The organism is Campylobacter massiliensis (assembly GCF_014253065.1).
Lineage (GTDB): Bacteria > Campylobacterota > Campylobacteria > Campylobacterales > Campylobacteraceae > Campylobacter_A > Campylobacter_A massiliensis.
Genome location: NZ_JACLZK010000001.1, coordinates 229,806 through 460,491, shown reverse-complemented (window position 1 = coordinate 460,491; position 230,686 = coordinate 229,806). Strand labels below are relative to the sequence as shown.

216 protein-coding genes, 3 tRNA genes, 3 rRNA genes, 1 other RNA gene and 2 pseudogenes (2 of these 225 only partly in view) are annotated in these 230,686 nt (G+C 46.2%); 96 read left to right on the top strand and 129 right to left on the bottom strand.

The features are described 5' to 3' along the window. On the bottom strand, nucleotides 1-614 hold the beginning of the coding sequence (locus H7R39_RS11535) for a peptidoglycan DD-metalloendopeptidase family protein (RefSeq protein WP_185897775.1). The gene continues 1,132 nt to the left of window position 1, outside the view; 614 of the gene's 1,746 nt are visible here — the first part of the coding sequence; it begins with the start codon at nucleotides 612-614; its stop codon lies beyond the left edge, outside the window. Between the two features lie 114 nt (nucleotides 615-728). Between H7R39_RS11535 and H7R39_RS02175 the strand changes: the two genes are divergently transcribed. The 4 genes from H7R39_RS02175 to H7R39_RS02160 all read left to right on the top strand — a co-directional run bounded on the left by H7R39_RS02175 (nucleotide 729) and on the right by H7R39_RS02160 (nucleotide 4,251). Continuing rightward, nucleotides 729-1,445 (top strand): plasminogen-binding N-terminal domain-containing protein, encoded by a 717-nt coding sequence (locus H7R39_RS02175; protein WP_185897774.1) that lies wholly within the window; start codon nucleotides 729-731, stop codon nucleotides 1,443-1,445. Beyond that, complete coding sequence (locus tag H7R39_RS02170) at nucleotides 1,445-2,827, top strand: FAD-linked oxidase C-terminal domain-containing protein (protein WP_185897773.1); 1,383 nt, start codon at nucleotides 1,445-1,447, stop codon at nucleotides 2,825-2,827. Before H7R39_RS02175 ends, H7R39_RS02170 begins: the two co-directional genes overlap by 1 nt. A 191-nt stretch (nucleotides 2,828-3,018) precedes the next feature. Then, nucleotides 3,019-3,411 (top strand): hypothetical protein, encoded by a 393-nt coding sequence (locus H7R39_RS02165; protein WP_185897772.1) that lies wholly within the window; start codon nucleotides 3,019-3,021, stop codon nucleotides 3,409-3,411. 9 nt (nucleotides 3,412-3,420) lie between these two features. Next, nucleotides 3,421-4,251 (top strand): YihY/virulence factor BrkB family protein, encoded by an 831-nt coding sequence (locus tag H7R39_RS02160; protein WP_185897771.1) that lies wholly within the window; start codon nucleotides 3,421-3,423, stop codon nucleotides 4,249-4,251. Here the strand turns inward: H7R39_RS02160 and H7R39_RS02155 are convergent. From H7R39_RS02155 to H7R39_RS02125, 7 genes and pseudogenes are all read right to left on the bottom strand, one after another. Further along, nucleotides 4,248-5,522 carry a ComEC/Rec2 family competence protein gene (locus H7R39_RS02155; RefSeq protein WP_185897770.1) on the bottom strand — a complete coding sequence of 425 codons (1,275 nt, stop codon included), beginning with the start codon at nucleotides 5,520-5,522 and terminating at the stop codon, nucleotides 4,248-4,250. The genes H7R39_RS02160 and H7R39_RS02155 overlap by 4 nt on opposite strands. Before the next feature lie 23 nt (nucleotides 5,523-5,545). Beyond that, on the bottom strand, nucleotides 5,546-6,955 hold the full coding sequence (locus H7R39_RS02150) for a replicative DNA helicase (protein ID WP_185897769.1): 1,410 nt from the start codon (nucleotides 6,953-6,955) through the stop codon (nucleotides 5,546-5,548). 92 nt (nucleotides 6,956-7,047) lie between these two features. After that, the gene (locus H7R39_RS02145; protein ID WP_185897768.1) at nucleotides 7,048-7,203 is read right to left on the bottom strand and encodes a hypothetical protein; all 156 of its coding nucleotides are present in this window, start codon (nucleotides 7,201-7,203) and stop codon (nucleotides 7,048-7,050) included. Between the two features lie 23 nt (nucleotides 7,204-7,226). Next, a complete protein-coding gene (gene ispG, locus H7R39_RS02140) occupies nucleotides 7,227-8,285 on the bottom strand; it encodes a flavodoxin-dependent (E)-4-hydroxy-3-methylbut-2-enyl-diphosphate synthase (protein ID WP_185897767.1) in 1,059 nt (352 codons plus the stop codon). A 71-nt stretch (nucleotides 8,286-8,356) separates the two neighbouring features. Beyond that, nucleotides 8,357-9,475 (bottom strand): hypothetical protein, encoded by a 1,119-nt coding sequence (locus tag H7R39_RS02135; RefSeq protein ID WP_185897766.1) that lies wholly within the window; start codon nucleotides 9,473-9,475, stop codon nucleotides 8,357-8,359. 9 nt (nucleotides 9,476-9,484) lie between these two features. Next, nucleotides 9,485-10,950 (bottom strand): annotated as a pseudogene (locus H7R39_RS02130) (MBOAT family O-acyltransferase). 547 nt (nucleotides 10,951-11,497) lie between these two features. Continuing rightward, on the bottom strand, nucleotides 11,498-12,253 hold the full coding sequence (locus tag H7R39_RS02125; protein WP_185897765.1) for a DUF4272 domain-containing protein: 756 nt from the start codon (nucleotides 12,251-12,253) through the stop codon (nucleotides 11,498-11,500). Between the two features lie 144 nt (nucleotides 12,254-12,397). Here H7R39_RS02125 and H7R39_RS02120 point away from each other — a divergent pair, with 144 nt between their 5' ends. The 3 genes and pseudogenes from H7R39_RS02120 (at nucleotide 12,398) to H7R39_RS11525 (ending at nucleotide 12,904) form a co-directional block, all read left to right on the top strand. After that, complete coding sequence (locus H7R39_RS02120) at nucleotides 12,398-12,544, top strand: hypothetical protein (RefSeq protein ID WP_185897764.1); 147 nt, start codon at nucleotides 12,398-12,400, stop codon at nucleotides 12,542-12,544. Nucleotides 12,545-12,565: 21 nt separating this feature from the next. Beyond that, nucleotides 12,566-12,757 (top strand): annotated as a pseudogene (locus H7R39_RS11530) (tetratricopeptide repeat protein); the annotation flags it as partial. Nucleotides 12,758-12,760: 3 nt separating this feature from the next. Beyond that, a complete protein-coding gene (locus H7R39_RS11525) occupies nucleotides 12,761-12,904 on the top strand; it encodes an SEL1-like repeat protein (RefSeq protein WP_323874597.1) in 144 nt (47 codons plus the stop codon). Between the two features lie 335 nt (nucleotides 12,905-13,239). Here the strand turns inward: H7R39_RS11525 and H7R39_RS02110 are convergent, their stop codons facing one another. The 7 genes from H7R39_RS02110 to H7R39_RS02080 form a co-directional block, all read right to left on the bottom strand. Continuing rightward, nucleotides 13,240-13,872 carry a DUF417 family protein gene (locus H7R39_RS02110; RefSeq protein WP_185897762.1) on the bottom strand — a complete coding sequence of 211 codons (633 nt, stop codon included), beginning with the start codon at nucleotides 13,870-13,872 and terminating at the stop codon, nucleotides 13,240-13,242. Nucleotides 13,873-14,503: 631 nt separating this feature from the next. Beyond that, nucleotides 14,504-16,603, bottom strand: a complete 2,100-nt coding sequence (locus H7R39_RS02105) for a primosomal protein N' (RefSeq protein WP_185897761.1) — start codon at nucleotides 16,601-16,603, stop codon at nucleotides 14,504-14,506. Next, a complete protein-coding gene (locus tag H7R39_RS11425) occupies nucleotides 16,603-17,016 on the bottom strand; it encodes a type II secretion system protein (RefSeq protein ID WP_185897760.1) in 414 nt (137 codons plus the stop codon). Before H7R39_RS11425 ends, H7R39_RS02105 begins: the two co-directional genes overlap by 1 nt. Nucleotides 17,017-17,072: 56 nt before the next feature. Beyond that, nucleotides 17,073-17,534, bottom strand: a complete 462-nt coding sequence (locus H7R39_RS11165; protein WP_228724703.1) for a type II secretion system protein — start codon at nucleotides 17,532-17,534, stop codon at nucleotides 17,073-17,075. Between the two features lie 95 nt (nucleotides 17,535-17,629). After that, a complete protein-coding gene (locus H7R39_RS02090) occupies nucleotides 17,630-18,046 on the bottom strand; it encodes a type IV pilin protein (protein ID WP_185897759.1) in 417 nt (138 codons plus the stop codon). A gap of 131 nt (nucleotides 18,047-18,177) precedes the next feature. Further along, nucleotides 18,178-18,402 (bottom strand): hypothetical protein, encoded by a 225-nt coding sequence (locus H7R39_RS02085; RefSeq protein ID WP_002953755.1) that lies wholly within the window; start codon nucleotides 18,400-18,402, stop codon nucleotides 18,178-18,180. A 7-nt stretch (nucleotides 18,403-18,409) separates the two neighbouring features. Next, entirely contained in the window at nucleotides 18,410-18,643 is a 234-nt protein-coding gene (locus tag H7R39_RS02080; RefSeq protein ID WP_124850788.1) for a hypothetical protein, read from the bottom strand. A 68-nt stretch (nucleotides 18,644-18,711) separates the two neighbouring features. On the opposite strand from H7R39_RS02080, the gene uvrB reads away from it, so the two are divergent. Continuing rightward, nucleotides 18,712-20,688, top strand: a complete 1,977-nt coding sequence (gene uvrB, locus H7R39_RS02075; RefSeq protein ID WP_185897758.1) for an excinuclease ABC subunit UvrB — start codon at nucleotides 18,712-18,714, stop codon at nucleotides 20,686-20,688. A 547-nt stretch (nucleotides 20,689-21,235) separates the two neighbouring features. On the opposite strand, the gene H7R39_RS02070 is transcribed toward uvrB, so the two are convergent. From H7R39_RS02070 to rpmB, 6 genes are all read right to left on the bottom strand, one after another. Continuing rightward, nucleotides 21,236-21,928 (bottom strand): metallophosphoesterase, encoded by a 693-nt coding sequence (locus tag H7R39_RS02070; protein WP_185897757.1) that lies wholly within the window; start codon nucleotides 21,926-21,928, stop codon nucleotides 21,236-21,238. A gap of 107 nt (nucleotides 21,929-22,035) precedes the next feature. Further along, nucleotides 22,036-22,650, bottom strand: a complete 615-nt coding sequence (locus H7R39_RS02065; protein ID WP_185897756.1) for a LysE/ArgO family amino acid transporter — start codon at nucleotides 22,648-22,650, stop codon at nucleotides 22,036-22,038. Between the two features lie 360 nt (nucleotides 22,651-23,010). Further along, entirely contained in the window at nucleotides 23,011-25,104 is a 2,094-nt protein-coding gene (locus H7R39_RS02060; protein WP_185897755.1) for an RNA degradosome polyphosphate kinase, read from the bottom strand. A 388-nt stretch (nucleotides 25,105-25,492) separates the two neighbouring features. Continuing rightward, nucleotides 25,493-25,717, bottom strand: coding sequence for a YdcH family protein (locus tag H7R39_RS02055; protein ID WP_002946649.1), 225 nt, complete (start codon nucleotides 25,715-25,717; stop codon nucleotides 25,493-25,495). Nucleotides 25,718-25,939: 222 nt separating this feature from the next. Beyond that, a complete protein-coding gene (locus H7R39_RS02050; protein WP_407644561.1) occupies nucleotides 25,940-27,064 on the bottom strand; it encodes a potassium channel family protein in 1,125 nt (374 codons plus the stop codon). A 27-nt stretch (nucleotides 27,065-27,091) separates the two neighbouring features. After that, entirely contained in the window at nucleotides 27,092-27,283 is a 192-nt protein-coding gene (gene rpmB, locus H7R39_RS02045; protein ID WP_002945979.1) for a 50S ribosomal protein L28, read from the bottom strand. Between the two features lie 213 nt (nucleotides 27,284-27,496). On the opposite strand from rpmB, the gene H7R39_RS02040 reads away from it, so the two are divergent. From H7R39_RS02040 to H7R39_RS02030, 3 genes are read left to right on the top strand one after another with little or no spacing between them, the layout of a single operon-like run. Further along, complete coding sequence (locus tag H7R39_RS02040; RefSeq protein WP_185897753.1) at nucleotides 27,497-28,861, top strand: STAS domain-containing protein; 1,365 nt, start codon at nucleotides 27,497-27,499, stop codon at nucleotides 28,859-28,861. Between the two features lie 11 nt (nucleotides 28,862-28,872). Further along, complete coding sequence (gene rpe / locus H7R39_RS02035) at nucleotides 28,873-29,520, top strand: ribulose-phosphate 3-epimerase (RefSeq protein ID WP_185897752.1); 648 nt, start codon at nucleotides 28,873-28,875, stop codon at nucleotides 29,518-29,520. Beyond that, complete coding sequence (locus H7R39_RS02030) at nucleotides 29,517-30,425, top strand: 3'-5' exonuclease (RefSeq protein WP_185897751.1); 909 nt, start codon at nucleotides 29,517-29,519, stop codon at nucleotides 30,423-30,425. Before rpe ends, H7R39_RS02030 begins: the two co-directional genes overlap by 4 nt. A 159-nt stretch (nucleotides 30,426-30,584) precedes the next feature. Here H7R39_RS02030 and cysE read toward each other — a convergent pair whose 3' ends face one another. The 16 genes from cysE to yajC form a co-directional block, all read right to left on the bottom strand. Next, complete coding sequence (gene cysE, locus H7R39_RS02025; protein WP_442551149.1) at nucleotides 30,585-31,121, bottom strand: serine O-acetyltransferase; 537 nt, start codon at nucleotides 31,119-31,121, stop codon at nucleotides 30,585-30,587. A gap of 10 nt (nucleotides 31,122-31,131) precedes the next feature. Further along, nucleotides 31,132-32,043 (bottom strand): cysteine synthase A, encoded by a 912-nt coding sequence (gene cysK, locus H7R39_RS02020; protein WP_185897750.1) that lies wholly within the window; start codon nucleotides 32,041-32,043, stop codon nucleotides 31,132-31,134. 101 nt (nucleotides 32,044-32,144) lie between these two features. Next, nucleotides 32,145-33,038 (bottom strand): Gfo/Idh/MocA family protein, encoded by an 894-nt coding sequence (locus H7R39_RS02015; protein ID WP_185897749.1) that lies wholly within the window; start codon nucleotides 33,036-33,038, stop codon nucleotides 32,145-32,147. Further along, on the bottom strand, nucleotides 33,031-34,116 hold the full coding sequence (locus H7R39_RS02010; RefSeq protein WP_185897748.1) for a DegT/DnrJ/EryC1/StrS family aminotransferase: 1,086 nt from the start codon (nucleotides 34,114-34,116) through the stop codon (nucleotides 33,031-33,033). The genes H7R39_RS02015 and H7R39_RS02010 overlap by 8 nt, the downstream gene beginning before the upstream one ends. 8 nt (nucleotides 34,117-34,124) lie before the next feature. Next, nucleotides 34,125-34,793, bottom strand: a complete 669-nt coding sequence (locus H7R39_RS02005; protein ID WP_185897747.1) for a 3-methyladenine DNA glycosylase — start codon at nucleotides 34,791-34,793, stop codon at nucleotides 34,125-34,127. Nucleotides 34,794-34,926: 133 nt separating this feature from the next. Further along, nucleotides 34,927-35,742 (bottom strand): TIGR00282 family metallophosphoesterase, encoded by an 816-nt coding sequence (locus H7R39_RS02000; RefSeq protein WP_185897746.1) that lies wholly within the window; start codon nucleotides 35,740-35,742, stop codon nucleotides 34,927-34,929. Next, nucleotides 35,742-36,503: an ATP-binding protein gene (locus H7R39_RS01995; protein ID WP_185897745.1), complete on the bottom strand. Its 762-nt coding sequence runs from the start codon at nucleotides 36,501-36,503 to the stop codon at nucleotides 35,742-35,744. Before H7R39_RS01995 ends, H7R39_RS02000 begins: the two co-directional genes overlap by 1 nt. Further along, nucleotides 36,500-39,457 carry a DEAD/DEAH box helicase gene (locus tag H7R39_RS01990; protein WP_185897744.1) on the bottom strand — a complete coding sequence of 986 codons (2,958 nt, stop codon included), beginning with the start codon at nucleotides 39,455-39,457 and terminating at the stop codon, nucleotides 36,500-36,502. Before H7R39_RS01990 ends, H7R39_RS01995 begins: the two co-directional genes overlap by 4 nt. After that, a complete protein-coding gene (locus H7R39_RS01985; RefSeq protein ID WP_185897743.1) occupies nucleotides 39,447-40,598 on the bottom strand; it encodes a folylpolyglutamate synthase/dihydrofolate synthase family protein in 1,152 nt (383 codons plus the stop codon). The genes H7R39_RS01990 and H7R39_RS01985 overlap by 11 nt, the downstream gene beginning before the upstream one ends. A 4-nt stretch (nucleotides 40,599-40,602) precedes the next feature. Continuing rightward, nucleotides 40,603-42,150: a GGDEF domain-containing protein gene (locus H7R39_RS01980; RefSeq protein ID WP_185897742.1), complete on the bottom strand. Its 1,548-nt coding sequence runs from the start codon at nucleotides 42,148-42,150 to the stop codon at nucleotides 40,603-40,605. Beyond that, nucleotides 42,140-42,673, bottom strand: a complete 534-nt coding sequence (lptE, locus tag H7R39_RS01975; protein WP_185897741.1) for an LPS assembly lipoprotein LptE — start codon at nucleotides 42,671-42,673, stop codon at nucleotides 42,140-42,142. Before lptE ends, H7R39_RS01980 begins: the two co-directional genes overlap by 11 nt. Nucleotides 42,674-42,676: 3 nt before the next feature. Next, entirely contained in the window at nucleotides 42,677-45,148 is a 2,472-nt protein-coding gene (gene leuS / locus H7R39_RS01970; protein WP_185897740.1) for a leucine--tRNA ligase, read from the bottom strand. 8 nt (nucleotides 45,149-45,156) lie between these two features. Further along, nucleotides 45,157-45,495, bottom strand: a complete 339-nt coding sequence (locus H7R39_RS01965; RefSeq protein ID WP_002953043.1) for a DUF6394 family protein — start codon at nucleotides 45,493-45,495, stop codon at nucleotides 45,157-45,159. 9 nt (nucleotides 45,496-45,504) lie between these two features. Continuing rightward, nucleotides 45,505-46,476, bottom strand: coding sequence for a protein translocase subunit SecF (secF, locus tag H7R39_RS01960; protein ID WP_185897739.1), 972 nt, complete (start codon nucleotides 46,474-46,476; stop codon nucleotides 45,505-45,507). Continuing rightward, on the bottom strand, nucleotides 46,477-48,057 hold the full coding sequence (gene secD, locus H7R39_RS01955; protein ID WP_185897738.1) for a protein translocase subunit SecD: 1,581 nt from the start codon (nucleotides 48,055-48,057) through the stop codon (nucleotides 46,477-46,479). Continuing rightward, nucleotides 48,050-48,340 carry a preprotein translocase subunit YajC gene (gene yajC / locus H7R39_RS01950; protein ID WP_124850834.1) on the bottom strand — a complete coding sequence of 97 codons (291 nt, stop codon included), beginning with the start codon at nucleotides 48,338-48,340 and terminating at the stop codon, nucleotides 48,050-48,052. Before yajC ends, secD begins: the two co-directional genes overlap by 8 nt. Between yajC and H7R39_RS01945 the strand changes: the two genes are divergently transcribed. Next, the gene (locus H7R39_RS01945; RefSeq protein ID WP_185897737.1) at nucleotides 48,313-49,614 is read left to right on the top strand and encodes an apolipoprotein N-acyltransferase; all 1,302 of its coding nucleotides are present in this window, start codon (nucleotides 48,313-48,315) and stop codon (nucleotides 49,612-49,614) included. The two genes, yajC and H7R39_RS01945, sit on opposite strands and share 28 nt — an antisense overlap. A gap of 11 nt (nucleotides 49,615-49,625) precedes the next feature. Here the strand turns inward: H7R39_RS01945 and H7R39_RS01940 are convergent, their stop codons facing one another. Beyond that, on the bottom strand, nucleotides 49,626-50,225 hold the full coding sequence (locus H7R39_RS01940; protein ID WP_185897736.1) for a hypothetical protein: 600 nt from the start codon (nucleotides 50,223-50,225) through the stop codon (nucleotides 49,626-49,628). Between the two features lie 132 nt (nucleotides 50,226-50,357). Next, a complete protein-coding gene (gene metK / locus H7R39_RS01935; protein ID WP_185897735.1) occupies nucleotides 50,358-51,560 on the bottom strand; it encodes a methionine adenosyltransferase in 1,203 nt (400 codons plus the stop codon). Nucleotides 51,561-51,702: 142 nt separating this feature from the next. Between metK and sstT the strand changes: the two genes are divergently transcribed. The 4 genes from sstT (at nucleotide 51,703) to H7R39_RS01915 (ending at nucleotide 58,680) form a co-directional block, all read left to right on the top strand. Beyond that, on the top strand, nucleotides 51,703-53,007 hold the full coding sequence (sstT, locus tag H7R39_RS01930) for a serine/threonine transporter SstT (protein ID WP_185897734.1): 1,305 nt from the start codon (nucleotides 51,703-51,705) through the stop codon (nucleotides 53,005-53,007). Between the two features lie 15 nt (nucleotides 53,008-53,022). Next, the gene (locus H7R39_RS01925) at nucleotides 53,023-54,744 is read left to right on the top strand and encodes a M3 family oligoendopeptidase (RefSeq protein ID WP_185897733.1); all 1,722 of its coding nucleotides are present in this window, start codon (nucleotides 53,023-53,025) and stop codon (nucleotides 54,742-54,744) included. Nucleotides 54,745-54,915: 171 nt separating this feature from the next. Further along, the gene (locus H7R39_RS01920; protein WP_185897732.1) at nucleotides 54,916-55,353 is read left to right on the top strand and encodes a hypothetical protein; all 438 of its coding nucleotides are present in this window, start codon (nucleotides 54,916-54,918) and stop codon (nucleotides 55,351-55,353) included. A gap of 366 nt (nucleotides 55,354-55,719) precedes the next feature. Next, on the top strand, nucleotides 55,720-58,680 hold the full coding sequence (locus H7R39_RS01915) for a TonB-dependent hemoglobin/transferrin/lactoferrin family receptor (protein WP_185897731.1): 2,961 nt from the start codon (nucleotides 55,720-55,722) through the stop codon (nucleotides 58,678-58,680). 237 nt (nucleotides 58,681-58,917) lie between these two features. Here the strand turns inward: H7R39_RS01915 and H7R39_RS01910 are convergent, their stop codons facing one another. Then, nucleotides 58,918-59,790, bottom strand: a complete 873-nt coding sequence (locus tag H7R39_RS01910) for a LysR family transcriptional regulator (RefSeq protein WP_185897730.1) — start codon at nucleotides 59,788-59,790, stop codon at nucleotides 58,918-58,920. Nucleotides 59,791-59,954: 164 nt separating this feature from the next. Here H7R39_RS01910 and H7R39_RS01905 point away from each other — a divergent pair, with 164 nt between their 5' ends. The 18 genes from H7R39_RS01905 to H7R39_RS01830 all read left to right on the top strand — a co-directional run bounded on the left by H7R39_RS01905 (nucleotide 59,955) and on the right by H7R39_RS01830 (nucleotide 74,280). Then, nucleotides 59,955-62,039, top strand: a complete 2,085-nt coding sequence (locus H7R39_RS01905) for an ATP-dependent helicase (protein WP_185897729.1) — start codon at nucleotides 59,955-59,957, stop codon at nucleotides 62,037-62,039. Between the two features lie 2 nt (nucleotides 62,040-62,041). Then, the gene (locus H7R39_RS11420; protein WP_267454544.1) at nucleotides 62,042-62,176 is read left to right on the top strand and encodes a hypothetical protein; all 135 of its coding nucleotides are present in this window, start codon (nucleotides 62,042-62,044) and stop codon (nucleotides 62,174-62,176) included. After that, entirely contained in the window at nucleotides 62,177-62,998 is an 822-nt protein-coding gene (truB, locus tag H7R39_RS01900) for a tRNA pseudouridine(55) synthase TruB (protein ID WP_185897728.1), read from the top strand. Continuing rightward, the gene (gene csrA, locus H7R39_RS01895; RefSeq protein WP_002946591.1) at nucleotides 62,992-63,222 is read left to right on the top strand and encodes a carbon storage regulator CsrA; all 231 of its coding nucleotides are present in this window, start codon (nucleotides 62,992-62,994) and stop codon (nucleotides 63,220-63,222) included. Before truB ends, csrA begins: the two co-directional genes overlap by 7 nt. Then, on the top strand, nucleotides 63,222-63,965 hold the full coding sequence (locus H7R39_RS01890) for a 4-(cytidine 5'-diphospho)-2-C-methyl-D-erythritol kinase (protein WP_185897727.1): 744 nt from the start codon (nucleotides 63,222-63,224) through the stop codon (nucleotides 63,963-63,965). The genes csrA and H7R39_RS01890 overlap by 1 nt, the downstream gene beginning before the upstream one ends. Nucleotides 63,966-63,976: 11 nt before the next feature. After that, complete coding sequence (gene smpB, locus H7R39_RS01885; RefSeq protein WP_185897726.1) at nucleotides 63,977-64,432, top strand: SsrA-binding protein SmpB; 456 nt, start codon at nucleotides 63,977-63,979, stop codon at nucleotides 64,430-64,432. A 9-nt stretch (nucleotides 64,433-64,441) separates the two neighbouring features. Continuing rightward, the gene (locus H7R39_RS01880) at nucleotides 64,442-64,654 is read left to right on the top strand and encodes a 2-hydroxymuconate tautomerase family protein (RefSeq protein ID WP_185897725.1); all 213 of its coding nucleotides are present in this window, start codon (nucleotides 64,442-64,444) and stop codon (nucleotides 64,652-64,654) included. Between the two features lies 1 nt (nucleotide 64,655). Further along, nucleotides 64,656-65,270 (top strand): TlpA family protein disulfide reductase, encoded by a 615-nt coding sequence (locus H7R39_RS01875; protein ID WP_185897724.1) that lies wholly within the window; start codon nucleotides 64,656-64,658, stop codon nucleotides 65,268-65,270. Then, nucleotides 65,260-65,571 carry an ATP-dependent Clp protease adaptor ClpS gene (locus H7R39_RS01870; RefSeq protein WP_185897723.1) on the top strand — a complete coding sequence of 104 codons (312 nt, stop codon included), beginning with the start codon at nucleotides 65,260-65,262 and terminating at the stop codon, nucleotides 65,569-65,571. Before H7R39_RS01875 ends, H7R39_RS01870 begins: the two co-directional genes overlap by 11 nt. Nucleotides 65,572-65,615: 44 nt before the next feature. Continuing rightward, nucleotides 65,616-67,781: an AAA family ATPase gene (locus H7R39_RS01865; RefSeq protein ID WP_185897722.1), complete on the top strand. Its 2,166-nt coding sequence runs from the start codon at nucleotides 65,616-65,618 to the stop codon at nucleotides 67,779-67,781. A gap of 18 nt (nucleotides 67,782-67,799) precedes the next feature. Beyond that, complete coding sequence (gene aat / locus H7R39_RS01860) at nucleotides 67,800-68,459, top strand: leucyl/phenylalanyl-tRNA--protein transferase (protein WP_185897721.1); 660 nt, start codon at nucleotides 67,800-67,802, stop codon at nucleotides 68,457-68,459. Nucleotides 68,460-68,514: 55 nt separating this feature from the next. After that, the gene (gene flgB / locus H7R39_RS01855) at nucleotides 68,515-68,952 is read left to right on the top strand and encodes a flagellar basal body rod protein FlgB (protein WP_185897720.1); all 438 of its coding nucleotides are present in this window, start codon (nucleotides 68,515-68,517) and stop codon (nucleotides 68,950-68,952) included. A gap of 9 nt (nucleotides 68,953-68,961) precedes the next feature. Further along, nucleotides 68,962-69,459: a flagellar basal body rod protein FlgC gene (gene flgC, locus H7R39_RS01850; RefSeq protein ID WP_002946576.1), complete on the top strand. Its 498-nt coding sequence runs from the start codon at nucleotides 68,962-68,964 to the stop codon at nucleotides 69,457-69,459. Between the two features lie 5 nt (nucleotides 69,460-69,464). Then, complete coding sequence (gene fliE, locus H7R39_RS01845; RefSeq protein WP_002946574.1) at nucleotides 69,465-69,767, top strand: flagellar hook-basal body complex protein FliE; 303 nt, start codon at nucleotides 69,465-69,467, stop codon at nucleotides 69,765-69,767. A gap of 3 nt (nucleotides 69,768-69,770) precedes the next feature. Then, nucleotides 69,771-71,615, top strand: coding sequence for a peptidoglycan D,D-transpeptidase FtsI family protein (locus H7R39_RS01840; RefSeq protein ID WP_185897719.1), 1,845 nt, complete (start codon nucleotides 69,771-69,773; stop codon nucleotides 71,613-71,615). 372 nt (nucleotides 71,616-71,987) lie between these two features. Next, entirely contained in the window at nucleotides 71,988-72,110 is a 123-nt protein-coding gene (locus tag H7R39_RS11415) for a hypothetical protein (protein ID WP_267454532.1), read from the top strand. A gap of 68 nt (nucleotides 72,111-72,178) precedes the next feature. Next, nucleotides 72,179-73,174, top strand: coding sequence for a hypothetical protein (locus H7R39_RS01835; protein ID WP_185897718.1), 996 nt, complete (start codon nucleotides 72,179-72,181; stop codon nucleotides 73,172-73,174). A gap of 2 nt (nucleotides 73,175-73,176) precedes the next feature. Continuing rightward, nucleotides 73,177-74,280: an autotransporter outer membrane beta-barrel domain-containing protein gene (locus H7R39_RS01830; RefSeq protein ID WP_185897717.1), complete on the top strand. Its 1,104-nt coding sequence runs from the start codon at nucleotides 73,177-73,179 to the stop codon at nucleotides 74,278-74,280. A 741-nt stretch (nucleotides 74,281-75,021) separates the two neighbouring features. On the opposite strand, the gene rrf is transcribed toward H7R39_RS01830, so the two are convergent. The 10 genes from rrf to mqnE form a co-directional block, all read right to left on the bottom strand. Continuing rightward, nucleotides 75,022-75,140 (bottom strand): 5S ribosomal RNA (gene rrf, locus H7R39_RS01825). Between the two features lie 169 nt (nucleotides 75,141-75,309). Then, nucleotides 75,310-78,215 (bottom strand): 23S ribosomal RNA (locus tag H7R39_RS01820). A 481-nt stretch (nucleotides 78,216-78,696) separates the two neighbouring features. Then, nucleotides 78,697-78,772, bottom strand: a tRNA-Ala gene (locus H7R39_RS01815). Between the two features lie 12 nt (nucleotides 78,773-78,784). Beyond that, nucleotides 78,785-78,861 (bottom strand) — tRNA-Ile (locus tag H7R39_RS01810). 119 nt (nucleotides 78,862-78,980) lie between these two features. Next, nucleotides 78,981-80,491, bottom strand: a 16S ribosomal RNA gene (locus tag H7R39_RS01805). Together the 16S, 23S and 5S rRNA genes with 2 tRNA genes alongside form the textbook arrangement of a ribosomal RNA operon. A gap of 381 nt (nucleotides 80,492-80,872) precedes the next feature. Beyond that, nucleotides 80,873-81,553 carry a prepilin-type N-terminal cleavage/methylation domain-containing protein gene (locus H7R39_RS01800; RefSeq protein WP_185897716.1) on the bottom strand — a complete coding sequence of 227 codons (681 nt, stop codon included), beginning with the start codon at nucleotides 81,551-81,553 and terminating at the stop codon, nucleotides 80,873-80,875. A gap of 12 nt (nucleotides 81,554-81,565) precedes the next feature. Beyond that, entirely contained in the window at nucleotides 81,566-82,765 is a 1,200-nt protein-coding gene (locus tag H7R39_RS01795; RefSeq protein WP_185897715.1) for a glycosyltransferase family 39 protein, read from the bottom strand. Between the two features lie 15 nt (nucleotides 82,766-82,780). Beyond that, nucleotides 82,781-83,221, bottom strand: a complete 441-nt coding sequence (locus H7R39_RS01790; RefSeq protein WP_185897714.1) for a phosphoribosyltransferase — start codon at nucleotides 83,219-83,221, stop codon at nucleotides 82,781-82,783. Between the two features lie 9 nt (nucleotides 83,222-83,230). Beyond that, nucleotides 83,231-84,523 (bottom strand): NCS2 family permease, encoded by a 1,293-nt coding sequence (locus tag H7R39_RS01785; protein WP_185897713.1) that lies wholly within the window; start codon nucleotides 84,521-84,523, stop codon nucleotides 83,231-83,233. 10 nt (nucleotides 84,524-84,533) lie between these two features. Next, on the bottom strand, nucleotides 84,534-85,604 hold the full coding sequence (gene mqnE, locus H7R39_RS01780; protein ID WP_185897712.1) for an aminofutalosine synthase MqnE: 1,071 nt from the start codon (nucleotides 85,602-85,604) through the stop codon (nucleotides 84,534-84,536). A gap of 111 nt (nucleotides 85,605-85,715) precedes the next feature. Here mqnE and H7R39_RS11520 point away from each other — a divergent pair, with 111 nt between their 5' ends. The 4 genes from H7R39_RS11520 (at nucleotide 85,716) to H7R39_RS01760 (ending at nucleotide 91,423) form a co-directional block, all read left to right on the top strand. Beyond that, nucleotides 85,716-88,172, top strand: coding sequence for an HD domain-containing protein (locus tag H7R39_RS11520; RefSeq protein ID WP_185897711.1), 2,457 nt, complete (start codon nucleotides 85,716-85,718; stop codon nucleotides 88,170-88,172). A gap of 2 nt (nucleotides 88,173-88,174) precedes the next feature. Beyond that, complete coding sequence (gene glmS, locus H7R39_RS01770) at nucleotides 88,175-90,010, top strand: glutamine--fructose-6-phosphate transaminase (isomerizing) (RefSeq protein ID WP_185897710.1); 1,836 nt, start codon at nucleotides 88,175-88,177, stop codon at nucleotides 90,008-90,010. A gap of 197 nt (nucleotides 90,011-90,207) precedes the next feature. Then, entirely contained in the window at nucleotides 90,208-90,579 is a 372-nt protein-coding gene (locus H7R39_RS01765; RefSeq protein ID WP_185897709.1) for an HIT family protein, read from the top strand. Then, nucleotides 90,572-91,423 (top strand): cache domain-containing protein, encoded by an 852-nt coding sequence (locus tag H7R39_RS01760; RefSeq protein ID WP_185897708.1) that lies wholly within the window; start codon nucleotides 90,572-90,574, stop codon nucleotides 91,421-91,423. The genes H7R39_RS01765 and H7R39_RS01760 overlap by 8 nt, the downstream gene beginning before the upstream one ends. Here the strand turns inward: H7R39_RS01760 and H7R39_RS01755 are convergent. The 5 genes from H7R39_RS01755 to phsA form a co-directional block, all read right to left on the bottom strand. Next, nucleotides 91,420-92,544, bottom strand: a complete 1,125-nt coding sequence (locus tag H7R39_RS01755; protein ID WP_185897707.1) for a sensor histidine kinase — start codon at nucleotides 92,542-92,544, stop codon at nucleotides 91,420-91,422. The two genes, H7R39_RS01760 and H7R39_RS01755, sit on opposite strands and share 4 nt — an antisense overlap. After that, nucleotides 92,528-93,196, bottom strand: coding sequence for a response regulator transcription factor (locus tag H7R39_RS01750; RefSeq protein WP_185897706.1), 669 nt, complete (start codon nucleotides 93,194-93,196; stop codon nucleotides 92,528-92,530). Before H7R39_RS01750 ends, H7R39_RS01755 begins: the two co-directional genes overlap by 17 nt. 124 nt (nucleotides 93,197-93,320) lie before the next feature. Then, entirely contained in the window at nucleotides 93,321-94,292 is a 972-nt protein-coding gene (nrfD, locus tag H7R39_RS01745) for an NrfD/PsrC family molybdoenzyme membrane anchor subunit (protein ID WP_185897705.1), read from the bottom strand. Then, on the bottom strand, nucleotides 94,285-94,854 hold the full coding sequence (locus H7R39_RS01740; protein ID WP_185897704.1) for a 4Fe-4S dicluster domain-containing protein: 570 nt from the start codon (nucleotides 94,852-94,854) through the stop codon (nucleotides 94,285-94,287). Before H7R39_RS01740 ends, nrfD begins: the two co-directional genes overlap by 8 nt. 10 nt (nucleotides 94,855-94,864) lie before the next feature. After that, a complete protein-coding gene (gene phsA, locus H7R39_RS01735) occupies nucleotides 94,865-97,153 on the bottom strand; it encodes a thiosulfate reductase PhsA (RefSeq protein ID WP_185897703.1) in 2,289 nt (762 codons plus the stop codon). A gap of 301 nt (nucleotides 97,154-97,454) precedes the next feature. Between phsA and H7R39_RS01730 the strand changes: the two genes are divergently transcribed. The 3 genes from H7R39_RS01730 to H7R39_RS01720 all read left to right on the top strand — a co-directional run bounded on the left by H7R39_RS01730 (nucleotide 97,455) and on the right by H7R39_RS01720 (nucleotide 101,612). Then, a complete protein-coding gene (locus tag H7R39_RS01730) occupies nucleotides 97,455-98,018 on the top strand; it encodes an RBBP9/YdeN family alpha/beta hydrolase (RefSeq protein ID WP_185897702.1) in 564 nt (187 codons plus the stop codon). 85 nt (nucleotides 98,019-98,103) lie between these two features. Further along, complete coding sequence (gene ccsA / locus H7R39_RS01725) at nucleotides 98,104-101,181, top strand: cytochrome c biogenesis protein CcsA (protein ID WP_185897701.1); 3,078 nt, start codon at nucleotides 98,104-98,106, stop codon at nucleotides 101,179-101,181. Then, entirely contained in the window at nucleotides 101,181-101,612 is a 432-nt protein-coding gene (locus H7R39_RS01720) for a fatty-acid--CoA ligase (RefSeq protein ID WP_122862756.1), read from the top strand. The genes ccsA and H7R39_RS01720 overlap by 1 nt, the downstream gene beginning before the upstream one ends. 149 nt (nucleotides 101,613-101,761) lie before the next feature. Here H7R39_RS01720 and H7R39_RS01715 read toward each other — a convergent pair whose 3' ends face one another. From H7R39_RS01715 to H7R39_RS01700, 4 genes are all read right to left on the bottom strand, one after another. Continuing rightward, nucleotides 101,762-102,259, bottom strand: coding sequence for a phosphatidylglycerophosphatase A family protein (locus H7R39_RS01715; RefSeq protein ID WP_185897700.1), 498 nt, complete (start codon nucleotides 102,257-102,259; stop codon nucleotides 101,762-101,764). Between the two features lie 578 nt (nucleotides 102,260-102,837). Next, a complete protein-coding gene (locus H7R39_RS01710; RefSeq protein ID WP_185897699.1) occupies nucleotides 102,838-104,022 on the bottom strand; it encodes a sulfate adenylyltransferase in 1,185 nt (394 codons plus the stop codon). Next, the gene (locus H7R39_RS01705; RefSeq protein WP_185897698.1) at nucleotides 104,000-104,926 is read right to left on the bottom strand and encodes a response regulator; all 927 of its coding nucleotides are present in this window, start codon (nucleotides 104,924-104,926) and stop codon (nucleotides 104,000-104,002) included. The genes H7R39_RS01710 and H7R39_RS01705 overlap by 23 nt, the downstream gene beginning before the upstream one ends. An 18-nt stretch (nucleotides 104,927-104,944) precedes the next feature. After that, nucleotides 104,945-106,075, bottom strand: coding sequence for a bifunctional 2-C-methyl-D-erythritol 4-phosphate cytidylyltransferase/2-C-methyl-D-erythritol 2,4-cyclodiphosphate synthase (locus H7R39_RS01700; protein ID WP_185897697.1), 1,131 nt, complete (start codon nucleotides 106,073-106,075; stop codon nucleotides 104,945-104,947). A 99-nt stretch (nucleotides 106,076-106,174) separates the two neighbouring features. Here H7R39_RS01700 and thiC point away from each other — a divergent pair, with 99 nt between their 5' ends. The 5 genes from thiC to H7R39_RS01675 all read left to right on the top strand — a co-directional run bounded on the left by thiC (nucleotide 106,175) and on the right by H7R39_RS01675 (nucleotide 111,093). Then, the gene (gene thiC, locus H7R39_RS01695) at nucleotides 106,175-107,509 is read left to right on the top strand and encodes a phosphomethylpyrimidine synthase ThiC (RefSeq protein WP_185897696.1); all 1,335 of its coding nucleotides are present in this window, start codon (nucleotides 106,175-106,177) and stop codon (nucleotides 107,507-107,509) included. Beyond that, nucleotides 107,499-108,599 carry an Mrp/NBP35 family ATP-binding protein gene (locus tag H7R39_RS01690; RefSeq protein ID WP_185897695.1) on the top strand — a complete coding sequence of 367 codons (1,101 nt, stop codon included), beginning with the start codon at nucleotides 107,499-107,501 and terminating at the stop codon, nucleotides 108,597-108,599. Before thiC ends, H7R39_RS01690 begins: the two co-directional genes overlap by 11 nt. A gap of 77 nt (nucleotides 108,600-108,676) precedes the next feature. After that, on the top strand, nucleotides 108,677-108,943 hold the full coding sequence (locus H7R39_RS01685; protein WP_005871308.1) for an ACT domain-containing protein: 267 nt from the start codon (nucleotides 108,677-108,679) through the stop codon (nucleotides 108,941-108,943). A 9-nt stretch (nucleotides 108,944-108,952) separates the two neighbouring features. Next, entirely contained in the window at nucleotides 108,953-110,290 is a 1,338-nt protein-coding gene (locus H7R39_RS01680; RefSeq protein WP_185897694.1) for a PFL family protein, read from the top strand. Between the two features lie 110 nt (nucleotides 110,291-110,400). Beyond that, entirely contained in the window at nucleotides 110,401-111,093 is a 693-nt protein-coding gene (locus tag H7R39_RS01675; RefSeq protein ID WP_185897693.1) for a cytochrome-c oxidase, read from the top strand. A 107-nt stretch (nucleotides 111,094-111,200) separates the two neighbouring features. Here H7R39_RS01675 and H7R39_RS01670 read toward each other — a convergent pair whose 3' ends face one another. From H7R39_RS01670 to H7R39_RS01655, 4 genes are all read right to left on the bottom strand, one after another. Further along, entirely contained in the window at nucleotides 111,201-112,022 is an 822-nt protein-coding gene (locus tag H7R39_RS01670) for an alpha/beta hydrolase (RefSeq protein ID WP_185897692.1), read from the bottom strand. Next, nucleotides 112,019-112,876, bottom strand: a complete 858-nt coding sequence (locus H7R39_RS01665; RefSeq protein WP_185897691.1) for a radical SAM protein — start codon at nucleotides 112,874-112,876, stop codon at nucleotides 112,019-112,021. Before H7R39_RS01665 ends, H7R39_RS01670 begins: the two co-directional genes overlap by 4 nt. Before the next feature lie 247 nt (nucleotides 112,877-113,123). Further along, nucleotides 113,124-114,191, bottom strand: coding sequence for a GGDEF domain-containing protein (locus H7R39_RS01660; RefSeq protein WP_185897690.1), 1,068 nt, complete (start codon nucleotides 114,189-114,191; stop codon nucleotides 113,124-113,126). Beyond that, complete coding sequence (locus H7R39_RS01655) at nucleotides 114,181-115,347, bottom strand: GGDEF domain-containing protein (RefSeq protein ID WP_228724744.1); 1,167 nt, start codon at nucleotides 115,345-115,347, stop codon at nucleotides 114,181-114,183. The genes H7R39_RS01660 and H7R39_RS01655 overlap by 11 nt, the downstream gene beginning before the upstream one ends. Nucleotides 115,348-115,495: 148 nt before the next feature. On the opposite strand from H7R39_RS01655, the gene H7R39_RS01650 reads away from it, so the two are divergent. Together H7R39_RS01650 and H7R39_RS01645 are read left to right on the top strand one after the other, a co-directional pair. After that, nucleotides 115,496-117,085: an ABC-F family ATP-binding cassette domain-containing protein gene (locus tag H7R39_RS01650; RefSeq protein WP_185897688.1), complete on the top strand. Its 1,590-nt coding sequence runs from the start codon at nucleotides 115,496-115,498 to the stop codon at nucleotides 117,083-117,085. A gap of 314 nt (nucleotides 117,086-117,399) precedes the next feature. Next, the gene (locus H7R39_RS01645; protein WP_185897687.1) at nucleotides 117,400-117,648 is read left to right on the top strand and encodes a chemotaxis protein; all 249 of its coding nucleotides are present in this window, start codon (nucleotides 117,400-117,402) and stop codon (nucleotides 117,646-117,648) included. Nucleotides 117,649-117,902: 254 nt separating this feature from the next. Here the strand turns inward: H7R39_RS01645 and msrA are convergent, their stop codons facing one another. Then, nucleotides 117,903-119,015, bottom strand: coding sequence for a peptide-methionine (S)-S-oxide reductase MsrA (gene msrA, locus H7R39_RS01640; RefSeq protein WP_185897686.1), 1,113 nt, complete (start codon nucleotides 119,013-119,015; stop codon nucleotides 117,903-117,905). A gap of 566 nt (nucleotides 119,016-119,581) precedes the next feature. Next, nucleotides 119,582-120,202 carry an IMPACT family protein gene (locus H7R39_RS01635; protein ID WP_185897685.1) on the bottom strand — a complete coding sequence of 207 codons (621 nt, stop codon included), beginning with the start codon at nucleotides 120,200-120,202 and terminating at the stop codon, nucleotides 119,582-119,584. Between the two features lie 97 nt (nucleotides 120,203-120,299). Between H7R39_RS01635 and H7R39_RS01630 the strand changes: the two genes are divergently transcribed. The 13 genes from H7R39_RS01630 (at nucleotide 120,300) to H7R39_RS01570 (ending at nucleotide 135,320) form a co-directional block, all read left to right on the top strand. After that, a complete protein-coding gene (locus tag H7R39_RS01630) occupies nucleotides 120,300-121,880 on the top strand; it encodes a cyclic peptide export ABC transporter (protein ID WP_185897684.1) in 1,581 nt (526 codons plus the stop codon). Nucleotides 121,881-122,145: 265 nt separating this feature from the next. Further along, nucleotides 122,146-124,185 (top strand): TonB-dependent receptor, encoded by a 2,040-nt coding sequence (locus H7R39_RS01625; protein WP_185897683.1) that lies wholly within the window; start codon nucleotides 122,146-122,148, stop codon nucleotides 124,183-124,185. A 139-nt stretch (nucleotides 124,186-124,324) separates the two neighbouring features. Next, nucleotides 124,325-124,594, top strand: coding sequence for a DUF2470 domain-containing protein (locus H7R39_RS01620; protein ID WP_185897682.1), 270 nt, complete (start codon nucleotides 124,325-124,327; stop codon nucleotides 124,592-124,594). Nucleotides 124,595-124,914: 320 nt separating this feature from the next. Further along, a complete protein-coding gene (locus H7R39_RS01615; protein WP_228724702.1) occupies nucleotides 124,915-127,005 on the top strand; it encodes a TonB-dependent receptor in 2,091 nt (696 codons plus the stop codon). A 175-nt stretch (nucleotides 127,006-127,180) separates the two neighbouring features. Further along, nucleotides 127,181-127,810: a MotA/TolQ/ExbB proton channel family protein gene (locus H7R39_RS01610; protein WP_185897681.1), complete on the top strand. Its 630-nt coding sequence runs from the start codon at nucleotides 127,181-127,183 to the stop codon at nucleotides 127,808-127,810. Continuing rightward, entirely contained in the window at nucleotides 127,788-128,210 is a 423-nt protein-coding gene (locus H7R39_RS01605) for an ExbD/TolR family protein (protein WP_185897680.1), read from the top strand. The genes H7R39_RS01610 and H7R39_RS01605 overlap by 23 nt, the downstream gene beginning before the upstream one ends. Nucleotides 128,211-128,260: 50 nt before the next feature. Next, entirely contained in the window at nucleotides 128,261-130,225 is a 1,965-nt protein-coding gene (locus tag H7R39_RS01600; protein ID WP_185897679.1) for a TonB-dependent receptor, read from the top strand. Then, nucleotides 130,215-131,195, top strand: coding sequence for a FecCD family ABC transporter permease (locus H7R39_RS01595; protein WP_185897678.1), 981 nt, complete (start codon nucleotides 130,215-130,217; stop codon nucleotides 131,193-131,195). The genes H7R39_RS01600 and H7R39_RS01595 overlap by 11 nt, the downstream gene beginning before the upstream one ends. Before the next feature lies 1 nt (nucleotide 131,196). Further along, a complete protein-coding gene (locus tag H7R39_RS01590; protein ID WP_185897677.1) occupies nucleotides 131,197-131,964 on the top strand; it encodes an ABC transporter ATP-binding protein in 768 nt (255 codons plus the stop codon). A 31-nt stretch (nucleotides 131,965-131,995) separates the two neighbouring features. Further along, nucleotides 131,996-132,817: an ABC transporter substrate-binding protein gene (locus H7R39_RS01585; RefSeq protein ID WP_185897676.1), complete on the top strand. Its 822-nt coding sequence runs from the start codon at nucleotides 131,996-131,998 to the stop codon at nucleotides 132,815-132,817. Further along, nucleotides 132,817-133,590 (top strand): energy transducer TonB, encoded by a 774-nt coding sequence (locus H7R39_RS01580; protein ID WP_185897675.1) that lies wholly within the window; start codon nucleotides 132,817-132,819, stop codon nucleotides 133,588-133,590. Before H7R39_RS01585 ends, H7R39_RS01580 begins: the two co-directional genes overlap by 1 nt. Next, nucleotides 133,591-134,814 (top strand): radical SAM protein, encoded by a 1,224-nt coding sequence (locus H7R39_RS01575; protein ID WP_185897674.1) that lies wholly within the window; start codon nucleotides 133,591-133,593, stop codon nucleotides 134,812-134,814. Continuing rightward, complete coding sequence (locus H7R39_RS01570; protein ID WP_185897673.1) at nucleotides 134,811-135,320, top strand: flavodoxin family protein; 510 nt, start codon at nucleotides 134,811-134,813, stop codon at nucleotides 135,318-135,320. Before H7R39_RS01575 ends, H7R39_RS01570 begins: the two co-directional genes overlap by 4 nt. Before the next feature lie 48 nt (nucleotides 135,321-135,368). On the opposite strand, the gene H7R39_RS01565 is transcribed toward H7R39_RS01570, so the two are convergent. Then, the gene (locus tag H7R39_RS01565) at nucleotides 135,369-136,439 is read right to left on the bottom strand and encodes a tetratricopeptide repeat protein (RefSeq protein ID WP_185897672.1); all 1,071 of its coding nucleotides are present in this window, start codon (nucleotides 136,437-136,439) and stop codon (nucleotides 135,369-135,371) included. A gap of 78 nt (nucleotides 136,440-136,517) precedes the next feature. On the opposite strand from H7R39_RS01565, the gene galU reads away from it, so the two are divergent. From galU to H7R39_RS01550, 3 genes are all read left to right on the top strand, one after another. Next, entirely contained in the window at nucleotides 136,518-137,351 is an 834-nt protein-coding gene (galU, locus tag H7R39_RS01560; RefSeq protein ID WP_122862728.1) for a UTP--glucose-1-phosphate uridylyltransferase GalU, read from the top strand. Next, nucleotides 137,338-138,567: a glucose-6-phosphate isomerase gene (locus tag H7R39_RS01555; protein WP_185897671.1), complete on the top strand. Its 1,230-nt coding sequence runs from the start codon at nucleotides 137,338-137,340 to the stop codon at nucleotides 138,565-138,567. The genes galU and H7R39_RS01555 overlap by 14 nt, the downstream gene beginning before the upstream one ends. A gap of 723 nt (nucleotides 138,568-139,290) precedes the next feature. Then, nucleotides 139,291-139,728 carry a Dps family protein gene (locus H7R39_RS01550; RefSeq protein ID WP_185897670.1) on the top strand — a complete coding sequence of 146 codons (438 nt, stop codon included), beginning with the start codon at nucleotides 139,291-139,293 and terminating at the stop codon, nucleotides 139,726-139,728. A 298-nt stretch (nucleotides 139,729-140,026) separates the two neighbouring features. Here the strand turns inward: H7R39_RS01550 and H7R39_RS01545 are convergent, their stop codons facing one another. The 12 genes from H7R39_RS01545 to napA form a co-directional block, all read right to left on the bottom strand. Next, the gene (locus tag H7R39_RS01545) at nucleotides 140,027-141,220 is read right to left on the bottom strand and encodes a major outer membrane protein (protein WP_185897669.1); all 1,194 of its coding nucleotides are present in this window, start codon (nucleotides 141,218-141,220) and stop codon (nucleotides 140,027-140,029) included. Nucleotides 141,221-141,398: 178 nt separating this feature from the next. Beyond that, on the bottom strand, nucleotides 141,399-141,995 hold the full coding sequence (locus H7R39_RS01540; RefSeq protein WP_185897668.1) for a cytochrome c4: 597 nt from the start codon (nucleotides 141,993-141,995) through the stop codon (nucleotides 141,399-141,401). 48 nt (nucleotides 141,996-142,043) lie between these two features. Beyond that, entirely contained in the window at nucleotides 142,044-143,219 is a 1,176-nt protein-coding gene (locus tag H7R39_RS01535; RefSeq protein ID WP_185897667.1) for a porin, read from the bottom strand. 302 nt (nucleotides 143,220-143,521) lie between these two features. After that, complete coding sequence (locus H7R39_RS01530) at nucleotides 143,522-143,989, bottom strand: hypothetical protein (protein WP_185897666.1); 468 nt, start codon at nucleotides 143,987-143,989, stop codon at nucleotides 143,522-143,524. Then, nucleotides 143,976-144,611 carry a hydrogenase-4 component G gene (locus H7R39_RS01525; RefSeq protein WP_185897665.1) on the bottom strand — a complete coding sequence of 212 codons (636 nt, stop codon included), beginning with the start codon at nucleotides 144,609-144,611 and terminating at the stop codon, nucleotides 143,976-143,978. The genes H7R39_RS01530 and H7R39_RS01525 overlap by 14 nt, the downstream gene beginning before the upstream one ends. Nucleotides 144,612-144,679: 68 nt before the next feature. Next, the gene (locus tag H7R39_RS01520; protein ID WP_185897664.1) at nucleotides 144,680-145,027 is read right to left on the bottom strand and encodes a chaperone NapD; all 348 of its coding nucleotides are present in this window, start codon (nucleotides 145,025-145,027) and stop codon (nucleotides 144,680-144,682) included. Next, nucleotides 145,024-145,995, bottom strand: coding sequence for a WD40 repeat domain-containing protein (locus H7R39_RS01515; protein ID WP_185897663.1), 972 nt, complete (start codon nucleotides 145,993-145,995; stop codon nucleotides 145,024-145,026). The genes H7R39_RS01520 and H7R39_RS01515 overlap by 4 nt, the downstream gene beginning before the upstream one ends. Next, complete coding sequence (locus H7R39_RS01510) at nucleotides 145,992-146,462, bottom strand: 4Fe-4S dicluster domain-containing protein (RefSeq protein WP_185897662.1); 471 nt, start codon at nucleotides 146,460-146,462, stop codon at nucleotides 145,992-145,994. Before H7R39_RS01510 ends, H7R39_RS01515 begins: the two co-directional genes overlap by 4 nt. Then, nucleotides 146,459-146,977, bottom strand: coding sequence for a nitrate reductase cytochrome c-type subunit (locus H7R39_RS01505; protein WP_185897661.1), 519 nt, complete (start codon nucleotides 146,975-146,977; stop codon nucleotides 146,459-146,461). Before H7R39_RS01505 ends, H7R39_RS01510 begins: the two co-directional genes overlap by 4 nt. Beyond that, nucleotides 146,977-147,768, bottom strand: coding sequence for a quinol dehydrogenase ferredoxin subunit NapH (gene napH, locus H7R39_RS01500; RefSeq protein ID WP_185897660.1), 792 nt, complete (start codon nucleotides 147,766-147,768; stop codon nucleotides 146,977-146,979). The genes H7R39_RS01505 and napH overlap by 1 nt, the downstream gene beginning before the upstream one ends. Further along, nucleotides 147,765-148,529 carry a ferredoxin-type protein NapG gene (napG, locus tag H7R39_RS01495; protein WP_185897659.1) on the bottom strand — a complete coding sequence of 255 codons (765 nt, stop codon included), beginning with the start codon at nucleotides 148,527-148,529 and terminating at the stop codon, nucleotides 147,765-147,767. Before napG ends, napH begins: the two co-directional genes overlap by 4 nt. A 2-nt stretch (nucleotides 148,530-148,531) precedes the next feature. After that, the gene (gene napA / locus H7R39_RS01490; RefSeq protein WP_185897658.1) at nucleotides 148,532-151,318 is read right to left on the bottom strand and encodes a nitrate reductase catalytic subunit NapA; all 2,787 of its coding nucleotides are present in this window, start codon (nucleotides 151,316-151,318) and stop codon (nucleotides 148,532-148,534) included. 598 nt (nucleotides 151,319-151,916) lie between these two features. Between napA and H7R39_RS01485 the strand changes: the two genes are divergently transcribed. Beyond that, nucleotides 151,917-152,432: a ClbS/DfsB family four-helix bundle protein gene (locus H7R39_RS01485; RefSeq protein ID WP_185897657.1), complete on the top strand. Its 516-nt coding sequence runs from the start codon at nucleotides 151,917-151,919 to the stop codon at nucleotides 152,430-152,432. Nucleotides 152,433-152,639: 207 nt separating this feature from the next. Here H7R39_RS01485 and H7R39_RS01480 read toward each other — a convergent pair whose 3' ends face one another. Both H7R39_RS01480 and H7R39_RS01475 read right to left on the bottom strand, forming a co-directional pair. Then, nucleotides 152,640-153,974, bottom strand: a complete 1,335-nt coding sequence (locus H7R39_RS01480) for an OprD family outer membrane porin (RefSeq protein WP_185897656.1) — start codon at nucleotides 153,972-153,974, stop codon at nucleotides 152,640-152,642. A 152-nt stretch (nucleotides 153,975-154,126) separates the two neighbouring features. Then, entirely contained in the window at nucleotides 154,127-155,170 is a 1,044-nt protein-coding gene (locus H7R39_RS01475) for an AI-2E family transporter (RefSeq protein WP_185897655.1), read from the bottom strand. A 294-nt stretch (nucleotides 155,171-155,464) separates the two neighbouring features. Here H7R39_RS01475 and H7R39_RS01470 point away from each other — a divergent pair, with 294 nt between their 5' ends. Beyond that, entirely contained in the window at nucleotides 155,465-155,950 is a 486-nt protein-coding gene (locus tag H7R39_RS01470) for a hypothetical protein (protein ID WP_185897654.1), read from the top strand. A 55-nt stretch (nucleotides 155,951-156,005) separates the two neighbouring features. Here the strand turns inward: H7R39_RS01470 and ruvB are convergent, their stop codons facing one another. Next, on the bottom strand, nucleotides 156,006-157,025 hold the full coding sequence (gene ruvB / locus H7R39_RS01465) for a Holliday junction branch migration DNA helicase RuvB (RefSeq protein WP_185897653.1): 1,020 nt from the start codon (nucleotides 157,023-157,025) through the stop codon (nucleotides 156,006-156,008). A 91-nt stretch (nucleotides 157,026-157,116) separates the two neighbouring features. Here ruvB and H7R39_RS01460 point away from each other — a divergent pair, with 91 nt between their 5' ends. Next, on the top strand, nucleotides 157,117-157,290 hold the full coding sequence (locus tag H7R39_RS01460; protein WP_185897652.1) for a hypothetical protein: 174 nt from the start codon (nucleotides 157,117-157,119) through the stop codon (nucleotides 157,288-157,290). Nucleotides 157,291-157,356: 66 nt separating this feature from the next. Here the strand turns inward: H7R39_RS01460 and H7R39_RS01455 are convergent, their stop codons facing one another. Then, the gene (locus tag H7R39_RS01455) at nucleotides 157,357-158,244 is read right to left on the bottom strand and encodes a tetratricopeptide repeat protein (protein WP_185897651.1); all 888 of its coding nucleotides are present in this window, start codon (nucleotides 158,242-158,244) and stop codon (nucleotides 157,357-157,359) included. A gap of 186 nt (nucleotides 158,245-158,430) precedes the next feature. Continuing rightward, entirely contained in the window at nucleotides 158,431-159,234 is an 804-nt protein-coding gene (gene panB / locus H7R39_RS01450) for a 3-methyl-2-oxobutanoate hydroxymethyltransferase (RefSeq protein WP_185897650.1), read from the bottom strand. Between the two features lie 85 nt (nucleotides 159,235-159,319). Between panB and H7R39_RS01445 the strand changes: the two genes are divergently transcribed. Together H7R39_RS01445 and ssrA are read left to right on the top strand one after the other, a co-directional pair. Then, nucleotides 159,320-159,727: an Hpt domain-containing protein gene (locus H7R39_RS01445; protein ID WP_002953104.1), complete on the top strand. Its 408-nt coding sequence runs from the start codon at nucleotides 159,320-159,322 to the stop codon at nucleotides 159,725-159,727. 66 nt (nucleotides 159,728-159,793) lie between these two features. Next, nucleotides 159,794-160,151: a transfer-messenger RNA gene (gene ssrA / locus H7R39_RS01440) on the top strand. Nucleotides 160,152-160,530: 379 nt separating this feature from the next. Here the strand turns inward: ssrA and H7R39_RS01435 are convergent. The 8 genes from H7R39_RS01435 to H7R39_RS01400 form a co-directional block, all read right to left on the bottom strand. Continuing rightward, nucleotides 160,531-161,250 (bottom strand): fumarate reductase iron-sulfur subunit, encoded by a 720-nt coding sequence (locus H7R39_RS01435; protein WP_002953066.1) that lies wholly within the window; start codon nucleotides 161,248-161,250, stop codon nucleotides 160,531-160,533. Continuing rightward, nucleotides 161,243-163,261 (bottom strand): fumarate reductase flavoprotein subunit, encoded by a 2,019-nt coding sequence (locus tag H7R39_RS01430; RefSeq protein ID WP_185897649.1) that lies wholly within the window; start codon nucleotides 163,259-163,261, stop codon nucleotides 161,243-161,245. The genes H7R39_RS01435 and H7R39_RS01430 overlap by 8 nt, the downstream gene beginning before the upstream one ends. Before the next feature lie 18 nt (nucleotides 163,262-163,279). Next, the gene (locus tag H7R39_RS01425; RefSeq protein ID WP_185897648.1) at nucleotides 163,280-163,978 is read right to left on the bottom strand and encodes a fumarate reductase cytochrome b subunit; all 699 of its coding nucleotides are present in this window, start codon (nucleotides 163,976-163,978) and stop codon (nucleotides 163,280-163,282) included. Nucleotides 163,979-164,083: 105 nt separating this feature from the next. Then, nucleotides 164,084-164,899 carry a prolipoprotein diacylglyceryl transferase gene (gene lgt / locus H7R39_RS01420; protein ID WP_185897647.1) on the bottom strand — a complete coding sequence of 272 codons (816 nt, stop codon included), beginning with the start codon at nucleotides 164,897-164,899 and terminating at the stop codon, nucleotides 164,084-164,086. Further along, complete coding sequence (locus tag H7R39_RS01415) at nucleotides 164,896-165,453, bottom strand: hypothetical protein (protein WP_185897646.1); 558 nt, start codon at nucleotides 165,451-165,453, stop codon at nucleotides 164,896-164,898. The genes lgt and H7R39_RS01415 overlap by 4 nt, the downstream gene beginning before the upstream one ends. 49 nt (nucleotides 165,454-165,502) lie before the next feature. Further along, nucleotides 165,503-167,662, bottom strand: a complete 2,160-nt coding sequence (locus tag H7R39_RS01410; RefSeq protein WP_185897645.1) for a heavy metal translocating P-type ATPase — start codon at nucleotides 167,660-167,662, stop codon at nucleotides 165,503-165,505. Further along, the gene (locus H7R39_RS01405; RefSeq protein WP_185897644.1) at nucleotides 167,662-167,865 is read right to left on the bottom strand and encodes a heavy-metal-associated domain-containing protein; all 204 of its coding nucleotides are present in this window, start codon (nucleotides 167,863-167,865) and stop codon (nucleotides 167,662-167,664) included. Before H7R39_RS01405 ends, H7R39_RS01410 begins: the two co-directional genes overlap by 1 nt. Continuing rightward, entirely contained in the window at nucleotides 167,862-168,416 is a 555-nt protein-coding gene (locus H7R39_RS01400; RefSeq protein ID WP_185897643.1) for a GNAT family N-acetyltransferase, read from the bottom strand. Before H7R39_RS01400 ends, H7R39_RS01405 begins: the two co-directional genes overlap by 4 nt. Before the next feature lie 117 nt (nucleotides 168,417-168,533). On the opposite strand from H7R39_RS01400, the gene H7R39_RS01395 reads away from it, so the two are divergent. The 3 genes from H7R39_RS01395 to H7R39_RS01385 all read left to right on the top strand — a co-directional run bounded on the left by H7R39_RS01395 (nucleotide 168,534) and on the right by H7R39_RS01385 (nucleotide 171,237). Then, entirely contained in the window at nucleotides 168,534-169,241 is a 708-nt protein-coding gene (locus H7R39_RS01395; RefSeq protein ID WP_002953058.1) for a YebC/PmpR family DNA-binding transcriptional regulator, read from the top strand. A gap of 14 nt (nucleotides 169,242-169,255) precedes the next feature. Beyond that, nucleotides 169,256-169,750: a peptidylprolyl isomerase gene (locus H7R39_RS01390; protein WP_185897642.1), complete on the top strand. Its 495-nt coding sequence runs from the start codon at nucleotides 169,256-169,258 to the stop codon at nucleotides 169,748-169,750. Between the two features lie 116 nt (nucleotides 169,751-169,866). Further along, on the top strand, nucleotides 169,867-171,237 hold the full coding sequence (locus tag H7R39_RS01385) for a cation:dicarboxylate symporter family transporter (protein ID WP_185897641.1): 1,371 nt from the start codon (nucleotides 169,867-169,869) through the stop codon (nucleotides 171,235-171,237). A gap of 50 nt (nucleotides 171,238-171,287) precedes the next feature. Here the strand turns inward: H7R39_RS01385 and H7R39_RS01380 are convergent, their stop codons facing one another. Together H7R39_RS01380 and H7R39_RS01375 are read right to left on the bottom strand one after the other, a co-directional pair. Continuing rightward, nucleotides 171,288-171,617, bottom strand: a complete 330-nt coding sequence (locus H7R39_RS01380) for a hypothetical protein (protein WP_185897640.1) — start codon at nucleotides 171,615-171,617, stop codon at nucleotides 171,288-171,290. Next, the gene (locus H7R39_RS01375; RefSeq protein ID WP_185897639.1) at nucleotides 171,560-171,997 is read right to left on the bottom strand and encodes a DUF6882 domain-containing protein; all 438 of its coding nucleotides are present in this window, start codon (nucleotides 171,995-171,997) and stop codon (nucleotides 171,560-171,562) included. The genes H7R39_RS01380 and H7R39_RS01375 overlap by 58 nt, the downstream gene beginning before the upstream one ends. Nucleotides 171,998-172,133: 136 nt before the next feature. Between H7R39_RS01375 and pepT the strand changes: the two genes are divergently transcribed. The 3 genes from pepT (at nucleotide 172,134) to H7R39_RS01365 (ending at nucleotide 174,148) form a co-directional block, all read left to right on the top strand. Continuing rightward, nucleotides 172,134-173,369, top strand: coding sequence for a peptidase T (gene pepT / locus H7R39_RS01370; RefSeq protein WP_185897638.1), 1,236 nt, complete (start codon nucleotides 172,134-172,136; stop codon nucleotides 173,367-173,369). Nucleotides 173,370-173,381: 12 nt separating this feature from the next. After that, a complete protein-coding gene (locus H7R39_RS11410) occupies nucleotides 173,382-173,504 on the top strand; it encodes a hypothetical protein (RefSeq protein ID WP_267454497.1) in 123 nt (40 codons plus the stop codon). Between the two features lie 74 nt (nucleotides 173,505-173,578). Next, a complete protein-coding gene (locus H7R39_RS01365) occupies nucleotides 173,579-174,148 on the top strand; it encodes a tetratricopeptide repeat protein (RefSeq protein WP_185898474.1) in 570 nt (189 codons plus the stop codon). A 198-nt stretch (nucleotides 174,149-174,346) separates the two neighbouring features. Here the strand turns inward: H7R39_RS01365 and dcuC are convergent, their stop codons facing one another. Together dcuC and pepE are read right to left on the bottom strand one after the other, a co-directional pair. Continuing rightward, nucleotides 174,347-175,654 (bottom strand): C4-dicarboxylate transporter DcuC, encoded by a 1,308-nt coding sequence (gene dcuC, locus H7R39_RS01360; RefSeq protein ID WP_185897637.1) that lies wholly within the window; start codon nucleotides 175,652-175,654, stop codon nucleotides 174,347-174,349. 185 nt (nucleotides 175,655-175,839) lie between these two features. Further along, nucleotides 175,840-176,550 carry a dipeptidase PepE gene (pepE, locus tag H7R39_RS01355; protein ID WP_185897636.1) on the bottom strand — a complete coding sequence of 237 codons (711 nt, stop codon included), beginning with the start codon at nucleotides 176,548-176,550 and terminating at the stop codon, nucleotides 175,840-175,842. A 253-nt stretch (nucleotides 176,551-176,803) separates the two neighbouring features. Between pepE and H7R39_RS01350 the strand changes: the two genes are divergently transcribed. Continuing rightward, the gene (locus H7R39_RS01350; RefSeq protein WP_185897635.1) at nucleotides 176,804-178,246 is read left to right on the top strand and encodes a nicotinate phosphoribosyltransferase; all 1,443 of its coding nucleotides are present in this window, start codon (nucleotides 176,804-176,806) and stop codon (nucleotides 178,244-178,246) included. Nucleotides 178,247-178,394: 148 nt separating this feature from the next. Here H7R39_RS01350 and H7R39_RS01345 read toward each other — a convergent pair. Beyond that, nucleotides 178,395-178,471: transfer RNA gene (locus H7R39_RS01345), tRNA-Ile, on the bottom strand. Between the two features lie 109 nt (nucleotides 178,472-178,580). Between H7R39_RS01345 and H7R39_RS01340 the strand changes: the two genes are divergently transcribed. The 3 genes from H7R39_RS01340 to H7R39_RS11150 all read left to right on the top strand — a co-directional run bounded on the left by H7R39_RS01340 (nucleotide 178,581) and on the right by H7R39_RS11150 (nucleotide 179,941). Next, nucleotides 178,581-178,997, top strand: coding sequence for an SseB family protein (locus tag H7R39_RS01340; RefSeq protein WP_185897634.1), 417 nt, complete (start codon nucleotides 178,581-178,583; stop codon nucleotides 178,995-178,997). A gap of 80 nt (nucleotides 178,998-179,077) precedes the next feature. Then, a complete protein-coding gene (locus H7R39_RS11155) occupies nucleotides 179,078-179,332 on the top strand; it encodes a hypothetical protein (RefSeq protein WP_228724699.1) in 255 nt (84 codons plus the stop codon). Nucleotides 179,333-179,413: 81 nt separating this feature from the next. Continuing rightward, on the top strand, nucleotides 179,414-179,941 hold the full coding sequence (locus tag H7R39_RS11150) for a CbrC family protein (RefSeq protein ID WP_228724698.1): 528 nt from the start codon (nucleotides 179,414-179,416) through the stop codon (nucleotides 179,939-179,941). A 912-nt stretch (nucleotides 179,942-180,853) separates the two neighbouring features. Here the strand turns inward: H7R39_RS11150 and H7R39_RS01330 are convergent. After that, a complete protein-coding gene (locus H7R39_RS01330) occupies nucleotides 180,854-182,101 on the bottom strand; it encodes a DUF2130 domain-containing protein (protein ID WP_185897633.1) in 1,248 nt (415 codons plus the stop codon). Beyond that, a complete protein-coding gene (gene putP, locus H7R39_RS01325; RefSeq protein ID WP_185897632.1) occupies nucleotides 182,102-183,592 on the bottom strand; it encodes a sodium/proline symporter PutP in 1,491 nt (496 codons plus the stop codon). It lies immediately after the preceding gene. A 138-nt stretch (nucleotides 183,593-183,730) separates the two neighbouring features. Here putP and H7R39_RS01320 point away from each other — a divergent pair, with 138 nt between their 5' ends. From H7R39_RS01320 to H7R39_RS01285, 8 genes are all read left to right on the top strand, one after another. Next, nucleotides 183,731-184,441, top strand: coding sequence for an amino acid ABC transporter permease (locus H7R39_RS01320; RefSeq protein ID WP_002948422.1), 711 nt, complete (start codon nucleotides 183,731-183,733; stop codon nucleotides 184,439-184,441). After that, complete coding sequence (locus H7R39_RS01315) at nucleotides 184,434-185,162, top strand: amino acid ABC transporter ATP-binding protein (RefSeq protein ID WP_002948421.1); 729 nt, start codon at nucleotides 184,434-184,436, stop codon at nucleotides 185,160-185,162. The genes H7R39_RS01320 and H7R39_RS01315 overlap by 8 nt, the downstream gene beginning before the upstream one ends. Before the next feature lie 12 nt (nucleotides 185,163-185,174). Beyond that, nucleotides 185,175-185,996, top strand: coding sequence for a transporter substrate-binding domain-containing protein (locus H7R39_RS01310; protein ID WP_185897631.1), 822 nt, complete (start codon nucleotides 185,175-185,177; stop codon nucleotides 185,994-185,996). A gap of 60 nt (nucleotides 185,997-186,056) precedes the next feature. Next, complete coding sequence (locus H7R39_RS01305; RefSeq protein WP_185897630.1) at nucleotides 186,057-186,773, top strand: basic amino acid ABC transporter substrate-binding protein; 717 nt, start codon at nucleotides 186,057-186,059, stop codon at nucleotides 186,771-186,773. After that, a complete protein-coding gene (locus H7R39_RS01300) occupies nucleotides 186,773-187,501 on the top strand; it encodes a hypothetical protein (protein ID WP_185897629.1) in 729 nt (242 codons plus the stop codon). Before H7R39_RS01305 ends, H7R39_RS01300 begins: the two co-directional genes overlap by 1 nt. A gap of 44 nt (nucleotides 187,502-187,545) precedes the next feature. Continuing rightward, on the top strand, nucleotides 187,546-188,325 hold the full coding sequence (gene thiD, locus H7R39_RS01295; protein WP_185897628.1) for a bifunctional hydroxymethylpyrimidine kinase/phosphomethylpyrimidine kinase: 780 nt from the start codon (nucleotides 187,546-187,548) through the stop codon (nucleotides 188,323-188,325). Further along, entirely contained in the window at nucleotides 188,318-188,920 is a 603-nt protein-coding gene (gene thiE / locus H7R39_RS01290) for a thiamine phosphate synthase (RefSeq protein ID WP_185897627.1), read from the top strand. The genes thiD and thiE overlap by 8 nt, the downstream gene beginning before the upstream one ends. 103 nt (nucleotides 188,921-189,023) lie before the next feature. Beyond that, the gene (locus tag H7R39_RS01285; protein WP_185897626.1) at nucleotides 189,024-189,575 is read left to right on the top strand and encodes an NAD(P)H-dependent oxidoreductase; all 552 of its coding nucleotides are present in this window, start codon (nucleotides 189,024-189,026) and stop codon (nucleotides 189,573-189,575) included. A 222-nt stretch (nucleotides 189,576-189,797) separates the two neighbouring features. Here the strand turns inward: H7R39_RS01285 and H7R39_RS11145 are convergent, their stop codons facing one another. The 4 genes from H7R39_RS11145 to H7R39_RS01265 all read right to left on the bottom strand — a co-directional run bounded on the left by H7R39_RS11145 (nucleotide 189,798) and on the right by H7R39_RS01265 (nucleotide 193,750). Continuing rightward, nucleotides 189,798-190,676, bottom strand: coding sequence for a hypothetical protein (locus H7R39_RS11145; protein WP_228724697.1), 879 nt, complete (start codon nucleotides 190,674-190,676; stop codon nucleotides 189,798-189,800). Between the two features lie 150 nt (nucleotides 190,677-190,826). Further along, on the bottom strand, nucleotides 190,827-191,318 hold the full coding sequence (locus H7R39_RS01275) for a hypothetical protein (protein WP_185897625.1): 492 nt from the start codon (nucleotides 191,316-191,318) through the stop codon (nucleotides 190,827-190,829). A gap of 509 nt (nucleotides 191,319-191,827) precedes the next feature. Then, complete coding sequence (locus H7R39_RS01270; RefSeq protein WP_185897624.1) at nucleotides 191,828-192,460, bottom strand: hypothetical protein; 633 nt, start codon at nucleotides 192,458-192,460, stop codon at nucleotides 191,828-191,830. 3 nt (nucleotides 192,461-192,463) lie between these two features. Further along, entirely contained in the window at nucleotides 192,464-193,750 is a 1,287-nt protein-coding gene (locus H7R39_RS01265) for an aminotransferase class V-fold PLP-dependent enzyme (RefSeq protein WP_185897623.1), read from the bottom strand. 115 nt (nucleotides 193,751-193,865) lie between these two features. On the opposite strand from H7R39_RS01265, the gene H7R39_RS01260 reads away from it, so the two are divergent. The 4 genes from H7R39_RS01260 to H7R39_RS01245 all read left to right on the top strand — a co-directional run bounded on the left by H7R39_RS01260 (nucleotide 193,866) and on the right by H7R39_RS01245 (nucleotide 197,474). Then, on the top strand, nucleotides 193,866-194,681 hold the full coding sequence (locus H7R39_RS01260) for a DUF234 domain-containing protein (protein WP_185897622.1): 816 nt from the start codon (nucleotides 193,866-193,868) through the stop codon (nucleotides 194,679-194,681). Further along, a complete protein-coding gene (locus H7R39_RS01255) occupies nucleotides 194,678-195,676 on the top strand; it encodes a sensor histidine kinase (RefSeq protein ID WP_185897621.1) in 999 nt (332 codons plus the stop codon). Before H7R39_RS01260 ends, H7R39_RS01255 begins: the two co-directional genes overlap by 4 nt. A 135-nt stretch (nucleotides 195,677-195,811) precedes the next feature. Further along, on the top strand, nucleotides 195,812-196,483 hold the full coding sequence (locus H7R39_RS01250; protein WP_185897620.1) for a cysteine hydrolase family protein: 672 nt from the start codon (nucleotides 195,812-195,814) through the stop codon (nucleotides 196,481-196,483). Nucleotides 196,484-196,736: 253 nt separating this feature from the next. After that, nucleotides 196,737-197,474: a DUF6683 family protein gene (locus H7R39_RS01245; protein ID WP_185897619.1), complete on the top strand. Its 738-nt coding sequence runs from the start codon at nucleotides 196,737-196,739 to the stop codon at nucleotides 197,472-197,474. 320 nt (nucleotides 197,475-197,794) lie between these two features. On the opposite strand, the gene H7R39_RS01240 is transcribed toward H7R39_RS01245, so the two are convergent. The 10 genes from H7R39_RS01240 to dnaE all read right to left on the bottom strand — a co-directional run bounded on the left by H7R39_RS01240 (nucleotide 197,795) and on the right by dnaE (nucleotide 208,626). Then, nucleotides 197,795-198,430 carry an NAD-dependent epimerase/dehydratase family protein gene (locus H7R39_RS01240; RefSeq protein ID WP_185897618.1) on the bottom strand — a complete coding sequence of 212 codons (636 nt, stop codon included), beginning with the start codon at nucleotides 198,428-198,430 and terminating at the stop codon, nucleotides 197,795-197,797. Nucleotides 198,431-198,540: 110 nt separating this feature from the next. After that, nucleotides 198,541-199,299, bottom strand: a complete 759-nt coding sequence (locus H7R39_RS01235) for an SDR family NAD(P)-dependent oxidoreductase (RefSeq protein WP_185897617.1) — start codon at nucleotides 199,297-199,299, stop codon at nucleotides 198,541-198,543. Nucleotides 199,300-199,409: 110 nt separating this feature from the next. Continuing rightward, nucleotides 199,410-199,991, bottom strand: a complete 582-nt coding sequence (locus tag H7R39_RS01230; RefSeq protein WP_185897616.1) for a flavin reductase family protein — start codon at nucleotides 199,989-199,991, stop codon at nucleotides 199,410-199,412. A 148-nt stretch (nucleotides 199,992-200,139) separates the two neighbouring features. Continuing rightward, on the bottom strand, nucleotides 200,140-200,922 hold the full coding sequence (locus tag H7R39_RS01225; RefSeq protein WP_185897615.1) for a tetratricopeptide repeat protein: 783 nt from the start codon (nucleotides 200,920-200,922) through the stop codon (nucleotides 200,140-200,142). Between the two features lie 14 nt (nucleotides 200,923-200,936). Continuing rightward, a complete protein-coding gene (locus tag H7R39_RS11405; RefSeq protein ID WP_267454492.1) occupies nucleotides 200,937-201,071 on the bottom strand; it encodes a hypothetical protein in 135 nt (44 codons plus the stop codon). A gap of 125 nt (nucleotides 201,072-201,196) precedes the next feature. After that, the gene (locus H7R39_RS01220; protein WP_185897614.1) at nucleotides 201,197-202,117 is read right to left on the bottom strand and encodes an ABC transporter substrate-binding protein; all 921 of its coding nucleotides are present in this window, start codon (nucleotides 202,115-202,117) and stop codon (nucleotides 201,197-201,199) included. Between the two features lie 72 nt (nucleotides 202,118-202,189). Continuing rightward, a complete protein-coding gene (locus H7R39_RS01215) occupies nucleotides 202,190-202,882 on the bottom strand; it encodes an ABC transporter ATP-binding protein (protein WP_185897613.1) in 693 nt (230 codons plus the stop codon). Next, on the bottom strand, nucleotides 202,879-203,628 hold the full coding sequence (locus H7R39_RS01210) for an ABC transporter permease (RefSeq protein ID WP_185897612.1): 750 nt from the start codon (nucleotides 203,626-203,628) through the stop codon (nucleotides 202,879-202,881). Before H7R39_RS01210 ends, H7R39_RS01215 begins: the two co-directional genes overlap by 4 nt. Beyond that, complete coding sequence (locus H7R39_RS01205) at nucleotides 203,625-204,236, bottom strand: hypothetical protein (protein WP_185897611.1); 612 nt, start codon at nucleotides 204,234-204,236, stop codon at nucleotides 203,625-203,627. The genes H7R39_RS01210 and H7R39_RS01205 overlap by 4 nt, the downstream gene beginning before the upstream one ends. 409 nt (nucleotides 204,237-204,645) lie before the next feature. Further along, nucleotides 204,646-208,626, bottom strand: a complete 3,981-nt coding sequence (gene dnaE, locus H7R39_RS01200; RefSeq protein WP_185897610.1) for a DNA polymerase III subunit alpha — start codon at nucleotides 208,624-208,626, stop codon at nucleotides 204,646-204,648. A gap of 358 nt (nucleotides 208,627-208,984) precedes the next feature. Here dnaE and H7R39_RS01195 point away from each other — a divergent pair, with 358 nt between their 5' ends. Then, the gene (locus tag H7R39_RS01195) at nucleotides 208,985-209,746 is read left to right on the top strand and encodes a hypothetical protein (protein ID WP_185897609.1); all 762 of its coding nucleotides are present in this window, start codon (nucleotides 208,985-208,987) and stop codon (nucleotides 209,744-209,746) included. Nucleotides 209,747-209,802: 56 nt separating this feature from the next. Here the strand turns inward: H7R39_RS01195 and H7R39_RS11140 are convergent, their stop codons facing one another. The 3 genes from H7R39_RS11140 to H7R39_RS01180 form a co-directional block, all read right to left on the bottom strand. After that, a complete protein-coding gene (locus H7R39_RS11140; RefSeq protein ID WP_228724696.1) occupies nucleotides 209,803-210,939 on the bottom strand; it encodes a glutamate--tRNA ligase family protein in 1,137 nt (378 codons plus the stop codon). Nucleotides 210,940-211,009: 70 nt separating this feature from the next. Next, a complete protein-coding gene (locus tag H7R39_RS01185; protein ID WP_002948394.1) occupies nucleotides 211,010-211,255 on the bottom strand; it encodes an RNA recognition motif domain-containing protein in 246 nt (81 codons plus the stop codon). A gap of 380 nt (nucleotides 211,256-211,635) precedes the next feature. Then, nucleotides 211,636-212,184: a DJ-1 family glyoxalase III gene (locus tag H7R39_RS01180; RefSeq protein WP_185897608.1), complete on the bottom strand. Its 549-nt coding sequence runs from the start codon at nucleotides 212,182-212,184 to the stop codon at nucleotides 211,636-211,638. 89 nt (nucleotides 212,185-212,273) lie between these two features. On the opposite strand from H7R39_RS01180, the gene H7R39_RS11400 reads away from it, so the two are divergent. Further along, a complete protein-coding gene (locus H7R39_RS11400) occupies nucleotides 212,274-212,525 on the top strand; it encodes a SelT/SelW/SelH family (seleno)protein (RefSeq protein WP_267454489.1) in 252 nt (83 codons plus the stop codon). Between the two features lie 44 nt (nucleotides 212,526-212,569). On the opposite strand, the gene H7R39_RS01170 is transcribed toward H7R39_RS11400, so the two are convergent. From H7R39_RS01170 to pheS, 10 genes are all read right to left on the bottom strand, one after another. Further along, a complete protein-coding gene (locus tag H7R39_RS01170) occupies nucleotides 212,570-213,166 on the bottom strand; it encodes a DUF4304 domain-containing protein (protein ID WP_185898470.1) in 597 nt (198 codons plus the stop codon). 18 nt (nucleotides 213,167-213,184) lie between these two features. Continuing rightward, the gene (gene efp / locus H7R39_RS01165; protein ID WP_002948377.1) at nucleotides 213,185-213,751 is read right to left on the bottom strand and encodes an elongation factor P; all 567 of its coding nucleotides are present in this window, start codon (nucleotides 213,749-213,751) and stop codon (nucleotides 213,185-213,187) included. A 110-nt stretch (nucleotides 213,752-213,861) separates the two neighbouring features. Further along, nucleotides 213,862-214,083: a hypothetical protein gene (locus H7R39_RS01160; RefSeq protein ID WP_185897607.1), complete on the bottom strand. Its 222-nt coding sequence runs from the start codon at nucleotides 214,081-214,083 to the stop codon at nucleotides 213,862-213,864. A 43-nt stretch (nucleotides 214,084-214,126) separates the two neighbouring features. Continuing rightward, nucleotides 214,127-215,704, bottom strand: a complete 1,578-nt coding sequence (gene serA / locus H7R39_RS01155) for a phosphoglycerate dehydrogenase (RefSeq protein ID WP_185897606.1) — start codon at nucleotides 215,702-215,704, stop codon at nucleotides 214,127-214,129. After that, the gene (locus tag H7R39_RS01150; RefSeq protein WP_185897605.1) at nucleotides 215,701-216,186 is read right to left on the bottom strand and encodes a hypothetical protein; all 486 of its coding nucleotides are present in this window, start codon (nucleotides 216,184-216,186) and stop codon (nucleotides 215,701-215,703) included. The genes serA and H7R39_RS01150 overlap by 4 nt, the downstream gene beginning before the upstream one ends. Nucleotides 216,187-216,190: 4 nt before the next feature. Continuing rightward, nucleotides 216,191-217,861, bottom strand: coding sequence for a 30S ribosomal protein S1 (locus H7R39_RS01145; protein ID WP_185897604.1), 1,671 nt, complete (start codon nucleotides 217,859-217,861; stop codon nucleotides 216,191-216,193). A 135-nt stretch (nucleotides 217,862-217,996) separates the two neighbouring features. Further along, complete coding sequence (locus H7R39_RS01140) at nucleotides 217,997-218,827, bottom strand: 4-hydroxy-3-methylbut-2-enyl diphosphate reductase (protein WP_185897603.1); 831 nt, start codon at nucleotides 218,825-218,827, stop codon at nucleotides 217,997-217,999. Next, on the bottom strand, nucleotides 218,817-220,091 hold the full coding sequence (gene aroA / locus H7R39_RS01135; RefSeq protein WP_185897602.1) for a 3-phosphoshikimate 1-carboxyvinyltransferase: 1,275 nt from the start codon (nucleotides 220,089-220,091) through the stop codon (nucleotides 218,817-218,819). Before aroA ends, H7R39_RS01140 begins: the two co-directional genes overlap by 11 nt. After that, nucleotides 220,088-222,424, bottom strand: coding sequence for a phenylalanine--tRNA ligase subunit beta (pheT, locus tag H7R39_RS01130; RefSeq protein ID WP_185897601.1), 2,337 nt, complete (start codon nucleotides 222,422-222,424; stop codon nucleotides 220,088-220,090). Before pheT ends, aroA begins: the two co-directional genes overlap by 4 nt. Continuing rightward, entirely contained in the window at nucleotides 222,421-223,413 is a 993-nt protein-coding gene (gene pheS / locus H7R39_RS01125) for a phenylalanine--tRNA ligase subunit alpha (RefSeq protein ID WP_185897600.1), read from the bottom strand. The genes pheT and pheS overlap by 4 nt, the downstream gene beginning before the upstream one ends. Nucleotides 223,414-223,536: 123 nt before the next feature. Between pheS and H7R39_RS01120 the strand changes: the two genes are divergently transcribed. After that, nucleotides 223,537-223,890 carry a histidine triad nucleotide-binding protein gene (locus tag H7R39_RS01120; protein WP_122862652.1) on the top strand — a complete coding sequence of 118 codons (354 nt, stop codon included), beginning with the start codon at nucleotides 223,537-223,539 and terminating at the stop codon, nucleotides 223,888-223,890. A 133-nt stretch (nucleotides 223,891-224,023) separates the two neighbouring features. Here H7R39_RS01120 and argH read toward each other — a convergent pair whose 3' ends face one another. Beyond that, nucleotides 224,024-225,397 (bottom strand): argininosuccinate lyase, encoded by a 1,374-nt coding sequence (argH, locus tag H7R39_RS01115; protein WP_185898469.1) that lies wholly within the window; start codon nucleotides 225,395-225,397, stop codon nucleotides 224,024-224,026. Nucleotides 225,398-225,492: 95 nt separating this feature from the next. On the opposite strand from argH, the gene H7R39_RS01110 reads away from it, so the two are divergent. Together H7R39_RS01110 and H7R39_RS01105 are read left to right on the top strand one after the other, a co-directional pair. Further along, complete coding sequence (locus H7R39_RS01110; RefSeq protein WP_185897599.1) at nucleotides 225,493-226,113, top strand: Type 1 glutamine amidotransferase-like domain-containing protein; 621 nt, start codon at nucleotides 225,493-225,495, stop codon at nucleotides 226,111-226,113. Nucleotides 226,114-226,330: 217 nt separating this feature from the next. Further along, nucleotides 226,331-226,885 (top strand): hypothetical protein, encoded by a 555-nt coding sequence (locus H7R39_RS01105; RefSeq protein ID WP_185897598.1) that lies wholly within the window; start codon nucleotides 226,331-226,333, stop codon nucleotides 226,883-226,885. A gap of 285 nt (nucleotides 226,886-227,170) precedes the next feature. Here H7R39_RS01105 and H7R39_RS01100 read toward each other — a convergent pair whose 3' ends face one another. The 3 genes in view from H7R39_RS01100 to H7R39_RS01090 are tightly spaced (at most 18 nt apart) and all read right to left on the bottom strand, a layout consistent with a single transcriptional unit that may run on beyond the window. Further along, nucleotides 227,171-228,574, bottom strand: a complete 1,404-nt coding sequence (locus tag H7R39_RS01100) for a CAP domain-containing protein (protein WP_185897597.1) — start codon at nucleotides 228,572-228,574, stop codon at nucleotides 227,171-227,173. 17 nt (nucleotides 228,575-228,591) lie between these two features. Further along, nucleotides 228,592-230,169, bottom strand: a complete 1,578-nt coding sequence (gene pckA / locus H7R39_RS01095; protein WP_185897596.1) for a phosphoenolpyruvate carboxykinase (ATP) — start codon at nucleotides 230,167-230,169, stop codon at nucleotides 228,592-228,594. 18 nt (nucleotides 230,170-230,187) lie between these two features. Next, on the bottom strand, nucleotides 230,188-230,686 hold the 3' portion of the coding sequence (locus H7R39_RS01090) for a biotin/lipoyl-containing protein (RefSeq protein WP_185897595.1). It continues 1,322 nt past the right edge of the window; only the last 499 of its 1,821 coding nucleotides appear in the window; its start codon lies beyond the right edge, outside the window; it ends in the stop codon at nucleotides 230,188-230,190.

The following is a 230,686-nucleotide window of genomic DNA, read 5'->3' as shown; positions in this document are numbered from 1 at the left end:
TATTTGTTTTGGTGTCTATAAACAGTGTATCTTTTGTCCCTGATCTCTATCGCCGCCCAGTCGATTTCAGGCATACCGAAAGTACGACCAAGCCTAATCTTTTGCTTGTAGCTCATCGCGAGCCTGTCGCCCTTTTTCAGCCTTTTAAACTCGCCGTCGCCGACCTCGCCTTTCATCGCTAGATAAAACCCATGCGCCAGCGCTACGCTGCCGGTAGTTTCTATGATGTCTTGCGACGGGTTTGCGCTAACGGGCATACTAAGCACGCGGTCGTAGGTCTGATACGAGATCGGGGAGAGCTGAAATTTAAACCCGCCATCGTCGTCTTTGTAAATTTGCGCTTGAAGCTCTTCGTTTACGGGGATCAGCACCTGAGATATCCCGCCTTTTTCGTCTTTTGAAATTTGATACGAGATGCCTTCCTTAATCTCGTCTAGGAACTCTTTGTCCTCCGAGTCCAAATCATAATAAAGCTTTAGCGGGATGGAGTTCTTTTCTAAAAACGTCAAAAAGCTATCGCCCTTGGGCCAGCTGAGCTCCTGGACGGTAGATTGTATAGGCGCGGCAGCGAATAAATTTACCGCCAGCAGTAAAGCTAATGAAAATTTCTTCATAAAATCCCTTGATTTAAAAGCCGTATTTTACTCGAAAATTACTTACATTTTGCAAAACTAAGCCAGTTTCAGATATAATGAGCGCTAAAATTTCAAACTTTCAGGAGATAAATTTTGAAAAAATTTCTTTTATTTTTAGCGGCGGCTTGCCTCGGTTTTGCGGCGGAATTCTCGATGAGAGAGTACAAAACCCCGCTAATAAGCGTGAATGAGGGCGTAGGCACGATCATAGACGGCTCGGACATCGTCGTAGGCAGTAGTGGCGTCGTGATGCATAAATTTGAAGGCTCTCAAAGCTCGATCATCGCTCGCGCCGTCGTTACGCAAAAGAGCGGCGGCTTTGCAAAGGTGCGATTCGAGGTATTTGACACGCTAGCGCAAAAAGCCCTACCTATACCGGGAATTTTGCCTAAAAGCGGCGACGAGATCATCCTAAACTACCTCTACAACCGCTCGCTCATCATCGTACCGAACAAAGAAATTTACGCCGAAGTAACGAACGCTTTTAAAGATATCACCTTTATCCACCCCGATATCGTGGGCTCGTACCTAAGTTACGAGTATAAGCCAAACCCTAGCCGCGACGATTTTCGCAAAATGTGCTCTCAAAGCGCCGCGGGGCTAATATTTATCGCCATGAACAACGAAGCGCTTTTTGCCGACTGCCAGAGTTTCGAGCCGCTAAAACGCTTCCAAAGCGGCGCGGTCAAATACTACCAGCTGCCTTTCTACACTCGCGTCAAGGACATCGATACGGTATTTTGGAAATGGGGCTCGGAGCAGATCAGCGACTTTGACCGCCACTACAAAGCTCTTTTGAAAGAAAAATGATGCACGAAAAACACGCTAAATTTTTTGTAAATTTACTAGGCGCGGACAACGCCTACTTCGACGACGCGCACAGGATCGCCTACTGCTACGACGCGACCAGAAAGCGACATTTGCCCGACGGAGTGCTTTTCCCTAGGGACGAGCGCGACGTTAGCGAGATTTTAAAGTACTGTAACGAAAATAAAATCATAATCGTGCCTAGAGGTGCGGGTAGCGGCTTTACGGGAGGTGCGCTAGCGCACGAGGGCGGCGTGGTGCTTGCCTTTGAAAAGCACATGAACAAAATCCTAGAGATCGACATGCAAAACATGGTTGCCGTCGTGCAACCGGGCTGTATAAATATAAATTTGCAGCGCGAAGCCGAGAAGCTAGGGCTTTTCTACCCGCCCGATCCCGCCAGCCAGGAGTACTCGACGCTAGGCGGTAACGTCAGCGAAAACGCGGGCGGCATGCGCGCGGCAAAATACGGCATCACCAAAGACTACGTCATGGCGCTACGAGCCGTGCTACCTAGCGGTGAAGTGATCCGCGCGGGCAAACGCACGATAAAAGACGTCGCCGGATACAACATCTCAGGCATTTTAATCGCTAGCGAGGGCACGCTAGCAGTAATAACCGAGATCACGCTAAAACTCATCGCAAAGCCTAAATTTAGAAAAACTGCGATGGGAATTTTCCCTAGCGTAAACGCCGCGATGAACGCCGTTTATAAGACGATGGCTGCAGGCGTGACGCCGGTAGCGATGGAGTTTTTGGACGCGCTTTGCATACGCGCGGTCGAGACTAAATTTAACAAAGGCCTACCGCAAGATGCGGGCGCTTTGCTCATCACCGACGTGGATGGCGACGTTTTAGACGGCCTAGAGCAGGATCTCGCCACGATAGAGCGAGTGTTTAGAGAAAACGGCGCTAGCGAATTTAGACGCGCTAAGGATGAGAGCGAGCGAAACGACATCTGGTTTGCCCGCCGCAACTGCTCGCAAGCGATAAATATCTACGGAAATTTAAAGCTAAACGAGGACATCACGGTGCCGCGCTCAAAGCTACCCGAGCTGCTAGAGCGTATCGGCGGCGTCGCTGAAAAATACGGCGTGCAGGTGCCGTGCTTCGGCCACACTGGGGATGGCAACGTACACACCAACGTCATGGTCGTGGACAAAGCCGACCCGTCACAGGTAGAGAGCGGACACAAGGCGATCGAGGAAATTTTTAAGATCGCAGTGGAGCTTGGCGGCACGCTTAGCGGCGAGCACGGCATCGGCATCAGCAAGGCCGAGTTTATGCCGCTTGCCTTTACGCCTGCTGAAATGGAGCTTTTTAGAAATATCAAAAAGGCGTTTGACCCGAACAATATCCTAAACCCGTTTAAAATGGGGTTGTAAATTTGGCGCAAGGCGTAGCTGATTTTTTAAAAATAGTCCTTGACGCCTTGGTGATTATTTTTATGGTTGTACTGCTTTTTAGGAAAAATGACAAAATATCTTTTCAGCATGTCGGTTGCGGAGACTTACTTATACGCCCCGATCCGTTTTTAAAGATAATGTACTTTTTAATGTTCTAATGTTGCGGCACAATGGCGCTATTAGGCCGAGCAGCAGATGAAAATTTATTCGCCGACTATAATCTGCTGCTATTTCTTTACGATATGATGCCTGTTTGCTTTTTGGCTTTCGCTTTTTATACCCTGATGCAAAAAGGTATAAGAGTTAAGCAAGACGGCATCTCAAAAGAGATAAGATTTTTAGGCTTTAAACGCGCCTATGAAGTTAAATTTGACGAAATGATTTATGATGTCGGAGTTGCCTTCAGGAACAATGAAAAAGTATTCAAAATAAAAAGCGAGAGCGGCGATACCAAATTTGGATTTGGGCTATTGTATGCGAGAAAAGACATGGATGATTTAGAAAAAATGATACAAAAAAACGTCAAATTTAAAAACCTTAAACCCATAAGCAGTTACATTTAAGGATCCAAAATGAACCCGCAAAAATTTGAAAAGATAAAACAAACGCTTAAAATTTGGCTCACGGCGATGCTAAAGATCAAGGACAAGCAGCTACTGCACTACGCATCTAGCCTGAGCTTTCACACGATGCTATCCATCATCCCCGTGCTGCTCATCTCGCTCTCGCTCTTTACGCAGATGCCAAGCTTTAGCGTCTATTACGCTAAGATCAAGGAATTTATATTCGCCCAGCTACTGCCGTCAAACCAAGACGCGATCTCAAACTACATCGAAACATTTTTGCAAAACAGCTCAAGCCTTGGCATCCTCGGCCTTGGCGCCATCATCTTTACTTCGATCATGTTTTTTGCCGATTACGAATACGTCATCAACCGCATCATGCACACGAGCAGCCGCAAATTTTGGAACTCGCTAAGCGCGTATTGGACGCTCATTACGCTGGCTCCCTTAGGGCTTGGGCTTAGCTTTTATCTCTCAAATTTATTTCAAGATATGCTAAACTCCAGCACCTACACGAAGTGGATAAATTTCATAAGTATCTTTCCGTACCTCATCATTTGGGCGATATTTTGCGTGACGTATCTCATCTCGATAAACCGCCAAATAGCCCTAAAAAACGTGCTTTTTAGCTCATTTGTCGCCTCACTCATCTGGTATCTGGGCAAAAATATCTTCGTCTTTTACGCCGCAAATAACAAAACCTACCTCAGCATCTACGGTTCGTTTTCGGTGGTGCTGCTCTTTTTCGTGTGGATTTACGTGTCATGGATCATATTTCTTTACGGCGTGAAGCTGTGCGCGTATCTGGAAAAAGCGGGTGAGAGCGACAAAGAAGCTTAAAAAAGCGCAGCAAAGCAGAGTAAATTTAGCGGCACGATAACGGCGGCTAAAATTTTGCTTTTGACGCTTGCTAAGCTAAGCGCGTTATAGAACAAAAACAGCCAAAACGGCACGCTCAAATTTACCCCCTTTGCGCGCCACGAGAGAAATTCTAGCAGGTACTCATCAAGCGCGCCGCCAGCGCCAAAAGCATGCAAAAGCGCGCTAATAGGATAAAACAAGCTAAAAAGCGGCGTGAGCGGCAAGACGGCTAGCTGCTGGGCGCTAACGAGCGGGAAAAAATAAACCACGGGCAAAATCATCGCCGAAAATACCCAAAAATTTAGCAAGATAGCGTTGCTTAAATTTGAAAATCGCTCGCCGAAGTGCCGCAAATACAGATAAATATAAAACACGCCCATGCTTGAGAAGTAAAATCCGACGCTAAAAAGCAGGCTCGGCATCAGCGCCACGGCGGCGCAAATCACCGTAAAAAGAAGCTCAAAGCTAACGACGCGCACGTTTCTAGCGAGTAAAAACAGCGCCAGCAAACTCATCAAAAACGCCCGCAAAAATGACGGCACGAAGCCAATCAGCGCAAGATAGCAAAACAAAACCGCAAAGATCACAGCCGAGAGGTCAAATTTGGCGTTTCGATACGGAAAGTATCGCGCCTGAAAATAGCGGTAAATCGGGCGCAAAATAAAATATAACGCCCCAAAAATCAATCCCAAATGATAACCGGAAATCGCGATGAGGTGCGCAACGCCGTAGAAATTTACGTCTTGCCTAAGCTCCTTGCCCACGGGCGCAGCCAGAAACAGCGCGGTAAAAAGCTCGGCCATTTTCTCGTTTTCGTGCTGCGCAGCGATAAACTCAAAAATTTTATCGTAAATTCGTTCCTCGCTCGCGGCGTACCTAAGCTCGACTACGCCGTAGCTAGGCATAAAAAACGAGCCGCTTAGGTACTCTTTAAATTTGACGTTTTTATTTTCGGCGCCGATTAGAATTTGCTCGTTCGCTCCCGCGCCAAAGTCTGATAGCGTCGTCGTGTAAAAGCTAAAATCCTGAGTTTTAAGCTTTAAAACGCGGTAAATTTTACCTTTTTCGTTCGTTTTTTCGTAGTTTTGTAAAATTTTAGCTTGCAGGATAACGCCGCTTTGGGATTTAAATTCGCGAAATTTATAGTAGCTAAAACCCAAATTTAGCGCAAAAACGAGTGCGCACGCAAGGCAAAATATATAAACCTCGCGCGCGTTTTCAAAGATAGATTTACGTTGCGGCTTTTGCAAAATTTGAGCTTAAAGGGCGCATTTTAGGCGTTTGGGTTAAACTCCGCCACGTGCGCGGCGCCAAAACTCTTATCGACAAAGCGCGTAAATTCCTTCTGAAATATTACTTCTACCGTGCCGACCGGGCCGTTTCGGTTCTTGCCCACGATGATCTCGGCGTCCTCTTCGATCTTGTTTGGGACGAATTTACGCACGTACTCCTTGCCCTCGGCGTGCGCCTTTTTCTCGGCTTCTTTCTCCTCCTGCTCGCGGTAAACCTCGTCGCGGTACACGAAAAGTATCATGTCGGCATCCTGCTCGATGGCGCCTGATTCGCGCAGGTCGCTTAGCATCGGGCGTTTGTTTGCGCGGGACTCCAGGCTGCGGTTTAGCTGACTAAGCGCGATGATAGGCATGTTTAGTTCGCGTGCTAGCAGCTTTAGTCCGCGCGAGATTTCGGCGATCTGCAGGTGGCGGTCGGAGAAATTTGACGTCGCCATCATGAGGCCGATATAGTCGATGACGCATAGCGTGATCTCTGGGTGCGAGGACTTGAGCTTGCGCATCTGCGTGCGGATCTGGTGGATGTTTACGTAGCCGCTGTCGTAGACGAAAAGCTTGCGACTAGACATATCCTCGCACGCGTCGCTTAGGCGCGACCACTCCTCGTCGTCCATTTTGGCCGTCATTATGTTTTGTAGCGGGATCGAGGTTTTGGCGCTTAGCATACGTAGCATGATTTGCTCGGCGGGCATCTCAAGAGAGAAAAATACGACTCCGCCGCCGCGCATTAGCACGTGGTTCATCAAATTTAGGCAGATCGTCGTTTTCCCCATACCCGGGCGCGCCGCGATGATGATGAGATCGCCGTGTTTAAAGCCCTTCGTCATCTCGTTTAGCTGGCGAAATCCCGTGTCGATGCCTACGATATCCTTGTCCTCGAGCAGTTTTTGCTTTTCTAGGTGCGCGATGACGTCTGCGATGATGACGGGAGCGTCTTTTACGACGCCCGCGCTCTGCCCGTCCACTAGCGAATAAAAACTCTGACTCAGCTCGTCCACCATATCGCGGCTAGGCTTATCCTCGCTCACTTTGCTAGGTATCTGGTGCGCGATTTTTACCAGGCTTCGCTTGATTGATTTTTCTTTGATCTCATTGGCGTATTTTTTGACGTCTAGGATCGAGTTCGTGCCGATGATCTCGCTCATCACGTTTTCGTCAAATTTGTTTCCCAGCTTGGTTTTTAAAAACCCCGTTTCGACGGGCAAATTTTCGTTTAGGCACTTTACCATCGCGTCGTAAACGTCGCCGTGAGCGCGCAGGTAAAAATCAAACGGGCTTAGGATATCGAAAATCTCGCTTAGATTATCCGCGCTATAGATGATGGACGCGAGGATCGCGCGCTCCATATCTAGGTCGTAGAGATTGTGCATATCGATGTTTTCTTTTGCCATTTTAGTGTCCTTTTATCTTGTTAAATTTGCCTGCATTTGGGCGGATTTTATAAAATTTGGATTCAAATTTGACGCTTGCTCGTAAATTTGCTTTAGCTTTGAGCGGTCAAATTTGAGTTAGCGCCGTAAAGGGCGCAGTTTCGCAGGCTCGCGCCGATAAAATAGAGTTCAAATTTGACGATCAAATTTAAACCCGAGCCAGAGGCCAAATTTATCGGCTCAAATTTGACCGAGCCGCTCGCCGCCAAACGTCAAATTTGACGCCCAAAATTTACGCCCGAGACTTTATCTCGTCGTCAATTTCTAGTAAAAATCTATCGACTAGCTCGCTCTCGGGCAGCCTCGCGACTACCTCGCCTTTGCGCATTATCATGCCGTTTCCTTTGCCAAACGCTATCGCTACGTCCGCGCCCTTGGCCTCGCCGATCGCGTTTACGACGCAGCCCATCACCGAGACGTTTAGCGGCTCTTTGATGTGTTTGGTTTTCTCCTCGACGAGCTTTACCGCGGCCATCAGGTCAGCTTGCAAACGCCCGCAAGTCGGGCACGAGATGATATTTAGCCCCTCTTTTTGGCGGCCGCTATCTTTGAGGATCGCTTTTGCGACCTTGATCTCTTCTTCTAGCTCGCCCGTGATGCTAACTCGCATCGTGTCGCCGATGCCCTCCAGTAGCAGTCCGCCTAGCGCAATCGCTGATTTTATCGTCGCGTGAAAACTAGTGCCAGCCTCCGTCACGCCAAGGTGAAACGGATACGCCACAAGCGGCCTAAGCGCGCGGTATGCGGCCATCGTGCGCTCGATATCGCTTGATTTTAGCGAGATTTTGATATCGGTAAAGTCAAAATCCTCGAGCAAATTTATGTTATAAAGCGCGCTTTGCACCATCGCTTCGACCGTGCGGCCGTATCTGTCCTCAAACTGCTTTTCGAGCGAGCCCGAGTTTACGCCGATACGGATAGGCAGATTTCGCTGCTTGCACGCGTCCACGACGGCTTTGATGTTCTTTTTGGAGCCGATGTTGCCCGGATTTATGCGGATAGCGTCGACAAACTCGCTAACTATCACGGCGTAGTTGTGGTTAAAGTGAATGTCGGCGACGACTGGTAGCGGGCTAGATTTGACCACCTCGCGTAGCGCGGCGGTGTCCTCTTTGTCAAACACGGCGCAGCGCACGATATCGCAGCCCGCAAAATAGAGCCTTTGTATCTGCTCTAGCGTGCCTTTTACGTCTTTGGTTTTACTAAACGTCATCGACTGCACCGATATAGGCGCGTCTCCGCCTATTTTTACGTCCCGGATTTTTATCTGTTTCGTGGGGTATCTTTGCAAATTTAGCCTTTAAATTTTATTGTGCGATTATATAAAATCTTGGCTTTTAAATAAATTTACCGCCCTAAAATCTACTCGCCCAAAACCTCGCGCCTATACTCCCGCATATCTATAAATTTAGCTCTCAAGCCCTTTTGCTTTTCTATGTGCGTGTCTATGTTTTTGCTAGTTATCTCTACGCCTAGCCCCACTTGCTCGCCCTGCCCCGTTAAGAAATCCAGCATCATATCGCCGAGCCTTGCGTTATAGTGGCTAGCCTCCCAGTAGTACGGCGAAATTTGGTCTGCGTCTTTGGGTAGCTCCTGCGCCGTTATCTCGTTATAAAGGCCAAAATCCACTATCCTAAACGGCTTTTTTCCTAGACGCTTGGCAACCTCTTCGTTTACGGCCATTATCTGCTTTTTCCACTCGTACCACGCCACGTCAAGCCCGACCCTGTAGTCCATAGCTTCAAGCAACCTTACGTGCAGCGGACTTATAGCGATATCTAGGATTACGTTATTTTCGTGAGCGTCCGTTAAAATCTCGATAAAATTTTCATAAGACAGCCTTGACACCTCGTCCCTTTTGCGTTCAGCCATATATCCGCTCTCTATCTTTTTTACGGAGTATTTGCGGTATCCGCCGTTTCTTCGCACCTCTTCCAGTAGCGACGCCTCGGTTCGTCTGCCGTCTGGTTCAAAAAGCAGAGTTTTGCCGTATTTTAGGACGGTCGCTACCGAGTCGCGAAGCGTCTGAGAGCTAAATAAAATCTTATACGCGCTAGGATTTTTAAAATACTCCTCAAAATCATCGGCCTTGCTACCGCCGCCTAGCATCGTCTTGTCGTCAAAAACGAGCAATGCCTGCTTTAAATTTCCCTGCTTTATCGCCCATTTTAGATAGGCTTTAGCTTCATTTAGATTGCTTCCCGATACAGCCGCGTTAAAAGCAGGCTGCGTAAAGTATCTATGCGCCGAATTTAGAGCTGTTTGCGGGCGGGAGTTGCCTAAAAATATCGATGCAGGCCTGATTTTTTGGATCTTTACAACCTTCATAAAGCGCGACTGCAAGTCCTCTCTGGGTTTATTTTTAAAGATATCCGTATCGTAAATCCTATATGGATCGACCAGGTAATTAAAAACCGCTACGAGCGCGAAAATCAAAGCCGCCGAGGCCAAAAAACTAAACGTCCATTTTTTAAATTTCATACGATTTTCCTAAAAGTTAAAATATAAAAATTGAGACATTTTGTGCAAATTTAAAACGCCCAGCGTAAAACAAAGTACCGCAAGGGTCAAATTTAGCCCGCCGAGTCTAAAGCCTTGTAGCTTTTGCGCAGAGTTTTTAAACAGTAGCGAGACCGCAAAACCCGCGATCAAGTAGTAGAGCAAGGTATTTGTGCTGTCTATTTGTATATTTGGATTCCACTCGCCAAATTTAATGCCGTACTCCCTCAAAAAACCGACCTTTCTCTCTAGCCGCGAATTTAGAGCTAGCCCGCCGCCTAGGCCAAACATCCCCTTTAGCACCTTTAGCGCGTCGTCCCACTCCTTAGCTCTAAAAAATACCCACGCAATATTTACGAAGTTAAAGGTTATAAACCAAGCTAGGAATTTATTTAGCCTAAAGCCTAGCTCGCTCCAAATCCTTTGGACGATCAAAGCTGCGCCGTGTAAAAATCCCCAAAATACAAACGTCCAGCCCGCCCCGTGCCAGATACCGCCTATCACGAAGGTCGCAGCTAAATTTACGTACGTTCTCGCCTTGCCTCTGCGGTTGCCTCCCAGCGGGATATAGACGTAATCTCTCAAAAAACGGCTTAGCGTGATATGCCACCTGCGCCAAAAATCCTGAATATTTAAAGCCTTGTAGGGCGAGTTGAAATTTATCAGGAGTTTGATGTTAAAAAGCAGCGCCGCGCCGATCGCCATATCACAGTAGCCACTAAAATCAAAATAAAGCTGAAAAGTATAGCTAAGGCTAGTAACCCAAGCTTCGAAAAAATTCAGAAATGCGGCATTATCAAATCCGTTTGTTGCCCAAACAGCAAAGGTGTCGGCAATAACGACCTTTTTAAAAAGTCCAATAGAAAATATAAAAAGCCCGAGAGCTATATTTTTATAATTAATTATTTTATTTCTAGCTTTTGCAAACTGCGGCATCATTTCTTTGTGGTGCACGATTGGACCTGCGATTAGTTGTGGAAAAAATGTAACAAACAAGCAGTAACTCAAGAAATCATACTGCTTCGTACCCCCCCCGTAGAGCTATCCACCAAATATGCAATTTGCTGAAAAGTAAAAAACGAAATAGCAAGAGGTAAAAGTAAATTTAAATGAGATATTTGAACATCAAAGGCAAATTTTATATTGCTTATTAAAAAATCAGAATATTTAAAATACCCAAGAAGCGCTAAATTTCCAGTTATTCCTAATGGAAGAATAATCTTCTTTGAAATTTTAGGATTATCTTTATTTAGCTCCAATCCAAGGCAATAGTTCAATATCATAGAACCTAAAATTAATGGCAAATAAGTAATGTTCCACCAACTATAAAAAAATAGTGACGATAGTACCAAAAAGCCCTTTGCCAATTCGGTAAGGCGCTTTTTGTTTAGATAAAAATATATAAAAAACGTAAAAGGCAAGAACAAAAATATAAATTCATAAGAGTTAAAGAGCATTTATTTATCCATTTTTTAGCGCAATTATAATATGTTTTATTTAATATTTAAATAAAATAGTAACGATTTAACGAGCGGTGAATAAAGATACCAAACAAGCTGGCAGTCAAATTTGACACAAAGGCGCAAAAATAAAGGTAAGGACAAGACGATACGCGAAAAATAGTCTATCGAGCCTGAAAGTTAAATTTGAACAAAAAGATGGAAGCGACAGTATCGCGAAGCTAGAATTTTACGTATAGATAATGACCGAGTAAAATTTTAAGACAACGAAATATAGCAAAGCAAGACAACGCGCAAAAAATAAGGCGCGGTATTTTTCGCTTTACTTTGCGCCATACGCTCGTAACGAGACTTCACTATGAGGAGACAGGGCGAATCAAAAACGCTTATGAAAAAATTATTTTTAAATTTAAATGCAAGTATACAAGCCACAGTATCGCGAAGCTAGACGAGGCGCGAATAAAATTTGCGATGGAAGCGTGTATGCAATACGTGACCGAGCAAATTTTAGACGCAACGACATATAACAAAGCGAGACAACGCGTCAGGTGTTTAGATCAGGATAATCCCACGCATTATACTCATCGCTCAGATTATCATTCTCCGCGCCCTTGCAGCACAGCCACTCTAGCCCGCCGCGCCTCTCCATCACGACCTCTTCATCAAGGCCTGCGCTCTTAGTGCCGTTTACTCTGGCATTGACGCACGCCCAGTGATAGCGGTAGACGAGATCGAGCGCCTGCAGGATTTCATCAGTACCCCGCATTTTTACGCGCTCCGAAAAATCGCCGCCGATAAAGGCATCCATCACAAATTTGCAGTCGCAGATATCCTTTGGGAAATCCAGCTCTTTTACTAGCCCCATCGCCCAAAGCAGCGCCCACAGCGACTCGTATTTCCAGCCCATATTTACGGCTTCGTCGTAGCTCGCTTCACCCTCTATAACGCGGCGCTCCATGCGCGTTAGCTTGTCTATGCACCCGAAGCGGTTATCGAGAAAATCCTTCGTGCCCTGCTTATCTTCGTCCGTTAGCTCGCCGTTATCTCTGATCGTGCAAGCGCACATTATCGCGGCAAACGAGCAAATAGAGCGGGCGATAACCTCGTCCTTTTCGCGCGGCGCGACCTCGCCCGTCTCGTATCGCAGCGGCAGATGGTCTATAAAAGGCACGCCTTGCAATTTTAAAATTTCGATGCTTATATCTTTGCGCTCCTGCGCGGTCTTGCCGATCTTTGCGGCGCTTGCGCTTCTTTTTCGCGCGCTATCAGCCCCTTTTTTAAAAAAGTCAAAAATACCCACGCATTCTCCTTAAAATTTGCATAAATTTACGCGGGCATTTTAGCGTATAAACGGAAAATTTAGCGACTTGTCGGCGACAAATTTACGTAAATTTCAAAAACGTTGCGCTAGGATCCGCATCCATCAAATTTTAAAGTATAAAAAATGAGAAAAATTTTAGCAGTTTCGCTTCTATGCGCTGCAAGCGCGATGTTTGGCGCAAGCGCGGACGAAATCTACGCCGCGGCGCAAACGGCGAAAGCAAAAGGCGATCTTGCGGGTGCGCTCGGCGGTTTTGAAAAGGCTTGCTAGGCGTCGCACGCGGATGCTTGTCGTCGTGCGGGATTAGCCTACGACTACGGTATGGGCGCTGCGCAAGATTACGCCAAGGCGGCTAAATTTTACGAAAAATCGTGCGAGCTAGGCGATGCTAACGGCTGTTCGAATTTAGCCGACGTCTACGGCGCGGGTAGAGGCGTGGAGCGCTCGGAGCAAAAATCGTTCGAGTTATTTAACAAAAGCTGCGAAATGGGTAGTAGCGGCAGCTGCTACGGACTAGCAGGGCTTTATGAGAGCAGTAAAGGCACGGAAAAATCAAGCGAACAAGCGGCTAAATTTTATAAAAAATCCTGCGAACCAGGGCTTGATCTAGGTTGCGAAAAGGCAAAGTAAGGTTTATTGGGCGTGGATAAATCTACCCCGACTTTTTGCACGATCTAGTCGGCGGCGGCAAATTTTAGCCGTATCCATAAACGCGCTTGGATTATTAAATTTGACAAACAAAAAGCAAAGGCAAATTTAAAATCAACGCTCGTCAATCCGCAAAATGTAGAAAATAAAATTTAGCAATTTTTCAGAGTTCCGCCGGTGTGGTGTTTAGCGCAAAAATTAGTCTAGAGTAGAAAAAGAAGATAAATTTACGGCAAGACCGTAAATTTAGGGATAAAAACGGCCGCGAGCGACAAGATACCTAAACTTAGGCCTACCGCTCGCCAAAATCCGCTATTTTACTTACCTGCGCAGCTTTTGCAGCACTCCAAAAGCCTGCGCGCCGCATTTGAGGCTACGATTAGTCCTGCAGCAGACATTATTATATCTTTTAGCACCAGTCGTCCGGCACCCGATAGATACGGGAAGCCGTGATTAGGGCTTTCAGTGATGCCGAGCGCCGGATTGCCTAGATTTGGCACCCAAGTCTCAGGCGTCGTTATCAAAAAGCTAAGCGTTACGATAGACATGCCAAACGTCAGCAGCCCGCCGATAAGCCCTAGTTTAGGGAACCAGATTCCAAGCAGCACGAGCGTACCGATAGTGCAGATCATCGCACCGATCAAATACGAAACAGCGTAAGTACCGTTTTGTTTGTGCCACTCGATGTTTTTAGGCACGACCAAGCCTTCCGGGTTTTTGTGTAGGTTGTACTCGGCAACCATTTTGCCCTTGCCGTTATCTACGATATCTTTTTTGCTATACATGTAGCTAAAAAACGGGCTGTTGGTTACAAACGGCACGATGCCGTCAGCCTCGTATTGCACGACTTTGAGTCCGCCTATCCACGCCATCACGATGAAAATTGCGACGCTAACGTAGTTTACGAAATATTTTTGCGAGCTTGCTAAGGCTTGTAAAAATTTTTGCATTAAGTTCCTTTAGGGTGATTTTTATAATTTTAATTAGACTGTATATTTAAGGCTAGATAAAATTATAACGGGATTATATATAAATCATATAAAATTCTGCTTAAAAAGATAAGCATTATCATAAATGGAAACTTTAATTACATTTTAGTTTTGGATTAAGCAAGATTTTAAATTTGAAGTTTATAGAATACGGTAGAAGCTTAAGGCGTTATCTGATCATATAATGTCTATATTTGCGAACGATAAAAACAAAAAAGCAAGCAAATACATCTTTTACGCATAGTAAAAAGCATGAACGACCCAAAGGACTAAAATATGCGTAAGCGTCAATGAGCAAAGCTTGATTAAAACCGCCCCCACTACAAAGATCACAAGTATTTAAACCGTAAATTTAAGAGACTCGATCTAAATTTGACTAACCCCCGTGCGTCAAATTTAAGATTTTATAAACGTCGCAAAAATCAAAGCGGCTAAATTTGCATCAAAAAACAAGCTCAACTTGCTGGACGGCAAATTTATCGCAACTTAAATTTCAAGATCAAGCCAAATGCAAAATTTGATTTTGTGAACTTTGCAAGATATTTACAGCAACGTATCTAAGCCGCTATAAAAAATCAGACAAAAGCAAAATTTACGAGAAATTTATCGGATCCATATCGACGTCAAAGCCGTGCGCGGCGCAGATGCGAGCGGCTTTTATAAGCGGAGCGTGCGAGGCACAGCGCAGCAAAATCTCAAAACGGTATTTTCCGCCTAGGATTTCGATCGCGCACTTGCCGTGTCCTACGATATCTAGCGAAGATTCGGCCACGCGCAAATTTTCAAGCTCGGCTACGCAAATTTCAAGCCTTTGTTTTGCCACCTGCTCGCTTTTTTCAGAAACGACAACCCGCAAAAGCCTAGCAAACGGCGGATATATCGGCTCTCTAGCAAGAATCTCCTCAGCCAAAAACGCGTCGTAATCCGCGATAAAATTTTCAAAAAACTCCCGCTGCCTACTCTGCACGACCACGCGCCCCTCGCCCGAGCGCCCTGCCCTGCCCGCCACCTGCATCGCCAGCGCCAACGTCCGCTCGCGAGCGCGAAAATCAGGAAAATTTAGCAGCTCATCGATGCCCATGATGACGGCGAGATCCACATTGTGGTAGTCGTGCCCCTTGCTCAGCATCTGCGTGCCGACAAGCGCGTCTATCTCGCCCGCGTTAAAGGCTTTTAGCGTCTTTTCGAGCTTGTTTTGCGTCGTGATCTCGTCACGGTCGAATTTCTCGATCCTAGCCGCTGGAAACGCCGAGCGCAGGGCCTCCGTCAGCTCGTCGGTGCCGATTTTTTTTGCCTCAATCATCTCACTGCCGCACTTATCACACGAGCACGTCGCAGCCGTCGTAAAGCCGCAGTACTGGCACTTTAGAACGTTTCGCTTCTTATAAAAGCTCATTCCGACGCTGCAAAACGGGCACTTTATCGTGCTACCGCACTCGCGGCATGAAAGATAGCGGAAATTTGCACGCGTCGGCAAAAAGACGACCGCCTGTTTGCCGCCCGCAAAACTCGCCGCAAGCTCACCTAGGATCACCTCTCCAAGCCCCGTCTCGCTCTCGTCGTAGATAAACTTTTTCTCACTTTTAAAAAACGTACCCCTTAGCCTAAAGTGAGGCTGCTTTTTGAAGCTCACGACGCTCGGAGTAGCTGAGCCAAGCACAACTTTGACGTCAAATTTGCTCGCCAAAAATAGCGCGAGGTCGCGGGCGTTATAGTGCGGATTTTGCGCGGATTTATAGCTGTCGTCGTGCTCCTCGTCGACGATAATAAGCCCAAGCTTGGTAAACGGCAAAAATAGCGCCGAACGCGCGCCTGCGATCAAATTTATCTCACGGCTCTGAAATTTTTGCAGGATTTCGCTGCGCTTTTTCGGCGTTATTTTGGAGTGCCAGACGCCAAATTTCTCGCCAAAATAGCTTTTTAGTCGCTTTGTCATCTGCGGTGTGAGCGAGATTTCCGGCATCAAAAGCAAAACCTGCTTGCCCGCGAGTAGATATTCGCGGATAAGAGAAAAATAAATCTCGCTTTTACCGCTTCCCGTATCGCCAAAAATCAAACTCGTTTTATGGCTTTTAGCAAAATTTAGCGCCTCTTGTTGATCTTGATTTAAGTTTGGGATTTTAGGGAAAAACTCCGTCGTAGCTGATTGGTCAGTGCTTATTTTTGGCGACTGTGCGGGATTATTAAAATTTAATTTGGCAGCAACATTTTCATTTAATTTCAAATTTTCTTGAAAGCTATTATTATTTAAATTTTGGAGTAAATTTGGCAGCGATATTTTGTCAAATTCCATAGTCAAATTTAACTCTTTACTATCGTCAAATTTGACATCTAAGTTACCGTTTGTCTCGTTTTTATCGCTCAAAATTTGCGCTTGCATTAAATTCTGCAAGCAAGATATATCGGCCTCTAGCGGAGTAAAAAGTCCGGCCGCAATAGATAAATTTACGACGTAATAGTGCGAGATAAATTTTAAAAGCGAGATTTGTATAGGCGTAAGCGCAGTGGGCAAAATTTCTAAAATCTCAAGCGTTTTAAAATTTGGCTCTGCCACTCCTTGCAAGACGTAGCCGATAGTTTTTTTATTTTTTATATTGATTAAGACTTGTGTAAAATTTGGGATTTTAAAATTTGAATTATAGGTAAGCGGCTTAAGATTTAAGCCGCTAGGTAAAATTTGGTAGTAGAGCATTACTCCGTTAAGGCGCTACAAAGGCTATCGGTTCTAGGGCACGAAAAAGTGCCGTTTGCCACATCATAGGTAAATTTAGTGGATTTTCCTTGAAGTGCAAATTTATAACCGTCTCCATCTTTGGTCCATCCGCTTTTTTCATCAGTTTTAATACCATTTTGCAAGACGTTTTCAAACAGAAGTCCAGTAGTACTGCCCGCTCTCTCAAGCGCAGGATATGTAAAATTACCAGCTAACATATTTGTATTGTATACATTAACTACAGCACTTCTTATAGACGCTATATCAGCCCTTCCTTTTGCAATTATTGCGTCATCCCTTGTGGTAAAAAGTCTCGGCACTGCAATACTAGCCAAGATACCTAAAACCACTATGACAAAAACCAATTCAAGCATCGTAAACCCGCGCCTCATTATCATTCCTTTAATTTTTAATTATTTTAGCATATATAAACTTATAGCCGATCCAACTAAGGATTAAATTTAACCTTTGAGCCACCAAATGCATGTGTTTTGTTAAGCTTTTTTACAGACTCAACCCCATTAAAAGCTACACATATAACATCACTGCTAATTCCGATATCCGAGATAGCAACACTACCATCAGATACCGATATTTTTGAACAGCCCTTATCTTTTACGCTCAAAAAAACATCGGTATTTAAAAGAGTAGTATCGTTAATCACAGAACCAGTATTATCCAGCAATAGCTTTACATTAGTAATATCTTTCCACTTCGCATCGGACTTAAACTCTCCCATGCTTGTATAGTACATTGATAAATCCATAACAAGAACCGCAAGATCTGATGCCCCTCTTGCAATCTCAGCATCATCTCTAGTAGCAGCTAGTCTTGGAATAGCCATAGCAGCTAAAATACCCAAAATAATAATCACAAAAATAAGCTCAACCATAGTAAATGCACGTTTCAACTTATTTCCTTTATTTGAGCAGAATTTAAAAAAGCCCGCATCCACCAAAAGCGGACTTGGGCTTTATTTCTTAAGTAAAATATAAAACTAAAAGATTAGTTAAATTTTACGCTTCTTCCGCCAACTTGATAAGTTTTTGCAGCCGGAGTATTACCAAAAACATTTTTCATAGCAGGTATCTCAAATAGTTTTGCACATTTACCTGTAGCAGTAGGTGTAGCAGTAATAGTTCCAGCAGTATCATTATACTCAACTGTAACGCAAGTTTCGCCAATAAGCTTTACTGTTCCATCTGTTGTTGTTTGCGTCATATCCGCCCAGTTGGTTGAAAAGTTGCCTTGAGAAGTATAATACGCGGTAAGATCAGAAATAAGCGTAGAGTAGTTTGTAGCAGCTTTTGAAATCTCTGCATCATCTCTCGTTGCACTAAGTCTTGGGATAGCAACAGCAGCCAAAATACCTAAAATAACGATCACGAAGATCAACTCAATCATTGTAAAACCTTTTCTCATATGAGACTCCTTGTATAAATTCTACATACACTTATGTAGTTAAACGGAATTATACGACTTTTAACTTAAAAAAAAATAAAATAGCAATAAATTTATAAGGAGCGTGTAAAAACGAAACGAAGGTGCAAATTTTAGCCGATCTCTTTGCTGAGTTTTTGAGCCAGTGAGCGCAGTTCGCGCTCTTGTTGGTAGTTTTCATAGCATTTTTGCACAAAGGCACTAAGTAGTTCTTTTACGTCAAGATATCTTTTACCGTCCGTAAATGTATCCCACTCGCGTTCAAAGCTTTGCGCAAATTCGTCTTCGAGACTGATTGTATAAGAAGTAGAGGCGATTTTGACCGTTATTTTTCTCATAGCTTATTTATTTTCCCAGTACCGCTTCGATCTTGCGGATAACGTCGTCGCTCTCGGTATTTTTGGCTCTTAGATCTTCTTCGAGGCGTGCGATTTGGTTACTTTTGGCTTCGTTTTGTGCTTTGACGCTTACTAGCTCGTTGCGTAGAGATTCGTTTTCTTCGCAAACTTCATTATATCTAGCTAGCAGGTCGTTTACTCTATCGGTTAGGGTATTTAGCACTTTATCGTCGTCAAACATCATTTTTCCTTAGTTTTGGTATAATTTTACGTAATTGTAACAAAAAAAGCTGATTTTTAAGGTAAAAAATGAAAAATTTTGAAATTTCGTCCAAATTTAGCCCAAGCGAGGATCAGGCCCGCGCAGTCGCTAACATCGTAGCCTCCGTAAGGTCTGGCAACAAATACCAAACGCTTTTAGGCGTCACGGGCTCGGGCAAGACCTTTACGATGGCAAACGTTATACGCGAGCTAAATATGCCAACCCTAATAATGACGCACAACAAATCCCTCGCCGCGCAGCTTTATAGCGAATTTAAGGGCTTTTTCCCTAAAAATCACGTGGAATATTTTATCAGCTACTACGACTACTATCAGCCTGAAGCCTACATCCCGCGTCAAGACCTTTTCATCGAAAAGGACAGCTCCGTAAACGAAGAACTCGAGCGTCTGCGCCTATCTGCGACGGCGAGCTTGCTTAGCTTTGACGACGTCGTGTGCGTGGCGTCGGTGTCGGCCAACTACGGCCTAGGTAATCCTAGCGAATACCAAGGCATGGTCGCATACCTAAACGTCGGCGATAAAATCAACCAGCGCGCGCTACTGCAAAAGCTCGTCGATATGGGCTACAAGCGAAACGACGTTTATTTCGACCGTGGCGACTTTCGCGTAAACGGCGACGTGGTGGACGTATATCCCGCGTATTTTAACGACGAGGCATTTAGGATCGAGTTTTTCGGCGACGAGATCGAGACGATGTATAGCCTGGACGTGCTGGAAAACAAAAAAAGACACGACCTGAAAAAATTTATCCTCTACCCGACCAGCCAGTTTATCGTGGGCGAAAACCGCCTAAAAATCGCCATCAAGCAGATCGAGGAGGAACTAGCCGAGCGGCTAAAGGAATTTAACGAGCAAAGCAAGCTCGTCGAGGCGCAGCGCCTAAAACAACGAGTGGAATTTGATCTAGAGATGATGAGTAGCACGGGCATGTGCAAGGGCATCGAAAACTACGCGCGCCACCTAACCGGGCAAAAGGCCGGAGAGACGCCCTACTCGATGTTTGATTATTTCGAGCTAGGCGGCAAGGACTACCTAGTCATCGTGGATGAAAGCCACGTGAGCCTGCCGCAGTTTCGCGGTATGTACGCAGGAGACCGCAGCCGCAAAGAGGTGCTGGTTGAGTACGGATTTCGCCTCCCATCTGCGCTTGACAATCGTCCGCTTAAATTTGACGAGTTTATAAACAAACGCGCTAAATTTCTTTTCGTATCGGCGACTCCGAACGAATACGAGATAAATTTGAGCCGCGGTCACGTTTACGAGCAAATTTTACGTCCGACGGGACTACTTGATCCACAGATCGAGATAAAAGACAGCGAAAATCAGGTGGAGATTTTATTCGACGAGGCGAAAAAAACCATCGAGAGAAACGAACGCGTGCTAGTCACCGTGCTCACCAAAAAGATGGCCGAGGAGCTCAGCCGCTACTACACCGAGCTTAGCATCAAGGTCAAATACATGCACTCAGACATCGACGCCGTCGAGCGAAACGAGATCATCCGCGGGTTGCGCGGGGGCGAGTTTGATATGCTCATCGGCATAAATTTGCTCAGAGAGGGGCTTGACCTGCCCGAGGTTAGCCTCATAGCTATCATGGACGCCGATAAGGAGGGCTTTTTGCGCTCGACGACGAGCCTGATCCAAACGATGGGGCGCGCGGCTAGAAACGTAAACGGCCGAGTGCTGATGTTTGCCAAAAAGATCACCAAATCCATGCAAGAAGCGATGGATACGACGCTAGCTCGCCGAAAGATGCAGGACGAATACAACCGCGCTCACGGCATCACACCGCGCTCGGCTAGCCGAAACATCGAGGAGAGCTTGCACGTCGAGGACGGCACGGAGATCTTGAGAAAAGGCGCAAATCTAGAAAAAATGCCTGCCGCCGAGCGAGCGAGCATAATCAAAGAGCTAAGAAAACAGATGCTGGATGCGGCGGAGCAACTGGAGTTTGAGAAGGCGGCGGCGCTACGCGACGAAATCGCCAAAATACGTAAACTATGAAGGCGTTGTCTTTTGCGTATCTTTAAATGAGTTTGCTAAAATTTTGCTCGGCGGACTACCTGTCCAGCCTACGCAAAATTTTATCTACACAACATTTTAAATCTATCGCAAAATACTTCCGCCTTATCGTTTTGCGTTCAAATTTGGGGTCCAATTTGGCTAAATTTGTAAATTTGGCTTCAAATTTTACTCACCGAGACCCGAGTCTTTACGGCACTAAATTTGGCTCAATAAATTTGTAGTGAAATTTAAAAACGTGCGGCGCGACAGCGCCAGATAAAACCTGCGCGTAGCGCAGCAACCTCTCACATCGTCGGGGATAGGGGATTGTTAAGGGGAAGGGAACTCTTTTGCTTCAGCTACGCTTCGCAACTGCAAAGCAGAGCGTAATTCAAGCCCCTTCCCCCTTAACAAGAAACATTGATTTATGCAAAAAATCTAATTTTTAACGCCAAATTTAACCAACTCAAATTTAACGTTTTAAAGATTCGGGTCTCGGCGGATAAAATTTCAAATTTTAGTCAAATTTAGCCTCAAATTTCGGATTTTACTCTCCGTCCTCGACATTTTCCTGTATAAAAACCCGCATGCTCGGAAACTCGAGCGCACAAAGACGGCCGAAATCATGCTTATAAACGCAGCCCGTGTCGATATTTGCGCTAAATTTCGTGATATCGGGGCTCGCGATCGGCGTATGGCCGTAGACGTTAAAAACGCCTTCGTTTTGGCTAAAATCATCTCTGCCGCAAAGCACATGCCACCTAAACTCCGCCGCGCTATCGCCGTGCGAGTTGCGTAGCGCCCACATCCGCCCAATCGCCGAATGCGACGCGACAAGCCGCCTGCCCTGAGCGTTTTTAAACTCGGCAAGCTCCAAATAAAGCGGCAAATTCGACAAAAACTTTAAATGCGCGAGCTTTTGTGCGCGGCTAGCTTTGGCGTAGGAGGCGAAAGTCTGCGCGCCGCCGTTTAGGTAAAACCAGCGCGGATCGCTAGGCGTCTCGCCGCGTAAAAATGCGTCCTTGTGTTGCAAAAGGCGGTATTCGTGATTGCCCATCACGGCCGCGTAGCCGCGCTGAATCGCTAGCTGTACGACCTCAAAACTCCCCTCGCCGCGGTCTATCAGATCGCCCACGAAGCAAATTTTAGAATCAGTACCACGCGGCAAGCGATCTATCAAGGCGCAAAGGGTTTTATAGCAGCCGTGAACGTCGCCGATGAGATAAATTTGGTTGTTCATTTTTTCTTTTCTTGTAAATTTACTTAAATTTTAGCAAAGTTTAGCCAACGAGACATAAAAACAGCATACCAAAACTACATAAATTTAGTCGTCAAATTTAAACGCTCTCACTCGCCGACTACTAACATCACGCCAAGCGTTATCATCGTTACGCCGACGAAAAACTCCAAAATTTTCCACGCGGCCGGCTTTTGGAACAGCGGCGCTAAAAATCTCGCTCCGTATCCGAGCGAAAAGAAAAACGCAAACGACGCGCACATCGCGCCCGCGCCAAAGAGTCCCGCGCGCTCGCTAAATTTCGTAGAAACCGAGCCCAAAAGTACGACCGTATCAAGATATACGTGCGGGTTTAGCCACGTAAAAGCTAGCGTAAGAAGCGCCGTTTTAATAACCGCACTGTGCGCCTCCTCGCCGCCTGCCGTTAGCGCATGCGAGGCGCTAAACGCGCTATAAAGGCTACGAACTCCGTAAATACTCAAAAATACGAATCCTCCCCAAAGCGCGGCCGTTTTGATGATAGGGTAGCGCTCAACCACGTAGCCAAAACCCGACACTCCTGCAAAAATCAGTGCAGCGTCGCTAAGCGCGCAGATAATGCAAACAAGAAAAACATGCTGTTTTTTGATGCCTTGTTTTAGCACGAAGGCATTTTGAGCTCCAATGGGTAAAATCAGCGAGAGCCCGAGCGAAAATCCAGAGAAAAAGGCATTAAAAGAAATCATTTTATCACTTATATTTTGTTTTTTAAATTTTGATCAAAACGCATATAACCAAAAGCTCGGCAAAGTAAAATTGCCGCACGCGTAGATTTTTGCAAATTTGCTCGCCGAATTTAGAAGTTTCAAGATGCGGGTTTGGGCATGTAAAATTTGAAGCCGAAATCTAAAAATTTGACTTTAAATTTGAATAGAGAATAATAAGGTGAAGTATCGCGAGATGATTTTTCGAGTTTTCTGCTTCACAAGCTCGCAGCTGCAAGCAGAAGAAGCAAAATTGAGCGTGCGCTAGGCATATAGCCTGCGGAGCGAAATTTTGCAAAATCTCGGAAAAGCGCTCGCGAGACGAGCCTTCCCAAAAGCCGCTTAACTTTCTTTCAAAAGTTTCGCCACCATCTGCTCGCTCTTCCCCTTATCGCTATCCTTTTTCGTCGCCTTGTATATCCCGCTCACGTACTCCTCGAGCACCTCTTGCGAGTTTATGCGCGCGTCGCCCTCTTTTGGCCTTACTTTTGTGTATTCGCCGCTGTTTTGCAGCTCAAACGCCAGCTCGTTATCGCTAAGCTGCAAGCGCAAAAACTCAAGCAAGCGCTCTTGCAAATTTTTATCTATGATCGGCGTCATGAGCTCTAGGCGGCGCTCTAGATTTCGCGGCATCCAGTCGGCGGAAGCGATGTAAATTTGAGGCTCGGCGTGCCTGAAATAAAATATCCTCGCATGCTCAAGGTATTTGCCGATGAGCGATCTCACGCGGATATTTTCGCTGAGGCCCTTCACACCCGGGCGCACACAGCAGATGCCACGCACGATGAGATCGATCTTTACGCCAGCGCTACTTGCCTTTACCAGCGCATCCACGATATCGCTATCTACTAGCGCGTTCATCTTTGCCACGATTCTGCCCTGCTCTCCGTGCGCGGTCTCGGTCTTTATCATCTCCAGCACGCGCTCTTTTATCTGCATCGGCGACATAGAAAGCGTCTGCAAGCGGCGGTTTTTAGAAAAACCCGAAAGTATATGAAAAAACGTCGTCGTATCGCTGGCAAACTCCGCCCTGCTCGTAAAATAGCTCACGTCGGTGTAAATTTTAGCCGAGCCGCCGTTGTAGTTGCCGGTGGATAGATGCATGTAAAATTTGAGCTTACCGCCCTCTTGGCGGATAACTTGGCTAACTTTTGCGTGCACCTTAAAGCCCGTGATGCCGTATATCACATGCGCGCCGGCGTCCTCTAGAGCCTTTGCCCAGTGTAGGTTGTTCTCCTCATCAAACCTCGCCTTTAGCTCGACCATCACGGTTACTTGCTTGCCGTCGTTTGCAGCGTCGATGAGAGCTTGAATGATAGGCGAGTTTTTATCGACGCGGTAGAGCGTCATACGGATCGAGATCACGCGCGGATCCTTGCTCGCCTCCCTGATAAACTGCACGACGGGATCAAAGCTCTCGTAGGGATGCACGACTAGCACGTCTTCTTTATCAATGACGTCAAACATCGAGAGGTGGCTGCTAAAAGGCGGCAATGTCTTTGGCGCGTACGGCGGCAGGCAAAGGTGCGAGAATTCTTTATTTCCCACGATTTGCCAGAGCGAATTTAGCGTCAGCGGTACGGTGTACTCATAGATATCCTTATAAAAAATCTTCATATGCGAGTTTAGAAACTCGACTATCTCGGCGTCGGCGTCCTTTTGTATCTGCATGCGGACAAAGGCGCCCTTGCGGCGCAATTTAAGCCCCTGTTCGAGGATCATCATGAAATCATCGGCTTCTTCTTCCTCGATCACGATATCGGCGTTTCGCGTAACCCTAAACGCCGCCGAGCTAAGTAGCTTGTAACCCGGGAAAATCTCCTCAGCGTGGCGATGCACGATCGTTTCTATCGGCACATAGACGTTGTCGGCCGCTTGATAGAATCTCGGCAAAACGCGCGAAATACGTATCATGCCAAATTTTATGATCTCTGGGCTATCCGCGTCGGCAAGCTTAACGGCCAGGCTAAAGCTAAGGTTGTTTAGATGAGGATACGGATGCGTGGCATCAACCGCGATAGGCACGATGACGGGCAGGATATTTGAGAAAAAATACTCGTCGCATTTGGCGCGAAGTTCGGGCGAAATTTCGTCGTAATTTTTCATAAAAAGCCCGTTTTGCGCGAGCTCTTTTAGCGCGTCTTTATAGTGTTTTTCCACGAGCGCGAGTTCGTCTTTGATGTATTTTCTGATCTCCCTTAGTTGCTCAAGCGGGCTCATGCCGTCGCTACCGCTAGCTGCGACTCCTGCGGCAAAAAGTTGCTTGAGCCCCGCGATGCGGATCATGTAAAATTCATCCAAATTCGTCATATAAATCGCGATAAATTTTAGCTTTTCAAGCGGCGGCAACGCCTTTTCGCATTGGGCTAAAACGCGCGAATTAAAGCGCAACCAACTAAGTTCGCGGTTGATAAAAACGCTCTTTGTCTCATCCATTTTCCATCCTTTTTAAACTTTCATAAATTTTAGCAAATTTTCTCTTAAATCACGGCCTTTCCGAAAAGCTGTAAGTTTGTGTTATAATAAACGAAAAACAAATTAAGCTTCGGCAAAAATAGGCAAGGAAAAAAGATGGATTATATTTGGGCGGTTATGATTTTATGCATTGGGATGGCGGTTTTTTGGATACTCAAAAAGATTTCGATGTAGCCACGTTGTAAATTTGAAAACAAATTTATATTTTGCGTCAAATTTGGTGTTTTTGTAGCAATTTTGCATTCTTGTTTTGAATTAAATTTAGTGCGATTTTCAGCTAATCAAAGATAAAAATTCGAGAGAATTTGAGGCAGAAAAACGGCGGCACAAATCGTCCGCCGCTATTAAATTAAAGATTATTTTCTTTTTTATACTCGGCCAAAAAGGCGTAAATTTCGTCTTTTAGTCTGAGTTTTTCGCGTTTTAGAGCATCCACTTCCGCATCGTTGTAGACATTGCCTTTTTGCATCTCTGCGATCTTTTCGTCTAGGTCGTTGTGTTTGTCGAAAAGCGACGTAAATCTCGCATTCGTGCCTTTTAGCTTAGTTATAAGCTCTCTATCTTCATGAAACATATTTGCTCCTTTGATGGATTAAATTTTAATTTAATTTTAGCGAATATTATTTTAAGAGCGGGTTAAAAACGCGCCGTATCTGGGCGATTTGGCAAATTTTACCCAGCCTAAGCCAAGCTTAAATTTATCAAATTTTATTGCGCCGACGAATTGTTTTTGCGTCAAATTTGAAGTGGTTACTTGATGCAAATTTAAGCCGAGTTAGCCGCGTAAAGCTCAAATTTAAACGTATTTTAGCTCTTCTGGCTTATGCTTGCTTTTTATGACGCGTTTAGTTAGGCGTATAGACTCGCCCGTGCCGATGACTAGCAGCTTCGTGCCTGTGCCTATCAGCGTATCGCCCTTTGGCATCGGTATAAATTTGTTATTTACGTCTTTGATGCCAACGACGTCGGCGTTTGTTATATTTCGCAGGTTAGTTTCTTTTAGGCGTTTAAAGCGCACCCACGAATAATCAGGCACCAATATCTCCTCGATGTCGATCGGCGAGTCTTGCTTATACAAAAACTGCTCGAGCAAATTTTCCATATCCGGACGTACGCTCATCGCGCTAAGGCGCTGAGCTACGAGCTTTGATGGGCTCACGACGCTGTTTGCTCCGAGCTTTTTTAGGCGCTCGGTATCGTCTTGGTTATCGGAGTTTGTCATTATAAAATACGGCTTTTTGCGCCCGATCTCTTTTTCATATAGCCTTACGGTGGCGATAAGGGCGATGTTATCGGCGATGTTTGGGCTTAGCGTGATCATGCCTTTTGCGCTTGAAAAATGCGTCTTTAAAAGCGCCGTTTGCGTGTGCGGCTGAGAGACGATATAGTATGGATACTTGTATTTTTCCGCGATTTCCGGCAGATCCTCACGCGGATCAATAACAATAAATGGGATGTGGTTTTCCCTAAATTCGCGGCTTAATTCCATTGTGTATTGGTTGTGATAGCAGATGACAAAGTGGTTTTTTAGTCTTGCGATCTTGTATAGCATTCGTCTTTCCTTTATGATCGCTACGAGCGCGCCTTTTTTTAAAACTTCGAGCATCAAACCCGTAGAAAACGTAAAAACGGCAAAGCCTAGCAAAATAAAAGTGATAGTAAAAATCCGGCCAGCCGGAGAAATAGGAGCGACCTCGGTAAAACCGACGGTCGTAAAAGTCATACCGGCCTGATAAATCGCGTCTATCAGGCTAAAACCGTCGATCGTGACGTAGCCCATAGCGCCGATCATCATCATCAAAACGACTAAGATGAGCGGTAAGCGAAACGGGCGAAGTTGTTCGTAAAGTTCGGTATTGAGGTTGATTTGAGGTTTGGCGGAACTTGACCAGTTGAGGAATTTTAAAATCTTTTTAAACAAAGACAACTCCTCAAATTTGCGGTAAATTTAGCGTGACTGTTTTCTCATCGTTCTTAGCGTAGAAGCAGCTACCTTGATCTTTCTCGTAGTGCCGTCCTCTAGCGTAACACGGATGGTTCTTAGATTTGGTAAAAACCTTCTTTTCGTTCTATTTTTCGCGTGGCTAACATTGTTGCCTACCATCGGGCCTTTGCCTGTTATTGCGCATACTCTTGACATATTTGTTTCCTTAAAAATAAAAATTTCTGCTGATTTTATCTAAAAGAAACAAAATAAAAGCTTAAAGCTACTTTTACAAAAGCGTTAGCTTTTAAACTGATTTTATGGATAAAAAAGCTAAAATATCGCAACTTAAACGCGGTTAAATTTTAAAAATTTACTAGTCGATTTTTAGCAAAATTTAAAATTTTAGGAAAGCTTTTATCCCCATTTATGAGACTGAGATTTAAAGATAACGTTGCGATATTTTACCCTCTTGGCTTTCTAGACGGAGATATCGACAAATACAGCATTGGCGATGCAAGCATGAGACAATTGCGCCAAAATGCGCCGCGCCATATACTAATATCCCTAAAAAACGCCGTTTATTTCAATAAGGTAGGCTTTAATCTCATCCTAGAAATCGTCTCAAGGCTAGCAAAAGAAAGTAACGCCGACATAGGCTTTTGCGACTACAACGAGCTTAAATTTAAAGCGCTAAAAAGGATGTCAAAGGACGTTTTAAACGTATCGTTTTTTGAGACTTCAAACGTCGCGCTCCTATTTTGGGGTACTTTTGAGCCGGAATTTGCAAACAGACGCATCATAGTATTTAACTCGGACGCCGAACAAAAACGTCAGATCGCACTGAGGCTTTCAGGCCGCGGATACAAGCCCGTGATCGCAAAAGATATCAACGAATTTAAGAGTACCTATAAAGATTTTGAATACGCCGTACATCTAACCGACATAAAATCAAGCAAAAAAGATATCAAAATCACGCTTAAAGAAAATGTCGTGATCTACGGCATAGACGGCTTTATCGACTCTTCTTTCTCGGAAAATTTCGACTATAAAGTTTTTCTAAATTCGCTCAAGGTTGGCTTTAAATTTTTTGTTTTTGATATGAGCAAATCAAGCTCTATCAACATCCACGGCGTATCGTTTTTAGCCAAACTTATGATGGAGTGCGCCGAATACGGAGCCACGATAGCTCTGTGCGGATTAAAAAAAGAAAGCATGTCAAAAGCGCTTGTTTATGACTTGGAAGACTGCGGGATTTTGCTTTACCGCTCGATAGAGGACTTTTTTAACGACGACGCTACGATAGAAGGCGGCGGCGCAACAGCCGAGGATAGACCCAAAAATATCACGAAAGAGCTTGTAGACGTCCTACCTAACTTGCTAAAAGTCATCATAGATACGCTGGCGTCTTTATCAAATTTACCCGTCACCCGTACCGCCACGGAGATAGCAAATTTTGGCTGCGACGAGGAGAAATTTTGCATGGGTTCGGTAGCGTTTTACGGCGACATCAATGCCAAATTTATTCTCTGCATCGAAAAATACGCCGTTCATAGGATCTGCAAAATTTTACTCCAAGAAGGTAGCGGCGTGAGTATGACCGAGGCCTACGCAGACCTACTTAGTGTCATCTCTGATCGCATCGAGGCGTGGCTAAAAGGCCAAAAGATAGAGGCAAATTTTACCTTGCCGCACGTTTTTGAAACCATCATAGACGAAGACAAAAAAAACAAAGGCGTCCTAGTGCGACTCGATATAGACGGTATGGACGCGATATTTTTTCTAAGTAAATAAAGGATAATCAAATGTACGTAGCACCGAGTATTTTATCGGCTGATTTTGGAAATTTAAGAGCCGAGATCGAGGCCATCTGCGAGGCCGGAGCCGATCTCGTGCATGTTGACGTGATGGACGGGCATTTCGTGCCAAATTTAACCATCGGCCCCGTCGTCGTAAACGCCGTAGCAAAGGCCGCTACAAAGCCGCTAGACATACACCTGATGGTGCAAAACAATACCTTTTTTGCGGATCTTTTTTTGCCTTTGAAGCCTAAATTTTTAAGCTTTCACATCGAGGAGGAAAAGCATCCGCTACGTCTAATAGATCATATCCGCAGTCACGGCGTGGGGCCTGCCATCGTTCTAAACCCGCATACTCCGATCTGGGCGATCGAGCACATCGTAAACGAGGTCGATATGGTGCTGCTAATGAGCGTAAATCCGGGGTTCGGTGGTCAAAAGTTTATCCCTTCGGTGCTCGAAAAAGCCCGCAGCTTACGCGAAATGATCGAGCGCAAAAATGCTAAATGTATGATCGAAGTCGACGGCGGCGTGACGGGACTAAACGTCGCGCAGCTCGACGAAGCGGGCGTGGATATCGTCGTGGCGGGCAGTTATATATTTTCGTCAAATTCATACGAGCACTCTATCCGCTCGCTAAAGCTCGAGTTTTGAACCAAGATTTTGAAAATTTACTAGCCGTCATCGCTAAGCGAAACGTGCCCTACGCGGACTTCGTCGCCGCAACCAAGCAAATGGACGAATACACCGAGCTTTTTGATGTTCGCGACGTGCAGATGTGGCGCGCGCTGGGGCTTGACATAACCCGCACCGCAAAAAACCAAATCGAGCTAAAAACTCGCCGCAAAGAGATAAAAGATCAAATTTTTTGCGTCGTAGATATAGAAACTAGCGGTGGTATAAATAGCGGCCAGATCATCGAAATCGGCGCGCTAAAGCTACAAAACGGCGAAATAATCGGCAAATTTGAAACCTTCGTGTACGCGCCCTACGTCCCGGAAAATATCAGCGAACTAACTGGCATCACCGCAGAACACCTAAAAAACGCGCCAAGCCTAGCCTTTGTCATGGAACAATTTAAAGTTTTTCTAGGCCAGAGCGTTTTTGTGGCACACAACGCTCGCTTCGACTATGGCTTTATCAGCGCGACGCTAGAGGCGCTAGGATACGGAGAGCTACTAAACCGCAAACTCTGCACGATCGACCTAGCCCGCCGCACTATCGCCTCGCCAAAATACGGCTTAGGCACGCTAAAAGAGATTTTAGGCATAAAGAACACTCACCACAGGGCACTAAGCGACGCTATCGCAGCGGCTGAAATTTTTAAATACTCACTACAAAAGCTCCCGAGCGAGGTAAAAACGACCGAGGATCTAATAGAATTTAGCAAATCGGCTAAGACGATGAAGCGACTAAAAATCACGACGAATGAAGCCGGCGAACCGGTCAAATTTGACGACAATGAAAATTTGAGCGAAGCAAGCGAGTCTCAAATTTTAAACGTCGGCGGCAAAATACAAAAAGAAAAAGAGCCTAAACTTCCAATATTTGACGAGTAAATTTAACTAAATTTTGCCGTAGTTAAATTTGCTAAATTTGAAGCCCGATATAAGCTCGCAAAAATATACTCTATCTCTGCCGCCTAGAAATCTTTCAAATTTAACAGAATAAAAAAGTAAATTTATAAAAATAGCAGCCAAGGTCGGCGCAAATTTGACCTACTCGCCGACTCGTTCGCCGTTTATTCGCACGATCCTAGCAGGGATTCCTACGACCGTGGCGTTATCGGGCACGTCTTTTAGCACTACCGAGTTTGCGCCTATCTTGGCGTTTTCGCCGATCAGGATGTTTCCTAGCACCTTTGCGCCGGCTGCTATCGTGACGCCGTTTTTTACGGTCGGGTGGCGCTTGCAGCACTCTTTGCCCGTGCCGCCTAGAGTTACTTGATGATAGATCAGCACGTCATCTCCCACCTCGGCCGTCTCGCCGATAACCACGCCCATACCGTGATCGATAAAAAGCCGCCTGCCGATCTTGGCGCCCGGATGTATCTCGATACCCGTTAAAAAGCGCGACATCTGCGAAACGAAGCGCGCCGTAAATCGCCAATTTTTAACATGCAAAAAGTGCGCGAATCTATGAAAAAAGACGGCGTGGATGCCCGGAGTATTGACGAGGATCGCCCCGTAGCAGCACGAGGCTACCGACGGGTCCTTTTCTCGCACGGTCGCGACCAGCTCGTTTAGCTCAGCTATCAGTCCCAAATCACGCCTCGTAAAGCGGAGTACTAAGATATCTCTCGCCGTTATCAGGAGCTATGAAAAGCACCTTTTTGCCCTTACCTAGCCTCTTTGCGACCTTTACCGCAGCCGCCAGAGCCGCGCCGCCCGAGATACCTAGCAAGATACCCTCCTCTTTAGCCAGCTTTCTAGCCGTCTCAAAGGCCTCGTCGTTATCCACGCGCTCTATCTCGTCGATGCAAGCAGTATCAAGCGTAGCCGGGATAAAGCCCGCTCCTATGCCCTGGATCTTGTGCGGACCGGGTTTTTCGCCCGAGATCACGGCGGAGTCGTTTGGCTCGACGGCGACGATCTTAGTCTTATAGCCGTTTGCTTTTAGCGCTCTTGCGGTGCCGCTTAGCGTACCGCCCGTGCCTACGCCCGCTACAAACGCGTCAAGCTCCCCGAAGTCGTCCATGATCTCTTTTGCCGTCGTTAGTTCGTGAGCCTGCGGGTTAAATTTATTTTCAAACTGACTTAGCATCACGTAGCCTTTTTCGCGCACGAGCTCGTTTGCTTTTTCGATCGCGCCCTTCATGCCCTTTGCGCCCTCGGTTAGCACTAGCTCCGCTCCGTAGGCCTTTTGTAGCTTGCGTCTTTCTATGCTCATAGTTTCAGGCATCACTAGTACGACCTTGTATCCCATCGCCGCGCCGACCATAGCCGCGCCTATGCCGGTGTTGCCGCTAGTTGGCTCCACGATGACGTCGCCTTTTTTTAGCGTGCCCTCTTTTTGCATACCGAGGATCATATTTGCGGCGATTCTATCTTTTACCGAGCCGCCCGGGTTAAAAAACTCAAGCTTTGCGTAGATTTCAGCCATGCCCTCTTCGTGCACGCTGTTTATCCTTACGATCGGCGTTTTACCGATGGTTTGAACGATGTTTTCATATATCATTTAGACTCCTTTTGAAAAAATCGTGTAATAATAACTTCTTTTTCCATAAATATAAATAAAATATAAAAAAATAAATTTTCTTTTATATTTCAGCCTAAAATTTAGCTCGCATTCTCTATGATTTTTAGCGTTTTTAGGCTATCTTCTATACTCGCGCCCGCACTTTGCTCACCGCTTAAGAGACGCACGAAGTCCTCTAGCTCGCTTGTTAGCGGATCGGTTCTTTTTACGAATATATTTTGCATTTTGCACGAGCTTGCGTCAAATTCGCTAAATTTAACGAGACTCTGATTTAGCAAATCAGCCTCGTAAACCGCCCCCTTGCACGCAACCTCAACCGTTCTTTTGCGTCTGTACGCTAGCCAGCTAGTAGCGATGAGAGCCGTTATCTCGCCATCAAGCTCAAACGACAAAACCGCGTTGTCTTCAAATTTGGCGTGGATTTTGCGCGAGCATTTTATATCGGCGCTTTTTATCTCTTTGCCGCTTAAAAATCTAATGAGATCTATATCGTGCACTGATAGATCGGCCAGTATGCCAACATCCGCGATTCGCTGCGGAAAGGGCGCGTTTCTGGTTATTTGCACGCTATAAATTTCCTCGTTTTCAAGCTCTTTTTTTAGCGCTACGATCGCGGGATTAAAGCGCTCGACGTGCCCGACGGCTACCTTTATATCTCGCCGCTTAGCTTCCTCAAGTAAAATTTGAGCGTCCGCGGCGTTTGCGCAAACGGGCTTTTCGATGAGCAAATTTAGCCCCTTTCGCATGCATTTTAGCGCCGCTTCTTTATGTAGCGAGGTCGGCGTAGCGATGACGGCGGCGTTTAAATTTTCGCTCTCTAGCATCTCGTCAAGATCAGCGTAAATTTTTTGCGCGAAATTTTCCTTGCTAAACGGATCGCAAAGCGCAACTATCTGCACGCCCCCGACGTTTTGTAGAGCGCGGTAGTGGTTTTTACCCATTACACCAAGACCTATGAGCGCAAATTTAAGCATTATTTATAACCTCGATGACGTAGTCTTGCTCCTCCTTGGTTACAAACGCGGACATCGGCAGCGCCATTATATCCTGCGCCACCGCCTCGCTCACGGCAAAATCTCCCCGCTTGTAGCCAAGATCCTTAAACACCTCTTGCAAATGCAGCGGCACGGGGTAATAAACTCCCGTCGGCACGCCTTTTTGCGCGCAGATTTCTAGCATCTTCGCCCTATCTTTTACGCGGATGCAGTACTGCGCCCACGCCGAGACGTTGCCCTGTGCGACAAAAGGCGCTACGACGCCCTTTAGCTCGCAAGAATACCGCACAGCGATCTCTTGGCGTTTTGCGATTTCGTCGCCGAGATATTTTAGCTTGACGTTTAAAATGCCCGCCTGGATGGCGTCGAGTCTGCCGTTTATGCCGACGTATTTGTGGATGTAGCGCTCGGACTGGCCGTGATTTAGTAGGATGCGTATCTTTTCGTTTAGGGCGTCGTCGTCCGTAAATATCGCTCCGCCGTCGCCGTAGCAGCCAAGCGGCTTAGCCGGGAAAAACGAGGTCGTAGCGATACGCGAAAGATTGCAGGATTTTACGCCGTTTTGGCTCGCACCAAAGCTTTGCGCGGCGTCTTCGATGACGACTAAGCCGTGCTTTTGCGCGATAGCGTTTATCGCCGCCATATCTGCCGCCTGCCCAAAAAGCGACACCGGCACGATAGCCTTGGTCTTTGGCGTGATCTTTGTTTCGATCAAATTTGGATCAATGTTGTACGTCCTCTCGTCGATATCGACGAACACGGGCTTTGCGCCCAGAAACGCTATCATCTCGGCCGTAGCGATAAAGGTAAAAGGCGTCGTGATGATCTCGTCGCTGGGCTTTATATCAAGCGCCATAAAGGCTAGCAGCAGCGCGTCCGTGCCGCTACTGCAAGCTATCGCGTGCTTTGCGCCGCTAAATTTAGCCAGATTTTCCTCCAGCTCGCCAACCTTGCCGCCGATATAGACCGAGCTATCCAGCACCTCTTTGATCTGCTCGTCGATTTCGTTTTTGTATTTTTGATACTGAGCTTGTAAATTTATAAAATTTATCTTCATCTTTGCCCCTATTTTATGGATTTTAGTATCTCTTCGCCAGTTTCGTCTAGCCTCTTGCCGTTAAAGTGCGCTTTGCAAAACTCCACTATCTTGCCGTGAAATTTGGCGTAAATTTCATTCATGTTTAGCTCGCGCCCGTAGGCTTTGCAAATTTGCTCGCTATCTACGGCTCCCAGCCACTCCTGCGCCTCTTCATAGCTTTCAAACTCATATCCAAAAAAGCTCAAAATCCGCAAAGCGTAGCTATCTACGACCATCACCTCGCGCCCGCACGCATAACAAAGCACCGCGTCGCAGCTCTCCGCGCCGATACCTTTGATGCCTAGCAACCACTCGCGGCTAACGTTTTCTTTGAAATTTTCAAAATCTCCGAATTTTTTAAAAATCGCCTCGCAAAGCGTTTTTAGGCGTTTTGCCTTGGTGTTGTAAAAGCCGCTTGGTTTTATGAGCAAGGCAAGCTCGGCCGCGGGAGTTTTTACGATACCTTCCAGACTCATCAAATTTACGTTTTTTAGATTATTTAGCGCTTTATCGGCGTCTTTCCAGTTGGTATTTTGTATCAAGACGGCGCCGACCACGACCTCGAAAGTGCCCGCATTTGGCCACCAAAGAGGGCCGTCCGCGTCAGCCTTTACGCCCGCGTTTTTTAGCGCCAAAAAAAGCTGCGTGCTATCCATCGTTTTCCTTTTTCTTTGTTTTTTAGCAAATTTTACGCCTGGCTCTTACTCAAATTTACAGCCCAAAACGCCTTTTCGCTTAAATTTGAGTAAAAGCCGTAGCTAGCCTTGCGCGGCTCAAATTTGCGCTCGCTTATGCAAATTTAACCGCTCGCTGTACCAAAGGCTCGCTAACTCCGTCTATCACGCGGATCTTAAAGGCATCCGCGCAGCACCCGCCGTCAAATTCAAACACGACCATTTGAAAGATTCGCCTGCATTTTTCATTTACTTTAAACGAGTGCTTGAGCCCCGTTAAAAAGCTCTTCACCGGCGCTTCCGCGTCCATGCCAATGACGCCGTCAAACGCCCCGCTAAGACCGACGTCGCTCACGTATGCGGTGCCGCTAACTATTTGCAAATCATCGGTTCCCACGTGCGTGTGAGTGCCGGCTATGGCTCCCACTCGCCCGCAAAATAGCCTAAAAAACGCGTTTTTCTCGCTCGTGGCCTCGGCGTGAAAGTCTATGAGGATATTTTCGCTCTCGCACTCCTCTAGCGCGCGCTCAGCCTCAAAAAAGGCGTTGTTCGTATGCGGCAAGCCGTAGTGCCCCATCAAATTTACCACGCTTAGACTCTTGCCCTCTTTGCTCAAATTTATCGCGCCGCGCCCAGCAGTTCCCGCGAAGTGATTATACGGGCGGATGATAGGCAGGGCGTCCATCAGCGCTACCACGTCTTTTTTATCAAAGCTATGGTTGCCGCCCGTGATCGCGTCGATACCGCAGCCAAGCAGCTCGTGCGCGTTTATTGCGGTTAGACCAAAGCCGCCGCTCGCGTTTTCGGCGTTTGCAACGATAAAGTCAAGCTCGAATTCTCGCTTAAATTTAGGCAAATTTTGTATCGCCGCGCTTCGTCCAGCGCGTCCGACGATATCGCCCACAAAGCCCACTCTAGTTAAATTTGCCATCAAATTTTATCTTTATAGCTTAGATAAAACTGCCTCGCGGTGCGTCCGGAGCGGCTCGCGCGTAGCTGGGCGTATTGCTTTGCTAGCTCATGAAGCATCGTTTTGTCGCCTACGAAATCTTTAAAATAAAAATCCACGATCTTTAGATAGTCCGTAAAGCTGCCCTGATAAAAGCTGAGCCAAAGCCCGAATCTATCGCTAAGCGCGATCTTTTCCTCGACCGCGTCGCTATAGTGCAGCTCCGTCTCGCCGACCTTCGCGCCCTCGTTGTCGCTTTTTAGTTCGCTGATCAGGTGGCGGCGGTTTGAGGTGGCGTAAACTAGCACGTTTTTAGGCGCCTTTTCGATTGAGCCCTCAAGCACGGGTTTTAAAAACTTATAGCTCATGTCTCCGGCCTCAAAGCTAAGATCGTCGCAAAAAATGATAAATTTAAAACTACTATCCCTGATCTCGTAAATGATCTCGGGTATCATCTCCAGCTCGTCGTTTTTTAGCTCGATTAGTCGCAGGCCATCTGGGTAAAATTTAGTAAAAACGGCCTTAACCAGGCTGCTTTTACCGCAGCCTCGAGCGCCCCACAGTATCGCGTGATTGGCACCCTTACCCTCTAAAAAATTTCGCGTATTTTCTACGAGCTCTTCTTTTTGTTTTTCTATCCCGATAAGCCCTTCAAGCTGCGTAAAATCAACGTCTATCACGCCTTTTAATGCGCCGAATTTACGCCTGTAAATCGCTGCGGCAGTCGTATTCCAGTCTATCATTTTTCCGCCCGTCCTTTATTTAGTTTTCTAAGATAGATCAAGATCTCTTCTATCACGTCATCATCGTCTTTGCTCTTTGATCTTAGTCTGGTTTGTTCGCCGTTTTGCGCGGTTAGCACGATGTTTTGCTCGGCGTTTGAGATGGCTTTAAAGCCCGCTTTGATCGCTAAAATTTTAATTATAATGAGGCTTAAAAACTGCTTGGTGTAGATGTCGGGCTTGCCGAATCTATCCTCGATCTCGCCCTCTATCTCATAAACCTCGGCGACCTCTTTGCACTTGCTAAGCCGTCTATATAGCTCCAAGCGCAGCCTATCCTCGCCGATAAACTCTGAGTTTAAAAATGCGTTTATGCTAAGTTTCAGGTCGATTTTCGCGCTCTCAAAGCTCTCTTTATTTAGTAGTTTATTTATCTCTTCTTCAAGCATTTTTATATAGAGCGAGTAGCCGATCGCCTCGATATGGCCGCTTTGAGCTTCGCCGACGAGGTTGCCGCCTCCTCTGATCTCTAGATCGTGATAGGCTAGCACGCTGCCCGAGCCCAAAAACGAATTACTCTCAAGCGCGACTAGGCGTTTTAGCGCGTCTGCGCTTAGGGCGTTTTTGTCTTCGACTAGAAAGTAGCAATACGCCTGCTTGTCGCTCCTGCCGACGCGTCCGCGTAGCTGATGCAGGTCTGCGATGCCGAATTTATTCGCGCCCTCGATGATGATGGTGTTTACGTTTGGCAGATGGATACCGCTTTCTACGATGCTGGTGCTTAGCAGCACGTCGTATTCGCCGTTTTCAAACTTCATCATCTCCTCTTCGGTCGTCTTGGCGTCGATCTTGGAGTGTAGCGTGAGGATGCGTAAATTTGGCATGATGTCTAAAATTTGCTTTTTTGCCTGAGGCATCGTGGCGATATGGTTGTGGATATAAAAAATTTGCCCGCCGCGGCGCAGTTCGCGCATGACGGCCTCTTTTACCGCCTTTTCATCCCACTCGCGCACGCTGGTTCGCACGTCTAGGCGCGAGCTTGGCGGAGTTTGCAATACGGAGTAGCCTTTGACGCTTGAAAGCGCCATATTTAGGCTGCGTGGTATCGGCGTCGCGCTCATAGATAACACGTGCGAGGCGCTTGAAATCTCTTTTAGTTTTTCTTTTTGTTTTACGCCGAATTTATGCTCTTCATCGATGATGATGAGGCCTAAATTTGAGGGCTTAACCGACAAAAGCGAGTGCGTACCCACGCAAACGCAAGGCTGCCCGGACTCTAGCGCCTTTATGGCTACCGCTTTTTCCTTTGCGCTCGTGAAACGGTCAAGCTTAAAGACGCTAGCGTCAAATTTGCCCAACCGCTCTTTTAGGCTTTTAAAATGCTGCGAGCTAAGAAGCGTCGTCGGCACGAAAAATAGCGCCTGAAAGCCCGATTTTACGCACTTAAATATCGCGTTCATCGCAACTTCGGTTTTACCGAATCCCACGTCGCCGCTAAGCAGCCTATCCATCACCTTGCCGCTTTTTAGATCGTTTGCGATGTCGCTTGATGCGCGCTCCTGATCTCTCGTGTAGGCAAAGCCCGCGTTTTGCAAGAAATTTAGATACTCCGCATCGTCCTTTTCGATGATTTCGCCGCGGATTAGCTCGCGCTGGGCGGCTAGTGAAATAATCTTTGAGGCGATAACGAAAAGCTTGGCTCTAACTTTTTCTTTTATCTTGGCGAAATTCGCCTTGCCTAGACGGTCTAAAACCGCGATACTACCGCTACCGGCAACGTATCTATCGATCAAATTTAGATGCTCCACGGGCAAAAGCAGCTTGTCCTCGTTTTGATAAACGATCACGACGAACTCGCGCGTCCTGCCGAGCACCGTTAGCTTTTCAAGCCCCGTAAATTTGCCGATGCCGTACTCCTCGTGCACGACGTAGTCGCCCGCCTTTAGCTCGTCGATGACTAGACTCGGTTTTTTGGCGCGCTTTTTCTTTTCAAATTTATTTAGCGAAACGATGATTTCGCTTGGTGAGACCAAATTTAACGCCGCTTCGGTTTGCACGAACTCTACGTTTTGATATTCGCTTAAATTTAATGCGTTAAAAAGACCTTCGTTGCGCGCTAAAACCTTGATTTTTTTATTTTTATTTAGCTCGAAAAAATCGGCGTTTGGAGTTACGCTTAAATCTTTATAAACTTTAGCTGCGGGCAATACGGGCAAATTTGCCACCTCGCCTAGATCCCGCTCAAAGCCGTCAAATTTTTTCGTTAAAACTGTTTTAAATTCGCGCGTATAGTCGATAAAACCGTCTATCGCCCAAAATCCAAGCGTCTTTAGGTCGCTGATTAGCGCGTCCGTTTGCATATCTTTTATTTTTTCTGACGTTTTTTCAAACTCGGCCTCGCCCAGAGCCGCGATAAAAGGCGAAATTTCAACGCTTTTTAGCTCGGTTTTGTTTGAAATTTGCGTTTGCGTGCTGTAGTGTCTGATGCTCTCTATCTCATCGTCAAAAAGCAAAATGCGGTTTGGCTCCTGCGCGCCGACGCAAAAAACGTCGATGATCTCGCCGCGAACGCAAAACTCGCCCTCGCTCTCCACGATATCGACTGCCTCGTAGCCAAAGCGCAATAGCTTTTCGGCTAGCTCTTTGGGATCGATTTTATCGCCGAAATTTAGCGTTAGCTTTTGTAGGTGTTTTTTGCCCGGAAGTTTGTTTAGGACAGTGCAAACGGGGCTGATGAGGAGTTTTTTGCCCTCGAATTCGTAAAATTTGGCTAGCTCGGACGATAGCTCGAAAAGCTCGGCGCTAAAGCTGCGCAGATCATCGCCCTCTCGCGCCCTAAAATCGGGCAATCTAAATACCTTAAGCCCGGCAAATTCCGCCGCGCTAAGAGCCGCGATGGCCTCCTTGTCATCCTCGCAGACGAGTAGCTGCGCATCGCCTCCGTTTAAAAAATACTCAAAAACCTCACTTTGCACCGCGGTACCTTTTTAGGAAGGCTTCCACGAGGTAAAACGACCCGAACGCCAGATACTCCTCGTCCGCGCGCACGTCCGTAAAGTCGGCAAACTCCATACCGAGCTGGCGCAAAGCCTCTTTCACCTGCTCCGTCGCAAGCTCGCGGCCCGGCGTCTCGTACTCGATGATGTAGGTTTTTTTGACGATTGGCCTGATCGCCTTTAGGACGGCTTTTATGTCCTTATCGGCAAAGGCGTTAAAGATCAAATTTAGCTTTTTGCCCTCAAATCTTTTCACGAGAGCTTGCGCCGCCATCTCGTTGTGCCCGACATCGATCGTTACGTTTGGCGAGATCTTTTCACAGCGTCCATTTAGATCTAGCGCACCCAAATTTGCTAAATTTAAGCTAAACCCAAGCTCCTTAAACGCCGAAGAGCTGAGAGTCAAATTTGAACGTAAAAACTCTGGTAAGCCGAATTTTTCCGCATAAATTTTAATCTCATTTTTATCATCGTCGCTTAAATTTTGGGAAGCAAATTTGAGCGTTGCGCCCTTTTTAGCAGCGATTTGCCTAGCGATACCGACGCAAAGCTCGTTCATATCGTCGTTCATTAAAGCAACGTCCGACATCGCGTTAAATTTAGTCGTCGCGATCTGTTCTATCGTGTCGCCCAGTAGCGCCGTGTGGTCAAAGCCGATCGGAGTAAAGAGGCTAAGGCGCTTGTCAAATACGTTCGTAGCGTCGAATTCGCCGCCCACGCCCGCCTCGCAGACGAAAAAGTCGTACCCCTCAAAAAGCGGAGCACAAAGCAGCGTCGCATACTCGAAATACGAAAGCGAGCGCGCGACCTCGGGGGGCAAAATTTTAATCAGCCTCTCGTGAGCCGTCTCGAGCGCATCCGCGCTAGCCACGGCGCCGTTCATCCAAAATCTCTCGCGAAACTCGAAGATATGCGGGCTCGTATAGTGGCCGACGCTATGACCGCGCGCGAGCATCTGCGCTAAAAATCGCCCCGTGCTGCCCTTGCCATTCGTACCGATAAGATGGATGATTTTTGGTATTTTAAACGCACTCTGCACGAATTTAAAGGCGTTTGGCATGCGCGCGCGGTTGATTTCCTTATAAAAAAGGGGTTTGTTTTCTAAAAAATTATCTAACATTCATTTAGCATTCCGGCATGACCTTGTTTCTGCCGCCCTGCTTTGCCTGATAAAGCATCTTGTCGGCCTCTTCTATCGTCGCATTCGAGCCCGTACTCGCGCTTCTTATCGCTACGCCGCAGCTTGCCGTTACGTCTATGCGCTCGCCTTTATACATAAATTTAGAATTTTGCACGATTTCTCGCATCTTTTCGGCAAATTTAACCGCATCGGCCAAAGTGATCTCGGGCAATAAAATAACAAACTCTTCGCCGCCGTATCTACCGACGAAATCAGCCTGGCGGGAGTATTTTCTAAGCATCTTGCCTATGGTAGCCAAGACGACGTCGCCCGCTTCGTGCCCGTAAACGTCGTTTATGCGCTTAAAGTGATCTATATCAAAAAAGCAAACGCCGTAATCGTTGCCGTATCTGTTGTATTTTTGTTCCATTCGCTCGAGCTCTTCAACTAGCGCCTTTTTAGTTCCGGTTTTGGTTAAAAAGTCCTCTTTGCTTTGAGATCTTGCGCTTTCTAGATCGGTTTCTAGCTTATTTACTCTTTCTTGAAGCTCTTTTATGGTCTTTTGATCGTTTACCATCTGCTCGCCCAGCTGCTTAACCTCGCCGTCAAGAGCGTCGGCGATGGTTAGCATCTTATCTCTAATGCCTTCAAAGCTATCTTCGCGCAAATTTATCGAGCTTAGATCGTCTTTGATGTACTGCATCGTGCTAGAGCTTTTTGACGAGCTGCTGATTAGGCTTACGATTTGGTTATTTATGCCGTCTAAAACCTTATCGAGCACGCCGACTTTATTTAAAATTTCGGCCTTATCTAGCTCGATTCGTTTTTTGGTCAGTTCTTCTATCTTTTCTCTTGTTTGACCGTCTTCGAGCAGGCTCGGATCGCTTTTTAAAATTTTATTTATTTTTCTTACGTCGTCGCTGATTTTATCGGTAATAGAAGGCTCTAGCATCATAGCTATGAGCGGGATTATTTTTTCGTAAATTTGCGTGCTATCTAGCTCTTTTATAGTCGCATTATCAAGCTCTATGACGATAGATTGCAAATCATCGAATTTTTTTATGCCGTATGAGCCAAGACGCTTTAAAAACGAATCGTCGTAATCTGTTAGAAAATCAAACCACTTGTCTTTTACCTTTTCTACCGTGGCTACGTCAAGCCTCCTGTTTAGCGCCTCTATGCTGCTTTCAGAGAGCTCTTTGGCGTTTTTGTTGTGTAAGAGGGATATGCTTTGCAAAACCCTTTTATTCATTAGCAAAAGCGAGCTTACGAGCTTTGAGTTGTCTATTATGCTTGGCGAATTTAACCTAGAGGCCATAAACGCAAAAAGCTCGTCCACGTTTTTTACGTTTTTTTGCTTTAGCTGATCCTTAAAATCATCATTTAATCTTGCGACGTATTTTTCGAGTTTTTGGCACTCGGGCAAGGTAACGCCGTTTTTTTTCGCTATCTCGCAAAAAACCTCTGCGTAGTTATCCGGAGTAAATACGAGTCCGCGATCTTTTATTGCCTGTATAGCTTCTCTTATGATCTGATTTACGCTAATTGCCATTTTTTAGCCCCTTTACCGCAAGCACTGCGATATACTCGTCAAAAGCCTCCTGCGAAGCCTCTTTTATGGCGTTATACTTCTCACTCTCGCTGATAACGCCGTCGGCAAATCTAGTATCCCTTACTTTTTGCGAAACGGTGAAGTCATGCTCGCCCGAAGTCGTCACCGATAGTATCTTGCCGCCTTTTAACTTAGTATCGAAATTTAGCGTTAGTATCGCTTTGTACGACGTCACGTAGCCGTTTTCATCATATAGCAACGCTTGGTAATTGAGTGATTTGATCGAAACGGTTATCGTCGTAGGCTCGTTTTTATCGTAGTTCATGCGCTTGCCTAGCCTTGTTACGATACCCTCCAGCACGCTATCTTTGATCCAGACGCTATTTTTAGGCTCTTCTTTGCTTATTAGCACGTTTACGTATACGCGGTCGCCCATTATGTCGTTCGTGATCTTTGAGACGGGCTTATAGCCGCATCCGACCAAGATAAAAGCCGCTAAAAATAGTAAAATTTTTATCTTCAAATTTTAGCCTTTTATTACGAAATTTACGAGCTTTCCGTTCACGTAAATTTGTTTGATTATCTCTTTTCCTTCTAGCCATTTAGCCGCGCTTTGTCTAGCTAGAGCCAAAACCTCGTCCTCGTTTGCGCTGCTCGGCGCTTCAAATTCGCCGCGCCTTTTGCCGTTAACGGTGATAGCCAAATTTAAGCTATCTTTTTCAAAAACCTCGTCTAAAATTTCTATTTTCGTAAAATTCGCCCTAGCAAATAACTGCTCGCTAAGCTCGTTTGCGACATGCGGCACGATAGGCTCGAGCAAATTTAAGATGATAAAAAAGGCTTCCGTCGTTACGTCCCGATTATCCTGCGCATTTACGGCGTTTAGAGCTTCCATGCAGGCGGCGATTAGGGTGTTAAACGTAAAATTTTCCTCGTAAACGTCGTTTGATTTTTTAAGCGCTTCATAAACCTTCATGCGTGCGTATTTTTCTTCTTTGCTCAAATTTGCGTGCGTTATCTGCGGGATTTGCATGCATCTTTTTAAGCCCGAGCTTCGTTCGTATAAGCGATTTAAAAATCTAAACGCGCCCTCGACAGCGCTGTCGTTCCACTCAAGTTCTTTTTGCGGAGGCGCAGCAAATAGGATGAAAAGCCTAGCCGTATCGGCGCCGTATTTATGTATGATGTCATCTGGATCGACCACGTTGCCTTTGCTTTTACTCATTTTTTTGCCGTCTTTTAGTACCATGCCCTGAGTAAGCAGGCGCTCAAACGGCTCGTCATCTCTTAAGTAACCTAGATCTCGTAAGGCCTTTTGAAAAAATCTCGCGTAAAGCAGGTGCAAGATCGCATGCTCTATACCGCCGATATACTGGTCTACGTTCATCCAATAATTCACGCTTTTAGCGTCAAACGCGCGATCCTGCCACGTTTTTTCGTCGCTCGCGTACCTAGCGAAATACCAGCTACTCTCAAAAAACGTATCCATCGTATCGGTCTCGCGGATAGCCTCTCCGCCGCATTTTGGACACTTTACGTGCTTCCAGCTCTCGTGTTTATCGAGCGGATTTCCCTCGCCCGTTATCTGTACGTCGTCAGGTAGCGTCACAGGCAGATTTTCGATCTTTTCAGGTACGACGCCACAGTACTTGCAGTGCACCATCGGTATCGGCGCGCCCCAGTAGCGCTGTCTAGAGATACCCCAGTCGCGGATTTTAAAATTTACGACGCGTTTGCCGATCTTGTCCGCTTCAAATTTTTCTATTATTTTTAGTTTTGCCTCTTCGCTGCCAAGACCGTTTATGAGCGGCGAATTTATAGATATTCCGTATTCAGTTAGCGCTTTGCCGCCCTCAAATTCGCCCTGTGCAGGCTTAACCACCCATTTTATAGGCAGGTCAAATTTGCTCGCAAACTCATAGTCGCGCTCATCGTGAGCCGGCACCGCCATAACCGCGCCGCTACCGTAGTCTGCTAGGACGAAATTCGCCACCCAAACCGGCACTTTTTCTCCGGTTAGCGGATGCAAGACGTTGATACCTAAAAACAGTCCGTCTTTTTCGCTGGCTTGGCGTTCGCGCGGACTTTGGTTTAAAATTTTTCTGATTCTCTCGGCTTTGGCCGCCTCAAGCTTACCGCCGTCAAGCAGCCTTTTTACGATCTTGTGCTCAGGCGCCAAGGCAGCATAGCTAACGCCGTAAATCGTATCAGGGCGCGTAGTAAATACCTCAAATCCGTCTATCTGCTCGCCGCCTTCTAAAATTTGCTTCGACTCCTCGTCAAGCTCAAATTTAAACTCCAAGCCAAAGCTCTTGCCGATCCAGTTTTCCTGCATCGTGAGCACTTGAGACGGCCATTTGCCCTCAAGGCGCTTTAGGTCGTCTAGCAGCTCCTGCGCGTAGTCGGTGATCTTTAAATAGTAGCCCGGCAGCTCGCGCTGGACGACGGCGTTACCGCATCTCCAGCAGCATCCGTCCTCGACCTGCTCGTTTGCAAGCACGGTTTGGTCGTATTCACACCAGTTTACGACTGCGCTTTTGCGGTAGACCAGCCCTTTTTCGTACATTTTGATGAAAAACTCTTGTTCAAATTTAGTATAAAGCGGATCGGAAGTCGCAAATTCGCGCTTTTTAGAAAAGCTAAGTCCTAGCGTCTCAAGCTCGCCGCGCATGTAGTCTATATTTTCGTAAGTCCAAATTTTAGGATGAATTTTGTGCTTTATCGCTGCATTTTCCGCAGGCATACCGAAGCTATCAAAGCCGATCGGATGAAGGACGTTGTAGCCGCGCTTGCGGTAGTAGCGAGCGAGAGCGTCGCCGATGGTGTAGTTTCTCACGTGCCCCATATGGATACGTCCGCTAGGATACGGAAACATGCTTAGGATGTATTTTTTAGGTAGGCTATAGTCGTCTTTGGGCTCAAATTCGCCGTTTTTACTCCAAATTTCTTGCCATTTTTTTTCTATTTTTGCCGGCTCGTATTTTAAAATTTCACTCATTTTTACTCCTAAAATTCTTCTTGCGTCTTGCCGGACTCAACCAAAACAAGCGCTAGAGAAAAGACGTTTGCTATCGCGGCGCCGATCGCTAGCGAATACGCCATATGCGCGTTGCCGTTTACCTGAAGCAATACAAAAGCCGGAATAAGATGCAAGTCGGCCACTAGCGAGCTAGCAAAAAGCTCGGCGGCAAAGACGTTTTTGACGCCGATTTTTAGCAGCGTCGAGATCACGTTTACGCTCGCCGCTACAAATAGCGCAATCTCGTTTTTATCGTACAAAAACCCCGCCGTCGTAGTCAGGCTCATAAGCGCGAAAAATATATAAACAACCTTACCCCAGTTCATCGCTTCTCCTTATATAGTGCCTTTTTCAAACATCGCGCGTTGCTTGTCTTTCTCTCTTTGCACGCGCGCCTTTTCCGATTCCATAGCGCGGTATTTCTCCACGCTAAATTTAAACCATAAAAGCATAGGCGCGGCGACGAATATCGAGCTAAGCGTACCGATGACGATGCCCACTATCAGCGCCAAAGAAAATCCGTGTATCATATCTCCGCCGAACAAAAATAGCACGACGACGGTGATGAGCGTGGTGCCTGAAGTGAGTATCGTTCTAGTTAGCGTCGCGGAGACCGATTCGTTTATTATCGTGTCAAGATGCGTGCTCTTGCTGGTTTTAATATTTTCTCTGATACGGTCAAAGACGATGATCGTATCGTTTAGCGAGTAGCCTACGACCGTAAGGATCGCCGCAAGAGTGTCCAAATTTACGTCGATAGCAAAAAAGCTGATCGCGCCCATCGTGATCACGACGTCGTGTATCTCCGAGGCCACCGCCGCCATCGCAAATCTCCACTCGAATCTAAACGCGATGTAGATCAAAATACCGACGAGCGAGATCGCAAGCGCCATCATACCTTTTTCGCGTAGTTCGTCGCCGACTTTAGGTCCGACCACGTCCGTGCGGCGGATCTCAAATTTACCCGTATCTTTTAAAAGCTCGGCGACGCTAGCTCCGACGTCGCTACCCAAATTTGAGTTTGCCCCAGAAAATCTAATCGTAACTTCCTCCGCCGAGCCAAACTCCGTAACGCTCGCGTTTTTATAGGCTTCGTCTTTTGCCAAAGCCGCGCGAATTTTATCTAGCGAGACTGCGCTATCGTACTTCACCTGGATGAGCGTACCGCCGGAAAAATCGATGCCGTAGTTAAAGCCTTTCGTCGCCATCAAAAAAAGCGAACCGAAAAATAGCACGGCTGAGACGGCTAGCGCGATGTAGCGCTTGCTCATAAAATCATAAACATGTGCCTTTGAGAAAAATTGCATTTATACCCTTTTATAACCGAACCAAAACCGCGTGTTGCCGCTTTTTTCTATTTTATTTATAATCGTATCAAACATACCGTGAGTACCCAAGATCGCCGTTATCATCGAAGCAATGATACCTATGCCCATAGTAACGGCAAAGCCCTTGACTGGACCCGTACCGTAGGCGTAAAGCACGACCGATGTGATAAGCGTGGTCAAATTTGCGTCTATGATCGCGCTCATCGCGTTTTCGTAGCCCTTTTTCACGCTCGTTGCGATGCTGGCTCCGTCGCGCAGCAGCTCCCTGATACGCTCGTTTATGATGACGTTTGCATCCACGGCCATACCGATGGTTAGCACTATGCCTGCCATTCCAGGTAGCGTTAGAGCAGCGCCGAACATCGCCATCACGGCGACTAATATTAAGATATTTGCGACAAGCGCGATATTTGCCAAAATGCCGCTAAATCCGTAATAAGCTATCATAAACAGCACCACCAAAACCGAAGCCGAGGCTAGCGCGATCATAGATTGTTTTATGCTATCGGCGCCCAGACTTGGTCCTACGCTTCGTTTTTCTAGCATTTTTACCGGAGCCAAAAGAGCGCCGCTTCTAAGCGCGATAGCTACGTCGTGAGCCTCCTCTACGCTAAATCCGCCGCTTATCTGACCGCTTCCGCCGCCGATTCGCTCGTTTATCGACGGAGCCGAGTAAACCCTACCGTCAAGCACGATAGCTAGGCGCTTGCCGACGTTTGCGCCCGTAAAATCGCCAAAAATTCTAGCTCCCTCGGCGTTTAGAGTAAAGCTGATGATAGGCGAGTTCGTGCGCTGATCAAAGGCGACTCTAGCGTCCGTTAGCATCGCGCCGTCAAGTACGGGGATGTTTTTTACGACGTATTTTATCTGCTCGTTTTTGACGTCCGGATAGACGATATCGCCGTAGCTCTCAGCCTCGGCTTCGCTCATAGAGTTTGCCTGCGACTGGCGCTTTTCATCGACGGCCATCAACTGGAGGTGCGCGGCTTTTGCTATGAGATCGCGTGCGCGCTGCTCGTCGGCCGCCGTTTTGATACCCGGAAGCTCGACTAGGATATTATCCTTGCCCTGTCTTGCTACCGTAGGCTCGGCCAGACCGAACTGATCGAGTCGGTTTCTGATAGTTTCGACCGCTTGATTTATCGCGTATTCGATCGTTTCGGCCTTCTCGGCGTCGGTTAAGCCGACCGAGTATTTTAGGCCGTCTTTTTGTACGTTAAGACCCTTGATATCTTTTAGCATGCCGTCGATTTTAGCGGCTTCGTCCGCATCAAGTAGCTCAAAGTCCACCTTGTCTTCGCGGATCTTAAAGCTATCTATCAAAACGTCCTCTTTTTTCGCAAAATAGTTCACGCTAGCGGCTATCGACTTGATCTTTGAGTGTATGGCTTCCTCGGTTTCGACGCCAAGGAGCATATGAAGTCCGCCCTGCAAATCAAGTCCTAGACTGATTTTAGAGCCGCCTAGCTTGTCAGTAAAAGACGGCGCGGAAAAGATAATGCCGAAAATCAAAGCCAAAGCAAAGATAATCAGCCTATACGTTATTTTGCCGTTACGCATTTGCTTTCGTCTCTGTTTTTTCTATTTTTCTCGCGACGAATTCGCGTGAAACTCGCACGATTACGTCGTCGTTAAGCTTAACTCTGATAAAATCCTCTTCCGGTTTTATCACCTCGCAGATTAGTCCGCCGCTAGTTATGATCTTGTCGCCCTTTTCGAGTGCGGCTATCATCGCGGCATGAGCTTTTTGCTGTTTTTGCTGCGGTCTGATAACCAAAAAATAAAATATCGCGAAAAGCACGACTAGAGGCAGTAATGAAGCTACGAAATTTCCTTCTTGCATGGGGTTCCTTAATAAAAAAAATTTTAAGCCCTTATTTTAGCACTAAAATTATAATAAAAGCCTTTGTCGGCGCGATTTTAATATCAAATTTTATACTAGCCGATGTTTTAGGCGGCGAAATTTTAAATTTTATCTCGCCGTTTTTTGCGATCGCGGGCTTTTATTTGCTGCTCAAATTTGACCGCCGCGGCTTTTTTTGGACGGGATTTTTTGTCGGGATTTCATGGTTTTACTGGATCAGCTTTAGCCTCGTTTATTACGAGCTTGGCTACCTCATCCCGCTTGAAATTTTAGCTATCGGGATCATCTACGGCGCGCTGTTTTTGATAGCAGGTATCCCGGCTCAAATTTGGCTAAGGGCCTTGCTGCTTATCCTAGTTACAAACATCCATCCCTTCGGCTTTAACTGGCTAAATTTAGAAGCCGTTTTCGTGCCGGGCATATTTGCGCCCAGTTTGCTCGCGCTTACGTTTATTTTCGCCGCTATTTTGTGCCTGTTTTACGTCAAAAACCGCTTCAAATTTATCGCTTTTGTCGCGCTTTTAGCCTGCGCGGTGCAGTATGATACGCCAAATTTTAAAACCCTGCCTTTCGAAGTAAAGCTAACAAACACCGACGTTCCGCAAGAGCTAAAGTGGCAAAAGCAGCTAAAAAACGAGTTTATAAATCAAAATTTAGACATCATAGACGAGGCGATAAGCGCTGGATTTAGGACGATTATTTTGCCCGAGAACGCCTTTCCCGTCTATATGACGCACGAGCGAAATCTCATCACAGAGCTGCTCGAAAAGTCGCAAAAGATCGCTATCGTCGCCGGCGCGCTAGCTCGCGAAAACGGCACCAACTACAACTCGGCGTTTTTCTTTGATCGCGGCAAGATGCGGCGGATGGATAAATTTATCCTTGTGCCTTTTGGCGAAGAGATCCCGCTACCGGCATTTGCACGTGATTTGATAAATAAAATATTTTTCAGCGGAGCAAAGGATTTTGAGACGGCAAGCACCCCTAGCGACTACGAGATAGAGGGCGTAAAAATCAGAAACGCGATCTGCTACGAAGCGACTAGGGACGAGCTATTTGAGGGTGAATTTGACGTCATGATTGCGGTAACTAACAACGGCTGGTTCGTGCCTAGTACCGAGCCAAATTTACAGCGAAATTTACTCAAATACTACGCGACGAAATACGGCAAAGCCATCTATCACAGCGTAAACGGCTCGCCGTCTGAGATAATAACGCCAAAACAGGGCTTGTTCGATAAATTTTTTAGATAAATTTGCTAAATTTAGGCGTTTTTGCGTTTGCGAAATAGCAGCCGAATTTGCAACACCGCGTAAAATATACAAGCTGCAACAAAAACTACAAACATAAAATCAATACACATCTGCCAAAATAGCTCGCTGGGAGACCTCAGCACCCATTCGTATTCAGGCGAATTTCTTGGTTTACGATATCCGATATAATAACCCGTAAAATCCATATTTATCAAAAAACCAGCCCACAAAATGCCGCAAAATGAAAGAAAAAATCCCGCTACCGGATTTTCTTTTCTTGCTTGTTTCATCACGCGAGCTTTATTCTCTTTACTGCCGCACAGCAAACAAGCCGCGACGAAACCGACAAGCGTGACGACCTTGATAATCCCCATATAAGCGATATAAAACGCGGCCTTTTGCGTAAAATCCGTGTGAGAAAAAGCTCGCTCTACGGCCGGGTAAATTTTAAGCATAGCTTCCACGAAATCTCTTGCCAAAGACGAGCGAGCCAGCACGTCAAAAGGCAATACAAAAATGCCTAGCGCGCAGATAAAATAAAACGGGCAAAGCCCGAGTAAAACGAATCCGAGCGTCTTGTTTTTGCCGTTTTGTTTTGTTGCCGTTTGCATTTTAATTCTCTTTAAATTTTATCGCGCGTTTTTGAAGTAAAATTTAAGACGTAAAGCGGGATGAAATTTCATACGAAGCCTTAAATTTGAGGGTAAATTTAAGCCCGCGTTAAATTTAGCGGGCTTTCAAAATTATTTAATCAAAGCCTTGAAAGTATCGACCGCATCAAGCTTTTCCCACGGATATTTGGCGTTTCCGACTTGACCTTTGGCTGCTACTTTAGCGTATAAAAACGTATCTTTGCCAGGTTTATCCAGGCCGAATTTGTTCGTGATCCAGCGCGGAGTGAGGGCGAAATTTTCGCTAACGAAATTTGACAGCATATCGTCGTTTATACCCGCGATCTGCGTGCCCATCGTATCGACGCTAACAGAGGTAGGCTTTGCCATACCGATAGCGTAGCTTAGCTGGACGATACATTTTTTAGCAAGGCCCGCAGCGACGATATTTTTAGCTATCCAGCGCGCTGCGTAAAGACCGCTGCGATCGACTTTCGTGTAGTCTTTGCTGCTTTGCGCGCCGCCGCCTATCGGGCTATATCCGCCAAAGCTATCTACGATGAGCTTGCGGCCGGTTAGTCCGCTGTCGTGAAGCGAGCTGTGATTTACGTAGCGGCCGGTCGGGTTGATATAGATGAGCGTTTTACTTTTATCGTAAAGGCCTTTTGGCAAGCCCGCGTCGTCGATGAGAGTTTGCACTAGGGCGCGCAGCTCCTCTATCTTCATCGTCTCGACGCAAGGAGCCGAAACAACGATAGTATGGATGCTTTGCGGCTTGCAACTTTCAAAGTTATCCTTCGTGCCGTAGTCTACGGTAACCTGAGTTTTGATATCGACGCCGAGTTTATCGGGATTAGCTTTGGCAAATTTATAAACCTTATCGCAAAGCATTCTAGCGTAGGTTATGGCTGCAGGCATATATTCGTTCGCTTCGCAGCTGGCAAAGCCAAACATTATACCCTGATCCCCGGCGCCTATCTCGCCGCCTTCTTGATCGACGCCTTGGTTTATATCGGCGCTTTGCTGATTTATGCAGACTTTTATCTCTACGTCGTCGGGGTGCAGGCACTGCTCTTTCGTAAATTTAGACTTGCCGTCGTAGCCGATTTTAGCTAGCGCGTTTTTAACGATACCCTCGTAGTCTTTGAAGCTTAACTTGACCTTAGAGTTTATCTCTCCGCCTATTATAATGTTTTTACCCGCGACGAAAACTTCGCTAGCGACGCGGCCGTTTGGATCTTGCATCAAGATCGTATCGACGATACTGTCGGCAATGATGTCGGCGCATTTATCCGGATGACCCGGGCTCACAACCTCAGAAGTAAATAAATACATGCTTTTCCTTTATGAAAATTAATCTCGCAATTGTAACATTTCATAATAAAATTCAAATTAATCTCGCTCAAAGCTTGTAAATTCCGCGTAAATTCGGCTATAATCCTAAACTAAAATTAAATTTTAAGGCAAGGACACTAGAATGTTTAGCAAACTAGCAAAAAGGTTCGCCGACGGAAATTTGATCATTCAAATTTTAATCGGCATAGCTCTAGGCGCCGTTATCGGCTTTTGGACGCACTATCAGGCGGCTCCTTATAACGAACTAATCGCAAAAGGCGTGAGCGACGCAGCACAGCTAGCCGCAGCAAAAAAAGACATAACCGACGTAGCAAATTCCGTCGCAAACTCTATTGCCGTTTTGGGCAACCTCTTCGTCGGCGCGCTTAAAGCTATCGCTCCGATCCTAGTTTTCGTACTAGTTGCGACGTCTATCATCGTGAAAGAATTCGGCCATGCAAAAGGCATGCAAAAGGTAGTTACGCTTTACCTAGTCGGCACTTTTCTAGCTGCCGTAGTTGCGGTTGTCGCTAGCTTTCTTTTCCCGATGGAGCTCGTGCTAAAAGGCGTCGAGAGCGCAAATATGAGCGCTCCGCAAGGCATCGTAGACGTCCTAAAAGACCTCATCTTTAAAATGGTTCAAAACCCTATCACCGCGCTTTCTAGCGGCAACTACATAGGCATCATCACTTGGGCCGTGGGCGGCGGTATCGCGATGAGATTTTGCACGCAAGAAACTAAAAAAGTATTCCAAGACGTCAGCGACGGCGTGACTAAAATCGTTAGATTTATCATCCGCCTTGCGCCGTTTGGTATCTTTGGCCTAGTTACCATCAGCATCCACGAGACGGGCTTTGAGGCGCTTGCAGGCTACCTAAAACTAATCCTCGTTCTAGTAGGCTCGATGGCTTTCGTTTCCTTCGTCGTTTATCCTGCGATGGTGTTTGTAGTTACCAAGAAAAACCCTTATCCGCTAGTGATGACTTGCGTGAGAGAGAGTGCGGTTACGGCGTTTTTCACTCGCTCGTCCGCGGCAAATATCCCGGTGAATATGGCGCTTTGTAAAAAGCTAGGACTAAAAGAGGAGCTCTACTCGATCTCGATCCCGCTAGGAGCCACTATAAACATGGGCGGCGCGGCCGTAACTATCGGCATCTTGGCGCTTGCAGCGGTAAATTCGATCCCGTCTATCACTGTTGATTTTGGCGACGCGTTACTGCTTTGCTTTATCTCGGCTCTTGGCGCGTGCGGGGCTTCCGGCGTCGCTGGCGGTTCGCTACTACTGGTGCCGCTTGCTTGCGCGCTATTTGGTATCGGTAACGACATCGCGATGCAGGTTGTCGGCGTAGGATTTATCATCGGCGTGATCCAAGACTCGGTAGAAACAGCCGTAAATAGCGCCTCAGACGTACTTTTCACCGCCGTAGCTTCAGAAACTATAGAGTAAATTTAAGGCTGCAAAATGAACGTTTGGGACTTGACCCCACTTTTTAAAAACGAAAAAGAGCTGGAGATTTCGGCTCTTTCGTTACAAAACGAGTGCGAAAAATTTGAAGCAAAATATTCGGATAAATTTTTAAATTTAAGCGACGAGGAGTTTTTAAACGCGCTTAACGAATATGAAAATTTACTAGAAAACATCGCTCGCGTGCAAATTTACGTGAGCCTAGTTTTTTCAAAAGACACCTCAAAGGGCGCGTTTTACGCCAAATTTGACGAGCTTAGCTCAAAGGCGCAAAATCATCTGCTCTTTTTCGAGCTTAAATTTAACGAATTTGACGAAGCCAGACAAAACAAAATCATCGCCAAAAGCCAAAGACTTGGCTACTATCTAGCCAATATCGCAAAAGAAAAAGCCCACCAGCTGAGCCTAAAAGAGGAGCAAATTTTACTCCGCACGGCAAACACGGGCGCGGAAGGCTTTTCGCGGCTTTTTGACGAGACGCTAAGCGCGCTTAAGTTTAAATTTAAAGGCAAAATGTTAGGCGAAGAGGAGATTTTGTCAAAACTTCACAGCCCGGATCGAGCCGAGCGAAAAGCAGCCGCAAAGAGCCTCTCGGGCGGCCTAGCGCTGCAGCAGCATCTGCTTAGCTACATCTATAATATGATAAAAACCAGCCTAAAAACCAGCTGCGAGCTGAGGAAATTCGACCTACCCGAAAGCCCGCGGCATTTCTCAAACCAAACGACCAAAGCCAGCGTGGACGCGCTCATAAAGGCGGCCGAGACGAGCTTTGATCTGCCGATTAAATTTTACGAGAAAAAGCGCAAAATTTTAGGCTTTAGAAAGCTTTACGACTACGATAGATACGCGCCGCTCGGAGAGAGCAAGAGCGTTTATAAATTTGAAGAGTGCAAAAAAATCGTGCTCGAGACTTTTTCCAAATTTAGTCCAAAATTCGGCGATATAGCCGCTCGCGCGTTTAAAGAGGGCTGGATCGACGTCTATCCTGCGCAAAATAAACGAGGCGGCGCCTTTTCGCAATCAGGCGTCGCAAATGCCCATCCTTACGTGCTTTTAAACCACACCGACGAGAGGCGGGATCTTTTTACCCTAGCGCACGAGCTAGGTCACGCCGCGCATCAAAATCTAGCCTATGAAACCGTAGGATTTCTAAACGCCGACACGCCGCTAACCACTGCGGAGACGGCATCGGTATTTTGCGAGATGCTGGTTTTTGATCACGTAAAAAGCACGCTAAAAGGCAGAGAAAAAACCGCCCTACTCGCCGGCAAGATCGAGGATATCTTTGCTACGCTTTATCGCCAGATAAACTTCACGACCTTTGAGCGCCGAGTTCACGCGCACGAGGGCGAGATCAGCGCCGAGGAGCTAAATAAAATTTGGCTCGAAGAGAGTTCTAAGATGTTCGAACGAAGCGTTACGCTAAACGACTACTACAAAATTTGGTGGAGTTACATCCCGCACTTTATCCACACGCCGTTTTACTGCTACGCCTACTCCTACGCGCAGCTCTTGGTGCTGGCGATTTTCGGGCTTTACAAAAGCGGCAAATGCGAAAATTTCGTGCAAATTTATACCGAGTTTTTAAGCGCGGGCGGCTCGCGCTCGCCAAAAGAGCTGGTCGAGATGTTTGGCTTTGATATCGAGGACGCGGCGTTTTGGCAGATCGGCATAAACGAGGTTAGAAAGCTAGTTGAGGAGTTTTGCCAGGAAGCGTAGCGAGCGCAAATTTGACGCACTTTGGGGAGTAAATTTAAAAGAGCGGCCAAATTTGACTAGCCAAACCGAGTCAAAGGCGACAAATTTGACGCTAAATTTTGCGTTTATTTGAAGCTAAATTCGGCGCGGCGACGGACGGTAAATTTGAGAAAAGGTACAAAAGGAGGCAAAATGCTTGATGAAATTTTAGACGACGAGAGATTTGCGGCGATGATGAAGGAGCACGTTTTTGAGTGCGTAGAGTACTTGCTAAAAAACGACCGCTCCTTTTCGGCGATGGCCAACCTTGATCTGGTTAAATTTAGCCCCGAGTTGCCGGAGTATATTATGAGCACTTTTACGGCACCCGTTATCGTCTTTACGCTTGCGGGCTATACTTTTAGCAGCGCCAAACTCACGCCGGAGGAGCTGAGCTTCGAGGCCGGCTTCGGTAAGGAAAATTTTGCCAGCGTCGTTAGCTTTCCGCTTGGAGCTATCGTTCAAATTTTAGTAGAAAACAGTCCGATCTTGGTAAATTTTTCCATTTACAAATCCCAAAAAAATCAGCTCGAAAAGTCGATGTCGGCGCTAATGTCAAACCCGAACAATAAAGATCTATTTAAAAAGTGAACAAATTTTATTCGCCGTTTTGCTCGCGCTATTTTTTATAGGTTTACTTTTATACGCTTTTCCTTCATTCAAGTCGGGCGATATTAGTTTTGCTCAAATAGGCGGCTTTACAGCGCTTACCTCGGTTCGCATATGCATTTTTACGGACGCGGATTTTGTCTTAAATTTACTAAATTTACTTAAGCAAAATATTATCCTATTTACAGCAGTTTTGCTAATATCAATATTCTTATTCCTTAATATAAAAAATTGATTTATAATTTTTAAACTAAAATCTAATTTTTTAATCAAAGTATAAACAAATATTTATTATCATTTCGCCTTTATAGCAAATGAATATCAAAACTATCGTTAATAAGGGTAAAAATGAATCATCTTAAATTTTCTCTTGCCGCTTTACTTCTTTTGTCGAATTTAAATGCAAAAGAAGCCGAAGTCGAGCTAAAAGAAGTAACGGTTAGCGGCGAAGCAGGCGCTGAGAATGATCCGATGCAAAAAAAAGTCGGCCAAAGCGTAAAAAGCGCCAAGGAGTTAACTAAAACGCAGGTCTCAGACAACAAAGACCTCGTGCGATACGAAACGGGCGTAACGACCGTAGAGGCTGGGCGTTTCGGCCAGAGCGGCTACGCGATAAGAGGCGTGGAGGAAAACCGCGTGGCTATAACCGTAGATGGACTCCATCAGGCTCAAACGCTAAGCTCGCAGGGCTTTAAGGAGCTATTTGAAGGATACGGAAACTTTAACAACACTCGCAACGGCGTGGAATTTGAAACGCTAAAACAAGCCACTATTTCAAAAGGCGCAGACTCCGTTCGTACGGGCTCTGGCTCTCTGGGCGGCTCCGTGATGTTTGAAACAAAAGACGCAAGGGATCTTTTGCTAGATAAGGACTATTTTTACGGCTATAAGGGCGGCTACAACACCGCTGATAACCAAACCATGCACTCGCATACCTTAGCCGGTAGGTTTAAGTGGTTTGATATCCTAGCCGTACAAACTAAGCGCAGGCACCACGAGACGGAAAACTACGGTTACAAGGGTTATGACGATAGCGTGCTAGGTAGAACCAGAGAAAAGGCCGACCCGTACTACATCAAAAAAACGAGCAGTCTCATCAAGCTAGGCTTCCAGCCTCACGAGGAGCATAGATTTACCTTTATGTCAGATACCTACAAAAACCGATCTCAAGGCAAAGACCTATCATACACGCTTACGCTTTCTAGCAACAGGGACGAGATCATAGATACCGGTCTAAGATACAACGACGATATGATGGATAGGAAAAATCGCGCTTTTGCATATGAAAATTTTAGCGAAACTCCACTATGGGACACGATGAAATTTACCTACTCTAATCAAAAAATCAAATCTCGCGCCAGAACCGAGGAGCACTGCCAGGGAGGCGAAAACTGCCCTGAGATTTCAAACCCTATCGGACTTCAGGTTAAAAACAACAAAGTAGTCGATAAGTACGGCGGCGAAGTAACCTTGCAAAGAACCCAAGAAGTAGATCCGCAGTACGGCGGTCTAACATGGGTGAACAGAATCGTAGATAGCCAAGGAAACGTCCATGATCAGAACAAATTTAGCATCAATCAAAACGTTAGCAATACATGGCTGGACTGCTCGATATTTGACTGTTCACAGCCAAATATCGACGTGCTAAAATACGACTACGCCACCGAGCAATACATAAAATCAACCGTCCCGCTAGATAAAAGCTACACCGACGCGCGAACGGGTAAGACGTTTAAACAAAGCTCAGAAAGCGGATATCTCATCACTCCATACGGCAAAGGCTACATAAGCCGCGACTGGAAAGAGCGAGATCTAGACACAAACACCAAGCAGTTTAACTTAGACTTTAACAAATACGCCAAAACGGGCGACGTAGAGCACGATATCGCATACGGACTAAGCTTTACTAAAACCGAAAAATCCATGACAAACAAGCAGGGCTACGATACCACAAGCAACCAGTGGTGGGCGCCCAAGACTCTAGGCACGGATTTTACCGGCACGCCGTATACGTGCGAAAACGCGCCGCTAACGCTACTTTACGCGCTTTGCCCTAGAACCGAGCCTCTCACGTCTTTTCTCATCCCGGTTAAAACAAAAGAAGGCGCGCTATATCTAAACGACGATATGCGAGTAAACGACTGGTTGGGGATAAATTTAGGCTACCGCTACGACAAGATAAAATATAAACCAAACTACGTCCCGGGCTCTACGCCTAAAATCCCGGACGATATGGTGCTAGGCCTTTTCGTGCCGTATAACCCCAGCCCGGAGCCAAAGTGGTGGGACTACGCGGATAGAGACGAGTGGAAAATAGCCCATGATGCATGGAAGCAAGAAGCGCCTAATAACGCGCTAGCAAATATAAAATACATCGCTCAAAATAAAAAATTTACGAATAGCTCTTATGCCATCGGAGCCGACATCGATCCGCTAGATTACTTTAGGGTGCAGCTAAAATACTCCAAAGGCTTTAGAGCGCCGACCACGGACGAACTATATCTAGCGTTTAAGCATCCTGATTTTACCATCCAACCAAATCCGGATCTAAAACCGGAAATAGCTAAGACAAAAGAGCTTGCATTAACGCTGCACGAGGGAAAAAGCTTTATAACGACAAGCTTTTTTGAGACCAAATACGACAACTTTATAGACCTAATATCGCTTGGCACCAAAAGCTACGCCACAGGCGGCGGCGGCAACACCATACCTTTTGCGCTATACGGCAACGTAAACCGCAGTAAGGCTACCGTGCGCGGTCTTGAGATAAACTCTATGTTGCATTTTGGTCAAATTTCAGACGCGCTAGAGGGCTTTCACGCTAGCTACAAACTAACGCTGCAAAAAGGCAGAGTACAAACCGATAACGACGGTAAAGTGCCGATGAATGCCATCCAGCCGACTACTGCGATCTACGGTCTAGGCTACGCAAGCGCTGCGGATAAATTCGGCGCCGACATCTACGTCACTAGCGTCGCATCTAAAAAAGAAAAAGACACCTATAATATGTTCTGGCGCCTAGATACCGACCCGTACGGCAATCCATACAATACAAACAGCCACTCAAAATGGCGAAGCAACGCCTACACGCTAGTAGACGTCGTAACCTACGTGCGCCCGATTAAAAATTTGACGTTTAGGCTAGGCGTTTATAACCTAACTAACGAAAAATACATCACTTGGGACGCTGCGCGCTCCATTAGGCCTTTTGGTACAATGAACATGATCGATAGAACCACGGGACTAGGTATCAACCGCTTCTACTCGGCCGGCAGAAATTTCAGGCTAAACTGGGAATTTACGTTTTAAGCCGCATTCTTATTCGGACGGGCTCTTGCCCGTCTCCTTGCTTTTCTTCTTAACTTATTTTTCGCTTTTAAAAAATGATAAATTTACAGTCAAATTTGACGGCCTAGTTTTAAAATTTGAAATTATAAAAATCGCCAAACCGAGATTGCTCCCGATTTGGCTTTGCCTGGGAGCATTTAAAATTTACGCGGCGCAAAGACCAATTTTAGTCAAATTTAGCGTCCGCGCCAAAGCGAATTAAAAATTAAAGCTCGTCTTGATCTTTAGAAATTTATGCAACGCTTCCTCGTTTTCTTTTAGCGCGGCGGCATAAACCGAGCGAGTGAGCTTAAATTTAGAGATATTTATCTCAAACAGCCTGCCGTTTTTTAGCTCGTTTTCGATCAAAAATCTCGGTAAAAACGCTACGTACGTATCGGCATGGTTTGACGCGAGCGCGCGGCAGACCATTATCGAACCGTCTAGCGAATACGCCACGTCAAGCGCATGCGCGTCCACGCCGTGCTTATGCAAAATATCATCAAGATAAGTTCGCGTTCTATCTTTGATAAATTTAAATTTAACTAACTCCTCGGGCTTCACGCTTTCGGCGATTTTTTTATTTGAAACCAAAATCAGCTCGTAGTCGAATAGTTTTTTAACGAGCAAGCTACTATCAAGCGACTGCTCAAGGATGATGGCGATGTCGCTGCGGCGGTCTTTTAGGTAGTTTATGAGCTCGTTTTGCTCTTTTATCCTGATATCTAGCTCGCTGCCTACGCTTTGCGAGATTTTATCCAGCAGTATCGAGATGACCGCCTCGGCGATGAGCTGCGTGGTGGCGATGACTAGCGGCACCTTGTCCGTTTTTATGCGCGCTAGCTCGTCTTTAAAGCGAAACATAGCGCTTTCAAACTGCGTACAGAGTTTATAAAATTTCTCGCCCTCGTGAGTTAGGACGATGCCGTTTTTCTTACGCATTATTAGCGTAGTTTGTAGCATCTCCTCGAGCTTTTTCATCTGCAAAGTAACTGCTGGCTGCGAGATACCAAGCGCTCTTGAGGCTTTTGAGAAGCTTCTTTCTTTCACTATCTCCATAAAGGTATAAAATTTACTAAAATCATTGATCATGTCGGGCTCCTTATTATTATATCAGCTTATAAAATTATCTTTTTAATATTGTATTGATTTATATCTGAAAACGCTCTTAATCAGACCCAAATTTAAATCAGCGGCGATTTTTAAGCTTATTTTGTTAGAATTTAATCATTTTAATAAATAAAGCAGGAAATTTAATGCCCGATTTACTAGACGAACTAAACGAAAGCCAGCGCGAGGCCGCCTCTCATACGGACGGAGCGATGCTGATTTTGGCCGGAGCCGGCAGCGGTAAAACCAAAACCATCACCACTCGCCTAGCCTATCTCATAAGCGAGCTAGGCATCCCGCCGTCAAACACCCTAACGCTAACCTTCACCAACAAAGCCGCAAGCGAAATGCGAACCCGCGCGCTAAATATGCTAGGAACCGCCGGTAAAAACTTCACTCCGCTACTTTGCACTTTTCACAAATTCGGGCTTTTGTTTTTGAAATTTTACATCGACCGCCTAAAGCGCAAAAACAACTTCGTCATCATCGACACCGACGATAAAAAGCGTATCTTAAAAGGCTTTGAGGGCGATATCGCGACCTCGGTTCTAGCTAGCGAGATCTCAAATTTTAAAAACTCGCTTTTAAGCGTAGAGGAGGTGCTAAATCACGGCGGCATGTTTGCAAACGGGCAAAATTTCAAAGACGGCTACCACGCAAAGCTAGCAAACATCTACAAGCTTTACGAGGAGTATCTGGCGGCAAATAACCTCGTGGATTTTGACGACCTGCTGTGCCTTAGCTATAAAATTTTAGACGAGGACGAGGCTCTAGCGCGCGAGATCTCGCAGCGATACTCCTACGTGATGGTGGACGAATATCAAGACACCAACGACTTGCAATATAAACTCCTGCGCAAACTCTGCCTAACGCACGAAAATATAGCAGTAGTGGGCGACGACGATCAGAGTATCTACGGCTGGCGCGGCGCTAAAATCGAAAATATATTAAATTTTAAAGATCAGTTTAAAGACGCCAAAGTCATAAGACTAGAGCAAAACTACCGCTCGACGAGTCAAATTTTACGCGCGGCAAACGAGCTCATCGACCACAACAGAAACCGCCTCGGCAAAGAGCTAAAAAGTACCAAAGAAGGCGGCGAGGACGTCGCGCTAATGGAATCAGACGACGAAACGATGGAGAGCCTAAAAGTAGCCAAACGCATCAAAAAGCTGCTTGATAGCGGCGCGCAGGCTAGCGATATCGCGATCTTGTACCGCATAAACGCCCTCTCCCGCTCGCTCGAAGAGGGCCTAACCAAGGAAAAAATCCCGTATAAAATGGTCGGCGGAGTTAAATTCTACGAGCGCGCCGAGGTCAAAGACGTCATCAGCTACCTAAGGCTGGTCGCAAACGAGAACGACGACTTCTCGCTAAAGCGCGTCATCAACCGCCCAAAACGCGGCCTTGGCAAGGTAAGCCTCGCAAAGATCGAAAAGATCGCCTTCGAGCATAAATTTTCGCTATTTGAAGCGATATCTAGCCTAGACGAAAACGACAAGGATCTAAGTAAAAAGATCGTCTCAAGCCTTGGCGAATTTGCGGCAAATTTAAGAGAGCTAAAAGAGTGCGACTCGCCCTATGAGCTAGTGGATAAGCTAGAAGCGAAATTCGGCATCAAAAAATACTACGAGAGCTTGCCCGACGGCTCCGAGCGCGTGGCGAACATCGACGAGTTTTACGCTACGATCAAGGATCAAATCAAGCAAAATCCAAGCTTTTCTATAGAGGAGTTTTTAAACGAGATCGCGCTGCAAAGCGAGCAAGACAACATCGGCGGCGAGGCGATCTCAATCATGAGCATCCACGCTAGCAAGGGGCTTGAGTTCGAGCATCTTTTCGTGATCGGGCTTGAGGAGGGATTTTTCCCGCTTCTAGGAGACGGTAGCGACATCGAAGAGGAGCGACGCCTAGCCTACGTCGCCATCACCCGCGCCAAAAAAACCCTGACGCTAAGCTTTGTAAATTCGCGCTTTTATAAAGGCCAGCGAACGAGGCTGGAAAAGAGCAGATTTTTAAGCGAAGCAGGCGTTTGCAGCGGCAGCCTCATCATCCAGACGCAAACGCAAGCTGCGGGCGAATATAAAAAAGGCGACCTCGTCAAGCACAAAATTTTCGGTATCGGGCGCGTGACGGCGGTAACGAAGATCAAAAAAGAGCTAAAGCTAACGATAAATTTCGGCGGAATCAGCCGCGAGATAATGTCTAGCTTCGTCGAAAAAGCGGTGTAAAAATGGGCAAATTTGAGGCTCTGCTGGCAAGATACGATGTCAAATTTGATCAAATTTACGCGCTCAAATTTGACGCTCGCGGATCAAATTTAAAAAACTCCGCAAATTTAGCGCGGTCTCTAAAAGGTCAAATTTAAATGAACGCGCTTTTTGTCGCAAATAAGCCTGCAGGCATCAGCTCAAATCATTTCCTAAGCCGGCTAAAGCGCAAATACGGCGTAAAAAAGGCGGGCTTTTCAGGCACGCTAGATCCGTTTGCCGGCGGCTGCCTGATCGTGGCCCTAGGCAATCACACGCGGCTTTTTAACTACGTAGATAAAACGCCCAAAATCTACGAAGCGACGATGTGGCTAGGAGCTACAAGTGCTAGCCTAGATAACGAAAATATCAAGGACATCGCGCTTTGCCCACCTTTAAATTTAGCGGACGTAAAGGCTGCGCTAAGCGAGCTAAAAGGCGAGATCGCCTACGTACCGCCCAAATTTAGCGCCAAGCACGTGGATGGCAAGCGCGCCTATGAGCTAGCAAGAGCGGGCGAGGAGTTTGAGCTAAAAAGCCAAACGATGAGCGTTTTTGATGTAAATTTAACTGCGTATATGCATCCGTTTTTGAGCTTTCGCATTAGCGTTAGCGAGGGCTCGTACGTGCGCTCGTACGCTCAAATTTTAGCCGCAAAGCTTGGCGCGAGTGCCACTCTAAGCGCGCTAAAACGCGTAAGAGAAGGCAAATTTGTTTACGAAAACGAGCGATTTTTAAATCCGCTTGATTATATCTCGCTACCACAAAACGAATATCTAGGCAACCCAGCAGACGTGATGCTTGGCAAAAAACTGAGCGTAGAAAAGCTAAAATTTGGCGCCGAAGGGCTATATTTAATAAACTTTGATGAATTTTTTAGTATCATTGAAATCAAAGACGAAACCGTAACATATAAACTAAATAAGGTCGAAAAATGCTAATACTCGCAAGAAAAGAAGACGAAAGCATAATGCTGGGAAACGATATCAAAATCACGGTCGTAGGTATCTCAAAAGGCGGCGTAAAAATCGGCATCGACGCGCCTAAAAATATGATGATCCTGCGCTCTGAGCTAGTAGAAGACGTAGCGGCGGAAAACAAACAGGCCCTAAACGGCGCGGGCGAAGCGAGCCTAAAAGAGCTGAGCGATAAAATCGTAAAATAATGAAAAGCTACGCGAAAATCAACTCCTTTTTAAAGATCGTCGGCACTCGCGGCAACTACCACGAGATCGTCTCTCGCTTTGTTTTAAGGCGCGAGATTTACGACGAAATTTTCTTTGAAAAATCAAGCGGCTTCGCGCTTGAGTGCGATAACGAAAATATCGAAAACAATATCGTTTTAAAGGCCAAATTTGAGCTAGAAAAAGCGGGCTTTAAAAACGAGCTGGACGAGTTTTTCGCCTCGCATAAAATCGTGATAAAAAAGCAAATCCCGCTAGGCGCGGGCCTTGGCGGAGGCAGCTCAAACGCGGCTACGTTTTTAAAGATGGCGAACGAGGAGTTAAATTTAAAACTAACGCGCGAAAATTTGATGAAAATAGGCGCGAATATCGGAGCGGACGTAGCGTTTTTCGCTAGCGATTCCGAGGCGGCAAACGTTAGCGGTATCGGCGAGATAATAAGCGATTTTGACGACGAAGTGCCAGAGGTAGAAATTTTAACGCCGAGCGTCTTTTGCTCGACGCCTACAGTTTACGGCGAATTTAGGGCAAATTTTATGGATAGCATCGACGTAAATTCGGCGGAAAAAATGCGCGAGATGACGACTGCACAGCTGCTAGAGCGATACGAAAATAGCAAGCTAAACGATCTTTTTGCGCCGTGTTTTAAAATTTATCCGCAGATGGATAAATTTAAGGATTTTTTTCTAAGCGGTAGCGGCGCGAGCGTATTTTTCTTAAAATAAAAAGGTAAAAAATGGGTAAGGATTTAGCCAAAAATAAAAAGGCGCTGTTTGACTTTAGCATCATCGAGACTTTCGAGGCGGGTATCGTACTAAAGGGCAGCGAAGTAAAGGCTCTAAGGGCGGGCCGCGCAAACCTAAAGGATAGCTTCGCGCGCGTGATAAAGGGCGAACTGTTTTTGCTAAACGCGCACATCAGCCACCTAAACACGACACACTCGGCGTTTCGCCCGGACGAAAGGGCTCCTAGAAAACTACTGATGCACCGCAAGCAGATAGATAAAATTTTCGGTCAAGTCACGCAAGAGGGTCTCACGCTAGTGGTTTTAGCACTCTATCTAAACGACAAAAATATCGTAAAGGCGCGCCTTGCTCTGGCAAAAGGTAAAAATTTACACGATAAGCGCGAGACGATAAAACGTAAAGAAGCCGACAAAGAAGCGCGTGCGGCGATGAAAAAATACGCTTAAGGAAAACCAATGCCCTACGTAAATATAAAAATCACAAAAGAAAAAGAGGTCGTAAGCGCCGAGCAAAAGCGCGCGCTCATAGTAGGCGTGACGAAACTGCTGGGCGATACGCTAAAGCGCGACGCAAGCAGAACCGTCGTCGTGATAGAGGAAGTTAGCACCGACGACTACGGATTTGGCGGCGAAAGCATAACCGAACTAAGATCAAAACAAGGAAAATAATATGAAAAAAACCATAAAAGCGATTTTTGCGGCTTTGGCCTGCACGATATTTCTAGCAGGCTGCGGCGAGGACGAGACGGCGAAGGCTCCCGTAAAGATAGAGGGCTATAAAACGGGCGAGGAGATCGCGCTAAAGAGCGTGTTTGGCAAAGACCTCACGCTAAAACGCGTAGAGGGCGGCTTTGTCATCAAAGGCGACGAGGATAAAATTTTGATGTTTGATATATTCGGTACGTTTTGTCCGCCGTGTCAAAAAGAAGCTCCCGATCTCACCAAATTTCAGATCGATCATCTAAACGACTTTACGATCGTGGGGCTAACGCACTTTGAAAACGTCACGAACGAGTACGTAGTAGAAAATTTCGCACAAAAATACAACGCCTTTTACTTTATCTCAAACGATATAAAGACAAACGACAAGCTTTCGGCGCAAATTTTAGAGGATATAAAATACGAGCGGCTTGAGAGCGTGCCGATAAAAATGGTGCTAAAAGGCGGCGTATATCAGGAGCTAACCGACGTAGATAGCGGAAAATTCGGCGTGAAATACTACCTAGGCGGCATCCATCTAGACGTGATGACGAAAGATTACGAGAGAATAAAAAATGCCCGCTAAAACCGCCACCGAGCGGGAGCGAGACGTCGCGCTAAAGGAAAAACCCGAATTTCCGCGTAAATTTAAGGTTATTTTGTTAAACGACGACGTTACGAGTATGGATTTTGTCGTGAGCGTGCTGGTAGAAATTTTTAATCGCGATATGCAAAGCGCGGTAGCCGTGATGCTAAAAATACACAACGAAGGTAGCGGGGTGGCGGGCGTCTATACCAAAGAGATCGCCCAAACCAAACAAAACCAAACGCTAAAAGCCGCAGCCGCAGCGGGCTATCCGCTAAAGGCCGTCGTCGAGGAAGAGTAGCCCGTAAAAACGGGCGCGTCAAAAGACGCAAAGAGGAGGAAATAATGTTTGACTCGGATTTAAGCTATCTTTTGGAAAAGGCCGGGCAGTTTGCCTACTCGAATTTTCACGAGTATCTAACCAGCGAGCACGTGCTTTTCGTGCTGGTAAATTTAAACGAAGAGACTAGAGATATCCTAGCAGAGGCCGGACTCACCGACGTCGATGGACTAAAAAGCGATCTAAAAAACTATCTACTGCAAACCAACGAGCAGGTGCCGCACCACAAACAGCCGCGCATGACGGTGCTTTTGGAGCAAATTTTTAAAGAGCTAAACGCTGAACTAAAAGATAAAAACGTCGGCATTAGGGATTTACTATTTAAAATCGCAGCCAGAGGCGACACGTACGGAGCTAAAATTTTAGAATTTTACGACGTCGATCCGCAAAAGATCAAGCAAGCAACAAAAGACGACAAGCAGACTCGCGCTAAAAACTTCCAAAACCTCGCCAAATACTCGTCAAATTTAACCAAACTAGCCGTCGAGGGCAAGATCGATCCGATCATCGGGCGCGAAAACGAGCTAGCAAGGCTAATGCAAACGCTAAGCCGCCGCAAGAAAAATAATCCGATCCTAGTAGGCGAAGCGGGTGTTGGCAAAACAGCCGTAGTCGAGGGGCTCGCGCTAAAAATCGCAAGCGGCGAGGTGCCGCAGCGGCTAAAGCAGGCGCAAATTTTCGCCCTAGATATCGGCGCGATGATAGCTGGCACGAAGTACCGCGGCGACTTTGAAAAACGCCTAAAAGACGTAATGGACGAGGTAGCCGAGCAAGAAGATGCGATAGTTTTTATCGACGAGATCCACACGATCGTGGGCGCGGGAGCCACGAACGGCGGCGGACTTGATATGTCAAATTTACTAAAACCAGCGCTTGCCAACGGCTCGCTTCGCTGCATCGGAGCGACGACGTACGCGGAGTATCGCAGCTTTTTTGAAAAAGAAAAAGCCCTCTCGCGCCGATTTGCTAAAATCGACGTCGTAGAGCCGAGCGCGGACGAGAGCGTCGAGATCCTAAAAGGACTTCGCACCAAATACGAGAGCTTTCACGGAGTCAAATTTAGCGACGAAATTTTAGCCAAAAGCGTAGAGCTAGCCAAAAAGTACCTAAACGATAGATTTTTGCCCGATAGCGCCATCGATCTCATCGACGAGGTCGGCGCGGCTTTAGCCTTGCAAAACAGAAGCAAAACCGTAAAAATGTCCGATCTAAGCGCGGTTTTGAGCAAGATGGCAAATATCCCCGATACCAATCTAAAATCTGACGCCGCGGCAAATTTGAAAAACCTAGCCCAAAGGTTGAAGTCGGAAATTTTCGGCCAAGACGAGGCCGTAGATACGCTAGTAGCGGCGATCAAGCGCTCGTATGCGGGGCTAAAGCAACCAAACGCACCCGTAGGCGTATTTTTATTTACGGGATCTAGCGGCGTGGGCAAAAGCGAGCTAAGCGCGGCTCTGGCGCGAAATTTGGGCGTGCATTTCGAGCGGTTTGATATGAGCGAATACATGGAAAAGCACAGCGTCTCGCGTCTCATCGGCGCGCCTCCGGGATATGTCGGGTTTGAAGAGGGCGGCATACTCACAAATGCCGTTAAAAAGCACCCTTATAGCGTGATTTTGTTTGACGAGATTGAAAAGGCCAGCGACGAGATGATAAACGTCTTTTTGCAAATTTTTGACGGCGCTAGCCTCACCGATAACACGGGCGCAAAGAGCGATTTTCGCAACGCCGTCATCATAATGAGCTCAAATTTAGGCTCAAAAGAGGCTCCGACGCTGGGCTTTAGCAAAGACGAAAGCGGTAAAGCAGACTCGGCGGTAAAGGGATTTTTCAGCCCCGAGTTTCGCAACCGTATCGATAAAATCGTGCATTTTAACGACCTTAGCGAGGACGCGCTAAGCCTCATCGCACAAAAAATCATTAACGAGATAAACTCAAGCCTAGCAGAGAAAAAAGTCGTCCTAAAAGCCTCCGCCGAAGCCAAAAAATACCTCTGGCAAAAGGGCTATAGCAAGGAATTTGGCGCCAGAAATCTAAAACGCCTAGTTCAAGACGAGATCTCGACCAAGCTTAGCGACGAGATACTTTTCGGCGCGCTAAAAAACGGCGGCGTCGCAAATATCGCGCTAAAGGGCGGCGAGCTTGCGTTTAAATTTGAAACTCTAAAATAAGCGGACGCGGGGTCAAATTTGGAAAAAATTTATAACTTCCCAGACCCCGCAAACGCCCCCGCAAACTCGCCTTTAGCCGTCGGCGGCGATCTAAGCGCCGATGCTCTTTTGCAAGCTTACGACAAAGGCATTTTCCCATGGTTTTTGCCAGGCGAACCCATATACTGGTGGTCGCCAGACCCTCGCGCGGTGCTAGCTCCAAGCAAGGTGCGCGTGCAAAAAAGCATAAAATCCGCGCTTAAAAAATTTGAAGTGCGGTTTGACTACGACTTTGAAAATTTGCTAAAAATCTGCAAAAGCGAGCGCGAAAAAAAGGGGCCCACGTGGCTAAGCGAAGATATCGTGCGCGCATACGTAAATTTGCACCGCCTAGGCGTCTCGCACAGCGTGGAGGTTTACGAAGACGGCGAGCTAGCGGGCGGGCTTTACGGGCAAATTTTCGGCAAGGTCTTTTGCGGCGAAAGCATGATTAGCCTAAAAACGGGCGCGTCAAAGGTCGCTCTCATCGCACTTTGCCGCGCTTTAGAGCCGTTTGATTTTCTCATCGACTGCCAGGTCATGAACGAACATCTAAAATTTATGGGCGCAAAAGCGATGAGGCGAAGCGATTTTTTAGCCAAATTTAACGAGCTAAAAAACCAACCTAGCGGCTTTGGCGAATTTAAAAATTTACTCTAGTTTTGGAACGTCTTTTGCTTATTATCTCTTAAAATTTAGAGAAAAAGGCAGGAAAATGTTCGCAGGCATCCAAACCTCAAAATCAAGACCGCTCGTAGAAAGCGCGCTGGCAAGCAGAAATTTGCGCCAGCAAATGATTTCTAGCAACATAGCAAACATCGATACGCCTTTTTACAAAGCCCGCGACATCGCGTTTGAAGCGGCTCTGTCGCAAACGGCGCAAGAAATCTACGGCAAAGACGAAAATAAAATTTTAAAACTCGCGCAAACGGACGATACGCACTTTCCTCGCGTGGATTTTCCGGCGTCAAACGGGGCGACGATATTTTTACGTGACGGACACATGGCGCGAAACGACGCAAACACCGTCGATCTAGACGTCGAGACGACCGAGCTTAGCAAAAACGCGATAATGATAACTGCGCTTGACCGCGCCATGAGGCAAAGCGGCCAGATATTTAAAAACGTGGTTGATGCCAGCAGCAAAATTTAAGGATAGATTATGAGTAATTATTTAAGCGACTTTGATATCAGCGGATACGGACTAAGCGCTCAGCGCTTTAGAATGAACGTCATTAGCTCCAATATCGCCAACGCAAATACCGTGCGAACGGCGGAAGGCGGCCCATATAGACGCCGCGAGGTGATATTTAAGGCGGTTGATTTTGATAGCGTACTAAACGACGAAGTGGCAAAAAAACATAACTTGCTCGAATACGAAAATCCGCTAGACGATAAATTCTATACAAAAGACGCAAAACCTGCTATAATGAGCGTCGTAGTTGACAAGATAGTGCGCGACGACAAGGATTTTAAGCTAAAATACGATCCGTCTCACCCAGACGCCGACGCGAGGGGCTACGTAGCGTACCCGAATATCAATCCAGTCATCGAAATGGCGGATCTGATCGAAGCCACGCGCGCCTATCAGGCGAACGTTTCGGCATTTCAGTCGGCTAAAACGATCGCTCAAAGCGCATTAGAATTATTACAAGGTTAAATTTTATGACGAACATAGATAAAATCGGCTCGGTTGCTTCGCCGTTTGAAAAAAAAGAAGCAAAGACCCTGCAAAATCAAAAAGGCGAGTTAAATTTCGGCGACATGCTCGATAACTCGCTAAAAGAGCTAAACGAGATACAAATCAACGCAGACAAAGCCATCGCCGACCTAGCAACAGGCGAGGTAAAAGACCTGCACCAAGCCGCTATCGCTATCGGCAAGGCCGACACATCGATGAAACTCATGCTAGAGATCCGAAATAAGGCCCTAAGCGCATACAAAGAAATCTCAAGAACGCAAATTTAAGCCTTGAATCAGCGAAAATCAAAAACAATCGCTTTATTTGCGTTTATTTTATTTTTTATCTGCATATTTTTGGCAGTTATCTTTTACCGAGCAAATATCGAAAGACGCCTGCCAAAATTGGAAACCAGCGACATAAACACGGCCCTGCGCGGCAACATCATCACAAAGGACGGCTTTAGCATCACGGGCAGCCAAAAGCTCTACAAAGTGATGATAGATACTAGAAATATCGACCCCGATAAAAAAGATCTATTTATCAAGCTTTACTGCATATATAGTGGCGACGATATCAAGCGCGTAACCAAAATCATCAACAGTCAAAAAGGCGCCGTTACGCTCTCCTACAAGATCGACGCCAAGGGTGCAGCATATCTGCAGGAGCTATCAAAAAAGCTGTATAGAAAAAAAATCTTTATCCCGTACGAAGACCCAAGCACCGGAGCTGCGATACTACGTAATATGAGCATAATAGAAAGCGGAGAAAGTAGGCAATACGTCGCCGCCGACGCGCTCACGCCGATGATAGGTTACGTAAAAAAGGTCGAAAAAGACGGCATCACCAAAACAGAGGGCGTAAAAGGCGTAGAAAAAGCCTACGAATACTACATCTCCTCGATCCAAGACGCCAAACTGCTAGGCCCAAAAGACATCGGAAACAACATTATCCTTACAAGCGATTCAAATTTGGCTAACCGCGTGGACGGATACGATATCATCCTAAACGCCTCGCTCAAACTACAAACCAGACTAGAGCAAATCATCGATGAAAAGAAAGAATTTCTAAACGCAAAAGAGATAATCGTAGGCATTATGGACTCAAAAACGGGCGGCCTGCTAGCGCTTGCCAGCACCTCTAGATATAGCCCCTCAAACATCAGAAAACAAGACTACAAGTCGCTCAACTCCTCGGCAACCGAGTACGCATACGAGGTCGGCTCGGTCTTTAAACCGTTTATTTTCGCCCTCCTTTTGGCAAACGACAAAATCAATCCACTCGAGCGCATAAATACGTATAACGGCGTCTATCAGCTAGGAAAACGCACGATAAAAGACACACACCCAGAACCCTTTCTCACAGCCGAAGACATCATCGTATATAGCTCAAATATCGGCATGATACAGATCGCCCAGCGTCTAGACGGTTCTCAAATTTACTCAGGGCTGCTAAATTTCGGTTTCACGCAAAAAACAGGCATCGATATGCCATACGAGCAGGTCGGAAATATGCCGCCGGTAGCCAAGCTAAATTCTCAAATTTACAAGGCCACGATCAGCTACGGATACGGCTTGCAAGCGACTTTTATCCAGCTTTTAAAGGCGTATAACGTATTTAATAACAAAGGTGTTATGGTGACGCCAAAAGTCGTGGACTCGCTCTATAAAGACGGCAAATTTTTCGTCGTAAACGACCCAAAACCGGTCGAAGCCATAAGCCAAGAAGCGGCCGAGAGGATGAAGCGCATCCTGATAAAAACCGTCGAGGTCGGCACCGGCAAAAGAGCAAAGGTGGAAGGTCTAGAAATCGGCGGCAAAACCGGCACCGCACACATAGCTACAACCGGCGGCTACGCAAATACCTACAACGGCTCGTTTTTCGGATTCGTCAACGACTCGCAGGGCAATAGCTATACGATCGGGGTTTTAGCCAGAGAGCCGAAGAAACCGTATTATTATTTCGGCGCACAGAGCGCGCTACCGACTTTTAGAGCGGCCGTAGAGCTGATGGTCGAAGAGGGATTTTTAAAACCGGATGAAAATTTGACCGCGCCGGAACAAACTACAGCTCCAGCTGAAAATACGGAGAAAAAAGCCGCAAGCTCAAAACCCAAAGCTAAGCAGAAAAAATAAATTTGCTTTAATCGTTGAAACATGAATATAAATTTACTATTTTAAACTTATACTCGCTTGTAAATTTGACTCGCCCGCAAGTCCGTTCTGTCAGAGTATTTATGTCTGCATGGATTTGGCGTTTGGGCGGGTTTAAATTTGAGATTTTGCTCGGCGTTTTCTCGTTCAAATTTGACTCGTCAAATTTATCCACGCAACGTTCAATGTTTATGGCGTAGATACATTTAATTAAAATTTAACTTATAATTTATTAAATAACATATATAATTCTCAAAAAAATTATTACCGAGGAATCATCATGAATTTGTGCGTAAGGCGCTGTCTTGCCCTCTCATTTGTCGCTATAAGTTCGCTTGCGGCACCGACTTTACTATGGACGACGGCGCCGACTTCGACGAGTATATAGCGTATATATCTAGCCGCCACAGCCGCGAAATGTTCGCACTGCCCGATAACGACAACAACTCCCTTATCTGGGATAGAAAAAAAGTTTAATAGGATTAAATTACGACCTTGATATAGCCGGAGGATATAGCGATTTATCAGCCGCCTCAAACAACACTTTGGATTTTCGAGACTATTGCGACCCAGTTCATTTCCTTTACGGAGGGTATTCCGAAAGACAAGTTGCTATCTATAATACCCTTAATATCAGCGGCGGCAAAATCAAACAAGCAGTCTATGGCGGCAGAGGACTTGTAGCTGCGGAAGGGAATAAAATTTTAATCAGCGGAGGGGTTTTTGAAGGGCCCGAAATTTACGGCGGACGAAGCTTCAGGAACGATGCGGCAGACAATATCGTAGATATAGACAAAGGAGCCGAATTTAAGCAATCGGCGCAAATCTATGGAGGACATAGTATCGGCGGAAATGTCGAATACAATGTCGTGTCCATACGCAAAGAATCCGGCATAAAAGACGGCTCTAGGATCGTTGGCGGAGAGAGTCAAGAAGGAAGCGCCAAGGGCAATGAAGTGGATGTAGATGCAGATGCGCTTGAGGCAAAGATTGGCATCTACGGAGGGATCAGTAACAAAGGCGAAGCAAAAGCCAACAAAGTAACTATAAACGGCGGAACTTTTAAACCAGGAAGTCCTATAATAGGAGGAAGGGTCGGTCTTAGTTTGCTTGACGCCACAAACAATACGGTAACCATAAACGAAACGGCGGAATATTTATTTAAAGAGCCTCAAATCATAGCAGGAGAGTCCACAAAGGGCTCCGCCGCGGGTAATACGCTAAATTTAAACGGAGGAACATTTGAAGGACCTGCGGATATGTTTGCAGGAAAGTCCAGAGACGGCTCTACCGCAAATAACATTGTAAATTTAAATGCACGCGGACTTGACTTGTCTGGTATTCAAATTTGGGGCGGCTTTACTAGCGATGCAACACAAGATTACTTCACCAGCAACACCATAAACGTAAGAGAGAAAAATATCAAAGCAAGTGCTATTTATAACTTTGAGTTTCTAAATTTCTACATACCGGTAGGGTTTGCGCCAGCTACAGACAAGATGCTTGCCTTAGAGTATGCGCCCAATCTAGCAAAATCGTAGGCATGATGAACGGCGGGGTACTTAACGGCGCAGACAAACTAACTCTAATAGAAGCAACAAATGGCGACGTAACGTATCCAACCGATATGAGTAACCAAACGGGACAATTGCAGGCCGGGATTTCTGCACTATATCAATTTGAACTAAAAAAAGACGATGGAGCCAATAAAAAGCTTTTTGCAGTAGTAAAAAATGACGAAAGAGGCGGACCGCTCCTGCTTCCATACCCTAAAAATATATTAGAAACTATGATTGGCGAGTTTGGCATACTGCTATCAAGTTCTGATTTAACATCGTCCATGAGTCTTCAAACAGATGGCAACGGGGTCTTTGCCTCCACAATCGCATCTAGCACCAGACTCAAATCAGGCTCTCACGTCGATCTAAAAAGCTTTAACGCCGCCGTCGGTCTCGCTAAAGAATTTGAAGAAAACAAAGCCGGAGCATTTGTAGAGTTTGGCGGCGGTAAATATGATAGCTTTAACGACTTTGACAAAATAGACGTAAGGGGCAGCGGTAAATTTAAATACATAGGTCTTGGTATAATTGCTAAGTTTAACCTGCCTAATAGCTTTTATATAAGCTCAGGCTTTAAAGCAGGCGAGATAAAAAGCGACTACGAAAGTGATATGCCCGCAATCACTACGGCTAAGTATGAAGCTACGAGAGGTTACTATTCGGCCCACCTAGGTCTAGGCAAGATAATAAATATAAATGATGCATCAAACATAGATATGTACTCTAAAGTACTTTTAAATAAACTAGGCAAAAAAGAGGTGGAAGTAGTGGGAGATAAATTTCTTTTAGACTCTACCGTATCGTTACTGGGCAAACTGGGCTTTAGGTACAATTATACTCTAAGTGAAAAGCTTGATGTCTACGCCGGCGCTAGCTACGAAAGAGAATTTAAAGGAGAGGCTAAAGGACACAATCTCACCCATAATGCAGCAATAGCGAGTCCAAGTATAAAAGGAAATACCTATAGCACAGAGTTTGGAGCCAAACTCAATACCGCTAATAATATAAAGCTAGACTTTAACTTGCAGGGTATGGCAGAAAAGAAAAGAGGCTTTAATGGCGGAATAGGAGCCGAGTGGAGATTTTAGTTTGATATAAAATCATTAATTTTATCAACCGAATCTTTTAAATTTACATTTAACAGATTCGGGCTTTATGTTGGCAAATTTAACTAAATGCTTTTTATTTATTATATGCAAGTTGCATTAAAAACCACAAACTACTAGCCTCGGCATCAATTTGCGACTCCCTATAACAAAGGCTTTTTAAAAAACCTTATGAATTCTCATACGCTAGACACATAATAATACCTTAATTTTCTCAACCCAACATCTTCCTTTTTTAGACTTTTACACTTGTTAAAATACTTACACTTTAATAGCGGCTTTTTCATATTGCCATTAACCCAAAGAACAATAAACAAAAACAGTCTTACTGCAATTATTAAAAAGTAGCATCCAAGCAAAACAACACACTAATCGTTTTCGAGTTAAGCAAACCAATCAACACAACTCCCCAAATTTACCGATTTACCTCTATATTAAAGACATGAACTTAGCCCAATAACAACTCAATCTATTCAATCGCCAATCAAGCACCCAAACCGCATACCGCAAGATATAAAGCAAACATTGATCGGCACATAAGGCATATTTTAAAACAATCAAGAGCTAGAGGCAAAAAACTATCCACAAAAATATAAAGCTAACTATAAATTCATCAGTCCACAAACAGATCTTCAAGAACAGACAACATATTACAAGACAAACAAACTAAAGAATACAGAGTGTAAAACAAGGGAGTAAATAGTATAAAAGAATAAAAAACAAAGCCCGCAACGACCTACTTTCCCGACATCCCAGTAAGGGAGAGTATCATCAGCCAGGACGAGCTTAGCTTCTTGGTTCGAGATGGAGCAAGGCGTTTCCTCGTCTGTATAGTCACGGGCAGTGTTAAAGAAATAAACTATATTAATTTACTTCTTTAACACTGCTATTTAATTGTTAAAAGTCAAATCTCATTTTAACTAAAACAAGATCTTGATAAGGTATAGATTAGATATTTTATTTCGGATTTTCGAAATAAAATTACCCTTAACAAGGAAGTGATGCTTATTAAAAGATAAGCAGACGAGCTATTAGTACTGGTCAGCTAAAGGACTTTCATCCATTACACACCCAGCCTATCAAACTTATAGTCTATAAGAGCTCTTAAAAGAAGATTCATCTTGGAGTTGGCTTCCTGCTTAGATGCTTTCAGCGGTTATCACATCCCGACATAGCTACCCAGCGCTACCCTTGGCAGGATAACTGGTACACCAGTGGTCGGTTCAACCCGGTCCTCTCGTACTAGGGTCAACTCTCCTCAATCTTCTTGCGCCCACGGCAGATAGGGACCGAACTGTCTCACGACGTTCTGAACCCAGCTCGCGTACCGCTTTAAATGGCGAACAGCCATACCCTTGGGACCTGCTCCAGCCCCAGGATGCGATGAGCCGACATCGAGGTGCCAAACCTCCCCGTCGATGTGAGCTCTTGGGGGAGATCAGCCTGTTATCCCCGGGGTACCTTTTATCCTTTGAGCGATGGCCCTTCCACACAGAACCACCGGATCACTAAGACCGACTTTCGTCCCTGCTTGACGTGTATGTCTCGCAGTTAAGCTGGCTTTTGCCTTTATACTCTGCGAACGATTTCCAACCGTTCTGAGCCAACCTTTGTAAGCCTCCGTTACATTTTGGGAGGCGACCGCCCCAGTCAAACTACCCACCAGACATTGTCCTACTTGAGGATAACTCAAGCTAGTTAGCTATCAGAATAAAAAAGAGTGGTATCTCAACAACGGCTCACCATAAACTGGCGTATATGGATCAAAGCCTCCCACCTATCCTGCACATTTTTATCCCAATAGCAGTGTCAAGCTGTAGTAAAGGTCCACGGGGTCTTTCCGTCTTGCCGCGGGTAGGAGGAATTTTCACCTCCACTACAATTTCACTGGATCCCTCTTCGAGACAGCTCCCATCTCGTTACGCCATTCATGCAGGTCGATATTTAATCGACAAGGAATTTCGCTACCTTAGGACCGTTATAGTTACGGCCGCCGTTTACTCGGGCTTCGATCAAACGCTTCGCAGAGCTAACGTCATCAATTAACCTTCGAGCACCGGGCAGGCGTCACACCCTATACATCCTCTTACGAGTTAGCAGAGTGCTGTGTTTTTGGTAAACAGTCGGGAGGGACTCTTTGTTGTAACCTTCAATGCTTACGGAGTAAATCCTTCACAAAGTTAGGCACACCTTATACCGAAGATACGGTGCTATTTTGCAGAGTTCCTTGAAGAGAGTTCTTCCACGCGCCTTAGAATACTCATCCCACCCACCTGTGTCGGTTTACGGTACGGGCAACTATAACTAAACTTAGAAACTTTTCTTGGCTCGACAGTATCAGCAATTCGCTATCCATTCCGAAGAACTTCAAACGCCTGTGGGGTCTCGGCTTAAAAAAATCCGGATTTGCCTGGATCTTAACCTACACCTTTCGACTAGCACTACCATCCGCTAGCTTGCTTAACTCTAAGCGTCCTTCCATCGCACATTATAGTTGGCATTGGAATATTAACCAATTTTCCATCGCATACCCCTTTCGGACTTTGCTTAGGACCCGGCTAACCCTACGATGACGAGCATCGCGTAGGAAACCTTGGGTTTACGGCGTTGGGGATTCTCACCCCAATTATCGCTACTCATGCCTGCATGCTCACTTGCATTCGCTCCAGCGCTCCTTACCGGTACACCTTCGACGCTGAATGCAACGCTCTCCTACCACTTAGTAAAACTAAGTCTAAAGCTTCGGTACTCATTTTAGCCCCGTTATATTTTCCGCGCAGAATCACTAGACCAGTGAGCTATTACGCTTTCTTTAAAGGATGGCTGCTTCTAAGCCAACCTCCTGGTTGTTTAAGTAACTCCACATCGTTTTCCACTTAAATGAGATTTAGGGACCTTAGCTGTTAGTCTGGGTTGTTCCCCTCTCGACGACGGATTTTATCACTCGCCGCCTGACTGCCATGATTACACACTAGGTATTCGGAGTTTGATAGGGTTTGGTACATTGGTGTATGCCCTAGCCCATTCAGTGCTCTACCCCCCAGTGTTACTACATGACGCTATACCTAAATATATTTCGGAGAGAACCAGCTATCACGATGTTTGATTGACCTTTCACCCCTATCCACAAGTCATCCCATGGCTTTTCAACGCCAGCGGGTTGGGTCCTCCACCGGCTCTTACACCGGCTTCAACCTGCTCATGGATAGATCACATCGTTTCGGGTCTGCAGCATCTGACTAAACGCCCTATTAAGACTCGCTTTCGCTACGGCTCCGGGTTTCCTTAACCTCGCCAGACACCACAACTCGCAGGCTCATTATGCAAAAGGCAGTCCATCACACGTCATAAAGAATCGTGCTCTGAATGATTGTAAGTAAATGGTTTCAGGTTCTATTTCACTCTGATCACCTCAGTTCTTTTCACCTTTCCCTCACGGTACTTGTGCGCTATCGGTCTAGTAGTAGTATTTAGGGTTGGATCGTGGTCGACCCGGCTTCAGACAGAATATCACGTGTTCCGCCCTACTCAGGATACTGCTAAGTAAAACAAAGCTTTCATATACGGGAGTATCACCCTCTATGCTTAATCTTTCCAGATTATTCTATTAGCTAAGTTTAGTCTATATCGCAGTCCTACAACCCCGTTAGTAAACTAACGGTTTGCCCTCTTACGCGTTCGCTCGCCGCTACTAGCGTAATCTCTTTTGATTTCTTTTCCTGAGGGTACTAAGATGTTTCAATTCCCCTCGTTCGCTCCATATTAGGTAGTTAAGCTCGCGCTTAACTGGGTTGCCCCATTCAGAAATTCCCGGATCAAAGCCCCTTGACGGCTCCCCGAGACTTATCGCAGCCTGGCACGTCTTTCATCGCCTCTACTAGCCAAGGCATCCACCACTTACTCTTAGTAGCTTACCTTTTATTAGTATATAATATATTCTAATTCGCATCACTTCCTTGTTAAAGGTAACTCATAAATTTAAGATTTCATAACGAAGCCTCAAATTTAGATCTATTACGAAATTTAAATCTCTAGCTTTTAAGACGGAAAGCATTGACTAATATCTAGGTAAGTTTTAAATCCTATGATATCTTGTGACGTCAAACTTCTGCATTAAGCAAATAAGCAAGATCTTTAAATCTTTAACAAGTCCTGTAAAATTGTTTTATTTATTAAAACTTGATTGTGACTTTTAACAATAATAAACTAAATAACGTTTAGACTTCGCAGACTAGTAAAGCTAGTCTTTGCGACCAAGGGCAAAGCCCTTTGGAAACCCCTAAAGCACACCGCTTCTTTCGAAAGCGCCGTAAAAATAAAGAGTCTATTTCGACAAAGTCTAAACTAAATACTTAATAAAAATACTTAGTTTAGACTTTTTTGATGTTAAACTAATTATGGTGGAGAATAGCGGGATCGAACCGCTGACCTCCTGCGTGCAAAGCAGGCGCTCTCCCAGCTGAGCTAATTCCCCAATTAAATTCTCTGGTGGGCCTAACAAGACTTGAACTTGTGACCTCACCCTTATCAGGGGTGCACTCTAACCAGCTGAGCTATAGGCCCCTATAGGTTTGCGTCAATCTTTCAAAACTAAACAAGGTCGATTGAGTAGATTATCTATAACGATAACCTAAATTTTCCTTTGACGAATATCTTGTGAGAGAATATTCGTTGTACTCTAGAAAGGAGGTGATCCAACCGCAGGTTCTCCTACGGTTACCTTGTTACGACTTCACCCCAGTCGCTGATTCCACTGTGGACCATAACCGGTTTGGTATTTGGGCTTCGAGTGAAATCAACTCCCATGGTGTGACGGGCGGTGAGTACAAGACCCGGGAACGTATTCACCGTAGCATGGCTGATCTACGATTACTAGCGATTCCGGCTTCATGGAGTCGAGTTGCAGACTCCAATCCGAACTGGGACGTATTTTATAGATTTGCTCCATCTCGCGATATTGCGTCTCATTGTATACGCCATTGTAGCACGTGTGTCGCCCCGGACATAAGGGCCATGATGACTTGACGTCGTCCACACCTTCCTCCTCCTTGCGAAGGCAGTCTCATTAGAGTGCTCGGCCGAACCGTTAGCAACTAATGACGTGGGTTGCGCTCGTTGCGGGACTTAACCCAACATCTCACGACACGAGCTGACGACAGCCGTGCAGCACCTGTCTTAACATTTCTGCAAGCAGACACTCTTCCATCTCTGGATGATTTGTTAGATATCAAGTCCGGGTAAGGTTCTTCGCGTATCTTCGAATTAAACCACATGCTCCACCGCTTGTGCGGGTCCCCGTCTATTCCTTTGAGTTTTAATCTTGCGACCGTACTCCCCAGGCGGTATACTTAATCCGTTAGGTGCATTACTGCCTCGACTAGCGAAGCAACAACTAGTATACATCGTTTAGGGCGTGGACTACCAGGGTATCTAATCCTGTTTGCTCCCCACGCTTTCACGCATTAGCGTCAGTTAAGTTCCAGCAGATCGCTTTCGCAATGGGTATTCTTCTTGATCTCTACGGATTTTACCCCTACACCAAGAATTCCATCTGCCTCTCCCTTACTCTAGATTATCAGTTTCCCAAGCAGTTTAACGGTTAAGCCGTTAGATTTCACAAGAGACTTGATAATCCGCCTACGCGTCCTTTACGCCCAGTGATTCCGAGTAACGCTTGCACCCTCCGTATTACCGCGGCTGCTGGCACGGAGTTAGCCGGTGCTTATTCCTTGGGTACCGTCATAATTCTTTCCCAAGAAAAGGAGTTTACGCTCCGAAAAGTGTCATCCTCCACGCGGCGTTGCTGCTTCAGGGTTTCCCCCATTGAGCAATATTCCCTACTGCTGCCTCCCGTAGGAGTCTGGACCGTGTCTCAGTTCCAGTGTGACTGATCATCCTCTCAGACCAGTTACGCGTCATAGCCTTGGTAAGCCGTTACCTTACCAACTAGCTGATACGATATAGCCCTATCCATTACCGAAAAACTTTCCCGTACCTACTTATATAGATACGGAGTATAAGGTATTAGCAGTCGTTTCCAACTGTTGTCCCTTAGTAATGGGCAAGTTAGCTATATATTACTCACCCGTGCGCCACTAAGATTAAATAGCAAGCTACTTAATCTCCGTTCGACTTGCATGTATTAGGCACGCCGCCAGCGTTCACTCTGAGCCAGGATCAAACTCTCCATATAAAATTTACCTAAAATAAAATATCTTAGGATTTAATATGAAGTTTTAATCAAAAAACTTTAATTTTATTAATTAGTTTTATCTTTATATCTACTTTCCAGGGAAAGCCTGATAAAAGATTGGCTCAATCGATCACTTGTTTAGATTTCAAAGATTGACTAATTAGTTTAACAGTGTTAATTTTAGAAAACATAATTTAAAAGTCAAATTCAAGATTCTCAAAAATTAGAGAATGGTTTATTTAACTCAAAATTAAAACTTACGATATTAAAAGAAAAGGCTTTATTAACGTGAAAGTTAAAGGTGGTTTCTCAATTCGTGAGCTCGAATTATACAGATAGGATGCTTAAAAAATACTGAAGAATAAGATAGATAATAAAAATTTATCTATCGGAATATGCAACTTGAAGATACCCAGTCTCAGGCGACACCGTGATTACTGCTTGTTTTTTGGCTGTTTTTAAAGTTATTGTGCAGCTTTCATCGCCATGAATTAATCTATCATAGCCACTTTTTGCTCCACCACCACTAGTAGTGCTCACGCTTTGCATAGGTCTACCAAATTCATCAAATGAAATCGTTTGCAAACCGTTTTTTCCACATTCTTCACCAAGTTTTATGCCATCATTTCCAGCAACTATTCCAAATTTTTTTGTTAGGTTAAATTTACTACTAACTCGATCACAATAAGTATCGCCACCACTCCAGCCAGCGCTCATAAATTTACTCGGATTTTGAGGATCTTTAGCTACTTCTTTTGCAGAATTTGGGTTGCCCTTTTCGCTATCATCAAAATAAATAGTATATTTCCAATTACCTTTAGCATCACCGCAAACCTTCGCCTCAGTAAAGCCTATACTCCATCTCTTCTTATACCATTTGTCTCCGTCACCCACTTTACTATCCTGCATAGCTAGGTGCTGAGTATAACGGATATGCGACATCACTTGGTCAGCAGCCTCTGCGATATGATCGTCGTTTATTCTCGGTAGCGCAGCGGCGGCTATTATTCCTATTACCACGATCACAACGACAAGCTCTAGCATAGTAAAAGCTTTTTTCATCAAATTTATCCTCTAATCATCTTTTATAATTTTAAAATTTGCGATTTTTACGCCGAATTTATAGACCGCTATATTACCATAATTATCTTTTAAGTCCAAATTTGCTAGTCGTAAATTTGCGTCCGGACGCGCATCTATGCCGTAAAATTTAAGTCTCAAATCTAGCTTTTTATCACCCGTGAAAATTTTTTCTACGCCTTCATTTTTTAGCTCTTTTGCAAGCTCTTTTGCTACATGATATCTGTAAACAAAATGCTTGGTCGGGTCTTTTAGTATGCCGTAAAGCATCTCGTTAAAAAGTACGAACAAAAATCCGACTAGCAAAGAAGCCGCCGCAAAAGAAGCTAAAATTTTATATCCGCGTCTAAACATCGGTAGCCTCACGCGGTACGAACTAAAAAATACTCGAATCAAAATCGGCACGGAAATAACGCAAAAAGGTAAGTAGTTTTCGAGCTCCAGGCGCTGCCTGATCGACAAAAACAAGCAAAACAAAAATGCCGTTATGCAGACGAACCAGAGTAAATTTTTAGCCTCTTTTATCCAAATTCTATACATCGCATATACAAAATAGACGAAAACAAAAGGCGAAAATGCGGCGGCAAAAATACTCACGGTATCAAGCAAATGGCCTCTAGGCTTGCCGCCCGAGTCAAATCCGTAAAAGTAAAAGCAAAGCGCAAAAAGCAGCGCCGCAACCCACGCCATCCTAGCGTCGCGCCTATAAACGCCGAATGCAAAAATAGCCGAAAAATAAACCAAAAATGCGCCGCTAACAAAAGGCAACACGCATAAAAGCGCGTAAAAGGCTAGCATTTTGCGTAGTTGATAAAGATAAATACTTAAAAGCGAAAGCGCGATTATGATGCCGGCGTCGTTTACCAAGATCGCCGACGCCATCGTCGCAGGAAGCAATATAAACACGACTGCGCTTACTACTCGGTCAAATTTACGTTTTAAAATTTGCTTTGATACCTTATAAAGCAGCGCGACGCTAAAAATATGGCAAATAACGAAAGGAAGGCGCAAAGCATAGTCGTTTTGCCCAAAAACCTCAACCGAAAATCTAGCCAAAATGGCTGAAATTTTAGGCGAATTATAAAACGCATCCGCCTCGTAGTAGCTAATGCTAAGCGTACTAATCGCATACGACAAAAAGCAAAAATCAATAAGGCAGATGATAAAAAGTAAGAACGTTTCCGAGCGCAACATGGCTAAATTTTGGGCTTAAATTTGCTCTTCCCAGAAAAACTCTATCCACTCGTGCGCTTCTCTTACCGTAAAGTCGGGCAGTAAAAGCGCTTTTCGTTTATAAAAGATAGTCGCGATCTTTAGCTCGATATGCGGGAAGCGCTTTAAAAGCTCTTGCTTGATAGCTACCATACTCTCGCCCGTGTCGATCATATCGTCTACTACCAAAATTTTTTTAAATTTAGATAGATCAGGGATGTTAAAGATATCGATAGTATCGAGCTTTTTGGTCTCTTCGTAGTGGATTGAGTTTAACGTAAAAAGATTTCGGTTATTTAGCAAGCTCGCTAAAAAGTGCCCCAAAGTAAGCCCGCCGCGGGCGATCGCTAAAATTACCTCGGGCTCGAAATTTGCTTTGATATCTCGTACCATTATTTTTACGTCTTTGTGAAATTCCTCAAACGGATACTTTAGCATACTTTCTCCTTAATGCACTAAAAATACTATAAAACTAATAAGCGCAAGCACGATAACGCCGATATTTACGTATTCCCACTCGCGTCTCATGATACGAACCAGCAAATACGCCATAAATCCAAACGAAAGTCCCGTTGTGATCGAATATGTAAGCGGCATCAAAATAACTATCAAAAATGTCGAGATGGCGATAGCGGGATCTTTAAAATTTATATTTCCAAGCTCGCTAAACATCAGCACGCCCACCATCACGAGTATCGGATATATCGCGCTTGAGGGGATAGCTTTAAAAAGCGGCAACATAAAAATCGTAAGCACGAAAAATAGTCCGCAAAATACCGCCGTTAGTCCCGTCTTGCCGCCCTCCTCTACGCCGCTAGCGCTCTCGGCAAACGACGTCGTCGTACTAACGCCGACTAGCGAGCCGACCATAGTGGCTACTGCGTCGGCTTCGAGGGTTTTTTCTAGTTTTTCGACGCCTTTTTGATTGCTCTCGTCAAAGATCCCCGCTCTATTTCCCACTCCCGCTAGCGTACCGATAGAGTCGAAAAGATCGGTCACGAAAAATGTAACGATCACAGGAAGCAGCGCAAAAGATAGCGCGCCCATGATGTCAAGCTCTAAAAATATCGGCGAGATCGAAGCCGGTAGCGAGATAAACTCCTTCGGATACGGCGCGATACCGAAAATCCAAGCGACTACCGAGGTCGTAAATACCGCGATGATGAAGGCGCCCTTAACCTTCCATGCCCAAAAAAGTATAACGAAAAACAGCCCCACAAAGCCCAAAATAACGTTTGGATCTTTTAAATTTCCAAGCCCGACCAGTACGGCGTCGTTGTTTACGACTACGCCCATTTGCTGAAGCCCGACGAAGGCGATAAAGGCGCCTATGCCCGCGCTTATCGAGCGTCTAACGTCGTCCGGGATAGATTTTAAGACCCAAATTCTAAAATTCGTAAAAGATAGCACTACGAAAATTATACCCGAGATGAAAACCACGCCCAGAGCGGTCTGCCACGGTATTTGCATACCTAGCACGAGACCAAAGGTAAAGTACGCGTTTAAGCCCATTCCCACGCTCATAGCCACAGGCGTGTTCGCCCATATACCGTTTAGCACGGTAGCGATCACGGTGATAAGCGCCGTAGCCGTGATGAGCGCGTCCATCGGCATACCCGTTTTGCTCATGATTATCGCGTTTACGGGCACGATATACATCATCGTTAAAAAGGTCGTGAGTCCCGCGCTAAACTCGGTCTTTACGCTAGTGCCGTTTTGCTTGAGTTTAAAAAAATCCAATTCCGCCTCCTTAGTTATCGTAAATTTTTAGTTCGTTATACAAGCTATCTCGCTCGACCGGGACAAAGCCCGAAGTCTGAATGAGATCGGTAAAATTTCTAAGACTCATACCGCTTGCCGACTTCGCTCCGGCCGCGCTTTGAATGCTCTCTTTTTCTATCGTGCCGTCTAGATCGTCGGCGCCGAATTCCTGCGCGACCATGGCCAAATTTATCGTCGAGGTCGCCCAGTACGCCTTTATGTGCGCGACGTTATCGAGCACCAGACGCGAGATCGCAAAAGTCTTTAAAATTTCGGCCGAGCCGGGATAGTTTTCTACTTTTAGATAGTTGTTGTCGCGCTGATAAACTAGCGGGATAAAGGCGTTAAATCCGCCAGTTTTGTCCTGCAAATCGCGGATTCGCAGCATATGGTCGATGCGATTTTGCCTGCTTTCTACGTGGCCAAACAGCATCGTGGCGTTGCTTTCTCTACCTTTTTCATGCCAAAGGCGGTGGATTTTGAGCCAGTTTTCGGAGCTCACCTTGCCTTTGCAGATTTTACGCCTGACCTCTTCGTCAAAGATCTCCGCTCCGCCGCCAGGCATTGAGTCCACGCCGTATTCGAGCATCTTTCCTACGACTTCTTCATAGCTAAGGCCGTGTTTTCGCGAGAGGAAATCAACCTCCGCGGCAGTTAGCGCTTTGACGTGGATTTGCGGGTATTTTTCTTTTATTTTTTTAAAAATTTCCAAATACCACTGCCACGAAGTTTCGGGATTATGCGCCGAGACGATATGTATCTCTTTTGCGCCGTGAGCGACGCTTTTTTCGACGATTTTTAGTATTTCCTCGTGGCTCATCGTGTATGGGTTTGGGTTTTTGCGGTTTGCCGAAAACGCGCAAAATTTACACACGTCCGCACAGATGTTGGTTGGGTTTATGTGGCGATTTACGTTAAAAAATACCTTTTTGCCGTGCAGTTTTCGCCGTTTGGCGTTTGCAAATTTACCCAGCGTAAAAAGGTCTAGGTCGTACAAGCCGGCGCATTCGTCCGCGTCCAGACGTTCGCCGCTTTGGAGTTTTTCTATTAAATTTATCAAATTTTATTCCGAAAATAGATATTAAACGGCGATTATATGTTAAAAAAGCTTTGTTTTTGCAAAATTTTAGTATCATCGGATAAAATTTACACAAAAAGACGGCGGTAAAAAGTGGCTTTAAAAGGAAATTTAAACGGCGTTTTAGGAGGCGCGAATTTAGCCTCGCAGCTAAAAAAGCTTCAAGGCAAGGGCTTTGCAAATTTCATTGCAAAGCAAAGCGACGAGCTAATAAAAGCTCTGTGCGCGCGGGTTTTGGACGAGATTTTCGCGGACTTTAACCCAGACGTCGATTTTATACCGTTTTGCGTCATCGCTACCGAAAAATACGCAGACAACCTCATCTCCACCAGTTCGGTTTTAGAAATTTTAATCGCCTTTAAAGAAAACGCGGGCTTTAACGTCAAATTTATCCTAAAAAAGCTAGTCGCCGCGCTGGAGGGCTCAAATTTAAAGCTAAATATCAAAATTTGCGAGCTGGACGAGATTTTCGAATCGCACAAAAACGATCACAAAGCAAAGGCCGCGTTTAGCCGCATCCGCTATATCTGCGGCTCGCGGACTCTTTATAAGGCCGCTCGCTCGGAGATTTATAAAACTCGCGAGTTTAACGCACAGGAAAATCTTAAATTTTACGCCAAAAATTTGGGCGCTTTTAACGAGATCCCAAATATTAGGCAAGAGCCCGATCTAAAAAACGACCTTGGCGGCACGAACGACATCTACTACCTAAACTGCGCTCTAAACGGCTTTGAAAACGAGATCAGCATGCGCTCGCAGGCTCTAAAATTTATCGACGAAAAGGAGCTTAGCGCGCTAAATTTGGCAACTGATTTTATCCTTTGCGTAAAATCGGCACAAAATTTAACCTCCGACTCCGACATTTTCGATCCCGCCAAGCTAAACGAGATCACCGTGCTCATGCAAACCAAGTCCAAAAAAACGCAAGAAAACAGTAGCGTCATCTCGCAAAAGCTCTTTTACTGCATGCACTCGGTCGCCGTTTTCTCGCGCTATCTGGTTTCTAGCTTTTATAGGAGCAAATTTAAAAGCGGGGTTAAATTTAGCCAGCTACGAGCCGCGCGGCTAAAAAACGGATTTTATAGGTTTGAAAATACGATTTACGTCCCGCTACACGTCCGCCCTAGGCCGCTAAATACCGTGCTAAAGCAGCTTTTGGCTCTTGGCGATGCGGAGTATAAATTTGACGTCGGGACGATCTTTTACCTAAAACGCGCGCAAATCAGCAAAGAGGACGCCGAGGACTCGCTCGCACTTTTTAGAAAAATTTTGATGCGAAACCACGCTCACTGCATTATCAAAGCGCTTTTGGACGCGGAGATTTTGCCCGTTTTGGTTAAACCGCTCGAACACGCCGTAAATTTGGCCGAATTTGACGGCTATCATAAATTTAGCGTCGGCGAACACTGCGTTTTAAGCGTCAAATTTGCCGAAAATATCAAAGATAAATTCGTAAAATCGCTCTACGACGAGCTTTGTATCGAGGGGCGCACGCTACTAAAGCTAGCATTGCTGCTGCATGACGCGGGCAAGGGTCTAGGCGGCGATCACTCGGTCGTTGGCTCAAATATATTTCGCGCCTACGCCGCAAAGCTAAATTTGAGCGCAAAAGCCGTAAATATCGGCGTTACGCTCGTGCGCTACCACACGCTGATGAACGACGTGGCAAACCGCGAGGACATCTACGATCAGCGCACGATTTTTAGCTTTATCTCAAAACTAGGCGATCCGCAAACCCTAAAACTCGCCTACATCGTCGCTTATTGCGTGATAAACGCGACCGACGAAAAGCTCTATACGCCCTATCTGGCGCGGCTTTTGCGCGAGCTTTACGGCATTTGCCTGCAAAGCTTCGAGGATGAAAATCTGCTTGATGAAGCTTCAAGGCGCGTAAAAAAGGAGCTTAGTATCAGGCGAAACGCTAAATTTGCGGCCTTAAGCGAAAATTTGAAAGAAAAAATCTTCGCTATCAGATCAAATTTACTCTTCGCTAAATACCAACCAGCAGACATCATCAGCATCGCCTGGGCCGCGCAAAACGCGGATAAACTAAGCGTGCAGGTACAAAATCATCAAAGCCTAAGCATCGAAATTTATGCGCAAAACTACCCGAATTTAGCGGTTTTGCTCTCGTCTTTGGCGCACCTTGATCTTGGATTTATGGAGATTTTCGAGCTGTTTGACGGTAAATTTTACGTCAAGCTAGAGTTTAACAAAAACGTAAAATCAAGCGAGCTGGAAACCTTAAAAAACCTCATCGAGATCTCGCTAAAAAGCGGAGCCTCGGCGCAGATAAATCGCCCGATAATACTAAAAGGCGAGCTAAATTTCGACCCGAATCACTCACAAGAGTACGCGAAGCTTGGCATAAACGCGAAAGATCAGCGCGGGCTGATGGCTTACGTATTGGGAGTTTTTAAGGAATTTGATGTAAAAATAGCCAACGCTAGAATCCAAACCGTAAAAAACAGGACGCGAAATTTGCTGCTTATCCAAAAGCGCGAGGGCGTGGATTTGGGCGAAATTTTAAAATTATTAGAAAGCGAGTAAACATGTGTGGAATCGTCGGTTACGTCGGCAATAGAGAAAAAAGAGAGTTTATTTTAAACGGATTAAAAGAGCTTGAGTACCGCGGCTACGATAGCGCAGGCATGGCTGTGATGAGCCTGGATGGCGGTTGCGACAAATGCGCGCAAGAAATCGCCTTTTTCAAAGCCATCGGCAAGCTTGAAAATTTAGCCAAAAAATCAGAGGGCTTTAGCTCTAGCGGCGAAGGCGTCGCGATCGGACACACGCGTTGGGCTACGCACGGCAAACCTACCGAGATCAACGCTCACCCGCACCTTGGCGAGCACTCTTTCGTCGTTCACAACGGCATCATCGAAAACTACAAAGAGCTAAAAGAGGAGCTTGAAGCAAAGGGCGTTAGCTTCCTCAGCCAAACCGACACCGAGGTTATCGTGCATCTTTTTGAGGAAAATTTAAAAACTATCGGCGAGCCTTTTAAAGCATACGAGGCTACGGTAGCGCGCCTGCACGGTGCTTACGCGACGCTGCTTATCACCAAAACGGCTCCGGGCAAAATTTTCTTCGCCAAGGACGCCGCGCCGTTAGCTATCGGCAAAAGCGACGAAAAAGAGGTATTTTTCGCCTCCTCGGACGCCCCGCTGATCGGCTTAGCCAAAGAGGTGTGCTACCTAGACGACAAAAGCTACGGATTTGTTAGCATTGACGAGATCGCGGTTTTTAAAGCCGCAAAAAAACTAAGCCCGAGCTTTGCCGCGCTGCCAGCGGATAAAAGCTACGCGCAAAAAGAGGGCTACCGCTTTTTTATGGAAAAAGAGATCTATGAGCAAAGCGCGGTAGTGAGCGAAACGCTAATGGGACGCGTCAAAGAGGATGCGGTAGGTCTTGAAAATTTAACCGATGAGTACCTACGAAATATCGACGATATCGTGATCTGCGCGTGCGGCACGAGCTATCACGCAGCCCTTACGTCTAGCTACCTTTTCGAGCGTCTAGCAGACACGAGAGCTAAGGTCGAGATCGCTAGCGAATTTCGTTATAGGCGCCCAAAACTAAACAAAAACGCTCTTTTTATCGTCATCTCGCAAAGCGGCGAAACCGCCGACACCCTAGAAGCGCTAAAAATCGCCAAGCAAGCGGGGCTAAAGACGCTAGCCATCTGCAACGTCGATAACTCCTCGATCGTGCGCCTAGCGGACGACACTCTGTTAACTCGCGCCGGTATCGAAAAAGGCGTAGCCAGCACCAAAGCCTTCGCCACGCAGGTCGTGACGCTATGGATGCTAGCGCTGCAAATCGCGCAGGCTAAGGCATCAATAAGCAAAGACGAGCTAAAAAGCGAGATCGCGGCGCTCCTGCACGTCCCGCAAATTTTAAATATCAGCAAAGAGCCGCAAGAGCGCATCCGCCGCCTAGCCAAGCACTATTTGCACGGCCACGGATTCTTTTTTATCGGGCGAGATATATTTTACCCGCTAGCGCTAGAAGGCGCGCTAAAGCTCAAAGAGATCTCCTATCTGCACGCCGAGGGCTATCCAGCTGGCGAGATGAAGCATGGCCCTATCGCGCTTGCCGACGAGAGGCTCTTTACGATCGCGCTGATGCCGCAAACCGTCCTCTACGAAAAAACCAAGAGCAACGTCGAGGAGCTAGCTGCCCGCGACGCCTATATACTTGCGATTAGCCCCGAGGAGTTCGAGCTTAGCGACGATTTTATCAAAACGAGCAAGCAAGCTCACCCGATGAGTGAGTTTTTCGAGATGATGATCATCCTGCAGCTTTTTGCGCTGGAAATCGCCGTGAGGCTAGGCAACGACGTAGATATGCCGCGAAATCTCGCTAAAAGCGTGACTGTAGAGTAAATTAATAGGAGAAATTTGACGAGTGGAGGCGTTAAATTTCGCTTTTAAATTTTAATGCAAGAAACTCAAATTTAATACGCCATAAAACCGCTAAATTTTACAGAGCACACCCGAAATACAGATCAAAGCAAATAGTCCTAATTTAAAAAGATTAAAATTCAAATTTAGCTAAAATCGCTATCAAAAAGGAGCTTAAAATGATTTTTGAAGACGAGCTGATTTTCGTCGAGCGCGAAACTAGCGAGATACCGTGGGTAAAAATTTTTACCAAAACGCCGTTTAAGGAGCTAACCGACTGCGACGAAGCGACGCAAAAAAGGATATTTGAAGCGGTTTTAACGACCGAAAAGGCAATGAGAAAATTTTATAATCCCACGAAAATAAACATCGCAAGCTTTGCAAACTACGTGCCGCGAGTGCATTTTCATGTGATGGCTAGGTTTGAGAGCGATAGCTTTTTCCCGGAGTCCATGTGGGGCAAAAAGCAGCGCGATGGCGAGCTAAATTTGCCTGATTTTGCCGAGTTTTCTCAAATTTTAGCGCGCGAGCTAGGCAAAACACGTGAATAAAAAAATACTTCTAACGCTCGCGTTCCTCGTAGTAGCAGGCGTTTTGGCGGTTTATAAGGCGCGCTGGGACGAGCAGACGCAGACGGAAAATATCAAAAAATTTCTCGACTTTCAAACGCAAATTTTAAATAAAAACATAGAAGAGGAAAAACTCTCCGCGATGACGGTGGCGGCGCTACTAGCGCAAAACGAGCACGTAAAAAAATGCATGAGCCAAAACGACCGACGGATGTGCCTAGAGACGCTTGGCGAATTTACCAAAACGCTAAGCAAGGTGCCGATTTACCAAAATGCCAAATTTCACATCCATACGCCCGAAATGAGGAGCTTTGCTAGGAGCTGGATACCGATGTATAACGACGATCTAACGAACTTTCGCCACCTGCTAGCCGAGGCTAAAAACGGCGTAGCCGCAGGCATCGAGGTCGGTCGCGCGGGAGTTTTCATTAGGTCGGTCGCGCCGATATTTGAGGATAAAAAGATGCTCGGCAGTATCGAAGTACTACTTGATTTTAAGCATTTGAGCGACTTTTTCTCGCAACAAGGGCTTGATCTTTTCGTATTGCTCGACGCAGGCGGCGACCTGCCCTATCAAAACAGCAGCGACGAGGGCATCATCGAAGGCTTTCATTTCGTAAATAAGAGCTACGCAAATTTAAACGTCTTGCCGATGCTAAAGGATATCAAATTTAAAAGCGGCGGATTTTATCAGACGGATTCGCACGCCTTTACCGTCCAGCCGATGAACGACGCAAAGGGTGAGCGCGTGGGCTACTTCGTGATTTATTTTAACTCGGACTCAAAAGAGCGAAATTTAGCAAAGCTTAGCGTTTGGTTTGATTAGTCAAGCAGGCTTTTTGAGTACGGCGAAAATTTATAGGTAAAGACGCTGCCTTTGCCCAGTTCGCTTTTCACGCCGTACTCTACGCCGTTTTTCACGCAGATGCTTTGCACGATGTTTAGCCCTAGCCCAAAGCCGCCCTGCACGCCTTCGTCTCTGACGTAGCGTTTCCAAATTTTACTCGTATCTTTTATGCCTTCGCCCTCGTCCTCGACTACGAGCACGATTTTGCCGCTTTTTTCAAAAAGGCGCAAATTTATTATTCCTCCTTCGCGGCTGTATTTTACGGCATTGCTTAGGTTGTTATCGATCAGTCTGCCTGCCTCTATCTTGCTCATAAAAATTTGCAAATTCGGCTCGACGAAGTCGTAAATTTTGATATTTTTCGCCATCGCGATACCGCGCATATACCGCGCTCGCTCGAGGCAAAATTCGCTCAAATTTAAAATCTCGGGCGGAAATAAAATATATCCGCGCTTGATGTAGTACTCGGTGTCCTCGTATGTAACTTGCATCTGCTTTAGAGCCGAGCGCATGCGGGTGACGTATTTGTTATCAAGGCCTAGCATTTCAAGGTTTATGCCGATGACTCCCAGCGGCGTTTTTAGCTCGTGCATCGCGTCGTTAAAAAAGTTATTCATATATTTTTTAGCGTCTTTATAGGGCTTTATACCGCTAACAAACGACAAATAAAGCGCGAAAAATACGACCACGAGCGCAAAGGCAAGAGTTAGAGCCGCGACGAATAAAATCCTAGCCGCGTTTTGCTTTTTGGCTAGCACGAGATAATAAAACTCGCCGTCCGCGCTAAAATAGGTCTTGTAAAAAAGATGGCCGTTTTCTTGACGGGTGATAAATTTTAAATCGCTCGGGCGTGCGTCTAAATTTGAGACGATCTGCTTTTCTTTGAGATCAAAAACGCCGTATCTATATGTGAGCGAAATAGGCAAAGTCTCGTTTTTATCGAGCGCTTTGCGGATTTTACCCTCGTACTCCAGCAGCTCGAACATATTTTTTGAGTATTCGTCTTTGGAGCTTAAATTTATAATCTCGTAGCTTTGAAATATAAACAAAGCCATGATAATAAAAGTGGCTAAAATGGGGATTTTAAGATTTTGAAACATCTATCTTATAGCCTAGTCCGCGCGATGATTTTATAAACTCGGGAGTCGTTTTTTGACGGATTTTTAGTATATGCATGCGTACGTCGGCGGGGTCGATCTCCTTGTCGTTCCACACCTCGGCGCGCAGCCTTTCGATACCGACAAAGCTGTTTTTATGAAACAGCAAACACTCGATGATGTCGAATTCTTTCAAACTTAACTCAACCGGCTCGCCTTTAAATTTAAGCCGCTTTTTGGCGGTATCGAGACTAAAGTTTTCATCGATCGCGATCAAGTTTTTATCGTCTCTGCCGTGATATTTTCGCATTAGCTCGTTTACTCTAAATTTGAGCTCGGCTAGCTCAAAGGGCTTTTTTAGATACTCGTTACAGCCAAGCTCGTATCCGACCGCCATATCGTCTATATCCACGAGCGAGGTCATTATCATTATAGGCGCGTCATAGCCGATATCTTTGGCGTATTTTATCACCTCGTGTCCGCTGATATGCGGGACCTTGATATCAAGGATCAGCAGGTGATAAAAGCCCGCCGCTATCTTATCGCAGGCAACCTTGCCGTCGGGCGCCTCATCGACCTCGTAGCCTAGGCTTTCTAGGTATTCGCTAACGCTCTCACGATATACGAAGTCGTCTTCAAGCAGTAAAATTTTCATAAATTCTCCGAATTTTATCGCAATATTTTAAGGGAGATGATAGCTAAAAATGATTTTGGATCGTCTGAATTTAAAAAGGCTCGGCGAGTTTACCGAGCCTAATGCGTATAGTTTAGTCTAAATTTCACGCGCCCGTAAAAACTTGACCGGCATAAACTATATAGTATCTTAGCATCACGACGCCGCAGATAACTACAAGAGAGTTTGCTATGATGTAGCCCACTCTATAAGCGTGATTTTTAAGAGCCGTTAGCGCTATAGTGATAGGGGTCAAGAGCCCCAATCCTACGACGCCAAGCCAAAATATAAGCGCGTATTGCCCCGTAGTAAGCGCTTGCTTTGCCGCGAGCGCACTCGCTCCGCCCTCGAAATATAGTCCCAAAAATAGTATAGCTATAAGCGGTATCTCGAAAAGTACGGCGCGCAAGTCCATAACCAAAAGATACTTCACGTTGTCTTCGTTAAGAAGGTGTTTGAAGCACAAAAGTCCGACCAAGATGTTTGTCGCTACGCCTGAGCTAAAGCCTGATGTTAGGAACAAGATCGGCAAAATCGGCGTGTTCCAAAGCGGAAGCTTCGTAATCGCGCTAAGCAAAAAGCCCGTATATATACCTACGCCGATCGCAAGGCCGAAAAGCGCCGTCTCCACTATCTTTGAAAGAGGCGCGAAAGAGCGAATCAGCCTAGAAATAGGGCGTAAAATCGCTAGAATTTTATACTTTTCTATCTCTTCTTCGAAAATAATTACCGCAAAAAGGTAAGCTAGCGGCGTATAAAGCAGCAGTAACGCAACGCCGATAGACATAACGGAACCAAAGTTATACTTAATCAAAATCCAGTAAAAACTAAGCGGCTTGCCAAGGTCAAGCACCAAAAGCGCAAGGCCCACGGTGATCGTTATAGGAGCTACTAGAGCGCCCGCCTTTACCATCGCGTCCCAGATACTACCGTCTTGTTTTTTGTGGTAGTTCCACTTAACAAGCAACGCAACCATCATCGCGCCTGCAGATAAACCAGCCAAAAATAGATAAACCGCTATCGGCCACGGCCAGTAAATTTCATTATATTGCGCTACGCTTCCCCACATATTATTCATGGCTTCCTCCTTTGCGGTTAGCTATCATAGCAAGCTTCGGTTTGGTTTTAAGCTCGGCTTTAGGATAGTAGTGAGCTTTATTATTTAAAATTTTACTTACTTCGCTGTTTGGATCGTTTATATCGCCGAATGCCAAAGCATCGGTCGGACAAACGGTCACGCACGCAGGCTGCTCGCCTACGCTGACTCTAGTTTCAAAGCAAAACGTGCATTTGCCTATCTCGCCGGTTTTTGGCTCGACGTAGCGAGCGTCGTAAGGACAGGCCAGGATGCAGTATTTGCAAGATACGCAGGTAGAGTGATCTAGCAGCACGATACCCTCAGCCGTCTGAAAGCTAGCTCCCGTAGGGCAAACGGTCACGCACGGAGCGTCCTCGCACATCACGCAGCTGTGTCTGCTAAAGTCGGTTTTTAAATTTGGAAATTTGCCCTTTATCTGCGAATGGACTTGAAGTCTAAAAACGCCTCTAGGCACTTCGTTTTCGCTCCTGCAAGCCACCGAGCACGCTTGGCAGCCTATGCAGAGGTTTTCGTCATGTATCATTCTATACGCTTTTTTCATCTTTTTTCCTTTACGCTTTTATTATCTTGACGCCGACGTTTCGCACCATCGTGGAGGCGACGGGGCCGATCACGGTAGGATCTAGTAGCTTGCTTTGATTCGTTCCTACGCCGTTCGTGCGTTTTAGTCCGGCGCTTTCGTGACCGAAACCGTGATAGACGAAAAGCGTATCTTCTCTGATGCCCTCGGTAAGCATCACGTTTGCCTTTTCCTTCGCGGTTTTGCTTTGAAGAGTTATCTTATCACCGTCTTTTAGCCCGTATTTTTTCGCGGTATTAGGGTGTATCCAGACGGGCGCGCTACTCATCAAGTCGTTTAAAAATTCGACGTTTTGCGTGTGGCCATTGGTGTGTATCGGCGTTTTGCCGCTCATTAGGCAAAGCTCCTCGCCGAAAAATACGTCCATGCCCTCGGCGTTTAAGCAGCCGTATCCGGGAAACTGCTTTTCGACTTTTTCGCTAAAAAGCTCTATTTTGCCGCTATCGGTTTTAAATTTGACCTGCGACTCCATCAGCCCGCCGTCGCCCACGAACTGCTCCGCGTAAGGGAATTTTTTCGTAAATTCTTTTACGCTATCTTTTTCTCTAAACAAAATCCCCGGCACCTTCCACGTGACGTAGCCGTCTTTAACCAGCTTTGCCAAAAGCTCGGCGTTTCCCTTTACTTGTCGCATTCGCCACTCGTCCATCGTATTTGCGGAGTACTGCTCGTCTATTTTCATCCTGCGGGCTAACTCCCTAAAGATATCGTAGCCGTTTTTGGTGTCGCCGACGGGATCTACGACCTTATTTCTTATCATATACGCGGGTTTTAGTCCTGATTTATCCTCGATGCCTTCGTCGCGCTCCAGATAGGTGCTCTCAGGCAGTATCACGTCCGCCCATATCGCAAAATCGCTCATATAAATGTCCGAACAAACGATAAAATCAAGCTTTTTTAGGCTCTCTATCGTAGTTTCCGTGCCCGCGACGTTGATCGGGTGGTTAAACCTTATGCTAAACCAGCCTTTTACGGGATAAGGCTTTTCGCTTAGTATAGCTTGCGGGATCTCCATCAAAACGCCGTGGCTTCTGCTGACGAATTTGTTTCGTCCGTCCTCGCCCGCAGCGTCTATTCTAGGCACTTTAGGTACTTTTATCGCGGCGTCCGGGTTCGTAATCTCGGGGATTAACTCTTCGCCGATTAGTTTGTTATAAAATTTAGCCTTTTTACCGCCGAAGATTCCGCCTTTTTTCTCCCAGTTGCCCATCATCGCGTTTGCCGTCATTATCGCGCGAGTGCGGATGTATTCGGCTCTAGTCGTAGTGGTGTTGTGACCGAAGTCGATGATGACTTTAGGTGCGGCTTTCCAGATTTCGCCCGCGATTCGCTCGACGGTTTTTGCAGGTATTCCGGTAATCTTTTCTTGCCACTGCGGAGTGGTGTCTTTGGTCGCTTCTACGACTTTGTCAAATCCGATCGTAAATTTTTCTATAAATTCTTTATCGTAAGTGCCGTTTTTGATCCAAGTATGGATAAGGGCTAAAACGAAGGCCAGATCGGTTCCCGGTTTTACGGGTAGCCACTCGTCGGCTTTTGAGGCCACGACGCTAAAGCGCGGATCTAAAACCAGCAGCTTGGTATCTTCTTTCGCGGCCATTTTAGCTAGCTTTTTAGCATCGGCGATGACGATGCCTTCAAAAAGATTGTGACCGAAATTTACGACGTATTTTGCGTTGCCGAAGTCTCTTTTTAGCTTCGCGTCGCCGTACATATGCTCGCAAACCATCTGATAGGTGATCGGGCAACAGGAGAAGTGCGAAAAGCAGTTTGGTGAACCGTACGCGCTGGCAAATGTCGTCATTAGCTTGTGCGTTTGGCTTGATTTTGCCGTAAATACAAAGCTCTCGGGACCGTATTTTTCCTTGATTTCTAGCATTTTTTTAGCGACTAGGTCAAGCGCCTCGTCCCAGCCCGCCTCGCGCCATTTGTTTTCGCCGCGCTCGCCTACTCTGATGAGCGGTTTTACGATGCGCTGCGGATCGTAGAGCTGATTGTGCCCGCTGCCGCCCCTTGCACACACGGAAGTCGCCGTGCCGCTTACCTTGCCGTTGCCTTGGATGAAGACGTTTTTGCCGTCCACGACCTTGGCCTCGATAGGACAGCGAGAAGAGCACATCTCGCAAAAACTATAAACGGTCTTATCGCCGCCTTCTAGCGCTTTGGCGCCGACTGCGCCCAGGGTACCTGGCGCATACGTCATCGCAAGCAAGCCCGTGGCGGTGGATGCTTTTAAGAAATTTCGCCTCGAAGTATCCATTTTTTCTCCCTTTTTGAAATAAATTTACCGAAATCTTAAATAATCAACGTAAATTATACGTAAATTTTTCGTATCAATATAAATTTTAATTGATAACGACTATTTCGTTTTTTAGGGAAAAAAGCTTAAATTTAACTTCAAAATTGTCAAATTTACAAATATCAAATTTTAAAGGGTGATGATATTTGAGTCGCCGTTTACTTAAATTTATAACTTAAAAAGTATTCTTGCGGTTTGCGTCAAAAATTAATTTAATTTTATTTGTATATAATTCGCGTATTTTTTCAAAAAGGCAAATTTAATGAAAAAGCAAATTTACATCATTCACGGCTACGACGCTTCTCCGCAAAGCCACTGGTTTTCCTGGTTTAAAGATAAAGTGCGCGGCCTTGCCGAGGTGGAAATCTTAAAGATGCCAAACCCTCAAGCGCCAAAGCTAAACGAGTGGCTAGAAACGATGAAGCAAAACGTAAATTTAGGCGAAAATTCATTTATCATCGCGCACAGCCTAGGCACGATAACTAGCCTAAATTTTCTTAGCGGTTTTGCAAATTTGCCAAAATTTGGCGGTCTAGTCCTCATATCGCCGTTTGACGAGCCGATTAAGGAATTTGCGATTTTGGATGAGTTTTGCGAACCGCAAATCGCCTACAAAAAGATAAAATCGGCGACGAATTTTATAAAAGTAATAGCCGCAAAAGACGACTATATCGTGCCTTGCGAGCTTAGCCTAAAGGTAGCGAGAAATTTAGGCGTAACGCCCGATATCTTTGAAAAAGGCGGACACTTTATGAGCGCGGACGGCTTTAGCGAATTTGAGTTTATATTAAATTTATTTAAACTTAAAGACGAAAAATTATCATAAAATAATAACTAAAAAGTAAGATTATTTAAAAAAAATTACTATAATGCGCATTTTGATTTACTAAATTTATGTTCAAGGATCTGTTTTGAGCGAGTTAAAATCCCTATTTTTCAGTATGACGTCGGCCGTCGTGCTACTTGTTATATTTGCCATCGGTAGCGGCGCGGCGACGATAATAGAAAGCTACTACGACACAAAAAGCGCGTGGGCGGCGGTTTACGGAGCGAGTTGGTTCGCTTTAGTACAGGTGCTTTTAGGCATAAATTTAGCTTACAATATTTTCAGATACAACCTTTTAAGAAAAGAAAAACTGCCCGTTTTGATATTTCACGTTAGCTTTTTGTTTATGCTTTTAGGCGCGGCGATGACGCGATATCTAGGCTTCGAGGGTAACATACACATCAGAGAAAACGAAACATCAAACGCGGTATTTGGATCCGTTTCTAGAATAGAAATCGCCGCCGAAAAAGACGGTCAAATTTACTCAAACTCAATCCCAAAACAAATCACTTCCATCGGTTCAAACGACTTTAACTTGCCGCTTGAAATCGCGGGCAAAAAAGCAAATTTAACCTTTGACGGATACTACAAAAAGGCCGAAACCGAGTACTACGAAGCGGAAAAAGGCGAGCCGCTCGTTAGACTTGCAGTATCAAGCCCCGACTCAAAAGAAGAAATAAGCCTGCAAGCCGGCGAAACTCGCGAGGTGGGCGGCGTTAGCTTTGCGTTTGACGCTCAGCCGCTACTTGAAAATTTCGTCAAAATCGAGCTAAAAGAGGGCAAATTTTATCTAACATCAAACCAAAATATCGGCTACTTTACGATGGCGACGAATGAAAAAGGCGAGTACGCGAAAGACCAAGCGACCGAGTTTTTACCGATGCAGCTCTATACGGTCACGGACGTAAATTTCGTTCCAAAATCGCTGCTAACCAAGGCGGCCAAGAGAGTCGTGAGCAAAAACGGCGAATACGACGCATTGGTGGCAAATTTGACGTTTGACGGCCAGACGCAGCAGCTCATGCTCTACGAAAACAGCTACATACCGGCTAAAGCTAAGATCGACGGCGTACTTTTTAACGTTTATTGGGGCTCAAAGATGGTCGAACTTCCTTTTTCTTTAAAGCTTGAAGACTTCGAGCTTAAGCGTTATCCGGGTTCAAATTCGCCAATGAGCTACTCTAGCGACGTTATCGTCGAGGACTCTAGGTCCGGAAACTACCCGTATAAAATTTATATGAACCACGTATTAGATCACGACGGATATAGATTTTTCCAAAGCAGCTACGATCAAGACGAGCTTGGCACAGTGTTATCCGTAAACCGCGACCCAGGCAAGATTCCGACCTATGTCGGCTACTTTTTGCTAGGACTTGGACTATTTTTCAACGTCGTAAATCCTCGGTCGCGCTTTAGAAAACTAGCCAAAAAGATAAACGAAGATGCCGTGAAAAAAGTCGCTAGCTTCGCGCTAATCGCCTGCTTTGCGGCATTTGCCCCAAGCAAAACCTACGCTGTCGATAACGCTAGAAATATCGACGCAAACCATGCCAAAGAGCTTTCGACGCTAATTATCCAAAGCGCAGACGGCAGGATGAAGCCTTTTGATACCGTAGCAAGAGAAATTTTAAACAAAATCCACCGCGGCGATACGCTAGACGGCCTAAACGCAACCCAAGCCATACTTTCGATGATGGTAAACGCCCCGTACTGGCGCGACGTGCCGATAATCTACGTCGGAAATAAAGAGCTAAAAAAGCTAATCGGCATAGACGAAAAGGCCAAATACGCAAGCTATAACGACTTTTTTGCAAGCGATAAAGACGGTAAAATCATCTACAAACTCAACAAATTTGCCGAAGCCGCAAACCGCAAAACTCCGGGCGAGCGCGGAACGTTCGATAAAGACCTGCAAAAAGTGGACGAGCGTCTAAATATCCTTTATATGGTGTTTATAGGCGAAGTCTTTACGATGTTTCCAAAGATGGACGATCCAAACAACAAATGGTACGGTATAGCTTCGGCTATGATATATCTCCCTAAAAACGAGAGCGAGGCAATCGGCAGGATGCTAAGAAGCTACTTCACTAGCGTTGCCGAAGCTACCGAAAACAGCAACTGGCGCCGTGCAAATCAAGCTCTAGCCGAGATAAAAACCTATCAACAAGAGCACGGCAAAGCAGTCATCCCAGGCGAAAAACGCGTCGAGATGGAGCTGTTTTTTAACGAATATAAAATTTTCGAGTCGCTAACGCCGATATATCTTTTGGCAGGATTTGGCCTTTTATGCTTCGTGTTTGCCAAGATGGCAAGGCCTAAACTAAATATAAAATGGCTATTTGGTATCGTTTACGGAGTAAATATCTTGGCGTTTTTACTACACACTTTCGGCATCGGCATACGCTGGTATATTTCCGAGCACGCGCCGTGGAGCAACGCCTACGAGTCGATGATATATATCGCTTGGGCGCTTAGCTTATCGGGCCTCGTATTCTCTCGCCAAAGCCCGATAGCCATGGCGCTAACCTCGATTTTAGCGGGCGTTACGCTATTTGTAGCGCACCTTAGCTGGATGGATCCGCAGATCACTACTCTAGTGCCTGTGCTTCAGAGCTACTGGCTAACGATCCACGTTTCAGTCATAACAGCTAGCTACGGATTTTTGGGACTTTGCTCGCTACTTGGTATGTTTACGCTCGTGCTTTTTGCTCTGCAAGGCGGCAAAGAGCATAAGGAAATTTCGCGAAATATCCTAGAGGCCACGCGTATAAACGAGATGGCGATGATACTAGGCCTTAGCCTACTTACGATGGGAAACTTCCTAGGCGGCGTTTGGGCGAACGAAAGCTGGGGTCGATACTGGGGTTGGGATAGCAAGGAGACGTGGGCGCTGGTTTCTATTTTAGTTTATGCGGCGGTTTTACACATCAGATTTATCCCTAAGCTAAACAGCCAGTACGCATTTGCCGTGACTTCGATGTTTGCTTATTGGTCGATCATAATGACCTATTTTGGCGTCAACTTCTACCTAAGCGGCATGCACTCGTATGCTGCGGGCGAGCCGATACCGGTGCCTACTTTCGTATGGGTGGGCGCGCTTTTGATGGTCTTGATCGCGGTTTTGGCGTACTTTAGAAAGCCCGATAAAACGATAAAATTATAATGAATCAAACCCTCATAATAGCGATTTTGGCGGCGATTTTTTTAATAATCGTCGCCGCGCTAATTTTTCTCGTCGTCAAATTTAAACACGGCGACAAAACTACTCAAAATGCACCCGCGGCAAAAGAGGAAAAAGAGCTCACCCTGCAAGATCTAATCAACATCGCCGGCAATCCAAAAAGCGATAAAAACGATCTTTTTGCGGCTTTAAAAATTTTCGCCGCCTCGTTTAAAATCCCGTCCAAACAAAACGGCAAAGCCCCAAGCGACGCAAAAGCTTATCTAAATTTCATCACGATTTTGGCCTCTCACAAAAACGCCGACGCAAAACTGATAGCCTTTATGAGCAACGAGCTAAAAAAGAAAAATCCCGAATACGTAGCCGAGATAGACTACTACGAACAGCTTGGAACCTCGCAAAGAAAAAAGTAAATCAGGTGTCAAATTTAACGTCGCCGTTTGATTTTTAAAGCAGACGATTTTATTTTTACCCAAACAAATTTGACGCAAAAGTAGCGCTTGAAAGGCAAATTTAAGTCAAGAATCAAAAAAGCGCCTTGGCTTTGAGAGCCGCTACGATTTTATTTCACAAACGGCAGTTCAAATTTAATCCACTCGTAGTCAAGTCCAATCTTCGTCGCGGCCTCGTAGCAAATAGCGCTAAGAAGCCCCGCAAAAAGCCCTGCTAGCATATCGTCGCCCATCACGCCAAGCCCGCCCTTGACATCCCTATCGATGCGTCCGATCACAGAGGGTTTCCAGATATCAAACACCCTAAAAAACAAAACCGAGAGCGCAAACTGCACCGCCGTAGCGCCGCTGATAGATATCGCCAGCCAAACGCCTGCAACCTCGTCTATCACGATACTGCCGTGATCGTGCATGCCGGTTTTTGCTTCATAATCGTCGATGATCTTGATACTATATAAAAAAAGGCAAATCGAAACCAAAAATAGCGTGGAAGCGGGCAAAATCATCAAAATCCCAAACGCCGCGACCGCGCCAGCCAGCGATCCCACCGTGCCCGGAGCTTTGGGGCTAAGACCTGCACCAAAAAACGTTAAAAATAACCTTTGCATAATTTTCCTTGAAATCAAATTTAAATCATCATCGGCGCATTTTTACTCGCCGATTTTTAGTGCGATTTTAGCAAATTTAGCTTGCAAATTTCAAAATTCGGACGCCAAATTTTCGTCGATGTCGGATATTTTCAAATTTGGAGGCACGAGCCGCTAAATTTGAAGCAAAACAGCAAATTTTGCTCTGACTTTTTGGCTCTCAAATTTTGGCAACAAGCACACCCACGCCCTGTGTAAAAACCCGCACCTTTAAAACGTCAAATTTGACGCCAAATACGGCACGACGTCTCTCTCCAATAAAGCCACAGCCTAACACCATAAATCAACAATACTAAATTTGAGTTTTTGCGGTGCGGGTCTGGGCGAGTAAATTTAAAGCCCGAATTTACAAAAACTTGGTTATAAATTTGAGCGTAAGAATTTTAGCCGTAGTATCGTGGGACAAATCTAAATGCCTTACTTCACCTACGGCTCAAATTTAGCAAATATAAGACGCGCGGCTTACTAACTAAATTTTACCGACTCTACAAAAACGCCTGCTAGACTAACCGCTTTTGCCAAAATCTCAGAAAGCAAATTTAAGTCAGCGACGTCGTCTGATAAAGCTTCATCAAATTTTCGTAAAATTCCCTCTCCGTCTGCTTTTCGAGCAGTCCGTTGCTAGGGAAAAGATCGTCGCAAAGCTTTTGGATATTTTCAAATCGGTTCGGGAAAAGCTCGCTCAGTATCATCGCCGAGATGTCGCGCCGCATGAGGATCGCAGGCGGCAAGATACCCGCTAGCAGCAATGTTTTTAGCGTCTGGGCGTGGTATTTGATGTGGTGGTGCTGGCCGTGCGGGCAAGTCTTGGTGCTAACTAGCGTCTTGCACTCGTCGCAGTAGACGAGCTCGGGCAGCACGACGATGTCTAAATTTAGATCGTTTTTGTATCGCTCTAGCACCGTGTGAGCGACGTTGTGATCGTAAAACATCCCGATACCCGCGTGATTTTGCCCGACTATGAGCTTATCCGCACCCAGCCTATGCGCCGCGATGCACTCTAGCGTCGGATTTAGGTGCGAGCTAAAGAGATTTGAGTTCTCAAAAGGCACGATGATCAGGCGGTTTTTGGGGATGTAGTTTTGGATGAAGTATTCTAGCACGCTTTTTTTGAGCGCAAAGCTCATCATCTCGTCCGCGCCGTGGCTTTTTAGTAAAAATAGCAACACCAGATCGGACTTATCTATCGTCATCCTGATCAGACGCTCGTGCGCGCGGTTAAAGGGCTCCGCGGTTAGCATGATCGCCGAGACCTTGCGGACGTTTTGCTCTCTTTTTACCTCTTCGATGAGCTTTCTTACCTCGGCTAATTTGTCGTCGTAGATCTTTATCTCGCCGCTCACGGCTAGTTCGCCGCTTTGGCTTTGCTGCGCGGGCGCGGCTTCGTTGGCGCGAAAGATATTTTGCGAGCTTTTTTCGGCGTTAAATTTAAAAACCTCGCCGACCTCGATATATCCCACGACCTTACCGCCGCTGATAAGCTCGATATGATCGCCCTTTGAGGCGTTTTTTATCGTTTCTTGATTGCGCTTGCCGTGCGGAGCGAAGACGAAAGTATATGGCATCGGCTCGCCGGCTAAAAAGCCCGTCTCATATATCTCGTTCGCCTCTTTTTCGTTCATCAGGCGGTTAAATTTGCTAAAAATTTGATTTTCTATGAGATCAAGCGCGCCGAAAGCCTCGTCGTTTATCCAAACGGCGTTATTTTTTCTTGACGACGTCATATTTTTTCCTCTTTTCCCAAAGCGATTTGCGCGAGATGCCTAGCTTTTTGCTAAGCTCGGTGTCGGGGTATTTGTCCTGATAGTTTACGATGATGTGCTTGATGTAGTCGTCGATCGTCAAAATTTCGTCGATTTGGAAATTTTTCTCGTCGCTTGCGATGTTTAGCGTCTCCATCGGCGCTTCTTCGTTAGGATTGGTCGAGCTTGCGATGAGCTTGCGTTTAGCGGCGAGAGATATGATCTGATTTTTGGCCTCTTGACGTAAAATTTGAAAATTTGAAAAATACAAAAGCGTGCGCGGATTTGCCGCGGCGATAGCTTCTACGTCGATGCCGGGTTCTAGCGGGACGTATTTGAAGCTCAAATTTAGCGCCTTTGCGTACTCAAAAACGAAATTATCGGCGTTTATCATTTTATTGCACTTGATGAGAAGCGGCAACTTTATGCGCTTAAAGTCGAAATTTAGCGCCGAGACGGCCTTAAAATGATAGTTTAGGTAGTCCTGATAGGTTTTTATAAACGTTTGCAGCCGCCTAAACTCCTCGAAATGCTTGATCTTTCGCACCAGCTCCTCGATCATAAACGGCTTTTGTATGTAGTCGCTAGCGCCCGCTTTTATCGGGATCGAGACGGTGTCGTTACTGATGTACGTGATGAGCAGGATGACGACGGAGTCTTTAAATTTTTGTATGATTTTTAGCGTGTCATCGCCCGCAAATGCGCTAGAGAGCAGCACCACGTCAAAATGTACGTCCTTGGCGCCCTCCTTTGCCCTCTGCTCGGGCTCGCTTTTCATCGCCTCCGCCGCGCTCCTTGCTATCTCGCACTCGTAGCCTAGATTTTCTAGCTTTGATGCGATGCTTTGGGCTAGGTAGATTTCGTTTTCTATTATCAAAACTCTCATTTTTTTACTTTCGTCGTTTTATTTTTGCGTCCAGTCGTAAATTTTTAGACTCGCCGATGCCGTGGCGGCTATACCCTCGCCCCGCCCGGCAAAGCCTAGCTTTTCGGTCGTCGTGGCCTTTACGTTTATGCGGTTCGGGGTTAAATTTAGCGCATTTGCGATGTTTATTTCCATCGCAGATTTAAATTTACTAAGCTTTGGTCTCTCGGCGATAACTGTGACGTCGGCGTTTATCAGCTCAAAACCGACGCTTTGAACAAGCCTATATGCTTCTTTTAGTAACATAGCCGAGTCCGCCCCCTTAAATTTATCGTCGGCATCGGGAAAATGCTCGCCTATATCACCCAGCCCGGCTGCTCCAAGTATCGCGTCGATGAGCGCGTGGATAGCTACGTCGCCGTCGGAGTGGGCTTTTAAATTTCTTTCAAAAGGGATTTTTTCGCCGCCGATTGTTACGAAACTTCCCTCTTTTTTCTCTTCTTCAAAGGCATGCACGTCAAAACCGTTGCCGACGTAAATTTCGCTTGACGGCGCGCTAAGGCCGCAAATTTTGGCTAGATCGTCTTTAAACGTGATTTTTCTTGCGTTTTCATCGCCTTGCACGTACCAAATTTTACCGCCCGCAGCAGCTATCGCCGAGCTATCGTCGGTGTAAATTTGACCTGATTCAAGCGCGCTTTTTAGCATCGCCGTGCGCGAGAGCTGCGGAGTTTGGATGAGTTTAATCTGCTCTCTATCTACGACGCCCGCACCCAGATAAACCGTATCGGGCACCTTTAGCGCAGGTACGACGCAGTCGGCGTTTTGGATGCCGCCTATTATACGCGAGAAAAGCTCCGCGCTAATCATCGGACGAGCGATGTCGCTAACCAAAACAAATTCGCTTTGAACGAGTTTAAGAGCGTTTTTTAGGCTCTCTTGACGCGTTGCTCCGCCTTTTACGAAGCGATACGACGGGGCAAATTTGCTCATATATTTTTCCTCGTTTGAGGCGATGATTATCTCTTTAAAAGCATAATGCGAGCTTAAATTTTTAGCCGCAAAGAGCCATAGCGGATCGCTTCCGACGCGCAACCACTGCTTTTTAACGGGCATTTCGAAACGGCTGGAGCTTCCGGCTCCGAGCATTATCAGCGTAACGTCTAGCAAAATTTCTCCTTTGGCGAAGTGTTACGATATTATACATCCCAAAAGCTTGTTTTTATCTTTTTTGAGTAAGATTAGAACCAAAATTTTAAGGAGCGAAACATGAAAGAATTTCGGGTCAAATTTGACTCCGCCGACAAAACTCCGACGCAGATGTACTACGCTAAAAAAGGCGTCATAACGCCCGAGATGAACTACGTAGCGCAGGCTGAAGCGCTAAATCCCGAGCTCGTTAGAAGCGAGGTCGCCGCGGGCAAGATGATAATCCCCGCCAACATCCATCACGAAAATTTGCTCCCGATGGCGATCGGCAGGGAGGCCAAAACCAAAATCAACGCAAATATCGGCAACTCGAGCCTAAGCAGCGATATAGACGCCGAGCTTGAAAAGCTGCAAATTTGCCTAAGATACGGCGCCGACACGGTCATGGATCTAAGCACGGGCGGCGATCTGGATATGATCAGAAGCGCCATAATCGCAAGCTCGACCGTCCCCATAGGCACCGTGCCGATGTATCAGATCATCCACGACATAAAAGAAGTCGAAAATTTGACTACGGATGACATCCTAAAAACGCTTGAAAAGCAGGCGCGCCAGGGCGTTAGCTACTTTACGATACATGCGGGGTTTTTGCTCAAATTTATGCCGCTAGTCGCAAAGCGCAAGATGGGTATCGTTAGCCGCGGCGGTAGCCTAACTGCTAGTTGGATGATGCACCATCATAAAGAAAACCCGTTTTACGAGGCCTTTGACGATATTTTAGAAATTTGCGCCGCTCACGACGTCGCGCTATCTCTAGGCGACGGGCTGCGTCCTGGCTGCCTATACGACGCGACTGACGAAGCTCAGCTTAGCGAGCTGCAAGTTTTAGGCGAGCTTACGCTGCGCGCATGGGAGAAAAACGTGCAAGTGATGATCGAAGGGCCGGGTCATATTCCTTTAAACCAAATAGAGTATAATATGAAAATCGAACGCGAGCTGTGCCACGGCGCGCCATTTTACGTGCTAGGGCCGCTACCTACGGACATCGGCGCGGGGTATGATCACATCACTTCGGCTATCGGCGGGACGATGGCGGCCTTTTACGGAGCATCGATGCTGTGCTACGTGACGCCTAAAGAGCACCTTGGTTTGCCAAACGCAAACGACGTGAGAGAAGGCATCGTAGCGCACAAGATCGCAGCTCACGCAGCCGACGTCGCACTGGGCAAAGCAGGCGCGATAGAGCGAGATCACGCGATGAGCGATGCTAGATACGCTTTTGACTGGAACAGGCAGTTTGAGCTAAGCCTAGATCCCGAAAAAGCGCGCGAGCTACACGATGAGAGCTTGCCGCAAGAGTCGTTTAAAAAGGCGGAATTTTGCTCGATGTGCGGGCCTAAATTTTGCGCGTATAAAATTTCGAAAAATCTAACGAAGGAGAAAAATGTTAAGTAAAGAGGATGTCTTAAACAGACTAAAAGGCGTGATATATCCGGGCTTTGAGAAAGATATCGTGAGCTTTGGATTCGTAAAAAACGTCGAAATCGGCGAGAAAATTTTAATCGAGGTCGAGATCGTAAGCTCAAATCCCGACGTAGCAAACGAACTGCGAACCGACATAAAGCGCGTGATGGGCTCAAACGAGTGCGTTGTTAGCATCATCCAGCCAAAAATCCCAGAGGAAAAAAGCAACTCTCAAAGCGGTAAAAACATCGCTCCGCAGATCAAAAATTTCGTAATGGTAAGCTCGGGCAAAGGCGGCGTGGGCAAGAGCACTACGACGTTAAATTTAGCTATCTCGATGGCAAAACTAGGCAAAAAAGTAGGCATCCTAGACGCCGACATCTACGGTCCAAATATCCCTAGAATGCTCGGCGAAGTGGGTACTCAGCCTCAAGTCGTCGGCAACAAACTAAAACCGATCCTAACTCACGGCGTCGAGATGATGAGTATGGGCGTGCTAATGGAAGAAGGCATGAGCCTCATCTGGCGCGGCTCGATGATCATGAAAGCTATCGAGCAGCTGCTAAAAGACGTATTTTGGAGCGAGCTAGACGTGTTGTTTCTCGATATGCCTCCGGGAACGGGCGATGCGCAGCTAACTCTAGCTCAAAGCGTACCGGTGACTGCTGGCGTGTGCGTCACGACACCGCAAGTAGTCGCACTTGATGACAGCAAACGCGCGCTAGATATGTTTGAGAAGCTTCACATCCCAATCGCCGGCGTGATAGAAAATATGAGCGGATTTATCTGCCCTGAAAGCGGCAAGGAGTATGATATATTTGGCAAAGGCACGACCGAGGAAGTAGCAAAAGCCTACGGCACCGAAGTGCTAGCCGAGATACCTATTGAGCCGGCTGTTCGTGTGGGCGGCGACAGCGGTAAGCCGGTGAGCTTTTACGAGCCAAATTCGGTCACGGCTAAGCGCTACGAAAAAGCGGCGACTAGGCTGTGGGAGATAATCGAAAATATCAATAATGACGGCGGCGCGGACAACTCGTCTATCCAGCCCGTGATGGACGGCAAGAGCGCTTGCTCGAAGTAAAATTTAAAATCTAAAGCCCAAATTTACTCAAATTTGGGCTTTAACTCTCGCAAATTTACAAATTTAGGAGAACGACGATGAAAGCGATCGTAACGGTGATCGGTAAGGACAAGGTTGGCATTGTGGCGGGTGTTTCGGCTAAGCTAGCGCAGCTTGGGCTAAACATAGACGACATCAGCCAGACGGTTTTGGACGAGTTTTTTACGATGATGGCGGTGGTTTCCAGTGAGGAAAAGCAGGACTTCACGGCGCTAAGAGAGGAGCTAAACGAGCTAGGCGAAAAGCTAAAAGTAAAGATCAACATCCAAAGCTCGGCGATCTTTGACGCCATGCACAACATCTAAGGCCCCGATATGGACATCAAAAACGTAACCGAAACGATCGCGATGATCGAGGAGCAAAATTTCGACATCCGCACGATCACGATGGGCATCAGCCTGCTTGACTGCATTGATCCCGATATCGACAAAGCCGCGGAGAAAATTTATGCAAAAATCATCGACAAGGCGCGCGATCTAGTAAAGGTCGGTAATGAAATTTCAGCAGAGCTTGGCATCCCGATCGTAAATAAGCGCGTCTGCGTAACGCCTATCGCCATCATCGGCGCGGCGACGAACGCTACCGACTACGTCCCGCTAGCAAAAGCGATGGACGAGGCGGCGCAAAAGGTCGGTATCGACTTTATCGGCGGATTTTCAGCGCTAGTGAAAAAGGGCTACGCAAAGGGCGATAAAATTTTAAAAAACCCCACCCCCGCCGCACTCGCTGCGACGCAGAAGGTCTGCTCGTCGGTAAATATCGGCTCGACCAAGACGGGCATAAATATGAGCGCGGTCGCCGACATGGGGCGCGTGATCAAAGAGACGGCGCGGCTTTCCGATCTTGGCGCCGCCAAACTCGTCGTGTTTGCCAACGCCGTCGAGGATAATCCCTTTATGGCGGGCGCATTTCACGGCATGGGCGAGGCCGAGGTCGTCATAAACGTGGGCGTATCAGGCCCCGGCGTCGTTAAACGCGCACTTGAGAAGGTGCGCGGAGCGAGCTTTGACGTGGTCGCCGAGACCGTGAAAAAGACTGCGTTTAAGATCACGCGCATCGGACAGCTCGTCGGACAAATGGCGAGCGAGCGCCTTGGGGTTAAATTTGGCATCGTAGATCTCTCGCTGGCTCCGACTCCGGCGGTGGGCGATTCGGTCGCGCGCGTGCTTGAGGAGATGGGGCTAGAGCGCGTCGGCACGCACGGCACGACGGCTGCGCTAGCGCTACTAAACGACGCGGTCAAAAAGGGCGGAGTGATGGCGTGCAACCAAGTAGGCGGGCTTAGCGGCGCGTTTATCCCCGTCTCGGAGGATGAAGGCATGATCGCCGCAGTGCGCGCGGGCTCGTTAAATTTGGAAAAGCTCGAAGCGATGACCGCAATCTGCTCGGTGGGGCTCGATATGATAGCAATCCCCAAAGATACGCCCGAGCAGACGATCGCCGCGATCATAGCCGACGAGGCCGCAATCGGCGTGATAAATCAAAAAACGACCGCCGTGCGCATAATCCCAAAAGGCAAAGAGGGCGACACGCTGGAATTTGGCGGCCTGCTCGGAAGCGCGCCCGTGATGAGCGTAAATAAAAACTCATCGGCGGACTTCATCGCCCGCGGCGGCCAGATCCCCGCGCCTATTCATAGTTTTAAAAACTAAATTTACAAAGTCCGCTCAAATTTGCGGACTTTGTACTTTCAAATTTATACGCGACGTTTAAATATTTTTTAGTTAAAATAACATCGAAAATTTACGTCAAGGATCTATAAATGAAAATTTTACGTTTTTTAGCGGCGCTTTGTTTTGGCGCGGCGGTAGCATCGGCGGCTGGTGACGGCAAGGTAACGAGCATCGATATTTACGTGACGCCGTACTACTCGGCAAATGCCGGCAAGGCTGAACATGTAAAGGTTTACGACAAGATCGACGGTCTGCTAAAAAGCGGCACGCTAGAGGACTTTAAGAGCGCAGAAAAGATCGTGCAAGACGCTCCGCAGATGGTCACGCCGATGACTCTTTTCGTGCTTTCGGCTCGCGCTTACGATCTTGGCCTGCGCGACGATGCTGTGTTTTGGTTTTACAACGCCAAAAATCGCGCGATCTTGTTAAGGGAGATTATAAATTTAGACGACGGTAGATTTTTTGAGGTCAAAAGCGCAATAGGAGCGTTTATCAAGCTAGTGGGCGACGTGGTAAATCCATACGCGTTTTGCGACATCAAAAAGCAGCAAGATATCGCCGCAAAGTCGCTCGAGTGGAGCAAGGCAAACGTCTATGAAGCTATGTTTTTACCGGAGTTTGAGTCGCCTCACGCAGATAGAAAAGAAGCGCTCGCAAAAGCAATAGAAGCCCTAGAGGCACGTGCGAAAAAAGAAAAAGATTATTTTCTGGATGATGAAAATTTGGCTAAATTTAAAGCTATGCGCAAGCAAAACAAGGCCGACGAGAGATTTTGTTTTTAGGAAGCAAAGTGGGCCTTAGCGCCCGTTTTCGTCAAATTTAACTAAGCTAGCCGCGTCAAATTTACCGCCGCAACCCCACCCTACTCGCTAAGCCTCTGCGCTAATTTTTACCAAAGCTCGCTTAGGCCTAGGATATCGTTATGTCCGACGTTTAGCTCGTAAATTTTATCTCCCGGTTTTAGAAATTTAAGCAACCTGCGCGAGTTATCCACGCCGATTAGCTCGTCGTGCTCGCCGTGAAATATCGTCACCGGCCCGCCAAAACCCTCGACAAACTCAAACGTAGGGATTTTATATTTGATTAAAAATTTCGGCACGAACGGCATTTTCTCTCGCGCTAGCTCCTCTAGACTAAAATAAGGCGCGATCAAAACTAGCCGCTTAGCGCCGTATTTCTGAGCCGCACGAGCCGCTAGCCCGCTGCCTACCGAGTATCCGACCGCCGCAACTTCGCCCGCATCATACTCCCGCAAAACCAGCCGCATCATCGCATCCGCATCCGCGTAAAGCTGCTCCTGCGAGCTTATCTCGCCGCCGCTCTTGCCGTAGCCTCGGTAGTCAAACAGATAAAAATCATAGCCCAAATCCGTAAAAAACCGTGCGTAACCGCCCCAGCCTTGCAGATTGCCCGCATTGCCGTGGAAAAATATCGCCGCGCCGTTTTTTGCCTTTCGTTTGCCGCTCGCATCGCGCGCGTCGCCGTAAATTTGCCCGCCATTCCTACTCTGCGCTAAAAACTTAAGCCCGCTTATCCACGTGCCATCCGCGTCTAGTCTTATCTCCTCAAACGGCTGGTCAAAGCTAAAATCATGGTTTGGCTCAAGCTTGCTCGGAAAAAATATCAGCCTCTCTTGAAAAAAATAAAGCAGCGCCAAAAGCGCGATATATAGGATCAAAACTATAATGCCAAGCCGTAAAATTAAGTTCATTTTCGCCTTTCAAATTTATCTGCGCCGGATTTTCTCCGCTCAAAAAATATCCTAACCCTCTCGCCGCTCTGGCTTCCGAATTTCTCCCGCGCAGCAAGCCCGATCTCATCCGCTAACCGCTCAAAATAGCCGTCCTCGCCGAAAAGATAAATTTGCTTATAAAGCGGCAAAAGCGCGGGGAAATTTCGCCCGATGAAGGATAAAATTTTATCGCGAAAATTCGGATAGAGATTTAGCCTATCAAACCAAATTTCATCCGCCGCGTCGCCGTAGCGGGATATGATATCAAAAACTGGCGTGATCTGCGGAAAAATCGGCGCGACGAAGATATAAGTTTTTACTCCCGCGGCGCGCAGCTTTTTTATCGCTGCGATCCTTGCTGCTACGGAGCTTGCGCGAGGCTCCAGCGTGTGGCGTAGGTTTTCGTCTATCACGCTCAAACTCACGCCCGCTCGGACGTTAGGCATGGTTTGCAGCAGGTCTATATCGCGCGTCACGAGGCTTGATTTGGTTAAAATTTGCAGGTTTATATCCGAGCCCGCAACCGCCTCAAGGACTTTGCGCGTAGCACCAAAGCGCGCCTCGTACGGGTTATAGCAGTCCGTAACCGAGCTCATAAATACGCGCTCGCCGCCGCGCAAGCCCGCAAATTTAACTAAGCCCGTCGCGTCAAAATCCTTCACGTCCAAAAACTCGCCCCACGCCTCCTCGTGCCCGGTGACGCCGCGCATAAACTCGGCGTAGCAGTAAATGCAGCCGTGCGGGCAGCCTATGTACGGGTTGATCGCGTAGCCTCCGCTGCCGATTTTGGAGCGCGAGAGGATATTTTTGGCGCGGATTTTTGCGATGCACATTTTTGTTTCGGCCTTTGATTGCGTGGATTTTATGAGGGATTTTAGCGAAATTTTATAGCCTGAACTCTAAATTTAGATAAATTTGGGCAACCAAAAAAGGAGTTCAAGGGCAGCCTTTGATTGCGAGATTTTTTGGTTTTAGCAGTCAAATTTAAACTCGTTAAATTTGACTTTACGCGCTAAATTTAACTCAAATTTGAGTAGCCCTAATGATAAATTAAATTTGATCTGCTACCGGCGTAGGTTTTTAAAGACAATCCCCACCGAAAGCCTGAGCGACGACCTTATTTTTGCCGCTATTTTTGCCTTTGTAGAGTAGCTTATCGGCTTGTTTTATCACAGTTTCCACGTCTTTTACGGCTTTGACGTTAAAGTTAACTAGCCCAAAGGTCGCGGACGTCTTAGCGCTCTTGCCTTCAAACTCTAGCTCCGTCTCGGCGATCTTGCGCCTGATACGCTCAAAGGTATGTTCCGAGTTTTCGAGATTTATATCCGATAAAAATATCAAAAACTCCTCGCCGCCCCAGCGATACACCAGATCGCCCTCGCGCAGACTGCTTTTTATCGCGTGTGCGATGATCTTTAGCGCCTCGTCGCCAAAGGCGTGTCCGTGGGCGTCGTTTAGTTTTTTAAAGTCGTCGATGTCGCACAGCACGATGCTGGCATCGCAGCTCAAAAACTGCATGCGCGGCACGGCAAATTCGTAAAATGCGTTTCTGTTTAGAAGGCCGGTGAGCGGGTCTTTGTTGGCTAGTTCGCTTAGCCTCTCTTGGCGCTCGAGCATCTCCTGGCGCAGTTTTGCGCTAAAAGTCCTAGAAAAATCCACGACCAAAACGATAATAAACGCCGCTACGACGATGAAATTTAAAATATAAAAGCACTCTGCCTGCGTTCCGGCAAGCTGCGGCGGAGTCTTCGCGTAAAAATACAAAAACAGGTAAGCCGCGCCTTTGGCGTACGCAAAAAAGTTATTCACGCCCTTTGTAGCTAGGCTCGAGAAAAACACGATAGACATGAGGGCTAAGATGATATTTTGAAACCCGTAATCCCAGCCAAGAACGAGCGTGCAGATAAAAGCGTGAGCAAATATCTCGATCCTAACCGCCGCTACGGCTATGGCAGCCGTCTTTAGATCCCTTGCCATATATACGCAAACGGCATAAAGAGCAACGCTAATGACGTTTAGGCACGCTAGTAAAAGCTGATCTATGTAGATAAAAAGCGCCAGATATATCGCGTGAATAAGCCCAAACGCCGCAAACATAGCACGAAGCTTGACGTAAAAGCCGTACCTCGCAAAAAGGTTAAGCAGCATCGCCGCATCCCTTAAATTTGACGCAGTTTTTACCGCTCCTTTTACCCTCGTATAAAAGCTTATCCGCAACGATTGTCATTTCGGTTAGACTCATCGCGCGCGCGTTTTCAAACACCGCAGCGCCAAATGTTATGCCTATTTTTTTGCCGTATGGAGAAGTGAGAGTATTTACATTTTTGAGAACTCTTTTTACCATCTCTTGGGCCGAAACATCGTCGTGTACTAAAGCTACGAGTAAAAACTCCTCACCGCCCCAGCGACACAGGATGTCTTTTTCGCCGCGCGAGTTTTCGCGTAAAATTTGCGCGATCTGCTTTATCGTCTCGTCTCCGACGTCGTGCCCAAACGTGTCGTTTATCACCTTAAAATCGTCTATATCGCCAAGCGCAACCAGCACCTTTTGATCCGGGAAATACTCCGCTATCTCATCAAACTGCTCATGCGCATAACGGCGATTATCAAGGCCCGTTAAGAAATCAAATTTGGATGCGGACTCAAGCTTATCGTTTTGCGAGGCGACCTCGTTTATACTCTTTGCGTAAACCGAGTTTAGCGTGTTCGTACGGCGAGCAAACGATACGAATATCGCCGCAAACGTCACCACGAACATAATACTTCCGCTAGCGCCTAAATTCACGATACCGAATTTATCCCTCAATATATACAAAACAGCGTAAGCTACGGCTTCAGCGATGATGATGCCAAGCACGGTGCGGTTTTTGCCGATAAAAATCAAATAGCTAGTCGCGATACCCCAAATAAAGAAATTTTCGTTGCCCCAGCCCCAACCGTATAAAAATACGCCCAAAAATCCGTGACATACGACCGTGAGATGAATAAAATTTGCCGCAAAGCCCGGATCGTCATCGTGACAAAGCATTACGTAAACGCTAACCGTCGCTAAAAAAATATAAGCAGCCAAAAACGGCGCCGGCACGCGCGCATAAATAGCGAAAAATAGTAAAAAAATCTGCAAGCAAGTAAAAAATCTAAGTAGCGGAAGAGCAATCGCTGCAAGCGCCTTTTCCTCAGCGCTTTGCTCAAATTTTGCCATCTGTACCAGAGCTTTTAGCTCTTTAAATCTGCTACCGTTTTTTTCGCACTCTCTCTCGTCATGCGAATTTTTTCGCAAGATTTTTCGCGCCGTTTCGGCCATAAGCAAAAAAGCTCCGTTTCTATAAATTTTGGCTCATTTTATCACATTTTTGTTTAAAAGTTTTTTGATCCAAGACAAGTGTTTATACTAATTTTAAACGATTTTTTGGCACAATCTAGGATTTTAAAAGTAAAATTTAAGGGTAAATATGCTTGAAGTCAAAAATTTATTGATGAGATTTAACGCACAGCTGCTATTTGAGGACGTAAATTTAAAACTCACTCGTGGCAATCGTTACGGACTCATCGGCGCAAATGGCGCGGGAAAATCGACGTTTCTAAAAATCCTTGCAGGCGAGATCGAAGCAAACAGCGGCGAGATCGTCATCGAAAACGGGCTAAAAGTAGGCGTGCTAGGGCAAGATCAGTTCGCGTTTGAAAACTTTAGCGTCAAGGACGCCGTGCTATACGGCAACAAACGCCTCTACGACGCAGTAAAAGAAAAAGAGAAACTCTACATGAGCGAGGAGTTTACCGACGCCGTAAACGACCGCTTAGCGCAGCTTGAGATGATAAGCGCCGAGGAGGATCCTAGCTACGAGTACGAGGTTAGGATCGAGAAAATCCTAAGTTCGCTTGGCTTTAGCGACTTTGAAAAGCCGATGAGCGAGGTCGAAAACTCGGATAAATTTAAAGTCCTACTCGCTCAAGTGCTATTTCCAAAGCCGGACATTCTTTTCCTCGACGAGCCCACGAACAACCTTGATATCAATAGCATAAAGTGGCTAGAAAACGAGCTAAACCGCCACGAGGGCACGATGGTGCTAATCAGCCACGACCGCCACTTCTTAAACGCGGTTTGTACGCACATCCTAGACGTGGATTTTAAGAAAATCAGGCAGTTTGCGGGCAACTACGACGACTGGTACATTGCCTCGACGCTGGTTGCCAAACAGCACGAGATGGAACGCGACAAAAAGCTAAAAGAAAAAGAGGAGCTGGAGAAATTTATCGCGCGATTTTCCGCAAACGCGAGTAAGGCCCGCCAAGCCACGAGCCGCCAAAAGCAGCTAAATAAACTCGACATCGAGGAGATCAAGGTATCAAGCAGACGCGATCCTAGCATACTTTTCCGCACCAAGCGCGACATCGGTAACGAGATCCTAGAGGTGCGCGGCATCAGCAAAACATACGACAAGGTTTTGTTTGAAAATTTTAGCTTCAAGCTCGAAAAGAACGACAAAGTCGCTATCATCGGCGCAAACGGCGTAGGCAAAAGCACGCTAGCTAAAATCATCATCGGCGAGGTGGCTCCAGATAGCGGCGACGTGCACGTGGGCGCGACGATAGAGCCTAGCTACTTCGCGCAGGACACGACAAACAAAATCACCGGCGAACTCAAACTCTACGAGTGGCTGCAAGACGAAAACAATAAGGACCTAAACGAGATCCGCAAGTGTCTGGGCAGGATGCTATTTAGCGGCGCCGAACAGGAAAAATCGGTCGGTAGCCTAAGCGGCGGCGAGAAACACCGCCTGATGCTAAGCCGCCTGATGCTAGAGCGCGGCAATCTGCTCGTACTAGACGAGCCAAACAACCACCTCGACCTCGAAGCCATCATCGCCCTAGGCGAAGCGCTGTATAAATTCGGCGGCAACGTCATCTGCGTGAGCCACGACAGAGAACTCATCGACGCCTTCGCTAACCGCATCATCCACCTAAAAGGAAACGGCGAGGTCGTCGATTTTAAGGGCACTTTTGAAGAATACGCCGCGATGAACGAGGGGGCGACGGCTTAAATTTTTGATTTTAGCTTTGATTTGGCGGGCAAATTTGACGCTCGCTAAATTTGAAAGCAAATCCAAGCGGCAAATTTAACTCGGTTTTACTGCTTGGATTTAAATTTTACCGCTTATCTTTTTAGCGACTATTTATAAGGCTTGCGCTACGAAAATGCCGACATATTTTTCAATTTTACCGCTGCGTATCGTTTATTAAGAATGAGATAAATATTTCTATGATAACATTTATCCATATCATTTACTACTGCGAAAAAACAGCTAAATATAAAAACAAATAGATGCGAATGTAGCACCACAAGGAGAGAATGCTAATGGGTGAAAGCGTAAATAATTTACTACAAAAAAGCGATGAGCTGATAGTAAATATGGTAAAAGAGGCGGGCGAGCTGGTTAAAAATTTTATCGAGATGTCAAAAAATGATCCAAGATTTAAGGATTATTACCGCGATTTTACCGGCGTCGGAGTGCAAATTTTTAAAATCCACGAAAAACTGCATGTCGATTTTACGGAACTAAAAGAGTGCGAAGGGATAAAGGCGCTAAAAGAGTATAAAGGATAAACTTCCGCCCAATTTAAATCTCTTAAATTCTTTCTTTAAGGACGAGAAAAATTTTACTCACAATAAGGAATAAAAACAAGATTTAACGTTTTTGCGGTTCGGGTCTCGGTGGTCCAAATTTGAGCGTAAAACGACAAGGTGAAGTATTTTTTCTTTAGACGAGGCGGAAATAAGCCGAGCGAGGGCGCGTATACGAAATACGTAACCGAGCTTCGGCGAAATTTCCAACGACGTATAAAGGAAAAAGACAAGCCTTACTTGGCAGAATACTGCGCGTCGAGGTATGGTATCAAATATCCATACCCCTCCTTCTCCATCTCCTCTTTCGGCACAAACCTCAGCGCGGCGCCGTTTATGCAGTATCTTAGCCCTCCTTTATCGCGCGGACCGTCGTCAAATACGTGCCCCAAGTGCGAGTCCGACATCGCGGTTTTGACCTCGGTGCGCACCATGCCGTGCGATAGATCGGACTTTTCGGCGATCAGGCTCGCGTCGATCGGCTTTGTAAAGCTCGGCCAACCGCAGCCCGCGTCAAATTTATCGTACGAGCTAAAAAGCGGCTGACCGTTGGTGATATCGACGTAGATACCGATGCGCTCCTCGGCGTTTAGCTCGCTGCTGTGCGGACGCTCGGTCGCGGCGTGCTTTACGACGTCGTATGAGATGGCGCTTAGTTCATTTTTTAGCGTTGCGTCGTCTTTGTTTTTGTAGTTTTGCAAATTTTGCTTCATATCGCGCTTTTTGTCGCTCAAAATTTCGCCCTTTTTAGGCAGGCTCTCAAAGGTCACGTGGCAGTAGCCGTGCGGGTTTTTGTCCAGATAGTCCTGATGATACTCCTCGGCTTTGTAGATATTTTCTAGCGGCGCGACCTCCGTTACGATGGGCGCTTTGTAGTTTTTTTGCTGCTCGGCGATAAAGGCTCTGATCGCCGGCTCATCCGCCGCATCGGTGTAGTAAATGCCCGTACGGTACTGCGTGCCGCGGTCGCCGCCTTGCTTGTTTAGACTGGTGGGATCGATGGTGTTAAAGTAAAATTTGAGCAAATGCGGCAAATCGATCACATACTCGTCGTATTCGACCCAGACGGCCTCGACGGCGTTCGTGTCGCCCGTGCAGACCTGCTCGTAGCTAGGGTTTGGCACCTTTGAGTTTGCATAGGCCGTATAGGTGCTAACTACGCCCGGAAGCTGTTTTAGATAGGCCTCCGTGCCCCAAAAGCACCCGCCCGCTAGCACGATCGTTTTGTTCGCGGCCGCAGGCTCTTTTGTTTTATGATTCATCTGTTCTCCTTGTAAATTTAAAAATATACCTAAAAATAGCGCCAAAGCGCCGACTATTCCAACCGTTTTTAACGTTTTGCCAAGCATTTTCGCTCCTTTTGGCTTAAATTTTTGATTAAATTTGATTCGGGCAAATTTGACGGTTTTGCATTTTATGCACCGAGACCTGCACCCTGAAAATGCCAAATTTATCGTCAAACACTAGATTTTCAAATTCTTTTTTTGGGAGGCGGAAGGGGCTTTACTTCGCCTGTGGCTCGTAACTGCAAGCAGACCTACTTACGAAGCGTCGCCCCTTCCGCCCCCAACCCCCCGACCATCCCCACTGCACGTGAGATGTTGCTGCACTGCGTGCAGGTTAAATTTAGCGCTGTTGCGCCGCATGTTTAAAAATTTTACATTTTCAAGATGCGGGTCTCGGCGAGTCAAATTTGCAAAATTGACTGCAAATTTGAGCGTAAAACGATAAGGCGAAGTATCTTGCGATGATTTTAAATGTCTTGAAGTAAATTTCGTCCCAAGACTAGACATATAGTCTGTCGCAGGGCGAAATTTACGAAATCATTTAAAGGCGCGCAAGAGGCAAGCCTTAGACAAAATCGGCGAAATTATAACCGCCTACCATAAACCCAACGTGAATTTTGCCTCTTAATTTACTCTCTCGCGGCTAACGGCAAGGCGTAGAATTTAAACCCCTCCTGCTCAAACCCGCTCGCAAATGCCTGAAATTCGTCAAATTCGGCGCCGTTAAACTCCGCTCGCCAGATCGCGCCCTCCTCGTTAAATTCTCGATCAAAGCTTAGATTTCGCTTTTCAAAATAGTTCTCAAAGCGCGATCCAAGCGCGTACGGCGTAAAAAACACGCAAAGCGATTTTATCTCAAATTTAACTAGCACGCCGCAGCCGGCGGCCTCCTCTATCGCCGCATTTACCGCTGCGCCGTAGGCTCTCACGAGTCCGCCCGTGCCTAGCTTTATCCCTCCGAAATACCGAACGATGAGCGCACCCGCATTTACGAGCCGGGCGCCTCTAAGCGCGTTTAGCGAGGGCTGGCCGCTCGTGCCCTTTGGCTCGCCGTCGTCGCTTTGATTTTCCACTATCTGGCCGTAGCCGTTTCGCTCGCGCAGCGCCCACACGACGTGCGCAGCCTTCGGATGTTCCGCTTTTAGTTGCTCGTGCAAGGCCTTAAACTCGCAAATCGGGCACAAAAAGCATAAAAACGTCGATTTTTTGGCTTCAGTTTTGGTCGATACGACCCGCAAAACCGTTTGCAATTTTCTCCTTTAAATAAAGCCCGATTTTAGCGAAATTTTAAAAATATTCTTATAAAATGGCGGCTAAAATGAAATAAGCTCTCAAAAAAGAATGAAAATGTTTAAAAAAATCTCAAAAAAAACGCTTTGGCAAATCATCGCTATGATCGTATCTAGCGCCGTTTTTAGCGGCTCTGGGATCCTAATACTAGCCTTTATCAACAAATACCTCTTAAATTTAAAAGAACAAGACGCTCAAATTTTGCTCGCGTTTTTCGCGCTTTTGATTTTGTTTTTGGGTTTTTCGGTGCTCTCGCGCATCGCTCTTAGCATGATCGGCAACGACTTTGTCTACGAGCTGCGAACCAAAACGATAAAAAGAATCCTAGATACCGCAAATCAAAAAATCGTAGCCGCAGGCAAGTCAAATTTGATCGCCTCGCTCTCAAGCGACGTGCGCAGCCTAACAGACGGCTTTATGCAGGTGCCAAGCATCATCCAAGGCGTGCTCATCATCGGTGCGACAGGCGCTTACGTGCTATATATCTCGGCCGAGATTTTCGTGTTTTTGGTGCTTTGGACGAGCGCGGCGACGTGGATCTGCAAGCGCTCGATCAAAAATATCCACAAATACTTCGAACAATACCGCAAATGCGAGGACGCGCTGTACCGCGACTATCAGACCTGCATCGAGGGACACAGGGAGCTTAGCTTAAATTTAGCCCGCGCGAAGCGGCTTTTTTGGGACCGCTTTATCCCAAACGCAAAAAGCCTGCGCGAAAACATCGTAAAAGCAGAGATCCATCAATCCTTTATGAGCAACTGGCTAAACACCGTGATGCTAGGCGCCGTGGGAATCGAGATATATTTTTGCCTAGCTTGCGGCGCCGCAAGCCTACAAGACGCGATCACGGTGGCTTTGGCGATACTTTTTTTGCGAGCGCCGCTTATGATGCTGCTTTACTCGGTGCCTAGCGTATTTCGCGCGCGTATCGCCTACGAGCGGCTAAAAAAGCTAGACCTAGCACCCTTTGAGCCGGAATTTGAGCTGGGCGAGACGGCTCCGCAAATTTGGCAAAAACTACGCCTAAAAGATATAAATTTCGCCTACGACGAGGGGAGCGAATTTGCGCTAAAAGATATAAATTTGGAGATTAGTCGCGGCGAGACAGTGTTTTTGATCGGCAAAAACGGCAGCGGCAAAAGCACGCTATTTATGATCCTGGCCGGGCTTCTAGCGCCAAAAAGCGGCGAGATGTTCGCAGATGACGTCAAGATCACCGAGTCAAATTTAAAAAGCTACGCAAATACGATCAGTGCTGTGTTTAGCGACTTTTATCTCTTTGACGAAGTGATGAGCGACGATGAGACGCTGATAGAGGTGCTGCTAAAAAAGATGTCGATAGAAAACAAAGTAAGCGTCAAGGACGGAAATTTTAGCACGCTAAATCTCTCTCAAGGGCAGAAAAAGCGCCTCGCCATGGTCGCAGCGCTGCTTGAAAAGCGCAAATTTTTGATCCTTGACGAATGGGCGGCCGACCAAGACCCAGAGTTTAGGCGGCATTTTTACACGGAGTTTTTGCCGGGGCTTAAGGCGCAAGGTTACACCGTTTTTGCAATCAGCCACGACGATGCGTACTTTGATGCGGCGGATAAAATTTACGAGATACGAAACGGGCAAATAAGTAAAATAAAATAACTCGCCATCGCTTACAAACCTTAGTAGTTCATAAAATAATGCAAATAACCGCCGAATAATCCCAGAATTTTGCATTTTAAAATCAAGCTCGTTTTTATAGATTATTTATCAGTTATTTTATGCTTATTTTATATTATATAAATATCAATTTTAATTATCAATTAAGGAATAAAGTTATAATATTTGAGCATATTATAATCCATATTTATATATTTGTATTTACGCTTACTAAATTTATATAAAAATATTTTTTAAGGAGAAAACGATGAAAAAGGGTCTATATTGCAGACGCCAAAATGCAGTTTACATCTTGTCTCTGATCGTTGCCGTAAATTTATACGCAGCCGACGAGAAAAATACGAAACTTGAAAAAACCGTCATAACATCGACCGGTTTTGAAACACCTCTAAGAGACGAGGTCAAAAACGTCTACATAATAACCTCGGAAGAGATCAAAGACCGCGGCTACGCGAGCGTGACGGAGGTGCTTGAGAGAGCGCCCGGCATTTATATAAGGAACTCCGGAGAATTCGGCGCTGAAGAGATAGACATGAGGGGGCAAGGCGACTACGCCAAAACAAACGTCAGGACGCTAGTAAACGGGATGGATTTAAACGTATTAAAAGCCGGTCACGGCAACATCACGACGCCTTTTAACCTCATCGCCGTCGAAGATATAGAAAGGATAGAGATAATCCCTGGCGGCGGGTCGGTGCTTTACGGCGGAGGCACGACCGGTGGTGTAATAAATATCATCACAAAGAAAAAACCGAGCAAATTTTACGTAAATGCTTCGAGCAAACTTGCATCCTATAGCTACCGCGACCTCGCCTTTGGCATAGGCGGACCCGTTAGCGAAGATCTATTTTTAAAATTTAGCGCAAAAGGCTTTGACTCGAAAAGCTACAGAAAAGAAGAGAAAAACAAAGGACATTATTTCAGCGGAGCGCTCAATTATCAGATAAACGATAAACAGAATATCGCCATTACTCCGAGCTACTACTCCCAAAAATTAAAAAACCAAAGCGGCCCGCTCACATTGCGACAAGTCGAGCAAGATAGAAGACAATCCGGCGAAACGCAAGATCCGCAAAAATATACCAAAACCGATCTTAGCATCGATTATTCGATCGATTTTAGCGACAGCTTTCAAACGCACATAATGCCGTATTATTTAAAAACAAAATATACCCAAGAAGGCGAAATCGTAGGAGCCGGCGCCGTAAAACGCTCATATCAAACCAAATTTAGCGATAGAAAATACGGGACAAATTTTAAAAATAGATTTAAATACGGCAGCGGCGAATTGGTATTCGGATATGATTATGAAGACATATTCGATAAATTATCTCAAGGCGATGAGCTCGGTAAAACGATATACTCCGCCTATCTCGTCGAAAAGCACGATTTTACCGACTGGTTCTCTCTTAGCGGCGGAGCCAGATACGAAAGGGCCCTATACGATGTAAAAAGGCCTGAAAGCAAGGCCAATAAAAGACCGGCTTTTCACCAAAGCAAACACACTAACAGTCACGCCTTTGACGTGATTCCGAATTTTAAATATTCGGACACCGGAAACGTCTACTTTAAATTTGAAAAAGGCTTCGTCTCCCCGTCCCCTCAAGAGCTAGTCGACGTCGTAAAGGTAGATAATCATACTGAATTTAAATTTAACGGCCTCAAACCAGAAACCTTTAGAAGCTTTGAAATAGGCATAAAAGATACCATTTTTGATCAATTCTTCAGCGCTACGGTATTTAAAACCTACACAAAAGACATGATATTTTTAAAGTGGAAAGACCCCTTGCACGGACTTGGACAAAGGATATTCGAAAGAGAATATATAAATTTAGACAAAGCGACGCGTAGCGGACTGGAGCTTTATGCGGAACAAAATTTATTTAGCGACAAACTAAAACTCACCGAATCCTTTAGCTACGTAGATTCAAAGGCTACTTTTACGAGACAAGGCAAAGAGGAAACAAAGTCGCTACCTTACGTAGCGAAAAGAAAAATCGTTTTGGGCGTCGATTACGCGCCGATCAAAACGCTTAATATATATGTGAGTTTGAGAAATTATTCCAAAATTTTAAACAGCAGTTACGAATACATGAGCGCAAAAACCTTAGTCGACCTCTCCGCAAAATATAAATTCACTAAAAATTTCTCCTTGTCCGGCGGCGTCAAAAATCTCTTTGATAAAAAATATTACTCCTACTATGACAGCGCGGCAAATAGAGGAGCGGGCGTTTATTACCCGTCCGCGGAAAGAAATTTCTACGTAGAGTTTAAATATACTTATTAAAATTCGCAAACCGGTCCTTGTCGGCGACCGGCTTGCCTTAAATTTGCTTTGCGATCCTTCTTTTAGAATATAAACACAAGGACAAATTTCAGCTAAAAATGGTTAAAATAACGGATATCATTTTAAATAAGGAGACATAATGCAGCTAAGCGAGGAAGCAAGAGAAGCCAAAGAGATGGCGCTAGGAATGATGAATGATAACTTCATCGGCCTTACAGAGAATATGTGCGCAAAATTCGGCGGCTTTACGAACCCGCAAAACGTCAAAATGACCGATATCACCGAGGACGGCATGCATATCGCCTGCGACGAAGGCGAGGTGTTTGTACCGTTTGAGAAAAAAGCCGAACTAACGGTCGAGAGCCTACGCGACGAGGTCATAAACATCGTAAACAGCATGGAGGGCTGAATCCTCCCTTGCGCCTCTTTAGCCGGAGCACAAATTTACCGCGTTTGCTTGCTTTTACGCCAAATTTAACTCTCAAATTTAAAACCTTCCAAGCTTTACCTCGCGTCAAATTTATTTTAAGCCTTTCAAATTTGATCTTTAAATTTCATCTTTTAAACGCGCAAAATCGTCTGCAAATTTAAATCCGTAATCTCGCACAAATTTCTATTTTACAAATTAAACTTACATAAACTGATTTTAATTATTAATTAATACCAAAAACAGTAGAATAACGAAAATTTTTATCATTATTAATTATGATAAAACCAAAGGGAGTTCAAATGAGTAAAAAAATATCAAACTCGCAAGGCAGCAAATTTATACTTTTGTCGCTAGCCGCAGCCGCAAGCCTAAACGCGCAAACCCAAAACGTCACGCTTGACGCGGCTATAGTAACGGCGACGGGCTTTGAAAGCGCGCTAAAAGAAGAGACTAGAAATATATTCGTCGTAACCAAAACAGACATCGAAGCCTACGGCTACCGCACGATAAAAGAGCTCGTAGAAAAGATCCCTAGCGTCGATTTCGTCAGCACCTCAAGCCTAGGAGAAAACATAGATATGCGCGGACAAGGCATGCGCGGAGACGGCGCGACGCCTACTATGGCCGTAAAAATCATGCTAAACGGAGTGCCGATAAATATGGTCGATGCGGCGCACGGCATCATACCGCTTGAGATGATCGCGATCGAGGACGTCGAGCAGGTCGAAGTGATGCCCGGAGGCGGAGCCGTGCTATACGGCAGTGGCACTAGAGGCGGCGTGGTAAATATCATCACCAAGCAAAGACCGCGAGATTTTTTCGCAAACGTTAGCTCAAAAATCGGCTCGTATAGCTACCGCGACGCCGCAGCCACCGTCGGCGGAAATGTGAGCGAGGATCTGTTTTTAAAATTTAGCGGCAAAGCGTTCGGTCAAAAAGGCTATAGGCACGACTACAAGGAGCGCGGATACTACCTAAGCGGCGGGCTAAACTACAAATTTAACGACTCCCACTCGCTAAATTTGACGCCTAGCGTATTTAAATCAAAAAGAAACGATCCTGGCACCCTAACCCAGGATCAAGTTTCGCAAAACCGCAGACAAAACGCCAATAACGGCCTAACAAAGCTCTTTGAAAACGAAAAAATCGACGTTAGCGCCGTTTACGAGGGCAAATTTAACGACTTTTACTCGGTAAATTTGATGCCGTATTATCAAAAAATCAAAATCAAAACCTCCTCGACCGAGTCGGCTCGCGGCGTGCGCTATCCGTCGCAAGGACTTTTCGGCGATAAAAAATACGGCGTAAATTTTAAAAATAAGCTCGACTACGGCAGCGGCGAGTTTATCTTTGGCTACGACTACGAGCAAAACAAAGGTGATAGAGAGTCGCACTACGAGGTAAAAACATCGCCCGTGATAAGCCTAAAGCACGACACGACGCTTGATCTAGAAAAGACCACTCACGCGTTTTATTTTATGGAAAAGCATAAATTTACGCAGCTTTTTGATCTAAGCTTTGGGTATAGATTTGAGCGCGCGCAGTACGAGGCCAGCAGGGTTTCTGATATGAAAGGCTTTAGAAACGGCATGCCTTTTCCTCCGATGACTAGCTACAACGCCATAAGCGACGGCAGAGATATCGACAACCACGCGTTTGAGTTTACGCCCAATTTCAGATACTCCGACACCGGAAACGTATATTTTAAATTTGAGCACGGCTACATCTCGCCCTCGCCTTCTCAGCTAACCGACAAGGATCAGGTAACCAAACAGTACAAATTTAACGACCTAAAATCCGAGAAATTTAACACCTACGAGATCGGACTAAAAGATCACGTCGCAAGCATGCCGGTAAACGCTACCGTGTTTTTAACCGATACTAGCGACGAGATAGCCTACGCCGAGCTAGGGGCCAATCACGGAGACGCTTGGAAATACTACAACATCGCAAAAACCAGACGCTACGGATTTGAGTTTTTTAGCAGGCAAAATCTCTTTGATAGGCTGATTTTGAGCCAGTCTTACGCCTACGTAAACGCCACGATCAAAAAGGGCGATAACGCGGGCAAAGAGGTGCCCTACGTGTCAAAACACAAATTTATATTCGGCGCGGATTACGAGATCGTAAGCGACTTGCACCTGTTTGCGGACTATAAATTTTACTCCAAGAAAAAGGACCTAAACTACGACGACATCTCATCTCGCAGCATCGTGGACGCGGGCGTTTCGTATAAATTTAAAAATGGATTTGGCATAACCGGAGGCGTAAAAAATCTCTTTAACAAAAAATACTACGACTACCAAGGCAAAAACAGCCAAACCGGCATCTACGAGTATAGCCCGGCAAACGAGCGAAACTACTACGTAGAGTTTAAATACACTTACTGAACCGCTAAATTTAGGGCTCTGTGCCCTAAATTTGCCTTTTTGGACGCTACGTTTTTCTGCGAAATGTTATTTGGATTTTATTATTTAACGCTATGAAATCTCGTCAAATTTTATTACCGATTAATAATAGTGGCGGTATAATAAACAGCTTTTGATAATTAATATTAGGATTAAAATGTTTGGGTATATAGAAGTCGGTGGCATCTTTATGTGGCCGATATTTTGCCTCTCGGTGCTCGGTATTGCGGTGCTTCTTGAAAAGGGAGCGTATTTTTTATTTACCGAGATAGATGCGACTAGTTCGTTTAAGATCAGGCTTTGCAATCTGATTTTAGAAGGCGACTACGCAAAAATCAAAGAATTTTGCAAAGGCTACAAAAACTCGCTTGCTAAAACCGCGCTTTTTGTCGCGGAAAATCTAGGCGAAGGCGCGAGTAAAACGCAGATCGACTACATCGCCGAGGAGGCCGTATCCACGCAGCTAACCTCGCTTGAGCGGCGCACGTGGATACTGGGCCTTTGCGCGAGCGCGAGCCCGCAGCTGGGGCTTCTTGGTACGATAGTCGGTATGATAAAGGCCTTTAGCGGACTTAGCGGCGGAGTGGACGCTCCGCTCGTAGCAGTCGGCATCTCCGAGGCGCTTTATACGACGGCTTTTGGGCTCATAGTGGCGATTCCTTGCGTGATATTTTTTCTTATGATTAGCAAAAAGATAGATTTCATCCTAAACGATCTAAACCGCATTATGAGCCTGTTTGGCCGCAGTTTTGAAAGGAGAAGCTGTGAAGTATGTCCGCAGAGATAAAGCAAGATACGCCGGCATCTCGATGCTAAATTTGATAGACGTGATATTCGTGCTTTTGCTGTTTTTTATGGTTACGACCTCTTTTAACAAATTTGCCCACATCGACATCGCCCTGCCCCAAAGCGCATCAAATTTAGACGAAAAAGATACCAAAAACGTCGAGGTTTTTTATCTGCTTAGCGGCGAAGTGCTTTTGAGTATAGGCGGCGAGCAAAAAAGCTTAAATTTAACGGATCTAGCCGCACAAATCGCGAATTTGACCCCGAAGCAAAAAGAGAGCGTCAAACTAAACGCAGATGAGGCTATAAACTACGGCGAGGTCGTAAATTTGATCTCTATTTTAAAAGATAACGGCACGCAAAACGTCGAGCTAAATATCAAGAAAAAATCCAAAGGATAGAAAATGAACCCTGTTTTATCTCCCTGTAAATTTAACCAAGGAGAGTAACTATGATTACCAAATCAAGCAAAGGAGCTATCGCGCTTTCGCTGATAGCGAGCATAAATTTATACGCCGCAGAGGGCGGCTCTACGAGACTAGACGCCACCGTTATAACTACGACGGGCTTTGAGAGCGCGCTAAAAGACGAAGCCAGAAACGTGACGGTAATAACTCAAGAGGACGCGAAAAACCGCGGATATCGCGATTTAGAGGAAATTTTAGATAAAGCCGCGGGAGTTAGCTTCGTAAACTGGGGCGCGGGTACTACGGTGGACATGCGAGGTCAGGGCAATCAATCAAACATCGCCGTCAAGGTGCTGGTTAACGGCGTAGGTGCAATGAATATGATCGACTCCACACCAAATCCAGTGCGGGTAAATTTGATCCCTATCGAAGATATCGAGCGAGTGGAAATAATCCCCGGCGGTGGAGCCGTGCTCTACGGCAACGGCACTAGGGGCGGCGTCATAAACATTATAACAAAGACCAGACCTAGGGATTTTTACGCGGGAGTCTCAAGCAAGCTTGGCTCCTACGGCTACAAAGACTTAAATTTAAACGTAGGTGGCACCGTAGCCGAGCGACTGTTTTTAAAGGCTAACGTAAAGGGCTTTAAAGAAAACACGTATAGATACGGCGGCGACATCAACGGCAAATATGCAAGCCTAGGCATAACCTATAAAATTTCGGATTTTCAAAGTATCTCGATAAATCCAAGCTACTATAAAGAAAAACAAAGCATCTCTCCAAGCCCGACCAAGGCTCAGCTAGCACAAAACAGAAGAAGTGCGGGTGCGGGCGAAAACTCTGCAAACGTGCTAAAAAGAGTAGGCGTTAGTGGGGATTACAGCGTAAATTTCGAAAAAATAGAAGCCAGCGTTACACCGTTTTATCAAAAAATAGAAACGACGCTGGACGACTCTAAATTTAACGACAAAAAATACGGAGCGAATTTCAAAGCCAAATACAAATACGGCAGCGGAAATTTTATCGGCGGCTACGACTATCAAAAAAACACCGGCGATAGATTTTTAGACTTTGCAACCGGACCTATGAAGTTTAACTACATCTACGATATAGAAAAGATAACGCACTCGTTTTATTTTCTAGAGACACACGATTTTACCGACGTTTTCTCGCTTAGCGCCGGAGCTAGATACGAAAATGCCGACTACGATATCTTTAGTAATCAAAAAAGAATAATGGGCAACTCCGTTTTACCGGTAGCCGGCATGCCTATGCGAGGAAACAAGAAAAACAACAACTACGCTTACGAGATAACGCCGAATTTTAAATATTCCGACAGCGGAAATTTGTATTTTAAATTTGAACGCGGCTTCATATCTCCTACGCCGGTGCAGCTAATAGACAAGATAAACCGCACAACGTACCGTATAAATAATCTAAAATCGGAAGTTTATCAGACCTACGAAACTGGCGTTAAAGATTTGGTTTGGGGTCAATTTATTAGCGCGACGCTATTTTTAACCGATACCAAAGACGAAATCGGCAGACAAACGCTGGGACCAAGCATCACCGACGGCTGGAGATACTACAACCTAACCAAAACCAGACGCTACGGCGCGGAGCTCTATGCGGAGCAGTACTTGCTAGATAGCCTAAGGCTTAGCCAAACCTTCTCCTACGTAAAGGCTAAAATTTCCTCAGGCGCCGACAAAGGCAAAGAGATCCCTTACGTGCAAAAGAGCAAATTTATACTAGGTATAGACTACGAACCGATTAGGAAATTTAAAATTTTGACCGATATAAAATACGGCTCTAGCCACAAGACGGCTTCGTATAAAAAAGTAAACGGAAGAACTACGGTCGATCTAGGCGTTAGCTACGGGACACTAAAGGGCTTTACCATAGCGGCGGGCGTGAAAAATTTGCTAGATAAAAAATACGACATCGACATAGACGTTCCCGCACGCGACAGAAACTACTACGTAGAGTTTAAGTATGCCTACTAAAAACGGAGTTACGGCGGTTTTGGCGGTGCTTACGGCGCTGCTTTTTATATTTTCGCTTAGTCTCGGCGGAGCCGATATCTCGTGGCAAGATATAATCAAATTTGCAAGCGGCGGCGAGATAGACGAGATAAAAGAAACCATCCTGCTAGAAATCCGCCTGCCGCGCGTCATCATGGCCTTTTTAATCGGTATGCTTCTAGCAAGCTCCGGCGTCGTCGTGCAAAGCGTGTTTTTAAACCCACTAGCCGACCCCTACATCATCGGCATCGCCTCCGCCGCGACCTTTGGCGCCGTGGCGGCTTATCTTTTAAAGCTGCCCGATTTTTACTACGGAGTGTTTGCTTTTTTTAGCGCGGCGATACTTTCGGTGCTGATCTTTAAACTCTCCAAAAAAGGCAAATCCATCGCCACGCTTCTTATCATCGGTATCGCGTTTTCGTCGTTTTTGGGCGCGTTTACGAGCTTTGCGACTTACCTCATCGGCGAGGATAGCTTTAAGATAGTAGCGTGGATGATGGGCTACGTAGGCTCGGCAAACTGGGAAAAGATCGCCTACATCAGCGTTCCTCTCGTGCTATCTATGGCGTATTTTTACTTTAAGCGATTTGAGTTAAACGTCATACTAAGCGGCGACGAAGAGGCTCAAAGTCTAGGCGTGGACGTCGAAAAGATGAAAAAACGCCTACTTATCGTTTCATCCTTAGCCGTGGCGTTTTCGGTAGCGTTTACGGGCATGATAGGCTTTGTGGGGCTCATCATCCCGCATACGCTACGCATGATACTAAAAACCTCGAGTAACATCATTTTGATACCTATTAGCGCCTTTGCGGGCGGGTTTTTCCTGCTAGCCTGCGACACGATAGGCAAAAGCGTCCTAAGCCCGACCGAGGTGCCTATCGGCGTGGTTACGGCGTTTTTCGGCGCTCCGTTTTTTCTATTTTTAGCTATCCGTTCAAGCAGGAGCATATAAGGTGAAAGTAGAAAAACTATGCTTTAGCTACGGCAAAAAAGAGATACTAAAAAACGTAAATTTAAGCCTCAAAAACGGTCGATTCGTAGGGATTTTGGGCCCAAACGGCTGCGGCAAATCCACTCTTTTAAAAAATATCCTAAGAATTTTATCGCCAAATAGCGGCGTAATAACCCTGGAAAACAAAAAGCTGGAGGATTATTCGCTAAAAGAGCTGGCTAAAATTTTAGGCTTCGTGCCGCAAAAAACGGTTTTAAGCATGCCTCTTACGGTCGAGGACATCGTGCTGACGGGGCGCTTTTGCCATCTAAAAAGCCAGTTTAGCGGATACGACGCAAACGATATTGCAAAAACCTACGAGATCATGCGCCTGCTTGACGTAGAGCGGTTTGCCAAACGCAGCGCCCACTCTTTAAGCGGCGGCGAATTTCAGCGCGTACTACTAGCTAGAGCGCTAGTTAGCGAGCCAAAGATTTTGCTTCTTGACGAGCCTACGAGCGCGCTAGATCTAAACTACGGGGTTCAGATGCTAAAGATCTGCGAAAATTTAACTAGAGAGCTAAATTTACTCTCCGTAGCAGTGCTGCACGATCTAAATTTAGCCGCTATGTTTTGCGACGAGCTCGTAATGCTAAAAGACGGCGAGATACGCTATGCAGGCACGGCAAAGCAGCTTTATACGAAAGAAATTTTATATGAAATTTACGGGCTAAACTGCGAAATTTTAGAACACGACGACATGCCGTTCGTAGTGCCCGTAAAGCGATAAATTGATAAATCAAAATTTGAAAGGATTTTCTATGAAAAAAGTCGCGGCATTTTTACTTGCCATTAGTTGTCTTTTGACGAATCTAACCGCAAACGCGCCAAAAAAGCTAGTCGTGCTAGACCCTTCGGTCGTCGAGATAGTCTATATGCTAGGCGCGCAGGATCAGCTAGCGGCCATCGCTACGCTTCAGTTTTCTAAAATTTGGCCCGAGGATCAAACCGTAAAGCTAAAAAGCGTGGGCACCTACACGAAGCCAAATATCGAGCAAATCGTCGAGCTAAAGCCCGATCTCGTCGTCACTAGCTTTCACTCGGCAAACGTAAACGAGAGTCTTGCTAAATTTAACCTAAAAACACTCACGCTAAAAGCCGATAGCGTCGGCGATATATACAAAAATATCGAAGAAATCGGCAAAGTAACTGGCAAAGAGCAAAAAGCGAGCGAAGTCGTAAGCGAGATAAAATCCAAAATCGACTCTTTTGCAAACAGCGAGGTAAAGGGCAAAAAGATACTAGCGGTATTTTCCTCGACGCCGCTTACCGGCTTTAGCTCAAAGACGCTGCCGGGCGATATCTTTACCAAACTCGGACAAAAAAACATCGCCGATAACGTAGAGGGCTCGACTCCGATCGTCTCGACCGAGTTTATCTTATCGCAAAATCCGGACTACATCGTCGTTATCGGCGGTATGGGCGGGGGTGGCGAAAATTTCCTAAAACAAAAACCGGGGCTTAAAAAAACGACCGCCGCAAAAAAAGGCAAAGTACTCACCGTGCCCTCCTCGCTGCTACTTAGAGGAACGCCTCGCATAGGCGAAGCCGTAGATAAATTTTACGAGATGCTAAGCAAATAATGCGCTATTTTCTAGTCTCGCTCGTCCTAAATTTAGCTCTACTTTTTTTGCCGTTAAACTCGCGCCCAATAGAGATCGCAAAACCGCAAGAAACGATAAAGATCAAGCTAAATTTGACGGAAGAAGAGCCCAGCAAAGAGACTAGAGAGTATGTGCCGCCTCAAAGCGCAGAGCCATTTGAAAGGCCGCAAGAAACGCAACCCGAACCGGTCAAATTTGAGCCCGAGCCCGAGCCCGAAATTTCACGACCTGAGCCAAAGCCTGTAGAGAGCGAACCTATAAAACCAAAAGAGGAGAAAAAGCAACCGCCAAAACCGAAAATAAAAAAACAAATCTCGCCAAAGCCCGCGCAAGCGGTAAAAGACGAGCCTAAATTTGAACCCACACTCGCGCCCGCGCCGACTCAAATTTTACCCGCCGAGCAAAGCGCGCAGCCTAGCTCAAATTTAACTCCCGCAAAGCAACCCGCCGCGCAAAAGAGCGGCGAAGCAAAAGAGCAAAACGCATGTAAAGAGGGCGTGGGCTTTACCGTGGCGCGCGAGCCGGAGGCTAAATATCCCAAAAAAGCGATCATGCTGCGGCTAAGCGGGACGTTTAAGGTCGAAGTCGATTTTAAATTTGAAGGGCAGATACAGATCATAGCCGTGCGCGGGAAAAATAAAATCTTTAACGACGAGGCGGTAAAAATAACAAAGGAGTTAGAAATTAAAGCGTTAAAAAATATATCACACTGTATAATTACCAAACCTTACGAGTTCAAAACGGAGGAATAGATGTTTGAAACCAGACAAAAGGGGCACGCAGGACCGACGCGTCCCAAAAAAATAAAAATGGCGACTAACGCCGAGGTGGAGAAATTTTTAACCGAGGAACTACCCGCGCAAAAGGACGGCGTGATCTATATCCACGTGCCTTTTTGCGATAATATCTGCTCGTTTTGCTCGATGAACCGCACAAAGCTAGAAGACGAGCTAGACAGCTACACGCAGTATCTGCTGGGCGAGATCGAAAAATACGGTAAATTTCCGTATCTGCAGGCTAAAAATATCCGTAGCGTCTATTTTGGCGGCGGAACTCCGACGATACTAAAAGAAAAGCACCTGGAACCGGTTATCACGGCTCTGCGATCAAATTTTAATATCTCGGACGACTGCGAATTTAGTCTAGAAACCACGCTGCATAATCTAAATTTGAGCAAAGTGCGCCTACTAGAAAGCTTAGGCGTAAACCGCTTTAGCATCGGCGTGCAGACCTTTTCGGACAAAGGCCGCAAGCTGCTAAACCGCGTCCACGACAAAAAAAGCGCGATAGAGCACCTAAAAATGATCAAGCAAAATTTTAGCGGCATGGTTTGCACGGACATTATCTTTAACTACCCAGACCAAACGATAGACGAGGTGCTAGAAGACGCCCGCCTAGTCGATGAGCTAAACATCGACAGCACGAGCTTTTATTCGCTTCAGCTTTTTGAGAAATCAGAGCTTGCAAAGACGGTCTCGCAGGACTACTACGACGTAAACTACGAGCATAAGCTACACAACGCTTTCTTTGAAAAGCTACTGGGCACGGGCAACTACGAGGTGCTAGAGCATACTAAATTTAACCGCATCGGCCGCGACCGCTATCAGTATATCCGCCTAAGCCACCAAGGCGCCGATATCCTGCCGCTTGGAAGAGGCTCGGGCGGAAAGCTGGGCTACTACGACATCTACAACGCTAAAGAAAAAATGCGTATGATAAACAAAGTAGACGACAAGCAGCGCGCCGAGGGACGGCTAAAAAGCCTCTTTATGTACCCGAAAATCGACCTCGCGCAGGTAAAAAGCTTTGTTAGCGACGAGACCTTTAGCGCGCTAACGGAATTTTTCAAAAAATGCGAAAGCAAAGGCTATATGCACATAGAAAACGGCTTTTTAAACTACACGACGGACGGCGTATTTTGGGGTATGTCGATCGGCACCGAAGTAGCAAATATCTCACAAAAGGACTTTGAATGAAAAAAATAGTTATCTACACGAGCGCGACTGGAAATACCGAAAAAGTCGGTCTTGCCATCGCAAACGAGCTTGGCTGTGAGGCGATCAAATTTACCGAGGATCTGCACCTAAATTTGGACGGTTACGACTTTATCGCGCTTGGATTTTACGTCGATAAGGGCGACGCGGAGCCTAAATTTAAACGCTTTTTACGCGAGATAAAGGGCAAAAAAACGGGCGTTTTCATGACGCTTGGCATGGATCCCGAGCACGAGCACGCGATGAACTGCCTAGAAAAGGCAAAAGTCGTGCTACGCGAGGGCGAGAATGAAATTTTACGCGAGTTTTACTGCCAAGGCGCGATCGATCCAAAAGTCATCGAGCAACTACGCAAAATGGGCGAAGCAGCACCAAACGACCCGCGCTACGCCGTGACTCCTGAGCGCGAAGCCAGATGGGCTAGAGCCGCAACTCACCCAGACGCAAACGACCTAGAAAACGCAAAAGCGGCGTTTAGAGGGATATAAATTTTCCGCCAAAAATAACAAAATGGCCGAATTAAATTCAGAATTCGGTCATTTATTTTTAGTTATCCAATTTTTATATTTATCACAACTGACTTTATAGCCTAAGTCGCAACCGACTTTCTCATTCAAATCACAACCGACTTTATTGCCCAAATCACAACCCTTACGATAGTACTCTTTGGCTACTTTTTTGTCCTGCACTATACCTTCTACGCCATATTCATAAAAACTTCTAATACTAGAACAGGCTTCGCTCTCTCCAAGATTGCAAGCCTTTAGGTATAATTCACTCGCTATTTTATAATCTTTATAAAAACCTCTCCCTTTTTCATACATAACCCCGAGCTTATTGCATCCCATAGCATGATTCAAATTGCAAGCCTTTAAATATACCTCGCTTGCCTTTTTGTTATCCTGAGTTACACCATCGCCGTTATCATACAATCGTCCTAGATTATAGCAACCCCATCCTACACCAAGCCTACAAGCCTTAAAGTATAACTCGCTTGTTTTTTGCGAATTTTGTTTTACAATTTCCCCATATAAATAAAAGTTTGCAAGATTAAAACATCCTGCCCCCTCATTCAAATCACAAGCTTTAGTGTATAGCTCGAATGCCACTTTATGATCCTGTTTTACACCACTACCATCTGCATACATAACAGCAAGATTATGACACGCTCCACCAATTTTCATATTGCAAGCTTTAACATATAGTTCAATTGCTTTCTGATAATCCTGTTCTACACCTTTGCCACCTGTATACATAAGCCCCAGATTAGAACATCCGGCACCAATTTTTAGGTTGCATGCCCTAGAATATAATTCGATCGCTTTTTTATAATTTTGCTCAACACCTTTGCCATTATAATATAAAAGCCCAAGATTAGAGCAACTTACCCCAGCTTTTTTATTATCTGATTTATAGCATTCACTTTGTAATTTTTCTGCTTCAAGATTCGTCTGTTCCGCACAAGCCATAGACAAACTACTCGCAATCGCAAACACCAACAAGATCTTCCTCATGACATTACTCCATTTAAATTTTATATAGTATTTTATGGATTTTTGGCTTAAATTTAAACCAAATTTAACAAATAAATCATAAAAAAGTTGCATGAATTTTATCCATAAGCCCTTAATACACTAAATAAGCCAAAACTCGCTATAATCTCCTAAAAAATTAAAAGGAAAATTATGATACAAACTTGTTTATTTCCGGCTGCGGGCTACGGCACGAGATTTTTGCCCGCGACTAAATCGCTACCAAAAGAGATGCTGCCGATCCTAACCAAGCCGCTCATTCACTACGGCGTGGATGAGGCGCTAGAGGCTGGCATGAAAAATATGGCTTTCATCACGGGTCGCGGCAAACGCGCGCTGGAGGATTATTTCGATATCAGCTACGAGCTCGAGCATCAGATCTCCGGCACAAACAAAGAGCACCTGCTCGTAGATATCCGCGAGCTGATGGCGCGCTGCACGTTTTCATTCACGCGTCAAGAGAGCATGCGAGGCCTAGGAAACGCGATCCACACGGGTAAAGTCCTCGTGCGAGACGAGCCCTTTGGCGTGGTGCTAGCCGACGACCTCTGCATCAACGAAGAGGGCGAAGGCGTACTATCTCAAATGGTAAAAATCTACGAAAAGTACCGCTGCAGCATCGTCGCCGTGATGGAGGTGCCGATCGAACAGAGCAAAAACTATGGCATCGTCACGGGCCGCGCGATCGAGGACGATCTGCTCATGGTTAGCGACATGGTCGAAAAACCAGATCCCAAAGAAGCTCCGAGCAACCTAGCCGTCATCGGCCGCTATATCCTCACACCTGACATCTTCACGATCCTAGAGCGCACCAAGCCCGGCAAAAACGGCGAAGTGCAAATCACCGACGCACTAAAAGAGCAAGCCAAAGACGGCATGGTGCTGGCGTATAAATTTAAGGGCAAGCGCTTTGACTGCGGTAGCGTCGAGGGCTTCGTGCAGGCGACTAATTTTTTCTACGAGCTAGGCAAAAATGCTAAAAAATGAGCTATTTTTCGAGCGTACGCCGCTAAGCGCGATCAGCTCCTACGCCAAACGCATGAACGACGAACTAAAAGGCGGCGAGATCGGCTACTATCATTTGCCCGAAATCGGCGCAAATTTGCTAAACGAAATCGCCGAATATGAGGCGACGCTCGCGCACATAAAAAGCGTCGTGCTAGTAGGCATCGGCGGTAGTAGTCTAGGCGTCAAGGCGCTAAAAACGATGCTATCAGGCACTAAAAGGAGCCGCGAGCGAGAGCTTTATTTCCTCGATAACGTCGACGCCTTTAGCTTTGAGAGCGTTTGCGAGAGCATCAAATTTGATGAGACGCTTTTTATCATCTCGTCAAAATCAGGCACCACGATCGAGACGATCACGCTATTTAAATGCATCTTGGAGCGCTTTAGGCCCTCAAATTTGAGCGCAAATTTTATCGTTATAACCGATCCCGCCTCGCCGCTAGAAGCCTACGCGAAGCAAAACGGCGTCAAATTTTTTAATATCCCCAAAAACGTCGGCGGCAGATTTAGCGTGCTTAGCGCGATCGGGCTCGTGCCGCTGATGCTGTGCGGATACGATGCAGCGGCGCTGCTAGAGGGTGCGCGGGCGTGCAAAAGGCGATTTTTAGAGGACGGCGACGATACGCTACTGCAAAAAGCCTACCACTACGCGACGCACAAAAACGCCAAGATCAACGTGATATTTAGCTACGGCGATAGATTTCTGGAGTTTAACGACTGGTACGTGCAGCTGTGGGCGGAGAGTCTAGGCAAGAAAAAGGGCTACAAACGCTACGGACTCACGCCCGTCGGACTCATCGGCTCGCGCGATCAGCACAGCTTTTTGCAGCTCATCATGGACGGTGTGAAGGATAAAACGGTAAGCTTTATCAAAGTAGTCGCCGCAGACACAAACACTGCGATACCGAGCATTAGCCTAAACGGCCTTGAGGGCTGCGACTTCGTAAATGGGCTAAATTTGGGCGAGCTAATCAACGCCCAGTGTAGCGCCACAATGCATGCGCTCGTGCAAGAAGGCATCAGCGTAGACGTCATCGAGCTTGAGCGGCTAGACGAGGCGAGTGCGGGATTTTTGATTTATTATTTCGAACTTCTCACGTCCGCTACAGGCATAATGCTAGGCATAAACACCTACGATCAGCCGGGCGTCGAGGTCGGCAAACGCATACTAAAGACGATGCTAACGGCGGGCAAGTAAAGGCTGCGGCATAAATTTACGCTGATTTTGCTTTGCGAAGATGTATGCAAACAAAGCCCCGTTAGTCTAGTAATTTTTTGAGTTGACGGCTCAAATTTGCGGTATCGTCGGTAAATTTGAGTTTAAATTTGTCGTGGCTTTGTTTTGGCATATTTGAGGCGGTAATTGAATGTAAATCCATCAATGTCGGCAAACAAGTGAATAATCTCCGCTGCCCTATACGCTTTTGATTCGGTTTTGCAGTGCTGATATTCGAGGCGTAAATTTGGCGCGACATTGCGCGATCTTTAGCCTTTACTAAAATCGTGCGAATAAAATTTATCGGTAAATTTGCTAGATTTTACTTTTCTGATACCGCTGATTTGATCATAAATATTATTTAACAAACGCGTTTATAGACGAATTTAACAGCTTCCACCATATATCATCCTATAATTTGCAATATAAATTTCTAAACTTTTACCCCACCCAATAACAAAAATCTTTCTTTCTAAATATTTTGGCATAATTAATAAAATTTGAAAGACTTATCAAATGGTGTGGCTCTATTCAATCCAGAAAGATTTTTATATCCCGTAGCAATTTTTATCAACACTTGACAAAGTAATGTATTCTAAATTTTCAAAAACTTTTTACAAACAATAATTTTTATTATTTGCAAATTATTTTTCTTTAAGTTTTATGTGCTATAATTCCACCATAAATCAAATCAAAGGAGACAAAATGTCAAAAGTTGTTACTCAATTAAATCAAATTCAGGCCGACGCTCACGCGCTGTTCGTTAAATTTCACGACTATCACTGGAATGTAAAGGGTATTCAGTTCTTTAGCGTACACGAATATACAGACAAAGCCTATGAGGATATGGCAGAGATATTCGACGATGTCGCTGAGCGCGCTATACAGCTAGGCGGTAGAGCTATCACAAAGATGGAAGAGCTAAACAAACTTGCCCATCCAAAAACAGACAACAAAGATAGCTACACTCCAACCGAAGTTTTAAAAGGCATTTTAGCTGAGTATGAGCACCTTTTAGTAGAGTTTAAAAAGCTTGAGGAGGTAGCCGACGAAGCGAAAGATAGTACAACCGTAGCTATGGCACAAGATAAAATCGCAAAATATGAAAAAGCTATCTGGATGCTAAAAGCCACTTTAGCTTAATTTTTGGGGCGCAAGCCCCCCTCTTTTTTATTCTTTTCTTTCAAATTTTACACTGTTATTTTTAGCGTTTTAAAAAATTAGTAAAATTATAAATAACCAAAAAAATCCAATTTAGATAATAGGGTGTTTTTTAAAATACAAAGAGTCGAATTTAAATAAATTAAAATACGAGCATTTGCACTAGAAAAACTCAACTTCAAAACAATTTTTTATTAAATTACTTTAAAAAATACAATAAAAGACGTACAGGAAATTAGAAAAAGAAGAATATCTCGGGGCAAACCCGAGATATTTAAAATTAGAATGTGTATTTAGCTTGGAATCTTAGCTGTTTTGTCTTGTCTTTTGAATCGTCTTGGTGCTTGTTAATCTCATATGCATAGAAGCTTGAGAACTGAAGTTTAGCGCTGTAGTCATAAGTTAGTCTAGCTACATACTCTTGATATTTCTCTTTATCACCTAGAGCATCTTTAACTTTACCGTTAGAGTAATCACCACCTACTCTAAATTTATCAGCAAAAGTGTATCCGGCTTTTAAGAACCAGAAGTTAGCTTTACCCTTAAGAGCAGTGTAGTCAAGCGCTGATTTTATCTCGCCGACTTCAATAAATGAGCCTTGATCCTCTAGGCTTACAAAGCCGTTAGCTTTATCATGAACTTTATATCCGATATAGCCGGCAGCTACGTCAGCGCCGAATACTTTCGTACTAAGCTCTGTCGCATAAAAATCGGTATCTTTAAAATCAGGACCTACATTGTTGTCTATATCGGCATGCGCATATTGAACTTGAGCGCCGATATTTACGTCATCGGTTATATCAAGGCTGAAGCTTACGTCACCCGCAATAAGATTAACGACATCAACTAAAGACGCATACCATAGCTGGAAGCTTACAGGATCATAAGCGCCTATAGCAGCTACCGCATATAAATTTTGATTAAAGACATAATTTTTAACCGCATCGTCCAATCCATTATCGGTTTCACCGTTGTTTTCTAAAGCATCAAATGCTAAAGCGGTAAGAGTTAGGCCTGTAATGTCTTGATTTTCAACCCTTAGACCAGTACCTACGGCGTCATCGGTAAAGAATGATCCGATTTCTTGTTTACCAGCGGTTACAGTAGTATTACCTACTTTATATCCCAAGTAAAATTCTTTTACGTTAAACGGGCTTGTTGTGTTTGTATTGTCATTGCTATTATCCGCGCCAAAAGCTGAACTATCTTTAGAGTTGTATCTAAGAGTCAAAACTCCGAAGAAATTATCGTCAAGCGCAGCTTTGAAAGAAAATTCTGATTTGAATTGGTGGTGTGCGGTAGTGTTATCTTTGTTGCCGCTACCGTCTTTAACGGCGACATTGTTATATCGATATCTTGCATAACCGGAAAGGTCTACGTTTTTGATAGCTTCTTCAAGCGGCGTAGCATTCGCTACGGTTGAGAAAGCACCTAGTGCAACCAAAGCTGCCAATGAAATTTTAGCAATTTTCATCATTTTCTCCTTAAGAAAGATTAAATATTTTAGAATACTAGCATAATATAACCTTTGGTAAGCTTAAAATGTGTATTTTTAGGCAAATTATTACCAAGCATTTACCAAAATATAATATAGGGATCAAATTTGTAGTAAAATTTTAGAATGCCGAGTTAAATCAACTCGGCAAATTTGATTATTTTAAGTAACTTCCCTGTGTAGGGGTAGTGGAGACGTCAGTATTTTCCTGTGTGCCATCCTTATACAATAAAGCGTCCTTGCCTTTTAAAAAAGCAATGATAGCCCCAAGATCTTTATATGTAGTTTTTGCTGCGACGGTTTTCATGAGATTTCTCATATTTCCACCGTAATCAGAATCGTTTAGATAGCCCGAAAAAGCAGCCTCTATATCCTCTGCGCTTATTTTAGTTAGCTTTTCAGAGGCGCCATAAGCTCTTTTGTTTCCGTCTTCACCATGACAAGAAGCACAATTCTTAGCATATAGCTCGCGACCTTTTTCTACACTATATTTTCTTTTGCTATCTACCCCAATATTTAAAAACTTACCGCTGCTATCAGCCTCAGGAGCTTTTTCATAAACATTTATACTTATATTTTCGTCTTTAGAATATTTTTCTACCAAGCTTTTTAGCTCTTTTGCAAATTCGCCTTTTGCCTCAAATATGTAGCTCGGCTCATCAGCAGCATTTAAAGAAAAAGCAAAAAGACACGCTAAAAGCGAAAAACGCATAAATTTCATAAAAAACCTTTTTGATAAATTTAAAAATCCCAAGCAAATGGAAATTTACTTGGGATTATAGCATAAAACGAGCCTTTTTGATTAGAAGCTGTATTTAGCTTCAAATCTTATACGATCGTGTTTATTTTTGTTATTTCCGTCTTTTTCTTTAGCTGCCGCATAGAATGTAGAGAAGTTAAGTTTTTTGCTGTAAGCGTAGCTACCGCCCGCATTCCACTCGTTTCTATCAACTCTTTTTAGGTATTTATAACTATAGCCTTTGCCATCGATATAGTTAGCATATAAGCCAAATTTGTCAAATTTGTATGATGCGCCAACAAACCAATAGTCGTTTTTATCTTGAATATTGTTGTAGTATTGAGCACCGCTATTCATTACAGAGTTAAGAAGTTTACCTGGGTTGATTAACTTAGCATTATCTTCAACTGTTACGAAAGATTTTTTATTGTCATCAGCTTTATAGTAGATATAACCTGCATTTAGGCCAACTCCGAAAAATCCTACATCGCCCTTAGCTGCAAAGAAATTTGCATCGCCAAAGTTATTATCGTCTGATTCGTTATGGACGTATTGCGCTTGTAATCCCAATTTTACAGCCTCTAAGTCAAATTTTAAAGCCGCATCTGCTGCAAATAGGTTTGCAGTATCCTCAAGATACGCCCACCAAGCTTTGAAATTTAGAGGATCATAGCTTCCCATTGCGCCTACGCCATAGTAGTTAAGGCTTTTTGAGCCTGCCAATCCTGATAGTAGTTTACCGTCGTAATCAATATTGTCGGTTTCAAGAGCGTCGAATGCAACACCGACCAAAGTAAGGCCTGAGATATCGGTATTTTGCACTCTTAGACCAGTTCCAACCAAGTCATCGTCAAAATATGTTTTGGCAAATTGTTTACCGGCTGTTATTGTGGTATTACCTACGTTATAGCCAAGATAAAATTCTCTTACGCCAAATGAGCTTGTTGTATTTGTCGTATCAGTGTTGTGACCAGAACCGTCGTTTGCAGAGTACCTTAAGCCCAATACGCCAAAAAAGTTATCGTCAAGAGCGGCCTTAAAAGTACCCACAAATCTAAAGTTGTGAGCTGCTTTTGTCTCTTTTGCATCATTTACTTTTAGCTTATTGCCCGTATATCGATATCTAGCAAATCCAGAAAAATCTACGTCTTTAATGGCTTCTTCGAGCGGAGTAGCATTTAAAGTAGAGAAAGCGCCGAGCGCAACCAAAGCAGCTAAAGAAATTTTAGCAAGTTTCATAAGTTCTCCTTTATAAAAGTTTTATAGGCATAATTCTAGCACAAAAGCGGCTGCAGTAAGCTTAATAGGAAAATTTAACATAAATAATGGCAAAACTTGTATATATCAGGATTTTTGAGGTTATTTTTGATACTTGATATTATCAAAATACAAATAATATCAGCAAAGCTTAAATACAAAAACTAAATTTTAATGATTTTTATGAGAAAAAAGATAAAAAAGGGGACGCACATCCCCTTCTTAAAAGGAGTTCTAACTTTGATTGCTTGTAAGAATTATAAAATATTTCGGTAAATCAACGGCTAATCAAAGCTGATATTTTCACTTTTCGGAACGTCGATTAGGATTTTTTTATTGCTTTCTTCTTGCTGCGGGCTTTTTGCAGGACTTGGACTTTTAAATTTTGGCGTTTTCTTTGCTTTATGCGTAACGTGATTAGTTCCGCTTTTTATGAGTAGCATCTCGGTGACGAGTCCGCCTGAAACGCTTGCATAGACGGTATCTCCGCTAGAAAAGTAAAATTTATCCGCACAGTACTTGCCGCTAGGCAGTTTACCATTTGATACGTCGATTGATTTTATATCGTAGCAGTATCTGCCGCCGTCATAGGTCACGCTTGATATCACCCCGCGTAAAGAGCCTTTAACTGGCGCAGGTTTTTGTGCGACTGGTTTTTGAACGATTTTTGGCGCCGGTTTTTTCTCAAAAAATGCACAGCCGCTAAAAACCAGCAAAACGGCGGCTAAATTTAAAACCTTAAGCCTGAACACTAAGGACGTTCCCGCCGAGTTCGGCTATTCTTTTATCTACGGCTTGCGTCGCTTTTTCTATCGTTTTTTGCGAAATTTCAGGTAGCTTGCCGCCCCAAATTTTCTCGGCCTCTTTAAAGCCTCTCAGCATGCCTTCTTTTCCGGCTTCGAGCTTTTGCAGGTCGTCTCCTGCGGCGCTAATAATAAAATTTGAAATCCTATCCGCGGTGTTTGCGATACCGAAAAATCCATTCTCGCTCACTAAATCGCTGGCTTCGCTTTGGCTTAGTTGCGTTATAGGCTTGCCCTCGTAGCCGATAGATTTAAAATCGACGCCGGACAAGATATCGTTTAGGGAATTTATGCTTTTGTTTTGAGCGCCGAAAATGTCGTTAAATTTCGCAGAACCGTTAAAGGCCGAAACCTGAGATAAGAAATTTGAGCTCGAATTTGAGTCGGCTCTAGCCTGAAAGTGCGACAAATAGCTATTCGTTAACTGCTTTACGTCGATATTTGCGTAGGCTTCTTGCATCCTTTTTATATTTTCGTTTTGATCTACGCTTGCCGTGTTTTGGACACTTTGCACGTCATAGCGAGGTTGCGGGATGTAGGGATTTTGGCTTAAACCGTTGATGCTTTGCATGTCTTATCCTTTAAATTTTATCCATATTATATATCGTCAAATTTAGGATAAAGTTAACGGGTAAAAATTTATTTTACCCTATCGCCGACGTGGCCGTTATATACGATGTCCTTGGCATCGATGTTTTCGTCAAGTAAAATTTCGCTTATCTTGCCGCTTTTTTTAATGCTTTCGATATCTTGTTGCAAATCCTCTTGATAGCTGTATATCATCGCGGCTCCTGAGACGCCCTCGATGCCTTCTAGCGCTTTAAATAGCTCTATCTCGCCGTCTAAATTTTCCGCGCTCATCACGACTACGATCTTGCCGTCTTGCGCGGCGATGACCTCGCAGCCTTTTAGTTGCTCGATTCTTTTAGCTACTTCGGTAGCTTCGTTTCCGTCTTTTGTATATACTATCGCACTTGATATGTTCATTTTACGCTCCAAAATTTAACCTCTTTTTCATACGCGACGCTGATTAACCTACCGCTATCGGAGAGGTAAATCTCATTTAAAATTTGCTGTCCGGTTTTTACGGTCGCGAGTTTTGTTTTGCTTGCGATGTCGTAGACTAGGATATCGCTCTCTTCGCCGTTCATATACGCTAGCGTTTTAGCGTCGTCGCTAAGCCCCGTCGCATAAACGATAAAATCGGCCTTAAAATAACTCATCGAACCGTTAAAAACGCCCGCCTGCTTGTCGATGCAGCCCACGGCTACGACGTCATTTTTGTAGTCAATGTCGTACATATTGTCTTTAAAGAAATTTAGCGTTTGTTCGGTTTGGCGAGTTTTTAGATTATAGATATAAATCACGCCGCTTTCGGCTCCGATAGCGATTTTATCGCGGGTTTTGTTGATTTCAAAATCCACGTAAAGCGCGATGGAAAATTTATGTTTAAAGACCGCTTTTTTACTCTCCAGGTCGATGTAGTAAATTTCATTGCCAAAGTCCGATACTACCGCCGTTTTTTCATCTATGAAAAAGGCCTTTTTGGCGGATTTATTGGCTAGATGCATATTGTTAACCTCGCTCCAGCCGTCATTTTCTTTTTTAAAAACGTACAAATATCGCTCGTTGTAGTCCATCTCGGTTAAAACCAAAAGCATATCGCCCAGCCGGTCGATGCTAAAAATTTTTGCTGGCTCTTCGTCGCTAAAGTGCGTTTTGACCGTGCGAAATTTGATCGGTTCTAAAAATTTATCCGCCTTTATGTCGTAGATATCAAGCTCGCTACCGTCCGTACCCAGATATAAAATTTCATCTATCAAATTTGAGCTTATCACGTTTGCGCCCGCTTTTATGACCTTATCAGGTTGTGATATCTCAAGCGGTGCCGCCGCTAAATTTGCGGTCAAATTTAAGCAAAAAATCGCCGTAAAAAATAAAATAAATTTTCTCATAACGCCTCCATTTTGATACTATTCGCGAAGCAAACTTCCATACATTGCGCGCAGCCCGTGCATTTTTGATTTACGCTCGGGCGAAAAACGCCTAAAAAATCGATCGCTCTAAATTTGCAAACGTCCTGGCAACTACAGCAAATCGTGCCGTTCCACGCAAGACAGCTATGCACGTCGATAAAAATTTTAGCTTCTATAGTAGCCGCGAATTTTAAATTTAAAACCTCTCGTCCCGCCTCCTCGCAAGCAAGCGCGCACTCTTTACAAAAGTTACAACCCAAGGACTTAAATTTAAAATTTACTCTCTCGTTTTCAAAACTCAAAAGCTCTCTATGACAAGCGCTAACGCAAGGCGCTTCGCAATCAGCGCAGTTAAATTCGCCGCAAAAATAAGGCGGCGCGATAAATTTTTGAGCGGTTTTGCCGCCCAAAAATTTAGTAAATAGTTCACGTCTGGATACGCTCACCTAACGCCTTCGTTTAGTATATCTAGAAGGTTTGATCGGTGTTGCGAGTCTTGCTGACGGCTAAAGTCAGGCTTAAAGTTGTTTTTCACGCGCGGTTTTACTTTAGCTTGCGGAACGTGGCAAGTCGTGCAGTCGTAGCGGTCTTGGCTTAGCTCGCCGCCTTTGTCTTTGTTAAATCTCATGCTGTAAAGGTGAGATTTAGGGATCGGCGTAGCGCCTACGTCTTTCGCGACTTCAGGCATATGGCACGTAACGCACATGTTGTTGTCTTTCGTGATAGGAAGCAGATCCGCGATATCGTGCGGGATTAGCGGTGGGGCGTTCTCGAAAGAGCGCTCGTATTTTTGCGCTTCGCCCGGCATCGGGCTAGTCCAGTTAATATCCGCTAAAGTCACGTTCTCGTCGGTAACTTCGGCGGTTCTTAAGCCTGATACGTCGCCGACGCTAGGGTTATTGCAGCCGATAAGTAGCGCAGCGGCGCATACGACTCCAAAAATAAGCTTATTAGCTTTCATTAATTTCTCCTTAAATTTCTTATATTAAATTTGAGCGCGTCGTCGTCGCAGACGTCGATACAGCGTCCGCAGCTGATGCACTCGCTCGAGGTTATAAACCCGCTTTGCTTGCCGATAATGCCGAGCACTTGGTTTTCCGGGCAGATTAGCTTGCATTTCATGCAGTTAGTACAGCTAGCCGCGTTGTGCTTTACTCTGATAAGGGCAAATTTGCCTGCTATCGCGTAAAAAGCGCCCAGCGGGCAAAGCTTTGAGCAGACTAATCTATCGCCGATAAACGCGTCTATCGCAAACACCCCAAACGCCACGAATAGCCACAGCGTGCCGCCGTAGATGATGCCGCGCTGAATAATGCCGATAAAGCTAATGCCCTCAAACGCCGGAGCCGAAGTGACTAGCGAGATAAAAAGCGTAAATCCCAAAACGTAATATCTCGCGCTTCTCGTGAAATTTACGAATTTTTTATCTTTGTCGTAGCCAAGCTTTACTCTGACCCAGCGAGCGGTTTCGGTGATGATATTTACCGGACAAACCCAGCTGCAAAAGGCGCGCGGAGCCACGATCGCATAAAAAGCAAACACGATAGCGGCTCCCACAAGCGCACCCGAAGCGATACTAAAACTAGCTAGATATAACTGCAAAACCGCAAACGGATCGCTAAGCGGAACCACTCCAAACAGCAAAGACGAGCTAAGATTGCCTTGTAAAATTTTAACTCCGTAATAGTTACTCGCAAAAAATAAAGCCAAAATCAAAATTTGACTTATTCTTCTTAAAATCAAATATTTCATAGCAAATCTCCGCCGTTTAGATAGTCGTTTAGCTTTTTATCATCGCCTTTAAAATCTTTCGGCGTTACGTCTTTTAGCTTTTTATCTTGCCCTTCAATCCAGCCTTCGACGTATTGCTCATTGCCAGATCCCAGCCCTATTTCGCGCGGAAGCACGAAGATAGAAGCCTTTGGCGTCACGCAAACTTGCTCGCACATGCCGCAGCCAGTGCAGTAGTCGGCGTCCACGACCGGTTTAAAAAACGCATGCTTTTGCGTGCGTTCGTTGCGGACATATTCAAGCCTTAACGCTTTATCTATCAAAGGACAGGCGCGGTAGCAAGCGTCGCAGCGAAGCCCCTCGTAAGCGATGCAGAAATTTGGATCCAGCACCGCGATACCCATTTGCGCTTTGTTTATATTTAGCTTGCCGTTATCCTCGCTCACCAGCTTCGTATCTAGAGCTCCGGTCGGACAGGCGACCGTGCACGGGATATCCGTACACATATAGCAAGGGATATTTCGCGGGGTAAAAAACGGAGTGCCGTAAGGCAATCCGTCGTCTAAGTCCGCGAGCTTAAGCGTATCCCAAGGACAGGCTTCTACGCAAAGCCCGCAGCGTATGCACTCGCTAAGGAAATTTTTCTCCTTTAAAGCACCTGGCGGCCTGATGAGTAGAGTTTGGGCTTTAGCCGTCGTTTGCGTACTCCAGGCAAAGCCGCCCGCGAGAACCAAACTAATCGCCTTTAACCCAAATTTTAAAGCCTCTCTTCTATTTTGCATTATTAAGCCTTGTAAATTTTAACCGCGCATTTTTTATAGTCGGTCTCTTTTGAGATCGGGCAAGTCGCATCTAGGCAGACTTTGTTGATATACACGTTTTCATCAAAAAACGGCACGTAAACTAGTCCCGAAGGAGTTTTGTTTCGTCCGCGCAGATCTAGCCTTGCTTTTACCTTACCGCGGCGAGACTCGACCCAAACTACGTCGTTATGCTGTAAATTTAGCTTTTGCGCATCGCCCTCGTGCATGTAGCAAAGAGCCTCAGGTACAGCGCGGTAAAGCTCAGGAACACGCATAGTCATAGTGCCGGTGTGCCAGTGCTCCAAGACGCGGCCCGTGCATAGCCAAAAAGGATACGTAGTATCAGGCATCTCGCACGGATCCATATAAGGGCGGAAGAAAATTTTAGCCCTATTAGCGATAGAAAATTTCTCGTCTCCGCTAGTTACTTTGGTCAAATCGCCTTTTTGCAACTTGGCTTTTTTATTTCCGTAGAATGCAAACTGCTTGCCGTCTTCGGCAAATTTCTTCGCGTACGGATCGTATTTGGCGTTAAATCTCCACTGGGTTTCTTTGCCGTCTACTACAGGCCATCTTAGGCCGCGCACTTTGTGATAAGTATCAAAGTCCGCTAGATCGTGTCCGTGACCCGAGCCAAATTTGCGGTAGTCTTCCCAAAGGTATTTTTGGATGAAAAATCCGTATCCCTCAAATACCTTGCCGTCCGAGCCGACGATTTTTCTACTGTCGCCGAAAACTTCAGAGTTATCAAAATCTTCCATTATAGCGTCTTTTGCAGGATAGCTCTTAGCCTCTTCGTTTGCGAAAAGCACGTCAAATAGCGTATCTTCTTCGCTATAACCCATGGCTTTTGCCTCGTCTAGCACGCTTGGAAGCGTTAGCTTATCGTCCACTTTTTGTTCGCCCCAAACCTCTTTTAGCTTAAAGCGCTTAGCAAATTCCAGCATTTGCCACGTGTCGCTCATCGCTTCGCCTACCGGAAGGACTTGCTGACGCCAGTGCTGCGTTCGGCGCTCGGCATTACCGTACGCGCCCCATTTTTCGTATATCATCGCAGTTGGCAGGATCAGGTCGGCAACCTTAGCCGAGATGCCCGGATACGGGTCTGAGACGATGATAAAGTTATCCATCTCGCGAGCGGCTTTTATCCAGTGGTTTGCGTTTGCGGTGTTTTGCCATGGGTTATTTACCTGTACCCATGCCCATTTCATCTTTCCGTCTTCCATGTCGCGCATCATTTTTACGTAGTGGGAGGCGACTTTCGGATTTAGCGTGTTTTTAGGAAGTTTCCAAATTTTCTCGCTTATTTCGCGGTGTTCGGCGTTATCTACGACCATATCCGCAGGCAAGCGATGAACGAAAGTACCGACCTCGCGTGCCGTTCCGCATGCGCTTGGTTGTCCGGTTAGCGAGAAAGCGCCCTCGCCCGGTTTTGCTTGTTTGCCAAGTAGCATATGCACCATATAGGCTTGCTCGTTTACCCAAGTGCCGCGTTGGTGCTGGTTAAAGCCCATCGTCCAAAAGCTAACTACTTTTCTACCTTTTTCGATGTACCAGTCGGCCAGTTGCTTTAGTTTTTTCTTAAATTCTTCCAAATCCTCGTTTGGATCGCCTTTTATTAGCGGAGCGGAGAAGTCAAGCGTATAAGGTTTAAGAGCTTCTTTAAATTCCTCAAACGTGATTTGCCAGTGTTTGCCCGCGGTAGCCGTATTTTTATTTTCCATCACGTCACCCTCTTTATAGCCTAGATAGCCCAGAGTCACGCCCTCGTTTTTGCTTAGTTTCTTATGAAGCTCCGTCTCTACGACGTCTTTTTCGTTTGAGTAGTTAGGATGATTTGGATTATTTCTAAGCCCGTAGCCGATATCGGCAGGCCCCGTCGCAAATACGCAGTGGCTATTTACGTAGTCCCAATCGATGGCTTCAGGATGATTATAAACGATCTCGTGAGCGATGTAGTTCCAGATAGCTACGTCGCTTGAAGGAGCAAAGATAATCTCCGTATCGGCGATATTTGACGTTCTAGTCGAATACGTGCTTAAATTTACGACCTTTACGCGCTCAGGATCGCTTAGCTTCTTATCGCTGACGCGCGCCCAAAGTATCGGGTGCATCTCGGCCATATTCGCACCCCAAGTTATGATAGTATCGGTTAGCTCTATGTCGTCGTAGCAGCCCGCAGGCTCGTCGATACCAAAAGTCTGCATAAATCCCGTAACCGCGCTAGCCATGCAGTGGCGAGCATTCGGGTCTATGGAGTTGCTTCTGATACCCGCTTTCCATAGTTTGACGGCTGCATAACCCTCTAAAATAGTGTATTGACCCGAGCCGAAAACGCAGGCTGAATGCACGCCGTTTTTAGCCATGGTTTCTTTATATTTTTCAGCCATGATGTCAAAGGCTTTTTCCCAGCTAATCGGTTTAAATTTGCCCTTTTTGTCAAATTCGCCCTTTTCGTTTACGCGTAAAAGCGGCTGAGTGATACGGTCCGCGCCGTACATGATCTTGGCGTTAAAGTAGCCTTTGATGCAGTTTAGGCCGCGGTTTACCGGCGCTTCAGGGTCGCCCTTGACGGCTACGATTTTGCCTTCTTTGGTTGCGATCATTATACCGCAGCCCGTTCCGCAGAACCTACATGCAGCCTTATCCCAGCGCCAGCCCTTTTCAGCTGTGTTTTGCGCAGCTGCCATAGAACTAGGCAGCGCTATACCGGCACTCGCGCAAGCAGCCGAAGCGGCGGCGCTTTTTATAAAATCTCGTCGATCCATTTTCTCTCCTCGTTTATTTTTTAAGATAGTCCTTAAAAATCAGACAGATATTAACCGTTACAACCTAAATTTAAGTTGATTAAAAATAACTAATTCTTTGGCAATATTTGGAATTCAAATTAAGACCAAAATTATCTTTATTTCGCCTATTTTAGGGCTAATGCTTAAAACTACGAATAAATATAAAATTTTATATTTACGGAATTTGATACGCTTTTTGATAACAAAATCCATAATATTTTAGAAACTATTTTTAAAATATAAATTTAACGTGTAAAATCGTAACATTTTTGTATTGTAAATATAAAGCTTTATATCAAGTCGAAAAACAACTATCTATTTTTAAATTTAAGCTTTTAAAAGCGCTAATTTTAGGCTAAATTATCAAAGGTATAAAATTTATTAAAATTCAAGACCGTAAAACTCACAAATTTGAAATTTGATCAAATTTGAGCTATATGTTTAAGTTTTATTCTTAATTTTTAAAATATAAATATAAATTAAATTTTGCCTTTTGCTTTTGGCGATACCCGCACCTTTAAAGCGTAAATTTAATAACGCGGTGTAAAATTCGGTCAAATTTAGCCAAGGATAAAAAATGCCGCGACCGACGAATAAAATAGACCTACTAAACGATTCGGAGGCAAATTTTAAAAAACTTTTGTCGCTAGTTGAGAGCTTGAGTGAGGCGCAGCAAGAGGCCAAATTTGACTTCGAGGATAGAGATAAATGCGTCCGAGACGTGCTCGCACACCTTTACGAGTGGCACTTGCTTTTGATAAATTTTATCCAAAAGAACCTAAGCGGTGAGCGGGCTTCGTTTTTACCCGAGCCGTACAACTGGAAAACCTACCCGCAGATGAATGTGCAAATTTGGCGCAAGCACCAAGATACGCCGCTTTGCGAGGCTAAAACTCTGCTGGCGCAAACTCACGAAAAAGCAATGCAGCTTACGGCAAATTTTAGCGACGAGGAGCTTTTTGCGCGCGGATATTTTAACTTCACGGGCAATCTAAATCTCGCCGCCTACGTCATCGGCAGCACCTCATCACACTACGACTGGGCGATAAAAAAGATAAGAAAACACAAAAGAAGCCTAAAATCCGGCTCGTGACTTGATGCTTCATGAATCAAATTTGAACCTATATGGCAAATTTGATTAGTTGGTCCGTAAATTACAAATTTGATATAAGCCAAATTTACTCCAAAAAGATCAAATTTATACGGGTTTTGCGAGGCTAAATTTACGACCCAAACGCAAGAAAATAAAACAAAAAAAAGAAGTAGCGGACGCGTCAAATTTGCGTCCGCATTAAAGCAGCTAGTTTAGAAGGTTAAATTTATATCCGAGTTGCAGCCAAAGCTCGTTGTTGTCGGTCTTTTTAACCGCGCCCATAGCGTCAAAGTTCTTTCTCTCAAGAGCCGTGTAGGTGACGCTTGCGCTTAGCCCTTTGACCCACGGCATATCGTAGCTAACCTGCGCCGCCCAGCCTTTGACGTTCATATGCGTGTTAGCCGCTGTCGGACCGGCGTTGCGGTGAGGGGCGTCTTGCTTGCCTTTTACTAGATGTAGTTTTGCTTTTAGGCCCTCGGCGCCGACTTCTTTAAAGTCATATTCAAACAAAAGCTTATGCGTATTCATACCCGCATAGCCAGTAAACACGAAAGGTCCGCGTATAGGAAGCAGCGTGTATGAGCCGGGACCGTTACCTAGACCAAACGCCAAAGCGTCGTTGTCGCCGACGGTCGTATAGGCGTAAGAGGCGCTAAAGCCCACGAAATCATAAATCCCCGCTCTTAGACCGATCATATTTCCGTCGTAGTTTAGATCTTCTAAGCCTCTTGTGGTGCGAGAGCCTTTATACATCGCGTCAAATCCGAGTTTAAAGTCGCCGACGGGTACTTTGTAGTTTGCCTCGGCTAGATAGAAGTTGATGTCGCCTTGCAGCGCGCCGCGTCTAAGATCGGTCACTCTAGCGTATGCGCCGGTTAGTTTTAGATTCGGTATGCTTTGGTTGATGACCGCGCCGGTAAAGATATTATCAAACTCGTACGCCACGGGTCCCATACCGCCGACGATGACTCTATCTTTAAAGTGCGGAGCGCGCCCCTCTTTACCGCCCGTTACGACGGCGCTTCTGCCTTGAAATTTATAATACCAACCTCCGATCAATGCGGTGTTTGGTATGTCTTTATTTACGATCGTTAGGCCCTCAAACGCCTCTTTAAACGCGCGAGTCGGGTTGCCCGCTACTAGCGGAGTATTTACGTATTGACGGCCGAATTTTATATCGGTCTGCCCTATGCCGTAGCCCAGATATGCCTCAGACATTACCGCGCCCTGCGTTCTCCACTCTTTATCGTACAAGGTGCCGCTTTTTCTCATGCTGTTAAACGGCAAGAAGTTACCCTGCCCCGTAACGCCGAGCCTAAAGCCGTAAAACGGATCGGTCACGTAGCCAAGCTCAAGCTGTATAGACGTCATCTGCTCGTCGTGTATCGGCGCGCGCTCGTCTTTTTGATCCACGTAGGTAGCCTGGATCTTACCCGCTAGTTTTCCTTTGGTAAACGCCTCTCCGAAGGTGTCGGCTGCGTTTGCGGCACCCAAAAAGCCAAGCGCCAAAACAGCGGCTAAACTTAGTTTTGCTAGTTTCATAAAAAACTCCTTGGTTAAATTTAGCAAATTTACGTTCCGCAAATTGAATGCGGAACATTAACTTTTTTATTTAAGGATTATAGCACAGAAAATAATAAAAATCGCGTTAGATTTGTGATATTTGCTAAAAATATTGCCGATTTTAGGCAAATTTACACGACGGCGCGCTCTTTAAGCAATGTATAAAGCTTGATCGTCGAGATAAAAAACGTCACGATCGCAGGCCCCAAGATAAGCCCCCAAAAGCCAAAGGTCGTTATGCCCGCAATCATCGAAAAAAATAGCAGCAGTTCGTTTATTTTAGTCGGGATTTTGACGAGTCTATCGTTGATAAATTTAATCACGATCGGCTTTAAAAACGTATCTGCGACGATAGAGATCACGACGATGGTATAGACGGCGATGACGATCGCAGCCGCTGTGTTGCCGTTGGCAAACTCGTAAAGGCTAATAGGCCCCCAAGCAAGCAAGCCGCCTACTACCGGCACGAGCGACGTAAAGGCAAAGAGTATGCCCATCAAAAAGCCGTTGTAGCCGTAGGAAATCGTGATGATAGCAAAGAGGCAACCCTGCAAAATCGCGTTTATCACGATAGAGTAAAGCACGACGCTCATGACGTTGGCCACTTCGCTGAGGATAAACTCGCTCTCGCTCTCCTTCATCGGAAGCGCATTTTTTAGGTAGCCAACAAGCTCGCTGCCGTAAAGTAGGGCGAAAAAGAAAAATACGAGGATAAAAATCACGTCTACGAGAAAATTTACGCTTGATTTTCCTATACCGGCTAAATTTGCGATGAGATTTGCCGAGATGGCCTTGACGTCGATATCGGCGACTATCTCTTTGATTTTTGGTTCTAGAAATTTGATCGGTTCTGGTAGCTGAAATTTGCCGCTTTGAAAATAATCTAGCGTGTTTGTTACGTAGCCGGTGTTAAAGCTTGCCGCGTGTTTAGCCAGCTCGATCACGGCGTATAAAAGCGGCGCGATAAATAGCGAAAACAGCGCTAGCGTCGTAAGAGCCGCCGATAGCGTTCTTTTGCCTTTCGTTAGTTGCAAAAATTTGACGTTGACGTTTGAGGTGGCGACGGCTAGCAAGGCGGCGATAAAGATATTTAGCAAAAACGGCTTAAAAAGGTAGCCCACCAGTCCTAACGCGCACAGCATCAAAAGCCCGAAAAATATGCGGTTGTTTTTCATTTTTATCCTTTAGGGGCTTATTATATCAGATTTTGCGGGGTTTTGCGGACGGATGGCGGTGGATGCGGCGGCTTTGGCGCGGCTGATAAATTCGGCGCGAAATTTGAGCGGGCTAAAATTTACAAAATAGATTTAGTTTTATTTTTAGACCACCAAATTTAAGGTTTATGGTAGGATGACATGCTGGGGTTTTGCTAAATTTTAAACTTGTTTGATAAATTTGCTAAATATTAAAAATTAAGTGATTTTTAACCGAAATAGATTTATACTTAAATCTTATTTTAAGGAGAGTAAATGAAAACCAAAATTACATCTTTTGCACTAATTGCAGCTATTCTCGGTGGTTGTACTATGCCAAATTTACCAAGGGCATCAGACAAAAACTACCAAAGTAGTACAACAACCGTGCTTCCGTCCGTAAGTAACGCGCTGGCGAATACTCAAGCTCCAAAAGATTTTAGAGAGCAGTTTGAAAGCGCCAAGCCTAGACTGCAAGAGTTTTTATCCAATATGGCATGCTATAATTGGCAAAAAAATAATAAATACATGGAAGTCGGTAAAGCACCACGCATGACAAAAGGAAGTTCTGGCATAAATACTTTTCGCTACACTAAAGCCGAGTGTGCCGATCTTTTACGTGTAACCGACATAAAACCTATAGCAAAAAATGCTTTTAAATTTACCGTAGTTTTTATGGCGCCAGATAGCGAAGAGATAGCTAACTATAACACGCTCGAAGCAATCAAGCAGGCAAATGGCGAATGGCTATTTAGATGGTAAACCTTAAGACTTGCACCTCTTGCAAGTCTTTCCACTTATTTTTTAACAACTCGCCTCACTCCTCAAACAATCCTTTTTGCGTATCCTCGTCAAATTTGAGCTTAAATACCTCGTAGGCTTTGGCGCTTGCTAGCCTGCCTTTTGCCGTGCGCTCGATGTAGCCGTTAGCGAGCAGATAGGGCTCGATCACGTCCTCGACCGTACCCTCGTCCTCGCTTAGAGCCGCGGCGATCGTGCTTAGCCCCATCGGGCGACGTTTGGCGGCGAGCAGGATTTCTAGATACTTGATATCCATCTCGTCAAAGCCGATATCGTTTACGCCAAGCGCGTCCAAAGCCTCTTTGGCGCGAGGTTGCGAGATGACGGCTTCGTCATTTACCTCGGCGAAGTCTCGTATGCGCTTTAACAGCCGCAGCGCGATCCTAGGCGTGGCGCGTGAGCGAGCGGCGACCTCGAGAGCTGCGGCTTTTTCGCACTCTTTGCCGAGCTTCACCGAGGCGATCTGCACGATACGAGCCAGCTCCTCTCGGGTGTAAAACTGCAGCCTAAAATCCATCCCAAATCTATCTCGCAGGGGTGCCGAGATCATTCCCGCGCGCGTCGTAGCGCCGATAAGCGTAAATTTAGGCAGGTCGATCTTGATAGTCTGCGCCGCAGGCCCCGAGCCTATAATGATATCTAGGCGAAAGTCCTCCATCGCCGGATACAGCACCTCCTCGATCGCGGGGCTTAGCCTGTGTATCTCGTCGATAAAGAGCACGTCGCCCTCTTGCAAATTTGTCAGCACCGCCGCTAGATCGCCGCTTTTTTCTATCATGGGTGCGGCCGTCATCTTGATGCTCACGCCCATTTCGTTTGCGATGATGTGCGCCAGAGTCGTCTTACCAAGGCCCGGAGGCCCGTAGAAGAGCACGTGATCCAGGCACTCGCCGCGCTTTTTGGCAGCCTTTATAAAGACGCCTAAATTTTGCTTGATTTTTTCCTGTCCGATGTAGTCCTCAAAGCGCGTTGGGCGCAGCGACACCTCAAAATCGTTTTCAAAGCTTATTTTTTCTATTTCGACTATTCTATCCATTTTTTCGGCTCTCTTTTTCGTAAATTTGCCGCATTTTACAAAATTTTGGGTAAGTTTTGGCTTTGGGCTTGGTTTAAATTTGGCTCCGCGTTTGGCGATAAATTTTGAAGATGAGGTGATTAAATTTGAGCAAAAAGGCAAATTTAAGACGGTAGCGTCAAATTTGGCACCGTCAAGGCTAGGGTTTAAAAATCATAAAAGCAAATTTTACCTTGCATGCAAGCCTGAAATTTATCAAATTTATCCGCCTCGCCGAAGCGAATAAATCTCAAAAATCAGCTTAAATTTGACGGAAAAATCAGCCCGAGCGTCGCCGAAAACACGCCCGAGCTTAAAACTCCGCTATCCTCGCTTTTAAAAGCTTGCAGTCGCTATCGTTGCCAAATTTACACCCCTCCGCGATGGACTCGAATTTTTCGTAAATTTCGATATTTTTTTCATAGTTTTCAAAACCCAGAGCCCTGCAGCCGTCGTCGTTACCGAGCTTGCAAGCGCGCGAATAGCCGTCGTACGCATCGTAAACCGCAAACTCCACGCCCTGCGCGTGCTCGTAAACATAACCCAGAGCATAGCAGCCAAGCGCGTTTTTCATGTAGCACGAGGTATCAAAAGCCTTTTGCGCGCTTGCCAGATCGTGCTCTGCGCCAAGACCCTCATGCATCATCCTGCCGTAGTTATAGCAGCCCGCGCCGTCAAATTTCCTGCACGCTTTGGCATATAAATTTACGGATTTTTTGAGATCGTTTTGCGATTCGTAGATGAGGCCCAGGTTGTTGCAAGCCGCTTCAGAGCCTAGCTCGCAGCCTTTTTCGTAGAGGCTGAATATTTTATTTTCATCTTTGGGACCGAAAATTTCCTTGACGTTTAAAAGCGCCAGGTCAAAGCAACCCGTGCCGTTTCCCAGCTCGCACGATTTTTCAAAGAAAAGCTCGGCTTTTTCGTTGCTTTTCTCGGCCCCAAGCCCGCTAAAATGCATACTGCCAAGCACCGCGCAACTCATCGCGTCGCCCTCCTCGCAAAGCGGCGATAAAATCTTAAAAGCCGCATCATAATCGGCGTTTTCGATAGCTTGCCTTGCGGCCTCCTCGCGCTTAGAAAATCGCTTCTCGTTCTGCGTTTGTTCGTTTTGCTCGCCTAGGCTATCGATACCTAGTCCAAAATTCGGATTTGAAGCCGTTAGCGCGCTAAAAAACGTCGCTAAAATCAATAAAATTTTCAAACCTTACTCCTTGTTTTTGTGTCTAGCCTTGTTTTGATAGCTAAATTTGTCCGCCAAATTTGACAAAAGATATTGCAAATTTAGGCCTTAAATTTAAGCAGAATTTTACTTGTCGGTTTAAAATCTAAACCGCCCGCTTACTAAGCGCCCAAATTTATCCCTCCGGCTAGATTTAGCTAAAACAAGCTAAATTTTATACTCGAACTCCTCGCAGGGGAAGGTCTTTTCTCTAACTTCGCGAGCATAGGCTTCTACCGCCGTTCGCACCAAATTTGCGCCGTCAAGGTATCGTTTAACGAATTTTGGCTTAAACTCGTCAAAAAAGCCGAGCATATCGCTCCACACAAGCACCTGTCCATCTACGTCGGCACCCGCCCCGATACCGATGATAGGCATTTGCACGCTCTTTGCGATTTTTGCGGCGACGCTGCTAACCGTACCCTCTAGCACAGCCGAGAATGCCCCTGCTTGCTCCAGAGCCTGCGCTTCTTCGATAAGGCGCGCTTCGTCGGTCTCGCTGCGCCCTTTTATCTTGTAGCCGCCCTCGTTTCGCACGAACTGAGGCATGAGCCCGATGTGGGCCATCACGTTTATGCCTTCGCCCGCTAGCCTTTTTACGATAGGAGCGGCCTTTAGACCGCCTTCAAATTTGACCGCGTCTGCGCCTGCTTTGATAAATTTAGTCGCGTTTTTTAACGCAGATTTTTCGTCCTGATAGCTACCAAAGGGCATATCCGCCACAACAAAAGCGTGCTTTGCGCCCTGCAAAACGGCCTTAACGTGATAGAGCGCGTCGTTCGTTTTTAGGCTAAGCGTATCTTTTTTGCCGTTAAAGCTCATATTTAGACTGTCGCCTACCAAGATAATGTCGACGTAATCATCAAAAAGCCGCGCAAAAAGAGCGTCGTAAGCCGTGATCATAACGATAGGCTGGGCAGTCTTTTTGTTAATTATATCATAAATTGTAATTTTTTTGTCATTTTTCGGCATAATTTTCCTCCTTAAAATTCGGTATTTTATTTTTAATTTTATCAAAAAAATGATACAATCAGCACAATAATTTTAAGGAAAATAAATGGGAATACTAAAAAGCCTCGAGATAGACTACTCTTACGATATTGTGGAGGAGTTTTTGTCGCATTACTCCTTGATGTGCGACCTGATGGAACCTCTCATCATCGGGCTAGCTAGAAACGATAGATATAACGCCAACATTAACGAGCTTTTTAGAATTTTTCACAACATCAAGTCCGCCTCGAGCTTTATGAAGCTCAATCCGATATTTAAACTAACGACATTGGCAGAGGAAATTTGCGGCGAGGCTAGAGAGCTACAAGGACCCGCAAACGATGATTTTGTAGACTGGTTACTTTTGGTGAGTGATCAGTTTGAAAAGTACAAAAACGATATAGAAACCGATGCGGAGTTTTTCGGGGTTTTAGATGCAAATATCGTAAAAATCCCCCAAAAACTAGACGTTTGACAAAAAATACAAAAAATAATATAATCCACAACCTTTAAAACAAGGCTAAATTTAGCCTATTCTTACGGGAGCGACTTGGCTTCGACAGGAGCAGAGCGGTCACGGTGGCACGTCGCTTTGAGCAAAGCGTAAAAAGCTCAAATAAATTTAAACGCAAACAACGTTAACTACGCTCCTGCTTACGCTAAAGCTGCGTAAGTTCAGTTGAGCCTCGCCTAGTCCGATACTAGCTAAGATAACGGCGAGTAACCCCAGCTAGCGTAGGTTGGCGGCCTGACGAGCTGCTAGCCGAAATCTTGTCTTAGTCTAAAATAAGGTTTTGGAAAGTGAGCCATTTTAGATGAAATTTTCACTTTTGCTAAGCGTGTAGAGGCTGTAATCGGTTTGTTTTTGGACAGGGGTTCGATCCCCCTCGCTTCCACCATTTAACATTTTTATGCACCATCAATTACTGTCACAATATCCCAAAAAATATGAGCCCTAAACCCTCTCTTGTTTTATTATAATATTTGACGCGTGCTTAAGCATGCATGACTAGTTCAAAATAACATAAAAACAATGCCATTGCTAAATTTACTGCAGGCAACCCATCTTTAAATTTAAACAAGAAATCAAAGACGCCATAATCAAATTTAGATTTAGGCAAAATTTGACCCTTTCATATATCTGCATATTTTGAAAAACTTAAATACTACAAACATTATTAAATTTGAACAAATTTAACCCAATTAAAAAAGATAAATTTGAGAAGAAGTATAGCAAAATTTGAAGTTAAATTTAAAAGGGGTCTCACGACCCCTTGGCTACTTTATTACAGCCATCTTTCTGCGCATATACGCGATCCTGCTTTGTAGCGGGAGGTGTTTAGGGCAGTTATCCTCGCAGCCTAGCAAAGTCATACAGCCAAACACGCCGTCATCATCGCCGATAAGCTCGTAAAAGTCCTCGTCGGTTCGCTTGTCAAGCGCGTCGATTTTAAATCTAGCTACGCGGTTAAGTCCGACCGCACCGATAAAATCAGGCCTCATGATAGCCGTACCGCACGCAGCTACGCAGATACCGCACTCGATGCAGCGGTCAAGCTCGAATACCTCTTGCGCTACTTCAGGCTCGACTTTTTCCTCAAGCTTAGAGATATCGGTCTCGTGGTCGGTGTGTATCCAGCTCTCCACGCGCTTACTCATCGCATTCATCCAGTTGCCCGTGTCTACGCTTAGGTCTTTTAGTAGCTTAAATACCGGCAGAGGCATAAGCTCGATCACGCCGTTTGGATAGTCTTTGGTTAGCGTACGGCAAGCAAGCTTTGGCGTACCGTTAACTAGCATACCGCAGCTGCCGCAGATACCGGCGCGGCAAACGAAGTCAAAGCTAAGATCCGGGTCAAATTTCTCGCGAATTTGATTTAACGCTATAAAAAGCGTCATGCCGTCGGTTTCCTCTAGCTCGTAGGTCGCAAAATGCGGCTTTGAAATTTTGCTTAACGGATTATATTTAAATGCTTTTATGGTTATTTTTCTACTCATATCCTATTCCTGCTCTTTCGTTTGGTGCTTTATATTTAGGCTGAAGATCATAGTGCATTAGCGCTTCTTGGATCTCGTATCTGCCTTTGCCTTCGGCTTCCATTTTGGCGCGGATCTCATCGACCTGCGCTTGGCGTACGGCGCTGTCGGGGTGCTCGATGATGTTGCCCTTGGCTCCGTATCCGCGGAATGCCGGCGGAATTTCCATTTTCATAATATCAAGCGGCTCATACACGATAGTCGGTAGCGTATCGCCCTCTTTCCAGCTAGTTAGAGTTCTGTTTAGCCAGTTTAGGTCGTCGCGTTTCGGATAGTCCTCACGGCAGTGCGCTCCACGGCTCTCGGTGCGATCAAGCGCGCCTTTTGCGATACAAAGGGCCAGTTTTAGCATCTTTGGTACGCGGTAGGCTTCCTCAAGCTCAGGGTTGCCAAAAAGCGCCTTGTTTGCTACTTTGACGTCCAAAGATTGTTTATAAAGCTCTTCAAGCTCTTTTACCGCTACGGCTAGACCTTCGCCGGTTCTAAAGATCGCCACGTGCTCCCACATGATGTCTTTCATCTTGTTTTTGATCTCAAATACGTTAAATTTGCCCTCTTTTTCGACAAGGCTCTTTAGATAGTCTTCCTCTTTTTTAACGAATTTTTCGATGTCGTTAGTGTTTATCTCGATCTCGTGCTTACCGCAGTAGTCGGCAAAATAATCGCCCACGATCATGCCCGCGACGACAGTTTCCGAAACAGAGTTGCCGCCTAGACGGTTAAATCCGTGCATATCCCAGCAAGCAGCCTCGCCGGCGCTAAATAGACCCGCTAGCGTCGGGCTCTCGCCTGTAGGCTTGGTTTTTATGCCGCCCATAGAGTAGTGCTGCATAGGAAGGATCGGCGCCCAGCCTTTACCGCGCTGTCGTCCGTTCTCGTCGGTGTATACTTCGGTGTCGGCAGGATCGATGCCGTTAAAGATTTCGCAAATTTCTTGAACGTCGCGTAAGTTTTTCTCGATATGCTCGCGTCCTAGGATCGAGATATCTAGCCAAACGTGATATCCGTATGGGCTAGGTACGCCCTTGCCTGCGCGGATATGCTCCATGATGCGGCGGCTTACGACGTCGCGGCTAGCTAGTTCTTTTTTCTCAGGCTCGTAGTCGGGCATAAAGCGATATCCGTCTACGTCGCGTAAAATTCCGCCGTCGCCGCGGCAACCTTCTGTTAGCAAGATACCGCTTGGAACGATCGGAGTCGGGTGAAACTGCACCGCTTCCATATTTCCTAGCTGAGCTACGCCGGTCTCAAGTGCGATAGCCGCGCCGATACCTTCGCAAACTACGGCGTTTGTAGTGTGTTTATAAACCCTGCCGTAGCCGCCCGTAGCGATTAGAGTACCTTTTGCGACGTATGCCGTGATCTCGCCGTTAACTAGATCGCGGACGATCGCGCCGTAACAGCGGTTGTTTGCGTGGATTAGCGCGATAGCTTCTTTTCTGTCGTGGATTTCGACGTTGTGCTTTAGAGCTTCGTTTGCTACGGCAAAAAGCATAGTGTGACCGGTGGCGTCCGCCGTAAAGCATGTTCTCCATTTTTTAGTTCCGCCAAAGTCGCGAGAGTGGATGAGTCCGTGGACCTCTTCTTTTTCTACGATAGTCGTTTTTTGAGCGTTGATGATAGCGCTTCTCTCGCCTTTTGTTATACGAGTCCAAGGCACGCCCCAAGCAGCTAGCTCGCGGATCGCCTTAGGCGCAGTTTGACAAAACATACGTGCAACTTGCTGATCACAGCCCCAGTCGCTACCTTTTACCGTGTCGGCAAAGTGCACATCCTCGTTGTCGCCTTCGCTCATTTTTGAATTTCCCAAAGAGGCTTGCATGCCACCTTGCGCAGCCGCAGAGTGCGAGCGCTTAACCGGAATTAGGCTTAAAACTACCGTACTTAGCCCCTTTTCTCCAGCGGCAACGGCAGCTCGAAGCCCCGCTAGACCGCCTCCGATAACTAATGCATCATAATATTTTACGTTCATTTTTTAAAGCTCCTTTTCCTAAAGACTGATCCACACGAAATCGGCGATCAGCGCGATGACCGCGAGCACTCCAAAGACTGCAAATATAGCAGTTTTGGCTTTATTTCTTTTTGCGAACATCTCTTGTTTGTTTACTCCGTCGATGCTTATCCATTTTACGTATAGGCGGTACATTCCCACGCCGGCGTGAACGACCATAAATACAAGTAAAGCGAAGTAGAAAATTTCTAATTGATGAAATGCAGCCGCTGATTTGTCGGCAGTGATGTGTCCGCCGAAGATTATATCGACTAAGTGCGCACTGGCTGCGAAAAATAGAGCAAAACCGGTTAAAAACTGAAACCACCAAAGCGTAGTATCGAAGTGTTTCATACGGTCTTTGTGGCCTCTAAACATGATGTATTGTCTGTAGTTTGCAGGGAATTTTCTCACCGCTAAAAATGCGTGAGCAATAAAAATGACAAATATTACCGCAGCGATAACGTTAGTGATCCACCACGTAGCCTCGCCGAATAAAAATTTAGCCTCCGCAAAACCTACAACGGCGTTAAATGCGCCTTTGCCGAATAAAATGGTAGAGGTAAATACCATGTGACACAAAATAAAACAGGCCAAAATCAGTCCCGTTATACTTTGCCATCTGTCCCAAACGGCAGGAGTACGACTTTTTTTCGTATCCGCTTGCCTACCCAAGAAGCCCTCGATTAGCCCACTCATGAGCCCTCCTATAAAATTGAGATAAGTTATCATAACTTAAAAGAAAATTAAATTACGACACTATAAAAACGGCGTAATAGTATCGTAAATTACTTTAAAAACCTTTTAAAATTTTGTATATTTTTTATTTAAGATAAGATAAAGGAAAATGCCGCACGCAAACATTAAAAAGGATAGTATCTGTCCCATAGATAAATTTAAAAATACAAAGCCGATACCGAAATCAGGCTCTCTAAAGAACTCGCAGACAAATCTGGCAAAGGTATAAAGCATGGCATAAAGAGCGATAAGTTCGCCGTCAAATTTTTTAAATTTTCTATAAACAAAAAGGATAGCAAAAACTGCAAGCCCTTCTAAAACCGCTTCGTAAATTTGCGATGGATGACGCATCTGTCCCGCGACGTTGATCGCCCATGAGACGTCCGTGATACGACCGAATAGCTCTTGATTTAAAAAATTACCGATGCGACCGAAAAAATATCCAAGCGGAATGCTAAGCGCAACGAGATCCAAAAGTTGCCACAAATTTTGCTTAAATTTACGGCAAAAAGCCCACGTCGCTATCAAAAACCCGACCACCGCGCCGTGATAGCTCATACCGCGAATGCCGACAAATTCGCCGTTGTGAAAGGGGTTAAAAATCTGCCAAGGATGAGTGAGATAATAAGCGGTATTTGGATCGTAAATGACGATGTAGCCCAGTCTCGCGCCCAGTATCACGCCGATTTCCACCCAAAAGAAATAGTTATCAAGTAGCGAATTTGAAATTTGCATATTATCGCGCTTGACGATAAATTTAGCCACTCCGAGTGCCACTAGTAGCGCCAGGACGTACATTATCCCATACCAGTGCACCTTGATGCCAAACAGCTCAAACGCGACCGGGTCGAAATTTATATAAAAGTCGTTCCACCAACTCATCTAGGTACGACTTTGACTTTTAGCGTATTTTCGATGCCGCTCGCAAAATCCTCAAAAAGATAGCCCATCGCGCGGTAAAATTTGCTTCCCGCTTCGTTTTGCAGGATGGGGGCCAGCTTTTTGGCATACGGTAGCAGATAGGAGCTTAGCAAAACGCCCAAAATTTCCTTCGTCTGTTCGTCTTGTTTTAGCTCGACGACGGAGGAGAAAAACGAAAGTTCGTTCGTTAGGCTATCAAGCGCGCTGACGTTTAAATTTGGGCTAAATTTGCACTTTTTATAAAAGCCCTCGAGGCGCGCCTTATCGCCTTCAAAAAAGAACTCCGCGTTAAAATATTTTTTCAAATTTGCGAAATCCTTTACGATCTCTTCTATACTCTCGCCTTTTATCGACTCCTCGTATAGCGCGCGCCCCTTGGCGTTTGCTTCGCTATCGTTTGTTATTATCCATTTTGGATTTTTATTTAGCTCGCTAAAAAGCTTCGCGCTCGGCGGCAGAGCGAAATTTAACGCAAATATCCTTGCGATCACGGCGTAAAATTTACCTAAATTCATCATTTTCCTTTGTGTTTTTTGCGGGATTTTACAAAATTTAGGCTAAATTTTAGATTTGCTTAAATCGTAATCTGATCGAATTTAACACGACCGTGACCGAGCTAAAACACATCGCCGCAGCTCCGTAAACAGGCGTTAGCATGAGGCCTAGAGGCGCCAAAACCCCGGCCGCAACCGGTATACAAACGGCGTTATAAACAAACGCCCAAAACAAATTTTGCTTTATCGTTTTCATCGTCTCTTTGGCCAAATTTATCGTAGAGACCGCGCTTTTTAGGTCATTTCTTACCAGCACTACGTCGCCCGCTTCTTTTGCGATATCCGCACCGCTACTCATCGCGATGCCCACATTTGCTTGCTTTAGCGAGGCGGCGTCGTTTATACCGTCGCCGACAAATAGCACCGCACCCTCTTCTTGCAGACGTTTTATGGTTTCAAATTTTTCATTAGGCAACATGCCGGCAAAGACCTTTTCTACGCCTAGCTTGCCAGCCACGTTTTTAGCGGTGAAGGCATTATCTCCCGTTAGCATCACGGGCGTTATACCGATGTCTTTTAGGCTTTGCATAGCCTGCGCGGCGTCCTCTTTTACCGTGTCGCTAAGCGCAATAAATCCAACGTAAATTTTATCCACGGCCGCTAGCACCACGCCGTTTCCTTCGTTTTGCGCTTTGGCGATTTGCTCTTTAGCCTGCGCGCTTATCTCAACGCCAAACTCGCTTAAAAAGGCCTCGTTGCCCGCTATTACGCTATCATCCTCGCTCTTTACGCCGCGTCCGGCGATATTTTCAAAGCCCTTTTCGTCGCCTAAAATTTTAAGCCCCAGCTCATTTGCGTATCTAACGATCGCAGCCGATATCGGATGCGAGCTTTTAGCCTCTAGCGCGGCGATTTTGGCTAAATTTTCATCATTTATATCGGTAAAATTTACCGAAATTTCGCCCTTGGTTAGCGTTCCGGTTTTGTCAAATACCGCGTATTTCACGCCGCCAAGAATCTCTAAGACCTCGGGATTTTTGATTAGGATTCCGTTTTTAGCGCCCAGAGATAGCGAGGAGACGATAGCTATCGGGGTAGCTAGCCCCAGCGCGCAAGGACATGAGATAATGAGCACGCAAACCGCGCTTAGCACGCCTTGTAGCGCATTTCCAGTAATCGCAAACCACGCGCAAAACGTAACGACGGCGATAGCTATTACGCTGGGCACGAAGATATTTGCCACGCGGTCGGCAAAGCGGCTGATAGGCATCTTTTTGCTCGATGCGTCGCTTAAAAGCTCTAAAATTTGCGACAAAAGCGTTTGATTAGCGGGCTTAGTAACCTTTACGTTGATGTAGCCGTTTAAATTTATGGTCCCGGCATTGACCTCGTCGCCTTGCCTTTTATAGACGGGTAGGCTCTCGCCCGTTAGCATCGAGGTATCGATCTCTGCGCCGCCGTTTATCACGACTCCGTCGCAAGGCACAGCGTAGCCGCTCTTTACGACCGCAATGTCGCCTATTTTTAGGCTCACTGCATCCACTTCCAGCGCGCTACCGTCTTTTTGTAGTACGAGAGCGGTCTTTGGCGACATATCCATGAGCGATTTTATATAATCGCCTGCGCGAGCTTTTGAGCGCTCTTCTAAAAATTTACCAAGCAGCACGAAAGCCGTTATCATAGCCGCGCCAGAAACGTAGAGGTGGCGCATGTTTTCGGGTAGGCGCTCGCCCGCGATAAAAACCCCCAGCGAATAGGCAAACGCCGTGCTAGTGCCCAGCGCGACGAGTACGTTCATGTCGAAATTTTTATTTTTCAGCGCGCCGTAAGCATGGATGAAAAAGTCCCGCCCGCACGTAGCTATCGTGATAAAGGCAAGCGCCAGCATGATAGCCGATTTTGCCGCGCTTGGCTGCTCGCTCATCTCAAGCGCCATGATCACCGCGCTAAAAGCTGCGGCGGCTAGGAAATTTCGGCGTAAATCTAAGATATGCTTCTCGCGCTTGGCTTCAAATTCCACCAAATCCTTTGCCACGCCGTAGCCTAGTTTTTTTATTTTTTCCTCTATCGCGGCTTGTACTTCGGCGTTTTCTATGATAAATTCACCCGAACCGTTTGCGAAGCTGACCTTCGCGTCTAGTACGCCCGCGATCTTTTTAGTTACGCGCTCGATGGCGTTTGAGCAGTTTACGCAGGTCATGCCCGCGATATTTAGTTTGATATTTTGCATCAAATTTTCTCTATGACGCTAAAGCCCAAATCATCCAGCTCCTCTTTAAATTTCGCCTCGTTCTTGCCGTCTAAATTTACGCTCACGACCCTAGGTTCTACGCCAAGATCGACCTTTATCTCGCCGTATTCGTCGCCAAGAGCGTTTTTTATGGTGTTTGCGCAGTTTTCGCAGTGGATGTTAGCAACCTTAAATTTAGTCATTCTATCTCCTTTATCATATGGTAGTATTTGTGAGAATTTATGATCATTTCGCAGTCGGTCTCAAAGCCCAAACGCTCGTAAAAAGCCATAGTTTTAGGCTTTTTTCCATCGACGATGAGGGCTACTTTTTTGATATTTCGTTTTGGCGCGAGGGCAAAGATAAATTTGATCAGCTCTTTTGCAATACCTCGTCCGCGAAATCTCTCGTCTACGGCTAGGCTATCGATATATAGCTCGTCTGCAAAGCACTCCGTCTGCGGAAATTCGCTTAAACCGAGCGTTTGCAAATGCGTCCTGATGGGCCCATCTAGCGCATCGATCTCGCCTCCGTCGTAAGCGCAAATCGCCCCCGCGATCTCGCCGTCAAATTTGAAAACGAAAACGTTGTTATAGCTTAGGCGGTTTATCTCGCTTCTAAAAAATTTATGCAAAATTTCATCGCTCTTAACGGGATCGCTCACGCCGCTAAGCGTAAAAGCGATGTCCTCCATGGCTAAATTTAACAGCTCTATGCAGCGCGCGGCGTCGTCTTTTCGGGCATTTAAAATCATACGCGGATTATAGGACTTAAAGCTAAATTTTTTGCTAATACGCTCAAAACCTCGCGTTTTTAAAAAAATGCAAAATTTTTTTAGATATAATTGGGCAAAAATTTTTAAAGGAACGAAATGGGACGAGCGTTTGAATATAGGCGCGCCGCGAAAGAAGCGCGCTGGGACAAGATGAGCAAGGTTTTTCCAAAACTCGCAAAAGCCATAACCGTAGCGGCTAAAGAGGGCGGCACCGAGCCTGATATGAACCCGAAACTTCGCGCCGCGATAGCAGCGGCCAAAGCGCAAAATATGCCAAAAGACAACATCGACGCGGCGATAAAACGCGCCAGCGGCAAGGATAGCGCGGATATCAAGACTATCTTTTACGACGGCAAGGGCGCGCACGGCGTGCAAATCATCGTCGAGTGCGCTACCGACAACCCGACTCGAACGGTCGCAAACGTCAAGGCGATATTTAGCAAAAACGGCGGCGAAATTTTGCCTAGCGGAAGCCTAAATTTCATGTTTACGAGAAAGAGCGTTTTCGAGCTTGATATGCCCGCAAAGGAACTTGACGAGATCGAGCTAGAGCTCATCGACTTCGGTCTAACCGAGATCGAGGAGGAAGACGGCGTGCTTTATATCTATGGCGATTACGCGAGCTTCGGCACGCTAAGCGAAGGTATCGAAAAGCTGGGCCTAGAGGCTAAAAAAGCTAGCCTGCAATACATCGCAAACTCGCCCGTAAGCCTAGACGAAGAGCAAATGAACGAGCTAGAAAAGCTCCTCGATAAGCTCGAAGACGACGACGACGTGCAAGCTGTTTATACAAATATCGAATAAATTTAAGGAACAAAATGAGAAACGACGAACTAAAAATCTACGACATCGACGCAGCCGAGCTTGCTAAGCTCAAATTTGCCGTTATCCACACGGAAAAGGGCGATATGAAACTCGAGCTCTACGGCGACGAAGCGCCGCAAGCGGTGACGAATTTTGCTCAGCTAGCTAAAAGCGGCTTTTACGACGGGTTAAATTTCCACCGCGTGATCCCAAATTTCGTGATCCAGGGCGGCTGCCCGCACGGCACGGGCATCGGGGGGCCGGGCTGGCGCATCAAATGCGAGTGCGTAGGTCAAAAACACAAGCATAAACGCGGAGCGCTATCTATGGCGCACGCCGGACGCGATACGGGCGGCAGTCAGTTTTTCGTCTGTCACAGCGCGCAGCCGCACCTTGACGGCGTGCATACGGTGTTTGGACAGATCGTGGACGAGCCTAGCCTAAAGACTCTAGATAGCGTTAGACAAGGCGATAAGATAAACTCGATCGAAATTTTAGAGAGTTTGTAAAATTTGATGAAATTTGCGGCGGCGGGTAAAATTTGACCAAAAATCGCCGCGATTTTATCTTTTTATATAAATTTATTTGTTAAAATAACTTTTTAATAATTTTTAAAGGACACCTCTTGAACCCAAGCGTTTCAAACGCGGTAAAACCGCAAAAACCTTTTCTTATTAGAATGTTTACCAACCTAGCGTTTTGGGTGGTTTTCGGCATCGTCGCAGGTATCGCGGTCGGCATGATCTTCCCCGATCTAGGCATCGCGAGCAAGCCTGGCATCGACTACTTTATAAAAGCTTTAAAAGCTCTCATCGGACCGATCATTTTCCTCACGATAGTCTCAGGTATCATCGGACTTGAGAGTATGAAGGAGCTAGGCTCCATCGGACTTAAAGGTTTTATCTACTTTGAGGTCGTTAGCACCATAGCTCTTGCCGTGGGAATAATCTTTGGCGAGACGCTAAAGCCGGGTCACGATATGCACCTTGACTACACGCAGCTTGACGCCTCCAGCGTAGAGAAATTTACGAGCCAAGCCTCAAATATCGACGCAAACAGCGGGGTTTTAGCGCATACGCTTCACATTTTACGCGGCGCTGTACCGGTTGACGGTATCTTCCCTTACGTGCATCTGCTTGATCCGTTTATCAAATCAAACACGCTTCAAGTGCTATTTTTGGCAATCGTTACGGCTGTTGCGATCTCGTTTTTAAAGCACGACTACAAAAAGAAGATCCTAAGACCGCTTGAAATCGTTCAGCACTGGGTGCTAAAACTGCTTACGATTTTGATGCTATTTAGCCCGGTTGCGGCATTTTCTGCGATGGCGTTTTTGATCGGTAAATTCGGCATTAACTCGCTTTTGGGTATGCTTGAGCTACTTTTCGTTATGGCTTTTGCGAGCTTGTTTTTTATCTTCGTAGTTTTGGGCGTTATTTGCTATTTTGCGAAGGTCAATATCTTTAAATTTATGCGCTTCATTGCAAAAGAAGTCCTGATCGTGTTTGCGACGAGCTCCTCGGAGACCGCGCTAGCTCCGCTCATGCAAAAGCTCGAAGCCGCGGGCATCCACAGGGGCGCGGTCGGACTCATCATACCGACTGGATACTCGTTTAACCTTGACTGCACGAACATCTATCTATCGCTTAGCGTTATTTTCCTAGCTCAAGCCTTCGGTATCCCGCTAACGGTCGAGCACCTGATACAAATTCTAGTCATCTTGATGGTAACGAGCAAGGGTGCCGTCGGCGTCACGGGCTCTGGATTTATCATACTTGCCGGTACGCTTGCCGCGCTTCCTAGCGCAGGTATCCCGGTCGTTACGGTTGCGGTGCTGCTCGGCGTGGATAAATTTATGTCCGAGATGCGCGCAGTCGGAAACCTCTGCGGTAACGCCGTAGGCTGCCTAATCATCTCGATCTGGGATAAAAAAGTAGATATGGAGAAATTCCGCTACGCACTCGATCACCCGGACGAGTTTCACTTCCATTCGTAAATTTAAGGCGGTGGGCTTTTAGCTCATCGCCTTGCTCAAACTACCCAAATTTAAAATTCGTATTTAAATCCCGAAATCCTACCCTTGTCGTCAAATTTGATCAAAAGCTCTTTGTCAAATTTGGCTACGATCTCGTCTTTGGCTTTCTTAAAAAATCCGCCCTTTTCGACGTTTTCATCAAATTTGACTCCGTTAAATTCCAAAAAGCTTTTGATAAAAATTTTATGATCTACGTCGTGATTTTGTATGCAGCCGCTTGCGATTTTAACAAACTCGTGTGCGCCAAGAGGCTCAAAAAGCGATGCCGGCGCATCGGTGATCGCTACAAACGCGCAGCCCTTATCGTGCCTGCAGCCGTAGTAGCATAAATTTTCGCCCACGGCTCCGCACGCGGCGATACATAGCGTATGTCCGTTAAAGTATCATCTAGCTCAAAGCTAGGCTCGCTAAAAGCCTGCAAACCCCACTCCAGCCCCGTGCGCAACACCTCCGCCGAAAACCGCGTCGCCTCCTCGCCGAAGTTATTTACGTTCGCGTGTCCCCACAGCCACGTGCCGCTCGCGTTTGACTCGCTGCCGATAAACCGGATCTTATAGATTTGATCGCCGAAAGATATCTCGCAGCTGTCAAAATCCACGTTCCAGTCGAGGCTGCCGACGATATCAGCAAATCTGTTTTGCACGGTCGCCATCTTGCCCAGCGTCGCCGAAAAAACCTGATGAAAGTCCGAAAAATCGCCTACGTAACGTAAATTTCGCATTTTTGCTCCTTTAAATTTAGTTTGCGAATTATACCGATTAAATTTTAAACTTGCCAAAAAATATTAAAATTTTATTTTAAGATTAATTAAAAGATAGTATAATTTCATAAATTTTATCTCAAATTTAGGAGCGAACATGGACATAGTCGACAGGTTTTTACGCTATACGAAGATCAACACCACGACAAACCGCGAAGCGGGCGCGGCGGGCATCATGCCTTCAAACCCAACCGAGCACGATCTGGCAAAGCTGATAGAAAGCGAGCTAAAAGAGCTTGGCTTGCAAAATATAAAAAGACGAGAAAACGCCATAACTACGGCCGTTTTGCCGTCAAATTCCTCTAAAAAGCTGCCGTCCGTGGCATTTTTCGCGCACCTTGATACGAGCGCGGAGCAAAAAAACGACACGAAAGCGCAAATCGTGCGCTACGAGGGTGGCGACGTCACACTAAATAAAGAGCTAGGCATAATGCTCAAACTTAGCGAATTTCCAGAGCTTGCCAACTACGTCGGAGACGATCTCATCGTAACCGACGGTACCAGCCTGCTAGGCGCGGACGACAAGGCCGCTATCGCCGCCATCGTAAACGCAGCGCAGTTTTTCATACAAAACCCGCAGATCGAGCACGGCGACGTGACGTTTGGCTTTTTACCCGACGAGGAACAAGGTCTGCGCGGAGCCAAGGCGCTTGACGTCTCGGAGATAAAGGCTGATTTTGCCTATTGTCTTGATTGCTGCGGTATCGGCGAGCTGATTTATCAAAACTGGAACGCCGGCGACGCGGTCGTGACCTTCGTCGGGCAGTCCGCGCACCCGATGAACGCCAAGGGCAAGCTAGTAAATTCATTGCTACTCGCGCACAAATTTATCTCGATGCTACCGGGCGGCGAAGCGCCCGAGTACACCGACGGCGTCGAAGGCTACTACTGGGTCAAAGAGCTATCTGGCAACAGCGCAAAGACCGTGCTAAAGCTCGACGTTCGCGAATTTAACGAGGCGAAATACGCGCAGCGCATGGCGTTTTTGCAAGATCTCTCCGACTCGTTTGCTAAAATTTACGGCGCGCACAGAATTCAAATCAGCCTAAAAGACCGCTACAAAAACGTATTTAACTACCTAGCGGACGGCGAAAACAGCCTGCCCGTCGTCGCGGCCAAGCAGGCCTACGCACGCCTAAATATCGAGCCAAAAGTGATCCCGATGCGAGGCGGATACGACGGCGCGGTCATCTCGGAAAAGGGCGTACCGTGTCCGAATCTTTTTACCGGCGCGCACAACTTTCACTCCATCTACGAGTACCTGCCGGTAAAATCGCTACGCGCGGCCAGCAACGTCGTCTGCGAGATCGTAAAAATCATAGCAGAGAAATAAACCGGATCAAATTTGAGGGCGACTTCGCTCTCAAATTTGCAAGTCGCAATCGCCCCGCCGACTGCCTTTATCTACGTTTACGAGACCCATCTCTTCACGGCGCTAGCTCAAATTTACGTCAAATTTGAACCGTAAATTTGACCGAGTCGCCCGAATTTAAGCTCGCTTTGCGTAAAATGCGAAAGCAAATTTAAATAGGAGCAAATTTGATGAAAAAGATATTTTTGCCGCTGATCGCTGCTTCGGTTTTGGCTGTCGGCGCCGACATAAACGCGCTGCAAAAGGAGTGCGACGATGAAAAAGGAGCAAGCTACTACGAGCTTGGAGTTTTATACGATAACGGGCGAGATGGAACCGTGCAAGACTATCAAAAAGCGGCGGAGCTCTACTCAAAGGCGTGCGAGCTAGGTAACGGCGCAGGCTGCTCAAATTTGGGCTTTTTATACGACAACGGAAGCGGCGTAGCGCAGGATAGCAAAAAAGCTGCCCAGCTTTACACAAAGGCGTGCGATATGGGCGATGAGGCGGGCTGCTCAAATTTGGGCTTTGCCTACGCAAACGGGCGCGGCGCCAGGCAAGACTACGCAAAGGCTAGCGAATTTTACGCCAAAGCTTGCGATATGGGTAACGGCGGCGGATGCTACAACCTAGGCAACCTATACGCGCAAGGACGCGGCGTCAAAGAGGATACAAACGCGGCCGAAAAATACCTCAAAAAAGCGTGCGATATGGAGCCGGAGCTAGCCTGCGACCGCTATAAAGAATTTATCCAAAGATAATTTTACGGCCTTTGCGCGGCAAATTTGACTCGGTAAATTTAATAGTAAAATTTGCCGTTTTAGCCTTAAATTTTAGCGGCAAGCTGCACGTATAAAAATCTCTCGCAAAACCCAAATCATGAGCCAGGACGACTGGCATCGCCCCGGCAAACGCAAAGTCGGCAAAGCGCCGACTTTATCAAATTTAGCTCCGTAAATTTAGAGCATAAAAAACGCTATAACGCACACGGCTATCGCCATCGCCGGAGCCGTTCGCTTAGCTATCTCGACCGGGCTAACCATAGCTAGGCCCGCGCACACGATCGCTGCACCCGCGATAGGAGACGACGAGCGGCCTAGCGCGCCTGAGATAGCAGCGGCCATGCCTAGTTTATCTTGCGTGAAGCCAAGATCCGCGGCGTGAACGGTGATAGCTTGGTTAAACGCCATAGTAGCCGCATCCCCAGAACCCGTAACCGTACCCATGAGATACGGCACGAAAGTGCCGCCGTAGCGCACGAACTCCTGAGAGTGTTTTAGCCACTCGGTGACCGCGTCGATCGCGCCGCACGCCTTTAGACCCGCGACGAAAACGCCAGCCGCGATGATGATACCCATAACCTCGGCGTAGGCGCTGCCCATACCGTTAAAAAACTCTTTGGTGATCTTTTCCGGGCTCGTCCACGTGATGAAAACCGCGATGATAGCACCAAGGATCATAGCCTCGGCCACGCCCATCTTCGTCCATGCTAGCCACGAGATTTTATTTAGGCCTGTACCGCCGACGATGAGGATAACTAGCGGGATGAGAGGCGCTAGAGCAAAGAGTAAATTTACCTTCGTCTGCGTCGCTTCGCCCGCGTTGCTTGTAGATTTAGACGAGAAATCCTGTCCTTTTTGATAATCTTTAAAGATAATCGCCGTCAAGCTAATCACGATCAAAACTACGATGCCTGCGGCGACGGCGTTTGGAAACTGAACGCCGATGACGTCTTGGACGGTGTAGGCTTCATTTGTCTTTTTTACCATATCGGTTACGAAGATATTATGCGCCGAGCCGGGGCTTAGCACGCCGCCAAACGTACCAGCAAACACAGCCGCTCCCGCCATCGCAGGACGTACGCCCGACGCCATCAAGAGCGGTATCATCGTAGCTCCCACCGCAGCCGAGCAGCCCGCAGCCGACGGTATCGCGATGTTGATAAAATAAGTCAGCACGAAAGTAGCCGGAATCAGCAAAAATCCGATATTTTTCATCGGCTTGGTAAGTAGCAAAACTAGGTGCTGGTCGCACTTAGTCACCTTCATAACGTAGGCAAAGCCCATGCTGGCGCATATCGCCTTGATAAGGCCGGCCGAAGTCATCGACTTCGTAAAGCTCTCAAGCGCTCCGAGCGGATTTAGACAGATGACGCAGAGCACGAGTCCCACGCCGATGAGCACGGTTTTGGTCTCTCTTTTTTTGACCAATAAAAACACGACGGCGATCAAGCCTATGACCGCACAGATTAGCTTAGCAGTAGCCATTTTGTCCCCTTTCGTTTTGTGTTTTATACTTATTTCAAATTTAGATCAAATTTGCGCCGCTTGGGTTTTGCACGCTACTTTCGAGTCAAATTTAATCTTTTTATTTTTGTCGCCGATCGATACCAAATCCAAATTTGAAAGCTTTTCTAAAGCCGTTTCAAATTTGAGCCGCGAACCGAAAACAGCTAAAATTTAAAGCTATCTCCAACCTTTATGAGCTCGGTTTCTTTTTGATACGCCATTTTTAAGACGGGGCTATTTTCCATGCCCATCACGGCCGCGTTTTCGCCCTTTATCCTTAGAGCCGTGCCTTCAGGCAGCGCGTAGATCAGGCTTTTTTGATTTACTATCAAAAACTCCTCCAGCCTCTCCTCCCTGCTTTCGCCGTTGTGTCCGGCGATCTTGCCGCTGATAAAATGCGGATTTATCTGATGCGGGAATATATTTAACGCGTCAAAGCTTTTTGGCATGATGATAGGCATGTCGTTTGTCGTCATCATCGTGCTTCCGGCGACATTTGCGCCCGCGCTCCAGCCAAAATACGGCACTCCCGCCTCCACTCTTTTCTTGATAGCTTCGACTAGATCAAATTTATAAAGATAGTAAAGCAGCGCAAAGGTATTTCCGCCGCCGATACAGATGGCTTTAGCTTCGGCTACGGCGCGCTTTGGATCGCTAAAGTTATGGATGGACGCGATATTTTTGTATTCTAGGCAGTCGATGACCTTTTGCTCGTACTCGTCGTTTGTGCGGCGAACTCCGGCGTACGGGATGAAAAGCACCTGCTCGTCCCAAACTCCGCACTCTTTTAAAAAGTCGTATATCCAGTTTTTACAGTGTCTAAGATAGCCCGTATCTTTGTAGCTCGAACTGCTTAAAAGCAAAGCCTGCTTCATAAAATCCTCCTAAATTTACAGATTTCGTCATTGTTAAAACTCAAAAAAGTAATTTAAAATATAAAGATAATATAAAAAATTTTCTTTAAATAAAAACTTTAAAACTATATGCTAAACGAGCTTAAAAACCGATAAAAAGTGATAATATTATGAGATTAAATAATATATTTGTTAAAAACCGTTCCGCCGAATTTCAGCGTCTCGCAAGCCGCAGGGTTATATCATTATCAAATTTTAACGAGAAAGGGCAAAAATGACGCAGTTTGACGCGAGAAATGTCAGCATGGTGATGGATCTTTACGAGCTTACGATGGCGGAGGGGTATTTTAAAAGCGGGGATCAACCGCGCGTGGCGTTTGACGTTTTTTACCGCAAGGTGCCCGACGGCGGCGGTTTTGCGATATTTGCGGGACTTGAGCAGATCATAGAGTATGTAGAAAATTTACACTTTGACAAGAGCGACGTGAGCTACCTGCGCTCGTTAAATTTATTTAGCGAGGATTTTTTGGATTACCTGCGTAAATTTCGCTTTAGAGGCGATATATACGCATTTGCCGAGGGTACGATCATCTATCCGCAAGAGCCTTTTATGACCGTCGTAGCCTCGCCTATTGACGCGCAGCTCATAGAAACCGCGATCCTATCGCAGATAAACCACCAAAGCCTCATCGCGACCAAGGCTAGGCGTATAGTAAAGGCCGCGGACGGCAGGAACGTGTTTGACTTCGGTGCTAGGCGCGCTCACAACCTAGACGCCGCCGTATATGGCGCCAGAGCTGCCTATATCGGCGGCGCGGACGGCACGGCGACGGTGCTGGCGGCTAAGGCTTTCGGTATACCGACGACCGGCACAATGGCGCACAGCTGGGTGATGTATTTCGGCGACGAATTTGAAGCCTTTAAGCGCTACGCCCTGCTCTATCCCGACTCCGCTTCACTGCTCGTAGATACCTACGACGTGCTGCATAGCGGCGTGCCAAACGCGATAAAAACGGCAAAAGAGGTGCTAGAACCGCTCGGTAAGCGCCTAAAAGCGGTCAGGCTAGACTCCGGCGACCTAGCGTATCTATCCAAAAAAACGCGCTCGATGCTAGATGACGCAGGGCTGCAGGACTGCAAGATCACGGTCTCAAACAGCCTGGATGAATACACCATCGCCTCAATCTTGGCTCAAGGCGGGCAGATAGACGGCTTTGGCGTGGGCGAACGGCTGATAACCTCTAAGAGCGATCCGATTTTTAGCGGGGTTTATAAGCTTGTCGCAGTCGAGAATGGCGGCAAATTTAACCCTCGCATCAAGCTATCAGAAGCAGTAGAAAAGATGACAAATCCGGGCATAAAAAAGGTCTGGCGCATCTACCAAAACGGCCAAGCCATAGCCGACCTCATCGCAAACGCGGACGAAACGCCAGATCTTTCCAAACCCTACCGCTACATAGATCCCGAAAAACCGTGGAAGGAGCTGTATTTTGAGGGCTGCACGGCAAAACAGCTGCAAAATCTAGTCGTAAAAGACGGCAAACGCGTGGGCGAAAAGGCAAATTTAGCGCAAATCAGAGAGCACGTAAAAGAGCAGCTCGAAAATGAAATTTGGCAAGAGGAACAGCGCTTTGAAAACCCGCACAAACACTACGTCGATATGAGTGTGGACTACTACGAGATGAAGATGAATCTGCTAAAACAAACCAAAAAATAGGCGGATCAAATTTCGCCTTTGCTTGATTTTGAAGTCAAATTTGACTGCTAAATTTTAAGAATCGACTCAAATTTGACTTATAATATTGCTTTAGATTATGTCTAATGATAAAATTGACTTTTAAAATTTGAAAAATAATGTGAATGGATGGTGGGTTCACCAGGACTCGAACCTGGGACCATCCGGTTATGAGCCGGATGCTCTAACCAACTGAGCTATGAACCCGCCAGTTGAAGTGAGGTTGTGATTATAGCAACGCAAAGCTTATTTACTGCTAAATTTTGATTTAAAACGCAAAAATGTATAATACGCCAAATTTAATCCAAGGCAAAAGATGAACGAAAATTTAAACGATTTTATAGACGCATTTTTACTAGGCGGCGGCGAGCAGAGCGAAAAGGCGCTAATCGCAGCGCTAAAAAAGACAGAGTTTTTGGCGCCCGTACTCATAAACCAAGCCTTAGCAAAGCCCGACGGTAGCGCAGTTTACGAAGAAGAAGGCTCAAATATCAAATTTGTCCTACTAGAAGACGAGGAGAGCGGACTTAGCTATTTCCCGGCGTTTTCTAGTAGGGGCGAGATGATGAGATGGCGAAACGACGCCGAACAGGAGGCGATAAACCTGCGCCTAAAAGACTATGCCGCTATGCTAGATGGCGCCGAAGGTAAATACGCCGGAGTCGTGATAGACGCCTTTTCGCATAGTTTGATTTTGGATTTGGCAAAACTCAAAGCAATCTGCGCTGAGTAAAATTTGATCCAAAAATAGCATGTCCGCTCAGTAAAATTTAAAGATAATCCCGCACGCAACCGCAAATTTGAGGGAAAAAGATGGATAAGCTTAGACAAAGATATATCGCTCTTCAAAAGGCGTTTTGGGATTCTGACGGCGGAGCGGCCAGCATTTTGGCGCTGTATGAGTTCAAAGAGGAGCTTGAAAAATGCGATGAAAAAGAGACAAAGCTCGTACTGGTGGACGTTTACGAGCTACTAGGGCTTAAAAAGAGCGCCTGCGAACTGCTCGGCAAAATTTGCGATCCGAAGGACAAAAAGCAGCTCAAAAAGCTCGGCTATCTGAAGCAGTAAGGCGCAGACGGCGATGCTGGCGCGATAAAGCGCCCTCAAACCGCTAGCGAGGCGGCGCGCCAAAGCAAAAAGCTAAAGGCAATGCCTCATTTTCGCTACCACCCAAATCCCTTTAAAACGGGCGTGTTTAAAGAGGGCGTAAGCGTGGTTTGCGAGTGCTGCAAACAGGCGACGGACGCGTGTTATTGCGGCAGCATTTACTGCGTGGCGGACGTGAACTACCTTTGCCCTCACTGCATCGCTAGCGGCGCGGCTGCGGCGAAATTTGACGCCAGCTTCATCCAAGACGCGGATCCTCTACTGCCGGGCGTTGCGGACGCGCAGGCTAAAACCGAGGAGCTGTTTAAAAGGACGCCTGGGTATTTTAGCTGGCAGGGGGAGCGTTGGCTTGTTTGCTGCGACGATTACTGCGAGTTTTTGGGCGACGTAGGCACGAAAGAGCTGCAGGAGATGGGCATCGCAAAAGAAGTTTTTGAGGAATACGCCCTGCGCGGCGAATTTGCGGTAGAGGACGTGCAGAGCTATCTCGTCGCGGGCGGCGATATGGCGGGCTATCTGTTTCGTTGCACCCGCTGCGGCAAGTATAAAATTCAGGTCGATGCAAGCTAAATTTGAGGCTAAATTTGAAAAATTTTACTCGCCTGGCCCCGCAACTTGAAAACGTAAAATTTGAGTTAGCTAAATTTGATGCTGTTTTGCTTTTATGTTGAGGGGTTTTAAACTACGCTTCGCTTCGCAGTTGTGAGCGCAACGACGCAAAAGAGCCCCATTTTTATATCCACTTTTTCCTTTCTTTGGGAGAGGAAGGGGCTTTACTTCACCTGCGGCTCGTAACTGCGAGCAGACCTACTTACGCTCTGTTTACAGCTACGAGCGAAGCGAAAGTAGAGCGTCGCCTTCCTTTGCGTCGTGCTAGGCACTCGCAACTGCCGAAGGCAGACCCTTTCCCGTCTGCTCCGCAGCTGCTAGCGCAGCGACGCAGAAGCCCTCTCCAGCCCCACTGCACGTTAGAAGTTGCTGCACTGCGTGCAGGTCTAGATTTGGCGCTTACGCACTAAACATCTTTTTGATTTATAGCAGACGCAAATTTGCGAATTTAAAAATCCAGCGACGCTTTGCGTCAGCAAAGCTATGTCGCCACCTCTCACATCGTAGGGGATAGAGGATTGTTAAGGGGGGAAGGGAGCTCTTTTGCTTCGGCTTTACCTCGCCTTGTGCTTGCACTCTCTTTGAGAGCTGCAAAACAGAGCGTAATTCAAGCCCCCCCTTAACAAAGAAGCAAGATAACTTTAGACAATCATTTTTGTTTTTAAGAAATTTAACACATAGCATCAAATTTGAAAACCAAATTTAGCGCCTTAAAGATACGGGTCTCGGCAGATAAAATTTACAAATTTAGGAAGATATGAAACAAGTGTTCCAGATAGAATAGGCGTAGTTTAACTTTAAAATTTTAACCCGTGAGGGCGCGTATATAAAATACGTAACCGAAACGGATTTAAATTTTAAAACCTAAATCCTTTACGGGGAATCAAAATCGCCCGCATCAAACCCCAGCTCCAGCGTCCTTATCTCCCCTATCGCATTTCCAGCGATCCCCTTTATCGAGCCAAACATCTCGATCGCGTTGTCGCGCACCTTTTCGATCTGTTTTTCGCGGCTCTTCCAGATTCGTTTCATCGCGTTTTTCTCGCGCTCCAGCTCCTCGCTCATCGCAGAAAAGCCCTCCACGATAGCCTCGATCCGCATCTTAAACTCGTTGCTAACTAGATACGAGTAGAGCATCTCCATCTTGTTTGAGCGATTTTGCGCGGAGTTCCTAGCAAAATTTAGCTCCACGACGCCCTGCCTTAGCACGAAACAAAGCGCCTTAAACTCCTCGTAGTTGCACACCCATACGCCGTCAACCAGCCCCATGCGCTCTAGCTCCCGCGGCCGCGCCTCGCTAACTAGCACCCCGACGTCGGCGCCCGATGAGCGCATATCGGTCTTAAATTTCTCTATCCATTCGTTTGAGAAATTTTTCGTGCGTTTGCTCTCGTAGTAGATTTTGCCGCAGTTTTGCGCCTCGCGGGTGTTTACGATCTGCATCACGTCCGCGCCGTTTGCGCCCTTTTTGACCTCATCTATGACGTCAAATACGAACTTCTCCCGCAGCCACGCCTCGATGGCGAGCTCTTGCGTCTCGCCTTGCAGCTGCTCGCTGCCCTGCTCTATGCGCCTTTGCGCCTCGTTTAGCTGTTTTTTTAGCGCCTCTAGCTGCTCGTCTTTTTGCTTAAATTTTAGCTCGTTTTGCTCGGCCAAAGCCTTGCCTAGCCGCTCTTTTTCCTCGTTTAGGCGCTTGCTTAGCTCGGCCTCGGTTTTAGCCATCAGCGCGCTTTCAAACTCGCTCTTTTCGCGTTTTAGCTTTTCTATTTCGAGCGTCTTTAAATTTAGCTCGTTTATCTGCTTTGACTTGGCTTCAAGCTCGTTTTTTAGGGCATTTACTATGTTTAAATTTTCGCCCTCGAGCTTTGCTTTTATTTCGTTTTCAAGCTCTGTTTTTTTTGCGTTCAAGGCTGCGGCAAATTTAGCGTCGAATTCTTTTTCCTTCGCGCTTAAAGCGTCCAAATGCGCCTTGTATTCGGCCCTTTTAGTCTCGATCTCTTTGTCGAAATCTCGCCTAGCTGCCGCCATTTTTTGCTTCATTTCAAGCTCAAGCTCGGTTTTAAGAGCCAAATTTACATCGACCTCGGCGCCGCAGTTGCCGCATTTTACGCTACTTTGCATTTACAGCCTCGTTTTCATTTTTTCAAATTCGTCCTGCACGGTGGCCGAGTTTGGCTCGTTGCTCATCTTGTCTATCGCGTCGCCGTAAAGGCTGGTTAGATAAATCACGACGCAAGAAACCGCAAAGCCAGGCAATATCTCGTAAACGTAAGAATTTAGCCCAAGCGCTATCCAAGCTATCACCGTCGCTCCGCCCGTTATCATGCCTAGAAGCGCCGCTAGCGCGCTCATCCTGCGCCAATAAAGGCTAAAAAGCAGCACCGGCCCAAAACTCGCACCAAACCCCGCCCACGCGTAGCCAACGACGTTTAGCACGCTTTCGTTAAAGCTAAAAGCAAGCGCGGTAGCCACTAGCGCGACGACCACGACAGCGTATCTACCAGCTGCAACCTGAGCTTTTTGCGAGATTTCTTTTTTATAAAAGGCAAACACGAAGTCCTGCGTCACCGAGCTTGCGCTAACCAAAAGCTGGCTAGAGATCGTACTCATGATAGCCGAAAGTACGGCCGAGATGATGATACCCACGAAAAACGGATGAAACAGCGTCTCGCCAAGCTGCAAAAATACCTTCTCGGGGTCTGCTAGAGGTAAATTTAACTCGCTGTAATACACAAAGCCGATAAGCCCGCTCATCATAGCTCCGGCAAGCCCTATCGCCATCCAGCCGATACCGATACGACGCGCCTGGGCTAGCTCCTTTGAGCTTCGTATCGCCATAAATCTAACTATGATGTGCGGCTGCCCGAAATATCCAAGCCCCCACGCCATGAGCCCCAAGATGCTTAAAAAAGTCTGGCCGTAAAAGACGTTTAGGTGGTTTTTGCCGTATTTTGCCACCTCACTCCAAAATGTAGCGCCGTCAGGCAAATTTAGATTACAAAACGCCACTATCGGCACGGCGACTAAAACCAAAAACATCAGCGTGCCCTGAAACGCGTCCGTGATGCAAACCGCGCGAAAACCGCCGAAAAACGTGTAAAAAACGACGATAGCCAGCGTAAATATCGCGCCGAATTTAAAATCTAATCCAAAAAAGCTCTCAAAGCTCTTGCCGCCCGCGATTATCCCGCTACTCACATATAGCGTGAAAAATATCAAAATCAAAAGCCCTGAGACTATACGTAAAATTTTAGTCTCGTCCTTGAAGCGATTTTGTAAAAAATCAGGGATCGTGATACTGTCGCTGGCAACCTCGGTATAGACGCGTAGGCGCTTTGCTAAAAACAGGTAGTTGCAATACGCTCCTATAACGAGCCCCAAAACCATCCAAATCGTAGCAAGCCCCGTGGCATATAGCGCGCCCGGCACGCCAAGCAGCATCCAGCCGCTCATATCACTAGCTCCGGCGCTTAGTGCGGTTACGACCGGCCCTAGGCGGCGATTGTCGAGCAGGTATTCGCCCATATTGGCGTTTTTGTTATACGAGTATCGCCCCACGAAAAGCAAAAATCCAAAATACAGCGCGATGGCGATATAGCGAGCGTAATCCATAAATTTCCCTCGGGTTTTAAATTTGAGTTACGATAATATGATAAATTTGTTTAAAAGATAATTTTTTCGCGTAAAAAAGGTTAAATTTATATTTTTTTTCGTATTATTAACCCTCATTACACTTTTAAGGTTTAAGAAATGCTAAACGAAAAATTTTTCAGGGCGCTGTTTTTCGTCGTCATCGTCTCCGCGGGCGTTTACTATTTTTATCCGACGGAGTTAAACGAGGCGCAACGTCTAGCCTACCTTAAAAGCTACGGCGTGACGCTGGGACTCACCATAGGCGGCACTGCTATCGGCGTGACTTTGGGCTTTATTTTGGCGTTTTTAAAATTTTTAAATATCAAAATTTTAAGCTTTCTCATCGACGAGTACGTAGATATCCTGCGCGGAACGCCGATTATTTTGCAGCTGCTTATATTTTCGGTCGTGATTTTTGCGACTTGGAGCGATAACTTTTACGTCGCTTTGATCGCGCTTGGACTAAACAGCTCCGCATACGTCGCAGAGATCGTGCGTAGCGGCATAAATAGCGTCGATAAAGGGCAAATGGAAGCCGCAAGGGCAATGGGCCTAAACTACTACGTCTCGATGCGAGAGGTGGTGTTTCCGCAAGCGACCAAAAACATCTTGCCTGCGCTTGCGAACGAATTTATCTCGCTGTTTAAAGAAACTTCGGTCGTAGGCTATATCAGCGTTATAGATATCACGATGCAAAGCAAAAGCCTGCAAGCGGTATTTTATAGCCCGGAGCCCGTCATTTTCACGGGCATAGTTTACTACGTCAGCGTGAAGTTCTTTACGTTTTTGGTTAAAATTTTAGAGAGGAGACTAAATCGCCATGATTGAGATTAGAAATTTGAGTAAAAATTACGGCGATTTACGCGTCCTAGACGATATCAGCGTAGATATCAAACAAGGCGAAATCATCGCTATCATAGGCCCTAGCGGCGGCGGAAAGAGCACGTTTTTGCGCTGCATAAACCGCTTAGAAGAGCCAAGCGGCGGGCACATCAAAATAAACGGCGAGGATATAACGGATAAAAAAACGGATATAAACAAAATCCGTCAAAAAGTGAGCATGGTTTTTCAGCACTTTAATCTTTTTGCAAATAAAAACGTCTTGCAAAATTTAACCCTAGCTCCGATAAAAGCGGGGATTTTGGATAAAGAAAGCGCAGAAAAAAGAGCCGACGAGCTACTAAAAAGCGTGGGTCTAAGCGATAAAAAATACGCCTTCCCGCACAAGCTCTCAGGCGGCCAAAAACAGCGTATAGCGATAGCTAGAAGCCTCGCGATGAATCCCGAGGTTATACTCTTTGACGAGCCTACCAGCGCGCTAGATCCCGAGATGATCGGCGAGGTGCTAGACATCATGAAGGACGTCGCGGCAAAAGGCATCACGATGCTAGTAGTCACCCACGAGATGGGCTTTGCTAAAAACGTGGCAAATAGGATATTTTTTATGCACGGCGGTAAAATAGCCGTGGACGACACGCCTAAAAACGTATTTGAAAACCCTAGCAATCAGCGTTTGCAGGATTTTCTAGGTAAAATTTTAAACCACTAAAAGGAGGTCAAAATGTCACAAAACATCGTTGCGGCTTTGTCCGCCGGCAAATTTAAAAAACTTTTCGTTTTCGTAGCCGCCGCTTTGATGCTTTCAGGCTGCGGTCAAAGCTCAAATGAAAAAGCGAGCAAAGACGCCGCAGTAAAAAACGAGGCAGCCCCCGTAGCGGTACAACAGACGATAAGAGTGGGCTCGAGCGCGGACTATCCGCCGTTTGAGTATATCGACGAGCACAACAAGATCGTAGGCTTTGAAATCGATATGATAGAGGCCGTCGGTAAGAAAATCGGCGTCAAATTCGATGTACAAAACATGAGCTTTGACGGACTGATCCCGGCTCTAAAAACGGGCAAGATAGACGCCGCGCTAAGCGGTATGAGCGCGACCGAGGAGAGAAGAAAATCGGTCGATTTTACCAAGCCTTATTATTTTTCGGATAATCTTTTTATCCGCAAAAAAGGCACCGACGTAAATGCGACCAATATGCATCTCAAAAAAATAAGCGCGCAAATAGGCACATTGCAAGAGACCGCGGCTAAATCTATCTGCGGCGACCTAGCCGTACCTGCAGAGACCGTAGCGGCTGCGATTTTGTCGCTAAAAGCGGGCAAAATAGACGTCGTGCTAACAGATAGTCCGATCGGCTACGAGTATCTAAAGCAAAACTCGGATTTAGAAGAGTTTTTAAAGCTTCCCGACGGCACCGAGGGCTTTGCGGTCGCATTTGACAAGGGCAAGCACCTAGAGCTAATCGGCAAGATAGACGTCGCGATAGAGGAGCTCAAAAAGAGCGGCGAATTTGACAAGATGATGGAAAAATACGGCCTGAAGTAAATTTGCGAGCCCGCACCTGGTTGCGGGATTAAATTTAAAACCAAATTTAAAGGAGAGAAAATGAAAAAGATTTTTGCGCTGCTTTTAGCGGCTCTAGCTACGCTTGGCGCCGCCGAGCTAAAGATCGGTACCGCCGCAAACTATCCGCCGTTTGAGTACGTGGACGAGCAAAACAAGATCACCGGCTTTGACATGGATCTAGTAGCCGAGCTCGCTAAACGCGCGGGCTTTGAGTACAAGATCGTAAATATGAGCTTTGACGGCCTAATCCCAGCTCTAAAAACGGGCAAGATCGACGCCGTAGCAAGCGCGATGAGCGCAACCGACGATAGACGAAAATCTATTGATTTCACTCAGGCTTACTATGCGACGGAAAACATCTACTTGCGCGCTAAAGGTAACGACGCTATCGCGAGCAAAGACGCCTTAAACGGCAAAAGAGTGGGCGTACAACAAGGCACCGTCCAAGAGATCGCCGCCAACGCTATCGCAGGCGCTAAAGTCGTGCCTGCCGAGGATCCGGTTCCGCTAATCATGGGACTAAAAAAAGGCAAGATAGACGCGGTCGTGCTTGATAGCTCGATCGGTTACGGCTTTTTAAAGAAAAATCCCGAGCTTGAAGAATTTTACAAAGAAAACGACGGTAGCGAAGGCTTTTCTATGGCGTTTGACAAAGGCAAGCAAGCCGATCTAATCGCTAAAATAAACGCCGCGCTTGAAGAGATGAAAAAAGACGGCAGTTACGACAAACTGCTAGAAAAATACGATCTGAAATAATGAAAAAAAGCGCATTTTTTACTCTGCTTAAAATTTGCGCTTTAGCCTTGCTGTCGGTAAATTTGGCTGCTCAGTTTACCGACATGCAAATCACCCAAACGACCAAATCCAAACGCGAAAAAGTCGTCAAAGAGGTCCTTTTTCTAGAAAAAATTTTAGACTACGATACCTTTGTCTTTAGACTAAACGCCGCCGTGATCGCCCCTTGCAAGCTTGCAAACGTTAAATTTTACGACGGCTCAAAATGCATAAAAGATAAAAAAGAGCTGGAAATTTTCGGCAAATCCTACGACAAAGAGATCAAAAAGATATTTCGTCCTGAGCGCAACTACTACGTGCTCACGCTAAAAAATCTAGGCGATAGATGGCTATGCGAAGTAAGCGACGAAAGCAAAATCCTAAACAAAACCCTAGTCAAAAACGGCCTCGCCTCGCCTACTAGCAAAGAGTACCAAAAAATCGAGGTCAAAGAGGACTGGGCAAAGAAAAATCACGCGGAAATTTACGAGTGCCTAACCGGCAAAAAGCTAGAAGAACCGAAGAAAAAACCTAAAAAAACCGAAAATAACGCCACCAAAAACGATCAAACCAAGCAAAACTCTTTAGGCTTGCAACCTGCGCAAACGCAGCCGCAAACTCGGCCGTCGCCGATGGAGTCGCAAGGAAACGGCCCCGTAAATTTAAAGGAGCTAGGCGTCGAGTTCGGCAAGGATTTTGGCGACAAATAAATTCGCTCAAAGATAAATTTAACATAACCGCTCAAGGCAAAACAATGAAAAATCCTAAAAAAAATATCTTAATCATCGCTGGCAGCGACAGCATCGGGGGCGCAGGCATACAAGCCGATATAAAAACCTGCGAGGCCTACGGCTGCTACAGCGCGACTGCAATCACGGCTCTAACCGCGCAAAACACGAGCGGAGTGAGTGCGGTGATGCCCGTAACGCCCGAGTTTTTAAACGCGCAGCTAGAAGCAGTCTGCGCCGAGCTAAAATTTGACGCCGTAAAGATCGGCATGCTCTTTAACGAACAGCTCATAGCCTGCGTCAAAGCCTGGCTAGAGCAAAACAGAGGCATAAGCGCCGTGATAGACCCCGTCTGCGTGGCGAAATCCGGCGCCAAGCTGCTGCAAGAGGGCGCCATAAACGCGCTAAAAGAGCTTTTAAGCCTCGCTCGCATCGCGACGCCGAATTTAGACGAAGCGCGCATTTTGGGGTTAAATTTTGACGGCGAGAGGTTAAATTTAGGCGCGGATCTACCCTGCGACGTCGTGCTAAAACGCACGCAAACGAGCGAGATTTGCGAGGACACGCTTTATAAAAAAAGCGGCGAGATAGTTAAATTCGGCGAACCGCTCGAGCAACCTACGATCATGCACGGCGCGGGCTGCAGTTTCGCCACGGCCATCGCCTGCGCTCTAGCATGCGGGGCAGACGAGATAACGGCGATCAGACGCGCCAAAGCCTTTGTCGCAAACGCGATCAAAAACGCCCACGGCTCAAATTTCGGCGTGCGGCTGTTAGATCACAAAGCCGCGGGCGAAAATGTCTGAAATTTACGCTATCACGGACGACGTCCTAACGCCTGAAAATAGCGTGCTAGAGCAAACTCGCGAGCTGCTAGAGTGCGGAGTGAAGTTTTTACAGTACCGCACCAAGATTGAGCCCAAAAACGAGCGCGTAGCGACCGCTCTAAAAGAGCTTTGCGAGCGCTACGGAGCGAGATTTATCGTAAACGACGATGTAAAATTTGCCGCCAAAATAGGCGCGAACGCCGTGCACATCGGCAAAGACGACGGCGGGGTAAAGGCCGCTCGCAAGATCCTAGGCGAGGACGCTTTCATCGGCGTTAGCTGCTATGACGATCTAAATTTAGCCCTGAAAGTGCAGGATGAGGGTGCTTCTTACGCGGCATTTGGCGCCCTGTTTGCAAGCCCGACCAAACCGCACGCTCCGCTTTGCAAATTTGAAACGATAATGCGCGCGAAGGAAATTTTACGAATCCCCATTTGCGTGATCGGCGGCATAAATGCAGCAAATATCGCTCAAATCGCCGCGCTAAATCCAGACTATATCGCCGTTATCTCAGCGCTTTACCGGCCCGCATCCATAAAAGAAAATTTGCGAAATTTGCAAGCGTTTTTGTAAAAATGCGCTAAATTTACGTCAAATTTGCGTCGCTAAACTGCGCAATGCTCCGCTCAAATTTAAGCCGAAATTGATAAAATTCGCTTGACTAAAAAGGATAAAAATGAAAACTCTAATCATCTTAGCCCACCCTGACATCCAAAACTCGGTCATAAACAAACGCCTGCTACAAGAGGCTCTCAAAGAGCCGCAGCACTTTAGCGTTCATGATTTGACGCAGGTTTACGGGAGTGGCGATATCGACGCCGCGCGCGAGCAAGAGCTCATCAGAGCCCACGACGCGCTCGTTTTGCAATTTCCGCTTCACAACTTCTCCTGCCCTCCGATTTTAAAATCGTGGATCGACGCGGTGATGACGCACGGTTTTGCCTATGGACGCGGTTCGGACGGCATAGCGGGGCGCAAGGTCGCGCTAGCCGTGACTGCGGGCATCAAAAAGAGCGACTACTGCCCGCAAGGACGCTATCATTTTAGCTTGCGCGAGGTTCTTACGCCGTTTGAGCTTGCGTTTAAATACTATTTTCACGCCGATTACCGCGACTTTTTTGCATTTTACGGTGCCGAGGAGACCCGGGCGTGGACTACCGTATCAAGCCAGGACGATTTAGAGCGCGGAGCTAGAGAATACGCGGAGTTTTTGCAAAATTTGGGCTAAATTTGATTGGCGCATTTTAGCCTTGCTACGCGTAAATTTGCCTCACTATAAATCACGGAGGTCACGCTAAATTTAAGCTTTATCGCCGCTATCTCTGCGATTTAGCGCTCGGCAAAAATTTGCGAGCGTTTTTGTAAGGCTTAAAATTTGACGAGTCTGCTTGCCTTGCTCAAATTTGACACGCTAAATTTGAGCGTCAAATTTGCCAAGCCGCGCCAAAGGCTAATCTTTTTTATAAAACACGTTAAATCCAAATCCGCCGAGCAAGATTATCAAGCCGGCAATCCCCGCAAAAGGCGAAAACCAAAAATCCATCGTCCCAGCATAGAGCAAAACAAGTCCCGCGCAAAGGCTGATCGCGATATCCGCGATAAAACTAACGCCCCTCTCGAAAAAGCCTTGAGATTTTTTCGCCGTCAGATTTTTACTGAGATTTCGTATTTCCAAAACCTTGAAATTTTCGTATTTCACGCTCGCTTCGTCGCCGTTTGCTAGCTCCAGGGCGCGCTTTTTAGGGCTACTACCCCACAAAAACGTATCGCCGACCGTGACGCTAAAATAGCTTTTCTCTTTCATCTCAAAAATCCTTAGATTGCGCACCATACCGCTAACCTCGCCGTTTGCCTTGGGCTCTTTTGCGGCGCCGAGCATCGATCTAACGCGTAAGCCCAAAGACGCCTCGCGGTGATATTTAAACCAAGCAAAGGCAAGAGAGCCGAAACCAAAAACAAGCAGCAAAGTGCTAAAAAGCGGCTGCCCTCCGTCAAAGCCCGAGAAAATCGCCCAAACGCCGGCCGCGCCAAACAGCAAAAACAGCACGAAAAACAGAGCCGCAAAAAAGGAGCTAGGTTCGTAGGCGTACCAGGCCGCGGAGTTTAAAGAGCGGTTTTTTAGCCCCAAAACCCGCCCCTTTTTATCGCAAACGACTAGCGTTTCGTCGCCGTCATTTACCGGCAGGAGCGGGCTTTGCAGCGAGCGAACGTTTAAAAATTGATCCTCCAAGCTAAAGCTATAATCAAATCCGCTTTTGTCTTTATAGACGCACTCAAGCGAATTTACGCGGCCACCGAGCAGTTTTAAACCGTTTTGCGTTTCTTGCAAGCTAAATCCTCTTTAAATTTTACGTTTTCGCGCCCGAAATTTGAGCGATATAAATTTGCGCGCCTATAAATTTGATCGCTCGTTTGCTCGTCAAATTTAAAAATAGGCGCCGAATTTGCCGCGTTTTTTAGCGGCGAATTTGACGGCGAACTACAAATTCGATTCTTTTAAAAATTTTCGCAAAGCCAGATACGCGTTTGCCTTGTCTGTTTGAGTTTTGCCATCTAGGCACATCAAAGGCAGCGATAAAAATAGGCAAATAATAAACGCAAACATGATGACTAAGTATCCAAAATCCGAAAGGTGGCGAGCTAGCCAAACTATCGGTATAATCATAATAGCACCAAAAACGCTATTGGGCAAAAACTCCATCATCGCCTCCTCAAAAATCATCAAATGCGCGCGCCAAGCGTAGTTTTTGAGCCACTTATTTGAGGTTAAATTTTTAAAATTCCAAACTTCGTTTTGCTCGTCATAGGCGATGGCTAAGCGGTCGTTTTCGCGAGGCACGAGGCGATCTTTAGAAATTTTGGCGTTAAATTTCGCGCCCGCGATCTCAAAAACGCAGTCATCCGTCGCCGCACTCCACCTCACGTTTTTTACCTCGCCCGCTAAGACCTGAAACTCGCGCGAATTTCGCATCTAAATTTTCTCCAGAGTTTTTGTAAATTCGTAAAAATTAACGCCGCGCAAATTTGAGCCGGGCGTAAAAATACGTCAAATTTGAGCAGGGCAAAACCCGCGCGGGCGCGTAAATTTGACCGCGCAAAAAAGCGCAAGCAAAGGCTTTAAACCTGACGACCGATTTTGCCCGGGCGCTAGCAGAATTTAGCAAATTTACGCCGTAAAGATAGCCGTAAAAGCCGCCGAGCAAAAGCTCGCAAGCCGCAAAATGCCATCAGGAGCGAGCTAAATTTATCCGCAAAAAGCGGTCAAATTTGAGCAAAAGCAAATTCTGCGCCGCTTGATAAATTTACCCAAAAATCGACCCAAATTTAAGCCTAGCAATTACCGACGCGTCAAATTTGAGCCGAGTAATCTAAATTTACATGAGACGCAAAGCCGCCCGCAAAAAGACAAAAGCGCGGACGGTCAAATTTGACGGATCGCCTAGCCGAAAAAGCAAATTTACGCCGCAAAAGCCCGCAAATTTACCGCGTCGCCAGCCCGTCTAGCTCGTTTGCCAGCGCATTTACTTTCGATTCGTCCATGCCGTTGCGCTCGACGTCGCTCACGACGATATCCTCCCACGTCTTGGCAAACTCAGCTTGCGATAGTCCCAGGCCGCCCTCGCCCTTTGGTAGCATACCGCTGATCACCAGCGCGCGGAAGCACACGTGGCGGTCGCCCTTGTAGGCTTTGCACTGCTCTAGCGAGTTTTTAAACTCGGCTCCTAGGTGCTGCGCGACCTTGTCGTCCGGGTACTTTTCCGCCGCGCGAGCTATATCAAGTGCGGCTTCGTAGTACTCCGATATGGCTTTAAACTCGTCGTTTTTAGCAGCGTACCCTAGTAGTTCGCCCGCTCTTTTGCTATCTCTTGGCGCGCCTAGACCCGTAACGTAGAGTAGCCCCAGATCCCCACAGGCGTCTCTTAGGCCCTCGTCGCAGTATTTTTTGCGGAGCTCAAATTCCTCTTTAAATTTGCCGCTTTCAAAGTAGTTGTTCTCGCCCGCCACGGAGTTGTACTCGCGCAGTACTTTTGCGTACTGCTCAGGGCTAAACGGCTTTGCCTGCGCGCAAACGGCGCAAAGGGCAAACAAGGCTGCGGCTAAAATTTTATTCATTTCTTATCCTTTTTTGGTTTTAAATTTTTTAATAGTTTTTTTGATGGCCTTTAGCAGGTATGCGACGTCTTTTTGCGTGTGGGAGTAGTGCAAGCTCACGCGCACCCAGCCGGGCTTTTGATCAAATTTCTGATCGTCTTTTAGTCCGAGCAGATCGTGTCCGTACGGACCGGCGCAGGCGCACCCAGCACGGGTCTGCACGCCGTAGTCCTCACTCAGCGCTTCGGCGAAATCATAAGGCGAAACGCCTTTTACATTAAACGCGAAAATCGGCAGTCTAGGCACTCCGCGCGGGCAGTAGCTCACGATCTCGGGGATCTTATCCAGCCCCTCGCAAAATAGCTTCGCTAGCTCATCCTCGCGGCTTTTTATGACGTCTAGGCCGACCTCGTTTCGCAGTCTGTATGCTAGCGACGCTCTGATCAGCCCCATCACGTGCTGGGTGCCGCCCTCCTCGGTACGCTCTACGCTTGGCGCAAAAAAATGCGAGCTGCGGCTCACGTAGCTAACCGTCCCGCCCGCGGCAAAGGTCGGTTTGTCTGATTTTACGAGTTCTTTTCTTATCGCGAGCAGTCCGCAGCTGCCTACGCCTCCTAAAAGTTTATGCGGCGAGAGAAATAGCGCGTCGAAGTAGTCGGCGTCGAGGTTGTCGTGCGAGCTAAAGCTAGCCGCGTCAAAGGCCACCGTCGCGCCGTATCGCTTCATCATCACGTAGATTTTTTTGTAGTCGCTGATTATCCCCGTGACGTTTGAGGCCGCGCTAAAACAGCCGATGATCTCGCGCTTTGAGTTGATTTTGAGCAGTTGATCTAGCCTGCCGAAATTTATCTCCCCGCTCTTGCTTAGCGGTATGCGCACGACCTCGCACAGCCCCTCGCGCAGGCTGACCTCGTTTGAATGGTGCTCGTATGGCGAGACGATAACGAGGGGCAAATTTGCGCCTTTTACCGCCTCTTCGCCCAGGCGGTTCGCGCTCATAGGCGGCAGGTAAAGCCCCATGATTTCCTGAAATTTCTTTATCGCTCCCGTCGCGCCGCAACCAGCAGAGATCAGATAAAATCGATCGTCAAGCCCAAGAGCGTCTTTTAGGCTCTGCCTTGCTTTTTCGTAGCGTTTTTGCGTCTTTAGCGCGTTTGAGGCGCTTTCTGAGTGCGTGTTGGCGTAGGTTTTTAGGTATTTTGCGATCTTACGCTCGATAGGCGCGTAGGCTAGGCCCGAGGCCGTATAGTCAAAGTAGCGCACGCCTTTTTTTAAAATAATATTTTTCCTGATTTCGTCGATGCTAACCAAAATTTTTCCTTATAAAAAAAGAGATTATAACCAAAGTTGTGCTAAAATGGGCTAAAAAGGAGCAAAAATCTACGCCTTAAAATCAAGCTACGCGCGCTTTAAGCACCTTGATGTCTTGCAGCTTATTTACTTTCATCTAGTCTTTGACGCGCTAAAATTTGAAGCGAATTATTACGATATTTTCGAGGCGATAGAGAAAGAAATTTTAGATAAATTTGAAGATCTGTCTCTCAAATTTAGCTTTGACGCGCCTTTTGAAAACGAGCTTAAATTTGCCCTTTGCAAGCTTGCTAAAAACGACCGCAAAAAATACGCTCTAAATAAATTTCTGCCCCGCCCCCTCATCCTAAAAATTTACGCCGCCGCGATAAACTCAGGCGTAGTCAGCATCGAAAAGACGCTGGAAAAACCGCGCGTAAAAAGCAAATATCAAAAAGCCAAAAAGCTGCCCGAGCGCGATAAGGCGCAGGATAAAGTGGTCTTTAACGACAATTTTACTAGGTTTTGGTTTTATTTCATCGAGCCAAATTTAGCCCTTTTAAAAAACGGCGAAAAAGGCGCTTTGATGGAGATTATCAGACGCGAGTTCGACTCGTACGCGGGCTTTGGCTTTGAGCTGCTTTGCCGCGAGCTTTTGGCGTTTAGACTAGGCACGGAGCCTGCGCGGGTGCGCAGCCTGTGGGCGAAAAATATCGAGATAGATATATTTTTGAGCCTAGGCGGACGCATCATCGTCGGAGAAGCTAAATTTAAAGAGCATAAAATTTGCAAAAACGTGGTAAATTTACTCCTTAAAAAATGCGAGCGACTAGGCTTCGTGCCGGACGCCGTCGCGCTATTTTCCAAAAGCGGCTTTAGCAACGAAGTAAGCCGCCTAAAAAACGACCAAATTTTACTTTTTGATTTAGAAAATTTCGAGGAGCTTTTATGACCCAGATCGACAAAACCAGCGTCCAAGACGGACTAAAAAGCCTGATCGAGCAGACCTATCTGATAGAGCGCGAGTATAAAAACCTGACCGCGTCGTATGCGAATTTGCAAGGCTTTATCAAAGATATCGTGGAAATTTTGCCCAATGCGATCTGGGTTTTGGACGAGGCGGGCGAGATATTTTTACAAAACTCAGAAGCCCTAAAACTCGGGCAAATTTTAAAATTTATCCCGCAAAATGAAGGCGAGATAAGCGCTGCGGGGCAAATTTATCTCATCAAGATCGCCCAAAAAGAGGGTAAAAAAATCATCTCCGCAACCGACATAACGACCGAAAAACGCACCGAGCGCCTAGCTTCGATGGGTCAGGTCGCAGCCCACCTCGCCCACGAGATACGCAACCCCGTTGGCTCGATCTCGCTGCTAGCATCCACGCTGATAAAAAAGGCCGACGAGCGCGCTCGCCCCGTCGTCGAGCAGATGCAAAAGGCGATCTGGCGCGTCGAGCGAATCATCAAGGCCACCTTGCTTTTTACCAAAGGCCTAACGATAAACGCGCGCGAATTTAACCTAGCCGAGCTAAAAAGCGAGTGCGAGGTGGCCATAGAGTGCTACACATACGGCAAGGAGATCAAATTTAGCCTAAATTTCCCCGACCTGCCCTATGTGGGCGACCGCGATCTGCTGGCGATGGTGTTTCAAAATATGCTGTTTAACGCGATCGATGCGGTCGAGGAAAACGAGGACGACGAGGGCTGGGTGCGCGTGGACTACGAGCAGCGCGAGGGCGAGCATAAATTTGCCGTGACCGATAGCGGCGTGCCGATCAAAAACCAAGCCATGGTCTTTGAGCCGTTTAAAACGAGCAAGCTAAAGGGCAACGGCCTTGGTCTGCACCTGTGCCTGCAAATAGTCCAAGCCCACGGCGGCAGTATCGAGATCGAGCTTGAGCCAAAGAGCTTTTGCGTAAATTTGCCCGCAAAGACGCGCGGTTAGGCGGTAAATTTGATAAAATTTGATGCTCTAGGCGGAGTTTAAATTTGAACGCGAAATTTAGGGCGGCTCGCGGTTTGAAATTTGCTTCGGCTAGCCGAACAACAAACTCAAAAACAATCAAAACAAGGAGAGAAAATGAAATTTGATGCGAAAATCTTAGAGGATTTGGCGAAGTGGTTTGAGGAGCTAAAGGAGATTAAACTTAGCGAAATTTTAGCGGGCGACGCGGCAAACACCGCCTTTATCAGCGTGGATATGATAGAGGGATTTTGTAGCACCGGACCGCTAGCTAGCCCACGAGTGGGCGCGATCGCGGACGCCATAGCGCAGGCTTTTAGCGCGGCTTACGCGGCGGGCGCTAGAAATCTCGTGCTACTTGAGGATAGCCACGAGGCAAACTGCGCGGAATTTGACGCATTTCCGCCGCACGCTATCAAAGGCACCGAGGGCGCAAAGACGATACCGCAGCTGCGCGATCTACCGTTTTTTGACGAGATAAAAATCTTTCGCAAAAACTCCCTGAGCGCGGCCTACTGCGCCGAATTTAACGCGTTTATCGCGCAAAATCCGCACATAGACACCTTCGTAGTGCTCGGCGACTGCACAGATCTATGCGTCTATCAACTAGTCTCGCACCTAAAGCTTAGCGCAAACGAGTCAAACATCAGGCGCAAAGTCCTAGTACCGGCAAACCTCGTCGCCACCTACGACGCGCCGGGGCACGAGGGGGACTTTTATCACGCGATGTTTTTGCGGCATATGCAAACGGGTCTTGGCGCGCAGGTCGTACGAGGTATTAAATTTTAGCGCCGATTTTGCGAGCGGAGCGGCTAGTAAATTTAGACTGCTAGCGGCGTCAAATTTGAGCCTAAGCGCGAAATTTGGCTACTTGCCGTGCGTTTGCACAAAAGCTCTAGGATGATAAATTTGCACGCCTTTAGCCTCCGTCTGCGTGGCGGCGTAGAGGCAATCAAATAAAAAATATAGCAGCCGCATTATTTTAGGTATAATACCGGCAATGCGGAGCTGCCGCATGAAATTTTATTTTCGGAGGCGTTTTATGAAAATTTTAGGCAAAATTCGAGTCGGCGCGGCGGCGCTTGGAGCAGTGATGTGTTTTAGCGGCGCGCAGGCGCTTTATGTTATCGATTATATCGATTTTAACGAGCAGTGGTTGCGGCAGGATGCGTATAACCGTGCTATGAATCAGGCGAAGAAGAATTTAAATCCGCCCGATGATTCCGCCTATGTCAAAGACGTTAAGACCGATATACTCTATACGGGCGCGCTGGTGAGAGCGGGGGATGGTTTTTTGAATATATACGCGGACGGCGTTGAACGGCTGGCGGCGCTTTTTCCTGCGGCGCAGCGAGATGAGGGGCGGCGCTTAATCGTGGAGGGCATAGACAAGCTAGACGGTAGCGTCGAGCAGCTATACGGCATACCCAAAGAAAACGTGGCGACCGGCATCGTGGCGCTGCTAGGAGGCGCTTACGCGGCGTATTTTAATCATCCGATGCCAGATGAAGCCGTAAAGCCCGCATTTTTACAGATCGCCGAGTTTTTGCGCAAAAAACCGGAGCTGTTTGAGGGAAAAGCTACGGAAATGATGAACTCGTATCAGATATCTATGGGGCTTGGGTTTTTGCTAATGGCAATGCAGCAGGAGTTACAGCAGCATCCAAATCCGGCGCATGAGACGGAGCTAAAAGCCATAGGCAGGCTGGTTTTTAAATCATTACTAAACGTAGAACCGGAGCAAATGGATTTTACCGCATCTGGGATAGTCTTTAAATAGGCATTTTGATTTTTGCACGAGCAAAACAAAACTGCGCGCAGGCTTGCGCTACCTGTTAGGCGGCTTGCGGCGCAAAAAGTCGTCCTACCAGCGCTTTTGGCCGCAGCCAGGCAAATAGCCCAACATAAACGCGAGCCTCTTTTTTGACACACCCGACTTTTGGCCGCGACCGAGCAAATACCCAAACCGCGCTCAAGGGTCAAATTTAAATAGGTCTGCGCGCCTTGCAAAATTCAGCCGATTTTTTATTTTAAAATAGCGGGCGCATTTTTCGGCGTTTTTAAAAGCTTAAAGCCAAAACGACCTTTACGCTTTTGCTTCTAAATAAACTCTCTTGGATGATAAATTTGCACGCCTTTAGCCTCCGTCTGTGCGGCGGCGATGACGGCGGCCGCGATATCTTTCGCGCTCATCGGGCGGTAGTTCGTTAAGATAAACTTCGGCAAAAACCCAAACAGCCAAATCGTAAAGAGCTCGCCCATACGCACCTGCTCGCGCTCGCTTTTTATCGCAGGTAGCCGCGCGATTTGCACGCTCTCGTATTTTAGCGCGGCGATCTTTTTCTCCGCCTTGCCCTTTGCGCGCAGATAAAAAAATCTTGACCGCTCGTCCGCACCCTGCGACGAAATGAGCGCAAAACGGCGCGCGCCCGAGGCGATGCCCCATTTTGCGATATTTACTGGGTAGCTCACGTCCACTTTATAAAACTGCCCGCGGCTGCCGGCTTGCTTCATCGTCGTGCCAAGCGCGCAAAATATCTCGTCTATCTCGCGCGGCGGCATGTTTTTTACGTCGCAAAAATTTACGATCTGCGTCTCTAGCTTTTCGTGGCTAAATTTTAGCTCCCTGCGCGTCCAAACGATGATTTTGTCGTAGTTTTCATTTTCGCAAAGCCCGCGAACGATCTCGCGCCCAACCGCTCCCGTAGCTCCCACGACCAAAGCCGTTTTACCCATTTTCGCTCCTTAAATTTCTTTAAATTTTAGCGCGCTTTGAGGTCAAATTTAGCTCCGATATTACGTTACTCAAATTTCACACTTCGTCGCGCGACGCATAATGCATAAATTTAGCGTTTGCCCGCGTAGTCAAATCGCGCAGCCCCCAAGCTAAACTCGAAGCTGTTTCGATCCACCGCGCCCACGCACGCGTCGCTATCGTAAAGCGCAAGCAGAAATTCCGCCATCTCCTCGCTTGAATGATAGCGCTTAAAAGCCGCGTCGTAGTCGTAGCCCGCGTCATCCGTCGCTACGGGGCCGAATTCCGTCCTAGTCGCGGCGGGCGCTAGAACTTTAGCCTGCATTTTGGCCTCTTTATCCTGCGCCAGCTCGCGGTGCAAGCCCTCAGTAAAGGCGCTTACGAAAAACTTGCTCGCGCAGTAGGTGACGGCGTTTGGCACCATGCTGTAGCCGCCAGCGGAGGAGATATTGATGAGCTGAGTGGGTTTATACTTGTAATCGCGCACGAAGAGGTGGCTTAGCAGCGTGAGCGAGATGATATTAAGCTCCAGCATCTGCGAGATTTTGGATAGATCGCGCTCGCCGACCGCGCCGTAATCCCCGAAGCCCGCATTGTTTATGAGCGCCTTTAGCTCGTAGCTTTTTAGCTCGTCCCAAAGCGCTAAGACGTTCTCGCTGCGCGCAAGGTCGCAAATTTTAACGAGGGCGTCTGATTCAGGCGAAATTTTAGCGATCTCGTCCTTTAAGCTTTGCAGAAGCTCCGCTCTGCGCGCGATTAGGATCAAATTTTCTCCGCACCCAGCAAACGCCTTTGCCGTAGCTGCTCCGATACCAGAACTCGCGCCGGTGATGACGATATATTTTTTCATTTTCTATCCTTTCTTGGTTTTTTCAGTTTGAAATTTTACTAAAGCCCGCCGCGCATTCACGCGTGAACTCATCTTAAATTTACAAATTTGCCTGCGTTTTGTGAGGCGGTTTATTCGTCGCTTACGGGCGTGCGCTTGGTATCTACCGCTTTGCCGTCCAGATAGTACCGACCGCCGGCGACGTAGTGAAGCGTCTTTAGCTCGTCAGGGATCTTTTCAAACAGCCAGTGTCCGCCGTCAAATATCCGCTCGTCCGCATACGCCGCGACGACCTCGCCGATGAAAAGATCGTAGCACTGCTCGTTGTGAGGCTCGGGGATGCGCTTGCAAACGAGCCATGCCGCGCAGCCCGCGATCAGCGGCACGCGGGAGTCATCTTGATAAAAAATTTCCACGTTTTTCATCTTGTCCGCGTTATCAAAGCGCGAGTTGTTTTCGGCGCCCAGCTCGCTAACCAGCTCCGCCTGCGCTGCCGTGGGGATCTGCACGGCGAAATACCCGCTCTTTTCGATGAGCGTCCTCGTGTACGAGCCATTGTGCGGCACGATGGTAACCTTGTCATAATCAAGCGCCTGCGCCCACGTTATCGCCATCGCATTGACGTCGTCGCCGTGTTTTGCCGATACGAGCGTGGTCGCGCCCGGGTTTAGGATGCGGTATGATTTTTGTAAATCGACTTTAATGATAGCCATTTTTACTCCTTTGACCTGGTTTTTGTTAAATTTGCCCGCTGTTTTGAGCCGCCTTAGCGGGCGCTTTTAAATTTGACTTCAAATTTACCCTGGCCTCGCCGTGCTGCCCACCCTATCTCAAATCCAAAAGCCGCAAATTTAACTAAATTTACTGCGCTTTTTGGCAGTGCTCCCCGTGCGGCACCAACTCGCAAAGGCGAGCGTATAGCCGCTTCACCTCAGCCTCGCCCGCGATCTCGCGCAGCTCTTTTTCGTGGTATTTAGCCAGCATGATGCAGCCAGCGAGCATATCCGTTTCGTGGCAGCTTCTAACAAGCGCCATTACCCCTTCCTTGGCCCCATAAGGCATCGCCATCGTGCCGAATCTAAAACATCGCCAAGCGTCCATCTCGCACGCCTTGCGCATATAGCCGACCGCCTGCTCCGGCGCGCTGCTACCGATCGCTAGCCCCAGATGCTCGCACCCTAGCGCCGAGCCCTTTTCGCATGCGGTTTCATATAGTTTTTTCGCGCGTTTTTCGTCCTTGCCGGGCGCGCCGTCAGCCTCAAAGCTCTTGCCGTACTGCACGCAAGCATCCTGATAGCCGCTATCGCAAGCCGGGCTCAAAATCTCCCTTGCGGCAACGAAATCTTTATTATTTATATGCATTTCGCCCGCCGCCGCGCATGCGTCAAATTTACCATCCTTGCACGCATCAAGCAAAATTTGCATCGCTTCGCGAATGTCTTTTTCGTTCTGCTTTTTGGTCTGTTTTTGGTAAAACAAGATCACGCGCTTGCAAGCTCTCGCGTCCTTTTGGGCGCACGATTTTTTGAGCTCCTCGTATCTAGCGCTTAAAAACGCCTCTTTTTCGGGGCTGAGTTCGCCTTTTTTAGGCTCGCCTGCCATAGCCGCGATAGCAAAAAGTATCAACACAATCAAATTTTTCATTTTATTCCTTAAATTTATTTTCTTAGCGCCCTTACCAGGCTAGCGCCTACGCCGATCGGTTCGCGCAGGGCTTTTATCTTAAATTTATTTTTCAAAATTTCGTAGCTAAACTCATCTGCAGCGTATCTTTTTATCAGTTTTAGCTTCATTGCCTTGCCTTACCAATCTAAAACGGGTACTTTTATACCTCTAAATTTTGCCGTTATTATAATGCAAATTTGGAGATTTTTACAAGGCGCCGAGGATAATTAAAGGGCAAATTTGCCCTTTAAATTTAGTTTAGTAGAAGTGATTTTATATCTATTTTTTGCTCGATCATCTTACTTTCAAGCATAAATTCTTGCGTAGCTTCAAGGGCTTTTATATCATCAGCCGTGATCTTTGAGCTAAAGTCGTACTGAGGGTACATGCTCTTTACCGCCTCTATGCTTAGCCCAGTCTCTTCGGCCGTAAATTTAAGCGCCTCGTCCTCGTTTGCCTTGATGTAGTCTAAAATTTCGTCCTGAGCCTTTTTAAATTTCTCAACTACCTCTTTATGCTTTTTATAAAACTCGCCGCTTGTTGCGGTGACGATGACCGGAGTGATGACGCCTTTGCCGGTTGTGACCACATTTAGGCCTGATTTTTGAGCGTTATAAGCAGCAGGTCCTGCAAGAAGCGCTGCATCGACGCTGCCGTTTTCAACTGCGGCTTGCGCAGCCGGAATGCCCATAGAGATGAACTCTACGTCATTTATGCTAAGCCCTCCAAGCGCTAGGTATCTAACCAAAAGCTCGTTTAAGATCGTGCCCTTTGGACCTGCTACTTTTTTACCTTTTAGATCTTTTGGCGACTTTATGTTTTGGTCCTTAGAAAATATCACAAATGCCTCTGGCGCCCTTGAATAGGCACTTATGATCTTTATATCAGCCTTATTTGCCGCTGCAAGTATGACCGAAGTTCCGCCCACGCAGTTTAGAAACTGGAGCGAATTTGAAGCGAGCGCTTGCGTTTGTTTAGCGCCCGAGGTGATCTCGGAGTACTCGACCGGCACGCCAAAAGACTTCGCGTAAAAGCCTTTAAATTTATCGACGATCGATGGGACATTTAGCGGCGATTTGACGTAGGTCATGCCGATCTTATCTAAGCCTTCGCTTGCGTTTGCGACTAGACAAAACAAAGAGGCCGCACACAAAACCTTGAAAAACTTTCTCATATTGCTCCTTTAAAAATTTTATAAATTATATAATTTTTTGCTTCATTTTAGTTTTAGTTATCATTTTTTATTCTAAATTTCACTCAAAATTTTGCGTTTTACGGCTATTAGCTCCTCGCTTAGCAGATCTCTTGGCCTTGCTGAATTTGATAGATCGTAGTTTGATTTTATCCCGCCCTTTTCAAGCAAGATGATCTCATCAGCCAAAAACAGCGCCTCGTCTATGTTGTGCGTGACGAAAAGGATAGTTTTGCCGGCTTGTATTTTTAAAATTTCAGCCTGCATGCTAGCTCTCGTAAATGCATCAAGCGCAGCAAACGGCTCATCCATGAGGATCAAATTTGCCTCGTACGCAAGCACCCTTGCAAGCGAAACGCGCGAGCTCATGCCGCCGGATAGCTGCGAAACGGCGGCAAATTTAAAGTCGCTAAGCCCTATCATAGATATCAAACTATCGATCTTTGCAGCCTCTATCTCCTGCTTTTTAAGCGGAAAAACGATGTTTTCATAGACGTTTAGAAATGGCATAAGGCGGGCCTCCTGAAATACAAAGCCGATCTTTGCTGGCTCTTTAAATTTTATCTCGCCAAGGCTAATGCTCTCAAGGCCAGCAACAAGCCTTAAAAGCGTCGTTTTGCCACATCCGCTTCTACCAAGTATGACGGTGATCTTATCTTTTTTTATATTTAAATTTAGCTCTCTCAAAACGTCGATACGCTTCTCACCGATATAAAAATGCTTGGATAAATTTGAAATTTCTATCATTTCTCACCTCGCAAAAGGCTAAATTTCGCTATCAAAAGCAAAAAGAGCCTATCTATGAGCACGCCGCAAATGCCGATCGTAAAAATGCCTACAAATATCCTATCCGCACGCGAAAGCTCCTCAGCGTCAAGTATGAGGTAGCCCAGCCCGCTTGAAGCCGCTATCATTTCAGCTCCGATGATCGCGCGCATGGCGTAGCCAAAGCCTATTCGCATGCCGACAAAGATATCTTTTAGCGCGCTTTTTAAGATGATCTTGTAAAAAATTTCAAATTTGCTAAAGCCAAAAATTTTGCCAACCTCGATGAGCTTCACGTCACAGCTCGTTAGCCCCTTTTGGATACTTAGAAACATCGGGAAAAACGAGGCTAAGACGATAATAATGATCTTTGGCGTCTCGTTTATACCAAACCAAAGCACCAAAATGGCTATTAAACTAAGCGGAGGGATGTTTCTAAAAAACTCTAGTATCCACTCGTAATAAACGCTGATCTTTGGCAAAAGTGTCGCTATACCGCCAAGCACGAGCGCTAGGGCAAAAGAAAGAGCATATCCTACAAATATGCGCTTAAAGCTGGTGATCGTATGCGTGGCAAGCTCGCCGCTTAGGCTCATGCTATACATCGTCTTTAGCGTCGCTGCCGGACTTGGCAAGATATACGGCGTGAAAATTTCTAGCTCGCAAACGACCTGCCAGAGGGCAAAGATCGCTAAGATCAAAATGCTCTTTTTAAAAATCTCCCTCACAGCCCATCTCCGTTGTGACAGCCGTTTTCGCAGTACAAAAGCTCGATGATCCGGTAGTTTTTAAGCTCGCTAAATTTATATGAAAGGGCATTTTCTATCTTCTCTTTGCTACCAAGGCTTAGAGTTTTTACGCCCAAATTTGTGAAAAAGCCCGGCGGTACCGGACTTTGCTCGATACTGCGCATCTTTAAATTTATAGCGTTTTGCTCCCTAAAGCTTTTCCACGTCAAAAATGTGGTTCGCGCTAAATTTAGCCTCCTGCCAAGCTCAGCCAAGTCCTCGCAGGGCGTCGTCACATAAAGCCGCTCGTCCTCTTTTAGCTTTGAGCTAAGCTCGATGGCGCTTTCTATTAAAATGGGATTTAAATTTGAGATGAGAGCGGCTTGCTCTTTAAAATTTGCTCTGACGAAATTTACAGCCCTCGGACAGCGACTATCAAAGATGAGCTCGCTTTGTGTAAGGCCATTTTTGTATGCGTTTTTTACGCTTTGGACGTGGTCTTTTTCGCACTCTACTACGCTAAAACCTTTGTTTTGTAAAATTTCTTTAAGCGCCGCAAAGTCGTAGATGTTTTTTACAATAGGATTTAGCCAAACCAGTTTTTTCATAAGAGCTCCCGTCAAATTTAAAGACAAAATGTAATAATTGAAATCAGAATTGTATCATTTGAAAGCAAAAAGACGGCTTTGGAAGCCAAATTTATAAGAAAACGGCTAGACTTTTACGTCCGGCTTTTGCTTTTTTTGCGATTTACCACGAGTCTTAGTATGCTTTTTTAAGCCTCATTAGCTCTTTTAGCACGCTTTCTCGCGTGTTTTCTTTAAATTTAAGCCCAAAGCTTGCCGATAAATCAGTCAAATTTGATTAATCTTGCGTCGTCAAATTTAAATTCAAAAAGCGCTCGCGAGACAAGCCGCTTTTAAATTTTACGACGGGAGCTACCGTGCGGGTAATGACCAAGCTAAATTTAAAAGCAGCGAAGTATAAACCAAAAAGACGAGCCGTAAATTCTCAAATCTAAACAGCCTGCCTTAAGCCTAGCGCCCTCTCCTCAAAACCCTCACCCACGATAAACTCCGTCGTATATACCAGCGCGCGGCCTTCCTGCGCGTCTTTGATACGGATGATCAGGCGTTTGTTGTTTTTATCGGCTGCGGCGCGGTGTTCGCCGATGGCGGCACGGTAAATTTGCGTGATGAGATCCTTGCCCGTTTCGTCCAAATTTAGCTCCAAAACCAGATCCTCAAGCTCTCTTTTGACTCTGTTTTCGCTAGACGTCTGGCCGTTTTGGTAGCTGCCGCCGCTACTTTCCTTGCGCTGTTTAAAGCTTCTGCTTTGGAAATTCATATCGCGCGCATCCTCTAGGCTCACGACGTCGATGAGGTTTATGCGAGCGCCCTGATCGTCGCGGCTGTAGCGCACCTTAAAGGCTAGCGGAGCGTTCTTTTGCTCGTCGCTTAGGCTATCGATGAGCCCCTTTTCGGAGTCAAACGCCGCAACCTTAAACGTGCTAAAAAGATCCATGATGCTTAGCATCATAAACTCTTTGCCGCTCTTTTTGCTCGTGATGCTGGCGACCTCTCTGATCTTGCCGACGACTAAGATCTCGCTGGTCTTATCTATCTTGCCAAAGTCTTTGCTAGGCGTGTGTTTTATCTGTTCGATTTGCTCTTTGTATTTTTCGAGCGGATGCGAAAAGTCCATACCCATAGCCTCATCTAGCGTCAAAATTTTATCCAAATTTATGCGCATGAACTGCCCGTCTTTGGAGTAGCGAACCTTAAACGCATGCGGCAGATCGCGCTCGTCCGCACTCATCGACTCGACCGCGCCAAGACCTCTGTCAAAGACCGCGATCTCGACCGTGCCGTGAAAGTCAAGCATCTCGATCGTGCCCATTTTTTTGCCGTTTTTCTTGCTGATCCTGGTCGTTAGGTCCTCTATCTTGCCCACGAGCAGCATCTCGCCATTTTCTGGTAGCTCGTCAAATTTATCGCTTAGCGTGTATTTTATCTTTGAGATTTGCTCGCGGTACTCGTCTAGCGGGTGGCCCGAGAGGTAGATACCCACGCTTTCTAGCTCAAATTTGAGCTTGGTTTTTAGTTCTAGCTCGGAGTCGTCGCGCACGAGACTAGTTTTAACCGTGCCCATACTCTCATCGTCGCCAAAGAGGCTCTCGGCCGCGTTTTTCTTGATAGTTGCGGCATTTTTGCACGCCTCTACGATGTTATCTAGGTTATTTAGCATCATCTTGCGCGTTAGGCCGAAACTATCAAACGAGCCCGATTTTATCAGGCTTTCAAAGACTTTTTTATTTACCTTAAAGTTATCCACGCGCGAGACGAAGTCGTCGATATCCTTAAACTCGCCCTTGGCCTGCTCCTCTAGGATATTTTCGATCGCCGCGCCTCCGACGCCTTTTATCGCGCCTAGGCCATAGATGATGGCGTCCTTGCCTCCTTCGCTAACGACTGAGAATTCTTTGGCAGATTTATTGACCGACGGCGGCAGGATAGCGATATCTAGGCGCTTACACTCGTCGATGTAGCGCGAAATCTTATCGGCGTTGGTCTCCTCGCTCGTGATGAGAGCCGCCATAAATTCGGCCGGATAGTAAGTCTTCATATAGGCCGTCTGAAAGGTCACGTAGGTGTAGGCCGCGGCGTGGGATTTGTTAAATCCGTACGAAGCAAAGTGCAAAATAAGCTCAAACAGCTCGTCGGCCTTTTTGCCGTCTAGCCCCTGCGCCTCGGCGCCTTCGATAAATTTGCCCTTTAGCCTATCCATCTCCTCTTTTATCTTTTTACCCATCGCGCGGCGCACGAGATCCGCGCCCCCCAAAGAAAAGCCGCCGATAGTCTGCACGATTTGCATAACTTGCTCTTGATATACGATAACGCCGTATGTGGGCTCTAGTATCGGCTGAAGCTCGGGGAAAATGTACGTGATAGGCTCCAGGCCGTGCTTGCGCTTGATAAAATCAGGAATAAGATCCATCGGACCCGGACGGTAAAGCGAGATCATCGCGATGATATCCTCGAAGCAGTCGGGGCGCATATCGGCTCCGACTTTTTGCATACCTTCGCTCTCTATCTGAAACAGTCCCAGCGTCTGGCCGCTACTAATCGTCTCGTAGGTTTTGGGGTCGTTTTTATTGACCTGCTCCCAGATGATTTCCTTGCCAAATCTCTTTTTTACGAGCTTTACGGCGTTATCTATCACGGTTAGAGTCTTTAGCCCCAGGAAGTCAAATTTGATGAGGTCGACGTCCTCTAGGTACTTTAGGCTATACTGCGTGACGAAGTGATCCTCCTCGGCGTTTGGCTGACGAAAAAGCGGGGTTTTGTTCCACAGCTCCTCGTTTGAGATGACCACGCCCGCCGCGTGCATGCCGGCGTTTCGGTTTAGACCTTCGAGGTCAAGGGCGAATTTCCAAATTCTATTTGCATTTGAGTTTGTCGCTATCAGCTCGCCGATCTTTGGCTCTTTTTCAAAGGCCTGTTCTAGCGTGATGCCTAGCTCGTCAGGGATGAGCTTAGCCATAGCGTCGGCCTCGGCATAGGGCATGTCGCATACTCGCGCGACGTCTCGGATGACGCCTTTTGCCAGCAGCTTACCGAAGGTTATGACTTGAGCCACGTTAAATTTGCCGTACTTTTCGATGACGTAGTCGATGATCTCGCCGCGGCGGTTTTGACAAAAGTCCACGTCGATATCGGGCATGCTCACGCGCTCCGGGTTCAAAAAACGCTCGAAAAGCAGGTTATAGGGCAGCGGATCCAGATCCGTGATCTTTAGACTATAGGCTACTAGGCTGCCCGCCGCCGAGCCGCGTCCCGGGCCTACCGGCACGCCGCGCTTTTTAGCTTCATTTATAAAGTCCCAAACGATCATCATATAGCCCGGGAAGTTCATCTTGTTTATGATATCTATCTCGCGCTGCAGACGCGTCCTATACTCCTCGTGGCGCTCTGCGGGGACGAATTTAAGCCTATCTTCTAGCCCCTGCCTGCACTCGTGCTCAAATAGCACGCTGTCGTTTGGTATGCTGTAGCGTTTATCAGGCTCGGGCAAGCTCAAATTTCGCTCGGCGGCGTATTCGAGCGTAAATTTAAAATTTGGCGGCGTAGCGTCGCCTAGCTTGATAGTGAGGTCGCATTTATCTACGATTTCTTGCGTATTTGTGACGGCTTCGGGGATATCGGCGAAAAGCTCGCTCATCTGCGCGGGCGTCTTTACGTAAAACTCATGCACGCTGTGGCGCAGGCGGTTTGGATCGTCGAGCAGTTTGTTCATCGCGATACACATGAAAACCTCGTGCGCGTCGGCTCTTTGCTTAAACGTATAGTGCGTGTCGTTAGTTGCGATGACCTTGATATTTAGCTCTTTTGCTAGGCGCAGGATTTCATCGTCTATCCTACGCTGATCGCCGATGCCGTGGCGCATGATTTCTAGGTAAAAATCATCGCCAAAGACATCTTTATACCACAGCGCGGCTTCTTTCGCCGCCTCATATCCGCCTGCGCCGAAACGCAAATTTCGCTCGCTTTGGTTGAGGTTCCAGTTCACCTCGCCTTGCAGGCACGCCGAGGAGCAGATGATGCCTTCGCTGTGCTCTTTTAGTATCTTTTTGTTGATACGCGGATAATAATAAAACCCCTCGATATAGCTCATGGAGCTCAGATACATCAGGTTTTTGTAGCCGATTTCGTTTTTTGCGATGAGGCAGAGGTGGAAGCGCTGCTTGGTGCTTTTATCTCCCAGCTCCTCGCCGTTGTGGATGTAGGCTTCGATGCCGATTAGCGGCTTTATGCCTTCATTTTTCATCGTTTTATAAAAGTCTATAGCGCCGAACATATTGCCGTGGTCGGTGATGGCTGCGGCTTTGACGCCTTGTTTTTTTAGCGTCTTAGCTAGCTCTTTGATACGGTTGGCTCCGTCTAGCAGCGAATACTCCGTGTGCAGGTGCAGATGCGTAAAATCTGTAAAATCGCTCATTTTTCGTCCTTTTTAATGCTTTTGATTTTACAGAAACTTTGCTTTTAGGCGGATAAATTCGGCCCGGCCTAAATTTAGGCAAGCGCGGGAAATAGGCTGCTTGAGCGAGTTTTTCGTAAAATTTAGACTGGAATTTTTACAAAAATTTGCTCAGGCTTTGCCGTCAAATTTTAACCCGAATTTGACGCTCGGATTTTTGGGCCGGCGGCGTAAAATTTGCAGTCGGCGACGCGTATTTGATCTAAATTTACGACTCAAAATTCGGCTTAAATTTGAGCGGCAAATTTGACGCAATCTCGCGGACGGACGTAAATTTTGCTAAAATTCGGGTAAATTTAGCAGGTAGCGGGAGTAAAATTTGAATACGGCAGACAAAAAAGACTTAAATTTCACGAATTTAGGCTCGGATAAATTTGAGAGGGATTACGATAAAGAGCCGATAGTTATCAAAAACTACGAGAGGTTTTTTGTTGCAAATTTACTTCCGTTTTGTATTTTCGCAACGGTCGTTGTAATGCTCGGACTTGATTATTTTTGGCCTGAATTTGACAAAACGCCTCGTCAGATTTTAGTAAATAACATTATTTTGGGATACTTTATCGTGCAAGGACTGCTATATATCATCATCTCGTATTACGTTTGCGTGATAAAAAATAGATTTGAGGTGAAATTTACCTCAAATTTTATTTGCTTTTACAAAAATGATAAAATCGAAAGAAAATTAGCGTCCTGCGATCTAAATTTATCTAAGAGTTTTTGGCTGATGCCCTCTTCGCGCATTATAGAGATTATTTTTATACTCATGTGTATTTTGATTTTGTGCATAGGCCTTTGGTATTTTATTGTTATTCCTATTGCGCTTAATATTTTATTTAAGCTATTTTTTCATATCGTTTTTTCTGGCAGATTAAAGGGGTTTTCAATATTTTCAGCAATTGTGATTAACGGCTTGCCCCAAAGCGATCAACAGCTTCAATATTCTGGTTACTTGACTGGGCTAGTAGCAAACAAAAACTATCTTTTATACATAATCGATAAGAAAACTTATATAGAAGTAAAGGAGTATTTTGAACAAAAAAGCGATATCGAAATGGATAAAATCAAAAAATATTATTTCTAGCGGACCATTTTTAAGCCGGATGCTCCATATCGTCAAATTTATCGTTTAAAATTCTATCAAACAAATTTCTCTTTAAACATCTCAAGCAAATTGGATAGGCTTTCGCATTTTGATGCGTCAAGGCCGAGTTTAAGGGCAGCAAATTTATAGTGGATTTTGGCACCGTCCGCTACGCTTACCGCCGGTGCGCTCGAGCTTTTGGATAGCTTTTTGCCGCCATGCGCTAGCAAGCCGTGATGGATGAAATTTGCGCCCGCAAAATCGTAGTCCAGTATCTGCGCCATGTACTTTTGCGCCGCCGAGCACGCGAGCAGATCCTCGCCTCGCACGAGCAAATTTATGCCTAAGATCTCGTCATCCACGAGGCTAGCGAGATTATACGCGGGCGTATCGTCCTTTTTCCAAACGACGAAATCGCCCAAAATTTGCGCCAAATTTATGCTCTGGGTTTGCGCGAATTTTTCCGTTTCAAACACAGTCTCGTCCGTCAAATTTAGGGCGCCCAAATTTGCCGAATTTAAAATGCGTTCTTCCGAATTTTCTACCTCATTTAGGTTAAATTTCTTATCGCCAGGTTTCCCTCTGTCCGAGCCGAGCAAATTTGCCGATTTTTTTAAACCGTTTGCCACGCCGTCTTGCGCTGCTTGCTCATTACCGCAAAGCCCGCCCGCCAGGCTCATCTCTCCGCTGGAGCCGCACCCCAAAGCATCAAAATTTATCAAATTTTGCCCGACTAAAATTTCCGCCCCGTCGATGGTGCTTAGCCGCATGGTCGTTTCGTCTTTTTTAAATTTAAGATTTTTCTCCGCGCAAACCCGCGCGTAAATGCCGTTTTTAAACGAATTTTTCATCGAGTGCGAGCACTCGCAAGCATAGCAAACGCCTTTTTGCTCGAGCTTTTTTAGCGCGTTTTGGTAGGCATCAAGGCGAAATTTGGAGCTAAATTTACTCTCAAATTCCTCCACTCCGCCGGGACCGCCGTCAAAATCAATGCCCAACATATCAAGCACGCGAAAGATATTTTCCACGTATTGCCTGCGGTAGCGCGGCAGGTCGTAGTCGTCGATCCTTAAGTACAAAATCCCGTCAAACGCACGAGTAAAAAGATAGGTCAGCAAGAAGTTGTAAACATTGCCCGCGTGCAAAAAGCCGCTTGGCGTCGGAGCGATACGAGAGGTGATTTTTTGGTTCATTTGGAGTGAAATTTGGTTAAAAAGCTTAAATTTAAAAATTAGTTAAAAGCCGTCAGATTTGACGGCCGGATTATTCTTTAGGTTTAGATTCGTTTACTCTTAGAGCTCTGCCGCCTACTTCCTTGTTGTTTAGCGCTTCGATCGCTTTTAGCGCGTCTGCATCGTTTTCTATCTCGACGAATCCGAATCCTTTTGAGCGATTCGTGTCGCGATCTTTGACGATTTTCGCGCGTTTTACTTCGCCAAAAGGCGCAAATGTATCCTTAAGCTCTGCCTCAGTCATGCGATATGACAAGTTACCGACGTAAATATTCACAGTAACGTTTCCTTAAATCAAATTCCCGATAAATCGGTTAAGAGATGATACCTGAATTTAAATAAAAAAGCTAGATAAAAATTGATATTTTTATAATTTTTTGTAAATTTAAACCTCAAGAAACGCTTTTAAAAATTTATTTTTTATTTGGCGGTTTTTGACTAGGTAAATTTTGCCGTAAATTTAAAGCATTTTGGTCGTGAAACGTCGGCCGATCAGCGCAAATAAATTTATAATTGAGCCAAGAAGCGCGATTTTATCGGCAGTTTACATAATTTCACGGCCGCAAATTTAACGTTTGCACGCTTTGTTTAAATTTAAGCCGCGCCTTCGATAAAAGCAAAACGCGCGGCCTTCGTTAAATTTGAACCATCAAATCGTTATTTAACAAACAAGAGTCCGTTTTTCACTTCGTTATAAACTTGCTCGCCGTTTAAAACCTTAACCAGCTCCAAAGCAAACTCCATCGCGGTGGCGGGGCCTTTTGAAGTGATGATATTTCCGCTTTGCACGACGTTTTTATCGCTCACGTACGTTCCGCCCTCGACGCTAGCCTCACAGCTAGGATAGCATGTATACTCGCCCCTCATGATCTCCGCCACTCCAAGAGCTATCGGCGCGGCGCAAATGGCGGCGACGAATTTGCCTTTTTTATCAAACTTTTTGATCGTCTCTCTCATTTTTAGATTACCTGAGATATTCGTGACGCCCGTATACCCGCCCGGCAAAACCAGCATATCGTACTCCTCGATTTCGAGGTCATAAAGCGTCATGTCGCAGACGAATTTCACTCCGTGAGCACCCGTGATAGGTAGCTTGTCAAGGCCTACTATATGGGCCTCCACGCCGCCTCGTCTAAGCACGTCCACGATGCTAACGCCCTCTATCTCCTCAAACCCGTCGGCAAAAATCACGGCAACTTTTTTCATAATTTTCTCCTTAAATTTTCGGATTATTATACTCTCGTTTGCTAAATTTGCGCTATAATCGCGCCACTTTAAATTCGAAAGGAAGGAAAATGGAAGTAAAGATTACATATTGCAATTCTTGAAACTATAGACCGGTAGCTTCTCGTGTAGAAGAAGAATTTTTAAGTCAAATTCCAGGTGCTAATATTAGCAAAATCGTCGGTAGCGGCGGAAACTTCATAGTTGAAGTAGACGGAAAAGTAGTCTTTTCTAAAAAAGATCTCATCGGTACGGACGTAAACGCCCTGCCAAATCACGAAGAGATCGTTGCTTTGGTCGATAGCGTTAAAAAATCAGCCTAAAGTCTAAGCTAAGGCTTAGGCCTTGGCTTTTATTTCTTCAAATTTTATCTCGTTTTTTTCATATTTTTCAGCAAATCGTTTATACGCCTCTCAAAAATTTTCCATCTAGTTTCGTTTCCGTATTTTTGAAACAAATTTAACGCTTGGCGGATCAAAATTTCTTGTTCACGCTTTATGAGTAGATATTCAAAAAGCTGGTCAATCACCGCTAGGCCGTTTCGCTCCAGCATCAAATCAATCAAATTTCGTTCGGTTTTTATCTCCTCAAAAAAACTAAATATCGCTCTTAAATCGCTCGCTAAATTTTCGCAAAGCGCTGCCGTGTAGGTATTTTCGTTGATTTCATAGTAAGCCGTTTTGGAGTCTATGATAGATGAAATTCTATCCCTAAAATGGCATTCGTATTCTTTGGGTTTTGAGATAAATTCTTTGCCAGTCGCAGCGTCTATAAAAGCGCCGTAAATGCCGCAATTTACGTAAAATCTAGTTTCAGATGCGGTATTGCCGCTACTTTTTTGAAAATTTACGACATAGATAAATTCGGGAGTATTTTTGTAGAAATTTAGCCCGTTTTTGGTAAAGCCGTTATCTTTAAACAGCGGCTTTACTTGGGCTATAAGCTCGTCAAATTTTGCTTTCATCAAATTTGACGACTGCGGTTATTTATTTGCGCGCTCGATGTATTCGCCGCGGACGGTATCTACGCGGATGACCTCGCCTTCAAGCACGTGGAAAGGTATCTGCACGACCGCGCCGCTCTCAAGCGTAGCAGGCTTTTTACCGCCTTGGGTGTCGCCTTTGAAATTCGGCGGAGTCTCGACGATCTTTAGCTCGACGACCTGCGGTACTTCTACGCCGATAGCCTTGCCGTTGTGAAACAAAATCTCAACCATCATACCGTCTATCATCCATTTTTTGACATCACCCACGTCCTCGTCGCTGATCGCTACTTGCTCGTAGGTCGCAGTATCCATAAACTGGCAGAACTCGCCGTCGTCGTAAAGATACTGCATCTCTTTTTCTTCCAAATTCGGCTGATCGCATTTGTCACCAGCGTGGAACGTCTTTTCAAGCACTTTGCCGTCGATGAAAGATTTGATTTTCGCGCGAACGAAAGCCGCTCCCTTGCCCGGTTTTACGTGCTGATACTCGACGACTTTATACGGAACGCCGTCTAGCTCGATCTTTAGTCCTTTTTTTAGGTCGCCCATAGAATAGGTTGCCATTTTTTCTCCTTGTGGTTTTAAAGGGTGATTATATCAAAAAAGCTTTTAGTTTAGTTTAAGAAGCGGCGAGGCGGCAAATTTGACCGCGCTCGCCGAAGCAAACCTCAAATTTAAGGCTTAAATTTGAACTCGCCTTTTTCCTTGCTTCGCTCGGACTGCGAGTGGATTTCTCTCTTCATCTGTTCGCTTACGCTAGGATCGTCTTTTTGTATCTTTTGAAATTTCTTTTTTTCGGTCAGAATTTTCTCGAAATTTTTCGTAGTTTGCTTTTGCACCTGACTCTCGCAACCCGTAAGCAAAAGCAAAATCGGTATAAAAAGTAAAAATTTCATATTTAAGCCCTCCTTAAATTTAAGCCCGAATTAGGGCTTAAATTTAGACAACTGCGTATTTTGCCCATACGCAAACGTCAAGATCGTTTAGCTTAGCCAGCGTTTCTTTGGTTATCTTTTCATCGACCAACACGACCGCGAGCGCCATACCGTGATCGTCGCGTCCTAGTCGGAAATCGGCGATATTGATCTTTTCTTCGGCGAGGATAGACGAAATTTTAGCGATAACACCCGGAACGTCGTTGTTTTTAAAGATAATCATCTTACCTTTAGGCTTAAAGTCGGTCTTAAAGCCGTTTATCGTCACGATGCGTTGCTGATTTTCGCCAAATACCGTTCCGCCGATCGTCACGACGTCGTTTTCGGTCGTGATACGAACGGTGATTTTATTTTTGAAAATACTATTGCCGCCGACGCTGCTCTCCGTCGTGATACCCTTTTCGTCGCACAAAAATTTAGCGTTTACGTAGTTTATCGTATCGCCCAAACTCTCTTTTAAAGCGCCCACGATCGCAAAGGTAAGCATAGAGTTAGCGTACTCGCTGATAGGGCCGTGCGTCTCGATACGGATAGCTTTGATAGCTTTTTTGTTGATCTGCGCGGCGAGAAAGGCCATCTTGCTCGTAAGCTCGATATAAGGCTCTACGAAAGGCGGCAGGTCCTCCGTTTTTATCGGTAAATTTAGCGCGCTAGGATAGCTGATGCCGCGAGCCGCCGAGATAGCCTGCTCGGCTGCGGCGATAGCGATATTAGCCTGAGATTCCAACGTATTTGCGCCAAGATGCGGCGTGACGCTGACGTTATTTAGCTCAAGTAGCGGATGATCCGTCGCCGGTTCCTTCTCAAACACGTCGATGCCCGCAAACGCTATCTTGCCGCTTTTTAGGCCGTTATATAGCGCCTCTTCGTTGTAAAGGCCGCCGCGAGCGCAGTTTATGAGGCGCACGCCGTCCTTCATCTTTGCGATCTCCGCCTCGCCGATCATGTTTACGGTTTCTTTATTTTTAGGAGTGTGTATGGTGATGAAATCGCACGCAAAGATATCGTCAAAATTTCGCGTATAAACGCCGCCCATATCGGTTACTTTCGAGGGATCTATATACGGATCGTAGGCAACGATTTGCATACCGAAAGCCGCAGCCCTAGTAGCCACGCGAGAGCCGATGTTACCAAAGCCGATGACACCTAGAGTCTTGTTAAAAAGCTCGACGCCGTACCATTTCTCGCGTTTCCAAATTCGGTCGATTTTTAGATCGTTGTGAGCGTACGGAAAAGAGCGGGCGGCGGCTAGCATATGAGCCATCGTTAGCTCTACCGCGGCGATCGTGTTTGCCGTAGGGACGTTCATCGCGATAATGCCGCGTTTTGAGCAGCCGTCGATATCTACGTTGTCGACGCCCACGCCCGCGCGCACGAGAGCTTTTAGATTTTTGGCTGCATTTAAAAATGCCTCGCCGACCTCGGTCGAGCTTCGCGTGATGGCCACGTCAGCCTCGCCTAAAATCTCCAAAAGCTTGTCTTTAGGCATACTTACCGCATCGATTACTTTTATATCCTCTTCGCGATTTAAAATTTCAAAGCCGACTTTATGTATTGCGTCGCACACTATTATCGTTTTCATAGCTTGATCTCCTTGAAGGTTGAGCGTATATCATACGCTTTAAGTTCGTTTATAACGCGGTTTAAAACGCCGTTATCTTGCGTGTTGATGTAAATTAAATTTTGCGAATTTTCTTTTACTACGCTAAAATCTACGGGTATGTTTTTTAATGTTTGAGTAAGGCAAAACATCGAATAGATATCGTTTTTATCAATCATTAGCTGATAGGCTGTTTTTATGACGGATTTTGAGTCGTCTTTAAATTCTACAAATATCTCGTTGCTTGCCAAAGCATATTTTCTAGGAGCTAAATTTGCCATTTCGCCGACCCAAGAAGCTAGGTTGCCGGACAAATTTCGCTCCTCATTATTTTCCGATATCTTTAGCTCCGCAGGCGCGGGCGCTTTTAAATTTACATCCGCATACTTATACAGCAAAGCGCCGCATATACAGACGAAAATCAGCACAAAAGCCATCGCGCCCCAGAGCAGATATCGCTTCATTTATTTACGATAGCTGCTCTTTGATAATGTCGCCCAAAGTAACCTTATCGTCGCTATTTATCTCGTTTAACACCTCGCGCTCTTTTTGTCTTGCAAGGCGTCTTACGCTTAGGCGAATTCTATTTTTCTTCTCATCGATAAAGGCTATCGCAGCTTCAATATTATCGTTTATGTTTAGACTTTCAGCGCTTACACTACCGAGGTCTTCTTTGCGGATGAGCGCATCGACGTTATCGCCAAGCTCTACAAATACGCCGAAATCTTTAATATCGCGAATTTTACCCGTTACGATGTCGCCTACGCTAAATTTTTTAGCATAGGCTTGTACAGGACTTTGTTTTAGATCTTTTTGGCTAAGCGAAATTTTTTGCTCGTTAGAGTCGATTTTGATTATTTTTACCTCGATCTCATCGCCTACTTTAAATAAATCTTTACACTTGTCGTTTCTATCCCAAGAAGCGTCTTCGTTGTGAAGCAAACCCTCTACTCCGCCGATTCTAACAAATGCCCCAAAGTTCGTCACGCTAGTAACTACGCCTTTAGTAATGTCGCCTTCTTTAAATTTGGCCTTAAATTCGTCAAACGGTTTTTTGAGTAGGTTTTTTAGGCTCACTCTTAAGCGGCGATCTTTTGCATCTATCTCGATAACCTCGACGTCAAGCTCCTCGCCCTCGCTGATGTGATCTTTTGGATTTTTGATATTTTTATCCCAAGAAATTTCAGAAATGTGCAAGAACCCCTCTATATCATTGCCAAGATCGACAAAAGCGCCGTAAGGCTCTATGTTGCTAACGGTTACCTTGATAGTATCGCCCACCTCAAGACCGTCTTTTATCTCTTCCCAAGGATCAGGAGTCGCAGCCTTGATAGATAGAGACAGGTGCTTCTTCTCATTATCGTATTTGATAACTTTTACTAAAACCTTATCGCCCTCTTTGTAGATAGAGCCAGGATTTACAGGTCCTTTATAGCTTATCTCGCTGTAGTGCACGAGTCCGTCTACACCGCCTACATCCACAAACATGCCGTAGGTAGTAATTTTCTTAACCACGCCCTCTATTACGTCCGTATTTTCAGCGACTGCGGATATCGCCTCTCTTTTTTTCTTTCTATCTTCGTCGAGTAGTTTTTTTCTCGATACGATGATGCTTTGCTCGTCTTTGTCTATCTTTATGACTTTTACTTTAAACGACTTTCCTACTACCGCGTTTGCGTCCTTAAAGCCGCCTTGCGAGCGAGGCAAGAAAAACTCGATACCCTCGCTATTTTGAGCAACAAAACCGCCTTTATTTTTACCGATTATTTTTACGTCGAATACGTCTTGATTTTCTTCATTATATGAATCTATGTAAGCTTTAACTTTTTCTTTTCTAAGCGCTTTTTTGTGAGAAACGATAGGTTTACCGCCTTTTGAGCCGGTTATTACGACTTTTATCGTATCGCCAGCTTTAAATTTAAGCTCTCCGTTTTCGTCTTGGATCTCGGAAATATTTAAAATTCCCTCCGATTTTTTACCGACGTTTACAAAAACCTCGTCGCCTTTAATATCGACGATTATTCCGTCGCTATCTTCTTCAGTCTTTTTAAAAGACTCCTCTAACATCGCGGCAAAATCGTCGTCTTCGATACCGTCGTTTGCCTTACTAAGCTGAACTTTTTTGTTCACCGCAGCCATCTTGTTCCTTTTGTATATATTTTGCTTTTAACACAATTAGACCCAATTTTACTTAATATTAACTTATTAGTAGATTAACTTACGAAATTTCAGGGGTAAATTTGAAATTTTGTTTAAAAAAGTAATGAGTATTTATTAAATTTGAAAGCTCTCTAGTTTATCGACAACTTTTTGGATAATCCAATCAGGCGTAGAAGCCCCGGCACTCACTCCGCAAAGACTTTTTCCCTCAAACCACGCTTTCTCAAGCTCGGATTCGTTTTCCACGAGATAGCTATCCTCGCAGGCGGTTTTTGAGATGAGATAGAGCTGCTTTGTATTTGAGCTGTTTTTGCCGCCGATTACGACCATTACGTCGGCTCTAACGGCTAAGTTTTTAACCGCTTCTTGGTTTTCAAAAGTAGCATTGCAAATCGTGTTAAAAACGCGCACTTCTTTTACGCGTAGCATCAAATAATTTACGATTTGCATAAATTTTTCGACCTTGCGCGTCGTTTGGCTGATGACGGCTACCTTTTGCGCTAGTTTTACGCCCTCTAGCTCGCTTTCTTCTAACACGACGAATACCTTACCGACGGCATATGATTTCACGCCCTTTATCTCGGGATGTTTTTCATCGCCGAAAATCACGATGTCGTAGCCCTCTTTGCTCATTTTCTCGCAAATTTGCTGCGGCTTGGTGACAAATGGGCACGTCGCGTCGATCACTTTTATATCGCTTTTTTTTAGCTCGGCCAGGTCGCCCTTTGTGATACCGTGCGTGCGTATGATCGCCTTTTTTTCGCCGTCGATTTCGTTTATGCCTTCGAGCGTTTTAACGTTAAAATTTTTATTTAGACGGTTTATCTCGTCGTTGTTATGTATGATAGGGCCGATAGTTACGGCATCTTTGGCGTTTTCGGCGATTTTTATAGCGCGCTTTACGCCAAAACAAAATCCGTAACTGCTAGCAAGCTCAATCCTCAACGCTAGCTCCCAGTTGTCTTAAAATCCCGCTAAAATTCGGAAACGAAGTCGCGATAAATTCGCTCTTTTCTATAACCATTCCGCATTTTAACCCAAGCACCGCAAAGCTCATCGCGATACGGTGATCGCCGTTACTGTCGATGATAGCGCAGTTTGCCTCGCCGCCTTTTACACTAAAGCCGTCTTCAAATTCTTCGACTTCAAGCCCGCATTTTCGCAGCCCTTGCACCATGATCGCGATGCGGTCGCTCTCTTTTACGCGAAGCTCTTTTGCGTTTCTCACGCTACTTATGCCCTGCGCATTTGCAAATGCGATGGCAAGCGCCGGTACTTCGTCGATTAGCCACGAGATATTTTCACTCACGTCCACGGCCTTTAGCGGCGCGTGTTTTATCTCGATCTCGCCGATGCTTTCGTATGTGTTCGAAATCTCTTTAAACGTTACTTGCGCGCCCATTTTGGCTAAAATTTTAAAGGCCTCCACGCGCGTTTTATTTAGCAACATATTTTTTAGCACGATGTGGGAATTTGGGATTATCGCTGCGGCTACGGCAAAGAAAAATGCCGAGCTAGGGTCGTTTGGTACGCAAATTTCAAGCGGTTTTAGCGGCGCGCTCATCGACTCAACCTTGACGCCGTGCGGTAAAATTTGCAGGCTCGCACCCATACCTTTTAGCATGCGCTCGGTGTGATCGCGACTAAGCTCAGGTTCGCTAAGCTCGCAGCCGCTCGACTTTAGCCCCGCCAAAATCAGTGCCGATTTTACCTGTGCAGAGGCGATTTTACTATCAAATTTAAAATACTCCAGCTTCTTGCCGCGGATCGCCAAAGGCGCGTGATCCCCGCCGTTTGCGCCGTCTATTTTGGCTCCAACGCTGATTAGCGGTTTAGCCACTCGCGCCATCGGACGACGGTTTAAAAACTCGTCTCCGCTTAGCACGAAAAAGCCCTCGCTAGCAGCCAAAAATCCCATAAAAAGCCTCATTGCCGTACCCGAGTTTCCGCACTCCAAAACAACGCTAGGCTCTTTTAAATTTGCGCTCGGAGTTATGATTAGCTCGCCCTCTTTTTCCTCGATACGCGCGCCGAGATTTTTTACGATTTCTAGCGTATTTAGCGTATCTTCGGCCTTTAGATAGTTTTTCACGCGGCTTGGTTTATCGCTTAAAAGCGAAAATATCGCGCATCTATGCGAGATAGATTTATCCGCCGCGATGTTTTCCAGGCTCGCGCTTATCGGCGTTCTTAATGCGTAAACTTTCATCTTAGTCCGATATTTAAATTTTGCTTTAAAGCGTCCAAAATTTTATCCATTATCGCAGCTACTTCCTCGTCCTCGAGCGTTTTTTGTATATCTTGGAAGTTAAATTTGACGCTGAGGCTCACGTCGTCTCCGAGCTTATCGTCCGAATATATATCAACCGGAGAAAATTCTTTTAGACACTCGATTTTTAGCGCATTTATACACTCTTTTATCGCTTCAAATTTCATGGTTTTAGGCACGATTAGGCTTAGGTCTCTGCTAATAGCAGGGAATTTCGAGTAGGCTTTGACGACCGCGCCGTCAAATTTAAGCTTTTCAAACTCTATCTCGCAAAGATAGGTTCGCGGTAGGTCGCGCGCGGCTTCGACTCGCACGTCCACGCGGCCGATATAGCCAACACAAACGCCCTTTTGATAGATTTTCGCTTGTTCAAATTCGCTTAGATATTTTACGTCGTCGCACGCTTTTAGCTCAAATTCGCCGATCGTGTTTCTAACCGCCGTAGCAAAGCCCAAAAAGTCGATATCGGCTGGCTTTGCGCCGTTTAGGAGGCTAGGTTCTTTTGTCAGTCCGCTAGCTACGAAGCCAAATCTCTCGCTTTGTTCTCCGTTCTGGCTAAATACGCTACCGAATTCAAAAATTTTGACCGATTTTCGCTGATTTTTTACGTTTCGCTCGGCTGACTTTAGCAGGTGATTTGCAAGCGTCGGCCTTAACGTGTTAAGCTCACTATTTATCGGGTTGGCTATTTCAGCCTTACAAGGCGCAAAACCGAGCGCCGCTAGCTCGCCGGCGTCGTCAAATACATAATGCACGCTCTCAAAAAATCCGGCCGCGGCGGCTTTTTTACGCAAATTTAGCGCATTTTTGTAGTCAGTAAAAGTATCGTTTATACGGTTAGCTTCGCTGAAATTTAGCGGCTTTGAGGCGATATTATCGATACCGACCATTCGCACGATCTCTTCGCAGATGTCCTGCGCATTTACGATATCGTGGCGAAATAACGGCACTTTCACGTTCGCGCCCTCTTTTTCGGCATTAAAAGTTACGCTAAACCCAAGCTTTTTAAGTATCCTTACGACATCATTTTGAGCGACTTCTTGACCGATCATTTTTTGCATTTCATTCATCGTAAAGCTCACGACCTTCGGTTCGCGCGTCATCACGCTTTGCTGAGAGCCCGCATAAAGCGCGACCGATTTTAACGCGACTAGCTGCTTAAATAAAAAATCAGCGCCAAAGCCGACGTTTGGCTCGCTGCCTCTTAGCGAGCGATAAGCTTGCGCTTGCCTAGGCATTTGCTTATCCTCGTAGACCGTAGTCGCGATCACTTGGGGATCGGTGTAGCTAGCCTCTATTATGATTAGTTTGCTATTTTCGTCAAGCCTCGCCGCATCGGTCTGATACACGCCGCCAACGCCCAAAAGCTCGCCGCCGGCTAAAATTTCAGTCGCTAAATTTGCGCCCTTTTGCAGATCAAAAACCGCACGCTCGTCGTCCTTTTTGAGCTTGGCATAGTCATATGCGCTAAAAAGCACGCCGGTTGAGTGCGTAGCGTAGTCTAGCAAGCGCTCGATGCGGTTTTGCTTATCGCACTCGATCAGAGCCAAACGGATCTTCATCAGCAAATTTTCGTCAAAATACTCTTTTATCTCAAATGCTCTATACTGAAAGCTGCTTTGTAAATTTTCCTCGGCGTGGATAGCCAAGATACGCCCGATACCGAGCAAATTTTCGCCCTCTTCGTATCTGGCAGCGTCTTTTAGCGGTAGATCAAGCGCAGCCGATAGATCCCTCGCTACGCCGTAGACGCTTAGGCAGTCGCCGCGGTTTGGCGTTAGCTCGATCTCGATGATGTCGTCGTTTAGTAGCGGATATTCGCAAATTTCCTTACCCAGTTTTAGCTCGCCGATACTTTCATCTAGCGGCATTATGCCGTCGTTTGTTTTTACGAGGCCTAGCTCCACGGATGAGCAAATCATACCGTTTGACTCGACGCCGCGCAGTTTTGCCCTCTTTATCTCTAGTCCGCTTGGCATAACGGCGCCTGATAGCGCCACCGGCACAAACTGTCCGGCCTCGACGTTTTTCGCGCCGCAGACGATTTGTTGTAGCGTCTCGCCACCTACGTCTACTTGACAAACGCTTAGTTTCTCGGCGTTTTCGTGTTTTATCTTGCTTTTTACGTAGCCTACGACGATGTTTTTAGGTACCCTTATCTCTTTAAAGCTATCAACCTCAAGCCCGATCGAATTTAGCGTCTTTAACAGCGTTTCGCTCGTTACGCTCGAGATATCCAGCCATTCGTTTAGCCAATTTCTTGAAATTATCATTTAAACTGCTCCAATAATCTTAAATCTCCCTCGAAAAGCGAGCGCAAATCAGGAATTTGATGAAGCAGCATCGCAAATCTCTCGACCCCCAGTCCAAATGCGTATCCGCTTACGTTTTTGTAGCCGACGGCCTTAAAGACGTTCGGATCGACCACGCCGCATCCTAGCACCTCGAGCCAGCCCGTTTGCTTGCATACGCGACATCCCTCGCCGTGACAGAAAATACAACTGATATCGACCTCCGCGCTAGGCTCGGTAAACGGGAAAAAGCTAGGGCGAAAGCGTACTTTAACGTCGCCGAACATGTATTTTAAGAAATTTTCAAGCATTGATTTTAAATTTGCAAAGCTAACAGCACCGCCCTCCTCGACCACGAGGCCTTCTACCTGATGAAACATCGGCGTGTGCGTTAGATCCATGTCGCGGCGAAACACCGTTCCTGGCGCTATCATGCGTATCGGAGGCTTTTTACTCATCATCGTGCGCACCTGTACGGGGCTAGTGTGCGTGCGAAGGAGTCTAAAATCCTTAAAATAAAACGTGTCTTGCATATCGCGCGCAGGGTGATATTTAGGCAAATTTAGCGCCTCAAAGTTATGGAAGTCATCCTCTATGAGCGGCCCAGTCTCGAGCGAGAAATTTTGCATCATAAAGTACTCGATGATCTTATCCATCGTAGCCATCACGGGATGCAGTGCGCCCGCGCTTGAGGGCTCGTTAAATAGCGTTATATCGATGGCCTCAGCCTTCATCTTGGCTTTTATCTCGCCGCTTTCAAGCTCGGTTTTTTTAGCCGCTAAAAGCGATTCAAATTCGTCTCTTAGCTTGTTTAAATTTGCCGCAAATTCCTTCTTGGCCGCTTCGTCCATATCCTTAAGCTTAGCAAACTCAGACGTGATCGCGCCCTTTTTGCCCAGTAGCGCGACGCGAATCTTGTCTAAATCCGCCAAATTTCCGCATTTTGCGATACTTTCTCTATACTCTTGCAAGTTTTTACCTTTACTGAATTTTAGGATAGATTGTAGTCAAAATTTGATAAAATCTGCCTAAAAGGCGGGAAATTTTAACTTTTACTTGTTATAATTAAGCCAAATTTTAACCAGGAGAAAATCATGACGATATTCGAAAAAATCGTAGCAGGCGAAATACCTTGCAACAAAGTACTAGAAAACGACAAATTTCTAGCCTTTAACGACATAAATCCAAAGGCTCCGATTCATATTTTGATCATCCCAAAAAAACACTTTGAAAATTTCCAGGAGATGGACGGAGTGCTGATGGGCGAGATGACGAAATTTATCCAAGAGGTCGCGGTGCTGATGGGCGTGGATAAGAGCGGATACCGCCTGGTTACAAACTGCGGCGAAAACGGCGGCCAAGAGGTTATGCATCTACATTTTCACCTGCTAGCCGGAGCAAAGCTGGGCTGGGTAGATACCGCGACCGATCCGCAAAGTACGTTTTAAATTTTAAATTTACGCTCGAAATTTGAGCGTAAATTTGACTTAGCGAGCCGGCCGCAAGCACGGCAAGCTCGCTAAATCTCTAAAAAGACCGCCGCTTTTGCTAAGTCGAGCAGTCAAATTTGACTCCTTAAATTTAGCCTTTCAGCCACTCGTTTAAAATTTCAATCTGCGCTTTCACGCTCTCATTTGCCGTGCCTCCTTGCGACTTGCGTGCCTGCTTAGAAGCGTTTAGATCAAGAAATTTAACCGCACCCGCGTCCAAGCTTTCATCCACGCTTGCAAGCTGCTGCGCATTTAGCTCGCTCAAATCTAAGCCCAAATTTTCCGCATACGCCACGGCCTTGCCCGTGATGAAGTGCGCCCGGCGAAACGGCACGTTTTTCTCCCGCACGAGATAGTCCGCCAGATCGGTCGCCGTGAGGTGCCCGCGGCGCGTCATTGCTAGCATATTTTGCTCGTTAAATTTAGCCGTTTTTAGCATCTGTTTTAAAATTTCAAGGCTCGCAAGTGCGGTGGCGACGCTATCAAAAACGCCCTCCTTATCCTCCTGCATGTCTTTGTTGTAGGCTAGCGGCAAGCCCTTCATCACCGTTAGCAGCGCGACGAGATTGCCGTTTACGCGCCCCGTTTTGCCCCGTATTAGCTCGGCGACATCTGGGTTTTTTTTCTGCGGCATGATCGAGCTGCCCGTGCTGTACGCGTCGCTGATCGTGACAAAGCCGAACTCCTGCGAGCTCCACAAGATTAGCTCCTCGCACAGGCGCGACGCATGCGTCATCAGCACGCTTACGTTAAACAAAATCTCCAGCGCGAAATCGCGATCGCTGACGCTATCCATCGCGTTTGGCGTCACTCCCGCAAAGCCTAGCTGCTGCGCGACCAGCTCGCGGTTTATAGGATGCGGAGTGCCCGCAAGTGCAGCCGAGCCGAGCGGACAGAGGTTGTTTCGCTCGCGCGAGCTAGCAAAGCGCTCGTAGTCGCGGCAAAACATAAACGCGTAAGCTAGCAAATGATAGGCAAGGCTCACGGGCTGGGCATGCTGAAGGTGCGTGTAGCCCGGCATCAGCGTGTCCGCGTGCTCGCTAGCTATATCTCGCAGAGCCTCTATTAGTTCGCGGATTTTTTCGGCGATCTCGGCACCGCTTTTAAGCACGTAGAGGCGAAAATCAAGCGCGACCTGATCGTTTCTGCTGCGCGCGGTGTGCAGCCTGCCGCCAAGATCGCTTCCGATGAGCTCGCTTAGGCGTTTTTCGACCGCCATGTGGATATCCTCGTCAGCGGTTTTAAACTCAAATTTACCGCTTTTTATCTCCTCAAACACGGCGTCAAGCCCCGCGACGATCTTTTCGCTCTCCTCAGGCTTCAAAATCCCGCAAGCGCCGAGCATCCGAGCGTGCGCCTTGCTGCCTGCGATATCCTCCTGCCAAAGCGCCCTATCAAAGCCGATCGAGGCGTTAAACTCCTCCAAAAGCGCCGAACTCGCCTCGCTAAAGCGCCCCTCCCACATTTTTTTCACGCTCGCTCCTTCGTTTAAATTTTCGGTGATTTTATAAAATTTAAGCTAAAATAGCGCAAAATTTCGGCCTTTTGAAAGGAAAAACGATGATAGAGATGTTTTTATGCTCCTATTTTGCGGGTGCGGCGACGCTTTTTGAGGACTATGCGAGACAAAATATCCGCGCTAAAGAGGTGCTTTTTATCCCGACTGCGGCAAACGTAGAGGAGTACCGAGACTACGTGGACGAGGCGAAAGAGGCGTTTGCCAAAATGGGCTTTGAAGTTCAAATTTTGGATATTTCTAAGGCTAGCGAGGCCGAAGCGAAGGCAAAGATCGGCGCAGCGCGGGTGCTTTACGTAAGCGGCGGCAACACATTTTATCTTTTGCGCGAGCTTAAAAAGAAGGATCTTGCTGGCCTCATCGCAGATCGCGTCCGAAGCGGCGAGCTCGTGTATGTGGGCGAGTCGGCGGGCGCGATGATCGTAGCCCCCAGCGTGGATTACGCAGCCATGATGGATGATGCGAGTGGTAGTGAATTAGTATCAGCGCAAACCGGGCTAGATCTTGTTAAATTCTATCCAGTAGTACACTACGGCGAGGAGCCCTTCGTGCAAAGCGCGGCTGAAATTTTAAAAATTTACGGCGGCAAGTTAAATTTGGCGCCGATAAATAATACCGAGGCGATCGCGGTGCACGGCGATAAATTTGAAATTTTAGGGCGGTAAATTTAGGCGTGCAGCATCCTGGGGGCGCGTTAAAATTTTAGAAAAACGGCGCTTAAAATTTTGCCTGCTAAAACCTGCGTAAAATTTTAAAATTTAAAAACGATGGCGCCCGAAACAGGCCGAAAAATACGGTTGCCGCCGCAAGCTAAATTTAACCGCCGCGAGCGCTAAATTTAAAAACGAAAGCGAGCAAATTTTATAAGCTTAAGGAGCGTTTATGGAGTATTTCAAACCGTTTTTCGTAAAGATCGCAGGCCGCGCCAGAGATGACGATCACACGAGCGCGCACGATCATATCATCGCGCCGCTACTGCAAAATGCGCTCGCCGCCTACGTCTATAACGGGCGCAAAGATAGCATCGTGGGAGCTTTCGGTAGCGTGGAGCACCCGCTAAACTTGAGCGAGTTTAGTTTTCTCGTGCGCGAGCGGAGTAAATTTCGCCTCGATCTCTCGCGCGAATGCGTAAAAGGCGCCGAGATCTTTTGGAACGCTTCCAGCTTTAGGCGAGGCTCGGTTATTATTTTGCTCGAGGGAGAGTTTGATCTAGCGCCTATTTTGCGCCGCTGCGCCGAGATAAGCATAGACGAAACGCCAAATATGGGCAACAGCCCCGCGGCGACCAAGCTTGCCAAGCGCGCGATGAGCGAGGGGCGGATCGCCGTGCTTTTTAGCGCATCAAATGGGATAGAGTGGATGGATATCTACGCCCCTGAGGCGGTGCGGGATAAAATTTTAAAACTTGCGGATGAGATAAACGGGGACGAAATTTAAAATATACGCTTTACGATCTTGCAGGAAAATGAGTCGTCAAATTTAATGACGTATAACGTTTACCAGCATAACCGTGCGTAGTTATAAGCTTTAGGCGAGCGGCAGACGGCAAAAACTCAAACAAAACGCGCCGTTTAGCAAAAAGCCAAATTATCGCGCCTTAAGCATTATCAAATTTAATCAAAACAATGTCTGCAGGCGGACGGTCGTCAAATTTACAAAGTAAAATTTGCTGCCCAAAGCTCAAATTTGATAACCCGATCCGAAAAACAGTGCGGCGTAAATTTACCGCCTCATCTTTCTGCCGATTAGCGCAAAAATTACTATCACGCTGGCGATCATCACTCCCGCCTTCACGTAAAACGCCCTCCTCTCGCGCACGGCTTCGGGCGAGCTGGTTTTGAGCCGCACCTTGACGCTCATGCCGCCCGCTACGATACTTAGCGTATCGCCCGCCATGCCTTTTAGCTTCACGCTTAGCGTGTTCGTGCCGCTTTGTGCGACCGTAGGCGTCATAAAGCCCGAGGCTTTGTAGGAGTAGCGCGTCATGAGGTCGTTGCAGTCTTTGGGGCGAAAAAATATCTCGTAGGTCTTATCCGCATCCACGCCCAGCACGTCGCCGTCGCGCGCGTCGAAATATGGATTTTGCGGAGTTTTGGTTTTAAAGCTCCATTTTATCTGCTTTACCTGCGCGCCCGCGTTTTGGGCGCTTTGATTTCGCGCGCCTGCTTGCTCGTAGCTAAAAACCGCCTCATACTGCGCGCCGAAGTCAAAAACCTCACGCGAAAAGGCCACAAACTGCTTGGACGAAAATTTGGAGTTTATATCGTTGGCGCTCGTGATGACGTGCAAATTTTGGATCTTTCGCCCGTCTTTAAATATCTCAAAATCCTTAAATTTTACCTCGCCCGCGTTTGCGTTAAACTCGATACTGACGGGATTTGCCGTGATCTTGCACTCGGGGAAGGGGTCCGGGATCTCGCCGCTAAAATAGGGCGTCACTGCAGTAGCGTCGGGAAATTTGACGAAAGGCTTGCTAGAGCCGGTGAAATTATTAAATTTGGCGTCTTTTATTTTTAGATTTTTATCGGCGCAGACGTTGGTATAAAACCGCCCCGCGCCCGTATCGCTCGCACCCCTAGCGCAAAAGGCGTTAAGCCTAGAGTTGCCCATCTCAAAGACGAAGGCGTTAAATTTATCCTTGGACGCGAGCGCGTAGCCGACCTCATCGACGCTTAAATTTAAAAACGCAAATCGGTGATAAATCGCCGAAAATAGTCCGTCCACCGCCTCTTTAAAGTCGCTTTTATAAGCTATGTTTTCAAGCACTAGAGTTGATTTGTAGCCCGCGGCTAGAGCTCTGTCGGCCGGAGTCGCGCCGCTAAATTTAGCCCGTCCGGCCGTCTCGTCGTGGCCCATGTATTCGTTTTGGGCGCTATACTCGGCGTGATTTTTGGCGGCTTGGCTTAAAATTTGATTTGGTTTTAGACCGGAGAGTCCGGAGCCGCGGCGATATTCGTTTAGATACGCTACTGCATCGGAGTCCGGAACGAAAGAAAACTCTGGCTGCTTGGCGGACTTTAGCCCGGAGCTTTGGCCCTGCCCGCCAAAGATATCGCAACCAGAGAGAAAAAAGGCGCAGGCTAAAAGGCCGAATTTAAGCCCGCGTTTTACAGAGTAAAATTTCAATCCCGCGCCCTTTAAATTTAAGCCTTAGGGCCTGCTTTTGCGTATTCTACGCCCTCTTTTACGTCCTCGTAGCGTTTGAAATTCGCCTCAAACATACCCGCTAGTTTATCGCGAGTCGCGACGTATTCGTCCTTATTTTCCCATGTATTGATCGGGTTTAGCAGCTTCGTCTCGACGCCTGCTAGCTCTTTTGGGATCGCGAGGTTAAATTTCTCGAAATTTTCAAATTCGCACTTTTTGATGCTGCCGTCAAGGATGGCGTTTATGCACGCGCGCGTGGCTTTGATGCTCATTCGCTTGCCTACGCCGTACGCGCCGCCGCTCCAGCCTGTGTTTACGAGATAGACGCTGACATTGTGCTTGTCGATCTTTTCGCCTAGTAGCTTAGCGTAAACGGTCGGATGTAGCGGCATAAACGGCTCGCCAAAGCACGCGCTAAAGGTCGCCACGGGCTCGGTGATACCGCGCTCGGTGCCTGCGACTTTTGCCGTATAGCCGCTTAGGAAATAATACATCGCCTGCTCTTTAGTAAGCTTTGCGACCGGCGGCAAAACGCCGAATGCGTCGGCGGTTAGGAAGATTATGTTTTTCGGATGGCCGCCCGCAGAGCTTGGCTCGTAGTTATCGATGTGATAGATCGGGTAGCTGACGCGGGTGTTTTCGGTCTTGCTGCCGTCTTTGTAGTCCACGACGCCCGCCTCATCCGCGACCACGTTTTCAAGCAGCGCGTCGCGTTTGATAGCGGCGTAAATTTCAGGCTCGCTGCTCGGATCTAAATTTATGCACTTCGCGTAGCAGCCGCCCTCGAAGTTAAATATCCCCTCGTCGTCCCAGCCGTGCTCATCATCGCCGATCAGCTTGCGGTTTGGATCGGTCGATAGCGTCGTTTTACCCGTGCCGCTTAGACCGAAAAATAGCGCCGTGTCGCCCTCTTTGCCCACGTTTGCCGAGCAGTGCATGCTTAGCTTGCCTTCAAGCGGCAGCCAGTAGTTCATCATCGAGAAAATTCCCTTTTTCATCTCGCCGCCGTACCACGTGCCGCCGATAACCGCGACGTTTTCCTCGACGTTAAAGATAACGAAAACGTCGGAGTTCAGCCCCTGCTCTTTGCACTCTTCGTTTTTGCATTTGCACGCGTTGAAAACCACGAAATCAGGGCTAAATTTAGCTAGCTCGGCTTCGCTTGGACGGATGAACATATTTTTAACAAAATGCGCCTGCCACGCAACTTCGGTTACGAAACGAACCGATTTTTTGCTCTTTTCGCTCGCGCCGCAAAATGCGTCTTGGATAAAGATTTCCTTGCCGCTTAGCTGAGCTTTTGCTTTGGCTAAAAGCTTGTCAAAAAGCTCTTTTGAGATAGGTTGGTTTACCTTGCCCCAAGCGATGTATTTTTGGCTCGGGTCTTGCTTTACGAAGTACTTATCTTTTGGGCTTCGACCCGTGAAAATTCCGGTATCGACCATAAAGGTGCCGTTGCTTGATACGCGTCCCTCACCCATAGCCTTTTCAAGCTCGAAAAGCTCGTCGTAGCTTAGGTTGTGGTTGATTTTTTTGATATCCTTAAGACCTAATTTTTCTATTTCGTTTACCATTTTTCTTCCTTTTTTGGATTAAATTTTCGCTAAAATTTGACCGTTTGCTACGGTTTGTCCTTGCTGTACCTCGATAGACGTTACCAGCCCGTCTTTTGGAGCGTTTACGTCTATTTCCATCTTCATGGCCTCTAGCACGAACATCCTTTGTCCCTTTTTCACGCTATCGCCCACTGCGACCAGGATTTTAAACACGTTTCCCGGAAGCGTGCTTTTCACCGGTTCGCCGCTGCCGCCGGTCGTTTTAGCCGGCGAGAGCTCCGGAGGCGGCATGTGCGCTACGCTTGCGGGTTTTACGCTTTTTATCTCGGCTTTGCCGTCTGCGTCCGCGACCTCGACGTCAAATTTCTTGCCGTTTACGGTGACGCTGTATTTTTCGTTTATCGGTGTTTTCGCGCGAGTGGTCGGCGTGCTCGTTTCGCACGCATTTGTCGATTTTTTTCGGATATTTACCTTACCTTCGCCTTTTAGAAACGCGATGCCTTTTTCTTTGCACGCCGCGGCGATAAAGATATTT

Bases quoted from the DNA above. Each gene is read 5' to 3' on its own strand.
- H7R39_RS02170 (WP_185897773.1), top strand. From the start codon at position 1,445: ATGCACGAAAAACACGCTAAATTTTTTGTAAATTTACTAGGCGCGGAC.
- H7R39_RS02165 (WP_185897772.1), top strand. From the start codon at position 3,019: ATGGCGCTATTAGGCCGAGCAGCAGATGAAAATTTATTCGCCGACTAT.
- H7R39_RS02160 (WP_185897771.1), top strand. From the start codon at position 3,421: ATGAACCCGCAAAAATTTGAAAAGATAAAACAAACGCTTAAAATTTGG.
- H7R39_RS02150 (WP_185897769.1), bottom strand. From the start codon at position 6,955: ATGGCAAAAGAAAACATCGATATGCACAATCTCTACGACCTAGATATG.
- H7R39_RS02135 (WP_185897766.1), bottom strand. From the start codon at position 9,475: ATGAAATTTAAAAAATGGACGTTTAGTTTTTTGGCCTCGGCGGCTTTG.
- H7R39_RS02120 (WP_185897764.1), top strand. From the start codon at position 12,398: ATGAGAAAAATTTTAGCAGTTTCGCTTCTATGCGCTGCAAGCGCGATG.
- H7R39_RS11525 (WP_323874597.1), top strand. From the start codon at position 12,761: ATGGGTAGTAGCGGCAGCTGCTACGGACTAGCAGGGCTTTATGAGAGC.
- H7R39_RS02110 (WP_185897762.1), bottom strand. From the start codon at position 13,872: ATGCAAAAATTTTTACAAGCCTTAGCAAGCTCGCAAAAATATTTCGTA.
- H7R39_RS02105 (WP_185897761.1), bottom strand. From the start codon at position 16,603: ATGCTCTACTACCAAATTTTACCTAGCGGCTTAAATCTTAAGCCGCTT.
- H7R39_RS11425 (WP_185897760.1), bottom strand. From the start codon at position 17,016: ATGAGGCGCGGGTTTACGATGCTTGAATTGGTTTTTGTCATAGTGGTT.
- H7R39_RS02090 (WP_185897759.1), bottom strand. From the start codon at position 18,046: ATGAGAAAAGGTTTTACAATGATTGAGTTGATCTTCGTGATCGTTATT.
- H7R39_RS02085 (WP_002953755.1), bottom strand. From the start codon at position 18,402: ATGAGAAAAATAACGGTCAAAATCGCCTCTACTTCTTATACAATCAGT.
- H7R39_RS02080 (WP_124850788.1), bottom strand. From the start codon at position 18,643: ATGTTTGACGACGATAAAGTGCTAAATACCCTAACCGATAGAGTAAAC.
- uvrB (WP_185897758.1), top strand. From the start codon at position 18,712: ATGAAAAATTTTGAAATTTCGTCCAAATTTAGCCCAAGCGAGGATCAG.
- H7R39_RS02070 (WP_185897757.1), bottom strand. From the start codon at position 21,928: ATGAACAACCAAATTTATCTCATCGGCGACGTTCACGGCTGCTATAAA.
- H7R39_RS02065 (WP_185897756.1), bottom strand. From the start codon at position 22,650: ATGATTTCTTTTAATGCCTTTTTCTCTGGATTTTCGCTCGGGCTCTCG.
- H7R39_RS02060 (WP_185897755.1), bottom strand. From the start codon at position 25,104: ATGGATGAGACAAAGAGCGTTTTTATCAACCGCGAACTTAGTTGGTTG.
- H7R39_RS02055 (WP_002946649.1), bottom strand. From the start codon at position 25,717: ATGTTTCATGAAGATAGAGAGCTTATAACTAAGCTAAAAGGCACGAAT.
- rpmB (WP_002945979.1), bottom strand. From the start codon at position 27,283: ATGTCAAGAGTATGCGCAATAACAGGCAAAGGCCCGATGGTAGGCAAC.
- H7R39_RS02040 (WP_185897753.1), top strand. From the start codon at position 27,497: ATGAGACTGAGATTTAAAGATAACGTTGCGATATTTTACCCTCTTGGC.
- rpe (WP_185897752.1), top strand. From the start codon at position 28,873: ATGTACGTAGCACCGAGTATTTTATCGGCTGATTTTGGAAATTTAAGA.
- cysK (WP_185897750.1), bottom strand. From the start codon at position 32,043: ATGATATATGAAAACATCGTTCAAACCATCGGTAAAACGCCGATCGTA.
- H7R39_RS02015 (WP_185897749.1), bottom strand. From the start codon at position 33,038: ATGCTTAAATTTGCGCTCATAGGTCTTGGTGTAATGGGTAAAAACCAC.
- H7R39_RS02010 (WP_185897748.1), bottom strand. From the start codon at position 34,116: ATGAAGATAAATTTTATAAATTTACAAGCTCAGTATCAAAAATACAAA.
- H7R39_RS02005 (WP_185897747.1), bottom strand. From the start codon at position 34,793: ATGGATAGCACGCAGCTTTTTTTGGCGCTAAAAAACGCGGGCGTAAAG.
- H7R39_RS02000 (WP_185897746.1), bottom strand. From the start codon at position 35,742: ATGGCAAATTTAACTAGAGTGGGCTTTGTGGGCGATATCGTCGGACGC.
- H7R39_RS01995 (WP_185897745.1), bottom strand. From the start codon at position 36,503: ATGATAGACTGGAATACGACTGCCGCAGCGATTTACAGGCGTAAATTC.
- H7R39_RS01985 (WP_185897743.1), bottom strand. From the start codon at position 40,598: ATGTTAGATAATTTTTTAGAAAACAAACCCCTTTTTTATAAGGAAATC.
- H7R39_RS01980 (WP_185897742.1), bottom strand. From the start codon at position 42,150: ATGGCAATTAGCGTAAATCAGATCATAAGAGAAGCTATACAGGCAATA.
- leuS (WP_185897740.1), bottom strand. From the start codon at position 45,148: ATGAGTGAAATTTTAAAATACGAGCCGGCAAAAATAGAAAAAAAATGG.
- H7R39_RS01965 (WP_002953043.1), bottom strand. From the start codon at position 45,495: ATGAACTGGGGTAAGGTTGTTTATATATTTTTCGCGCTTATGAGCCTG.
- secF (WP_185897739.1), bottom strand. From the start codon at position 46,476: ATGCAATTTTTCTCAAAGGCACATGTTTATGATTTTATGAGCAAGCGC.
- secD (WP_185897738.1), bottom strand. From the start codon at position 48,057: ATGCGTAACGGCAAAATAACGTATAGGCTGATTATCTTTGCTTTGGCT.
- H7R39_RS01945 (WP_185897737.1), top strand. From the start codon at position 48,313: ATGAAGCTACGAAATTTCCTTCTTGCATGGGGTTCCTTAATAAAAAAA.
- yajC (WP_124850834.1), bottom strand. From the start codon at position 48,340: ATGCAAGAAGGAAATTTCGTAGCTTCATTACTGCCTCTAGTCGTGCTT.
- H7R39_RS01940 (WP_185897736.1), bottom strand. From the start codon at position 50,225: ATGCAAACGGCAACAAAACAAAACGGCAAAAACAAGACGCTCGGATTC.
- metK (WP_185897735.1), bottom strand. From the start codon at position 51,560: ATGTATTTATTTACTTCTGAGGTTGTGAGCCCGGGTCATCCGGATAAA.
- sstT (WP_185897734.1), top strand. From the start codon at position 51,703: ATGTTTAGCAAACTAGCAAAAAGGTTCGCCGACGGAAATTTGATCATT.
- H7R39_RS01925 (WP_185897733.1), top strand. From the start codon at position 53,023: ATGAACGTTTGGGACTTGACCCCACTTTTTAAAAACGAAAAAGAGCTG.
- H7R39_RS01920 (WP_185897732.1), top strand. From the start codon at position 54,916: ATGCTTGATGAAATTTTAGACGACGAGAGATTTGCGGCGATGATGAAG.
- H7R39_RS01915 (WP_185897731.1), top strand. From the start codon at position 55,720: ATGAATCATCTTAAATTTTCTCTTGCCGCTTTACTTCTTTTGTCGAAT.
- H7R39_RS01910 (WP_185897730.1), bottom strand. From the start codon at position 59,790: ATGATCAATGATTTTAGTAAATTTTATACCTTTATGGAGATAGTGAAA.
- H7R39_RS01905 (WP_185897729.1), top strand. From the start codon at position 59,955: ATGCCCGATTTACTAGACGAACTAAACGAAAGCCAGCGCGAGGCCGCC.
- H7R39_RS11420 (WP_267454544.1), top strand. From the start codon at position 62,042: ATGGGCAAATTTGAGGCTCTGCTGGCAAGATACGATGTCAAATTTGAT.
- truB (WP_185897728.1), top strand. From the start codon at position 62,177: ATGAACGCGCTTTTTGTCGCAAATAAGCCTGCAGGCATCAGCTCAAAT.
- csrA (WP_002946591.1), top strand. From the start codon at position 62,992: ATGCTAATACTCGCAAGAAAAGAAGACGAAAGCATAATGCTGGGAAAC.
- H7R39_RS01890 (WP_185897727.1), top strand. From the start codon at position 63,222: ATGAAAAGCTACGCGAAAATCAACTCCTTTTTAAAGATCGTCGGCACT.
- smpB (WP_185897726.1), top strand. From the start codon at position 63,977: ATGGGTAAGGATTTAGCCAAAAATAAAAAGGCGCTGTTTGACTTTAGC.
- H7R39_RS01880 (WP_185897725.1), top strand. From the start codon at position 64,442: ATGCCCTACGTAAATATAAAAATCACAAAAGAAAAAGAGGTCGTAAGC.
- H7R39_RS01875 (WP_185897724.1), top strand. From the start codon at position 64,656: ATGAAAAAAACCATAAAAGCGATTTTTGCGGCTTTGGCCTGCACGATA.
- H7R39_RS01870 (WP_185897723.1), top strand. From the start codon at position 65,260: ATGCCCGCTAAAACCGCCACCGAGCGGGAGCGAGACGTCGCGCTAAAG.
- H7R39_RS01865 (WP_185897722.1), top strand. From the start codon at position 65,616: ATGTTTGACTCGGATTTAAGCTATCTTTTGGAAAAGGCCGGGCAGTTT.
- flgB (WP_185897720.1), top strand. From the start codon at position 68,515: ATGTTCGCAGGCATCCAAACCTCAAAATCAAGACCGCTCGTAGAAAGC.
- flgC (WP_002946576.1), top strand. From the start codon at position 68,962: ATGAGTAATTATTTAAGCGACTTTGATATCAGCGGATACGGACTAAGC.
- fliE (WP_002946574.1), top strand. From the start codon at position 69,465: ATGACGAACATAGATAAAATCGGCTCGGTTGCTTCGCCGTTTGAAAAA.
- H7R39_RS11415 (WP_267454532.1), top strand. From the start codon at position 71,988: ATGGACGACGGCGCCGACTTCGACGAGTATATAGCGTATATATCTAGC.
- H7R39_RS01830 (WP_185897717.1), top strand. From the start codon at position 73,177: ATGATGAACGGCGGGGTACTTAACGGCGCAGACAAACTAACTCTAATA.
- H7R39_RS01800 (WP_185897716.1), bottom strand. From the start codon at position 81,553: ATGAAAAAAGCTTTTACTATGCTAGAGCTTGTCGTTGTGATCGTGGTA.
- H7R39_RS01795 (WP_185897715.1), bottom strand. From the start codon at position 82,765: ATGTTGCGCTCGGAAACGTTCTTACTTTTTATCATCTGCCTTATTGAT.
- H7R39_RS01790 (WP_185897714.1), bottom strand. From the start codon at position 83,221: ATGCTAAAGTATCCGTTTGAGGAATTTCACAAAGACGTAAAAATAATG.
- glmS (WP_185897710.1), top strand. From the start codon at position 88,175: ATGTGTGGAATCGTCGGTTACGTCGGCAATAGAGAAAAAAGAGAGTTT.
- H7R39_RS01765 (WP_185897709.1), top strand. From the start codon at position 90,208: ATGATTTTTGAAGACGAGCTGATTTTCGTCGAGCGCGAAACTAGCGAG.
- H7R39_RS01755 (WP_185897707.1), bottom strand. From the start codon at position 92,544: ATGTTTCAAAATCTTAAAATCCCCATTTTAGCCACTTTTATTATCATG.
- H7R39_RS01750 (WP_185897706.1), bottom strand. From the start codon at position 93,196: ATGAAAATTTTACTGCTTGAAGACGACTTCGTATATCGTGAGAGCGTT.
- nrfD (WP_185897705.1), bottom strand. From the start codon at position 94,292: ATGAATAATATGTGGGGAAGCGTAGCGCAATATAATGAAATTTACTGG.
- H7R39_RS01740 (WP_185897704.1), bottom strand. From the start codon at position 94,854: ATGAAAAAAGCGTATAGAATGATACATGACGAAAACCTCTGCATAGGC.
- phsA (WP_185897703.1), bottom strand. From the start codon at position 97,153: ATGGATACTTCGAGGCGAAATTTCTTAAAAGCATCCACCGCCACGGGC.
- H7R39_RS01730 (WP_185897702.1), top strand. From the start codon at position 97,455: ATGAAAAAGCAAATTTACATCATTCACGGCTACGACGCTTCTCCGCAA.
- H7R39_RS01720 (WP_122862756.1), top strand. From the start codon at position 101,181: ATGAATCAAACCCTCATAATAGCGATTTTGGCGGCGATTTTTTTAATA.
- H7R39_RS01715 (WP_185897700.1), bottom strand. From the start codon at position 102,259: ATGCAAAGGTTATTTTTAACGTTTTTTGGTGCAGGTCTTAGCCCCAAA.
- H7R39_RS01710 (WP_185897699.1), bottom strand. From the start codon at position 104,022: ATGACGTCGTCAAGAAAAAATAACGCCGTTTGGATAAACGACGAGGCT.
- H7R39_RS01705 (WP_185897698.1), bottom strand. From the start codon at position 104,926: ATGAGAGTTTTGATAATAGAAAACGAAATCTACCTAGCCCAAAGCATC.
- thiC (WP_185897696.1), top strand. From the start codon at position 106,175: ATGAAAGAATTTCGGGTCAAATTTGACTCCGCCGACAAAACTCCGACG.
- H7R39_RS01690 (WP_185897695.1), top strand. From the start codon at position 107,499: ATGTTAAGTAAAGAGGATGTCTTAAACAGACTAAAAGGCGTGATATAT.
- H7R39_RS01685 (WP_005871308.1), top strand. From the start codon at position 108,677: ATGAAAGCGATCGTAACGGTGATCGGTAAGGACAAGGTTGGCATTGTG.
- H7R39_RS01680 (WP_185897694.1), top strand. From the start codon at position 108,953: ATGGACATCAAAAACGTAACCGAAACGATCGCGATGATCGAGGAGCAA.
- H7R39_RS01675 (WP_185897693.1), top strand. From the start codon at position 110,401: ATGAAAATTTTACGTTTTTTAGCGGCGCTTTGTTTTGGCGCGGCGGTA.
- H7R39_RS01670 (WP_185897692.1), bottom strand. From the start codon at position 112,022: ATGAACTTAATTTTACGGCTTGGCATTATAGTTTTGATCCTATATATC.
- H7R39_RS01665 (WP_185897691.1), bottom strand. From the start codon at position 112,876: ATGTGCATCGCAAAAATCCGCGCCAAAAATATCCTCTCGCGCTCCAAA.
- H7R39_RS01660 (WP_185897690.1), bottom strand. From the start codon at position 114,191: ATGCTGCTTAACCTTTTTGCGAGGTACGGCTTTTACGTCAAGCTTCGT.
- H7R39_RS01655 (WP_228724744.1), bottom strand. From the start codon at position 115,347: ATGGCCGAAACGGCGCGAAAAATCTTGCGAAAAAATTCGCATGACGAG.
- H7R39_RS01650 (WP_185897688.1), top strand. From the start codon at position 115,496: ATGCTTGAAGTCAAAAATTTATTGATGAGATTTAACGCACAGCTGCTA.
- H7R39_RS01645 (WP_185897687.1), top strand. From the start codon at position 117,400: ATGGGTGAAAGCGTAAATAATTTACTACAAAAAAGCGATGAGCTGATA.
- msrA (WP_185897686.1), bottom strand. From the start codon at position 119,015: ATGCTTGGCAAAACGTTAAAAACGGTTGGAATAGTCGGCGCTTTGGCG.
- H7R39_RS01630 (WP_185897684.1), top strand. From the start codon at position 120,300: ATGTTTAAAAAAATCTCAAAAAAAACGCTTTGGCAAATCATCGCTATG.
- H7R39_RS01625 (WP_185897683.1), top strand. From the start codon at position 122,146: ATGAAAAAGGGTCTATATTGCAGACGCCAAAATGCAGTTTACATCTTG.
- H7R39_RS01620 (WP_185897682.1), top strand. From the start codon at position 124,325: ATGCAGCTAAGCGAGGAAGCAAGAGAAGCCAAAGAGATGGCGCTAGGA.
- H7R39_RS01615 (WP_228724702.1), top strand. From the start codon at position 124,915: ATGAGTAAAAAAATATCAAACTCGCAAGGCAGCAAATTTATACTTTTG.
- H7R39_RS01610 (WP_185897681.1), top strand. From the start codon at position 127,181: ATGTTTGGGTATATAGAAGTCGGTGGCATCTTTATGTGGCCGATATTT.
- H7R39_RS01600 (WP_185897679.1), top strand. From the start codon at position 128,261: ATGATTACCAAATCAAGCAAAGGAGCTATCGCGCTTTCGCTGATAGCG.
- H7R39_RS01595 (WP_185897678.1), top strand. From the start codon at position 130,215: ATGCCTACTAAAAACGGAGTTACGGCGGTTTTGGCGGTGCTTACGGCG.
- H7R39_RS01585 (WP_185897676.1), top strand. From the start codon at position 131,996: ATGAAAAAAGTCGCGGCATTTTTACTTGCCATTAGTTGTCTTTTGACG.
- H7R39_RS01580 (WP_185897675.1), top strand. From the start codon at position 132,817: ATGCGCTATTTTCTAGTCTCGCTCGTCCTAAATTTAGCTCTACTTTTT.
- H7R39_RS01575 (WP_185897674.1), top strand. From the start codon at position 133,591: ATGTTTGAAACCAGACAAAAGGGGCACGCAGGACCGACGCGTCCCAAA.
- H7R39_RS01570 (WP_185897673.1), top strand. From the start codon at position 134,811: ATGAAAAAAATAGTTATCTACACGAGCGCGACTGGAAATACCGAAAAA.
- H7R39_RS01565 (WP_185897672.1), bottom strand. From the start codon at position 136,439: ATGCAACTTTTTTATGATTTATTTGTTAAATTTGGTTTAAATTTAAGC.
- galU (WP_122862728.1), top strand. From the start codon at position 136,518: ATGATACAAACTTGTTTATTTCCGGCTGCGGGCTACGGCACGAGATTT.
- H7R39_RS01555 (WP_185897671.1), top strand. From the start codon at position 137,338: ATGCTAAAAAATGAGCTATTTTTCGAGCGTACGCCGCTAAGCGCGATC.
- H7R39_RS01550 (WP_185897670.1), top strand. From the start codon at position 139,291: ATGTCAAAAGTTGTTACTCAATTAAATCAAATTCAGGCCGACGCTCAC.
- H7R39_RS01545 (WP_185897669.1), bottom strand. From the start codon at position 141,220: ATGAAAATTGCTAAAATTTCATTGGCAGCTTTGGTTGCACTAGGTGCT.
- H7R39_RS01535 (WP_185897667.1), bottom strand. From the start codon at position 143,219: ATGAAACTTGCTAAAATTTCTTTAGCTGCTTTGGTTGCGCTCGGCGCT.
- H7R39_RS01525 (WP_185897665.1), bottom strand. From the start codon at position 144,611: ATGCAAAGCATCAACGGTTTAAGCCAAAATCCCTACATCCCGCAACCT.
- H7R39_RS01520 (WP_185897664.1), bottom strand. From the start codon at position 145,027: ATGAACATATCAAGTGCGATAGTATATACAAAAGACGGAAACGAAGCT.
- H7R39_RS01515 (WP_185897663.1), bottom strand. From the start codon at position 145,995: ATGAGAAAATTTATTTTATTTTTTACGGCGATTTTTTGCTTAAATTTG.
- H7R39_RS01505 (WP_185897661.1), bottom strand. From the start codon at position 146,977: ATGAAAGCTAATAAGCTTATTTTTGGAGTCGTATGCGCCGCTGCGCTA.
- napH (WP_185897660.1), bottom strand. From the start codon at position 147,768: ATGAAATATTTGATTTTAAGAAGAATAAGTCAAATTTTGATTTTGGCT.
- napG (WP_185897659.1), bottom strand. From the start codon at position 148,529: ATGCAAAATAGAAGAGAGGCTTTAAAATTTGGGTTAAAGGCGATTAGT.
- napA (WP_185897658.1), bottom strand. From the start codon at position 151,318: ATGGATCGACGAGATTTTATAAAAAGCGCCGCCGCTTCGGCTGCTTGC.
- H7R39_RS01485 (WP_185897657.1), top strand. From the start codon at position 151,917: ATGCCGCGACCGACGAATAAAATAGACCTACTAAACGATTCGGAGGCA.
- H7R39_RS01480 (WP_185897656.1), bottom strand. From the start codon at position 153,974: ATGAAACTAGCAAAACTAAGTTTAGCCGCTGTTTTGGCGCTTGGCTTT.
- H7R39_RS01475 (WP_185897655.1), bottom strand. From the start codon at position 155,170: ATGAAAAACAACCGCATATTTTTCGGGCTTTTGATGCTGTGCGCGTTA.
- H7R39_RS01470 (WP_185897654.1), top strand. From the start codon at position 155,465: ATGAAAACCAAAATTACATCTTTTGCACTAATTGCAGCTATTCTCGGT.
- ruvB (WP_185897653.1), bottom strand. From the start codon at position 157,025: ATGGATAGAATAGTCGAAATAGAAAAAATAAGCTTTGAAAACGATTTT.
- panB (WP_185897650.1), bottom strand. From the start codon at position 159,234: ATGCCGAAAAATGACAAAAAAATTACAATTTATGATATAATTAACAAA.
- H7R39_RS01445 (WP_002953104.1), top strand. From the start codon at position 159,320: ATGGGAATACTAAAAAGCCTCGAGATAGACTACTCTTACGATATTGTG.
- H7R39_RS01435 (WP_002953066.1), bottom strand. From the start codon at position 161,250: ATGAGTAGAAAAATAACCATAAAAGCATTTAAATATAATCCGTTAAGC.
- H7R39_RS01430 (WP_185897649.1), bottom strand. From the start codon at position 163,261: ATGAACGTAAAATATTATGATGCATTAGTTATCGGAGGCGGTCTAGCG.
- H7R39_RS01425 (WP_185897648.1), bottom strand. From the start codon at position 163,978: ATGAGTGGGCTAATCGAGGGCTTCTTGGGTAGGCAAGCGGATACGAAA.
- lgt (WP_185897647.1), bottom strand. From the start codon at position 164,899: ATGAGTTGGTGGAACGACTTTTATATAAATTTCGACCCGGTCGCGTTT.
- H7R39_RS01415 (WP_185897646.1), bottom strand. From the start codon at position 165,453: ATGAATTTAGGTAAATTTTACGCCGTGATCGCAAGGATATTTGCGTTA.
- H7R39_RS01410 (WP_185897645.1), bottom strand. From the start codon at position 167,662: ATGCAAAATATCAAACTAAATATCGCGGGCATGACCTGCGTAAACTGC.
- H7R39_RS01405 (WP_185897644.1), bottom strand. From the start codon at position 167,865: ATGACTAAATTTAAGGTTGCTAACATCCACTGCGAAAACTGCGCAAAC.
- H7R39_RS01400 (WP_185897643.1), bottom strand. From the start codon at position 168,416: ATGATTTTAAATGCCCGAAAAGACGACGCCGCGCGCTGCATAGAGCTG.
- H7R39_RS01395 (WP_002953058.1), top strand. From the start codon at position 168,534: ATGGGACGAGCGTTTGAATATAGGCGCGCCGCGAAAGAAGCGCGCTGG.
- H7R39_RS01390 (WP_185897642.1), top strand. From the start codon at position 169,256: ATGAGAAACGACGAACTAAAAATCTACGACATCGACGCAGCCGAGCTT.
- H7R39_RS01375 (WP_185897639.1), bottom strand. From the start codon at position 171,997: ATGCGAAATTTACGTTACGTAGGCGATTTTTCGGACTTTCATCAGGTT.
- pepT (WP_185897638.1), top strand. From the start codon at position 172,134: ATGGACATAGTCGACAGGTTTTTACGCTATACGAAGATCAACACCACG.
- H7R39_RS01365 (WP_185898474.1), top strand. From the start codon at position 173,579: ATGAAAAAGATATTTTTGCCGCTGATCGCTGCTTCGGTTTTGGCTGTC.
- dcuC (WP_185897637.1), bottom strand. From the start codon at position 175,654: ATGGCTACTGCTAAGCTAATCTGTGCGGTCATAGGCTTGATCGCCGTC.
- pepE (WP_185897636.1), bottom strand. From the start codon at position 176,550: ATGAAGCAGGCTTTGCTTTTAAGCAGTTCGAGCTACAAAGATACGGGC.
- H7R39_RS01350 (WP_185897635.1), top strand. From the start codon at position 176,804: ATGACGCAGTTTGACGCGAGAAATGTCAGCATGGTGATGGATCTTTAC.
- H7R39_RS01340 (WP_185897634.1), top strand. From the start codon at position 178,581: ATGAACGAAAATTTAAACGATTTTATAGACGCATTTTTACTAGGCGGC.
- H7R39_RS11155 (WP_228724699.1), top strand. From the start codon at position 179,078: ATGGATAAGCTTAGACAAAGATATATCGCTCTTCAAAAGGCGTTTTGG.
- H7R39_RS11150 (WP_228724698.1), top strand. From the start codon at position 179,414: ATGCCTCATTTTCGCTACCACCCAAATCCCTTTAAAACGGGCGTGTTT.
- H7R39_RS01330 (WP_185897633.1), bottom strand. From the start codon at position 182,101: ATGCAAAGTAGCGTAAAATGCGGCAACTGCGGCGCCGAGGTCGATGTA.
- putP (WP_185897632.1), bottom strand. From the start codon at position 183,592: ATGGATTACGCTCGCTATATCGCCATCGCGCTGTATTTTGGATTTTTG.
- H7R39_RS01320 (WP_002948422.1), top strand. From the start codon at position 183,731: ATGCTAAACGAAAAATTTTTCAGGGCGCTGTTTTTCGTCGTCATCGTC.
- H7R39_RS01315 (WP_002948421.1), top strand. From the start codon at position 184,434: ATGATTGAGATTAGAAATTTGAGTAAAAATTACGGCGATTTACGCGTC.
- H7R39_RS01310 (WP_185897631.1), top strand. From the start codon at position 185,175: ATGTCACAAAACATCGTTGCGGCTTTGTCCGCCGGCAAATTTAAAAAA.
- H7R39_RS01305 (WP_185897630.1), top strand. From the start codon at position 186,057: ATGAAAAAGATTTTTGCGCTGCTTTTAGCGGCTCTAGCTACGCTTGGC.
- H7R39_RS01300 (WP_185897629.1), top strand. From the start codon at position 186,773: ATGAAAAAAAGCGCATTTTTTACTCTGCTTAAAATTTGCGCTTTAGCC.
- thiD (WP_185897628.1), top strand. From the start codon at position 187,546: ATGAAAAATCCTAAAAAAAATATCTTAATCATCGCTGGCAGCGACAGC.
- thiE (WP_185897627.1), top strand. From the start codon at position 188,318: ATGTCTGAAATTTACGCTATCACGGACGACGTCCTAACGCCTGAAAAT.
- H7R39_RS01285 (WP_185897626.1), top strand. From the start codon at position 189,024: ATGAAAACTCTAATCATCTTAGCCCACCCTGACATCCAAAACTCGGTC.
- H7R39_RS01275 (WP_185897625.1), bottom strand. From the start codon at position 191,318: ATGCGAAATTCGCGCGAGTTTCAGGTCTTAGCGGGCGAGGTAAAAAAC.
- H7R39_RS01270 (WP_185897624.1), bottom strand. From the start codon at position 192,460: ATGAATAAAATTTTAGCCGCAGCCTTGTTTGCCCTTTGCGCCGTTTGC.
- H7R39_RS01255 (WP_185897621.1), top strand. From the start codon at position 194,678: ATGACCCAGATCGACAAAACCAGCGTCCAAGACGGACTAAAAAGCCTG.
- H7R39_RS01250 (WP_185897620.1), top strand. From the start codon at position 195,812: ATGAAATTTGATGCGAAAATCTTAGAGGATTTGGCGAAGTGGTTTGAG.
- H7R39_RS01245 (WP_185897619.1), top strand. From the start codon at position 196,737: ATGAAAATTTTAGGCAAAATTCGAGTCGGCGCGGCGGCGCTTGGAGCA.
- H7R39_RS01240 (WP_185897618.1), bottom strand. From the start codon at position 198,430: ATGGGTAAAACGGCTTTGGTCGTGGGAGCTACGGGAGCGGTTGGGCGC.
- H7R39_RS01235 (WP_185897617.1), bottom strand. From the start codon at position 199,299: ATGAAAAAATATATCGTCATCACCGGCGCGAGTTCTGGTATCGGAGCA.
- H7R39_RS01230 (WP_185897616.1), bottom strand. From the start codon at position 199,991: ATGGCTATCATTAAAGTCGATTTACAAAAATCATACCGCATCCTAAAC.
- H7R39_RS01225 (WP_185897615.1), bottom strand. From the start codon at position 200,922: ATGAAAAATTTGATTGTGTTGATACTTTTTGCTATCGCGGCTATGGCA.
- H7R39_RS11405 (WP_267454492.1), bottom strand. From the start codon at position 201,071: ATGAAGCTAAAACTGATAAAAAGATACGCTGCAGATGAGTTTAGCTAC.
- H7R39_RS01220 (WP_185897614.1), bottom strand. From the start codon at position 202,117: ATGAGAAAGTTTTTCAAGGTTTTGTGTGCGGCCTCTTTGTTTTGTCTA.
- H7R39_RS01215 (WP_185897613.1), bottom strand. From the start codon at position 202,882: ATGATAGAAATTTCAAATTTATCCAAGCATTTTTATATCGGTGAGAAG.
- H7R39_RS01205 (WP_185897611.1), bottom strand. From the start codon at position 204,236: ATGAAAAAACTGGTTTGGCTAAATCCTATTGTAAAAAACATCTACGAC.
- dnaE (WP_185897610.1), bottom strand. From the start codon at position 208,626: ATGAGCGATTTTACAGATTTTACGCATCTGCACCTGCACACGGAGTAT.
- H7R39_RS11140 (WP_228724696.1), bottom strand. From the start codon at position 210,939: ATGAACCAAAAAATCACCTCTCGTATCGCTCCGACGCCAAGCGGCTTT.
- H7R39_RS01180 (WP_185897608.1), bottom strand. From the start codon at position 212,184: ATGAAAAAAGTTGCCGTGATTTTTGCCGACGGGTTTGAGGAGATAGAG.
- H7R39_RS01170 (WP_185898470.1), bottom strand. From the start codon at position 213,166: ATGAAAGCAAAATTTGACGAGCTTATAGCCCAAGTAAAGCCGCTGTTT.
- efp (WP_002948377.1), bottom strand. From the start codon at position 213,751: ATGGCAACCTATTCTATGGGCGACCTAAAAAAAGGACTAAAGATCGAG.
- H7R39_RS01160 (WP_185897607.1), bottom strand. From the start codon at position 214,083: ATGAAATTTTTACTTTTTATACCGATTTTGCTTTTGCTTACGGGTTGC.
- serA (WP_185897606.1), bottom strand. From the start codon at position 215,704: ATGAAAACGATAATAGTGTGCGACGCAATACATAAAGTCGGCTTTGAA.
- H7R39_RS01150 (WP_185897605.1), bottom strand. From the start codon at position 216,186: ATGAAGCGATATCTGCTCTGGGGCGCGATGGCTTTTGTGCTGATTTTC.
- H7R39_RS01145 (WP_185897604.1), bottom strand. From the start codon at position 217,861: ATGGCTGCGGTGAACAAAAAAGTTCAGCTTAGTAAGGCAAACGACGGT.
- aroA (WP_185897602.1), bottom strand. From the start codon at position 220,091: ATGAAAGTTTACGCATTAAGAACGCCGATAAGCGCGAGCCTGGAAAAC.
- pheT (WP_185897601.1), bottom strand. From the start codon at position 222,424: ATGATAATTTCAAGAAATTGGCTAAACGAATGGCTGGATATCTCGAGC.
- H7R39_RS01120 (WP_122862652.1), top strand. From the start codon at position 223,537: ATGACGATATTCGAAAAAATCGTAGCAGGCGAAATACCTTGCAACAAA.
- argH (WP_185898469.1), bottom strand. From the start codon at position 225,397: ATGTGGGAGGGGCGCTTTAGCGAGGCGAGTTCGGCGCTTTTGGAGGAG.
- H7R39_RS01110 (WP_185897599.1), top strand. From the start codon at position 225,493: ATGATAGAGATGTTTTTATGCTCCTATTTTGCGGGTGCGGCGACGCTT.
- H7R39_RS01105 (WP_185897598.1), top strand. From the start codon at position 226,331: ATGGAGTATTTCAAACCGTTTTTCGTAAAGATCGCAGGCCGCGCCAGA.
- pckA (WP_185897596.1), bottom strand. From the start codon at position 230,169: ATGGTAAACGAAATAGAAAAATTAGGTCTTAAGGATATCAAAAAAATC.